This window comes from uncultured Eudoraea sp., assembly GCF_947490415.1.
GTDB lineage: Bacteria > Bacteroidota > Bacteroidia > Flavobacteriales > Flavobacteriaceae > Eudoraea.
The window spans coordinates 346029-550511 of record NZ_CANLGX010000004.1 but is presented as its reverse complement, the minus strand read 5'-3'; the positions used below and the strand labels follow the sequence as shown (position 1 = coordinate 550511).

192 protein-coding genes and 2 tRNA genes (1 of these 194 cut by a window edge) are annotated in these 204483 nt (G+C 37.3%); 95 read left to right on the top strand and 99 right to left on the bottom strand.

Going from position 1 to position 204483, the window contains the following annotated elements:
- The 8 genes from Q0874_RS13690 to Q0874_RS13655 all read left to right on the top strand — a co-directional run.
- The coding region (locus Q0874_RS13690; RefSeq protein WP_299163967.1) for a hypothetical protein at nt 1-1293 on the top strand (1293 nt) is incomplete at its 5' end.
- Nucleotides 1294-1321: 28 nt separating this feature from the next.
- Nucleotides 1322-3334, top strand: a complete 2013-nt coding sequence (locus tag Q0874_RS13685; RefSeq protein ID WP_299163965.1) for a gliding motility-associated C-terminal domain-containing protein — start codon at nt 1322-1324, stop codon at nt 3332-3334.
- Between the two features lie 4 nt (nt 3335-3338).
- Entirely contained in the window at nt 3339-4307 is a 969-nt protein-coding gene (locus Q0874_RS13680) for a type IX secretion system membrane protein PorP/SprF (protein ID WP_299163963.1), read from the top strand.
- Nucleotides 4308-4395: 88 nt separating this feature from the next.
- A complete protein-coding gene (idi, locus tag Q0874_RS13675) occupies nt 4396-4938 on the top strand; it encodes an isopentenyl-diphosphate Delta-isomerase (RefSeq protein ID WP_299163962.1) in 543 nt (180 codons plus the stop codon).
- Complete coding sequence (locus tag Q0874_RS13670; RefSeq protein ID WP_299163961.1) at nt 4935-5342, top strand: 6-carboxytetrahydropterin synthase; 408 nt, start codon at nt 4935-4937, stop codon at nt 5340-5342. The genes idi and Q0874_RS13670 overlap by 4 nt, the downstream gene beginning before the upstream one ends.
- Nucleotides 5343-5345: 3 nt before the next feature.
- Complete coding sequence (locus Q0874_RS13665; RefSeq protein ID WP_299163960.1) at nt 5346-5807, top strand: peroxiredoxin; 462 nt, start codon at nt 5346-5348, stop codon at nt 5805-5807.
- Complete coding sequence (locus Q0874_RS13660) at nt 5804-6772, top strand: type I phosphomannose isomerase catalytic subunit (protein ID WP_299163959.1); 969 nt, start codon at nt 5804-5806, stop codon at nt 6770-6772. The genes Q0874_RS13665 and Q0874_RS13660 overlap by 4 nt, the downstream gene beginning before the upstream one ends.
- 31 nt (nt 6773-6803) lie before the next feature.
- On the top strand, nt 6804-7073 hold the full coding sequence (locus tag Q0874_RS13655; RefSeq protein WP_299163958.1) for a hypothetical protein: 270 nt from the start codon (nt 6804-6806) through the stop codon (nt 7071-7073).
- Between the two features lie 16 nt (nt 7074-7089).
- Here Q0874_RS13655 and Q0874_RS13650 read toward each other — a convergent pair whose 3' ends face one another.
- The 4 genes from Q0874_RS13650 to Q0874_RS13635 all read right to left on the bottom strand — a co-directional run bounded on the left by Q0874_RS13650 (nt 7090) and on the right by Q0874_RS13635 (nt 13935).
- Nucleotides 7090-7797 (bottom strand): DUF4369 domain-containing protein, encoded by a 708-nt coding sequence (locus tag Q0874_RS13650; protein WP_299163956.1) that lies wholly within the window; start codon nt 7795-7797, stop codon nt 7090-7092.
- A 45-nt stretch (nt 7798-7842) separates the two neighbouring features.
- Nucleotides 7843-9105, bottom strand: a complete 1263-nt coding sequence (locus tag Q0874_RS13645; RefSeq protein WP_299163955.1) for a DUF819 family protein — start codon at nt 9103-9105, stop codon at nt 7843-7845.
- Nucleotides 9106-9178: 73 nt separating this feature from the next.
- Nucleotides 9179-11407 (bottom strand): DUF5916 domain-containing protein, encoded by a 2229-nt coding sequence (locus Q0874_RS13640; RefSeq protein ID WP_299163954.1) that lies wholly within the window; start codon nt 11405-11407, stop codon nt 9179-9181.
- A gap of 284 nt (nt 11408-11691) precedes the next feature.
- Complete coding sequence (locus Q0874_RS13635) at nt 11692-13935, bottom strand: transglycosylase domain-containing protein (RefSeq protein ID WP_299163953.1); 2244 nt, start codon at nt 13933-13935, stop codon at nt 11692-11694.
- A 103-nt stretch (nt 13936-14038) separates the two neighbouring features.
- Between Q0874_RS13635 and Q0874_RS13630 the strand changes: the two genes are divergently transcribed.
- The gene (locus tag Q0874_RS13630) at nt 14039-14812 is read left to right on the top strand and encodes a S1/P1 nuclease (protein WP_299163952.1); all 774 of its coding nucleotides are present in this window, start codon (nt 14039-14041) and stop codon (nt 14810-14812) included.
- 204 nt (nt 14813-15016) lie between these two features.
- On the opposite strand, the gene Q0874_RS13625 is transcribed toward Q0874_RS13630, so the two are convergent.
- Nucleotides 15017-15601, bottom strand: coding sequence for an alpha-ketoglutarate-dependent dioxygenase AlkB (locus Q0874_RS13625; protein ID WP_299163951.1), 585 nt, complete (start codon nt 15599-15601; stop codon nt 15017-15019).
- Nucleotides 15602-15614: 13 nt separating this feature from the next.
- Complete coding sequence (locus Q0874_RS13620; protein ID WP_299163950.1) at nt 15615-16487, bottom strand: AraC family transcriptional regulator; 873 nt, start codon at nt 16485-16487, stop codon at nt 15615-15617.
- Between the two features lie 217 nt (nt 16488-16704).
- Between Q0874_RS13620 and Q0874_RS13615 the strand changes: the two genes are divergently transcribed.
- Entirely contained in the window at nt 16705-17289 is a 585-nt protein-coding gene (locus Q0874_RS13615) for a hypothetical protein (protein ID WP_299163949.1), read from the top strand.
- A 99-nt stretch (nt 17290-17388) separates the two neighbouring features.
- On the opposite strand, the gene Q0874_RS13610 is transcribed toward Q0874_RS13615, so the two are convergent.
- A complete protein-coding gene (locus Q0874_RS13610; RefSeq protein WP_299163948.1) occupies nt 17389-17562 on the bottom strand; it encodes a hypothetical protein in 174 nt (57 codons plus the stop codon).
- A 194-nt stretch (nt 17563-17756) separates the two neighbouring features.
- Here Q0874_RS13610 and Q0874_RS13605 point away from each other — a divergent pair, with 194 nt between their 5' ends.
- Nucleotides 17757-18164 (top strand): hypothetical protein, encoded by a 408-nt coding sequence (locus tag Q0874_RS13605; RefSeq protein ID WP_299163947.1) that lies wholly within the window; start codon nt 17757-17759, stop codon nt 18162-18164.
- Between the two features lie 47 nt (nt 18165-18211).
- On the opposite strand, the gene Q0874_RS13600 is transcribed toward Q0874_RS13605, so the two are convergent.
- Both Q0874_RS13600 and Q0874_RS13595 read right to left on the bottom strand, forming a co-directional pair.
- Nucleotides 18212-18844 (bottom strand): MOSC domain-containing protein, encoded by a 633-nt coding sequence (locus tag Q0874_RS13600; RefSeq protein WP_299163946.1) that lies wholly within the window; start codon nt 18842-18844, stop codon nt 18212-18214.
- A gap of 189 nt (nt 18845-19033) precedes the next feature.
- Nucleotides 19034-19387: a DUF6249 domain-containing protein gene (locus tag Q0874_RS13595; protein ID WP_299163945.1), complete on the bottom strand. Its 354-nt coding sequence runs from the start codon at nt 19385-19387 to the stop codon at nt 19034-19036.
- A 136-nt stretch (nt 19388-19523) separates the two neighbouring features.
- On the opposite strand from Q0874_RS13595, the gene Q0874_RS13590 reads away from it, so the two are divergent.
- Both Q0874_RS13590 and Q0874_RS13585 read left to right on the top strand, forming a co-directional pair.
- A complete protein-coding gene (locus tag Q0874_RS13590) occupies nt 19524-20108 on the top strand; it encodes a sigma-70 family RNA polymerase sigma factor (protein WP_299163944.1) in 585 nt (194 codons plus the stop codon).
- Nucleotides 20095-20514: a hypothetical protein gene (locus Q0874_RS13585; protein ID WP_299163943.1), complete on the top strand. Its 420-nt coding sequence runs from the start codon at nt 20095-20097 to the stop codon at nt 20512-20514. Before Q0874_RS13590 ends, Q0874_RS13585 begins: the two co-directional genes overlap by 14 nt.
- A 35-nt stretch (nt 20515-20549) precedes the next feature.
- Here the strand turns inward: Q0874_RS13585 and Q0874_RS13580 are convergent, their stop codons facing one another.
- A complete protein-coding gene (locus tag Q0874_RS13580) occupies nt 20550-20909 on the bottom strand; it encodes a MauE/DoxX family redox-associated membrane protein (RefSeq protein WP_299163942.1) in 360 nt (119 codons plus the stop codon).
- Between the two features lie 130 nt (nt 20910-21039).
- Nucleotides 21040-22926, bottom strand: a complete 1887-nt coding sequence (gene htpG / locus Q0874_RS13575) for a molecular chaperone HtpG (protein WP_299163941.1) — start codon at nt 22924-22926, stop codon at nt 21040-21042.
- Between the two features lie 362 nt (nt 22927-23288).
- Here htpG and Q0874_RS13570 point away from each other — a divergent pair, with 362 nt between their 5' ends.
- From Q0874_RS13570 to Q0874_RS13555, 4 genes are all read left to right on the top strand, one after another.
- Nucleotides 23289-23948: a TetR family transcriptional regulator C-terminal domain-containing protein gene (locus Q0874_RS13570; RefSeq protein WP_299163940.1), complete on the top strand. Its 660-nt coding sequence runs from the start codon at nt 23289-23291 to the stop codon at nt 23946-23948.
- A gap of 21 nt (nt 23949-23969) precedes the next feature.
- The gene (locus tag Q0874_RS13565) at nt 23970-25280 is read left to right on the top strand and encodes an AarF/UbiB family protein (protein ID WP_299163939.1); all 1311 of its coding nucleotides are present in this window, start codon (nt 23970-23972) and stop codon (nt 25278-25280) included.
- Nucleotides 25281-25410: 130 nt separating this feature from the next.
- Nucleotides 25411-26418, top strand: a complete 1008-nt coding sequence (locus tag Q0874_RS13560) for a 3-oxoacyl-ACP synthase III family protein (protein WP_299163938.1) — start codon at nt 25411-25413, stop codon at nt 26416-26418.
- A 19-nt stretch (nt 26419-26437) separates the two neighbouring features.
- Entirely contained in the window at nt 26438-26989 is a 552-nt protein-coding gene (locus Q0874_RS13555; RefSeq protein WP_299163936.1) for a pyridoxamine 5'-phosphate oxidase family protein, read from the top strand.
- Between the two features lie 96 nt (nt 26990-27085).
- On the opposite strand, the gene Q0874_RS13550 is transcribed toward Q0874_RS13555, so the two are convergent.
- Nucleotides 27086-29536: a TonB-dependent receptor gene (locus Q0874_RS13550; protein ID WP_299163934.1), complete on the bottom strand. Its 2451-nt coding sequence runs from the start codon at nt 29534-29536 to the stop codon at nt 27086-27088.
- Nucleotides 29537-29915: 379 nt separating this feature from the next.
- Here Q0874_RS13550 and Q0874_RS13545 point away from each other — a divergent pair, with 379 nt between their 5' ends.
- Nucleotides 29916-30275 carry a CoA-binding protein gene (locus tag Q0874_RS13545; protein WP_299163932.1) on the top strand — a complete coding sequence of 120 codons (360 nt, stop codon included), beginning with the start codon at nt 29916-29918 and terminating at the stop codon, nt 30273-30275.
- Nucleotides 30276-30462: 187 nt separating this feature from the next.
- Here the strand turns inward: Q0874_RS13545 and Q0874_RS13540 are convergent, their stop codons facing one another.
- On the bottom strand, nt 30463-31926 hold the full coding sequence (locus Q0874_RS13540; protein WP_299163931.1) for a sodium:solute symporter: 1464 nt from the start codon (nt 31924-31926) through the stop codon (nt 30463-30465).
- Between the two features lie 58 nt (nt 31927-31984).
- Between Q0874_RS13540 and recR the strand changes: the two genes are divergently transcribed.
- The 14 genes from recR to rimO all read left to right on the top strand — a co-directional run bounded on the left by recR (nt 31985) and on the right by rimO (nt 44349).
- Nucleotides 31985-32605, top strand: coding sequence for a recombination mediator RecR (gene recR / locus Q0874_RS13535; RefSeq protein ID WP_299163929.1), 621 nt, complete (start codon nt 31985-31987; stop codon nt 32603-32605).
- Between the two features lie 89 nt (nt 32606-32694).
- On the top strand, nt 32695-34050 hold the full coding sequence (locus tag Q0874_RS13530; protein WP_299163927.1) for a dihydrolipoamide acetyltransferase family protein: 1356 nt from the start codon (nt 32695-32697) through the stop codon (nt 34048-34050).
- Between the two features lie 181 nt (nt 34051-34231).
- Entirely contained in the window at nt 34232-35008 is a 777-nt protein-coding gene (locus Q0874_RS13525) for a 3'-5' exonuclease (protein WP_299163925.1), read from the top strand.
- A gap of 19 nt (nt 35009-35027) precedes the next feature.
- Nucleotides 35028-35639: a fumarylacetoacetate hydrolase family protein gene (locus Q0874_RS13520; protein ID WP_299163923.1), complete on the top strand. Its 612-nt coding sequence runs from the start codon at nt 35028-35030 to the stop codon at nt 35637-35639.
- Nucleotides 35640-35978, top strand: a complete 339-nt coding sequence (locus Q0874_RS13515) for an Hpt domain-containing protein (RefSeq protein ID WP_299163921.1) — start codon at nt 35640-35642, stop codon at nt 35976-35978.
- Nucleotides 35978-37225, top strand: a complete 1248-nt coding sequence (locus Q0874_RS13510) for a competence/damage-inducible protein A (protein WP_299163919.1) — start codon at nt 35978-35980, stop codon at nt 37223-37225. Before Q0874_RS13515 ends, Q0874_RS13510 begins: the two co-directional genes overlap by 1 nt.
- 73 nt (nt 37226-37298) lie before the next feature.
- Nucleotides 37299-37535, top strand: a complete 237-nt coding sequence (gene rpmB / locus Q0874_RS13505; protein ID WP_299163917.1) for a 50S ribosomal protein L28 — start codon at nt 37299-37301, stop codon at nt 37533-37535.
- Between the two features lie 21 nt (nt 37536-37556).
- A complete protein-coding gene (rpmG, locus tag Q0874_RS13500; protein WP_019670387.1) occupies nt 37557-37739 on the top strand; it encodes a 50S ribosomal protein L33 in 183 nt (60 codons plus the stop codon).
- A 6-nt stretch (nt 37740-37745) separates the two neighbouring features.
- Entirely contained in the window at nt 37746-37898 is a 153-nt protein-coding gene (locus Q0874_RS13495) for a DUF4295 domain-containing protein (RefSeq protein WP_299163915.1), read from the top strand.
- An 89-nt stretch (nt 37899-37987) separates the two neighbouring features.
- On the top strand, nt 37988-38950 hold the full coding sequence (ftsY, locus tag Q0874_RS13490) for a signal recognition particle-docking protein FtsY (RefSeq protein ID WP_299163913.1): 963 nt from the start codon (nt 37988-37990) through the stop codon (nt 38948-38950).
- Nucleotides 38947-39810, top strand: a complete 864-nt coding sequence (locus tag Q0874_RS13485) for a DUF2911 domain-containing protein (protein WP_299163912.1) — start codon at nt 38947-38949, stop codon at nt 39808-39810. The genes ftsY and Q0874_RS13485 overlap by 4 nt, the downstream gene beginning before the upstream one ends.
- Nucleotides 39807-41468, top strand: a complete 1662-nt coding sequence (locus Q0874_RS13480; protein WP_299163911.1) for an amidase family protein — start codon at nt 39807-39809, stop codon at nt 41466-41468. The genes Q0874_RS13485 and Q0874_RS13480 overlap by 4 nt, the downstream gene beginning before the upstream one ends.
- A 105-nt stretch (nt 41469-41573) precedes the next feature.
- Nucleotides 41574-42617 (top strand): DUF481 domain-containing protein, encoded by a 1044-nt coding sequence (locus Q0874_RS13475; RefSeq protein WP_299163910.1) that lies wholly within the window; start codon nt 41574-41576, stop codon nt 42615-42617.
- A 427-nt stretch (nt 42618-43044) separates the two neighbouring features.
- Nucleotides 43045-44349 carry a 30S ribosomal protein S12 methylthiotransferase RimO gene (gene rimO, locus Q0874_RS13470; RefSeq protein WP_299163908.1) on the top strand — a complete coding sequence of 435 codons (1305 nt, stop codon included), beginning with the start codon at nt 43045-43047 and terminating at the stop codon, nt 44347-44349.
- A gap of 50 nt (nt 44350-44399) precedes the next feature.
- Here the strand turns inward: rimO and Q0874_RS13465 are convergent, their stop codons facing one another.
- Both Q0874_RS13465 and Q0874_RS13460 read right to left on the bottom strand, forming a co-directional pair.
- Entirely contained in the window at nt 44400-45191 is a 792-nt protein-coding gene (locus Q0874_RS13465; protein ID WP_299163907.1) for an anti-sigma factor, read from the bottom strand.
- The gene (locus tag Q0874_RS13460; RefSeq protein ID WP_299163905.1) at nt 45184-45750 is read right to left on the bottom strand and encodes a sigma-70 family RNA polymerase sigma factor; all 567 of its coding nucleotides are present in this window, start codon (nt 45748-45750) and stop codon (nt 45184-45186) included. Before Q0874_RS13460 ends, Q0874_RS13465 begins: the two co-directional genes overlap by 8 nt.
- 119 nt (nt 45751-45869) lie before the next feature.
- Between Q0874_RS13460 and Q0874_RS13455 the strand changes: the two genes are divergently transcribed.
- The gene (locus Q0874_RS13455; protein ID WP_299163904.1) at nt 45870-46388 is read left to right on the top strand and encodes a fasciclin domain-containing protein; all 519 of its coding nucleotides are present in this window, start codon (nt 45870-45872) and stop codon (nt 46386-46388) included.
- 34 nt (nt 46389-46422) lie between these two features.
- Here Q0874_RS13455 and Q0874_RS13450 read toward each other — a convergent pair whose 3' ends face one another.
- From Q0874_RS13450 to Q0874_RS13440, 3 genes are read right to left on the bottom strand one after another with little or no spacing between them, the layout of a single operon-like run.
- Entirely contained in the window at nt 46423-47562 is a 1140-nt protein-coding gene (locus Q0874_RS13450) for a serine hydrolase (protein WP_299163903.1), read from the bottom strand.
- Between the two features lie 16 nt (nt 47563-47578).
- The gene (locus Q0874_RS13445) at nt 47579-47827 is read right to left on the bottom strand and encodes a hypothetical protein (protein ID WP_299163902.1); all 249 of its coding nucleotides are present in this window, start codon (nt 47825-47827) and stop codon (nt 47579-47581) included.
- 11 nt (nt 47828-47838) lie between these two features.
- Nucleotides 47839-48291 (bottom strand): SRPBCC family protein, encoded by a 453-nt coding sequence (locus Q0874_RS13440; protein WP_299163901.1) that lies wholly within the window; start codon nt 48289-48291, stop codon nt 47839-47841.
- Nucleotides 48292-48407: 116 nt separating this feature from the next.
- Between Q0874_RS13440 and Q0874_RS13435 the strand changes: the two genes are divergently transcribed.
- The 6 genes from Q0874_RS13435 to Q0874_RS13410 all read left to right on the top strand — a co-directional run bounded on the left by Q0874_RS13435 (nt 48408) and on the right by Q0874_RS13410 (nt 55400).
- Nucleotides 48408-49301, top strand: coding sequence for a peptidyl-prolyl cis-trans isomerase (locus Q0874_RS13435; RefSeq protein ID WP_299163900.1), 894 nt, complete (start codon nt 48408-48410; stop codon nt 49299-49301).
- Nucleotides 49285-50736 carry a peptidylprolyl isomerase gene (locus Q0874_RS13430; protein ID WP_299163899.1) on the top strand — a complete coding sequence of 484 codons (1452 nt, stop codon included), beginning with the start codon at nt 49285-49287 and terminating at the stop codon, nt 50734-50736. The genes Q0874_RS13435 and Q0874_RS13430 overlap by 17 nt, the downstream gene beginning before the upstream one ends.
- A gap of 4 nt (nt 50737-50740) precedes the next feature.
- Entirely contained in the window at nt 50741-51694 is a 954-nt protein-coding gene (locus tag Q0874_RS13425; RefSeq protein ID WP_299163898.1) for a MoxR family ATPase, read from the top strand.
- A gap of 246 nt (nt 51695-51940) precedes the next feature.
- Nucleotides 51941-54208, top strand: coding sequence for an aconitate hydratase (locus Q0874_RS13420; protein WP_299163897.1), 2268 nt, complete (start codon nt 51941-51943; stop codon nt 54206-54208).
- A gap of 74 nt (nt 54209-54282) precedes the next feature.
- A complete protein-coding gene (locus Q0874_RS13415) occupies nt 54283-54840 on the top strand; it encodes a TlpA disulfide reductase family protein (RefSeq protein WP_299163896.1) in 558 nt (185 codons plus the stop codon).
- A gap of 2 nt (nt 54841-54842) precedes the next feature.
- Nucleotides 54843-55400, top strand: coding sequence for a TlpA disulfide reductase family protein (locus tag Q0874_RS13410; protein WP_299163895.1), 558 nt, complete (start codon nt 54843-54845; stop codon nt 55398-55400).
- A 56-nt stretch (nt 55401-55456) separates the two neighbouring features.
- On the opposite strand, the gene Q0874_RS13405 is transcribed toward Q0874_RS13410, so the two are convergent.
- The 4 genes from Q0874_RS13405 to Q0874_RS13390 are packed head-to-tail and all read right to left on the bottom strand — an operon-like array spanning nt 55457 to nt 59142.
- Nucleotides 55457-55906 carry a sterol desaturase family protein gene (locus Q0874_RS13405; RefSeq protein WP_299163893.1) on the bottom strand — a complete coding sequence of 150 codons (450 nt, stop codon included), beginning with the start codon at nt 55904-55906 and terminating at the stop codon, nt 55457-55459.
- A 1-nt stretch (nt 55907) separates the two neighbouring features.
- Nucleotides 55908-56747, bottom strand: a complete 840-nt coding sequence (locus Q0874_RS13400; protein WP_299163892.1) for a phytoene/squalene synthase family protein — start codon at nt 56745-56747, stop codon at nt 55908-55910.
- 10 nt (nt 56748-56757) lie between these two features.
- Complete coding sequence (locus Q0874_RS13395; RefSeq protein ID WP_299163891.1) at nt 56758-58224, bottom strand: NAD(P)/FAD-dependent oxidoreductase; 1467 nt, start codon at nt 58222-58224, stop codon at nt 56758-56760.
- A 21-nt stretch (nt 58225-58245) separates the two neighbouring features.
- Nucleotides 58246-59142 carry a MerR family transcriptional regulator gene (locus Q0874_RS13390; protein ID WP_299163890.1) on the bottom strand — a complete coding sequence of 299 codons (897 nt, stop codon included), beginning with the start codon at nt 59140-59142 and terminating at the stop codon, nt 58246-58248.
- 176 nt (nt 59143-59318) lie between these two features.
- On the opposite strand from Q0874_RS13390, the gene Q0874_RS13385 reads away from it, so the two are divergent.
- Together Q0874_RS13385 and Q0874_RS13380 are read left to right on the top strand one after the other, a co-directional pair.
- Nucleotides 59319-60674: a Gfo/Idh/MocA family oxidoreductase gene (locus tag Q0874_RS13385; protein WP_299163889.1), complete on the top strand. Its 1356-nt coding sequence runs from the start codon at nt 59319-59321 to the stop codon at nt 60672-60674.
- 11 nt (nt 60675-60685) lie between these two features.
- Nucleotides 60686-61402 carry a DUF1080 domain-containing protein gene (locus Q0874_RS13380; protein WP_299163888.1) on the top strand — a complete coding sequence of 239 codons (717 nt, stop codon included), beginning with the start codon at nt 60686-60688 and terminating at the stop codon, nt 61400-61402.
- Between the two features lie 56 nt (nt 61403-61458).
- On the opposite strand, the gene Q0874_RS13375 is transcribed toward Q0874_RS13380, so the two are convergent.
- Together Q0874_RS13375 and Q0874_RS13370 are read right to left on the bottom strand one after the other, a co-directional pair.
- Nucleotides 61459-61542, bottom strand: a tRNA-Leu gene (locus Q0874_RS13375).
- Nucleotides 61543-61674: 132 nt separating this feature from the next.
- Entirely contained in the window at nt 61675-62124 is a 450-nt protein-coding gene (locus Q0874_RS13370) for a hypothetical protein (RefSeq protein WP_299163887.1), read from the bottom strand.
- Between the two features lie 147 nt (nt 62125-62271).
- Between Q0874_RS13370 and Q0874_RS13365 the strand changes: the two genes are divergently transcribed.
- Nucleotides 62272-63105, top strand: coding sequence for a universal stress protein (locus Q0874_RS13365; protein ID WP_299163885.1), 834 nt, complete (start codon nt 62272-62274; stop codon nt 63103-63105).
- 17 nt (nt 63106-63122) lie between these two features.
- Here Q0874_RS13365 and Q0874_RS13360 read toward each other — a convergent pair whose 3' ends face one another.
- From Q0874_RS13360 to Q0874_RS13345, 4 genes are read right to left on the bottom strand one after another with little or no spacing between them, the layout of a single operon-like run.
- Nucleotides 63123-63803, bottom strand: coding sequence for an ABC transporter ATP-binding protein (locus Q0874_RS13360; RefSeq protein WP_299163884.1), 681 nt, complete (start codon nt 63801-63803; stop codon nt 63123-63125).
- A gap of 9 nt (nt 63804-63812) precedes the next feature.
- Nucleotides 63813-65075 (bottom strand): FtsX-like permease family protein, encoded by a 1263-nt coding sequence (locus tag Q0874_RS13355; protein ID WP_299163882.1) that lies wholly within the window; start codon nt 65073-65075, stop codon nt 63813-63815.
- Nucleotides 65075-66175: an efflux RND transporter periplasmic adaptor subunit gene (locus Q0874_RS13350; RefSeq protein ID WP_299163880.1), complete on the bottom strand. Its 1101-nt coding sequence runs from the start codon at nt 66173-66175 to the stop codon at nt 65075-65077. The genes Q0874_RS13355 and Q0874_RS13350 overlap by 1 nt, the downstream gene beginning before the upstream one ends.
- A 37-nt stretch (nt 66176-66212) precedes the next feature.
- Nucleotides 66213-66917, bottom strand: a complete 705-nt coding sequence (locus Q0874_RS13345; RefSeq protein ID WP_299163878.1) for a LytTR family DNA-binding domain-containing protein — start codon at nt 66915-66917, stop codon at nt 66213-66215.
- A gap of 416 nt (nt 66918-67333) precedes the next feature.
- Here Q0874_RS13345 and Q0874_RS13340 point away from each other — a divergent pair, with 416 nt between their 5' ends.
- The 6 genes from Q0874_RS13340 to Q0874_RS13315 all read left to right on the top strand — a co-directional run bounded on the left by Q0874_RS13340 (nt 67334) and on the right by Q0874_RS13315 (nt 73080).
- Entirely contained in the window at nt 67334-67771 is a 438-nt protein-coding gene (locus tag Q0874_RS13340; protein ID WP_299163876.1) for a doxx family protein, read from the top strand.
- Nucleotides 67772-67931: 160 nt separating this feature from the next.
- Nucleotides 67932-68231: a ribosome-associated translation inhibitor RaiA gene (gene raiA / locus Q0874_RS13335; RefSeq protein WP_299163875.1), complete on the top strand. Its 300-nt coding sequence runs from the start codon at nt 67932-67934 to the stop codon at nt 68229-68231.
- A 24-nt stretch (nt 68232-68255) separates the two neighbouring features.
- Nucleotides 68256-69092 carry a universal stress protein gene (locus tag Q0874_RS13330; RefSeq protein WP_299163873.1) on the top strand — a complete coding sequence of 279 codons (837 nt, stop codon included), beginning with the start codon at nt 68256-68258 and terminating at the stop codon, nt 69090-69092.
- Nucleotides 69093-69140: 48 nt separating this feature from the next.
- The gene (locus Q0874_RS13325) at nt 69141-71036 is read left to right on the top strand and encodes a PAS domain S-box protein (protein WP_299163871.1); all 1896 of its coding nucleotides are present in this window, start codon (nt 69141-69143) and stop codon (nt 71034-71036) included.
- Nucleotides 71037-71091: 55 nt separating this feature from the next.
- Entirely contained in the window at nt 71092-72147 is a 1056-nt protein-coding gene (locus Q0874_RS13320) for a response regulator (RefSeq protein ID WP_299163990.1), read from the top strand.
- Nucleotides 72148-72240: 93 nt separating this feature from the next.
- Nucleotides 72241-73080, top strand: coding sequence for a universal stress protein (locus tag Q0874_RS13315; protein WP_299163869.1), 840 nt, complete (start codon nt 72241-72243; stop codon nt 73078-73080).
- 95 nt (nt 73081-73175) lie between these two features.
- On the opposite strand, the gene trxA is transcribed toward Q0874_RS13315, so the two are convergent.
- Nucleotides 73176-73475, bottom strand: a complete 300-nt coding sequence (trxA, locus tag Q0874_RS13310; RefSeq protein WP_299163867.1) for a thioredoxin — start codon at nt 73473-73475, stop codon at nt 73176-73178.
- Between the two features lie 119 nt (nt 73476-73594).
- Between trxA and Q0874_RS13305 the strand changes: the two genes are divergently transcribed.
- The 15 genes from Q0874_RS13305 to Q0874_RS13235 all read left to right on the top strand — a co-directional run bounded on the left by Q0874_RS13305 (nt 73595) and on the right by Q0874_RS13235 (nt 88452).
- The gene (locus tag Q0874_RS13305; RefSeq protein WP_299163865.1) at nt 73595-74440 is read left to right on the top strand and encodes a universal stress protein; all 846 of its coding nucleotides are present in this window, start codon (nt 73595-73597) and stop codon (nt 74438-74440) included.
- 18 nt (nt 74441-74458) lie between these two features.
- Nucleotides 74459-75292: a universal stress protein gene (locus tag Q0874_RS13300; protein ID WP_299163863.1), complete on the top strand. Its 834-nt coding sequence runs from the start codon at nt 74459-74461 to the stop codon at nt 75290-75292.
- An 18-nt stretch (nt 75293-75310) separates the two neighbouring features.
- The gene (locus Q0874_RS13295) at nt 75311-76159 is read left to right on the top strand and encodes a universal stress protein (protein WP_299163861.1); all 849 of its coding nucleotides are present in this window, start codon (nt 75311-75313) and stop codon (nt 76157-76159) included.
- A 96-nt stretch (nt 76160-76255) separates the two neighbouring features.
- The gene (locus Q0874_RS13290; protein WP_299163859.1) at nt 76256-76672 is read left to right on the top strand and encodes a hypothetical protein; all 417 of its coding nucleotides are present in this window, start codon (nt 76256-76258) and stop codon (nt 76670-76672) included.
- Nucleotides 76673-76715: 43 nt separating this feature from the next.
- On the top strand, nt 76716-77558 hold the full coding sequence (locus tag Q0874_RS13285; protein WP_299163857.1) for an ATP cone domain-containing protein: 843 nt from the start codon (nt 76716-76718) through the stop codon (nt 77556-77558).
- Between the two features lie 18 nt (nt 77559-77576).
- The gene (locus tag Q0874_RS13280) at nt 77577-78941 is read left to right on the top strand and encodes an MBL fold metallo-hydrolase RNA specificity domain-containing protein (protein WP_299163855.1); all 1365 of its coding nucleotides are present in this window, start codon (nt 77577-77579) and stop codon (nt 78939-78941) included.
- Between the two features lie 70 nt (nt 78942-79011).
- A complete protein-coding gene (locus Q0874_RS13275) occupies nt 79012-79431 on the top strand; it encodes a hypothetical protein (protein WP_299163853.1) in 420 nt (139 codons plus the stop codon).
- A 173-nt stretch (nt 79432-79604) separates the two neighbouring features.
- Complete coding sequence (locus tag Q0874_RS13270; protein WP_299163851.1) at nt 79605-80048, top strand: hypothetical protein; 444 nt, start codon at nt 79605-79607, stop codon at nt 80046-80048.
- A gap of 8 nt (nt 80049-80056) precedes the next feature.
- The gene (locus Q0874_RS13265) at nt 80057-80716 is read left to right on the top strand and encodes a hypothetical protein (protein WP_299163849.1); all 660 of its coding nucleotides are present in this window, start codon (nt 80057-80059) and stop codon (nt 80714-80716) included.
- 133 nt (nt 80717-80849) lie between these two features.
- Nucleotides 80850-81140, top strand: coding sequence for a hypothetical protein (locus Q0874_RS13260; protein ID WP_299163847.1), 291 nt, complete (start codon nt 80850-80852; stop codon nt 81138-81140).
- A gap of 54 nt (nt 81141-81194) precedes the next feature.
- Entirely contained in the window at nt 81195-81614 is a 420-nt protein-coding gene (locus Q0874_RS13255) for a VOC family protein (protein ID WP_299163845.1), read from the top strand.
- A gap of 143 nt (nt 81615-81757) precedes the next feature.
- Nucleotides 81758-83929, top strand: coding sequence for an alpha-glucuronidase family glycosyl hydrolase (locus tag Q0874_RS13250; protein WP_299163844.1), 2172 nt, complete (start codon nt 81758-81760; stop codon nt 83927-83929).
- A gap of 128 nt (nt 83930-84057) precedes the next feature.
- A complete protein-coding gene (locus tag Q0874_RS13245; protein ID WP_299163842.1) occupies nt 84058-85167 on the top strand; it encodes a glycoside hydrolase family 43 protein in 1110 nt (369 codons plus the stop codon).
- A gap of 105 nt (nt 85168-85272) precedes the next feature.
- Nucleotides 85273-86832, top strand: a complete 1560-nt coding sequence (locus tag Q0874_RS13240) for an alpha-L-arabinofuranosidase C-terminal domain-containing protein (protein ID WP_299163840.1) — start codon at nt 85273-85275, stop codon at nt 86830-86832.
- A gap of 108 nt (nt 86833-86940) precedes the next feature.
- Nucleotides 86941-88452 (top strand): biopolymer transporter TolR, encoded by a 1512-nt coding sequence (locus Q0874_RS13235; RefSeq protein WP_299163838.1) that lies wholly within the window; start codon nt 86941-86943, stop codon nt 88450-88452.
- A 97-nt stretch (nt 88453-88549) separates the two neighbouring features.
- Here the strand turns inward: Q0874_RS13235 and Q0874_RS13230 are convergent, their stop codons facing one another.
- The 6 genes from Q0874_RS13230 to Q0874_RS13205 form a co-directional block, all read right to left on the bottom strand.
- On the bottom strand, nt 88550-89047 hold the full coding sequence (locus Q0874_RS13230) for a heme-binding domain-containing protein (protein ID WP_299163836.1): 498 nt from the start codon (nt 89045-89047) through the stop codon (nt 88550-88552).
- Between the two features lie 323 nt (nt 89048-89370).
- Entirely contained in the window at nt 89371-91356 is a 1986-nt protein-coding gene (locus Q0874_RS13225) for an alpha-L-arabinofuranosidase C-terminal domain-containing protein (RefSeq protein ID WP_299163834.1), read from the bottom strand.
- A 109-nt stretch (nt 91357-91465) separates the two neighbouring features.
- Nucleotides 91466-93778, bottom strand: coding sequence for a glycoside hydrolase family 3 N-terminal domain-containing protein (locus Q0874_RS13220; protein ID WP_299163832.1), 2313 nt, complete (start codon nt 93776-93778; stop codon nt 91466-91468).
- Between the two features lie 22 nt (nt 93779-93800).
- On the bottom strand, nt 93801-95417 hold the full coding sequence (locus tag Q0874_RS13215) for a carboxylesterase family protein (protein WP_299163830.1): 1617 nt from the start codon (nt 95415-95417) through the stop codon (nt 93801-93803).
- Nucleotides 95418-95450: 33 nt separating this feature from the next.
- Nucleotides 95451-96260, bottom strand: a complete 810-nt coding sequence (locus Q0874_RS13210; protein ID WP_299163988.1) for a sugar phosphate isomerase/epimerase — start codon at nt 96258-96260, stop codon at nt 95451-95453.
- Between the two features lie 118 nt (nt 96261-96378).
- Nucleotides 96379-97095, bottom strand: a complete 717-nt coding sequence (locus Q0874_RS13205; protein ID WP_299163829.1) for an NUDIX domain-containing protein — start codon at nt 97093-97095, stop codon at nt 96379-96381.
- A gap of 96 nt (nt 97096-97191) precedes the next feature.
- Here Q0874_RS13205 and Q0874_RS13200 point away from each other — a divergent pair, with 96 nt between their 5' ends.
- Nucleotides 97192-98823 carry a carboxylesterase family protein gene (locus Q0874_RS13200; RefSeq protein ID WP_299163827.1) on the top strand — a complete coding sequence of 544 codons (1632 nt, stop codon included), beginning with the start codon at nt 97192-97194 and terminating at the stop codon, nt 98821-98823.
- A gap of 130 nt (nt 98824-98953) precedes the next feature.
- On the opposite strand, the gene Q0874_RS13195 is transcribed toward Q0874_RS13200, so the two are convergent.
- From Q0874_RS13195 to Q0874_RS13185, 3 genes are read right to left on the bottom strand one after another with little or no spacing between them, the layout of a single operon-like run.
- Complete coding sequence (locus Q0874_RS13195; RefSeq protein WP_299163826.1) at nt 98954-99838, bottom strand: dienelactone hydrolase family protein; 885 nt, start codon at nt 99836-99838, stop codon at nt 98954-98956.
- Between the two features lie 14 nt (nt 99839-99852).
- Nucleotides 99853-100557, bottom strand: a complete 705-nt coding sequence (locus Q0874_RS13190; protein WP_299163825.1) for a LytTR family DNA-binding domain-containing protein — start codon at nt 100555-100557, stop codon at nt 99853-99855.
- The gene (locus tag Q0874_RS13185; protein WP_299163823.1) at nt 100554-101576 is read right to left on the bottom strand and encodes a sensor histidine kinase; all 1023 of its coding nucleotides are present in this window, start codon (nt 101574-101576) and stop codon (nt 100554-100556) included. The genes Q0874_RS13190 and Q0874_RS13185 overlap by 4 nt, the downstream gene beginning before the upstream one ends.
- 257 nt (nt 101577-101833) lie before the next feature.
- On the opposite strand from Q0874_RS13185, the gene Q0874_RS13180 reads away from it, so the two are divergent.
- The 4 genes from Q0874_RS13180 to Q0874_RS13165 all read left to right on the top strand — a co-directional run bounded on the left by Q0874_RS13180 (nt 101834) and on the right by Q0874_RS13165 (nt 105189).
- Complete coding sequence (locus Q0874_RS13180) at nt 101834-102343, top strand: PepSY domain-containing protein (RefSeq protein ID WP_299163822.1); 510 nt, start codon at nt 101834-101836, stop codon at nt 102341-102343.
- Nucleotides 102344-102542: 199 nt separating this feature from the next.
- Nucleotides 102543-103208, top strand: coding sequence for an O-methyltransferase (locus Q0874_RS13175; protein WP_299163820.1), 666 nt, complete (start codon nt 102543-102545; stop codon nt 103206-103208).
- 31 nt (nt 103209-103239) lie between these two features.
- Nucleotides 103240-103815, top strand: a complete 576-nt coding sequence (locus Q0874_RS13170) for a YceI family protein (protein ID WP_299163818.1) — start codon at nt 103240-103242, stop codon at nt 103813-103815.
- 54 nt (nt 103816-103869) lie between these two features.
- A complete protein-coding gene (locus tag Q0874_RS13165) occupies nt 103870-105189 on the top strand; it encodes a PHB depolymerase family esterase (RefSeq protein WP_299163816.1) in 1320 nt (439 codons plus the stop codon).
- A 93-nt stretch (nt 105190-105282) separates the two neighbouring features.
- Here the strand turns inward: Q0874_RS13165 and Q0874_RS13160 are convergent, their stop codons facing one another.
- On the bottom strand, nt 105283-109254 hold the full coding sequence (locus tag Q0874_RS13160) for an AsmA-like C-terminal region-containing protein (RefSeq protein WP_299163814.1): 3972 nt from the start codon (nt 109252-109254) through the stop codon (nt 105283-105285).
- A 353-nt stretch (nt 109255-109607) separates the two neighbouring features.
- Between Q0874_RS13160 and Q0874_RS13155 the strand changes: the two genes are divergently transcribed.
- A complete protein-coding gene (locus Q0874_RS13155) occupies nt 109608-112769 on the top strand; it encodes a glycosyl hydrolase (protein WP_299163812.1) in 3162 nt (1053 codons plus the stop codon).
- 416 nt (nt 112770-113185) lie between these two features.
- Here the strand turns inward: Q0874_RS13155 and Q0874_RS13150 are convergent, their stop codons facing one another.
- Nucleotides 113186-113785 (bottom strand): hypothetical protein, encoded by a 600-nt coding sequence (locus Q0874_RS13150; protein ID WP_299163810.1) that lies wholly within the window; start codon nt 113783-113785, stop codon nt 113186-113188.
- Between the two features lie 562 nt (nt 113786-114347).
- Here Q0874_RS13150 and Q0874_RS13145 point away from each other — a divergent pair.
- Both Q0874_RS13145 and Q0874_RS13140 read left to right on the top strand, forming a co-directional pair.
- Nucleotides 114348-114686 carry an OsmC family protein gene (locus tag Q0874_RS13145; RefSeq protein ID WP_299163809.1) on the top strand — a complete coding sequence of 113 codons (339 nt, stop codon included), beginning with the start codon at nt 114348-114350 and terminating at the stop codon, nt 114684-114686.
- A gap of 48 nt (nt 114687-114734) precedes the next feature.
- The gene (locus Q0874_RS13140) at nt 114735-115556 is read left to right on the top strand and encodes an SDR family NAD(P)-dependent oxidoreductase (RefSeq protein ID WP_299163808.1); all 822 of its coding nucleotides are present in this window, start codon (nt 114735-114737) and stop codon (nt 115554-115556) included.
- A gap of 192 nt (nt 115557-115748) precedes the next feature.
- Here the strand turns inward: Q0874_RS13140 and Q0874_RS13135 are convergent, their stop codons facing one another.
- Both Q0874_RS13135 and Q0874_RS13130 read right to left on the bottom strand, forming a co-directional pair.
- The gene (locus Q0874_RS13135; RefSeq protein ID WP_299163807.1) at nt 115749-116024 is read right to left on the bottom strand and encodes an SHOCT domain-containing protein; all 276 of its coding nucleotides are present in this window, start codon (nt 116022-116024) and stop codon (nt 115749-115751) included.
- Nucleotides 116025-116947: 923 nt separating this feature from the next.
- Nucleotides 116948-117020 (bottom strand) — tRNA-Lys (locus tag Q0874_RS13130).
- Between the two features lie 153 nt (nt 117021-117173).
- Between Q0874_RS13130 and Q0874_RS13125 the strand changes: the two genes are divergently transcribed.
- Nucleotides 117174-117689: a shikimate kinase gene (locus Q0874_RS13125; RefSeq protein ID WP_299163806.1), complete on the top strand. Its 516-nt coding sequence runs from the start codon at nt 117174-117176 to the stop codon at nt 117687-117689.
- On the opposite strand, the gene Q0874_RS13120 is transcribed toward Q0874_RS13125, so the two are convergent.
- Genes Q0874_RS13120 through Q0874_RS13110 form a run of 3 tightly spaced genes read right to left on the bottom strand, consistent with a single transcriptional unit; the run spans nt 117678 to nt 119130 of the window.
- The gene (locus tag Q0874_RS13120; RefSeq protein WP_299163805.1) at nt 117678-118178 is read right to left on the bottom strand and encodes a phosphoribosyltransferase family protein; all 501 of its coding nucleotides are present in this window, start codon (nt 118176-118178) and stop codon (nt 117678-117680) included. The genes Q0874_RS13125 and Q0874_RS13120 overlap by 12 nt on opposite strands.
- A 12-nt stretch (nt 118179-118190) precedes the next feature.
- On the bottom strand, nt 118191-118772 hold the full coding sequence (locus Q0874_RS13115; RefSeq protein WP_299163804.1) for a methyltransferase domain-containing protein: 582 nt from the start codon (nt 118770-118772) through the stop codon (nt 118191-118193).
- The gene (locus Q0874_RS13110; protein ID WP_299163803.1) at nt 118759-119130 is read right to left on the bottom strand and encodes a S4 domain-containing protein; all 372 of its coding nucleotides are present in this window, start codon (nt 119128-119130) and stop codon (nt 118759-118761) included. Before Q0874_RS13110 ends, Q0874_RS13115 begins: the two co-directional genes overlap by 14 nt.
- 78 nt (nt 119131-119208) lie before the next feature.
- Between Q0874_RS13110 and Q0874_RS13105 the strand changes: the two genes are divergently transcribed.
- Complete coding sequence (locus tag Q0874_RS13105; RefSeq protein ID WP_299163802.1) at nt 119209-120159, top strand: hypothetical protein; 951 nt, start codon at nt 119209-119211, stop codon at nt 120157-120159.
- A 69-nt stretch (nt 120160-120228) separates the two neighbouring features.
- Here Q0874_RS13105 and Q0874_RS13100 read toward each other — a convergent pair whose 3' ends face one another.
- Genes Q0874_RS13100 through Q0874_RS13090 form a run of 3 tightly spaced genes read right to left on the bottom strand, consistent with a single transcriptional unit; the run spans nt 120229 to nt 122694 of the window.
- Entirely contained in the window at nt 120229-120816 is a 588-nt protein-coding gene (locus Q0874_RS13100; RefSeq protein ID WP_299163801.1) for an outer membrane beta-barrel protein, read from the bottom strand.
- 51 nt (nt 120817-120867) lie between these two features.
- Nucleotides 120868-121824, bottom strand: a complete 957-nt coding sequence (locus Q0874_RS13095; RefSeq protein WP_299163800.1) for a transketolase C-terminal domain-containing protein — start codon at nt 121822-121824, stop codon at nt 120868-120870.
- A 24-nt stretch (nt 121825-121848) separates the two neighbouring features.
- Nucleotides 121849-122694 (bottom strand): transketolase, encoded by an 846-nt coding sequence (locus Q0874_RS13090; RefSeq protein WP_299163799.1) that lies wholly within the window; start codon nt 122692-122694, stop codon nt 121849-121851.
- 160 nt (nt 122695-122854) lie between these two features.
- On the opposite strand from Q0874_RS13090, the gene tgt reads away from it, so the two are divergent.
- The 6 genes from tgt to Q0874_RS13060 all read left to right on the top strand — a co-directional run bounded on the left by tgt (nt 122855) and on the right by Q0874_RS13060 (nt 130035).
- Complete coding sequence (gene tgt / locus Q0874_RS13085; protein ID WP_299163798.1) at nt 122855-123985, top strand: tRNA guanosine(34) transglycosylase Tgt; 1131 nt, start codon at nt 122855-122857, stop codon at nt 123983-123985.
- 2 nt (nt 123986-123987) lie between these two features.
- Nucleotides 123988-125067, top strand: coding sequence for an LptF/LptG family permease (locus Q0874_RS13080; RefSeq protein WP_299163797.1), 1080 nt, complete (start codon nt 123988-123990; stop codon nt 125065-125067).
- Nucleotides 125054-125965 carry a DMT family transporter gene (locus tag Q0874_RS13075; RefSeq protein WP_299163796.1) on the top strand — a complete coding sequence of 304 codons (912 nt, stop codon included), beginning with the start codon at nt 125054-125056 and terminating at the stop codon, nt 125963-125965. The genes Q0874_RS13080 and Q0874_RS13075 overlap by 14 nt, the downstream gene beginning before the upstream one ends.
- Nucleotides 125966-126062: 97 nt before the next feature.
- Entirely contained in the window at nt 126063-127016 is a 954-nt protein-coding gene (locus Q0874_RS13070) for an acetyl-CoA carboxylase carboxyltransferase subunit alpha (protein WP_299163795.1), read from the top strand.
- A gap of 168 nt (nt 127017-127184) precedes the next feature.
- Nucleotides 127185-128738: a replicative DNA helicase gene (gene dnaB / locus Q0874_RS13065; protein WP_299163794.1), complete on the top strand. Its 1554-nt coding sequence runs from the start codon at nt 127185-127187 to the stop codon at nt 128736-128738.
- Nucleotides 128725-130035 (top strand): asparagine synthetase B, encoded by a 1311-nt coding sequence (locus tag Q0874_RS13060; RefSeq protein ID WP_299163986.1) that lies wholly within the window; start codon nt 128725-128727, stop codon nt 130033-130035. The genes dnaB and Q0874_RS13060 overlap by 14 nt, the downstream gene beginning before the upstream one ends.
- Here the strand turns inward: Q0874_RS13060 and Q0874_RS13055 are convergent.
- Nucleotides 130032-130835, bottom strand: coding sequence for an HAD family hydrolase (locus tag Q0874_RS13055; protein ID WP_299163793.1), 804 nt, complete (start codon nt 130833-130835; stop codon nt 130032-130034). The two genes, Q0874_RS13060 and Q0874_RS13055, sit on opposite strands and share 4 nt — an antisense overlap.
- 84 nt (nt 130836-130919) lie before the next feature.
- Between Q0874_RS13055 and Q0874_RS13050 the strand changes: the two genes are divergently transcribed.
- On the top strand, nt 130920-131342 hold the full coding sequence (locus Q0874_RS13050) for a secondary thiamine-phosphate synthase enzyme YjbQ (protein ID WP_299163791.1): 423 nt from the start codon (nt 130920-130922) through the stop codon (nt 131340-131342).
- 69 nt (nt 131343-131411) lie between these two features.
- Here Q0874_RS13050 and rplT read toward each other — a convergent pair whose 3' ends face one another.
- The 5 genes from rplT to Q0874_RS13025 all read right to left on the bottom strand — a co-directional run bounded on the left by rplT (nt 131412) and on the right by Q0874_RS13025 (nt 134960).
- Nucleotides 131412-131756, bottom strand: coding sequence for a 50S ribosomal protein L20 (gene rplT / locus Q0874_RS13045; protein WP_019670295.1), 345 nt, complete (start codon nt 131754-131756; stop codon nt 131412-131414).
- A 101-nt stretch (nt 131757-131857) separates the two neighbouring features.
- Nucleotides 131858-132055: a 50S ribosomal protein L35 gene (gene rpmI / locus Q0874_RS13040; RefSeq protein ID WP_299163788.1), complete on the bottom strand. Its 198-nt coding sequence runs from the start codon at nt 132053-132055 to the stop codon at nt 131858-131860.
- A 40-nt stretch (nt 132056-132095) separates the two neighbouring features.
- Nucleotides 132096-132644 carry a translation initiation factor IF-3 gene (gene infC, locus Q0874_RS13035; RefSeq protein ID WP_299163984.1) on the bottom strand — a complete coding sequence of 183 codons (549 nt, stop codon included), beginning with the start codon at nt 132642-132644 and terminating at the stop codon, nt 132096-132098.
- 36 nt (nt 132645-132680) lie between these two features.
- Nucleotides 132681-134621 carry a threonine--tRNA ligase gene (gene thrS, locus Q0874_RS13030; RefSeq protein WP_299163787.1) on the bottom strand — a complete coding sequence of 647 codons (1941 nt, stop codon included), beginning with the start codon at nt 134619-134621 and terminating at the stop codon, nt 132681-132683.
- A gap of 111 nt (nt 134622-134732) precedes the next feature.
- Nucleotides 134733-134960: a DUF6095 family protein gene (locus Q0874_RS13025; protein WP_299163786.1), complete on the bottom strand. Its 228-nt coding sequence runs from the start codon at nt 134958-134960 to the stop codon at nt 134733-134735.
- Nucleotides 134961-135118: 158 nt separating this feature from the next.
- Here Q0874_RS13025 and Q0874_RS13020 point away from each other — a divergent pair, with 158 nt between their 5' ends.
- A complete protein-coding gene (locus tag Q0874_RS13020) occupies nt 135119-136255 on the top strand; it encodes a glycerate kinase (protein ID WP_299163784.1) in 1137 nt (378 codons plus the stop codon).
- A gap of 56 nt (nt 136256-136311) precedes the next feature.
- Here Q0874_RS13020 and Q0874_RS13015 read toward each other — a convergent pair whose 3' ends face one another.
- The 19 genes from Q0874_RS13015 to Q0874_RS12925 form a co-directional block, all read right to left on the bottom strand.
- The gene (locus Q0874_RS13015) at nt 136312-137202 is read right to left on the bottom strand and encodes a DUF4249 family protein (RefSeq protein ID WP_299163781.1); all 891 of its coding nucleotides are present in this window, start codon (nt 137200-137202) and stop codon (nt 136312-136314) included.
- An 8-nt stretch (nt 137203-137210) separates the two neighbouring features.
- Nucleotides 137211-139613 (bottom strand): TonB-dependent receptor, encoded by a 2403-nt coding sequence (locus Q0874_RS13010; protein WP_299163779.1) that lies wholly within the window; start codon nt 139611-139613, stop codon nt 137211-137213.
- A 122-nt stretch (nt 139614-139735) separates the two neighbouring features.
- Complete coding sequence (locus Q0874_RS13005) at nt 139736-141955, bottom strand: NADP-dependent isocitrate dehydrogenase (RefSeq protein ID WP_299163778.1); 2220 nt, start codon at nt 141953-141955, stop codon at nt 139736-139738.
- 745 nt (nt 141956-142700) lie between these two features.
- The gene (locus tag Q0874_RS13000) at nt 142701-144035 is read right to left on the bottom strand and encodes a carboxypeptidase-like regulatory domain-containing protein (RefSeq protein ID WP_299163776.1); all 1335 of its coding nucleotides are present in this window, start codon (nt 144033-144035) and stop codon (nt 142701-142703) included.
- Between the two features lie 307 nt (nt 144036-144342).
- Nucleotides 144343-145152, bottom strand: coding sequence for an inositol oxygenase family protein (locus Q0874_RS12995; protein ID WP_299163775.1), 810 nt, complete (start codon nt 145150-145152; stop codon nt 144343-144345).
- A 1-nt stretch (nt 145153) separates the two neighbouring features.
- Complete coding sequence (locus tag Q0874_RS12990) at nt 145154-146752, bottom strand: solute:sodium symporter family transporter (protein WP_299163774.1); 1599 nt, start codon at nt 146750-146752, stop codon at nt 145154-145156.
- Nucleotides 146753-146852: 100 nt separating this feature from the next.
- Nucleotides 146853-147458 carry a DinB family protein gene (locus tag Q0874_RS12985; RefSeq protein ID WP_299163773.1) on the bottom strand — a complete coding sequence of 202 codons (606 nt, stop codon included), beginning with the start codon at nt 147456-147458 and terminating at the stop codon, nt 146853-146855.
- A 234-nt stretch (nt 147459-147692) separates the two neighbouring features.
- Complete coding sequence (locus tag Q0874_RS12980) at nt 147693-148268, bottom strand: hypothetical protein (RefSeq protein ID WP_299163772.1); 576 nt, start codon at nt 148266-148268, stop codon at nt 147693-147695.
- Between the two features lie 32 nt (nt 148269-148300).
- Entirely contained in the window at nt 148301-149158 is an 858-nt protein-coding gene (locus Q0874_RS12975) for an alpha/beta hydrolase-fold protein (RefSeq protein WP_299163771.1), read from the bottom strand.
- A gap of 35 nt (nt 149159-149193) precedes the next feature.
- Nucleotides 149194-150741 (bottom strand): SLC13 family permease, encoded by a 1548-nt coding sequence (locus Q0874_RS12970; RefSeq protein WP_299163770.1) that lies wholly within the window; start codon nt 150739-150741, stop codon nt 149194-149196.
- Nucleotides 150742-150805: 64 nt separating this feature from the next.
- Complete coding sequence (locus Q0874_RS12965; RefSeq protein WP_299163769.1) at nt 150806-152341, bottom strand: FAD-dependent oxidoreductase; 1536 nt, start codon at nt 152339-152341, stop codon at nt 150806-150808.
- Between the two features lie 5 nt (nt 152342-152346).
- On the bottom strand, nt 152347-152724 hold the full coding sequence (locus tag Q0874_RS12960; RefSeq protein ID WP_299163767.1) for a hypothetical protein: 378 nt from the start codon (nt 152722-152724) through the stop codon (nt 152347-152349).
- Nucleotides 152725-152884: 160 nt separating this feature from the next.
- Complete coding sequence (locus Q0874_RS12955) at nt 152885-155053, bottom strand: molybdopterin cofactor-binding domain-containing protein (RefSeq protein ID WP_299163766.1); 2169 nt, start codon at nt 155051-155053, stop codon at nt 152885-152887.
- A 45-nt stretch (nt 155054-155098) separates the two neighbouring features.
- Nucleotides 155099-155560, bottom strand: coding sequence for a (2Fe-2S)-binding protein (locus Q0874_RS12950; protein ID WP_299163765.1), 462 nt, complete (start codon nt 155558-155560; stop codon nt 155099-155101).
- A gap of 66 nt (nt 155561-155626) precedes the next feature.
- On the bottom strand, nt 155627-156364 hold the full coding sequence (locus tag Q0874_RS12945) for a glutamine amidotransferase (RefSeq protein ID WP_299163763.1): 738 nt from the start codon (nt 156362-156364) through the stop codon (nt 155627-155629).
- An 84-nt stretch (nt 156365-156448) separates the two neighbouring features.
- Nucleotides 156449-157336: an SMP-30/gluconolactonase/LRE family protein gene (locus Q0874_RS12940; RefSeq protein ID WP_299163761.1), complete on the bottom strand. Its 888-nt coding sequence runs from the start codon at nt 157334-157336 to the stop codon at nt 156449-156451.
- A gap of 28 nt (nt 157337-157364) precedes the next feature.
- A complete protein-coding gene (locus Q0874_RS12935; protein ID WP_299163760.1) occupies nt 157365-159014 on the bottom strand; it encodes an amidohydrolase family protein in 1650 nt (549 codons plus the stop codon).
- Nucleotides 159015-159063: 49 nt separating this feature from the next.
- Nucleotides 159064-160422: an Nramp family divalent metal transporter gene (locus Q0874_RS12930; RefSeq protein ID WP_299163758.1), complete on the bottom strand. Its 1359-nt coding sequence runs from the start codon at nt 160420-160422 to the stop codon at nt 159064-159066.
- Nucleotides 160423-160452: 30 nt separating this feature from the next.
- Nucleotides 160453-161289 carry a sugar phosphate isomerase/epimerase gene (locus Q0874_RS12925; RefSeq protein WP_299163756.1) on the bottom strand — a complete coding sequence of 279 codons (837 nt, stop codon included), beginning with the start codon at nt 161287-161289 and terminating at the stop codon, nt 160453-160455.
- A 104-nt stretch (nt 161290-161393) separates the two neighbouring features.
- On the opposite strand from Q0874_RS12925, the gene mazG reads away from it, so the two are divergent.
- From mazG to Q0874_RS12900, 5 genes are all read left to right on the top strand, one after another.
- Nucleotides 161394-162167 (top strand): nucleoside triphosphate pyrophosphohydrolase, encoded by a 774-nt coding sequence (mazG, locus tag Q0874_RS12920; RefSeq protein ID WP_299163755.1) that lies wholly within the window; start codon nt 161394-161396, stop codon nt 162165-162167.
- Between the two features lie 146 nt (nt 162168-162313).
- Nucleotides 162314-163681: an MATE family efflux transporter gene (locus Q0874_RS12915; RefSeq protein ID WP_299163753.1), complete on the top strand. Its 1368-nt coding sequence runs from the start codon at nt 162314-162316 to the stop codon at nt 163679-163681.
- Nucleotides 163682-163758: 77 nt separating this feature from the next.
- Entirely contained in the window at nt 163759-163986 is a 228-nt protein-coding gene (locus tag Q0874_RS12910) for a hypothetical protein (protein WP_299163751.1), read from the top strand.
- A gap of 1 nt (nt 163987) precedes the next feature.
- Nucleotides 163988-164557: a phosphatase PAP2 family protein gene (locus Q0874_RS12905; RefSeq protein WP_299163749.1), complete on the top strand. Its 570-nt coding sequence runs from the start codon at nt 163988-163990 to the stop codon at nt 164555-164557.
- Nucleotides 164554-166212: a glycosyltransferase family 39 protein gene (locus tag Q0874_RS12900; RefSeq protein ID WP_299163748.1), complete on the top strand. Its 1659-nt coding sequence runs from the start codon at nt 164554-164556 to the stop codon at nt 166210-166212. The genes Q0874_RS12905 and Q0874_RS12900 overlap by 4 nt, the downstream gene beginning before the upstream one ends.
- 13 nt (nt 166213-166225) lie before the next feature.
- On the opposite strand, the gene Q0874_RS12895 is transcribed toward Q0874_RS12900, so the two are convergent.
- The 5 genes from Q0874_RS12895 to Q0874_RS12875 are packed head-to-tail and all read right to left on the bottom strand — an operon-like array spanning nt 166226 to nt 170614.
- Complete coding sequence (locus Q0874_RS12895; RefSeq protein ID WP_299163747.1) at nt 166226-167092, bottom strand: lysylphosphatidylglycerol synthase transmembrane domain-containing protein; 867 nt, start codon at nt 167090-167092, stop codon at nt 166226-166228.
- The gene (locus Q0874_RS12890; RefSeq protein ID WP_299163745.1) at nt 167082-168035 is read right to left on the bottom strand and encodes a glycosyltransferase family 2 protein; all 954 of its coding nucleotides are present in this window, start codon (nt 168033-168035) and stop codon (nt 167082-167084) included. Before Q0874_RS12890 ends, Q0874_RS12895 begins: the two co-directional genes overlap by 11 nt.
- A 35-nt stretch (nt 168036-168070) precedes the next feature.
- Nucleotides 168071-169159, bottom strand: coding sequence for a methylmalonyl Co-A mutase-associated GTPase MeaB (gene meaB, locus Q0874_RS12885; protein ID WP_299163744.1), 1089 nt, complete (start codon nt 169157-169159; stop codon nt 168071-168073).
- Nucleotides 169120-169680: a DUF2911 domain-containing protein gene (locus Q0874_RS12880; protein WP_299163743.1), complete on the bottom strand. Its 561-nt coding sequence runs from the start codon at nt 169678-169680 to the stop codon at nt 169120-169122. The genes meaB and Q0874_RS12880 overlap by 40 nt, the downstream gene beginning before the upstream one ends.
- A 25-nt stretch (nt 169681-169705) precedes the next feature.
- A complete protein-coding gene (locus tag Q0874_RS12875) occupies nt 169706-170614 on the bottom strand; it encodes an aldose epimerase family protein (protein WP_299163741.1) in 909 nt (302 codons plus the stop codon).
- 109 nt (nt 170615-170723) lie between these two features.
- Between Q0874_RS12875 and Q0874_RS12870 the strand changes: the two genes are divergently transcribed.
- Genes Q0874_RS12870 through Q0874_RS12860 form a run of 3 tightly spaced genes read left to right on the top strand, consistent with a single transcriptional unit; the run spans nt 170724 to nt 173287 of the window.
- Nucleotides 170724-171266 carry an RNA polymerase sigma factor gene (locus tag Q0874_RS12870; protein WP_299163740.1) on the top strand — a complete coding sequence of 181 codons (543 nt, stop codon included), beginning with the start codon at nt 170724-170726 and terminating at the stop codon, nt 171264-171266.
- Entirely contained in the window at nt 171250-171834 is a 585-nt protein-coding gene (locus tag Q0874_RS12865; RefSeq protein ID WP_299163739.1) for a hypothetical protein, read from the top strand. The genes Q0874_RS12870 and Q0874_RS12865 overlap by 17 nt, the downstream gene beginning before the upstream one ends.
- Nucleotides 171806-173287 carry a hypothetical protein gene (locus tag Q0874_RS12860; RefSeq protein WP_299163738.1) on the top strand — a complete coding sequence of 494 codons (1482 nt, stop codon included), beginning with the start codon at nt 171806-171808 and terminating at the stop codon, nt 173285-173287. Before Q0874_RS12865 ends, Q0874_RS12860 begins: the two co-directional genes overlap by 29 nt.
- Nucleotides 173288-173758: 471 nt before the next feature.
- Here Q0874_RS12860 and Q0874_RS12855 read toward each other — a convergent pair whose 3' ends face one another.
- The 4 genes from Q0874_RS12855 to msrA form a co-directional block, all read right to left on the bottom strand.
- A complete protein-coding gene (locus Q0874_RS12855; RefSeq protein WP_299163736.1) occupies nt 173759-174949 on the bottom strand; it encodes a Gfo/Idh/MocA family oxidoreductase in 1191 nt (396 codons plus the stop codon).
- 12 nt (nt 174950-174961) lie between these two features.
- Entirely contained in the window at nt 174962-176290 is a 1329-nt protein-coding gene (locus Q0874_RS12850) for a Gfo/Idh/MocA family oxidoreductase (protein ID WP_299163735.1), read from the bottom strand.
- 3 nt (nt 176291-176293) lie between these two features.
- On the bottom strand, nt 176294-177682 hold the full coding sequence (locus tag Q0874_RS12845) for a DUF1080 domain-containing protein (protein ID WP_299163734.1): 1389 nt from the start codon (nt 177680-177682) through the stop codon (nt 176294-176296).
- A 113-nt stretch (nt 177683-177795) separates the two neighbouring features.
- Nucleotides 177796-178473, bottom strand: coding sequence for a peptide-methionine (S)-S-oxide reductase MsrA (gene msrA / locus Q0874_RS12840; RefSeq protein ID WP_299163733.1), 678 nt, complete (start codon nt 178471-178473; stop codon nt 177796-177798).
- A 118-nt stretch (nt 178474-178591) separates the two neighbouring features.
- Between msrA and Q0874_RS12835 the strand changes: the two genes are divergently transcribed.
- Both Q0874_RS12835 and Q0874_RS12830 read left to right on the top strand, forming a co-directional pair.
- A complete protein-coding gene (locus Q0874_RS12835; protein ID WP_299163732.1) occupies nt 178592-179290 on the top strand; it encodes a peptidoglycan DD-metalloendopeptidase family protein in 699 nt (232 codons plus the stop codon).
- A 168-nt stretch (nt 179291-179458) separates the two neighbouring features.
- Nucleotides 179459-179677, top strand: a complete 219-nt coding sequence (locus Q0874_RS12830) for a hypothetical protein (RefSeq protein ID WP_299163731.1) — start codon at nt 179459-179461, stop codon at nt 179675-179677.
- Nucleotides 179678-179706: 29 nt separating this feature from the next.
- Here Q0874_RS12830 and Q0874_RS12825 read toward each other — a convergent pair whose 3' ends face one another.
- Nucleotides 179707-180081: a tryptophan-rich sensory protein gene (locus Q0874_RS12825; protein ID WP_299163730.1), complete on the bottom strand. Its 375-nt coding sequence runs from the start codon at nt 180079-180081 to the stop codon at nt 179707-179709.
- A 27-nt stretch (nt 180082-180108) separates the two neighbouring features.
- The gene (locus Q0874_RS12820) at nt 180109-180801 is read right to left on the bottom strand and encodes an arylesterase (RefSeq protein WP_299163728.1); all 693 of its coding nucleotides are present in this window, start codon (nt 180799-180801) and stop codon (nt 180109-180111) included.
- A gap of 74 nt (nt 180802-180875) precedes the next feature.
- Between Q0874_RS12820 and Q0874_RS12815 the strand changes: the two genes are divergently transcribed.
- The 3 genes from Q0874_RS12815 (at nt 180876) to Q0874_RS12805 (ending at nt 185051) form a co-directional block, all read left to right on the top strand.
- A complete protein-coding gene (locus tag Q0874_RS12815) occupies nt 180876-181565 on the top strand; it encodes an ABC transporter ATP-binding protein (protein ID WP_299163727.1) in 690 nt (229 codons plus the stop codon).
- A 50-nt stretch (nt 181566-181615) separates the two neighbouring features.
- Nucleotides 181616-184117 (top strand): FtsX-like permease family protein, encoded by a 2502-nt coding sequence (locus Q0874_RS12810; protein WP_299163982.1) that lies wholly within the window; start codon nt 181616-181618, stop codon nt 184115-184117.
- Nucleotides 184118-184793: 676 nt separating this feature from the next.
- Nucleotides 184794-185051 (top strand): hypothetical protein, encoded by a 258-nt coding sequence (locus Q0874_RS12805; protein WP_299163726.1) that lies wholly within the window; start codon nt 184794-184796, stop codon nt 185049-185051.
- 181 nt (nt 185052-185232) lie between these two features.
- On the opposite strand, the gene Q0874_RS12800 is transcribed toward Q0874_RS12805, so the two are convergent.
- From Q0874_RS12800 to Q0874_RS12755, 10 genes are all read right to left on the bottom strand, one after another.
- Nucleotides 185233-186801, bottom strand: a complete 1569-nt coding sequence (locus tag Q0874_RS12800; protein ID WP_299163725.1) for an amidohydrolase family protein — start codon at nt 186799-186801, stop codon at nt 185233-185235.
- Nucleotide 186802: 1 nt separating this feature from the next.
- The gene (locus Q0874_RS12795; protein WP_299163724.1) at nt 186803-189328 is read right to left on the bottom strand and encodes a M14 metallopeptidase family protein; all 2526 of its coding nucleotides are present in this window, start codon (nt 189326-189328) and stop codon (nt 186803-186805) included.
- A gap of 123 nt (nt 189329-189451) precedes the next feature.
- Nucleotides 189452-190672, bottom strand: a complete 1221-nt coding sequence (locus Q0874_RS12790) for a sensor histidine kinase (protein WP_299163723.1) — start codon at nt 190670-190672, stop codon at nt 189452-189454.
- Between the two features lie 163 nt (nt 190673-190835).
- On the bottom strand, nt 190836-192230 hold the full coding sequence (locus Q0874_RS12785) for a Gfo/Idh/MocA family oxidoreductase (protein ID WP_299163722.1): 1395 nt from the start codon (nt 192228-192230) through the stop codon (nt 190836-190838).
- Nucleotides 192231-192341: 111 nt separating this feature from the next.
- Nucleotides 192342-195704 carry a preprotein translocase subunit SecA gene (gene secA / locus Q0874_RS12780; protein ID WP_299163721.1) on the bottom strand — a complete coding sequence of 1121 codons (3363 nt, stop codon included), beginning with the start codon at nt 195702-195704 and terminating at the stop codon, nt 192342-192344.
- A gap of 213 nt (nt 195705-195917) precedes the next feature.
- Nucleotides 195918-196142 (bottom strand): DUF2795 domain-containing protein, encoded by a 225-nt coding sequence (locus Q0874_RS12775; RefSeq protein WP_013551418.1) that lies wholly within the window; start codon nt 196140-196142, stop codon nt 195918-195920.
- Nucleotides 196143-196278: 136 nt separating this feature from the next.
- Nucleotides 196279-196854, bottom strand: a complete 576-nt coding sequence (locus Q0874_RS12770; RefSeq protein ID WP_299163720.1) for a cob(I)yrinic acid a,c-diamide adenosyltransferase — start codon at nt 196852-196854, stop codon at nt 196279-196281.
- Between the two features lie 269 nt (nt 196855-197123).
- A complete protein-coding gene (locus Q0874_RS12765) occupies nt 197124-197624 on the bottom strand; it encodes a hypothetical protein (RefSeq protein WP_299163719.1) in 501 nt (166 codons plus the stop codon).
- Nucleotides 197625-197679: 55 nt separating this feature from the next.
- A complete protein-coding gene (locus Q0874_RS12760) occupies nt 197680-199560 on the bottom strand; it encodes an ABC-F family ATP-binding cassette domain-containing protein (protein WP_299163718.1) in 1881 nt (626 codons plus the stop codon).
- Nucleotides 199557-200705 carry a DUF4105 domain-containing protein gene (locus Q0874_RS12755; RefSeq protein ID WP_299163717.1) on the bottom strand — a complete coding sequence of 383 codons (1149 nt, stop codon included), beginning with the start codon at nt 200703-200705 and terminating at the stop codon, nt 199557-199559. Before Q0874_RS12755 ends, Q0874_RS12760 begins: the two co-directional genes overlap by 4 nt.
- Before the next feature lie 151 nt (nt 200706-200856).
- On the opposite strand from Q0874_RS12755, the gene Q0874_RS12750 reads away from it, so the two are divergent.
- Nucleotides 200857-201615, top strand: a complete 759-nt coding sequence (locus tag Q0874_RS12750) for a CDP-alcohol phosphatidyltransferase family protein (protein ID WP_299163716.1) — start codon at nt 200857-200859, stop codon at nt 201613-201615.
- 55 nt (nt 201616-201670) lie between these two features.
- Here Q0874_RS12750 and Q0874_RS12745 read toward each other — a convergent pair whose 3' ends face one another.
- The 5 genes from Q0874_RS12745 to Q0874_RS12725 all read right to left on the bottom strand — a co-directional run.
- The gene (locus tag Q0874_RS12745) at nt 201671-202090 is read right to left on the bottom strand and encodes a hypothetical protein (protein WP_299163715.1); all 420 of its coding nucleotides are present in this window, start codon (nt 202088-202090) and stop codon (nt 201671-201673) included.
- Nucleotides 202091-202289: 199 nt separating this feature from the next.
- Nucleotides 202290-203030 (bottom strand): LPS export ABC transporter ATP-binding protein, encoded by a 741-nt coding sequence (gene lptB / locus Q0874_RS12740; RefSeq protein ID WP_299163714.1) that lies wholly within the window; start codon nt 203028-203030, stop codon nt 202290-202292.
- 63 nt (nt 203031-203093) lie between these two features.
- The gene (locus tag Q0874_RS12735; protein ID WP_299163713.1) at nt 203094-203444 is read right to left on the bottom strand and encodes a carboxymuconolactone decarboxylase family protein; all 351 of its coding nucleotides are present in this window, start codon (nt 203442-203444) and stop codon (nt 203094-203096) included.
- On the bottom strand, nt 203428-204267 hold the full coding sequence (tatC, locus tag Q0874_RS12730; protein WP_299163712.1) for a twin-arginine translocase subunit TatC: 840 nt from the start codon (nt 204265-204267) through the stop codon (nt 203428-203430). The genes Q0874_RS12735 and tatC overlap by 17 nt, the downstream gene beginning before the upstream one ends.
- On the bottom strand, nt 204267-204483 hold the final stretch of the coding sequence (locus tag Q0874_RS12725; RefSeq protein WP_299163711.1) for an SIS domain-containing protein. Its footprint extends 749 nt past the window's final position; 217 of the gene's 966 nt are visible here — the last part of the coding sequence; its start codon lies off the right edge, out of view; it ends in the stop codon at nt 204267-204269. The genes tatC and Q0874_RS12725 overlap by 1 nt, the downstream gene beginning before the upstream one ends.

Genomic DNA, 204483 nt, shown 5'->3' with positions numbered 1-204483 from the left:
AATGAGGACGGCACAGTACAGACCGTAGCCAAGGCAGACCTTACGGACAATCTTGACGGCACCTATACCTTTACCAACAATGATGGATCGGATGTAACTATTGACACCAATGGTATGGTGATCAGCAATGTCATTGCCGGTAACCTTATTGCTACGGTGACCGATGCCTCTGGTGCGGCTACCGATATTGATGAGAGCATTACCACCCTTAATGACAATACCGATGGCAGTTTTACCTATACCTCAGAGGATGGTACGGTGACCACTTTCACGGAAACCCTGACCAATGCGACAGACAACAACGATGGTTTTGTGACCTACACCAATGAGGACGGCACAGTACAGACCGTAGCCAAGGCAGACCTTACGGACAATCTTGACGGCACCTATACCTTTACCAATAATGATGGCAGCGATGTTACCATTGACACCAATGGTATGGTGATCAGCAATGTCATTGCCGGTAACCTGATAGCTACGGTGACCGATGCCTCTGGTGCGGCTACCGATATTGATGAGAGCATTACCACCCTTAATGACAATACCGATGGCAGTTTTACCTATACCTCGGAAGACAATACAACTACAACCTTTACAGGGACCGACGACCAAAACGCTTCGGAAGTTCCCTATACGCCATATCTTACAATAACCTCCATGGATGTTCAAGCTGCAATAAATGAGTTGAAAGATGAAGTTGATGCAAATTTAGACGGGTTTATAGTAGGCAATAGCACTTTTATAGATCTACAAAACGTAGGGTCAGCGACAACCCCAGACATTACAGCAGTCTTGTCCGCAACCGGAACTACTGATGCCACTACTTTTTTGAGAGGAGATAACACTTGGGCTGTGCCACCCACGGGTACAGATGACCAAACTGCTACAGAAGTCAATCTGGATACTGCAGTGGATACCAATGGAGATGCCACGAACGAAACCACCGTGGAGGAGGTCATACAGGCGATCGCGCCCATCACCTCGAAAGCTGCCCGCGTCTTTTATCCGCCGTCCATAGCGGTTGATGCTTCCGCCAATGGAACATTCAATGTGGATTTATACGCACAGTATATTGCTCAATTTGGAACTCCAACAGTCGCAAGTACTGGTGCTCCTGCATCGGTTCCAACGTACGCCGCAGCCGACTTATATTATTATGTAACCTATGCAGATCCTACAGTTTTTAACACGGGTACCATGAGCATCAATGCCAGTGGCGTATTATCCTACGAAATTATAGGGCAACCCGCTGATTACAACTCCTTAATTAACGTTGTTTTCGTTGTAAAATAATGGGGACTTTAAAAATAACAACGTGGGTTTGAAACATATATTAAAACATAAGTCAGTTTTCCTTAGTCTTGTTTTTACAATACTGGGGATTGCTTTTTCTTATTCGCAATTCCTTCTTCAGGCACCTACAGGTGGAGGCGAGAGCAATTATAGATGGTATGAGGCTTCAGACACCTCAACAGTTTTGAGTACGGATTTCTTTTATGAGACCAGCACTCCAGGGGTTTACTTTGCAACTTATGACGGAACACTTTGCGGTTCTAATGCCACAGGATACTTTATATTAACAGATTGTACATCTCCAGATAACCAGGTTACACTGGATATTGCTGCAAATGTAAATGGCAGTGCTACTGTAAGCTGGAATCCTGCCGTTGCCGGAAATCAATTGCAACCGGTGGTTACATCTACAACTTCGGTAGTTCGTTATGTGGCCACAATTAATAAAGCAGGTAATTCAACAGATCTCCCAGGTTTCACAGTGGTTTGTCTGCAACAGGCAGCCATCCTGGTAGACGATTTTATTACGCTTGATGAAGATACTTCCACCGTGGTCCCAATTTATGACAATGACAGCGATCTCCCTGCAATAGGAACTTTGACAACTACGAATCCTGCTAATGGTTCAGTTAGTATTAATAACAATGGGACTCCGAATGATCCAACAGATGACATTGTTACCTATACACCAAATCCGGATTACAACGGCCCCGATTCATTTGATTATACCGTCTGTAATACCACGGGAGATTGTAGTACCGCAACAGTTACTGTAGATGTGTTGCCTGTAGTAGATGCATTACCTGATTCTATAGCCACTATAGAAGATATTGCCGTTGATATAGACATTTTAGCAAATGACAACGATATTCCTACAGTAGGGACCCTCACAAATACGAGTCCCGCTGATGGCACAGCTGTAATCAATAATAATGGTACTCCGGGAGACCCTTCGGATGATAATATCACATATACTCCTAGTCCCGGTTTTATTGGGACAGATTCCTTTACCTATACCCTTTGCGATAATTTATCCAATTGCAGCACTGCAACAGTTACCATTCTGGTAAATCCAATTGGGGTGGATCTGGACACAGACAATGATGGCATAGTGGACAGTTTTGAAGATTTAAATTTAGACGGGGACAATGACCCATCAACAAATCCAACGGATACGGATAGTGACGGCATAGCAGATTATCTCGATATAGATAGTGATGATGATGGCATTCCGGACAACGTAGAAGCGCAATCAACCGCAGACTATACAGCACCTAGTGGTATAGATGCCAATAATAACGGTCTCGATGATGTATATGAAAATGGCGGCGGATTGGGAATTCTTCCCGTAGATACAGATGGTGATGGTCTGCCAGATTATGTTGATACCGATAGTGATGATGACAATGTTCCGGATAATATTGAGGGGCATGATATGGATAATAATGGCATTGCAGATGTAGTCTTTATAGGATCTGATAAGGATAATGATGGCCTCGACGATGGTTATGAGGGTTATACAGCTATTGATGACGATGTAAACGATGAGATTGATGATCCTTTTGATATGTTGCCAAACACAGATGGTGATTCCGAATCTGATTACAGGGATACGGATGATGATGATGATCTTATACCTACCGCTGCTGAGGATACCAATGGGGACGGAGATTTTACCAATGATGATATGGATGCAGACGGTATTCCGGATTATTTAGAACCAAATGCCAGCGAAGAGGATATTGAAGTATTTAATGTGGTAACCCCTAATGGAGATGGTATTCATGATGTTTTGAGCATTAGAGGGCTTGAAGATTTCCCAAATAATACCATTCGAATTTATAATAGATGGGGTGTACAGGTTTATGCTACAAATGCCTATAATACACAAGGCAATGTCTTTGATGGTACATCTCAAGGTAGAGCAACAGTAGATGTGGATAACAAACTTCCTGTAGGCACATATTTCTATATCCTTGATTATGAAAATGAAGATGGGATGCAGAAATCACTATCCGGATATATTTACATTAATAGATAAACCAATGCTGAAATTAACACATAAAAGTCATTTGCAAAGAAGCCTGATAGCCATATCTAGTCTTCTGGTTGTTCTATTAACCGGAATTCTTAATGCTCAGCAGGATGCGCAGTATACCCAGTATATGTACAATACGGTGAGTGTTAATCCGGCATATGCCGGTTCAAGAGGCCATATGAGTATAGCAGGTCTATATAGGTCTCAATGGGTAGGTTTGGATGGAGCGCCAAAAACGCAAACTTTCAATATGCATACACCATTGGGATATAGAGGCGTTGGTCTTGGGGTATCTATTGTAAACGACCAAATAGGGCCTACATCAGAAACGTTTTTTGATCTCGACTTTTCGTACACTATACAACTGGCTAAGGAATCTCGCTTAAGTTTTGGATTAAAAGCAAGTGCAAGTTTGTTAGATATCAGATTTTCTGAGTTAAACCAGGATGTAACAAACCCTGGTGGACCGGACCCAACATTACAAGAGGATATTACCAATAGGTTCTCACCCAATATAGGAGGTGGAGTCTACTATCATACAGATAGGTTTTATGCCGGGCTATCTGTTCCCAGAATTTTAGAAACTTCTCATTTTGATGAATCCTCACTTTCAACAGCCAAGGAACAAATGAATTTCTATCTTATTACAGGTTATGTTTTTGACATGAGTGCATTTTGGAAGTTTAAACCTGCCATTCTGCTTAAAGCTGCACAAGGCGCACCCTTGGGATTGGATTTGTCGGCTAATTTTATGTACAATGATAAATTAATCATGGGCCTCGCTTACAGATGGGATGCCGCGTTTAGTGCATTGGTGGGTTTTCAGTTATCCCCTTCTTTACTAATAGGTATGGCTTATGATAGGGAAATTACAGAATTGGGACAGGCCACTTTTAATAATGGTTCCTTTGAAATAATTCTGAGATATGAATTTATTAAAGTCAAAGGAAACTTAAAGTCTCCGCGATTCTTCTAGAATCATCTCATATTTAGTTACTTCACTTAATCAATTTTTTTCGATACTCTTACCCCAGAATATTGCATAAAGGTGCTACTTTTGTAAGATGGGAAATAAAAAAGAGGAAAATGTTATTCTCGTAAATCAGTTAGATGAAGAAATTGGTTTAATGCCAAAAATGGAGGCCCATGAAAAGGCTGTACTGCATAGAGCTTTTTCGGTTTTTATTATGAACAAAAATGGCGAGACTATGCTGCAACAAAGGGCTCAGCATAAATATCATTCTCCCTCATTGTGGACCAATACCTGTTGTAGTCATCAACGTCAAGGCGAGACCAGCTTAGAAGCAGGTAAAAGGAGGCTACAGGAGGAAATGGGTTTTAAAGCAGATTTAAAAGAACTTTTCTGGTTTATTTATAAAGCTCCTTTTGACAATGGTTTAACGGAACACGAGCTTGACCATGTTATGATTGGATATTATGAAGACCCACCAGTTATAAATAAGGACGAAGTGGCAGATTGGAAATGGATGAGTCCCACAAAGATTAAAAAAGATATTTCGGACAACCCTGATGAATATACGGTTTGGTTCAAAATAATATTTGAAAAGTTTTACGATCATCTTGTTAAAAACCATCAGGTAATATGAAAGTAAAAGTCAGCCGTAAGGCCCATTTTAATGCTGCACACCGCTTGTACCGTAAAGATTGGGATGATAATAAGAATAATGCAGTTTTTGGCAAATGTAATAACCCCAATTTTCATGGACATAACTATGAATTAGTAGTTAGTGTGACCGGGGAAATTGATCCTGAGACCGGTTTTGTCATAGATATGAAAATTCTGAAAGATTTGATCAAGTCTGAGATAGAAGAAGCTTTGGACCATAAGAATCTAAATGTTGAAGTCCCGGAGTTTAGGACATTAAATCCAACTGCAGAGAATATAGTTATTTTTATCTACAATAAATTAAGGCCTCATATAGATTCAAACAAGGAGCTGGAAGTTATTCTTTTTGAAACACCTCGTAATTTTGTCACCTACAATGGCTAAGTCATGGGTCTGAAAGTTGGGCAACTCATACCGCAATTTGCGCTACCTGATCAGGATGGCAAGTTATTTAATAGCAATGATATAGTAGGCAAGAAACCCTTTGTAATTTTCTTTTACCCAAAAGATAACACTCCTGGTTGTACATTAGAAGTATGTTCTTTCAGAGACAGTTATGAGGAGTTCACCGAACTTGGAGCGCTTGTCATTGGCATAAGTTCCGATTCTGAGAATACACATCGTAGATTTGCTTCGAAATATCACTTACCATTTAAACTTTTGGCCGATAAACAGAAGAAAGTACGTACTTTGTTTAAAGTTGAGAGTAAGTTGTTCAATTTACTTCCGGGCAGGGAAACTTATGTGGTAAGCAAGGAAGGTGTGATACTGATGGTCTTTAATAGTGTTAATGCTTCTCAACACATGAAAAAGGCGTTAGATGCACTTAAGCAATTGAAATCGAAATGAATTTATATCCATTAAAATTTTATCCCATACTTAAAGAACGTCTTTGGGGAGGTACAAAATTAGGTACATTATTAGGTAAAGAATTGAAAAGTGATCTTATTGGAGAAAGCTGGGAATTATCCGGAGTAACGGGAGATGTTTCGATTGTTGCCAATGGGTCTTTTAAAGGAACTGCACTGACGGATTTAATTAATCGGTTTCCTGAAGAGATACTTGGAAAAAGTGTTTTGGAACGTTTTGGAAAAGAGTTCCCAATCCTGATTAAATTCATTGATGCTCAAAAAGATCTTTCCATTCAGTTGCATCCTAATGATGAACTTGCAAGAAAACGTCATAATTCTTTTGGTAAAACCGAAATGTGGTATATAATGGATGCCGATAAAGATGCCGAGCTAATCATTGGGTTTAAAGAAGATATTTCTAAGGAAACTTATGTTGAAAGTCTGAAGAATGACACTTTAACGGACTTATTAAATTATGAAAATGTAAAAGAAGGTGACGCTTATTTTATAGGTGCCGGTAAAATACACGCAATAGGGGCAGGGGTATTAATAGCAGAAATACAACAAACTTCTGACCAAACTTATAGGGTGTATGATTATAATCGAAAAGATGCTCAGGGAAATCTAAGGGAATTACATACAGAATTGTCGATTGACGCAATTAGTTACGTCAAGCAAGACGACTTTAAAGTTGGCTATGGGCAGGAAGAAAACGTTTCTAACCCAATGGTTAATTGCCCTTATTTTAAAACTAACTTCATCAGTTTAAATAAAAATATCAAGTTAGATGTTTCTGATCGGGATTCCTTTACCATATACATGTGTCTTGATGGGGATGTCAAAATAGCTAACGATTTTGGATCGATCTCAATTAAAAAAGGGGAGACCGTTTTAGTACCGGCTATTACCAGCCATATTCTTTTGAATTCTGAACGAGCCAAACTTCTGGAAATTACTATTTGAAAAAGTGTACTTTTACACAAAATTTTGAGCGATGGCAAATATTAGAGAATTAAAAAAAGATATAAATTACGTATTAGGAGATATTATTGAAGCGGTTTATATTGTTGAGGCTTCCAATGACAAACCAGGTTCTAAAGAAGGTTCAGAGATTATTGATGGTGCGATAGCTACTTTTGACGATTTAATTTCAAAAGTAAATATAAAAGGTGTGGACAATAAAAAGGAACACTTAAAGAACGTACGCAAGGAACTGGAAGAAAAAGCCAGAGCGCTGGTAGATAAACTTAATAAATTACCGTAAGTCTTTACCTCTTGTATTATTTATTTTTTTCCTCTTCCAGATATTCTTGAAGGGCCCTGCCGTATTTACCATTGGCTACTTCCGGACTTAGTGAATTATTAATAGAATCAAGGTAAATTTTGTTTGCGTCCGGAACTTCTTTTAAGGCTATATATGGGGCAATATGAGATTCTTTGTTATTAAGAGCAAAATTCAGAGCAAAGAGATAACCCCTGCGTAAGTTCCTGTCACTTGCTTTTTGAATGGAATCCTGAGTTAAGGAATCTTTAGGGGTCTCAGGGTCATAGACGGCCCTCATAATTTCCAGATTTGTTGTGTTAAAACGGGACATGACTTTCCTGTATTCTTCAAGTTTCTTATGGCTTTCAGAACCTTCAATTTTAGCCTTGGTATCGAATGTATTCCAATTGGTATTAATAGTAATTGTACCGGGTTCACCAAAAAAAGTAATTCTGTCATTTACATCATTATTGTCTTTTTTATTAAGGTATAAATAAAAAATCTCAGGACTGTCCAGTTCAGTTTTAAACGTGAAGTTACCATCACCTTCAACCTTCAGAGAATCTATGACTACAAGAGAAGTATCCGGTATATGCTGAAGATAAAGCGTGCCTTTTTTTAATCCTTTTACCTTACCGGTAACGGTCATTGTATTTTCGGTATCCTTAGTCCCGCAAGAGGTTAATATGGCTAAGCTTATTAAAGTAATTATTACGTTCCTCATAGTATTTTATTTCTGCCGCAAATATCATTAAAGTTTATTGGAAATTTAAACTTTTGAAGCAATTTCCATTAGCAGACCACATATATAAGCACCGGCAGTACCTACAACATAACCCAAGACAGCCAGCAAAATACCTACAGAGGTGAGCGAAGGGTGAAACTCTGCTGCCACGATAGGGGCAGATGCTGCTCCACCTACATTAGCCTGACTACCTACAGCCAGGAAAAAGTAAGGAGCCCTAATAATTTTAGCGACAAGAATTAATAACCCTGCATGTATTGAAATCCAGATTAGACCAACTACAATCAAACCTGGTTTGTCTAAAAAGCTTCCTAAATCCATTTTCATCCCAATGGTTGCCACAAGGATATAGATAAATAACCCCCCGATTTTACTTGCACCGGCTCCTTCATAGTTTTTAGCCTTTGTGAAGGACAGAATTATACCAATGGTTGTGGCAAAAACAACCATCCACAAAAATTCTGAACCCAGGGAAGAAAGGGCTTTTTGCTTATTCCGGATAACTTCAAAATTATCTTGTAAGAATTCTGAAAAATGGAAACCGCTAAAATGAGCAATACCAACTGCAGTAAATGCCAAACTCAACATAATTATATAGTCGTGAAGCGTTGTAACCCGCGTAATTTTTGCGGTATATTCCGAAACTTTTGTTTTAAGGGTTTCAATAGAAGATGTATCCGCCTTTAACCACTTGTCAATCCTGTCAGACTTTCCAATCCCCAGAAGGATTATGGCCATCCAAATATTGGCTACAACAATATCTATCAATACCATGTCCCCGAATTTTTTGGGGTTATAAGCAAAAACTTCAAGCATGGCTGCCTGGTTTGCCCCACCGCCAATCCAGCTTCCCGCAATAGTCGATAATCCTCTCCATACCGCATCAAAATCATTTCCGCCTACCGTTTCAGGAGAAAAGATGGAAACTATTAAAATGGCAATCGGGCCACCAACAATAATACCGGCAGTTCCGGTTAAGAACATAATAAGTGCTTTGGAACCGAGATTTAGTATCGCTTGAAGATCAATACTTAATGTCATAAGTACCAATGCCGCTGGTAGTAAATACCTGCTGGCAATATAATACAGTTTTGAATTTTCTTCTGTTATAAGTCCCGAACTGGTTAATATTGCTGGCAGTAAGTAGCACATTAAAAGAGTTGGAACAATTGTATAGAATTTTTTCCAAAATCCGGTTTTAATGGAAGAAGTGTAGAATACAAATCCAAGACAGAGACATAACAAACCAAAAATTACGGTGTCCTCAGTTATTGGTAAATGGTTCATGGAAGCTTATTTAATGGTGAAAAGCTTTCAAATATAATGAAATTAGATGGGGCTAATCACACTAAAAATGAACCTATATATTCAGCCAATAAGTTATTTTTAGATTAATAGATCTTGTCTTTGGTGCAAAACCATCCACAAAATAATTATCATTATAAACAAGAAAAAGATCAGAAAGTGGAGCAAAACGCCATTGTAATCTGGAATTAATGCCAAAATTGTCTCGCTGATTGCTATATTGAATTAAGGTTGACCAAAATATAGATTTGCTAAATGTGACTTCAATTTTTGGACTTATCAGCCAGATGTCTGCACTGGGGTAAGGATCTGGCAGTGAAATTTTATCATACCTCATTATCATAGAGAGAAATACTTTTGGTTGAAAGCGTAAGGTCATTCCTCCTTGAATAGAAAAGCGGTCACCATTAAAAAAACGACCAATAGATGGTTCAGCGGAATAAGAGAAAATTTTTCTGCGGTCGGAGTTATATTCTGCTTTAACGCTGTTGTAGTGGTATCCCTGATTCCCTGGTAATGGTATACCACCATCTGTATCTGTTGGATCAAATTCATCAATCAAAAAAGTATATTTATTCGAGAATTCGATGTTGAACCTGGACTGATCCTTTAATCTGGCTTCCCACTGACCTCTGAATTCATTGTCGGTATTCTTAAAATCCATACTTGGGCTCCATATAAATATAGGAAAGAACTGGAAAGAATGATTTTGGATAAAACTATTACTTGGCCAAAATACACGTTCAAATTGAACAAAGCTTTTTAAAATATCCGTGCGCCGTACAAAACCCAAATCTGATCTGAAATCTTCGCCTATATATACTAATTTCCCTGAAGACTTGTAATTTCTTGAGTTGTATTCCAGGCGGGCGCCAGTGGCTAAATCTTTACCGTCACTCTCCGGTTGAAATGACTTCTGAAAAAAGAGTTTCCCATTCCATACATTATCCTGTGAAATCAGATTGTAATCGAGCCCTAGGACCCGGTTGTATTTATCTTCCGGCAAAACAAAATCGTAGTCTTTAATAGATTGCCTGTTAATAAAGAATAGACCAATGTTTGACCTTGCAAAAACCTTCTGCTGCAGGGCCAGCATCATATTGTTATTAGAGGGTATTTCATTCTCTTCATCTGCAGAAGTTTGGATATTAAGAAAACCCAACCGCAGGTCTTTCGTTAGCTTCCCACTTAATCGTACACCACCGATGATGGTATTTTCAATGGTGTTATCTGCAGTATCCTTTGCAATACCTATCCTTCTTGAAAAAAAAGGATTTGCATCCCGGGAATCACCAAAATTTCCAAACAGGTCACTATTATCAATAAAGAATTGCCTTTTTTCCGGTAGTGAAACTTCAAATCGAGTAAGATTTGTAACCTGGTCATCTACTTCTACCTGAGAAAAATCTGGATCTATGGTAATATCCAGATTCATGCTATTCCCAATTGATATTTTGGCATCTCCTCCAACCTTAAACTTATTAGTGGTATTACCTTCTTCAAAATCTTTGAGAATGCTTCCATTTATGTAGGGTATTAGTGCCATTGGGGTTCTCGATTTGCCGAGTGGTTTCTCAAAAACCATGTCGCCCATAAAGCCTAAACCAAATACTCTTTGGTTTTGAGGAATATTTATCCATGTACTGGTTTCGTTAGATTGACTGTCAAATCGATAACTGTTAAACTTCCATTTTGTCTCCCCTTCTTTAAACTTAAATGAAGTGAGCGGAATAACCATTTCTGAAGTATACCAGCTGTTATAAATCTTTGAATCTCCTTTCCACTTTACATCCCATGTTGTAGTAAAACTCCTGGGGTCCTGGCCTCCTCCGGAAACAAGGCCCTCTCTACGCACCCCATAAGGGTTAATACCAAATAAAAAGGCGTTTGTACCATCACTAAAGGTGTCAAAAAGTAAGCTAATGTTATCACTGTTTCCGGCTCGGTAATCTCTTTTCAACGATTGAATAGCATAATCCTTACCCAAAGCATAAACCGTAATTCCTATATAAAGGTTTTTATCATCATAAAGCATTTTAATATCCGTCTGTTGCCTGGCCTGAATGGAATCTAAAGGAAAATATTCCCAAAAATTATTGGCGCTATTCGCTGTTTCCCATATGGGTTCGTCCAAAACCCCATCGGGGACAATAGTCTTATCGATTTTTTTAACAATAAAAGACCTGGTTTCATTCTGACCGTAGTAAATAGAGGATTTAATATTACTTTGTCCGTAAAAGGTAATTGAAGTAAAAAATAAGGTTAAAAAAATAAACGTTTTCACTCTTAAATATAGATTAGACATCATAAAAAGTCTAGACAATTTTAAAAATCGTTTTTAATAGAAAATAGGATAACAAAGATCTTCGTTTTTATTTTGTGGACAATGCCATTTCTGTAAACGACCTGAGTTGCATTGTGAACGACATATTCCCTGGAATTTCGTTTAGTTGTTTATAGATTAGTAATGATATTTTAATGTGGTATAGAAGCATAAAATTACAGTTATATTCTGTCAAAATAGTATCAAATTTTGATTTTCTATGATTTATATCTGTGACGCTAATTTTACTGCTTGAAATTTTTGGTTTTCTTCTTTTTGGGATTTTTAAAAAGTCTTTTAAAGAAACCATCTCGTTTTAAAGGTTCGCAATCAAGCATTGAAATAACCGCAGCATCCGGTTTAATAAACTTTGCCCTGGTTATGTAATTATAGGATGTATCACTATTTAATTTTTGCATCCAAAGAGCAAAAATGGGTAATGCCGCACTGGCCCCCTGACCAAGCGAAGTGTTTTTGAAACCAATTTCGTGATTGTCTAAACCCACCCATGTAACATGAATTATTTTAGGAGTAAGGGCAACAAACCAGGCATCTTTATTATTCTGGGTTGTTCCGGTCTTGCCTGCAATATCATTTTTTAAACCGTAAGTATTGCGTATTCGGGCTCCTGTTCCTTCGTTTATGGTAGCTTTCATAAATTCCAGCATAATCTGCCGGTTTTCTTCACTAAATGCTTGAACGGAAGAAACTGTTGGCACAAAAGTATCAAGTATGGAATCTTTGTAATTATGTATGCTACTTATCAAAATGGGTTTAACAGCTTTCCCGTTATTTACATAACTGGCATATGCCCCTGCCATTTCTTCTACACCTATTTCACCTGCACCAAGTGCTAATGATGGTAAACTTGGTAAATCTGCCGTAATTCCCATTTTTTTAGCCTGTTCCAGCACATTCGGTATTCCTGTTTTTTCCAACACTTTTACGGCCACAGTATTTACTGAATTACTCAATGCCTGTTTCATGGAATAATTCATAAAGGGCTCATCTTTGTTCCCCGAATTGGATGGGGACCAGCCCTCCATGTTTTTATATACAACTTCTTCTGCAGAAAAATAAGTGCATGGCGCAATTCCATTTTCCAATGCTGCAGTATATACTATGGGTTTAAATGTAGACCCTACCTGTCTTCTGCTCTGAGAAATATGATCATACTTAAAAACTTTATAATCAATTCCACCTATCCAGGTCTTTACAGCCCCAGTACCAGGATCTATTGAAATAGAACCGGTGTTTAGAAATTTCATGTAATGCTTAACGCTGTCTATAGAACTTTTTTCGAGTTCTTTTTCTCCTTCCCATGAAGTAAGAGTCATTAATTTCTTCTGTCTTAAGGTATCAAGGGCTTGTTCCTCATTCAACCCCTTTTCTATAAGATTTTTATAAGCTATTGATTTCTTCACCGTTTTAAGAATTAATTCTTTATTAGTGAGCCAAGGGGCAGAATTACCATAACTCTTCTCAAAACTTTTTTGAAGTGCTTTCATATGAGTTTTCATAGCCTCTTCTGCCAAGACCTGCATTTTATAATCGAGAGTAGTATATATTTTAAGCCCTGAGGTATAAATATTATAAGAATTTCCCTGTTCATTTTGCGTTTTACACCAGTTGAGGATTTGCTTTCGAACTTCTTCTCTAAAATATGGAGCCAATCCCTGATTATGGTCAAAATTCTTATAATTTATTATCAACGGCAGAGATACCAGGCTATCTTTTTCTTCTGTTTTAATAAAGCCCTGGTCTGCCATGGCACTCAATACCAGGTTTCTTCTTAGGAGACTATTTTTAGGAAAAACTCTTGGATTATAAGTGTAGGTGGCTTTAAGCATTCCTATGAGAACAGCCGCTTCCTCAATATTTAGTGAATGGGCGCTTTTACCAAAGAATTTTAAGGCAGCACTTTCTATACCAAAAGTATTGTCACCAAATGAAACTGTGTTTAAATATTGCTGTAAAACCTCTTCCTTACTATAAATTGCTTCAAGTCTGGAAGCAACAATCATTTCTTTAATTTTATCAATGGTCAAATAGAACGTTCCCGTTCTTGTTCTGGGATAAAGATTTTTAGCTAACTGCTGGCTAATTGTGCTGCCACCGCCTGAGGCTTTATTTTGCAATAAAACCGTTTTCAAGGCAACACGGAATAAACTTCTGTAATCTATTCCCGAATGATCATAAAAACGTTCATCTTCAATGGCTATAAGCGCATTTATTAAATGCTTTGGAATATTTTTATACGATATGGGTTGTCTGTCATTGAGGTAATACTTTCCAATCAGAACACTATCTGCGGTGTATACTTCTGAAGCTCTTGGGTGTTGAAATTCTGCTAATGATTTCTTGTCTGGAAGTTCTCCCCAGGCGCCAAAATAAATACTCAGCACAAAAATTGTGGCCATCGTTATAAGCATGACCATTACGATCAGAGCATACCTCAAAAGGGGAGGGTTTATCTTTTTAAAAATCACTTTTATGGATTTATTGGTGCAAGATGATATAAATTAATTAAAATAGTACATGCCTTAACAATAGATTAATGCCCTATTCTTTAATTTTGAAAAAAATTCAGCGATGAGGAGTATTGTTTTGTTATGTCTTTTGAGTGCCCATTTAGTAATGGGAAATTCTAATTTCTGGTCCAAAACCGGGCACAGGGTAGTTGGAGAGGTAGCAATGGGGCATTTGAACAGAAAAACTAACCGCGAGGTTTCAAAATTACTAAACGGACAAAGCCTGGCAGCAGTTTCCAATTATGCTGATATAATTAAGTCGGACAGGGCCTTTAAAAATTTCTCAACCTGGCATTATGTAAATATACCGTTGGACAAGAATTATTCAGAGGTGGAACCAAGCCCAAATGGTGATTTGGTTACCGGAATTCAAAAATGTATTGAAATACTAAAAAATCAAAATAGTACTGAAGCAGATAGAATCTTCTATTTAAAAATGCTTATTCATTTAATTGGTGATTTGCATCAACCCATGCATGTTGGGCGGGCAGAGGATAAAGGAGGTAATGATATTCAACTGCAGTGGTTTGGAAAAGGCAGTAACCTGCATAGGGTTTGGGATTCTAATATGATTAATGATTATGGTATGAGTTATACCGAACTATCAAAAAAATTACCGGTCCTTGATAAAGAACAAATAAGAGAAATAAAAAAAGGTACAGTTTTGGAATGGGTGAAGGAATCACAGGAATTGGTAAATGAAATATATTCCTCCGTTGGGAAAGGAGAAAAGTTAGGCTATTCTTACAGTTATAAATATTGGAACACCGTAGAAAAACAATTACAAAAAGGTGGACTTCGTTTAGCTCAGGTATTAAATGACATTTTTAGTTAAGCCATATAGAATTGGATAATTAGAATGGTAATTTGCCTAATAAATAGGAAATTAAGCGATGTTTTATGTCTTTTATTTCACTTTGCAAGTTATACTATTAAGGTTGTGTATGAGGAAATTAGCATAGTATACCAAAGTGTTAAAGATAGTACTCAACTCTGCAGTAAATGGTATAAAAAAATCGACTTATATAAGTCGATTTTTTTATTGGATAACTCTAAAGGTCAGGTTAATTCTTTCCCCAACTGGCCTGGTTGTTTTGGCTATCTGATGGTGCCAGTTATGTTGTGTTTGGCCACTCATTAGAAGCAGACTTCCATGCTCCAGAAGGATTTTATGTTTTAATTCCTTTAATTTCCTATGCCTTAGGTGGAAATAACGCTCCTGGCCCAGAGATACTGACGCTATTACCGGATTCTTACCTAATTCCTCTTCATCATCTGAATGCCAGCCATTACTGTCTTTTCCATCTCGATAGAGATTTAAAAGACAGCTTGAAAATTCAACGGGAGTCAACTTTGATATTTTTTTCCTAATATCTAATAAGGTTTCATTAAATGGCAGAGGATTCATAACAATACCTGAATAGGAATAAGATCGATTATTATTTCCATATAGTGCCGTTAACCGGGGCTGAGGGTATAATTTACCATAAACTCTTATTTCATCCTGACGCCATGGCACTGAAGATTTTAGCAATTTGAAATAGGTGCTGGCATTCTCATAGTCCAGGAAATTGGAGAAATATGTGATATCGCTATCAGGTAGTTGTAATTTAAATTTTTTCAAAAGTTTTAATCTATTATTGGACTACTTTTTTTAACCTGTTTCGGTATTCAGAAGGATTTTGACCGGTAAATGCCTTAAAAGATTTATTAAAGTGCGAAAAATTATTAAAGCCGCTTTCAAAACAAATGTCTGTAATGCTCATAGGCTGTTCAGCAAGTAATTTTGATGCGTGCACCAGGCGATATTCATTAACAAATTGAATAAAGGTTTTGTTTGTTATTTTTTTGAAATATCTGCAGAAGGAAGGAACCGTCATTCCGGCCCTATCTGCAATTTCAGAAAGGGTTACTTCTTCTTTAAAATTATTTCTTACATGATTAAAAACGATATTTATTCGGTCGTTATCCTCAATATCTGTTTTAAACGAGAATCCTTCCGCATTCAAAACCTTAAAATCCTGAGAATTTGCCAGTTCATTTAATATGGACAAAATGGATAACAACTGTTCAAAATCTGATTCATTTTCCAGATTTTCCAGTTTTTCACCAACTATATTTTTGGTTTCACCACCAAAAGCAACGCCACCCCTTGCAATTTCGAACAAAGTCTGGGTTTGTCTCATTTCTGGAATATTAAAAAAAGAATTACCCAAAAAGTCCGCTTTCATTTGTATAACAATTTCACTTTTATTCCCTGTAAATTTATCAGTAAATCCACAATGAGGTAAATTACTTCCAATTAAGATTAAATCGCCATCGGTATAACATGAAATGTGACTTCCAATCTGGCGTTTGCCTGCTCCTCCGTTAACATAAACTAATTCTATTTCAGGATGGTAGTGCCACAAATTGTCTTTGTTATTCTTTGAGGAATCAAATTTTTGATACGTATATGAATGCCCAAAATTAGGGGCAATAGCTTCAAAAGTCGGTTTGTACTTTTTCATTTTTTTTTGATGATTGATAAGATAAAATTACTCAACCCCGTTTTAGTCTTTTGTTACAAAATTACCCAATATATGTGGAATATTAACCTTCATTTTATAAATATGATAACATGCGGTTAAAATAGGATATAAATTAGAAAACCTGGTTGTATTTCCTGAAATGCTATGGTGGTAAGTTTGTCCTGTAAATTATTCATTAACTCTAAAACGAAATGTTATGAAAACAAATTTGAAATTTACCGCAATGATTGCCTTTATGTTTATTACAGCAGTAGGCCTGGCAAAAGAACCTAAAGTAAGCTTGTTGACAGAAGGTCAATCCAAAAGCTTAATTGTAGCATTAGATTCAAAGAACAACAAGACTATTCTCAAGATAATTGATGAAAATCAGAATATTATATTTTCGGAGAAAATTTCAGTAAATTCTTATACCAAGAAGTTTGACCTGGACAAACTTGAGAACGGTTCTTATTTATTTGAATTGGACGATTCCCTAAGGACCTTAACTTATACAATAAGGGTTGAGAACGAGGAAGTAAAAATTCTGAGAAGAATTGAAAATAACAAACCTATATTCAGGAAAATCGGTGCTAAACTCTATCTTAATTTACTTAATCTGGATAGTAAAGATGTGGAAATCAAAGTTTTTGATAGTGATAACCGCACTTTGTTTAGTGAAGTAGTTGAGAACGAAAATATAGTATCTAAGGCCTTTAATTTTGAAACAGCTCGTAAAGATCACTATACTATAGTAGTAAAGGATGGTGAAAATACTTACTATGAAGACATTGTAGTTAATTAGTATGTTGTTTAGTTTAGTTTAAAAAGGGGCCTTGTTGGCCCCTTTTTTTTACGAATATTTTTTTAGACGTTCACATTTATATTCTTGAAACGCATGATTTTATATTAACAGTCTTAAGATTTTTTCATCTTTTTTCTTTGCATAAAGCAATTGAAATAATTGATGTGCAGTTAATAAATTATCTGAAGGTTTAACAAGGCTTAGGTAGACCTGACCTTTTTCCAGTACGTTAACATAGGCCCCCGGGAAATCATATTCAATGCACTCTTTCAAAATCCGAGGAGTAACCATTGCGGGCACTAGTTGTAAAATTACCTAAAATATGTAGAATATTAACCTATAATCTATAATAGGATTAATATGCGGTTAAAATAGGATATAAATATGAAAACCTGGTTGTATTCTCAGACATGCTTTGGTGGTAAATTTGTCCTGTAAATTATTCATTAACTCTAAAACGAAATGTTATGAAAACAAATTTGAAATTTACCGCAATGATTGCCTTTATGTTTGCTTCAGTAGTAGGCTTGGCAAAAGAACCTAAACTAGGCTTGATGACAGAAGGTCCGTCTAAAAGCTTAATTGTAGAATTGGATTCAAAAAACAACAAGACCCTTCTAAAGAGAATTGAGAATACCAAGCCGGTATTTAGAAAAAAGGGAGCAATGCTCTTTCTTAACTTACTTAACCTGGATGGTAAAGACGTGCAAATTAAAGTTTATGATAGTGATAACCGCACTTTGTTTAGTGAAGTAATTGAGAACGAAAGCATTGTAACAAAAGCTTTTAATTTTGAAACCGCCATTGAAGATCACTACACTGTAGTGGTAAAGGATAGTAAAAATACATACTATGAAAGCATTGTAGTTAATTAGTATGTTGTTTAGTTAAGTATTAAATAGGGGCCTTTTCGGCCCCTTTATTATAGATGTTTTTTTAGACGTTCTCTTTTATATTCAGGTAGTGCATGATTTTCTATGGCAAGCCTTAAGATTTTTTCATCTTTTTTCTTTGCATAAAGCAATTGAAAAAATTGATGTACAGTTAATAAATTATCTGAAGGTTTAACAAGGCTTAGGTTATCTCCTGAGGAGACCTGACCTTCTTCTAGTACTTTCACATAAGCCCCCGGGAAACCGTATTCAATGAACTCTTTCAAAATCTGCTGATTACCAAACCTTACTCCTAATTTAAAACAAGGTTCCCTGGGCTGTGATATCTGCACCAATGCACTGCCAATTTTATATATATCACCTATTCTGATCTGTGTTTCATCCATTTCGCTAACGCTAAGGTTCTCTCCAAACATTCCCCAATTCCATTCAAGATCCGGATAGCGTTTTTTCCAATACGGATAATGTTTTACAGAAAAGAGATAACAGGCCTTGTGAATACCTCCGTGTACCCTGCGGTCTGCAATAGAATCATTCGCCACTGTTTCTTTATCTAAAACCAAAGGTGAGCTTGTTGGGTATTTAAAGATCCCTGTACTTAGCACTTTTCCATTCCAGGCAATTTTGGTTAAATTCCCAATATTTGTAGATAACACTTGCATCTTCTAAAGATATTATGCCTTAGAATCAAATACAAATCAAAGAGTTTAATTTCCTGATCCATTTGCCATTTTTTGGATTATTAAAATTCTATTATTTAAGAAGTTCAACCAAAATTCAAAGTAAGCAAATAAAAAAGCCATCACTTATCTTTATGATGGCTTAATATCCAAGGTAATGGATAAACTTATTTATTCCTCTTTGTCCAACTTTTTTGTAAGTGTAAAACCGGCAAAAAGTCCAAGACCGGCCATCAGGAAGATTGTTCCCGGATATGCCACTTCCTCATCCAAGCCCATTGCATTTACAAATACAGAGGCTATAAATATGGCCAAGCCCACACCTATCAATAATAATGAAAAATTAAGGATTAGTACTTTCCAGAAAGGGGCCGCATGTCCGCGTTTTCCCTTAACAAAAATACTTGCATCGGCACCTTTTTCAATTAACGCAAGGCGTTCTTTATTTCGTGTCGAAAAATATAAATAAAAAACTCCAAAAATTGCCCCGAATACGAGTGCAACTATAATAATTTCTCCTCCCATTTTATTTAGTTTTTAATGGATTAAACAATTTGTTCATAGGGTATGACGAACAAATTTCCAGGATGGTTACAGGATTAGATATTTTTTTTAGTATTTTATGTAACCAGGAGGTTATTTTATAAGTCTGATATAACAAATGAGCCAAAAACCGGACGACTACCTTATTGATAAGGTTATAAAAGGGGAAAACAATGCCTATGCTGAATTGGTAGACCGATATAAGCAAATGGTATACACCCTGGCATATAAAATTGTAAAAAACCGGGAGGATGCTGAGGAAGTAGCGCAGGATACTTTTGTAAAAGCTTATAATGCATTGAACGATTTTAAGGGTGATTCCAAGTTTTCTACCTGGTTGTATAAGATTGCTTATTACAGAAGTTTGGACTATTTGAAAAAGAATAAGAGACGGGTTGAGACAACCAAAATAGATATTTCTGAAGAATATAATATTGCATCACTAGATGATGCCTTAGATGCGCTGGAAGCAAAAGATCGAACAGAAATAATAAAAAATGCAATTCAGAAACTACCTGGTGAAGATTCAGTTTTGATTACCCTGTATTATTTTGAAACGCTATCAATGAATGAAATATCAAAAGTTATGGGAATATCTTCTAATACTATTAAAGTGCGGTTGTTTAGAGGAAGAAAGCGTTTAGCAAAAATTTTGGAAAATAATTTAGAAAAAGAAATTATACATAGTTATGGAAGAAAATAAAGATAAACAGCTTGATGATTTTGTAAAAAAAGTTGTAAAAAATATAGGGCTTGAGACACCTTCTGATCATTTTACCCAAAGCATTATGTCAAAAATAGTTGCTCAAAAAGAGAATAGCACCATAACTATTTATAAACCTTTGATTTCAAAAACAGGCTGGTTAGTTTTAGCCGCGATTACTCTTTTTCTATTTGCTTTCATAATTTTTGGAAATTTAGACCTCAACGTTGGTTGGTTGTCGAGTATCGATCGGGTGGCTTCATACAAAATTGGTTTTTTTGATACTCTTAAACAGTTACGTTTGCCAAATACCCTGGTTTACGGGCTTATGGGACTTACATTTTTTATTTATGTGCAGATTATTTTTTTGAAAAAGCATTTAGAAAATAGGTATGCTACAAACTGAGCCTTCATTAAAATATTTTAAGCCTAAAATAGCTTTTAACTGTACAAATAGGAATACGCCCAATACATAAGTCCAAATTGTAGCGGTATTCTTAGAAGTAGGATCCATTTTGGGATTCCTGTAGACGCTTTTTTTTCCGACAACATATAAAAGTGAACAGTAAGGAAAATAGCTAACATAGCTATTATCCCATATATGGCGGGATCTTTGAGTTTAGGAGACAACAGGCTTATTCCCAATACTATTTCCGAAATACCACTTAAAGCTACCAAAAGTCTGTGATTTGGGAGATACCTGGGCATTATGCGGAGGTAGACTTTGGGTTTTATAAAATGCATAATACCTGCAAGGATATACATTAAGGACATTAGCAGAAAATGCCAGGTATAATTCATTTGCTATGAAATAACATAAAATTAAAAATAAAAAACTTCACGGGCCACCGGAAATTATCCTATTGATAATCTATGTGCGCCCGTGAAGCATTCAATGAACATGAATTTCTTGCTAATCTTTAAAAATCACCTATTTAATCATCTCGTAACTTCGGCTAATAAACTTAGTTAGTTCTTCTCCCTTTAATAGGCCTTTTGATAATCGGGCAAGATCCAAAGACTGATTTATTAATCGATCTCTTTTTTTAGCTGTCTTTGTCCCAAGAATTTCACTAACTAGTGGATGATTTATATTTACTATTAAATTATACATTTCAGGCATGTTTCCCATGCCAAACATTCCACCGCCTCCGGTTTGCTGCATTTCCTTCATACGTCTCATGAATTCCGGCTCTGTAATAATAAAGGGAGAAGCCTCACTGTCCATGGCTTCCAATTGCACAGTATAACCTTTATCTGTAGTTACCTCTTCTATATTAGTTTTAAGGCGTTCCTTCTCTTCATCAGACAATTTACTTATTTGTGTATCTTCCTTTTTGATTAGATTATCTAAATGATCGGCATCTACCCTGGCAAAAGACAATTTCTCATTTGAAGTCTCTAATTTTTGCATCAAATGTGATACAATAGGCGAGTCAAGAAGTAGTACTTCAAAACCTTTAGCTTTGGCTGCTTCAATATAACTATGTTGTGACTCCTTATCTGATGCATAGAGTACGACCAATTTGTCATCTTTATCTGTTTGTAGGGCTTTAATTTTTTCCTTCAACTCTTCAAAAGTGAAATAAGCGCCATCAACCGTGGGATACAAAGCAAATTTATCTGCTTTTTCAAAGAATTTTTCTTCGGACAACATTCCGTATTCGATGACTATTTTAATATCATTCCATTTTTTCTCAAAATCCTCACGATTATTTTTGAATAAAGCTGTAAGCTTATCTGCAACCTTTCTCGTTATATATGAGGAAATCTTCTTAACTGCACCATCTGCCTGGAGGTATGATCTGGAAACATTCAGGGGAATATCCGGGGAATCAATTACACCTCTCAGCATTGTAAGGAATTCAGGAACTATTCCTTCAACATTATCAGTTACAAAAACCTGATTCTGATATAGCTGAATTCTGTCCTTCTGAATACTTAAATCATTAGTTAGCTTTGGGAAATAAAGTATGCCTGTCAGGTTAAAAGGGTAATCCACATTTAAATGAATATGGAATAAGGGCTCTTCAAATTGCATTGGATACAATTCCCTGTAAAAATTCTTGTAATCCTCATCTTTTAAATCTGCAGGCTTTTTAGTCCAGGCAGGGTTGGGATTATTTATTATGTTGTCAACTTCTTTAGTTGGAGCCGGATCATCTTCTTTCGCATCTTCAGGTTTGGGAAGAGTCTCTGTCTTTGTTCCAAATTTAATTGGAATAGGCATAAATTTATTGTACTTGTGCAATAATTCAGTTATCCTGTTCTCCTCTAAAAATTCAGTAGAATCATCAGCAATACTCAAAACTATTTCTGTACCGTGCTCTTTTTTATTCGATTTTTTCAAATTGAATTTAGGAGAACCATCACAGCTCCAATGTACCGCTGGTGCATCGGTATAACTCTTGGTGATAATCTCAACCTTATCCGCAACCATAAAGGAAGAATAAAAGCCCAAACCAAAATGTCCGATAATGCCTGAGTCTTTGTCCGCATCCTTGTATTTGTCAAGGAATTCTTCTGCACCGGAAAACGCTATGTCATTAATATACTTTTTAACTTCTTCTTCACTCATACCAATCCCTTGGTCAATGATATGAAGTTTTTTACCCTCCTTATCTATCTTAACCTCAATCATCGGATTTCCGTACTCTATCTTTGCCTCGCCAATTGAGCTAAGGTGTTTTAATTTGAGAGTCGCATCCGTGGCATTTGAAATTAATTCGCGTAAAAATATCTCGTGATCGCTATAGAGGAATTTTTTAATTAATGGGAAAATGTTTTCAACTGAAACATTAATCTTACCTGTAGCCATATTTATTAGTTTTTTTAAATTATAACTTACACATGTCAAAAAAAGTACCATACTGTATGTAGGTGACAAACTGACACTTTAACTTCTTCTGGAATCTGCAAAGCTAAACTTTAACAAATTTTATGTTTAATTTATATGGATAATAATTAAACATTATGTATTTTTGACTTGTGATTGCGAAACATCAATTGCTATGAAAAAGATTTTTGATTTTGTAATCAGATTGTTTATTAATTGGTTAGGTTGTTTGAAAGTGTGCTTTTTCCGAAAAGCACACTTTTTTTATTCAGGGATTATCTGAAAATAGTCATTAAAAACGTTCATATAATATTTAAAAAAATTAAACATAAATAGTAAAGGTTATGACTGCTAAAACCACTGCAAAAAAGCCCTCTAAAGAAAATATTATTTCTTTTTACATGAATTTTGTGCTGGAACATGAAACTGTTCCTAAATCTGTTTTCAAATTTTGTAAGGAAAACAAAATAAAAGAAGAAGAATTTTATAAATATTTTGGATCTGTAACGGGCATTCAAAAAGCTATATGGGATTTATTCTTTGAGAATACCGTGAATTTATTATCCAAAAATAAGGAGTATCAGGAATTTTCAAGCAAAGATAAGATGCTCTCTTTCTTTTTTACGTTTTTTGAAATGCTTAAACTTAATCGGAGCTATGTACTTTTTGCTTTGAATGAGGACAAAAACCCACTAAAAAATCTGGAACAGCTTAAAGGACTTCGAACCGGAATCAGAAATTTTGCAAAAGAATTGATCGAGGAAGACAATAGTGCTAAAATTTCTAAAATCACAAAACACCGCCCTGGTGTGTTTTCAGAAGGTGCTTGGGTACAGTTTTTATTTCTTCTCAAGTTTTGGATGGATGATACCTCAGCGGATTTTGAAAAAACAGATATAGCAATTGAAAAATCTGTAAAAACAGTTTTTGATGTATTTGACAATACACCTTTGGACAGCATATTAGATTTTGGAAAATTTCTCTATAAAGAAAATTTTTCATAATCCTCTTAACCGTAATATAATATGAAAACACTTGATAAAATCCCCACCGGGAAAATTGAAAGAGCAGGGAAACTCGTTAAGACAGGAGTTAAAGTAGGGGGTAATTTTATGAAGTATTATGGTAAAAAACTGGTAAACCCTGAACATGATAAAGAAGAGTTGAATGAAGAGAATGCGTCTGATATCTACAATGGCCTTAAATCACTGAAAGGTAGCGCGCTTAAAGTAGCACAAATGCTTAGTATGGAGAAAAATTTACTCCCATCGGCTTATGTGGAAAAGTTCTCTTTAGCTCAATTTTCGGTACCCCCTCTTTCCGCGCCTCTGGTGCGTAAAACTTTTAAAAGGTATTTAAATAAATTCCCCGAGGAGGTTTTTGATTCCTTTGAGCGGAACTCCATTAATGCCGCAAGTATAGGTCAGGTGCACAAAGCAACAAAAGATGGAAAGGAATTGGCTGTTAAAATACAATACCCCGGAGTTGCTGAAAGTATAAGTAGTGATTTGGCAATTGTTAAACCTATAGCAATAAGAATGTTTAATCTTCAGGGAAAGGACTCAGATAAATACTTTAAAGAAGTTGAGCTTAAACTTCTTGAAGAAACTGATTATAGCCTTGAATTTATTCACAGCGAAGAAATAACCAAAGCCTGCCATATTATTCCAAATTTAGAATTTCCCAAATACTATAAAGATCTTTCCAGTGAGCGCATACTTACAATGGATTGGATGCATGGGCAACATTTAAGTGAATTCTCAAAACAAGGTTTTAATTCAAAATTGGGAAACAAATTGGGGCAAGCACTTTGGGATTTCTATATGTTCCAGTTACATGGACTTCGAAAAGTTCATGCAGATCCTCATCCTGGAAATTTCCTGGTTAGTAAACAGGAAACATTGGTTGCCATAGATTTTGGATGCATAAAGCACGTGCCGGATGAATTTTATGTCCCGTACTTTGAACTTGCTAAAAAGGAGAATATAGAAAACGATGCCTTTTTCATGGATAAATTATATGAGTTGGAAATTCTTACACCCTCAGATTCTGAAAAAGAAATTATTTTTTTTAAAGCCTTATTTAAAGAAATGCTCGGCCTATTTACAACGCCATTCCATGACGAGTACTTTGATTTTGGGGATGAGGTTTTTTGGTCCAAAATTGCTGCGCTGGGAGAGCGTTATTCTAAAGACGAACACATACGAAAAATGAACGGAAACAGGGGCTCTAAGCATTTTTTATATATTAACAGAACCTTTTTCGGCTTGTTCAATCTCTTACACGATCTTAAGGCGAATGTGGAGGTAAATTCATTTCGAAAGTATTTAAACTAGTTCCGGCAGCTATCTAAAAACATCAATTATTTTTTAGTTACCTTAGATTGAGAAAATGATTTTTCTTGTAACCACTATTTCCCAATTTACAGGTAATTATTTTCAGACTAACTAACAAGCAAACTAGGTAATGTACAATTCAAAAATTATTGGACTGGGTTATTTTGTGCCCGATAATGTAGTAACCAATGACGATCTGTCAAAACTCATGGATACGAATGACGAATGGATCCAGGAGCGAACGGGTATAAAGGAACGGCGACATGTTATAAAAGGGGAGGATACTACCTCCACTATGGGCGTTAAGGCCGCAAAAATAGCTATTGAAAGAGCGGGGATAGATAAGGATGAGATAGATTTTATAGTATTTGCAACCTTGAGCCCGGATTACTACTTTCCCGGACCTGGAGTACAGGTGCAACGAGATCTGGATATAAAAACTGTTGGGGCCATAGATATAAGAAATCAATGTTCCGGCTTTGTTTATGGGATTTCCCTGGCAGATCAGTATATCAAAAGTGGCATGTATAAGAACGTACTGGTAATAGGTTCTGAATTACATTCTGGCGGACTTGATATGACTACCCGCGGCAGGGGAGTGTCGGTAATTTTCGGAGACGGTGCCGGTGCTGTTGTTTTGACAAGAGAGGAGGATAATTCTAAAGGAATTTTGTCTACTCATTTGCATTCAGAAGGTGCGCACGCGGAAGAACTTTCCTTAATTGCTCCGGGGATGGGAAAACGATGGGTCCTGGATATATTAAAAGACAATGATCCTAATGACGTATCTTACTTTCCATATATGAACGGGCAGTTTGTATTTAAGAATGCCGTGGTTCGTTTTAGTGAGGTAATCATGGAAGGGTTAAAGACAAATAATCTGGAAGTAACGGATATTGACATGCTGATTCCCCACCAGGCAAATTTGCGAATTTCTCAGTTTATACAGAGTAAGTTCAGGTTAAGAGATGACCAGATTTATAATAATATTATGAAATACGGAAATACCACAGCTGCTTCTATACCTATAGCACTCACCGAAGCGTGGGAACAGGGTAAAATAAAAGAAGGAGATCTTGTAGTATTGGCTGCATTTGGAAGTGGATTTACCTGGGGTAGTGCCATAATCCGATGGTAAATATTTAAATCTAATTTGGATGGGGAAACGTTATGAAAATCTGGATTCTGCTCACGTAGATTTTATATCTAAACAAAAAATATTTTTTGTAGCCACTGCCATGAAAGATGGTTCAATTAATCTATCTCCAAAAGGTATGGATTCTTTCAGAATTATTGATAACACCAAAATCCTTTGGTTAAACCTTACCGGTAGCGGGAATGAAACTGCAACCCATTTGCAATACGATAAAAGAATGACTATCATGTTTTGTGCATTTGAAGGGAAGCCAATGATTTTACGCCTATATGGTGAAGCACGGGCATTTCATGAGCGCGATTCCTTCTGGAGAGAGCATATTGGACAATTTCCTAAAATAGCCGGTAGCAGGCAATTAATTGAAATGAGAATAAAACTTGTACAGACCTCCTGTGGGATGGGTGTGCCGCTTATGGACTATAAAGCGGAACGAAACATGCTCAATATCTGGGCAGAAAAAAAAGGTAATGATGGGCTTATTGAATACATGGGCCTAAAGAATGTTAGTAGTCTGGATGGTTTGTCGACCGGGATATTTGATGAATCATCTTAAATTTAAAACCCCCGGCTAAGTAACCGGGGGTTATGTAACTGATAAATACTACAAGAGATAACCAACCAATACTCTGCATATTTTATCAATTAATATTTATAGAATACCACCGCTGCTTTGCTTAGTATTACTATCCCTTCTTTTTCGCTTTGCAGCTTTGTTTTTTCCACTTCCAAATCTATACGAAATTCCGGCAAAAACAGTCTGACTCTCCCAATTGAACTCCCCAACCTGGGCAAATGGCTGATCACCAGTAACTGCGAAACGCATGGTGTTGAAAACGTCGTTAAAATTAACACTGAAAGTACCTTTACCCTGAGCAAAATTATAACGAGCACCCAGATTCACAAAATACATGGGTTTTACATCAAATTGAATGGTTCTGTTTTGTCCTCTGTAGAATCCAAATAGTTGAAAAGTAAGGTTTTTTGTTGCTTTAAAACTATTGTTCATTCTAAAATTCCAGGCTGTATTTTCCACTTCTATTTCCTGCGTAATAATGTCATCTTGGGTAGCTGTATTATTATCGGCCTGTAAACTCTCAGTAATACCTCTCTGGGTTTGTGAATACAGATCAAAACTAGCATTAATACTCCACCATTTAGTAAGTTTGTAGTTACCCGAGACCTCAATTCCATATGCCGAAGTATCGTCGAAATTGTCAAAGGTTAATATTAGTTTGTTCAGGTCCAATCTGTCTACATAAACAGCCCTGTTAATTTCATCCTTAATACTTCTATAGAATAGTCCTGTGGTGATACTTCCATTCTTTAAGCGTCTGGTATAATTTATCTCGTATGAATTTGTGAACTGCGGAACAAGTGTCGGGTTGCCAAAGGAAGATAATAAAGGAGTAGACCACTCACGAATAGGATTTACCTGTGTTAGCCCCGGGCGGTCCACCCGTCTGCTAAAACTAAATTGAAACTGATTTTTTTCTGTTGGACTATACCTGACAAAACCGGAAGGATATAGTTCTGTATACTTATCTGTAAAGGCCCTTACCTGGTTTGTGTCGGCCTTAACCTCAACATCTTCAACACGAAGCCCAACCTGATATCCCCATTTGTCATAATTCTGTCCAAAGTTGGCATAGGCAGAATAGATATCCATACCATAAACAAAATCCGTATCCGGAGTTGGAACCAAATTTCCGTCGGGTGTAAATGAAAGTCCGGTGGAGGAATAATCCACATTGGTTTCAAAAATTCTTGCTTCCAGCCCAACCTCGAGTTTGGATATGGAATCTAATGGATTTACATAATCCAGATTAACTATGGTCTGATCTCTTTTAGTATCTACAAAATCCTGATAATCGGGGAATAGAGTGTTGCCGGTTGATTTAAAATCTGCATTCTCCTTATTCGCAAATTTGTTATAATCCGCTTCCAGCTCAATATTATGCCCTTCTTTTTTAAATTCCAGTTTATAGTCAAAATTGTACTGCTGGCTGTGATTATCACTCTTATTAAAGAAGATTTGATTCATATTGAGTAGCGGGTCATCAAAATAAGTAACTTGAGTCTGTCCTTTGGTTTTGCCGTCAAAATAGTTCTGGTTGGTGAAAAACGATATGGTGTTTTTATCATTGAGATAAAAATCGATGCCTATTTTAAATAGATCTGATTTACGATTATCTAACCAATCGAACAATTGTTCCGAATTTTCATCTATCCTGTATATAAAGCCATTATTTACATATTTACCAATATTGTTTCCGTAATTTCCATAAACATTAACCTTGCCATTCCTGTAGTTAAGGTCGATTGAACTATTAAACTTTGCTTCCTGACCAACCGTTAGACCTGTGTTTAGATTACCGTTAAAACCATTATTAGAATTTTTGTGAAGTATGATATTTATGATGCCGCTCATCCCATCAGGGTTATATTTGGCCGACGGATTGGTTATTAGTTCAATAGACTTTATGGAAGTCGAAGGTATCTGTCTCAATAATTGTGCAACCGGCACATTGGATAATTTTCCATCTATCATAACTCTTACATTTGAGTTTCCTCTCATGGAAAGTTGTCCTGTTTGCTGATCTATATTAACCGAGGGAATATTATTCATTATTTCGGAAGCAGTGGCCCCGGCGGTTGTAAGGTCCTTACCCACGTTAACAACCTTCCGATCCAGGCGCTGTTCAATAGTGGTTAGCTCCGCAACAACTTCAACTCCAGAAAGTTCTTCGGCTTCCTCTTCAAGAGAAATAACCCCTAGTTCCGCGTTCCGTTTATTTTTTGATAAAGTAATCTCTTGTATATGTGTTTTGTAGCCTATAAATTGGACTTCCACAATGAATGATCCATCAGGTATTTTTTTTATTTGAAAAGAGCCATCTTCATTGGTGATTCCTCCGGTAATTGTAGTGTTGTCTGAAGCTCGTTTGATCACTATTGCCGCATACGGCACTGGCTGCTCCTGAACATTGTCAATTACTCTGCCACTAATACTTCCCAAGACTATATCCGTATTTGGAATAGCTCCTTTTGCGGGGACTACGATGCTTAAGAACAGAGTAAAAAGAATAATTACTTTATTCATGAACTTTTGGATATTGATTGATTGATGATACATACTTGACGATAACAATCACTTAATGTTACTTTAGATAAAAATTTTAACATATTCTATCAACTCAAAGTTAGCCCTGTTTTTAAAATCTATTTGGATTTAATTTGATTAAATTGAAGTAGTATCTTTGTATATCAATGGGTGGAAGATGCTTTCTATTGGCCTAAAAAATAAAACCCCGACAAATTTGCCGGGGTTTCTTTCGTTGATGGGCCACATTAAACACTAACCATTAACTATAAAAATATAGCACCAACAACGAAGTATATTTTGGTGTACTATCAAAAGACGAATTATAATTTGAATAGTTACAGTAATTAACACACTTTAACTCAATAAGCAATTTTTTATGAAAACGACACTTGTTTTTGGAGCTTCTTTAAATCCTAATCGCTACAGTAATTTATCCATAACTAAATTGCGGGCAAAACAAATTGAAACCAAGGCTTTTGGTCTGAAGGTTGGTGATGTATCAGGTGTGCAAATTAGTTCAAGCCTTGAAGATTTTCAAAATATTCATACGATTACCTTATATCTTAATGAAAAACGACAAAAGGAGTATTACGAACAAATTATTCAACTTAAACCTAAACGGGTGATTTTTAATCCGGGGACCGAGAACCCAGAGTTCTATACACTCCTGCGAAATAATGAAATAAGAGTAGAAGTAGCTTGCACTTTGGTGCTATTAGCTACGGATCAATATTAAGCATTATGCCAAAGACAATTATTGTTTTCTATTTGCTTTTAGTATGTATAGGTAGTGCTCAGCAACAAGCGAATTAGAAATTGGAATTGTCAATTAATGAATATGTAGAATTACTGGAAAAGAAGTCAGATTGAGGCTCAATTCTTGAAGATCCTGACTTTCTAAAAGCAGCTATGAATGAAATATATTAGTTAGGTTTTTTTCTTATAAGATATAATCCAATAAAAGTAAATAACCCGTTCACAGGCAAAAGTTCATAGCCTACAGCATATCCTCCGAGATAAGCAGGGGGTACATTTGCAATGCCAATTACCATAAGTACAGCCGTAATTGCAACAATCCAGACATAATTATCTTTTACTTTGTAAGAAGTAAAGATACCAAAAGCAAATAACCCCAAAAGCGGACCATATGTGTAGGTCGCAACAGTCAAAAGGCCATCAATAACATTCCTGTCTAAAATATATTTGAATATTATGACCACTACAATCAGGAGCACACTCATCCAGATATGTGTTTTTTTGCGTATTATTTTTTGATCGTTTACCGGCTTCTGTTCAATTCCAAGAAAATCCACACAGAAAGAAGTCGTCAATGAAGTAAGGGCGCTATCCGCACTGCTATAAGCTGCTGCAATAAGACCAAGTATAAAAGTAATTGCCACGGTAACACCCAGGCCGCTGTTTAATGCAATTTCAGGGAAAAGAAGATCAGACTTTGGTTCCCCGTCCATTAGTGGTGTTGCTATATCAAATTTACTGGCATAAATAAAAAGCAATGCCCCCAAAAGCAGAAAAACAAAATTTACCACAATCAGGATAATACTGAAGGAAACCATATTCTTCTGGGCGTCTTTTAAGTTTTTACAGGTTAAGTTCTTCTGCATCATATCCTGATCGAGTCCGGTCATGCAAATAGTGATGAACATACCGCCAATAAAAGATTTTATGAAGTGGTTTTTAGCGTAAAAATCATCTGTAAATAGCACTTTGCTGTACTCCTTTAATTCTTCAGAAGCAATAAACTCCGAAAAGCTCCAGCCTAATTTTGAATTAATGAAGTAAATAGATAAGCCTACAGATAATAGCATAAACAAGGTCTGTAGCGTGTCTGTCCAAACTATTGTTTTAATTCCCCCTCGAAAAGTATATATCCATATTAGGAGAATAGATAGGACTACCGTGAGTTCAAATGGGACATTCCAGGCATCAAATACAAACTGCTGCAGAACTATGGCTACTAAAAAAAGCCGGAAAGAGGCCCCTAATACCCGGGAAACAAAGAATGATAAAGCCCCTATTTTATAGCTGATAATTCCAAATCGCTCTTTAAGGTATTCGTAAATAGAGGTAACATTTAAGCGGTAATAGATGGGCATCAGAATAAAGGCAACGACAAAATAACCCACCAAATATCCGAAAACAACCTGCATATAACTAAACTGGGAACTTTCTACCCAGCCGGGGACAGATATAAAAGTGACACCGGATAATGAAGCGCCAATCATACCAAAAGCTACCAAATACCACGGCGATTGTTTTCCTGCTTTAAAAAAATCAGCATTGGAATCGTTTTTTCCGGTGAAGTAAGAGATAAGCAATAGCAAGAAGAAATAACCGCCAATAAGAAGCAGAATATGCGATGCTGTCATAAAAATAAATTACAAGCGCAAAGTACAAAAACTTAAAACATTATGTAATTTTGCCTTTATGGAATTTTCATCAAAACTCTTGGAAAATGCGGTTTACCATATGTCTCAGTTGCCGGGAATTGGTAAACGTACTGCTTTGCGGTTAGTACTTCACCTTTTACACCAGCCCATGGAACAAACCTCAGATTTGTCTCGTTCGCTTCTGTCGCTTAGAGAGGATATTAAATTTTGCTCAAATTGCCATAATATATCGGATGTTGCACTATGTCAAATTTGTGCAAACCCGAAAAGGGAGCAAGATGTGGTTTGTGTAGTTGAGGATATTCGAGATGTAATGGCTATTGAAAATACGGGTCAATACATAGGGTTATACCATGTGCTTGGAGGCAAAATATCTCCGATGGAGGGTATTGGCCCACAGGATTTAACCATTTCCTCCTTGATCTCAAAAGTAGGTCAAAATCAGATAAAGGAACTTATTTTTGCACTGAGCTCTACCATGGAAGGTGATACTACTAACTTTTATATATATAAGCAATTAAAGCCTTATGATATAAAAATCTCCACAATTGCGAGAGGTATATCTGTAGGTGATGAATTGGAATATGCAGATGAAGTCACATTGGGAAGAAGCATTCTTAATAGAATTCCATTTGAAGGTTCCTTGAAGGCTACGTGAAGATAATTCATACAATAAATTTAATAATAGGGGCGTTTTTTTAGTATTTTTGCAAAATATTTATTCAAAAAAGCACATTAAATAATAATATGGCAAAATTTGAGTTGAAATTGCCGCAAATGGGTGAAAGTGTTGCAGAGGCTACCTTAACTGCTTGGTTAAAGGAAGTAGGCGATACAATAGAAATGGATGAGGCGGTTTTTGAAATTGCGACAGACAAGGTAGACTCTGAAGTACCCAGTGAAGTTGAGGGCGTGTTACTGGAAAAACTTTTTAATATAGACGATATAATTAAAGTTGGACAAACGGTAGCCGTAATTGAGCTAGAAGGAGGGTCAGAGTCCGGAGGAGCGATGCATACAGACCAAAAAGGAGAAACGACAGAAGTTCTCCCGGAGGAAGTATCTGTGTTAGAAGAAAAAGTGGCTAATGTTCAGGAACTTGTTGGCAGCACTGCTCAAAGTTTCGCTGATACTACTCGTTTCTATTCTCCCCTTGTTAAAAATATTGCCAGAGAGGAAGGTATAACCACATCAGAACTGGATGGCATAGTGGGTACGGGTAAAGAAGGCAGGGTTACGAAAAATGATATTTTGGCCTATATAAAAAGTGGGAAGCCCGAAATTACTGAAGTAGCTAAACCGGTTGTGGAGCCCGTCAGGGCGCCTGAACCCGTAAAGCAGAAAACGACTGTTAGTGCAGAGCCACATCAGGTTACAAGGGTACAGTCTAATGGCGAAGATGAGATTATTCCAATGACACGGATGGGTAAGCTTATAGCCCATCATATGATAGAGAGTATCTCTACTTCAGCACACGTACAAAGTTTTATTGAAGTAGACGTCACCAAGGTGGTTGCGTGGAGGAATAAGGTTAAGGATGCTTTTCAGAAAAGTGAAGGAGAAAAGTTGACATTTACGCCTATTTTTATGGAGGCCGTTGCAAAGGCCTTAAAGAAATTCCCAATGGTCAACATCTCAGTTGAAGGGGAAACAGTGATAAGGAAGAAGAATATCAATATTGGAATGGCTGCAGCATTGCCCGATGGAAATCTGATTGTACCTGTAATAAAAAATGCAGATCAGCTAAATTTGGTTGGAATGGCCAAAGTAGTTAATGATCTTGCTAACAGGGCAAGAAACAATGCACTAAAACCGGATGAGGTAAAAGACGGCACCTATACAGTTACAAACGTGGGATCTTTTGGAAGTGTTTTTGGAACTCCTATTATTAACCAGCCGCAGGTTGGGATTCTTGCTTTAGGAGCTATTCGTAAAATGCCTTCGGTAATTGAAACAGCGGAAGGTGATTTCATTGGTATCCGTAGCAAAATGTTCCTCTCGCACAGCTACGATCATCGAGTAGTAAACGGTGCTTTGGGTGGGATGTTTGTTAAGGCAGTTGCCGACTACCTGGAGGCTTGGGACGTGGATAGAGAGATTTAGTCCGATTTTAGAGGATGCTGAATATCAAATAGTTAGACTTTCATTTCAATACTACGATCTTAAATACTTTTAGATGATATGAAAATTGGACTGCCTTTGTTTAAAATCTCTTAAAAGATATGTTTTTAAGTTCTGTTTAACTTTATATTAAAAATTATCTTTGCCTAAATATCCCACAAAAATGGAATTAAAACTCAGCAAACCCATCTGTTTTTTTGATTTGGAAACTACGGGGACCAATGTCGCTAAGGATCGAATTGTCGAAATTTCTATTCTGAAAGTTTATCCTAATGGCAATAAAGAGAGCAGGACCTGGCTGGTTAATCCTGAAATGACCATTCCTGATGAGGTAGTTGAAATTCATGGTATTTCTAATGAAAAAGTAGCCAATGAGCCTACCTTTAAGGAACTGGCCAAAGAAATTTTCAACATAATAAAAGACTGCGACCTTGCCGGGTTTAATTCAGATCGCTTTGATATTCCGCTACTGGCGGAAGAAATGCTTCGATCCGAAATTGATTTCGATCTAAAAAACATGTTATCTGTAGATGTTCAAACTATTTTTCATAAGATGGAAAAACGTACCCTGGAGGCAGCATATAAATTTTATTGTGATAAGGACCTTAATAATGCTCATAGTGCTGAAGCTGACACCATGGCTACTTACGAAGTCCTACTTTCTCAGTTAGATCGCTATCCGGAATTAGAAAATAATGTAAAGAAACTGGCAGAATTCTCTACCCATAGAAAATTTGCGGATTTTGCTGGCTTTATCAGTTTTGGTGAAGACGATGAGGAAATATTTTCCTTTGGAAAGCACAAGGGCAAAAAAGTGCTGGAGGTTCTGGAACAGGAACCAGGTTATTTTGGATGGATATTGAATGCTGATTTTCCACTTTATACAAAAAAGGTACTTACTCAAATAAAACTAAGTCAGCTGAATAATAAATTGAGCTAAAACAATTAGGAAATTATAGATGAAAATCATTTGTATTGGTCGTAATTATGTGGATCATATAGAGGAACTGGCCAATGAAAGGCCCAAGGATCCGGTAGTGTTTATCAAGCCCGATTCTGCAGTTCTTCCAAAGGAACAAGATTTTTATATCCCGGAGTTCTCCAATGAAATCCATTACGAAATAGAAATTTTGGTAAAAATTAAAAAAGTTGGTAAACATATTAATGAGAAATTTGCTCATACCTATTATGATGAGATTGGACTTGGTATAGATTTTACAGCCAGGGATCTGCAATCCAGGTTAAAAGAAAAAGGCCTTCCCTGGGAGATTTCTAAAGGTTTTGATGGTTCGGCCGTAATTGGAAAATGGGTAGATAAGAAGAAATTTCAAGACTTGAATGATCTGAATTTTTCCCTTTCCAAAAATGGAACTATTGTCCAAAAGGGGAATACAGCTTTAATGCTTTGGAATATAGATTCACTAATTTCATATGTATCTAAATTCTTTATGTTAAAAAAGGGAGATATAATTTTTACCGGAACTCCCGCCGGTGTTGGTAAAATAAGTGCAAATGATTACCTTTCGGCTACGCTTGAAGGTGAAGAGTTACTTACCGTAAATATTAAATAAATGATATACAGTTTGGATAAAATAAATGAGATGGCTGAAGGGGATGAGGATTTCATCAACTCTGTTATTTCTGTCTTCCTTGAGGAAGTACCACAGGATCTGGAAGATCTTGAGAATGCAATTATAAATGGTGATTACGAAAACGTCTATAAACTGGCCCATAAAATTAAGCCGAATGTTGATTTATTGGGCATGGAACAAAGCAGAGTAATTGCCCTGGATATTGAAACAAAAGGTAAAAGTCCCGATAATAAGGAAGAAATTGAGAAAAAGTTTCCTTTACTAAAAAAAGATATTCATCAGGTAATTTCGGAACTTAAAAAAGACTTTAATTTCTGATGTTTGCAGAAATTATAACCATTGGCGATGAAATTCTAATTGGACAAATAGTAGATACCAACTCTGCCTTTATAGCCGGTGAATTAAATAAGATTGGGGTTTCGGTATTCCAGATAACTTCTGTTCAGGACGATAGATCTCATATACTTAAGGCACTTTCGGAGGCCGAAAAGAGAGCGGAAATTATAATCATTACAGGCGGATTAGGGCCAACCAAGGACGATATTACAAAACGCACCCTATGTGAGTATTTACATGATAAACTGGTTGAAAACAAGCAGGTATTAAATCATATAGAGGAGCTGTTTAAGAAATATATCGCAACTTCTATATCTGATATCAACAGGCAGCAAGCATTAGTACCCTCCAAAGCTCAGGTTTTACACAACGCATACGGTACTGCACCGGGAATGTGGATGTCTAATGAGAAAACCACTTTTATTTCACTGCCGGGAGTGCCTTTTGAGATGAAAAACCTTATAGACAATGAGGTTATCCCAAAGATTGTAGCTACTTTTCATCGACCGCACATTTACCACAAGACCATTATGACTTATGGCCTGGGTGAAAGTGCTATAGCGGCCAGAATAGAAGATTGGGAGGAAAATTTACCTTCTTTTGTTAAGCTGGCTTACCTCCCTAATTTAGGCAAAGTTCGGTTGCGATTAACAGCGAAAGGAGCAGATAAGGATGTTATAGAAAATGCTGTCAAAGAAGAATCGGCAAAATTGTATTCCATAATCGGGGATATCATATATGGGGAAGAAGAGGATGGATCTATAGAATCAGGAGTTGCTAAATTGCTTACTTCAAAGAAAATGACCCTGGCCACAGCTGAAAGTTTTACCGGAGGCAAAATAGCAGAGCAAATTACCGCTATTCCCGGCGCCTCGGCTTATTTTTTAGGGAGTGTGGTAAGTTATGCCACCCAGGTTAAAATAGATGTTCTTAAGGTTCCTGAGGAGTTGATAAAAAAGAATTCTGTAGTAAGTGCAGAAGTTGCAAGAGCAATGGCTGTTAATGTCAGAGAATTATTGAAGGCAGACTTTGCAATGGCAACAACTGGTAATGCGGGCCCTACAAAAGGTGATTCTGATGCTGAAATAGGGACTGTTTATATTGCAATTGCTACTCCGAATAATGTTTTAGTGGAAAAATTTACAATGGGAAATCACCGTACCAGAATCGTTCAAAAAGCAGTACATAAGGCTTTCCAGATGCTACAAAAAGAAATTTTAAAATTCTAGAAGAGAATTTTGTCCATCACACAAAAATGAATTAAATTTGCACCCTGTTTAAAATCAAGTAAAAAGTAGCGTAATGTCAAAAGTTTGTGAACTTACCGGAAAGAGAGCTATGTTTGGGAACAACGTATCCTTCTCTATCAATAAAACAAGGAGAAGATTTAATGTAAATCTTTCCAAGAAACGTTTTTATATTCCGGAGGAAGATAGATGGATCACTTTGAAGGTTTCTACAAGGGCTCTTAAATCGATAAACAAAAAGGGCATTTCAGCTGTTTTAAAGGAAGCTAGAGCAAAAGGATTGATTAAATAATCCTTCAATATATAGATTACGATGGCAAAAAAAGGAAACAGAGTTCAGGTAATATTGGAGTGCACAGAGCATAAAAACTCTGGTATGCCGGGAACATCCAGATACATTACAACCAAGAACAAGAAGAATAGCCCTGATAGGTTAGAGATTAAAAAATTTAATCCTATTCTCAAGAAAATGACTGTTCATAAAGAGATAAAATAAGAAAGCATGGCAAAGAAGACGGTAGCAAGTTTACAATCCAGTTCTAAAAGACTTACCAAAGCTATAAAAATGGTAAAATCACCTAAAACAGGGGCCTATACTTTTGTAGAATCTGTTATGCCACCAGAAATGGTGAACGAATGGTTGAATAAGAAGTAACAAACTGACTAAAATTGAGTTCCGGGCCGCTTTCTATTGAGAGCGGCTTTTTTTATTTCATATATTTGCCCAACGACTTTTACGGTGACATGAGCTTATTTAAAAAAATATTTACATCCCAGAAAAAGGAAACACTAGACAAAGGATTAGAGAAAACTAAAACCAGTTTTTTATCCAAACTTAGCAAGGCAGTAGCGGGTAAATCTAAAGTAGATGATGATGTTTTAGATAACCTGGAGGAAGTTTTAGTAACTTCTGATGTTGGAGTGGCTACTACGCTCAAAATTATTGAACGAATAGAGGCCAGGGTTTCCAAAGATAAATACATGGGTACTGACGAACTGAACGGAATCCTCCGGGAAGAAATTGCAGGCCTATTATCGGAAACTCATTTGGGTGAAGAGGAAGAATTTAGTGTACCTAAAAACAAAAAACCATATGTTATTATGGTTGTTGGGGTTAATGGGGTAGGCAAAACAACCACAATTGGAAAACTTGCTTATCAGTTAAAAAAACAAGGATTACAAGTTGTAATAGGAGCAGCTGATACTTTTAGAGCAGCTGCAATAGATCAGCTACAGGTTTGGGCAGATCGTGTGGATGTCCCTATGGTGAAACAAAAAATGGGTAGCGACCCTGCTTCAGTGGCTTTTGATACTTTGAGTTCAGCCGTTACCCAGGGTGCAGATGTTGTTTTAATTGATACCGCGGGCAGATTGCATAATAAAGTGAACCTAATGAATGAACTTGGCAAGGTAAAACGTGTTATGCAAAAAGTTATTGAAGATGCACCTCATGAAGTACTTTTGGTACTCGATGGATCCACAGGCCAAAATGCATTTGAACAGGCTAAAGAATTTACAAAGGCTACAGAAGTAACTTCTTTGGCCGTAACAAAATTAGACGGAACAGCCAAAGGAGGAGTAGTCATTGGTATATCAGATCAGTTTCAGATTCCTGTTAAATATATTGGAGTGGGGGAAGGAATAGAGGATCTTCAAGTATTCAATAAATTTGAATTTGTGGATTCCTTCTTTAATATAGCCCATTGAAAGTTTTAAACCTCATACTTTTTACTTGCTTTTCAACAGTACTTGCCGCGCAAATTGAGGCTCCTAAAGCCAGTCCGTTTTCAAAGGTTGAGCAGGATGTTGGTCTTACAAAAATTACAATTGCCTATTCAAGACCCGGGGCAAAGGGCAGAAAAGTACTAGGAGGTCTTGTTCCTTATGGGCGAATTTGGCGTGTTGGCGCAAATGAGTCTACCAAATTCACAGCAGATGACGATTTGACTATTATGGGTAATAATTTACCTGAGGGCACTTATGCGCTTTATGCCTTTCCTTATGAAGGTCACTGGGACGTAGTTTTTCACAAAAATACGGAGCATTGGGGTGATGGTAGAAAAGCTTATGATCCGGAAGAAGATGCTTTCAGGATTCGGATAAAACCACAAGAAATTCCTAATTATCAGGAAAATTTCCTGATTACTTTTGATGAAATTGACCACAATTCCATTAATATGCTTTGGATTTGGGAACATACCCTTATAAAAATCCCAATTTCAGTGGATACAGATACAAAAATGAGGCAGGAAATTGCATTCAAAATAGCGGAAAATCCTACTGCTCAAACGTATTATGAAGCGGCACGCTATCTGCAGGAACAGAGAGAATCATACCCGGAGGCGCTGTCTTATCTAAATAAGGCTATTGAATTAGGAGGGGATACTTATTATTTTTACAGGGTTAAATCTTTGGTTGAAGCTGCTTTGAAAGATTATGGCAGTGCCATTATTTCAGCACAAAAATCATTGGAATTAGCCCAAAAAGAAGAAAAAGATGAATTTGTACGCATGAATGAACAAAATATCTCTGTTTGGAGTCTTAAACAAATAAATACAAAACAATGAAAAAGCTAATTTTCCTACTTGGTCTTTTATTAATTATTTCCTGCAAGGAATCTAAGAAAGTAGATTATTCCTCTCTTGTACTATGGAAAACCTACAATGACTCTTCTGAAGTAGCAGCGAGCCAGGAGCATGAAAAATCACGAATGCGCTTCAAACTGATTCAATCCAGGGTGTCAGACAAAAATGAGATTTTCCGGCCGCTCTATCACGAAGTGGCAGAAATGTCTGAGACCGATTATGAACAACTTAAACCCCTGATTCTTGAACAGGATATACCCACAATTCAAGGGCACATAAAGGATGGAAAATTGACCTATGAAAAATTAGTTCGGTTTTTTCTCTATAGAATTTATCGATTTGAACTTGATAACAAAACAACATTGCATACCATACTAGCTTTAAATGAGAATGTGGTAGAGGAAGCGAGGGAGCTTGACAATTTAATTTCAGAAGACCGTCATCCAATTTTTGGCATGCCGATTTTCCTTAAAGACAATATTGGTACAGCCGGGATGAATACAACTGCCGGATCAATTGCCCTGAAAGATAATGAAACCGAAGACGCCTTTATTGTCAGGCAATTAAAGAAAAACAAAGCATTGATAATGGGCAAAGTTAATCTTAGTGAATGGGCCTATTATATGTGTAATGGCTGTCCTCTGGGATACAGTGCTATTGGCGGACAGACATTGAATCCGTATGGCAGAGGAATTTTTGAAACAGGAGGTTCCAGTGCCGGGAGCGGAACTTCTGTCGCCGCCAACTATGCGGTTGCAGCGGTTGGCACTGAGACTTCGGGTTCTATTCTTTCCCCTTCCAGTTTAAACTCTGTAGTTGGTTTAAAACCTACTATTGGACTTTTGAGCAGATCAGGGATTGTGCCCATTTCAAGTACACTGGATACCCCGGGCCCAATGACTAAGAATGTAATAGACAATGCCATTTTACTCTCGGCAATGACGGGGAAGGATATGGCTGATGATAAGTCTGTCAGTACCGACGAGAAATATTTTGAAGCGGTTTTGAATCCAGTGAGTCTGAAAGGAAAACGGTTAGGTGTTTTCAAAGATCTTTTGGAAACTGATTCCATTTATGGGAATACGATTAACAAACTTAAAAAACTGGGTGCAGAAATAATAGAGTTTAATGCACCGGAGGTATCTATGGATGGGTTTTTAACCCTCCTTAATATAGATATGAAAAATGATCTTCCTGAATACCTTAGTACCAATATCCAAAATAAGGAAGTAATTCCTATGCGCACTATGGAGGAGATTGTGGAATTTAATTTACAAGATTCTTTACTGCGTATTCCTTACGGACAATCCATTTTTGATGGCATTCTTAAAGATTCTACCACCTTAGAAGAACTGGAAGTTATTAAAAGTAGATTGGAGAAAAATGGAAGACTATTTTTCGATACCGCCATGGATCAGGAAAATTTGGATGCTATTTTATCCATTAACAATTACCATGCTGGCTATGCTGCTGTGGCAAAATATCCGGCATTAACTATTCCCATGGGCTATAAGGAAACCGGGGAACCCATAAGCCTTACATTTATTGCAAAGCCTTTTCATGAAAACGATTTGCTTGGATTAGGACGTGCTTTCGAGATTGCCACAAAAATTAGAAAACCACCTTTGGCATATAATTAGCTTGAATAATTACCTACCTTTTCATTTTGAAACTTAAAGGGGCATCAAAATCAACTATTAAATAACAGTCTAAATCTTGATAAACGAAATCATAAAATTAAAAATTTGAATAAAGCTACAATACATATTATTCTATTTTTATTTTTTATAGTGACTCCACAAATAAAAGGGCTTGCTCAAAAAACAGACACAATAGTTCATGTAAATGGTAATGTGCTAAAAGGAGATTTTAAAAAGATGGAATACGGCATCATTACATGGAAAATGGACGGTATGGGCACAATTAATGTTGAACAGCCTTTTATAGATACTTTTATTTCAAAAAAACAATTTGAAATAGTAATGAAAAACGGACTCATTTATTATTCTTCTTTAGAAGCTTCTGATAGTAATCGAGAAGTGATTATTTTAGTAGATGGCCAAAAAGAATCAATATATATTGATGATATTGTTGAAGCTCATCCAATAAAAAATAAATTTTGGATGAAAATTAGTGGAAATTTGAGTCTTGGAGGTAATTATTCTAAAGGTAGCAATCTAACTACAATAGCCTTTTCGGGAAATTTGGATTACAGGAATAAGAAAACGTTTTACCAAACCAACTGGAATCTTAACACCTCTTATCAGGGAGATAGTTTAACTGCCCTTAACACTAATATTAATCTTCAATGGCAACGAATGTTTAAAAACCAATGGTCTTCTTTGATACTAGTGGGTATGAGCCAAAATTTACAATTGGGAACAAAACGAAGATTTGATTTAAGCCTGGGGGGGGTTAAGGATATTATCTATAACACATGGAATAGGTTTTACGTAACTGCAGCTTTAAGCGGTATAACAGAAACTCCTTATGAGCCTTCTAACGCTTCACAACAGGATTTGGCAGGAGCAATAAGTGTGGCTTATGAAATCTATAAATACACGAGCCCAAAAATATCGTTACAGACCAATCTCAATTTCATCCCTTATTTTACAGGTGAAGAAAGATATCGAGCGGCTTATAACCTTAATCCCAGTATTAGTATATTGAATAATAATTTTAAGGTTGGTTTCAATTTCTATTTCAATTATGATAGTAATCCTGCTGAAGGTTCGCTATCTAATGATGACTACGGTATAAACCTGCAACTAACTTATTCATTACATTAATAGAACGGTTAAAAAAATTAAGCTAATTCTAAAAGAAAGTATTTTTAGTTTTTAAGGTTCCTAATCTTTTCCACCCGGAAATCTACTATTTCATGGTGGAAGGTGGAATTTCATCCCAATTCGTCAAGACTTACAGTTTCTCAATAATCAGAGTTGGTTCCTGGAAAATATAAGGAGGAATCTGGGTTTTCATCCGGACCATTTTCTTTAATTACTGAATCTGTTAAATTATCCGAATTATTTTCACAGGACAAACAGCCCAATAATACTAAATTAAAAATAGTCCTTGAACTTGTGGTTTCTTTTGGTTTAATTACTAAATAGACCAATAGTACCATTAATGAATTAACTTATAATGAGAAGAATTCGTGTTAAAAAGCGGCTCTTCTTCTATTGTATTGTATTTTTGCACGGCTAAAGAAAACCCATGCGAACAAAGTCGGTAAAAAAAAATAGAATAAATGTTGTAACCCTTGGATGCTCCAAAAATGTTTACGACTCTGAAGTTCTTATGGGGCAACTCAGAGCGAATGACAAAGAGGTAGTGCATGAAGAGGAAGGGAATATAGTTGTGATAAATACCTGTGGGTTTATAGCAAATGCCAAAGAGGAAAGCGTGAATACCATTTTGGAATATGTAGATAAAAAACAGTCAGGAGAGGTAGATAAGGTGTTTGTTACAGGATGCCTTAGTGAGCGTTACAAACCGGATCTGGAAAAGGAAATTCCAAATGTTGATGAATATTTTGGGACCAGTGACCTGCCTAATTTATTAAAGGCCCTTGGTGCTGATTACAAACACGAATTAATAGGGGAACGTCTAACAACCACCCCTAAAAATTATGCCTATCTAAAGATTGCAGAAGGCTGTGACAGGCCTTGTTCTTTTTGTGCAATACCACTAATGCGAGGTAAACACAAGAGTAAGCCCATTGAGGAATTGGTTATCGAATCTCAAAAACTGGCATCTAATGGGGTCAAAGAACTAATACTAATTGCCCAGGACTTAACTTACTACGGACTTGATCTGTATAAAAAAAGAAATCTGGCCGAATTATTAAAAGAACTTGCTAAGGTGGAAGGAATAGAATGGATTCGCCTTCATTACGCCTTTCCAACAGGGTTTCCTATGGATGTGCTTGAGGTTATGAAGAATGAACCAAAAATCTGCAAGTATCTTGACATCCCGTTGCAACATATTTCGGATCCTATCCTTAAGAGCATGCGCAGAGGAACTACCAAAGCCAAAACTACCGCGCTTTTAAAAGATTTTAGGCATATGGTTCCCGATATGGCCATCAGAACTACACTAATTGTTGGTTATCCTGGTGAAACGGAGGAAGATTTTCTGACTTTAAAGAACTGGGTAGAAGAAATGCGATTTGAGCGACTTGGTTGTTTTACTTATAGCCATGAAGAGAATACGCATGCTTATAAACTGGAAGACGACGTGCCAGAAGAGGTGAAACAAAATAGGGCGAATGAGATTATGGAGCTTCAATCCGGTATTTCATGGCAGTTAAACCAGGAAAAAATAGGTAAAACCTTTCGTTGTATTATTGATCGTAAGGAAGGCAATTATTTTATTGGAAGAACCGAATATGATTCTCCGGATGTGGATAATGAAGTTTTGGTGGACGCAAAGAACTTCTACGTTAAAATAGGAGAATTCGTAGAACTTGAAATTACAGATGCGGCAGACTTTGACCTTTATGGGAGACCATTGAAATAAGGTATTTTGGCCTAAATGGTATAATTAAACCGTTACAGATCCTTTTAGTTTTAAAGCAGGACATTAGAGATCAGATTTTCAACTGTAGGATGGTCATTACCACCGGCTGGTTCAATAGTGATATTAAAAGATTCGGCCCTGTCTATGTATTTTAAAGGGATCAAATCTCTGTCCGGCGGTAACAGCCCCATATTTATCATTACACCATCAACATCGGCCCACATTTGATATGTTTTATCTTCCTCTAAAGGCGGGAGGCCCTGAGAATTTACCATAACAATTTTTGTAGCATGATTCACGTACGCCACCGCCCTTGATTCGGGAAATATCGTATTGCCTTTAAGTAACAAAGGAATTACATTACGATTGTTTATGGTCTGATAACGCTCATTGGTAATTTCAAATGATTGTTCCAGGTTTGACAAACGATCCTGCAAGGCTATAGTCTGTTCCTGTAGTGCTTTTAAGTTATCTTCAGCGGTCTGCCATCGATTGTAAAACCAAAAGGAACTTAATGCAAAAATTGCAGCAAAACTGGCAGCTACAGCAAGTCGGCCATAATTGAACGTATCATTTTTTTTAGGACTAGAAATGTCCTTTACTTTGGTATTTTCACCACTAGTCTCTATTGCCTTGCGTAAAGCTTTTTTTACACTATCGGGAGGTAAAATTGCATTCTCGAATGCAATTTTTTCGAATTCTTCTTCAAGTCCCTCAAATATTGATCTTAAATCTGCATCTTCTTTTAGTACCTTTTGAATTAGGATTTCCTGTTCATCTGAAAGTTCTCCCAAAAGATACTGCTCTAAAAGCCCGTCTTCTAAAATCTTTTTCTTATCCATTTCCAAAAACTTGGGTTAATAATACAAGCAATGAAAGCTCTGAGCGTCGTTCCCGCATTTTCATAAGGGCTTGTCTTATATATGATTTGAAAGAGCCTAACGGCACGTTCATTTCCTTATGGGCCTCCTGATGTGTTAGTCCTTTAAAATAAACTAAATCAATTGCCTGCTGATGTTGAGGTTCCAATTCTGCTAAAATCCCATTCAAATTAGAATAATCGGTAACCTCTAAATCTGTGTTTTTATTTTCATATACACTTAAATCTTCTGTTTGGATGAGCGGAGTAGATTTTCTAAGTGCATTTAAAGTGGTATTTTTAGCGATACGATACGCCCACGTATAGAATTTTCCTTTCTCGGGATCATAAGAACCTATTTTTTGCCAAATTTTAATAAAACTTTCCTGCAAAAGGTCCTTGGCCAAATCTTCTTCTCTGCACATCCTTAATATTACGCCATAAAGTGCACCGGAATACTTGTCATATAAGAGATATAAGGCATTCTTATCTCCATTAAGAAGTTGGTTGATGAATTCAGTGTCTTTTGGGTCTGCTGCCATATAGTTATGTTAAAGATATGATAAAAAATCACTTTGCTCATCCATGGTTCTAAATGATGTGTATTTAACAATGCAAAGTGCACATTAATAATTACTAATATTAAATCTTTAAACAAATCATGAAAAAAATTTTCTTAATTCTTTCAACGGTAGCTTTAGTGTTTTCTACTCAAACTGCCACCTCTCAAGATAAGGCCATGAATATTGTTGATATTGCTGCATCTGTAGACGATTTTTCAACATTGGTAACTGCTTTAAAAGCTGCAGATTTGGTTGGCGCTCTTCAGGGTGATGGACCTTTTACAGTTTTTGCGCCAGTTAACGCTGGTTTCGCTAAGATAGATTCAAATACTATGAATTCTTTATTAGCACCTGAGAATAAGGAAAAGTTAGCGGCTATTCTAACTTATCATGTAGTGGCTGGAAAAATTGCTGCTGCTGATGTTGCCAGTGCTTTAAAATCTGGAAATGGTAAAGCTGAACTTACAACGCTTAATGGTGAAACTCTTACTGCAGTTTCAAAAGATGGCGGGATTTATCTAATGGATAAAAACGGAAATTACAGCAAGATTGCTAAGACAGATGTAATGGCTTCTAATGGCGTAATTCATATCATCGAAGACGTAGTAATGCCTTAATACAATCTTAAATATTAAATTTAAAAGCACCGTTTTACGGTGCTTTTTTTCGTTTTAATTCATAATCGTAAAATTCCCTTCCTAAGGCAGCTAAAAACGGAATACCTATCTCATCATATTCATAATTATCGTCGTTGAATATTCCATCAGAATTGACTAAAATGGTGGCGGTCAGCATAAATTCTACATTATTTTTTTCATCCGCTATATAAGCACAATCGGTTAGGGTACCATAGGCAAAGCCTACTTTATTATATATTTTTATGTGTTCGGGAATATTTTCTTTTGAATCTCCATAGATAAAAAACTTGCAATAACCGTCATAATATTCTTGTGGGTCATAACCTGCGTCTTTGGGTAATGTATGCATCGCGGTTAACAGAAATTCTCTTTGATCCTCACCAAGATTAAACCTTTCATTTGTCTTGAATAATTCAGGAAATATGATTCTTTTCAGTACTCCGTGTTGAGTACTAACCGGATAATAATTTTTATAGCTGAAATCAAAAGGTTCGCTATGTATTGAATCATTTTCATAAAACCCATCCCCCTTTTTTATTCGTTTTAAATTAAGAGGCATGGGCTCTGAATTTATAATAGGTGTGGATGTGCCTGTAGTACTATCATTAATATATAATATCAAAGGCTTTGTAGTAACGTCATCGGAATGTATTCCTAGTCTGTGCGAAATTCTCACAGGATGGATACCCTTGTTTTCAAGCCTGGAATTAATGTCATCCTGTCCCTGGAATTCAAGTAATCTGTTGTTTGCATGATTGTCACTAACAGATAAAATTTTGGTAATGTCCTCTGCAAAGGTGTTTTCAACTGAATCCCCTTCAATATAATATCTAGTATGCCTGTTTATTGAATCTATAAGGTTTAATTTTTCGAGCGCAAGTACAGCAATAGGCAGCTTAACAGTGCTGGCAGGATAGAAGTAATTCATATCATCCAACTGAAATTCATAATCAGTTAGAACAATGCTATCGTCGCTTCGATCTATTTGGGTATAAAGTATTTGGACTTCATATTGATCAACACTGTCAATAACTTTTCTGATTGATGTGTTTGGAGAGGCCAAAACCAATGCCATAGGGTTATTTTCTTTACTCTTGGTCTTGCATGCCAGCAATAATAATAGTAGGAGAATAGTTAGTTTTAAAATTTTCAATACAAAGAATATTTAGTTAGTTCTGCTGTTCCGAATAAACTTCACCCCTGTGAGGTATGAGGGCGTCTCGTACACTTGGCATATTAACTTCTTCGACCACCATATATGCAATGCTGTGCATAGAACTTAAATCTGCATTCCCGGTAATGTTTGGACTCAAATTTTCAGCCTCTATATAATCTTTCAAATGCTTTTCGTGATGCATGGCAACCTCTTTGGCTGTAGGCCCTCTGAAATCCCAAATTAATTTAATTTTTCTACTCACAGTTGTTCTAGTTATTTAGCTACCGAGATACCTTTCTCTGCAAATGCCTTAAAATCACTTAAAGATTTAGCAGACTGTTTTTTAAATGCCCCTGGCATTATAAATCCCATTAATTTCATCATGAATCCTGAAAATTGAAATTCTGATTCCGAAATCCACTTGGTAGTGTGGTCATCAATAACTTCAAAATAGTTCTTTTGAAAATTATGAACACCTTTCGCGTCATAAGTAGCGTGGAATTCATAAGGAAAATTATTCTTTATGATCGTTTCAATTAATGTCATCTCTCGTTTGCCAATTTTATAATTCAATTCCATTTTTGCACCTTCTTTTGTGGGCTCATCAGACAATTGTTTAAAACCTATTAGTCCTTCCTGCCAATGTTTCATATTATCCGGATCATCCAATTTTTTATGTACTTCTTCACGGGAAAGGCTGATTGTTATTTCAGTAGTATATTTCATAATACTAAGGTACTTGGCACTACTAATGTACTAAATAAAAATGTGGAGGTACTAAAAATCTGTTAATCCATATTGCTATTATTTGCCCAGCAGGATTGAATTCTTATTTTTGTCAAATGCACTTTTTAAACCTACAGACAAAAGGTATCAGAATATATGCGATAATAATAGCATTGGCAGCCTTTTTATTTTCCTGTAATTCTTTTTTGAAGAATGATAGTAATGAAAAACCCTTAGCCAGAGTAGGGGATACTTATTTATATTGGGATGAGGTAGAGGTTGTTCTTGGCGAAAATATCACAAAACAGGATAGTGCATCTATGGTTACCAATTACATAAATAATTGGGCAACAAAACAAATACTTTTAGAAAAAGCCAAGATTAATTTACCCGATGAAAAGATCACCGAATTTGAACAATTGGTGTCTAATTACCGCACAGACCTATATACAAGGGCTTATAAAGAAGCTTTGATAAATCAGGCAGAAGATACACTAATCTCTCAGGAAGAATTAAACAGGTTTTACGACGAAGAGAAGGAGAATTTCAAGCTCAAGGAAAAAATCATTAAACTCAGGTTTATTCAATTACCCCTGCAGTTTCTTAATACAAAAGAAGTAACAGAGAGCTTAAGAAGATTTAATGAGGAAGACATTAGATATTTGGATTCCATAGGAGTGCAATTTAAAAAGCTTAATTTTAATGACTCACTTTGGGTTTCTGCATCAAGGGTGATTGAAGAAATACCTCCCTTGAATATTGATAATGAAGACAGATACTTAAAAAAATCACAATTTTTTGAATTAGAGGATGCAATGGGGGTATATTTGACAAAGATAAACGATGTGCTTGACGTTAATGAAATTGCGCCACTCTCGTACGTCGAACCTACCATAAGACAAGTACTTCTTAATAGAAGAAAATTAGACTACATAAGAAAACTGGAAACAGAAATTATAGATGAAGCAACCAAGGAAAAAATATTTGAAGTGTATGACAAACAGGAATAGCGTATTATTCGTTTTATGCTTTTTTATCGTTTTTGTCAGTGTAGAAGCACAGGAAAATGATTCTATCCCTGATACTCAAATAGAACCGCCAGAAACTGTTGTGGTAGCTGATATAGATGTAAAAAAAGATACCGTAAACACTTTTAAGAGGATAAAGCTAGATGGTATTTCGGCCGTAGTTGGGGATTACCTGATCCTGGACTCCGATATTGAAAAAACGCTGATAGATTTGCGCAGCCAGGGAGCTGCTATGGACGATATTACGCACTGTGGTTTATTGGGGAAATTAATGGAAGACCGTTTATATGCCCATCAAGCCGTGCAGGATAGTATTTTGGTGTCTGATGATGAGGTAAATGCCACCAGTGACCGTCAAATGCAGCAATTGGTGCAGCAGGTGGGATCTATGGAAAAAGTCCTAAATTTTTATAATAAGGAGAGTGTTGAAGATTTCCGGGAAGAATTGTACAATATTAATAAGTTGAGAATGTTGTCGGAGAAAATGCAGCAAAAAATCATCAGTGAAATTGAAGTTACCCCAGAGGAAGTAAGACAATTTTTTAATAAAATTCCCGAGGATGAAAAACCTGTTTTTGGTGCAGAACTTGAAATTTCACAGATAGTTAAGATACCTGAAATTCCTGAAGAGGAAAAACAAAAAACAATTAATAAGTTAAATGAAATAAAGGCAGATTGTGAAGATAATGATGCCAGTTTTAGCGTTAAGGCAATCTTATATTCACAGGATCCCGGCTCCAAGTCCAAAGGCGGTTTTTACAGCATGACAAGGGAAACCCCTTTTGTTAAAGAATTTAAGGATGTGGCTTTTAGTTTGCGCCAGGGTGAAATTTCTGAACCATTTGAAACTGATTTTGGGTACCATATTATATATATTGAAAAGATAAGAGGACAGGAGCTAGATTTGCGTCATATTCTGTTGCAACCAGAGATACCTCAATCTTCTATCGATAAAGCCAGAATTGAGTTGGATACGATACGAAAGCATTTGATAGAAGGTAAATATACTTTCGCCGAAGCGGCATTGAATTTTTCAGATGAAAAAGAAACTAAGTTTGACGGAGGGTTATTAAGAAATCCAATTAATTTTGATTCGCGTTTTGAACTCACGAAGATGGATCCATCTTTATATAATCAGGTAAGGAACTTAAAGGACAACGAAATATCGCAACCTACCCTGGAGCAGGATCCAAATGGAGGTCCCCCCAGGTATAAAATTTTGATGGTTAGTAATAGATATGATGAGCATGAGGCAACTTTTGCTCAAGACTATATTAAAATTCAGGAACTTGCACTAAGAGATAAGCAGTTTAGTACTATTAGGAAATGGCTTAATGATCATATTGCAGATACTTATGTAAGTGTTGGCGGAGATAATAGAGATTGTGAATTTGCCAATAATTGGGTAAAGGAATAACCGGATGTCTGACGTTACAGCAATCAACAATTTAGTAGCCAAGCACAGGGCTTTAAAAAAAGAAATAGCTAAGATAATTGTAGGGCAGGACCAGGTAATTGACCAAATTCTTTTATCTATCTACACAGGGGGTCATTCCTTGCTGATTGGTGTGCCGGGCTTAGCCAAAACCTTAATGGTAAATACAATTGCCCGTACTTTGGGACTCGACTTTAAGAGAATACAATTTACACCTGATCTGATGCCTAGCGATATATTAGGTAGTGAGATATTAGACCAGAATAGGAATTTCAAATTTATTAAAGGGCCTATTTTTGCCAATATAATTCTTGCAGATGAGATTAATAGAACACCACCTAAAACACAAGCAGCTCTTTTAGAGGCCATGCAGGAAAGAGCAGTAACAATAACGGGAGTACAACATAAACTTTCCCGGCCGTATTTTGTTCTAGCTACACAAAACCCTATTGAACAGGAAGGTACTTATCCCCTTCCGGAAGCGCAACTTGATCGATTTATGTTTGCAATAGAGTTAAAATATCCATCTATTGCAGAAGAAACACAAGTAGTTAAAACAACTACCAATGATGAATTCCCTGAAGTGAATCCCTTATTTAATGCAGAAGAGATTCTGGAAGTTCAGCATTTGGTTAGAAGAATACCTGTTCCGGACAATGTTGTGGATTATGCGGTAAAATTGGTAAGCAGTACCCGACCGGGATTAGAGACTTCTTCGGATTATGTAAAACAATACCTGGATTGGGGTGCCGGACCACGGGCTTCTCAGAACCTAATTTTAGGGGCCAAGGCCCACGCTGCAATTAATGGCAAGTTCTCCCCTGATATAGAAGACGTGCAGGCTGTGGCAATGGGAATTCTGAGACATAGGATAATTAAGAATTATAAGGCAGAGGCCGAAGGTATCTCGGAGGAAGATATTGTAAATAAACTTCTTTAACATCTTTCGAGGACATTTAATAAAGAAGAAACATGGTCATTTTTCGTATCGGTCTGAAGGTTTTAAAAAGTAAAGATTCTCATATGCATAGGAAATCTGATTTCCTGTTTTTCTTAAAGTAGGATGGATTTGAAAATTAATTATCATATATCCACAATTAATATGTAATCCCATTCTAAAAATTTCCTTTACCACGTGTATTTTACTAATTTTACGGAATTCAATTAACAGAAAAAACTCAAAATAATGGCATTTGATATTGACATGATTAAAGGGGTTTACGCCAATATTGCTGAGCGTATTGACAAGGCTCGTGATATAGTTGGAAGACCATTAACACTTTCCGAGAAAATATTATATGCCCATCTTTGGGAGGGTCAACCTACAAAAGCTTTTAGAAGAGGTAAGGATTACGTAGATTTTGCACCGGATAGAGTGGCATGTCAGGATGCAACTGCTCAGATGGCACTTCTGCAATTTATGCAGGCGGGTAAACCTAAAGTTGCAGTTCCAACTACGGTACATTGCGATCATTTAATCCAGGCTAAGAGCGGGGCGGCTATTGATTTAAGAACTGCCAATACTGCAAGTGCTGAGGTATTCAATTTTTTAGAATCCGTTTCTAATAAATACGGAATAGGTTTTTGGAAGCCAGGAGCTGGAATTATTCATCAGGTAGTTTTAGAAAACTATGCTTTTCCTGGAGGTATGATGATAGGAACAGACTCACATACTGTAAATGCGGGAGGCTTGGGAATGCTGGCTATTGGTGTTGGAGGAGCAGATGCCGTAGATGTTATGGCAGGCATGGCATGGGAACTGAAGTTTCCAAAATTAATTGGTGTCAAGCTCACGGGTAAAATTTCAGGTTGGACTTCTGCTAAAGATGTGATATTAAAGGTTGCTGGTATTCTAACTGTAAAAGGGGGAACCGGAGCAATTGTAGAATATTTTGGTGAAGGGGCTAAGAACCTTTCTTGTACCGGAAAGGGCACGATATGTAATATGGGTGCAGAAATAGGTGCTACTACCTCCACCTTTGGTTATGATGCCTCTATGGAACGATATCTTCGTGCAACAGACAGAAGTGATATTGCCGATGCGGCGAATGAAGTAAAGGAGTATCTGACAGCAGATTCAGAGGTCTATGCGGAACCGGAGAAGTACTTCGATGAACTTATAGAAATTAATTTAAATGATCTAAGACCTCATCTTAACGGTCCTTTTACACCAGATTTGGCCACTCCTGTAGGTGAACTTGGTCCTAAAGCCAGGAAAAATGACTGGCCTATTCAGGTTGACTGGGGCCTTATTGGGTCATGTACCAATTCTTCCTATGAAGATTTAACCAGGGCTGCATCTATTGCAAAACAGGCGGTGGACAATAATATAAAACCTAAGTCCGATTTTGGAATCAATCCGGGATCAGAACAAATCAGATTTACTGCTGAACGAGACGGCCTATTGCAGATATTTGAAAATCTGGGGGCAACCATTTTCACCAACGCATGTGGTCCTTGCATTGGACAATGGGACAGAAGTGATCTCAAAGGGGAGGAGAAAAACACTATTGTGCATTCTTTTAACCGAAATTTCTCTAAAAGAGCAGATGGTAACCCCAACACGCATGCCTTTGTAGGTTCTCCCGAAATGGTAGCAGCCATTGCGCTTTCTGGAAGATTGGATTTTGATCCTATGAACGATACACTTTTAAATGAAGATGGAAAGGAAATTAAATTAAAAGAACCAGAGGGAATTGAATTACCTCCAAAAGGTTTTGAGGTTGATGATGCGGGGTACCTCGCTCCTGATGAAGATGGCAGTGGGGTTGAAGTAATTGTAGCAAAAGATTCTGAAAGGCTGCAGGTTTTGGAACCATTTGTCCCAATTTCTTCGGATAGTCTTCAAAACATGAAGCTTCTGATTAAAGCATTTGGTAAATGTACTACAGACCATATTTCAATGGCTGGCCCATGGCTTAGATACAGAGGTCACCTTGATAATATTGCTAATAACACTTTGATCGGCGCTGTAAATGCCTTTAACAAAAAGACCAATTTTGTAAAAAACCAATTGAATGGAGAATATGGTGGTGTGCCGGATACGCAGAGAGCGTATAAGGCCAAAGGTATAAAGACCATTGTAGTTGGTGACCACAATTATGGTGAAGGATCTTCCCGTGAACATGCGGCTATGCAACCCAGACATTTGGGTGTAGCGGCGGTCCTTGTAAAGTCTTTTGCCCGTATTCACGAAACCAATCTGAAAAAACAGGGGATGTTAGCATTGACTTTTACTAATGAAAGTGACTATGACCTTATTCAGGAAGATGACACTTTTAACTTCATTGATATTAAAGAATTTGCACCAGATAAACCATTGACTATTGAAGTTGTACATGCAGATGGTACCAAGGATTTAATCCAGGCGAAACACACCTACAATCTGCAGCAGATTGAATGGTTTCACCAAGGCTCCGCTCTTAATGTTATAAAGAAGGATAATGCGGCATAATTCGCAACTGTAATTAAGTAAAGTAACTCCCGATATTTCTCGGGAGTTATTTAGTTTTGTCAATCAACAATAATATGAAAGTAAGTAGGAAAACCATACTCAATATACTATTCATGGCTTTCGTGCTTTCATTTTTTGTGACTCCACTTGGGTATTATGGTAAAATTTTATTGAACCAAATATTTTCCTTTCGTCCGGAGGTAATTGAAGTTGCAGAACAACAACAAATATCGGATTACAACTGGAAGTTAAAAAATGCGAATTGGGAGTTCTTCAATTTTGAAAAATCCAAAGGAAATGTAGTTTTTATAAATTTCTGGGCTTCATGGCGATTGCCCTGTGCGGCAGAACTTAAAAGTATACAGAATCTTTATGATAAATATAAGAATAAGGTCGATTTCTATATTATAACTGATGAAGAGAGACTTCCCGTAGAAGAGTTTATGAAAGAAAATAAATTTACTTTTCCGGTAACCTATCTTATTATTGGTGAGAGATCTCCCTTGGCTATTCTTGAGCCGCCTTCTTCATACATAATTGATAAAGAGGGCAATATTCGCGTAAAACAAAAAGGAATTGCCGATTGGGATAATAATACAATCTATAATCTGCTCAATGAACTAACAAAATAGAAGTGAAATTAAAAAGGACACAGCTAATCAATATTGCGATAATTCTATTATTGGCGCTTTATTTTTTTACACCGATAGGTTTTCACGCCAAAGTATATCTTAACAGGTTAATATCTCATAATCCTGTTCCTGTTGAAGAGAGAGCTCAGCAGTTTTTAGAGGATTATGATTTTAAACTGGTAAATTCAAAAGGTACTGTGGTGAATCTCAAAGATTACAAGGGTGATGTTATATTTATAAATTTTTGGGCTACCTGGTGTCCACCGTGTGTTGCAGAAATGCCCGGTTTACAACTGTTGTATAACGACTATGGGGAAAAGGTCACATTTTTATTTATTGCCCGGGATAAAAAAGAAAAGGTGTCGAACTTCATAACAAAGAAAAATTATAATTTACCGGTTTATTTCGAATCTGGATTTACACCAAAAACCCTTTATTCCCCGGCTTTGCCAACAACGTTTATCATTGATAAAAAAGGGAATATTGTTATAGCAGAGACAGGATCTGCTGATTGGAACTCAGAAAGCGTTCATATTTTATTGGATGGTCTCTTAAAATAATAAAAACTTGGAAGCGTAGGAATTGACTGTTATACCGGATAATTATTTAAGACTATTTATTTCTTAAAATACTTAAAAGGAACAAACAACATACCAAAACACTCTCCATCTTCTTTACCAATATGCTTATGGTGCATTTTATGTGCTCGCCGTACACCTTTGGCATACCAGTTATTTGCATTTCTAAACATTTTAAACCGTTGGTGAATAAAAATGTCATGAACTAAAAAATAAGTTGCACCATACGCCATAATTCCAAAGCCTAAGGGCCAACCGTACCAGAAAGACGTATAGGATGCTAAATAAAAGAAGGTCATGCTAACAACTGCATAAAAAATAAAGAATGCATCATTGCGTTCAAACCAGGAACCATGATCTTTTTTATGATGATCACTGTGCAAAACCCATAAAAACCCATGCATTATGTACTTGTGAGTAAACCAGGCCATAAACTCCATAAAACCGAAGGTGCCAAGGAAAACTAAAATCCAAATTACAATTTTCATGCTAATATAAGTTCAGTTTATAATTTACATAAGACTTTGCAAGAAGTCCGAATTTTTGATAGTTAGGAACCCGTATTCTGGCATTTTTAATTTCCAAAGACGGTGTTTTTTGTAACTTGTTCAGCAATTTATAATAATATTTATAGGCAGTATAAACACCAAATTTTGCTTCATTAGGAAGCTCAACTATTCCGTCATATCCCATTTTAAAATCTGCTTTGATCTCTTCAACAATCCTTAGTTTAGACGTTTCATCTAATTCCAGGAGGTTGGTATTTGGAAAATAAGAACGATTTAAATGCTCATAATCTGCCTTAAGGTCTCTGAGAAAGTTAACCTTTTGAAACGCAGACCCTAAAGCCATGGCAGAAGCCTTTAGTGCTTCATAACGCTCATCGTCTCCTTTAACAAAAACGCGAAGACACATTAGGCCTACAACGTCCGCAGATCCATAAATATATTCTTTAAATTCTGCTTCCGTACTATAAACGCTTTTCTTGAGATCCATTCTCATACTTTTCATAAATGACATTACCAAATGATGTGGAATTTTGTATTTATGGTAAGTATGTTGAAAGGCATTTAATATAGGATTCAGGCTTATTTGGTCATTTAAGCTTGCCTCAAGATCCCCTTCAAATTTGTTAAACAATGATTCTTTGTCATAGTCATGAAAAGCATCGACTATTTCGTCTGCACATCGAACAAAACCATATATGTTGTAAATGTCACTCCTTATGGAGGAGGATAACATCTTTGTAGCGAGCGAAAAGGATGTACTGTACGACTGGGTTACAATTTTGCTGCATTCAAAAGAAATATGATCGAAAATTGCTTTCATCTACTAACTATTAATTATTTTTCTCCATCAATTCGGAAACTAATTTTCCCGAAATCAAAGAAGGAGGAACTCCTGGCCCGGGGACTGTTAATTGCCCGGTAAAAAATAGATTATTAACCTTTTTGCTCTTCAAACCGGGTCTCATAAATGCCGTTTGTGATAATGTATTTGCCATACCATAGGCATTTCCTTTATAAGAGTTATACTGTTCCTTAAAGTCATTCACACAAAAAGACTTTTTAAATATAATATTATTTTCAACAAGCTGCCCTGTACGCTCCTGGAATCTTTTCAATATAATATCAAAATATTGATCCCTAAGTTCTTGAGTATCCTCTAAGCCTGGGGCTATGGGAATCAGGAAGAACCCGGTTTCTTTATTATCTGGCGCCATGGTTTTATCTGTTACAGAAGGGAAGTTTGCATAAAATAATGGTCTTGTTGGCCATTTAGGATTGTCATAAATCTCAGAGGCATGTTCACTAAAATCTGTGTCAAAAAAGAGATTATGATGTTCAATATTTTTTAATTTTTTATCAAATCCAATAAAAAATAGTAAAGAGGAAGGTGCAAAGGTTTTTCTTTGCCAATATTTTTCAGAATATTGCCGATAAGGGCTATCCAACAGGGTTTCTGTATGATGATAATCGGCACCACTTAATACCATATCTGCATCAATTATTTCAGAATTCACTAATATCCCAGTTGCCTTACCCTCACGTACAACGATCTTTTCTACTGGGCTATCCGTGTGAATTGCAACCCCTAATTCCAGCGCTAAAGTTTTCATTCCAATAATTATCTGGTACATTCCTCCTCTGGGATGCCAGGTTCCGAGTCCAAAATCTGCAAAATTCATAAAACTATAAAACGCCGGGGTGTTACTGGGCTTTGCTCCAAGAAATAACACAGGAAATTCCAGTGTGGAAATAAGTTTCGGGTTTTTAAAATTTTTTCGGACTTCCTGACTTATTGTTTTAAAGAATTGGTCTACTCTTATTATGGTATCCTTCGTTATTAGCTCTAAGGGTGAAAGCCCGGGACGATAGACTATTTCATTAATGGCAATATTGTAATTTTTTTGAGCCTTGGCAATAAATGTTTTAAGATGCTTGGAACTGCCTTTTTCAATTCGTTCAAATTCCTCGCAAATTTTATTCATGCAGTCCCCGATCGTTATAACATCGTCCTCAAAGAAAATTTTATAAGCAGGACTTAATTTATCCAATTGGTAATAGTCTGAGGTTTGTTTGCCAAAATCTGCAAAGAATCGGTCAAAAATATCCGGCATCCAATACCAACTAGGACCTATGTCAAAGGTAAACCCTTCAGTAATGAGTTGTCTGGCTCTTCCACCCACTGTATCGTTCTTTTCAAAAAGACTAACATTAAAGCCTTTTTTAGCCAGATAGCAAGAGGCCGAAAGGGATGAAAACCCCGATCCAATGATTACAACTTTTTGTTTGTTGCTATTCATGGTTTGACTGCTATTTGTGTTTTATAATGCTTTAGACAATTGTTCAATAGAGTCAAAGGTACGAATGTGTGGCGGAAGTTTTTCTTTATTTATGTGTTGAATTTGCCTGCCTAAAATCCATAAATTGGAATTATGCTGGTTTAAATATTTTGTAAAGTCAGCAATGTATTTCTCTAATTTGTCCTTGTTTGGTACCACAGTAAAGTAAGACAAATAATGGATATTATTATAATAATTTTCCAGGTCTACCAAATTTTCTAAAGGCATAGTCTGACCCAGATAAATAGTTTTGTAACCATGAAGAATAATTTCATAATTAATAAATAGCAGCCCAATTTCATGAATTTCATTTTCAGGCAGAAATAGAACGAATACCTTTTCATCGTTAGTCGGTTCCATCAACTGTAATTTCTCGGTACTCGTGTAAATCTTCTGTTTAATCAAATTAGTAATAAAATGCTCATGTGCCGGGCTAATGGTATCTGTCTGCCATAATAATCCAAGTTCATTTAATAAAGGAATGAAGTATTCCCAAAAAATATCTCGAAATGATTTTTCCGCAAGTAGGCTACTATAGGTATTTTGGAATAATGACAGGTCAAAGTTAATCATGGATAGTTTAAAGGCATTTATCGCATGATTTTTAGTGCTGCTTTTGGCCGTAATCTCCCTGACTATCAGTGGAATATCTGATTCTTGGAGTTTTGCAATCTTAGATATTTTATAACCGTTATTATAGAGAAGGGTAATATTGAGCAATTTCTGAAGACTTGCCAGGCTATAGGTCCTGATGTTGGTACTGGTTCGCTCGGGCGACAATAGCCCGTATCTTTTTTCCCAGATTCGAATAGTATGTGCTTTTATACCGGACAGGTTTTCCAAATCCCGAATACTAAAAGATTTTTTTACATTGTTCATGTTTTGTGAATAATCTTTAAACAAATCTACAATTTTATAAGCGGAAGTATTCAATAGTTTCGTTAATTTTTTCTGAAGTAATCCGCAAAGGGATCATTTTTTTTAGTTTATGCTGTGAAAATTTTAAAAATTCTATAATAAATGGATATATTTAGCTTCGCTAATCATAGAATACTATGTCAAAAAGAACCACCCAAACCAGAAAGCAGTTTTTAAAGAGAATCGGAGCCGGAACTCTGGCTTTGGCCAGCACACCATCAATCATCGGTGCCGGAACAATCCCGAATATTTCTTATTTGAGCAGAAAAAAATATAGCGCAAACAGTAATATACAAATTGCTCTTATAGGGGCCGGGGGTATGGGATCTGAGGATACAATTACAGCCTTAAAACACGATGGTGTAAAACTAGTTGCAGTTTGTGATCTTTATGATGGGCATCTTGAAAGAGCCAGGGAAAGATGGGGTAAAGATTTGTTTACAACCAAACAGTACAAGGAAATATTAGCCAGGAAAGATGTGGATGCGGTTATTATTGGAACACCGGATCATTGGCATAAACAGATTTCAATAGACGCCATGCGCGCAGGTAAACATGTTTATTGTGAAAAGCCTATGGTCCATTCTTTAGACGAGGGGCATGATGTTATAAAAGCTCAGAATGAGACGGGAATGGTATTCCAGGTGGGTAGTCAGGGAATGTCTTCACTCGGAAATGAAAAGGCTAAAGAGTTATTGGCTCAGGGAGCAATTGGCGATATTAATTATGCGGAAGGTTTTTGGGCAAGGAGGAGCCCAACAGGCGCCTGGCAATATAATATTCCCAAGGATGCTTCTCCTAAAACCGTAGATTGGGATACCTTTTTGATGAATACCAATAAACGACCTTTTGATGCTACGCGTTTTTTCAGATGGAGAAACTATAAAGATTATGGCACAGGGATGTCAGGTGATCTTTTTGTTCATCTTTTTTCCAGCCTTCATTTTATTACCAAATCAAAAGGTCCTAATCAAATTTATTCATCCGGGGGATTGCGCTATTGGAAAGACGGCAGGGAAGTTCCGGACGTACTTCTGGGGGTATTCGATTATCCCGATTCTGAAGAACACCCTCCTTTTAATCTTTCATTGCGTTGTAATTTTGTTGATGGTACCTCTGGAACAACTTATCTAAGAATTGTTGGTAGCGAGGGATCTATGGATGTCCAATGGAGAAAGGTGATTTTAAGGAGGAATAATGAGCAATTTGACAACGATCCATTTTTACAGGCCAAGGCGTCACAAACTGGAAGTGCCAGTTCAAGGAAAAAGATGCTTCCTCAGGAAGAGATTGTTTTTGAAGCAGAGGAAGGATATAATGGAGCCCACTATGATCATTTTTCTAATTGGTTCAATGCTATCAGAGGAGGTAAAGCTGTATCTGAAGACGCTGTATTTGGTTATCGCGCGGCGGCACCCGCTTTAGCCTGTAACGATAGTTATTTTTTAGATAAAGCGATAAAATGGGATCCTGTTGGGATGAAACTACTTTAAATTTGAAGATTATGAAACTGCGAATAATAATTATTGGTTTGGTGCTCTTAATTGGAGCCTGCAAGGACACAGAGAAGAAGAAAGCAGAAACACCTGCCGCAAAAGAAGATCAAATAGTAACCAGTGAATGGATTGAACTCATGGAAACGTCTGACTGGAGGGGCTACAACCAGGATTCCCTTCCATCAAATTGGTCAATTAAAGATGGGGTGATAGAATGTTTTGGAGAAGGGGGAGATGTTGGAGGTGATATCATTAGTACTGAAACATATGATAATTTTGAATTTGCTTTTGAATGGAAAATATCCAAAGGGGGCAATAGCGGTGCTTTTTATCATGTTGTGGAAGATACCATATATCATTCACCTTATGAAACCGGACCGGAATACCAGATATTGGATGATGTAGGTTTTGAAGAACCCATTGAAGACTGGCAAAAGACCGGCGCCAATTATGCTATGCATGTAGCTAATGAAAACAAAACCCTGAAACCAGTAGGGGAATGGAATACAAGTAAGATTGTTTTTAATAAGGGCAAGGCTGAACATTGGCTTAATGGTCAGAAAATTGTTGAATTTGATAAAAACTCGCAAGATTGGTTAGAAAAACGCAATAGCGGTAAATGGAATGAATATCCTGATTACGGCAAAACCAATGATGGCTATTTAGCTCTTCAGGACCACGGTGCAGGCGTATGGTTCAGAAATGTAAGGGTAAGGCGTTTATAAATTTTTATACCTTAAATCTAAAAACTGCTCCTTTTTTAACAGAAGCAGTTTTTTTGTGCCCACGACTGGAGTCGAACCAGCACGTCCTTTCGAACACTACCCCCTCAAGGTAGCGTGTATACCAATTTCACCACGTGGGCATTATACTAAAATTGCGGTGCAAATATAGCGAAGTATTTCTATTTGGAAGATTAATCGCGGTTACTTAGTGCATCAGAAATCAACAATTATCAAAACTGTTTATGAAGATATCTAAAGATTATTGTACTGGATTAGGATTTAAGAATATTTGGTAACTTCTCGCTGTCTATGATGTATTCTGTAATTTTAAATACTTCTTTTCGATTGGATCTGAACGATTTGACGAATTTTGAAATTTTATCTTCCAGGGCTTCATGATCTTTCACAAATTGTGGGTTTGAACTCTGAACCGGATTTTCTACCATAAGTCCCAAATTGCTCTGGTGTGAGATTACCTCCTTCATTAAGTCAATACCTTCATTCCGAATCTCAAAAAGATTTTTCTTTATTTCTTGTACCAAGTTAAGGTTGTCGTCTTTTGTAATCCAAATAATATATTTCTCTATCAAATGATGTAAAAACCTGAGGTCATCTTTATAGAAGTTCAGATCTGACTTCCAATGATCGGTAAGGATATAAAGTTCTTGCCAGTTTACCGCTTCAAAAGTATTTTCCTGAGTTGATTTATTGTTGTTATCCATGATAAATTGACTTTTAGTTTGGATCTTAAAAGTAGTTCAGTTAAAGGCTATTTTTTATGATATAAGTCATGTGAAGCTTTTGTGACCAATGTCATATTATTCAAAGCCAGATTGAGGTAAATTGACATAATCTTTAAATGATTTGTGATGGACACTATTCTCTATGCTACGGATTGTACCAAAAATTCGATCTCAACATTAAATTATGCAAAGAATCTCAGCGATACTTTAAATGCCAAACTGATTGTATTTCACATATATGATGTTCCACCCGTAAGAACATCTAGTATTAGGTCGTCTGAACAATTACATAATTTATCAATGATCGAGCAAAAAGAAATGCTGGAAGACTATTGCATAAAAAACCTTGACCAAAATCTTAGCAAAAATCAACTAATTTGTGAAGTTGCCCAAAATGCTTCAATAAGCAAAGGAATTATTGATCGAATAAATAAAGATAAGATTGATTTGCTAGTCATAGGAATGAAAAGTGAACACTCTGCCAGAGGTTTCTTAAGCGGGAATATTGCTAATAAATTAATAGATAAGAAACTGTGTCCATTACTAATAATTCCTCCCCATTATAGTTACAAAAAGTTAAATAAAATTGTTTATGCCAGTGATTTTGAATCTTCTGATATTATTGCAATAAAAAAATTGTCTGCGATAGCAGAATATTACGAAGCCGAAATAGAAGTGGTTCATATCCCTACAATGGAAGAATATGCAGCCATGCAACAAATGGAATGGTTTAAAGAACTATTGGAAGTTCAGGTGCAGTACAAAAAAATAAGTTTTCACATGGTACTGGCTAATAGTATTGAACAGGGATTAAGAATGCATATTAAAGATGAGAATGCAGATATATTAGGTATGTTGGAAAGAGAAAATAAGGGTCTCTTTGCTGCTATTTTTAATAAAGATATTGTGAAAAAAATGGAGACCTTAGTCACTATTCCGATACTTTGCTTTAATCCCTAAAGTTGGGATACTGCAATTCAAATAGGGTTAAGAATTTTACCATCTTCCATTTCTATGATCCGATCTGTGCGTTTTGCAAAATCTAAATCATGTGTAACAACCAATAAAGAAAGCCCCTCCTCTTCCTTTAACCTCTTAAATATCTGGAAGACATTTTCGGCATTATAACTGTCGAGATTACCTGTGGGCTCATCGCCCATTAAAATATCCGGATTATTGATAAGTGCTCTGGCAATAGCCACACGTTGTTTTTCACCTCCGGAAACCCTTGAGGCTCTTTTATTTGCCAAATTTCCGATGTTCAACATATTTAATTTTTCCATGGCATCATGTTCAATTTCTTCATAGGTTTTAGAGGCCAATTTTTTAGCAGGCAGCATCACATTCTCAAGCACACTGAATTCTGATAGCAAATAATGAAACTGAAATACAAACCCGATATGCTTGTTCCTTATTTGCGACAATTCCTTATGGTGTTTCCCTGTGATGAGTTCCTCATTTAAAAATAATTCGCCTTCATAGTCAGTATCCATAGTAGAAAGGATATAAAGCAGGGTGGATTTACCGGAACCGGACTTGCCCATAATGGATACAAACTCTCCTTCTTTCACATTAAAGCTTATATCTTTTAAGACATGAAAATCTACGGGCTTTCTAAAATGTTTATTAATATTTTTAGTTTCCAGGACAGTTCCCATAATTGTGAATTAAGTTCCGCGAATTATGCGCACGGGATCTATTTTTTTAGCTTTATTGGAGGGTAAGTAACCGGCAATAAATGTGGAAACAAGTGCAAAGATAATTCCAATGACGTAATAGCCGGGGTTATAATTTACCGGAAAAGTACTTATAGTTGGAAGCGCCTCGGTTTCGAATGGTATGTTATCAATAATTCTTGATAAAAAAAAGCCTATTATTAAGCCAACAATTCCCCCGGAAACACCAATTATCATAGCTTGACTCATAAATATAAGTTGCACATCCCTACCCGAAAATCCAGTTGCCTTAAGAATGGCTATGTCTTTCATTTTTTCATAAATAAGCATATTCAGAATATTGTAGATTCCAAAGCCCGCAACAATTAGTAGAGTTATTGAAACTGCGTATGTAATGATATTTCGAATATTAGTACCCGTTTCGAACTGGGCATTTGCTTCATTAATATCCGTGGCTTTAATTTTAAACTGTCTTTCTAACTGCCTGGCCATAGGTACGGATTCCGAGATGTCATGGAGTTTTATATTGATATCGGTAACATAATTTTCGGCTTCTCCTTGTATTTTTTGTACGGTTTTAAGATTTGCAAAACTTTGAACATTGTCTATTTCCGCAATACCGCTTTGATAGATCCCAACAATCTTCAAGGGAAAAACAGTGCCTTTTACAGTGCTGATCTGCACTCTGTTTCCGACACTTAATGACATCTTCTTGGCTAGGCCCGAACCGAGTAAAATTCCATTGTCCGTATTCCTGAGTGCCTCTGGGCTCCCTTCGACAATATATTCCTGGATATTTGATAAGCGCACTTCCTCCATAATATCAACGCCCACAAGATTCCCGCCAAGCTCAATGGAGCCTGATAAATAAAATATCTGGGAACGGAGTTGAGGTGTTGCCCCCTTTACATTTTCATGTTCTTTTAAATAATGTAATATCGGAAGGGCATTATGTATTTTCAGCTGACTTTGTTTAGGCCTGATGGAGTGTATAACATTTAAGCCTCCGTCAAATTTTTCATATAAAGAAATTGGTTGTTCCGCTGAAGGTTCAATTTCATTATACACATGAATATGTGGGGTCTGGTTAAGAACAAGATCATCTAACATTCCATTCAAACCAGTCATAAAGCTTACCAACGTTATATAGGCCCCAATGCCAAAAGTAACTCCAAGCGAAGCCGTTACGGTAGACTTCATCTTGGTTAACAAATGCGTTTTGGCAATACCTAGTATGACTTTCCAATTTGTCATTATTCCGGCTTTAATACGTAGGTTTCAGCATCCAGACCAGATCGAACTTCAATACGTTCCATATCTTGTATCCCTGTAACTATTTCTATAATTCCCATTTCAGTTTTCACTTGGTTTTCACCTATAAGATAATCCTTAGGGATGGTCAGGGCATTTTCCTTTTGAGAAACTATAATATTGCCTTCTCCTGACAATCCGGGATATAAGACTTCCGGAGTATCTACGAATACAGCTTCAATTTTGAAAGTCTGGGATCGTTCATCTTTCCTGGGATAAATCTTGTTAATGATTGCAGAATATACTTTTGACCCGTAGGCATCAAGAGTAATTAAAGCTGTTTGACCAATTTTCAGCTTAACAATATCAACCTCATCAACTAACATTTCAATTACAAAATCATCGGCACTTCCAATAGCTGCTATAGGTTCCATTGTACTAATAATTTCCCCCTGATTTTTGTAAAGAGCATAAAGCTTTCCATTAATTTTACTTTGAACTGTAAAATCTTCAGTTGCAATCATAGAGGTTTTGTAATTGTTCTCGGCCTGCCTTAATTTAGTTTTTAACTCTGACTTAGTTCGTTCAAAATTACCTTTTAGCAAAGCCAAACTATTAGCTGATAATTCATATGCCAGTTTTCGATTTTCGTATTCCACCTTTGATCCTATATTCTGTTCCCAAAGATTTTTTTGTCTTGTAAAATTTATAGAATCATTTTTATACTTAAGTTCAGCTGCATTTATTTCATCAATTAACGCCCTTATAATGGCATTGCTGCCGCTGTAATTCTCTCTTGCTAATTCGAGATTTAACTTGGCATTTTCGGTATTTAGCTTAGGGGTATTGTTGATAATTTGAGCTATTGGTGTGCCTTTGGTAACTGAATCGCCCTCGTCAACAAAAATTTTATCCAAAATACCGCCTACCGCCGCGTATACCTGATAAAGGCTATCAGGTTGAATGGTAACGGAAGAATAAACAGATTCTGTAATGGTTACTTTGGAAGGTAATATTTTTTCCGGACCATCATTACAGCCGAAAAAGGCAAAGATCAATGCTACACTAAATAAAATTCTAAAAGAAAAAGAAACGCATCTCATCAAACTTATTTTGATTTGTCGGGTATGATTTATCTTGTTAACTATCAAAATTTTCCAAAATAAATTCAAGTTTGGGTTTTTGCTTTTTACTCATGGGTATTTGATGATCATCTATCTCCACACTTGTACAGCCATATTTTTCTATCTTGTTTAAATTTACAATATATGATCTATGAATCCTAAGAAATCTGTCATTCGGTAACTTGTCGGAGATTGATTTCATTGTACTCAGAGCAATTACTTTTTCTTTGTCTGTGATTATTTTTACGTAATCGCCAAAGGCCTCCACCCATTTAATTTCTTTTAGACTAACCTTTTTATTTTTCAAATGACTCCGCACCATCAAAAATTCCTTGTCTTCTTCAATTTCATTTCGCTTGTTATTGGTTACCACTTTTCGTATTGCATTGTCAAAACGATCACTATTTAAAGGTTTTAACAGAAAATCTCTGACGCCATAATCAAATGCTTTTAGGGCATTATTTGAATTACCGGATATTATTATCACCTGTATTTTCTGATCCAAAGCCTCGAGAAGATCGAAACCATTAATAAAAGGCATTTCAATATCAAGAAGAATTAAATCTATGTTATGGTTTTTAATGATTCTATTGGCGTCTATGGCATTACTGCATGCAGCTACCAAATTCAGATCATTATGATTTTTCACCATCCCGGCTATGATTTTGCAGTGCACTTTTGAATTTTCTACAACTAATGTCTTCAAGGGTAAATTTCTCATAACAATACCAATTAACAAAGATGATTGTAACAGTGCTCGAAATAGTTCTAAGATCTCTGATGCTTATCTGTTAAAAAAACAAAACTACGTGCATTGTTAATTAACACAAATGACTTTGATCATTGTAGCAACTGTTACCCGCCTGGTCAGAAAAACACACCCCTGATGGTAAGAATTGAAAATCCTGATGGTAAGACTTGAAAATAATGATCAAAATAGCCTCTCCTGTTTGTTAAGTTTACACTTTTCGAATACCCTAGCACAAGCAATCATCCGGTCTATTTAATGAATTACCTGGCAGAAAACCCTGCATATGGTAAAATGAGTATAGTAAATGAAAAATAAATAGTGAAAAATGACATATGTCACTTTTTATCTCAATTGCAGTATATAGTTTAGCTTCTTTTAGAAAAATTATGAAGGAATTAGTAGTACGTTTGATAGGTAGGAATACAAAAATCAATTTAATTTCGGCAACTATTGGTATTGTATATCTGTGGTTTGGTATGCTGAAATTCTTCGCAGGTATAAGTCCGGCTGAAGAACTTGCAAAGGCCACAATAAGTCGGTTGACATTAGGATTTTTGGCTCCTGAAATATCAATTATCTTACTTGCAATTTGGGAAACGGTGATAGGATTGTTACTAATAGGCCACCTTTTTGAAAAATTTGCTCTAAAACTGGCATTGGTCCATATTATCCTGACGTTCTTGCCATTTCTTTTTTTCCCTGATCTTGTATTCTCGCAGGCTCCATTCAGTCTTACTCTTTTGGGTCAGTATATTATTAAAAATGTAATTATACTTGGAGCACTTATTGTCTTGCTTAAAGAGAGCAATAAACTTAGGTCATAATCTACTACCGCTTTGTTTTTGGTCAGGTTAATTAGTATCTCTAATTTAGAGGATAGCATTTGGTAATTATTATAGCTAGACAACTATCAACAATGATAAATGTCATAGTTTACCATGGTGCATGGTACGATCTTTATTACAAACTCTAAATAGTATAATTATGACAATAAATATTCAATATGTTCAAATGCCAACGAGTGATTCTATGAGTGCTATTGTAACTTCAAAATTAGAAAAACTGGCAAATAAATATGATTGGATCATCAAAGCGGATGTCTTTTTTAAATTAGAAAATGACCCCTCTGGTTCAGGTAAAATATGCGAAATACGATTAAGTGCACCCGGCCCGAGATTATTTGCTAAATCTAATCAGGATAATTTTGAAAAGGCCGCGGCCACTACAATAAAAGAATTGGAAAACCAGCTCAAAAAGAGAAAAGAAATCTTTAAAAAGTATTGAATAGGATATTTTAAATAAATGACTATGAAAAAAATATTAGTCCCGGTAGATTTTTCGGAACATGCAGGATATGCGCTTGAAGTTGCGGCAAAACTGGCAAAGGATTTTAGTGCAGAGATTATTGTACTTCATATGATGGGTCTGTCTGAAGCCTACTTAACCAAAAGTGAATCTGATGAAGCCGCAGAGGCTCATTTTTATATGAAATTGGCCAGGAAGCGGTACGAAACTTTTTTAGATAAGCCATTTTTAAAAGGTGTTAAGATTACCGAAATGGTTCAAAACTATAAGATCTTCAGTGAGATTAATCAGGTAGCCAAGGAAAACAACATTGACTTGATAATTATGGGCTCACATGGGGCAAGCGGGGTTAGTGAGATTTTTGTTGGTTCAAATACGGAAAAGGTAGTGCGCTCTTCTGATATTCCGGTATTGGTCATAAAAGAACCTTCTCCTTTATTCGCTCCTAAGTTAGTTGTTTTTGCTTGTGATCTTCGGGTAGAGAGTATAAAAGCATACCATACTGCAAGGGCTCTTTTTGCCAAATGGGACCTTAAGCTTCATCTGGTATATGTAAATTTACCTAATGAAGAATTCTTGAGTTCCGGGGAGATAAAAAAGAAAGCAGACTTTTTCCTTAAAGTAGCTCATAATGGTCCGGTTCCTTCAGATACTGAAATGATCTATGTCTCCGATTATTCAATTGAAAGAGGCATATTTAACCATGCGAATGATATACAAGCAGATTTAATCGCTATTCCTACCCATGGAAGAAGCGGAATAGCGCATTTTTTTAAAGGCAGCATTGGTGAAGATGTGGTGAATCACGCAAATTTACCGGTGATTACTTTTAAGGTCTAGTTAAAGCTTACATTTTACTTTCGGAATATTAATTCCATAGCTTAATAGATGCATGTTTTTGATAAAAATATTAATATATTCCATCTACTTTCCGAAGCTGTATCGGAGGGAATATTAGTGGTAAATCAGGAGCAGCTAATTGTCTCTATAAACAAAAAAGCAGCACGTCTCTTTGATTTTTCCCATGATGAACTTTTAGGGAAGCCACTTTCTGAAATAATTCCTGATAAGTATAAAAATGTCCATAAAGAGCATCTAAAAAAATACTACAAGCGCACAAAGAAAGATTCAATGGCTGGTGGGCGTTGTGTGCAGGGACGTAAAAAATCTGGCGAGGAATTTCCTTTGACCGTAAAGTTTAATCCCTTTACAATTTATGAAAGAACCTATGTTCTGGCACTGGTCTATGATTTGTCGGAAAGAAAGGAGGTTGAAGAAAACTTAAATATAAAAAGTGAGGCTTTAGAGGCTACCCAAAACGGTATTGTTATTTCAGATGCATTAAAAGAGGATCATCCTATAATATATGTGAACAAGGCATTTAGGAAACTTACGGGGTATTCAGAATCTGAAGTCCTGAATAGAAATTGCAGGTTCCTCCAGAAAGATGATAATGACCAAAGAGGCGTTAAAATAATGCACAAGGCCATAGAAGCGGGTAAAAGGTGCCAGGTGCAGGTGAGGAATTATAAAAAAGACGGCACCTTATTCTGGAATGAAGTCTCTATTAATCCAATCCTAAATCAGGAAGGTAAGATCACACATTTTGTAGGAATTCAAAATGATGTAACCAACCGTGTAAAAGCCGAAGAAGAGATAAGACATTTCTTAAATATTTTTGATGAATCACTTAATGAAATTTATGTTTTTGATGTCGTAACACTAAGGTTTACACACGTAAATTATGGTGCGCAGAAGAATACCGGATATACCATTAGAGAAATTAAAAGATTAACAATAACGGATCTTATTGTGGGTATTACTGAAGATCGGTTCAGGGAAATTCTAGATCCCTTACAGTTGAGTAGTAAAAAGAAAATTACATTTGAAACACAGTTTAGGCGCAAGGATGGAACAACATATCCTGCTGAAATTCATTTGCAATCCTCCATTCTTGGTAATAAGATATTGATAGTAGCCATTGTCCTGGATATTTCTGAACGAAAAAATTATACTCAAAAACTCGAAAAAACAGTTGCATTAAGAACCAAGGAACTCAAGGCAGCTTTGGTCAAAGAACAAGAACTGAACAAACTAAAGACCAAATTCCTTTCGATGGTTTCTCACGAGTTTAAAACTCCTTTAAGCACTATTCTTACTTCGGCTACCCTGGTTGGTAAATATAAAACTACCGAAGATCAGGATATGAGGGATAAACATTTAAATTCAATAAAAACCGGTGTACATCATCTTACCGGAATATTGAATGATTTTTTATCTATTGAGCGAATGGAGAAAGGGAAAGAAGTTTATAGACTTAATGATTTTTCGCTTAGTAAAGTTGTTAATGAAGTGATTTACAATGCGAATATGTTATTAAAAACAGGTCAAAAAATTAATTACCCTATTAATATAGAGGATCTTACAATACACCAGGATGAGAAAATTATTTCATTGGTGTTAACCAATTTGTTGCATAACGCCATTAAGTATTCTCCTGAAGAATCTGAAATAGATTTGCAGATTGATATTAATCGAGATGATATTTGCTTCCATGTCATTGACAAGGGTATAGGTATTCCAAAAGAGGACCAAAAGCATATATTTAACCTTTACTATAGGGCAGACAACGTACTGTTGACTCAAGGTACCGGCATAGGACTAAATATTGTAAAATCGCATGTTGAGAACCTGGGAGGGAAAATTAGCTTTAAAAGTTTGGAAAACAAGGGGAGTACATTCTCGGTAGTGCTGCCTATTTATTACAATCGCAAAGAAGACTAGCTAATTTTGTTTTAAACCAAAGGGTTCTTTATAAACCGTAATAAAAACTATTATGATCAAAAAGGTTTTATTAATTGAGGATGATACTGCTTTAAGGGAGAATACAGCCGAATTATTGGAATTAGCAAATTACAAAGTGCTTACCGCTCCTGACGGCGAAAAGGGAGTATTGGTTGCCAAAACTAGTCACCCAGACATTATCATTTGCGATATAATGATGCCAAAGTTAGATGGATATGGCGTTTTAGATGCTTTGTCTAAGTACAATAAGACCAAGGCAATTCCCTTTATATTTCTTTCTGCTAAAACAGAACGAAAGGATGTTAGACATGGTATGGATATGGGTGCGGATGACTACCTGACTAAACCATTTGAAGAAGCAGAACTTATTGGTGCTATTGAAAGCAGAATAGCCAAGATCAACATTCTAAAAGAAGCGCAACAAGAAAAGTTATACGATGATTTGTCAAGTGAAGCCCGGGTTAAGAGTATTCATCAGCTGAAGAATTTTATTGATGACAATGGTGAGGAGTTCAGGTTTCATTTGGGGGATTCAATTTACAGGGAAGGCGACAACTCAAATTTAGTATATTTGGTGATAAAGGGGAACGTCAAAACTCATAAACTGGATGAACAGGGGAAGGAGTTGATCACAGGAATTTACAAAGCAGATGATTTTTTTGGATTCACCAGTTTCACCAAGAATATACCGTACCAGGAATACGCAACTGCCATGGAGGATTCTGTCCTAATTGGTTTACACAAAGATCAATTAAAAGTGATTTTGGAGCAAAATGGGGAATTGGTAATGGAGTTATTACAACTTTTATCCGAAAACCTTGTACAGATCAAAGAGCAGTTGTTAGAAATGGCATACGGTTCCGTGCGAAAAAAAACTGCGTCTACCTTACTTAAATTTGCCGAAAAGTTGCAGGAAGATGAAGCCGGAAATATTCATGTTTTAAGGAGTGACCTTGCAAGCGTTGCCGGAATGGCTACAGAAACCCTGATAAGAACCTTATCTACCTTCAAGAAAGAGGGTATAATTGAGATTAAGGATAGAGATATTAAAATTTTAGATATGGATCGGTTACAAAGGATACCTTATTAAATTTTTAATTCCAAAAGGTGGCGAACATGATTCTAATCATTTTAGGGTTCTTTTGGTGATTGTAATTTTGTTTATATAACAAATCAGACTAAGATGCAACGTATTTTAATCCCGACAGATTTTTCCAAAAATTCACGTAATGCAATTAATTACGGGCTTGAATTATTTAAAAAAACCAAGTGTATTTTTCACATTATGCACATCAACCCGATACCACCATATTCAGGTGCCGGGACTTCAGTTAAGGGAACCTCTGTACTTCTTAAGGAAACAGTCTTAACTGAGAGCAAAAAAGACCTTAAAAAACTTTTAAAGTATATTGGAGAGCATCACAAAAATGATTTACATTCCTTTGTTCCGATAGCAAAGTATGACTTTTTTGTGGATGGTATTAAAAGGGAAGTTGAAGACAAAAAGATTGACCTTATTATCATGGGTACTAAAGGTTCATCAGGACTTAAAAAGGCTGCAATGGGCAGCAATACAGGCGATGTGATTACTAAAGTAAAATGTCCCTTACTGGCAGTACCTGAAAATAGCCTCTATAAAAGACCAAAGGAAATAGCCTTCCCGACAGATTTTCACATTGCCTATGATATTAAAGTCCTGGACACTCTAATTGAGATGGCAACAATGAATAACTCTGTATTAAGAGTTGTTCATATTTCTAAAAAAGGTGAAATGTTGAGTGAAGAACAATTGCGTAATAAAGATTTTTTACATGATTACCTGAGAGGAATTGACCATAGTTTCCATTCCTTAACCGGTTCCAAATTGGAAACTTCCGTTCAGTGTTTTGTTGAAAGCAGAGATATAGATCTTGTGGCCATGGTGGCTAAAAATCTTAACTTTTTTCAGCGAATTCTCTTTAGGCCTGCCGTAGAAGAAATTAGTTACCATACGGATATCCCATTTTTGGTATTGCACGAATGATGGATGATGGAAATGATGATGTGGTTAGGTACTCGCCTTGTATAATATGTTCAATAAAAACCTTAATTGAAAACGATACTCAAGTTGTAATATAATTACCTGTAGGATTCGACGATATTAATAATTTCATCTTTTGGCACAACGCCAGATTGTCTCCATACTTGCTTTTTATCCTTGAATAGCAGCATTGTTGGAACACCCCTTACCTGATATTTAGCAGCAATGGATTGATTTTTATCCACATCTATCTTTATTATTTTGATTTTATCTCCCAATTCTTCTTTTACCTGTTTAAGGATGGGCCCCAGCATTTTACAGGGTCCGCACCAATCTGCATAAAAATCTACAAGAACAGGAATATTGCCGGCTGTTAATTTTCCAAAATTTTGTTTCATTTTCTTATAATTACATATTGCTAAATTAGAAAAGTTATAGAATTCAGTAACTGATTAATGTCATGGTTTCTTGTCTTGCTTAGTGTTATTTTTAGAGCGGTTATTAAGATAATTTGGATATGAGGAAAGTTGTAGTGCCCACAGATTTTTCTAAGAATGCATTTAATGCGCTCAAATATGCCTGTCAAATATTCAAATACACAAGATGCGACTTTTATATTCTACACGCATATGCAGATGAGGTATACCAGCAAGACCGGGTGGTTATACGAAGTAAGTTAGATGAGCTAAAGGAGGTAACCTATAAGAAATCCGAAAAAGAACTAGCAAAAATTTTAAAAGACATATTTGAGTATTCGCCTAACCCAAGGCATAAGTTTAAGGCAATTTCGGCCTTTGGAACACTTACCGATGAGATCAATGATCTTATAAATATGGAGAATGCGGATATTGTGATAATGGGGACAAGGGGTGAAACTAATGACAGAACAATAACCTTTGGCAGTAAGACAATTCAGGTTTTGAAATACGTACAATGTCCTGTACTGGCAATTCCCGAAAATTACAAATACCATCCACCAAAAGAAATATTGTTCCCCTCAGATTATTTAGTGCCTCATAAGAGGAGAGAATTAAAACTATTGTGTGAACTCACAGGTTCCTTTAGGTCATCCATTCATATGCTTTATATTGATGCTAATAAGAAGCTATCGCTTCGGCAGGAAGATAACATGCGATTTTTAAAAGAATGTTTGTACAAGGCCAACTTGTTTTTTGAAACAACAGAAGGGAAGGATAAAACCATTGCCATCACAAAATATATTGTACATAAAGAAATAGACCTGCTGGTAATGGTCAATTCCAGATATTCACATCTTGAGCTAATGTTGCATCAATCCACTATTGAAAAAATAGGTTTACACATAAAAATACCATTTTTGGTTTTACAAAATCTGTCCCGTTAACATTTAAAATATGTACCGATGAAAAAAATAATTCTTCCTACCGATTTTTCCTATAATGCATATAATGCTATCTCTTATGCTCTGAACCTCTTAAAGGATGAAAAGGCAACTTTTTATCTTATGAATACGTATACGCCAGCTATTTACCAAACAGAATATTTGTTACACAGCCCCGGTCAAATCGGTCTGGGAGATATTTACCAATCAGAGTCCATAAATCAACTTGAAGAACTTCAAAAAAAACTTGAAAAGGAGTTTAAGAATCCAAAACACACTATAATAACACACTCTGCTTTCAATATCCTTGTTGATGAGGTGGCTGCAATGGTTGCCAGTGAAGAAGCTGATTTGGTTATTATGGGTACCCAGGGAGCAACAGGTGCAAAAGAAATTTTCCTCGGTACACATACAGTGCATGTTATTAAAAAAGCTACCTGCCCTGTGATTGCAATTCCTGCGGATTTTGAATATGAAACACCTAAAGAAATACTTTTTCCAACGGACTATGAAGTTGAGTACAGTGAAAAACAATTAGAAGGTCTTCTTTATTTAGCCAAAATACACAATTCCAGTATTGAAGTTATTCATATTTCAAGCGGCTATGATCTTACCGAATTTCAATTGAAAAATAAGGCCAAACTGGAAAAGATATTAGAAAAAATCCCTCATAAATTCCATGACCTCCCTAATCAGGAAATCATAACAGGAATAAATAATTTCCAACTAAAGAACAAAATGAACATGTTGGCAATGATCCAGAACAAACACACCTTTTTGGAAAGTCTTTTTATAGAGCCGGTTATCAAGAAAATAGGGTTTCATGTTAGCATCCCTTTTATGGTTATTCCTTAATGTAACTCTGAAATTTAGATGAAAAATATTCTTGTTGCCACAGATTTTTCCAACAATGCCTATAACGCACTTTTTTACGCCACGCAATTGTTTAAAAATTACAATTGTTCATTCCATATTCTCAATGCTTATACCGAGCAAACCCCGCTAAAAAGCAATTGCCAGGCTGCGGGCCGTAATTTAAGTTTATTACAACAACTGGGAGAAGAGTCTATGGAGGGTTTATATTCCTTTTTACATAGAATTAATCTTGATACAGGGAATAGTAATCATCATTTTGGTATTCATTCAAAAAATGAAAATTTAATTGATGCTCTGCAGCAGGCAATTAAAGAGACGAATGCAGATCTTATTGTGATGGGTAATAAAGGGAAGACGGGAACCAAATCCATTTTTTTAGCTAGTAATGTAATCAAATCCATTAACGCTATTAAGGATTGTCCAATACTCACCATACCTGGGGAAAAAGAATTTGTTTTACCTAAAGAGATTGCTTTTGCAACAGACTACAAGAAGAATTACAATGCTAAATTGTTACAACCTCTTCTGACATTTGCTTCGACTTGTGATTCGTCTGTACGTATCGTTCATATAAATGAAGAAGAAAGACTAAGCCCGGTGCAGAAATCCAATTTATATATTCTTAGAGAGTATTTAGGCGATATAAGGCATTCTATTCACTGGATGCCAGATTTTGCCAATAAAACCAGAGCAATAACAGATTTTATTGACGAATTGGGTATCGATATGCTGACAATGATTCATTACCAACACGGTTTTTTAGAGAAATTAACCCGTGAACCGGTTCTTGAGAAAGTCAGTTTTAATATCAATATACCTTTTCTTATTCTCCCGTATACCGACTGATCACTATCTTAGGACAAATGATGGTTTGGATTTAGTTTTATAGAAACATAATAATTCCGATACTCGAACACAATATTAATTCACAATAATATATCCATGAAGAAAATAGGAATATGGTTAGATAAAGAAAAGGCTCATTTAGTGACTATAAGGGATGAAGATGTTAGATTCAACACTATTTATTCAGAAATTGAATTCTTCCATCCAAAAGGCGGAGCTCGATCCAGGACAAAATGGGGTCCTCAGGATGTAGTGCAGGATAGTAAATACCTGGAAAGAGAGAAACATCAATTGAAATTATATTTTAAGGAATTGGCGAAGGCAATTGAAGATGCAGAAGCGATAGCAATTTATGGTCCCGCAGATACCAATTCCAAATTTTACAAGGAATTAGATGAAAACTACAAATCTCTGGCATTGAAAGTTAAGACAGTAGAGAAAGCAGATAGTATGACTGAAAATCAGGTAAAAGCGATGGTCAGAGAATTTTTTAATAAAAAAAGCAGAGCTTAGGATTTTACAAATTTATTAGGGACCATCTCAATTGCAGGACATAATGACAAATGAAGGTTTTTTCATAGTTAAGGCTTCGGGTGACAGAGTACTATTCTCAGAAGAGAAGTTACGTTCTTCTCTAAAACGAAGTGGTGTAGACGATGATTTGATTAATCAAATTTTAACTCTAGTTAAGGAAGAACTGTATGATGGAATCACAACCAGAGAAGTATATAACAGAGCCTATAGTCTGTTAAGACGCGAAAAGCCAGTATTCGCTTCGAAATATAAACTTAAAAAAGCCATATATGAGTTAGGCCCCACAGGTTTCCCGTTTGAAAAATTTTTAAGTGCTATATTAATTTATGCGGGATATAAAACTCGAGTTGGCAAGACCGTTGCAGGGAAATGTGTTGGCCATGAAATAGACGTAATTGCAGAAAAAAACGGAGCGCTTATAATTATTGAATGCAAATTTCACGGGGAACAAGGTCGCAATTGCAATGTTAAGATTCCCTTATATATTTATTCCAGATATCAGGATATAAAAAATGCAGGATTTAATGATATTTCAAATATTAAAGAGCCCGACGAATGCTGGGTTGCCACCAATACGCGCTTTACCAAAGACGCTATTTTATATGGTAATTGTATGGGACTTTATCTCCTAAGTTGGGATTATCCAAAAGGGGATAGTTTAAAAGACCGTATAGACAGGCTTGGTCTATATCCAATTACGGTTTCATCACTTTTGACCAAAAGAGAGAAACAATTTTTGTTAAGTCGTGATGTGGTCTTATGTCGTGAATTGCTAAAAGATAGCTTTTATCTCGACCATTTGGGGGTCTCAGATACAAGGAAAGCCAAAATTCTTCACGAAGTAGGTATGCTTTGTAAGATTTGATCCAATTAATTCGATATAATGGTTAAAGTACATTTTTTAGGGGCTGCGGGTACGGTAACAGGATCTAAATTTTATCTTGAAACAGATGAGAAAAACATTCTCATAGATTGTGGGATGTTCCAGGGGAGGAAGGACCTTAGAAAATCAAATTGGGAACCATTGCCTGTTTCGGTCGACTTAATAGATGTTATTTTATTAACACATGGTCATTTAGATCATACGGGTTATTTACCCAGATTGGTAAAGGCGGGATTTAAAGGTAAAATTATCGGAACCGCCCCTACACTGGCAATAACCAGAATAATATTGCTGGATAGTGCTAAGATAAATGAAGAAGAAGCAGAAATAGCAAATAAAGAGAAGTATAGTAAGCACAGCCCGGCTTTACCATTGTATAGCATACAAGATGCAGAAAATGCAATAGTGCTATTTAGACCTGAAGAAATAAACCAATGGACACCACTTTCTGAAAATATCCGGTATAGATTCAGATTTAACGGACATATAATTGGCTCTACTTTTATCGAAATAGAAATTTCAGGTAAGCTTTTTGTTTTTTCCGGAGATGTTGGAAGGCCAAATGATATTTTGTTAGATCCACCGGTTAAACCTGAGTGGGCAGATTTTCTTTTTGTTGAAAGTACCTATGGAAATAAATTACACCCGAAAGATAGTGTCGAGGATAGACTGGTCGCCCTCGTTAATAAAACACTTTATGAAGGAGGAAACCTCCTCATTCCTTCTTTTGCCGTAGAACGTTTACAGTCACTGATGTATTTATTCTGGAAGCTTTACAGGAAGAATAAAATACCAAATATTCCTGTCTTTATTGATAGCCCTATGGGCAGCAATGTACTTTCCATATTCGAACGTTTCCCAAATTGGCATAAGCTATCTCCAAAAGAATATAAGGCAATGTGTGCCCATGTAAATATTGTTGATTCCTACAGACAAACATGGGAGACCATAGACGATCCCAGACCAAAAATCGTTATTGCCGGAAGCGGAATGGTCACGGGTGGAAGAATTCTCACTTATTTACAACAATTGGTAGATAATCCTAAGACTAATATTTTATTGGTTGGTTACATGGCCGAAGGAACAAGGGGAAGAGCGCTTTTGGAAGGGGCTCATGAACTTAAGATCTTTGGAAAATACTTTTCGGTGAAAGCCAGTATTCATCATGAAGAAAGTTTATCAGCCCATGCAGATCAAAAAGAGTTGCTGGATTGGATGGGTTCTATTAAAAATATTCCGGAACGTGTTTTTCTGATTCATGGAGAGCAGGAAGCCTTACAAGAATTTAAAATTAAAATTACAGATGTATATAAATGGAATGTTCATATTCCTGAAATATTTGAAACGGTGGAACTTATTTTTTGATAACCACATGATTTTTATCATTGCTCATACTTTTGCACAGAAGTAGCTTTAAAATATCAGATTCATAAGTATGGAAAATAAAACGGAAGATCAAAAACTGGATACAATTCAAAAATTACATTTAGATGCACAGAAATGGAAATCTTCCTTTTCCTTAATGAACGATGAATTAGTATTTATTGAACAACTTCTTCACTCCTATGTATTTGAGCCCAATACGTCCAATTTGTTTGAGCGTTTGCAAGACTTTCTCGAGCGTCTGAAGCTTATTAAAATTGATAAGACTAATGTACAAAATCTTATGGTTCAACATGAGAATAATCTGGGGGGGTCCATTGAATGCAGAAACAGCAAATGTGATGAAGATATTCATGTGGAACATGAGAAGCTAAAAGCCAATGTAGCAAATTGTTTTCAGCAGTTTCAAATCCTAAAATCGGAGATATTCAATTATGCCGGCGGAATTTTAAAGAGTCGAAGACCGGACTAAAATTAATACCAACTAGCCTTTTACCTACCTGATATTTATCATTTCGTTTGGTTTAACAAAAAACTAAATTGGAAGCTCATAATAAATATTCCTATACAATATTTTAAAGGAATTGAATTATAGATTTCAATACAATTAGAGTTTAACTATGTGCTATTTTAAAATTTAACAAAATGAAAATCAAAGAAAACACGCATCGTTATATTGAATGGATAGATCCAGAAGAGATGCATAGGACAACCTTACTTTGGCTATCGGAATTAAGATTTATGAAGGATGAGCAATTGTTTTTAAACAATCTGGTAAAGCATTATACCGTACAATTGGTTGATTCAAAAATTTTTGGAAAAAGTAAAGCCATTGTAACTACTCTTTCTGATCTTGAGAAGGAAGCCGTTTCACTTATGAAAAAGGTTCAGGCTCATGAAAATAAACTGGAAATCATGATTGATGATGTTGATCAAATAGAATTGGAAAAGGCTTACCGCGACACCCATAGAGAATTGACCAGCAGCATGGATCATTATAAAGAAGAATACAGGGAAATCAAAACAAAACTTTTTGACTTAGTATCAAGTGTACTGAAGAAGGAGAAACAAAAGCGATTATTAAATTAATTATAGCAATGAAAAAAGCACTTATTTTAGTCGCATTACTATTCATGGGGTGTTCGTCCACCGAATTGGTGGATAATTGGAAAAATCCGGACATTGTAATTTTCGATGCCAGCAAAGTACTTATTGTGGGGATGACCTCTAATTCTAAAGCGCAGGAAGGATTCGAAACTAAAATGAAGAAGGAATTTACCAATAGGGGCGTGGAAGCCATGCGCAGTGTGGATTTATTTGATGTTGAATTTACTGATTCTCAAAGGTCTGAAGAAGAACTTGATGAAGTGGAACAATCCCTCCTGGATAAAGATTTTGATGCTATTTTATTTACCAAAATTCTTGGTTCAGAAGATATAGAGACCTTTAGAAAAGAAATGGTTGATATAAATAGTTATTATGATAATTTCAAAGACGATTATTTATCACATCAGGATATTTATTATGATGAGAATTATTATGATCAGTATAAGGTTTACCATGCAGAGACTGCCCTTTACTGTATCTGTGTGGGGAAGGAACGTGAACTCATTTGGCGCGGTATTATAGATATTACAGACCCTTCAAATATAAAAAATGTGATAGATGATTATATACAACTTGTGGTTTTGGCCATGGAGGAACAGGATTTGATTTTTCATAAAGAAGCGGACGAAGAAGATTCAACTAACCTTTAGCCGCCATTGCATTTTACTATAGATTGGTAATTTCATTTTATATACTCCTTAAAGCCAGGGATGGCTATAGTTAATATTTTACTCTTACATATCAATTAAATTTGTAATTTAAACGATAAAAGAGACCCTAAACATGCGACGTGTAATCGTAGATTTTAAAAAGCTAAATAAGGACATCCTGGATCTTCTCGTTACCAAATACCCTGATGGATATGATGATGACCATATTATCACCTTTAAAAACGCATTAAACGAAATAGTGGAATGCGTTGAAGTAAGGACGGATGATACTATATATCTGGTAAAAGTCAGTAAACGTCTGGTCGCAGCTATGGAAGATCATGACCTGGAAGAAGATGAAATAATAGAAGAAGATGTTGAGAATGAATTGTCAATAGAAGACATCGAGGATGAGGAAGAATAAAGGAACAACTCTTATTTAGTCGATTAAAAGTTACTCACCAAACAAAACCAAACAATGAATTCAAAATTCCATCTTGCCCTCCCTTGCATCAATATTAAAGAAACCAGGAAATTTTACCTGGAAATCCTTAAGGCAGAAACAGGAAGATCGGGAGAGAATTGGCTGGATATAAATCTTTATGGAAATCAATTGACTTTTACCCAGGCAGGAAATTTTAATTTTGACTTTAAGAGTTACCGATTTAGTGATCATGTACTTCCCTCATTCCACTTTGGAGTAATAGTTAATGCAGAGGTATGGAAGAATTTGTATGGCAGATTGTCAGAAATGGATCTTGAAATAACAAAAGAAGCTACTTTTTTGAAAGATAAGACAGGGGAACATTTGTCTTTTTTTGTAAGGGACCCAAATGGTTATATGGTAGAGTTTAAAAGTTTTTCAACGGATGATGAGATTTTTTCAACTGATTATTAGTAACTAGAAACTTGCAAAGTGGTTTACAGTTACCTATCAGTACATTTTTCGAAATAACCCATGTAGTAATAATTTAACCTTAAGCCATCTTAGTTCCTGGCCGTACAATAGTTACTTAAATCTAAAAATAGATATCCTTAAAGATGAATATCTCCTTTTCCCACTTAAAACTGTTTTATGTATTTGCTTTACTTTCAATAGCTATTAGCAGTTCACAGACTCCAGCCGGATACGATTTGTGGTTGGAATACTCTGAAATAAGAGAACCAACAATATTATCGGAGTATCAAAAGGTGACAAATTCTATATTTTTCTCAGGAGGCAATAGCATTCTTCTAAATGCGGAAAAAGAACTTGTCAAGGGTCTTGATGCAATGCTGGGACAAGCATCCGATATACAGGATTCCCCCAATTTATCGAATACCATGTGGGTGGTTAAGAAAGATGGTCTTAACCAGGAGTTACAGAGTGCACTAAAAGGCTATTTTGAACAAATTGGCAAAGAAGGGTTTATTATTAAATCTGTGTCAGTAGATGGAAAGAATATTTTATTGATTTCAGCGAACGCAGATACAGGGATACTTTACGGAGTATTTAAATTTTTGCAATTGATGAAAATGCAAAAATCACTCGATGAGATTAATCTCATAGAAGCACCAAAAATTGATTTACGAATGCTTAATCATTGGGACAACCTTGACCGCACCATAGAACGCGGATATGCCGGGTTTTCGCTTTGGAACTGGCAGAAACTACCAAAATATATAGACCAGCGCTATAAAGACTATGCGCGGGCTAATGCCTCAATAGGTATTAATGCCACTGTATTAACTAATGTAAATGCAAATGCCCTTGTATTAACTTCTGCTTATTTAGAAAAGGTGGCTGCTTTAGCTGATGTTTTTAGGCCGTATGGGATAAAAGTATATTTAACGGCCAGGTTTTCTGCTCCCATTGAAATAGGAGGATTAAATACTGCAGACCCTTTGGATAAGGACGTAATTAAATGGTGGAATAATAAAGTGACAGAGGTTTATAAATATATCCCGGACTTTGGAGGATTTTTGGTTAAGGCAAATTCCGAAGGACAACCCGGCCCACAGAATTATGGAAGAACCCATGTAGATGGGGCAAATATGCTGGCAACTGCATTAAAACCATTTGATGGATTGGTAATTTGGAGAGCCTTTGTGTATTCTGAAACGGATGCAACAGACAGGGCAAAACAGGCCTTTACAGAATTTGTACCCTATGATGGTAATTTCCTGGATAATGTTTTGGTTCAGGTAAAGAACGGGCCAATTGATTTTCAACCGAGAGAGCCTTTTCATCCGATGTTTGGAGCTATGCCCAATACACCACTGGTTATGGAGTTCCAAATTACCCAGGAATATCTTGGTTTTAGTTCCCATTTGGTATTTCTTCCTAAACTGTACGAAGAAGTGTTAGACGCTGAGACCTATCGAAAAGGCAAAAATAGCACAGTGGCTAAAGTTATCGATGGATCGTTATTCAATAAAAAAATATCCGGAATGGCCGGAGTGGCAAATATTGGGACAGATATGAATTGGACCGGGCATCCATTTGCGCAGGCGAACTGGTATGGATATGGACGTTTGGCGTGGGATCCTTATCTGAGTTCTGAAACCATTGCCGAAGAATGGTTGCGCTTAACCTATTCCAATAATTCAGAATTTGTCAAGCCCGTTAAAAGAATAATGATCGCTTCCAGGGAAGCCGTTGTTAACTATATGACCCCAATGGGTTTACACCATTTGATGGATACAGGTCATCATTACGGTCCGGGTCCATGGGTGGGTGATTTAAGCAGGCCTGAGTGGAATCCTACGTATTATCACAATGCCGATAAAAACGGTATTGGATTTGATCGTACCCCTACAGGAAGCAATGCTACATCTCAGTATGCTCCTGAGATTGCTAAAATTTTTAATGACCCGGAAACATGTCCGGAAGAATACCTCTTGTGGTTTCATCATCTACCATGGGACTATGAGTTGAAAAATGGAAGAATTCTTTGGGATGCCCTTGCTTTGAAATATCAGAAAGGTGTTGACCAGGTAGAAGAAATGATTAGCACCTGGAAGCAAGTAAAAACATATATCTCTGATGATCAATACAATGAAGTAAGGATGCTTCTTGAAATTCAGCTTCAGGAGGCAAAATGGTGGAGGAATGCAAGCCTTCTGTATTTTCAGACATTTTCAGGAAGAGAATTGCCAGATGGGGTGGGAAGACCAGAGGAAAACCTGGAGTATTATAAATCCTTAAAATTCCCTTATGCCCCAGGAAATTAGAATTCAAGGGCATTTATGAGCGTTTTTTTTGATTAACTTTCATCAGTCTGTTAAGAACATAACTTAAGGCCCTTGATAAATAATATCAACAACTTTTAAGTACTAAATAATGTAACTAAAACCAATTTATGGATCCTTCGAAATTTAGAATCTTAAGTGTGAATTTGCTGGCTGCAATCCTGCTTTTTGGATGCAAGGACAAAACAACAAACAAAATAACAGAATCTTCCATAGATGAGCTTCCCGAAGATACTGTCTCAATCATCCGGGTAAACCCTTTGCCGCTAATTTCAGATATCTATACTGCTGATCCATCGGCACATGTATTTGAAGGGAAATTGTACATCTATCCTTCCCACGATTTTGAATCGGGTGTTCCGGAAGATGATTTAGGGAGTCATTTTGATATGAACGACTATCATGTATTCTCGATGGATAGTATAGGAGGTAATGTTATAGATCACGGCGTTGCTTTGCACATTAGAGACGTTCCCTGGGCAGGAAGACAGATGTGGGCCCCTGATGCGGCAGAAAAAAATGGTGTCTATTATTTCTATTTCCCTGTAAAGGATAAATCGGATATATTTAAAATTGGCGTAGCCACAAGTGAAAATCCTTTTGGGCCATTTAATGCAAAAGAGAAGCCTATCGAAGGAAGTTTTAGTATGGATCCTGCTGTTTTTGAAGATACCGATGGTGTCTATTATATATATTTTGGTGGTATTTGGGGTGGGCAGTTACAGCGATGGTCCAGCGGAACTTATATGAGTGAAGATGTTTACCCGGCTGAAGACCAGATGGCGTTAACTCCTAAAATCGCAAAGCTGACCGATGACATGCTGGGTTTTGCAGAAACTCCGGCAGATGTGCTAATACTTGATAAAAATGGTAACCCATTACTGGCAGGTGATAATGAACGACGTTTCTTTGAAGCAGCATGGGTTCATAAGTACAATGGAAAGTATTATTTATCCTATTCAACAGGAGACACTCATAATATAGCATATGGTATTGGTGATAATCCTTACGGCCCTTTTACCTATCAGGGAGTCATTTTGAAGCCCGTATTAGGCTGGACCAACCATCATTCCATAGTTGAGTATAATGGCAAATGGTTATTGTTTTATCATGACAGCTTCCTTTCGGGAGGGAAAACACATTTGAGAAATGTTAAGGTAACAGAATTGCTATACAATAAAGATGGGACCATTAAAACTATAAATGCCATGGTGGATTAAAGATTTGATCCATTATCTTTCTCCTTGGAGATCCAACATAGTATAAATACAATACTTACAGACACAATTAAAAGTCAGTGAATTATTAAAAAAAATTATCAAACAATGTCAAACTGTAAAACTCTAACCATTCCCTTCTTAATTTTATTCCTGTCATTGCAAGCCATTATTGGTCAGGAAAATAAAATCACAATACACATAAATAAAGCAAAAGACACGATAAGCAAACACATTTATGGTCATTTTGCGGAGCATTTGGGAAGGGGTATCTATGATGGTTTTTATGTGGGAAAAACCTCAGAAATTCCTAATATTAATGGGATAAGAAAGGATGTTGTAGAGGCGCTAAGAGAATTGGAAATACCTGTGTTAAGATGGCCCGGAGGGTGTTTTGCCGAACAGTATCAATGGAGAGATGGGATTGGACCTGTTAAGGACAGACCCCTTGTTGTGAATACTTTTTGGGGTGGTGTTACGGAAGATAATTCCTTTGGAACCCATGAGTTTTTGGAACTATGTGAGTTGTTGCAAACAGAACCCTATATTGCCGTCAACATAGCCAGCGGCACTGTAAAAGATGCTTATCAGTGGGTAGAGTATGTAACTTCTGATAAGGATAGTGAAATTACAAGACTGCGGAGTAAAAATGGCAGGGAACGTCCCTGGGATGTTAAATTTTGGGGTATTGGTAATGAGAACTGGGGTTGTGGTGGAAGTATGAACGCCGAATACTATACCAATGTCTTTAAAAGATTCAGTACCTACTGCAACGCAGAATTTAAAATTGCCAGCGGGGGAATCTTTGATGATTTGGAATGGACTAAAACCTTTATGGCCGGCATTAAGGGTACTCCCGGATATTTAAATATTGCACATGGATTGTCCTATCACTATTATACCATAGTCAATAATTGGGAGGTTAAAGGCTCTGCAACCGATTTTGTGGAAAACGAGTGGTTTAAAAGCATGCAAAATACTTTGAAGATGGAGGGAAATCTGGAAGATCATATTGCAATAATGGATGAACACGACCCCGATAATACTATAGCTTTGATTGCAGATGAGTGGGGCACCTGGTATGACGTGGAACCGGGCACGAACCCCGGGTTTCTCTATCAGCAGAATACCCTTAGGGATGCTCTGGTGGCTGCTTTGGGCCTGAATATCTTTAATAATCACGCCCGACGCATTAAGATGGCAAACATTGCTCAAACCGTAAATGTATTGCAAGCCATGATACTTACCAGAGGGAATCAAATGGTGAAGACCCCTACTTTCCATGTATTTAAAATGTATAAGGTACATCAGGATGCACTTCATTTACCTTCTGAAGTAACTGCACAAAATTATAAAAATGATAATAGTGAAATTCCGGCTTTGTCCGTTTCTGCCTCCAGAGATAAGAATAAAAATATAAATATTACTATAGCCAATGTAGATCCCAAAAGGAATTTGCCGACATCTATTGAAATTCCTGGAATGGAAAATTGGGGAACTATCACCGCTAGTATTATTACTTCTGATAAAATGAATGCACTAAATGAATTTGGTAAAGAAGAATCGATTCAAATTCAGAAGTTTTCGGATTACCGAATGAATACATCGGAGATTAAGTTAAATATACCTTCGAAATCTGTAGTATTACTTAGTATTAGCGACAATTAAATATATTTATTTAAAATAACACCTATCAGTAATTTGCATAAAATTTGAAGGACTTATGGCAAAATGGTCTTAATTTTTTTTAGTCTGTTCATCAAAAACCTATATCAAATGAAAACTTCAAAATTATATTACGTCCTACTAAGCTTTATGATCTTTGCGATCAATGATGTACAAGCCCAGAACCAAATAGGAATTTTTGATAACAACAGCGATATCGGCGATTGTAAATTAAAGGGATTTTCGGAATATTCTGCAGAAAATCAAACCTATAAAATTGGTGGCTCAGGAACCAATATGTGGTTTGGGAAGGATGATTTTCAATATTTATGGACAACTATTCAAGGCGATTTTATTCTGAGAGCAGAAGTAAAATTCTTAGGAAAAGGGGTAGATCCTCATAGAAAAGCTGGATGGATAGTTAAGAATAATTTGGATGCAAATTCAAAACATGTAAATGCCACTACTCATGGTGATGGCCTTACCACCCTTCAATACCGCGAAGAGGTTAAAGGGGAAACCAAAGAAGTGATTTCTTCAGACACATTTCCGGATGTTATTCAATTGGAAAGGATTGGCAATAATTATATTATGTCTACCGCCAAATTTGGGGAAGAATTTACAAGTGTGGAATTAAAGGATATGGAACTGGACAACTCTGTTTACATCGGAATTTATAGTTGCTCCCATAACCCTGAGGTAATGGAAACCGTGAAATACAGAAACGTCAGAATTATTAGACCGGTTGATCCTGATTACACGCCTTATCGCGACTATCTTGGCAGCAATCTGGAAATTATGGATGTAAGCAGTGGACATCGAGAGATTATCTATAGGTCTGCACATTCCATACAGGCACCTAACTGGACGACAGATGGAAAGAAATTAATATACAATTCGAAAGGGCATTTATATAATTACGAAATTTCTTCCAGTACCATCTCACCCTTGAATACGGGATTTGCCATAAATAACAACAATGATCATGTCCTCACTTTTGATGGTAAGCTATTAGGGATTAGCAATCATAATCCGGATGACGACAGAACTTCGGCTTTGTATTATTTGCCTTCGGAAGGGGATTCTCTACCCAAAATGGTCACAAAACCGGGAGTAGGGGCATCATATTTACATGGTTGGTCACCTGATAATAAGAAAATGGTGTTTACCGGCAACCGAAATGGAGCGTATGATATTTACTCCATCGATATTGATTCCGGTAAGGAAAATCAGCTTACCAATCAAACTACTCTAGATGATGGGCCGGAGTATAGTCCGGATGGTGAATTCATCTTTTTTAACTCAACCCGCACCGGAAAGATGAAACTATGGAGAATGAAAGCTGACGGTGAAGATCAAAAGCAATTGACCTTTGATGAATACAATGATTGGTTTCCGCATATCAGTCCGGATAAAAAATGGATTGCCTTCATTTCTTTTCCCAAGGATATAGACCCCGCTGACCATCCGTTTTACAAGCATTGTTTATTGCGTATAATGCCATACGAAGGGGGAACACCAAAGGTTATTGCATACATCTATGGCGGACAGGGTTCTATTAATGTGCCAAGCTGGTCTCCGGATAGTAAAAAAATAGCATTCGTAACCAATACCAAACTATAACTTTGGTTCAGGTAGTAAGTTCAGTTCTTTTTCAAATATTACTTGGAATGTTAACACACAACATGCCTGGGTTATCCCTTGCAACCTAAAACACTCTTTAATTTTTTCTCTTAGGCATAACCAGGCTATCTGCCGGATAGTTGTCTTTGAGATAGTTCATTTGATCTTTTGCCCAAACTATAATCTTCTGCCTTTGATCTTCTGAAAGATCAGCTTCTTTATGTAAGCCAAAATTGGTATAAGAAGGTAATGGCATTTCTTTCTCTTCTACCATTTCAATAGTTTCTTCAAATTTATGATTTTGAACAGCTATGGGCATTTTGGTAAAAGTTGAGAAATTTAGATGTCTCTTTCCATCTACCACATGGTCATTTAGCCACCATGCCACCGGCTGTACATTTGCATACCACGGATACTCCGTTTTATTTGAATGGCAGTCATTGCAGGAAACCTGCAACAGATGGCTGATATCATCCGGGACCTGATATTTTGTGGAAACGTCATAAGTCAGGTCGTTGGATTCGTTCTTTTCAGGGCGAAAAAACTGTATAATTATCAATACAATACCTAATCCGATTAAAACTTTCTTTAACATGTTTTATAATTTAAGTGAATGTTTAAATATATTTATTTTTGGACATTAATATTATCCAAAGGTTTAACTAAATAGCTATTATTTATACTTTTTACACGGTCATCGGAAATTACCCCATTCCAATCCATGCCAAAGGCTAAGTTATACTAATTCTTTTGGAACCCTTATAAGGATTCATAGCTCTGGTCATCACCTCAATTTTTTCTTCAACAGCTTCATTTTAGTGGGAATTTAAAAAGGCAACAATTGCTTTGATCCTATTTTACCCTCCATAATGAGCATCAAATTTGTTAAATACTTCATTATCCCCTATTAAAATCCTTCTACTTCAGACCTATTTTAACAACCATAAAGGTATATGGGTCAATTTCCAGACTAAGGTGGTTATTAATTGCAGAAAGTTCACTTTCCTGTGGTACTATTTTTTTAGGGTTTTCAAAGGAATTCTCATCAGTAAGCTGATCTGAACTTAAGATCAAGGCTGTGGCCGTCCCCTCTAATTTTTGATTCTTGATGTCAATCTCAAGTTGTTTTTTTTTATCCGAAGTGTTCACCAATTTTACAAATATTTCGCCTGATTGCGTATCCTTAACCGAAGAGGCAAAAAGGTTATTTTCTCCGGCAACCACTTTTCCGTCAAAAGTAGAAATGGCCAATAGTTCATTTCCACGATGATTTGAGAACAATTTCTGAACATAGTAGTTTGCAGTTCCGTAGGTTTCCAAATTATTAAACCAGATAAGATTTGGAGTCCATTGCCATCCCTCCTGATGGGCTAAAAGCGGGGCATAGGAGGTCATGACAACTAAATCGGCATTTCGCTCCAATCCTGTCATGAAGGCAGCTTCAGAGAGTGCACATTCCCAGTTATTTTTGTTTTCCGGGCTGGTTGTTCGGACGCTTTGGGCAGCGTATTCACCGGCAAATATCTTGGCCCCTCCGCGAACATAATTATCGTAACGGGTAGCGTTATCCCTGAACCATTCCGGGGTATTGTAATAGTGTTCATCAATAATTTCGGTATCTAACTTTTTCAGTTCAGACGTGCCATACTCAAAAAAATCGCCTTCAGGAAATGGACCACTACTTGAAATAATAACAATATCAGGATGCTGCTCCTTTATGGCTTTTTCAAAGATTGCATAGCGCTCAATATATTCGGGCCCCCACTGCTCATTTCCAATACCAATGTATTTCATATTAAAAGGTTCAGGGTGTCCCATGCTATTGCGTACCTTACCCCAAGGGGAATCGGCAGGGCCATTTGCGAATTCTATAAGATCCAATGCATCCTGTACATAGGGATCCAAATCAGCGAGTGGAACTAATTCACCTGTATTGAACTGGCAGGCCATTCCACAGCCCAAAATGGGTAATGGCTCAGCACCTAGATCTTCCGCAAGTTGAAAATACTCAAAAAAACCGAGGCCAAAACTCTGAAAATAATCCGGGGTGGGCCGGTGTGTAAATTCTGTATTCCAGCGATTTATCAACAAGGTTCTGTCCCATAATGGCCCCACTGTTTTTTTCCATTGATAGCGTTGGGCCAATGTCCTGCCTTCCACTATACAACCGCCAGGAAAACGCAAAAAACCTGGTTGCAGGTCGGCAAGGAGTTGCACAATGTCTTCCCGCAATCCATTTTCTCTTCCCTTCCAGGTATTCACAGGGAAAAGTGAAATATTATCCAAATCTATTACCCCGGTGCCTTCAAAGGTGATTTTTAATTCAACCTTTGGATTCGTCTCCGTAGCCATTAGGGTAGCAGTATATGTTTCCCAGTCCCTGGCCGCAGGTATGATGCTGCATTCCCCTAAAACCTGCCCTGTCTCGTCTACAAAATGGATTCGGACCTTTTGAATTGCCAGTTTTGAATTTTTGGCCATTAAGGAAAGCCTGTATTTAGCGTTTTTTTTGATGCCCATACCCCGGAAGCCCTCGTTTATTAAAACATATCCACTATCGTTTTCTATGCTTACCCGGCAGAAATTATTACTGGAAGCATCAGTGCCTGACTTGATTATGTTGGCAATACCAGACTTTTTATTAAAGCCATAGGAATTGCTGTTGGGCTGCTGCCAGCCCATCTTAGGGTTGTCGAATTCAAAGCCCCGGTTTTTGATCATTTCAGCGTACACCCCGCCATCTGCCGCAAAATTGATATCCTCGAAGAAGATTCCATACATAGTGGGTTGAATTTCCGCAATTGAATGGTTGACATCTACTTCCAACCTGGTTTTTTGTCCTGTTGCTGAAATTGAGCATATCAGGAGAATTGCCAATAAAGGATAACTGTTGATTCTGGTCATGACTTTTTCATTTAGGTTTTCGCTTTGTAAATTGAACCGGCTTAACTTATTTGAGATTAACCAGTTCCAATTATCTGAATTACAAATAAAATTCTAATTATGCTTTATTCTATTTATACCTATCAACCCTCGCGTCTTTAATAATCCCTTGCCAGTTCATTCCAAAAGCAAAGTCATACACATTGCCATTAGAATCTTCATACGGAGTCATATCTCTTGGGACATCTTCAAATTGTTCCTCCACCGTTTTCATATTTAAAGGCATTTGAAAAGGTAATAGTGCTGATGGTTCTGCTTCACCTGTAATTATTTCCATCAACGCCTGATCCTGAACTCCCATATGAACCAGAATGGATGCGGAGCTTTTTTCAATTTCCGAAAATACCATGGGATTGGAAATATTTACAACTACAATAACCGGTTTGTTTCCCATTTTTGATTTGGTTTCGTTTACCATTTTCATGTCGGTAGTGTTAATCGCAGTAACCGATTTACCTTTATACGAACGGTTGGTAAAATCTTCTAATGGGCTTCCACCTGCTAAACTGGTCTCGCGCGCATCAGTAGCGGTATAGGATCCATACTGCAGACTTATAGGTACATAGCCATTGCCACCTTTAGCCAGATCTTCTCTATTATAACCTACCCCGCCATTGGGACTAGTAATTCCGACAAGCGCAAAATCTGCTTCTAATGGATTCTCTACAACTTCAAAATACTTGTTAACGACCTCGATATTAAAAGGGTGTTCCAATTTCTCCGGGGTCTCTCTTCCAAACCAATTCCTGCTCGCAGCAATATACCTTTGAGGAACATACACTTTTTGCTTCGCTTTTAATGGAAGCGTATTTTGATGGTTTTTTAGCATAATAATTGAACGCAATTGGGCATCAAATCCAGCTTTCATAAATTCTGCATTCCCCACAATTTTTTCAGTTTCTTCGATATCCAGATACGGATTCTCAAAAAGTCCGACCCTAAAAATATTCATCAGCAAACGAACTGCGGAGGTTTCAAATCGCTGACGCATATATTCTTCCCCATGTTCAGCGACCCCAATTTTATAAGCTTCCAAAATGGGTCCCATATCGTTGTTTCCACCAAATTGGTCCACGCCGGCTTCAATCACCTTATAATGGCGTTCGGCTACAGTCATAGTCTCAACACCCCAACTTTTGCCTTCAAATAAATCTACTGCGCTTACATCACGGGTGATACCCCAGTCTGTACATACCACACCATCAAAACCATATTCGCCCCTTAAAAGATCGGTAATCAGGTACTTGTTGAAGCCATTACCTACTTTATCACCATTCTTGGTATCCTGCCCATCAGAGATGGTGTAGTAAGGCATAACAGCGGAAGCCATTTTAGTAGGGCCTTGTAACTTAAAGGCACCTTCAGTAAATGGTTGTAAATGATCTTTTAAATTATTACCCGGATAAACAGCATAGGCCCCATAGCCAAAATGACCATCCCTGCCCCCTTCTTCGGGACCTCCGCCAGGCCAGTGTTTTACCATGGCATTCACGCTTTGATATCCCCAACCAACTCCATTGTCTGAAGACTGAAATCCGTCTACATATGCCCTTGCCATATCCGTTGCCAAATCCGGGTCTTCGCCCATAGTGCCATCGAACCGGTTCCAACGTGGTTCCGTTCCCAAATCTATTTGAGGTGACAAAGAAGTAGCAATGCCAAGTGCCCTGTATTCTTTTGAACCAATTTCTCCAAATTGATACATAAGAGCGGGATCAAAAGAAGCTGCGATACCTAAAGTGCCGGGCCACATTGATATTTCACCGCCCGCACCTGCATTAAACTCTGCATAGGAATCACTACCATGTCGGGGATCCGAACTTGAATTGATGGGGATTCCTAAACCGATTTTTTCCACCAACACTTGTGCATTGTTGTTCCATTTGGCAGCAATAGCAGGAGACTCTACTCTTGTGATGAGCACATGTCGGAGATTGTCTTCTTCCAGAAATTTTAGTTGTGCATCAGACAGGTCACTGGCTTTCGCCCCACTTTCGGCAAATGGTTTACCTCCATAGGTTGCGGGACCAAAAAATCTATTGCCTCCTGCCGGAATAGATTGATGTCCACTGTAGAGCATCAAACCGGCAATTTGTTCTAAAGACATTTTCCCTGCCAGGTCTTGGGCCCGCTTTTCTGCGGGTAATCGCCAATCCTCGTAAACATCCAATTTTCCATCCTTGCTCAAATCTTTAAAGGCATAGCGATCAATATTTAATAACTTGACGCCAGAATTAGGGCTATACCCCAGTGTTTTTCCGCCTTCATTTTTTACCAGCGTATAATCTCCTTTGTCTTCCTCGGTAAATTTCGGGCTACAAGATATAGACAGTAATACTGCGGCATAACAAAATACAATAACTGATTTTTTTTGTATATCCATGTTTTTTATAATTAAGTACTTTTTATTTGTTGCTTACTAATTCGAATAAATCCTTGTCCAATTGAGGTTTTACTATACAAGTGTTATTCAGGTGCATAGTAGCTGTATTGGTTGGAGTATATGCCGGCCACTCAGGAATACCTTCGTGGTTCGGGTTTCCGGTTCTGGCAAAATTGATCCAGGAATTGCTGACTTTCTCCGCTAAAGCATGTGCCGCTTTACCACCACCTGTCATATTTTTACCCCTCTCGATATTGTCAAAGACGAAGGGCAATTCCATACAATGCAGGGATTTATATTTACCATCCCAAACCGGGGACTGCCATGTAAAAAGGTACATATAAACCGGTGCACCATCTTGAAGTTTGGATTTTTCGTTAGCCTGATCAACAGCACCGGGACGGAACATTACATCCACGTCAATTAAGTCCTTTGGATCCGTATCATTAGGATAGGCATTTTTGACAGCCTTTAAATAGGCATTCGCCTTATCTTTATACTGTTCCTTTATATGCTCCATTATTTGCTGTTCAGAAGCTTTGACAAACCGCATATTTGCAAAAGGAGCAAATTCGTTTTTCGTTGTTCCCACTAATAAGGGTACTTCTTTGGAAAGATCAAAAGCTTCATTAGAATACAACTGATAAGGCAGGTCTTCCCCATCCCGGCTAGGACCCCAATTAAGTCCAAACCCGATTACCGGTTTCCCTTCGGCCTTCATTTTTTCTTCAATCGTCTTTAGCGCTTTGGTACCTGCCGCACTTAAAATTTCAAAAGGGATGTTCTGCAGGCTATCTACCTGATTATCATTTAATCCAAGATTGGAAATTACTTCTGCTGCAATGGTCTGTGTTTCGTTTTTTTCCAACATGGCAGTACGGAAAGACCCACTTTGATTAATGGCCTTATGGAAAAGGCCCTTGGCTTTAGGCATAGCCATTAGCGTATTCACTTTGGCACCCCCGCCAGATTGTCCAAAAATGGTTACATTACCCGCATCGCCTCCAAAATTTTCAACATTGTTCTTTACCCATTCGAGTGCGGCCACGATATCTATAATGCTGTTATTGGCAGAATGCTTGTATTTATCCCCGTAAGCAGATAGATCTAAAAAGCCTAGAATATTCAGACGGTGGTTAATAGAAACAACCACCACGTCTCCTTTTTTACTTAGGTTTTCTCCATCAGTAGAAGGTAATTCCTGACTGGAACCAGCAGTGAAACCGCCGCCGTGGATCCAAAACAGAACCGGCCTTTTTTTACCATCGTCAATACCTGGGGTCCAAATATTAATTCGAAGGCAGTCTTCGTTAGGATATCCCCAGTCATGGTCAAAAACAAACTCAGGTTCATCCATAACCTGTGTTGTAGGCGTCATAAGGGGCGCCACAGGCCCGTACATCGTTGAACTTCTAACACCTTCCCAGGAATCAGCCTTTGTTGGAGCCATAAATCGCTCTGCTTTGGCATAGGGGATTCCTTTATAGATATAGGTGCCATCGTGTATATACCCTCGTACTTTCCCTGATTCTGTATTAGTCACGGCGATGTTCTCACCGGTAATGACTTCCTGGGCAGAAAGAGAAATGGTCATTAAAAATAGGACCAGGCCCATTAGATGTAGATTAATTTTTTTCATTTTTCTAATATTAGTATTCCTATAACTATTGTTCTATTTAAAACCAATTTTTCTCAATCCTTCATGGCTTAACTTCATGGCTTCAAGTGGTTTCAGGCCATCAAAGGTCATGTCCTGTTCCACCATGTAGTACTTCATGCCAGACAGTTTTTTATTCTCAAGGATACGGGCAAAATTGATATTTCCATTACCTACCGGTGCAAACCTGCCTTGCTCATCCATGTCCTTTACATGCCAGATTTTAAAGCGTCCGGGAAATTTCTCAAAATAAGCCACAGGATCTGCTCCTGCTTTGGTAACCCAATACAGGTCCATTTGAAAATTTACATATTTGGGGTCGCAATGTTCCAGCAAATAATCTATAGGCACAATGCCATCGGAATCTTTTTGAAATTCAAAATCATGGTTATGGTATAGCAATTCAAGTCCGGCGGCATGGCATTTTTTACCAAGGGTATTGACTATTTCGGCAAGATTGGCTGCACCACCCGTCATACTCATAATTCTGGTTTCACGATCAAAATTAAATAACCCCATAGGAGGCACAGGAATTACAAAATACTTAAATCCCGCCGCTTTAACATCTGCAATCATGGCATCTGCATTCTCCATAGTTACCGTACTCTGATGGCTACTAACAGGTTTTAAGCCTAACTGATTCAATAGTTTTTTGAAATCGCCGGGTGTCATATTGTAGAATTTACCATCGTTGTAACCGGCGGCTTCCAAATAGCTGTATCCGGCATCTGCCACTGCTTGCAAAGTAGTTTTGGCATCCGACTCCATGGCATCCCGCACAGTGTATAGTGCTAAACCTCCAAATTTTTCTTGTGCATTAACCATAAATGTCCCGGCCAAAAGAAAAATGGAGAATAGGAGTTTTAAGGTTGTTTTTGTCTTTAATTTTTTCATTGTTTTTTATTAATATTCGTTATGATGCTAAATAATTATATTCACCCTGTTAATTGAAACTATATAAATAGGGTGCTTTATGTGCTTTACCCTGAAATAGTTTTTCATGACGTTGCAGAATATCCATTGCCAGCATTTTGCGTTGAAAACTGGTTCGACGCAGTTTTTCTCCTAAAATAGCTTCGTATACCTGCTGCAATTGCTTCATGGTAAATTTAGGAGGCAACAGATTCATGCTTATTAATTTTCTATCCAGATTAACTCTGAGTACTTGCAGTGCTTTTTCCACGATTTCCTGATGATCCATCATTAAGGGAGGCAGTTCATCAATGGCATACCAATTAATACTGTCGGAAAGTGCATCGGGTTTTGGATTTACTTCATCATAATTGATCAAAGCGTAATAAGCCACTGAAATAAAACGGTCGAACATCCAGTAGTTCTCTTTCACATCAAAATTATTTTCGGTTAAAATTTTTCTCATCGTCTTAGGCGCCGAGCGTGAAATAGTACCAAACGTATGAAACTGTTCCAAATAAATATTATCCAATCCGGTTCGTTCCTTTAAACCTCTTTGCACGGCATCATCCAAATTTTCAGTTCGCTTTACGAAGCCACCCGGGAGGGCGAAAAAATTCGTATTGTGGTACTCCAGAACCAGTATTTTTAATTGCTCCCCATTAAATCCAAAGATGACCGAATCATAAGCCAGATGAGGTATATAATCCTTGCCGTCAAGCAGTTTCTTTTTTTTGATCTTTGTCAAGAATTAAAATTTATCCAAATAAATGATAAAATTCCAAGAAAAAAAAGTATTATTGTAACAAAATGAGACAATAATAAAACTTTAACATTTTATCCAATGAAAACAGCCTTGATTTTTTCTACGTTTTTGATACTTATAATTTCCGTTGGTGTAGCTCAGAATGATAATGCCTTTCCCGTTGAGGTGAAGGTTGAAAACGGTATTATTGAAGGTAATTTTGATACACACACAGGTATTCAAACTTACTTTGGAGTTCCTTTTGCCAAACCACCGATAGGTGATTTGCGTTGGAAGGCACCACAACCTTTGGACAATTGGGAGGGCGTAAAGAAAACCAAGGAGTTTGGCCCGCGACCCATGCAAACCCTGGTATTTGGTGATATGAAATCGCGCTCAAAGGGTCTTAGTGAAGATTGCCTTTATTTAAACATTTGGACACCTGCTACCAGAAACACCAAAGACCTGCCCGTATTGGTTTATTTCTTTGGTGGTGGAAATGTTGCAGGTGATGCCTCAGAATATCGTTATGATGGGGAGAGTATGGCCAAAAAGGGGATTGTTGTAGTTACCACAAATTACCGGTTGAATATTTTTGGGTTCTTTGCACACCCGGAGCTGAGTGCTGAAGCACCCTACGGAGCTTCAGGAAATTATGGATTGCTGGATCAAAACGCCGCCTTGAAATGGGTGCACAAGAACATTGCTGCCTTCGGGGGTAGTCCCAATAAAATTACTATTGCAGGAGAATCCGCGGGATCTATAGGGGTAAGCCAACAGATGGCCTCGCCGCTTTCCAAAAATTTGATTGCCGGTGCTATTGGGGAAAGTGGAGCAGGAATTAAGCCAACAATGGCTCCGGTATCTTTGAAGGAAGCCGAAAATACCGGATTAGAATTTGCCAAAAACGCGGGATACCCCAGCCTGGCCGAATTAAGAAAACTAAGTACAAGAGAGGTCTATGAAATATACAATGAATCCAAAAGATTCGGTTTTCCTGCCGTAATCGATGGCTATTTCTTACCAAAATCCCTACCCGAAATATTTGAAAGCAAACAACAAGCTATGGTGCCTTTATTATTGGGATGGAATTCTGCTGAAATTCCGGGGATGGCTTTTATGCAGGGGCAACCCTACACTGAGGAAAATTATTTAGCAAAGGTTAAAGAAGCCTATCCGGAAACGCATGATGAGGTTTTAAAACTATATCCTCATGGTTCAGTGCAGGAAATAGAAAGATCTGCGACAGACCTGGCCTCGGATCGATTTATAGCGTACAGTACCTGGAAATGGTTTGATCTGCACAGAAAAAACAGCGATCAAAAAGTTTACCGCTATCAGTATAGCAAATTGCGTCCCCCTTTAAAGGACAAGACCCTTGCTTCGGGTTTAGCAGGGGGTACAGTAAAAAAAGATTCCGATGCCCCAGCAAAGCCGGAAGCCATTGGAGCTCCGCATGCCTGTGAAATTGAATATTGCATGGGGAACTTACATTTGGTAGACGACTATGTCTGGACAGAAGATGATTTTAAAGTTTCTGAAACGATGCAAAATTATTTTGCCAATTTCATCAAGACCGGTAATCCAAATGGGGAAAATCTGGCCGAGTGGCCCTCTGCAGAAGCTAATGACACCACCCCGCCGATAATGATTATTAATACAGAAAGTGTTGCCAAAAACGCCAGCAATGATGCTCGTTATGAATTTTTGGATAAGACTTATGGAAATTGAGAAGATAGATTAGAAGATCTGAAATCAAACGATAAAAGACAAAAAACCTGCCATCCGGCAGGTTTTTTGTTTGAACTAATGATTATAAAGAGTACTCATGTAGCGCTACTTATATATAAATAGTCTGTCTTTACTTTAGGTTTTTATTAAAAAAATCAATGGTACGTTTCCAGGCCAATTCGGCCGCTTCTTTGTCATAGCGCGGCGTAGTTGTATTGTGAAAACCATGATTTACATCAGGATAGATATAGGCCACATATTCCTTGTTATTTGCTTTTAAGGCCTCTTCATAAGCAGGCCAGCCTTCATTAACTCTTGTATCCAATCCGGCGTATTGCAACATTAAAGGCGCGTTTATTTTATCGATATCTTCTTTAGGTTGTCCACCGTAAAAAGGTACGGCTGCTGAGAGTCCGGGAACTTTCACGGCCATCATATTTGAAATCCATCCACCAAAGCAAAAACCAACTACGCCAATTTTACCATTGCATCCCTCGTGAGCTTTTAAGAATTCATAGGCGGCAATAAAATCCTCAAGCATTTCATATCGGTCACGTTCTCGCTGCATTTCCCGGCCTTTATCGTCATTACCCGGATATCCGCCAAGAGGTGAAAGTGCATCTGGTGCCAGAGTTATGAATCCTTCCAAGGCTGCCATTCTGGCCGTGTCTTCAATATAGGGGTTCAGCCCCCTGTTTTCATGTACAACAACAATGCCAGGCAATTTTCCTTTAGCATCCTTGGGCTTGGAGAGAAGCCCCTTAATGGTTCCGCCACCTTTGGAAGAGTCATAATTAATATATTCCGATTCCAACCTGGGATCATTGGGTGGTACCAGCATGGTATCCTTGTAATTGGGCATCATAAAGCTCATAAGAGATGAAATAGTGATACCACCTACGGCATAGAGAGATAGTCTTTCAATAAATTCGCGTCTTTGTAATTTGTTATGTGCATAATCATCATAAAGATCAAAGACTTCCTGTTTAATATCTTCTTTTTTAAGTTTTTTCATAATAGTATTTTTATTTACTGCAATAGACTTTTCATGAAATTTTCTTTAAAAGCACGTCCAATAGGAGCTTTAATACTTCCAATCAAATAGACCTGGTTTCCGATTATTTTTTCAATTTTTGAGGTATTTATAATAAAGGACTTATGCGTTCTAAAGAAGTTTTTTTGATTTAAATTTTGTTCCCAAAAACGAAGGGGTTCTGAAGATAAGTATTTTTTTTCAGAGGTTATGATTTCTGTATAATCCGCATCAGATTTAATATAAATAATATCCTTGACGGCGATTTTTATATGTTCATATCCTGATTTGATAAAAATTTCTTTGCGATTTTCCGGATTATGAGAATGTGTTTCTTCCGAATGTTTTAAACCGTTAGTTGAAGGTATTTTGGAGACTGCTTTTACAAAACGCTGGAAAGAAAAAGGTTTTAATAAATAATCAACTACATTTAATTCATAACTCTCCAGGGCATAATCTGAAAAGGCAGTTGTTAATATGACATAAGGTGGATTTGGCATTGTTCTCAAAAAATCTATCCCTGAAATCTTTGGCAAATGAATGTCCAGAAACATAAGATCCACAGAATTAGTTTTTAAAAATTCCATGGCCTGAATGGCATCTGAAAAAACTCCTTTGAGCTGTAAGGAGCCTATATCCTCTATAAATTTTTTAAGGATACGTTGAGCCGGAGGCTGATCTTCAATAATTATACAATTCATTTGAAACTTATTTTCTGCAACTCCATCTTCAAATCAACTTCAAATTGATCTGAGGATTCTTTAATTTTTAATTCATGCGCCTTGGGGTATAGCAATTGCAATCGTTTTTTTACATTTTCCAACCCAATACCTTTGGTTAGATTTTCGGAAGTGGATATAGGCTGAAAATTGTTCTTACAATTGAAGAATAAGGTGTTTCCTTCCATTTTAATCTCAATATCTATGCTAATATTACTGGACTGACCTGATTGACTATGTTTAAAGGCATTTTCGATGAAGACCAAGAGGATTAACGGGGCTATTTGATAACCAGTCGCAATATTTATTGCTTTAAAATTGACTTTTCCCCTTTCCTCAATCTGTAGTTGATTTAGTTGTGTGAAATTTTCCAGTTGTTCAATTTCTTTAGATAAGGGCACAAATCTTTCTTTGCATTCATAGAGCATATACCGTAGGACAGAACTTAATTCCAAAATTATGGCAGGAGTTTTAGGGGAAAGTTCTATAGCGTACGAATACAGATTGTTTAGGTTATTGAATAAAAAGTGTGGATTTATCTGAGACTTTAAAAATTGAAGTTCACTTTCCTGAATAGATGTTTTTAATTTTTCCAATTCACGTTGTTTGCCTATTGCATCCCATGCAAATTTGAATCCTGATAAGATTGCAATTATAGGAAGAACGTCAAAAATGGCATAGTATATACCAGGAACTATCGCTGCTCTTCGTGTACCCGGATAAAACACAACTTCCAATAATTCTTCTATCACAATTACGAGTAAAAGAACCAAAATGACCAAACCAAAAAAATGCCAATATTCCTTTTTATATAAGAATTTAGGCATCAAAAAGTAAGTGATAAAAACTGATGCACAAGCATAGACTAAAAAGAAAATCACCTGTGCCAGGGTAATACCCGGATCATTCCTGTCAAAGGAATAGAAGAGAAGTACCAATAGATACAATACAAATTGAAAGAAGAGTTCTTGCCAACCTATATTTGAAGTTATCTTATTCATAATCATGCTAATACTACAAATCTAAACTAATAGATGCATTTCCAAAAATGGTCGGATGTGAACGGCAGAAATATACCTGTTAACGACAATTGTTCTACTTTAAGATTAAAGCGTACAGTTCACTGGAAATCTTATGTCGTTCACAGTAGAATTTTTCTTCAGCATTATTTGTAAACAGATCTTTATTTCAGGAAAATTAAATCTTAAAAGATGATTTATATATACGGATATATTAATTTTTGAAAATTATTTTAATTATGGGAAGAAAAACAGAACAAAACATGCGTACTTATCACAGGTATTTGGGGTTCTTTTTAGCAGGTATTATGGCGGTTTACGCTATTAGTGGTATAGTATTGACATTTAGAAATACCGACTTCCTAAAAAAGGAAGTACAGATAGAGAAAAAGCTGGGGATAGGCTTGGAAGCCGAGGCCCTGGGTTCGGCCCTGGGTAAGAGGGGTTTTAAAATAGAGAAGCAAGAAGGGGACATTGTTTACTTTAAAGGAGGTACTTATAATAAAATTACCGGACAATCTAGTTATACCGAAATGAAGATGCCTGTTATTTTGGACAATATGAACAATTTGCATAAAATGCATTCCGGGCACCCATTGTATTGGTTAAATATCATTTTCGGAATCGCACTATTGTTCTTCTCTGTTTCCGCATTTTGGATGTTCAGACCCAAAACACCAATATTCAAAAAGGGACTCTACTTTGCATTTGGAGGTATGTTACTTACGGTGATTTTACTTTTTGTGTAAGTCGTAATTAATATTTGGAACGAGAACTGTTAGTTGGTGGAAACATGTTAATTAAAGGAACATAAAAGGTCTTGTAAAAATTCGAGCTGATACAAAACGATAAAGACATGTCGTTTAGCGGGTAAGTCCTGTCGTTGAGAAAATCAACTTTCCGGTTTAGACAGTAAACCTTATATTGTAGTAACAATTGTATTCGATTATGAGAAGAATTATAACACCTATCTTTTGGCCGGTTTTCTTTTTCTTTATTACATTGATTTTTCCATCGAATTGTACCCTGGCTCAAGATTCTAAGACTAATACGGAGTTGGACATGAAAGTGGAAGCATTTCTGAAAAGTAAAAGAAATCATTGGCGCGATTTAAATGTTCCGGCTTCAGACGGAGAGCTTCTTTACGATATTATCTTGAAAAATGGTTATACCAAAGGCTTGGAAATTGGTACTTCTACCGGTCATTCCTCCATCTGGATTGCCTGGGCTTTTAGCAAAACAGGGGGAAAGTTAATTACCGTTGAAATAGATGAGGACAGGCATAAAGAAGCCCTGGCTAATTTTAAAGAAGCAGGGTTGTCTGAATATATTGATGCCAGACGCGCTAATGCCCATGAACTGGTTAAAGAATTACCCGGTCCTTTTGATTTCGTTTTTAGTGATGCTGACAAGGGATGGTACACCAACTATTTTAAGGACATTAATCCGAAATTGGTATCAGGAGGATGTTTTACCGCACATAATATCAGTTCTCAGGGCAAAAGAGGAATTTCTGGTACTACAGAGTTTCTGGAGTATGTATCAGCTCTGGGTAACTACACGACCACGGTAGACAATTCTGGTGGTGGACTATCTATTAGTTATAAAAAATGAAATAACTGAAAACAAACTAGAAATAAATAAAATGAGAAAAATTGTATTAATTCTGATATTGGTTTTTCCAGCACTTACTGTTTTAGGACAGGATGTTTGGACTTTAGATCCCGGGCATTCCAGGATAAGATTTACTGTAACACATCATATGATTTCAGAAGTTGATGGCTTTTTTAGGGAGTTTGAGGCCACAATGAAAACTACAAAAGATGATTTTTCTGATGCGGTTTTTGAGTTTTCCGCTAAAACGGCCAGCATTAATACAGAAAATGAGAACAGGGATAAACATCTTAAAAGTGCTGATATCTTTGATGTAGAAAAATATCCTGTTATGAGTTTTAAAAGTACTTCTTTCAGTCAGATAGCGGGGGAGCATTACAAAGTAACAGGTGATATGATTATTAAAGGAAATACACTTCCAATTACACTGGATGTATGGCTTGTTGGCCCTGTGGAGAACGAGCGCGCTAAACGACATGAACTTGGTTTTAAAGCAATTGGTAGTTTAATGAGACAGGCTTTTGGAGTAGGTGAAAATCTTTCCACTATGTCCGTTAGTGATGAAGTGGGTTTGAGAATAACTGGTGAATTCAACAAGGGTTATTAATTTATAAGAGCTATAACTATCTAATCAGCATAAAAACACAAAAAAAAAGTCCTAATGAAAAACACTCTTTTTACTCTATTGATATTAGCGTTAACGCATATTCCTTTGAGCTTGCTGGCAAAAGAAGTTGCCACCGAAAAGTTGCCAATTACAACAACCCAGGGTGGGGAATATACTATGATTATTGAGGGATATGATTGGGGTCCTGCAGTAAGCAGAATAGTACTTTCAATGGACGAACAGGTTTCCGAAGTGAGTGCCGGGGATTATGCTGTTAGTGCCATACGTCATACAGAATATACCCAGATTCCTCCTGAAATGGCATCCGGCGAAAGAACAGTAAATTTTGCCTATGTCTCAGATGGTAAAGGGAACAGACTTCAAAGTGGCAATCACATTACCCTTGTTTTAGCAGTTGGCCCAGATCTGGCTATAGGATCACCCATTCAATATATCCGTAACGATAAATACCGGGGGAATTATTGGATCGATTACAAACTTTCCATTACCCATAAACCCTCAAATAAGGTTTGGGATAAAGAGATTGGCCGCATTAGGCAGCTCATAGATTCCTTTGACCTTTCTGGAACTTTTAAAGACAGTAATGGTATCACCATGTCTTATGCTTCTTTTTCGCCCAAGACAACTAATGAAAAATCTCCCTTAATTATTTGGTTACATGGTGGAGGGGAAGGCGGTACAGATCCAAGCATTCCTATTATAGCTAACCGTGCTGCAAATTATGCATCCGATGAGATTCAATCCTTTTTTGGAGGAGCTTATGTACTGGCACCGCAATGCCCCGGGGCATGGATGCACAACAGCAAAGGAGTGACAACGCATGGACGGGAAGACGACATTTATAACAAAGGTTTAATGGAGTTGATTAAGAATTATGTTTCGGCCAATCCTAAAATTGATACGGACAGGATTTATGTGGGAGGTTGTTCTAATGGTGGCTACATGGCCCTTAAACTGATTATTCTTTATCCCGATTACTTTGCAGCAGGATATATCAGCGCGTTGGCCTATCAATCGCAATACATTACCGATGAGCAAATACAATTGATAAAGGATGTACCGATCTGGTTTGTACATTCCAGGGACGATGGTACTACTATTCCAGAAAAGACGGTTGTTCCGGTTTACAATCGTTTAATTGGGGCGGGTGCCAAAAACGTTCATTTTTCTTTCTATGAGCATGTTACCGATATTACGGGATTTTTTGGTGGCGATAATTATTATTACAATGGGCATTGGTCGTGGATCTATTCACATGCAAACCACGCCAATTTTGATTTTGACGGATCACCTGTAACTCTTAATAACAGGCCTGTCACTATCATGGAATGGTTGGCGGCTCAAAGTAATTAGGAATAAAGAGGGCTGAGAGTAAAAAATTGAGTTCCGGAGGTTAATCTCTTAAATTTGTTTTGGAATCTTTAACGAGGAAATTCAATTACAGGGTTAATTTATTTTAGTAGAGTCCGACTTTTGTAATTTTTCTTCTGCCCTGGAGTCCCGTTTATATTTTCTTCTGAGCAATCTATCCTCCTTTACCATTATTCTGTATTCACTGAGTAATTCCCTTTCTTTGAAATATTTTCTTTCAGAGAAATGAAGTTTGTATTTGATTTTATTTTTTTTTCCACTTTTGGCTTCAATATAAACCTTTTTACCTGATTCAATGTATCCGGTTTTATTTGGAATATCCACAAGATCTCTACTTTTAAAATTAGAAAGCGGTATCCCCGTCCAAAGATTTGTAGGCACTTCCTGATAGCCTAAATGCCCGTCCACAAAAAAATCAAGTGCAGTGGATTGTATTTGCATAAGGGGGATTTCAACCGTATTATTTGCAACATAAAGGATATTTTCAATGGACCCGAACCGAATATCTTCAAAACGTTTTTTCTTGAAAATCAAATTCCCAACTTTAATAATAGGATCAAAACCTTTAATTTGCATTTCCTGGAGATCAAACCCTATAGTTCCTTTTAACGAATTGGATATTATGCCTGTACTATCTAATAAATCTCCTTCTATTCTCGTATCAACACTAACTTTTCCATCTATTTTATCCGCTTCCTTTATTGAAGGGATATCAAAATAATCAAAGGAAATCAACAACTTTTCCAGATCGAGATTATCGGTGGTAAATCCAATTGAAAATCCAGTTTCATGTGGATCGGTTATGTCTAAATGTGCATCAAGTGTTACTTTGCCTTTATAAAAATCAAAAGCGGTATTTTCCAGATAAAGCAGATCTTCATTTTCAAAATAAAAACCGGTATTGAAATTGTTTATGATGAGTTTGTTAAATATGAATTCATCTAAATTAATGGAAATTTCTGGCTGGTATTTATTGTAAAAGTCTTTTACCACCGTTTTTAAAGCCAGGTGGCGATTTGAATTTTCCACTTTCTCCTCGGCATCTACATTATTGAAAAGATCCAAAAAGTCACTAAAACGTATCTTTTTTGAAGAAATATTGAGTTTTGAGCTCATTCTTTCGTAATTGGCACTAATTTCTGGTATAATTGAGGTAATATTCTTTAATTCTCCATAGAGTTTTATTTTATCTCCCGACGGCAATTCAATATTCAAAGATTTAAGGACAGCATCATCATTGAGAATATCTATTTCAAGAATACTAAATGGAATACGAACCTTACTTGTATTATGTATCAAAGCACTATTCTCAATCTTAAACATGGCTGAAGCGGAGGATACTAATTCATTGATATTTTCAATATCACCTGAGGCTTTAGCTGTAATTTCTATATCTCCATCTTGAAGTAAAAAAGTGTCATAGTTTAGTATTTCATTTAGTTGGGAAGGATCACCAAAGGCCCTGAAGTCCATATCTATATCTGTTCCAACAGATTCGGATATATCTAGCCTAGCTTTAAATTCTACTTTAATTTTTTTATTAAAATCAAAACCACTTTCCTCCAGAATCAAATTATTTTGGCCATCAAAATCTAAACCGGTAAAAAAATTTTCCACGACTATCAGATCTTTATATTCAAATTTGTCAATGGTTATTCCTAATTTGGGATTAAACTTAGTATAAAGCCCCCTCACGGTTTCCTTGACGCTGTTATTAATGGATGTAACAGAATCTTTCTTTTCTTTTTTTATTCCTTTTTGAAAAACCGATAAAAAATCTTCCCATTGCAGTCTATCCGAATGAAGATTTATATAGGAATTAACCTGATCTGTATTGGTTGAAGAAAGAAACGCACTAAAATTCTCCAGTCTTCCGGAAAAATTTAATTTATCTTTTTCACCTATGCCTATTTCCAGGGAATTCAGGACAACCAAATTGTTGTCAATCTGTACATCAAATAAATTAATAGGGACGGTAAGATTATTTGGTTGGTAAAATATGCTGCTGTTGGTTAACCTGATTGTGCCATTTAATGCATTTAAAAAATCATCCATTTGGAGTACGTCCCCATAGACTTTCCCATTCAATGAAAAGCTACCCCCGTTAAAAAAGAAGGTATCATTATTAAAAATATCATTCAAAATTTCGGGCGTGCCTGATGCATCAATATCGGCATCAATTAAAATTTGCTTAGGTTGTTCAAGGTCCAGATCGGCTTTGAGTTTAACAGTACCATCACTTATGTCAAAAGTCGTATTGTAAAGATGAAGATGATTCACATCACTAAAGGTCAAATCTGTAAAGAAATTAGTCAATTGAAAGGATTCATAACCAAATTCCTTAATATCCACGGCAACTGAAGGATTAAATTTTAAATAAATTTTTCTTGCCATGTCCCGTATTACATATGCAGGTTGTTTTACTTTGTCTTTAGGTCCTTTATTGGAATTCGCAAAAATATTCATAAAATCTTCCCATCTCAATTTTGTTGATTTCAAGCCTAAAGTAGTCGTTGCTTGGATTTCAGCTTCTTTTGTTAGTAGTGAAGAAAAACGGTTAACATGACCGTAAATATTCAATTTATCAGAAGAACTCAAAGGAAGCTCCAAAATCTCCAACACAGCCCGGTCTTCTTTGAGTCGAATATCTAACTGGTTTACGGGAATAAATATCTCATCTTCAATGTCAAAAATTCCGGTATTTCTAACCTCTAATTTGATATCTGACTTATTTAGAAGGTCAACTGCAGAAGTTGCATCTCCTTCTAATTCGGCCATTAAATTAAAGCGGCCTCCCTTAAGCGTAAAAATAGGTTTATTGGTTAGTGAAACTAAATTTTCAGGTATACCGTCTACTTTTAAAGAACCTTTAATGAGGGCTTTATCTTTTGGAGTGCTTATTAACATACCGTTATTTAACTCAAATTTGGTCTCTTTGTATATCCCTGTAACAGAACTGAATTTGAGTTTTGAATCTTTTTTGTCTTCAGTTTTGGCCCGCTCATCGTCATAAATCCTGTTCGTAAAACTTCCAGTAAATGATAAGGATTCCAGATCAAAGCGGTCTATTATGGTTGCCGTATTATCAACGCTATTGAATTCTATATGAACCAAAGGATTGGAGAATGGCGCAAAACTACCATCCAGCGTAGTAGTGGTAGAAAAAGGCTGGTCAATTTTATATTTGCCAAGTTTTTCTTGAATATTGTCAGATACAAGACTTACAGTTGGGGCATATTCTGTTTCTTCGTTTACAATAATAAAATGAAAACTACCGCTGCCTGATGTATCAAAATCTGCCGTTAGCTTAAATATCTGATCATTAATGGATAAATCAAAAGAAGGAATATGAATCTTATCCGAAATTAAGTCTATTTCCGGATTCATGGATCCGATGATTTTGGTGTTTTTGAGATAGCTCCCTTTTTGAAGGTTAAACCCCAATTGTTTAATATTTGCGTCCAGGTCCAGAGAAGAGCTTATCCGATCACTAGCTATAAGGAGGTCTGATGTTATTTCGTTTAACTTAAACCTGTATGCTTTATGACGTGGTATATTTTGAATATCGATGGTGAAATCTTCAATGCTCATTTTCATTTTATAAGGTTTAAAGATATCAGTAACCTTATTTTCTTTTGGGGTGGAGTCCTTTTTTACAGTCAGAGTGACCAGATCTTCTTTAATTACGACGGACTTATAGTTCGCATTTTCTATTTGAAGAGATTTTACCTGGATGTTTTTTTTCAATAAACTATTTATGGATAGTTTTAAATAGACATCCTCTGCTTGAAAACGGGTAATTTTTGATTCAGTTGAATCCAGAAGCACCATATTTTTGACGTGGAATGCAGGATTGGTGAAATTACCCCAATTCTTTAAGGTTACATCGTCAAAACTGACAGTGCCATTATGGTTTTCAGAAACGGTATTTACAATAAAGTTGACAACTTCTTCTTTATGACTTTTTACAAAAAAGTAGATAGCCCCAAGTACAATTCCTAAAATCAGAAGTAAACTGACAATAAATTTTGTTATTTTTTTAGGCATGGGGTGGTTTCCTTTATTTGGAAGAAGACTATAAATACATCAGGTTTAAAATTAGGTATTTTTGAATTGAAGTCTTATTTATTTATACTATAAATTACCCAACCTATCTCAGATATCAACTATAGGATGGTATAAGTTATGAATTAAAAACCCTGATAGTTGTGTCAGCATTTTTAATTCACTTTGTGATCTGGCTTCTCCTTCTCCATCCCGAAGGCATGGTCACGGCAGACAGGTGGGGCTCCAACCAAATAATTATGATATAATTTCAATAATATAAAAGCGAGTACCTATTCCATAAATCTTAGCTATATTAGTAACATTTACATTGTATTAATACTATAAACATTTGTATGAAGACGAAGCTACTGCTCCTCTGCCACTTTTTTTTATTCTCTTTTTTAACTTTTGCTCAATCCGATTCCTCGATATTCGAAAATCTTAAATTCCGTTTTATAGGCCCTGAAGGTAATCGTGCTATTGCCATTGCCGGGGTGCCGGGCGATCCTATGATCAATTATATCGGTGCTGCTTCAGGTGGTTTGTGGAAAACCACGGATGGAGGAATCAATTGGGATCCAATTTTTGATGATCAGGAGGTTTCTTCCATCGGTTCCATAGCTATTGCCCCTTCTAATCCCGAAATTGTTTGGGCAGGTACTGGTGAAACTTTTGTTATTAGGCCGGCACACGCCATGGGCGATGGAATCTATAAATCAGAAGATGCAGGAAAAACCTGGAAAAATATGGGTCTTGAAAAAACAGGGAGAATTGGTCGTGTCATCATACATCCCAATAATCCTGATATTGTATATGCCGCTTCTTTGGGTCATACCTATGGACCCCAACAAGATCGGGGCGTATATAAAACAATGGACGGTGGAAAGACCTGGAAACGAATATTCTTTGTAGACGAAAATACAGGTGCGGCCGAACTGGCCCTCGACCCTAAAAACCCTGACCGACTTCTAGTGGCGATGTGGTCTGTAGATATTAATACCTGGGGACTACGAAGCGGTGGTGCCGGAGGAGGGGTATATCGTTCAACAAATGGTGGCGACTCCTGGGAGGCACTTTCAAAAAATGGACTACCTGGAGGTGAAGATAATCCAGTTGGTAAAACAGCAGTAGCGATTTCCCATTCGGAACCGAATATTATATATGCGTTATTTGAGATTGATAGTCCGGCCCTCTATCGCTCCGAAGATTTTGGGGATACCTGGTCCTTGCAAACCCGTAACCACGATATTGCGGAGCGTGCCCCTTATTATACGCGTATGGCTGTTTCGCCGGGAGACCCAAACGAACTGTATTTTGCAAGCGTAAAGTTCAGTACCTCCAAAGATGGTGGCAAGACCATCAAGGGGGGGTATGAGGCCGGGGGGGATAATCATGATATTTGGTTGGATCCTACCAACCCTGACCGTATGATGGTTGCACATGACGGTTGCGCCAGTATTACCCTTAATCATGGTAAAAGCTTTCAGCGTGTTGTGCTGCCAATTGCTCAGATGTACCACGTTTCGGTAGACGATCAGATTCCTTACAATGTCTATGGAAACCGTCAGGATGGTTATTCATATATGGGGCCAAGCAACAGCCGACAGGGCTATATTCCGTTGGGACTATGGAAAGGGGTAGGGGGTTGTGAGAGCGGTTTTGCCCAACCCGACCCTTTTGACAACGACATTGTATGGTCTGGTTGTTATGATGGAGGCCTACAAAGATATAATGCCAAAACCGGCCATGCTCGCGATGTCCGGGTATGGCCAGAAGCAGGCTACGGGTGGGAACCTGGTAAACTAAAATACCGTTGGCACTGGAACTTTCCATTGGCATTTTCGCCCCATACAAAACACAGAGTCTATGTCGGAAGTCAGTTTGTACATAAAAGTGATGATGGAGGCCAAAGCTGGCAGGTTATTAGTCCGGATTTAACCTTGAATGATAAAACCCATCAACAAAGTTCAGGGGGAATCGCCACGGATAATTTGATGACTTTTGATGGATCGGTTTTATTTAGCATCGTAGAATCAAAAATGGAACCAGGCCTTATCTGGACAGGCAGCAATGATGGCCAGGTACAGCTTACCAGAGATGGTGGCACAAGTTGGACCAACGTTACTCAGAACATTCCAAATCTCCCTAAATGGGGAACTATTGCAAATATAGAGCCTTCCCGTTATGCGAAGGGTACGGTTTACATAACGGTGGATTTACATCAAATGGGTGATTTCGATCCCTATGTCTATAAAACTGAAGATTACGGGAAGAGCTGGAAATTGATTAGTGGTTCCGTACCTGGATCGGTGCACAGCTTTGCACATGTAATCAAAGAAGACCCAAAACGCAAAGGTATGTTGTACCTGGGCGTTGATAATGGCCTTTATATCTCTAATAATGACGGTAAAAGTTGGATGCGTTTAAAAAATAACCTTCCACCGGCACCCGTATATTGGTTGGAGATTCAAGAGCGCTTTGATGACCTGGTGGTAGGCACTTATGGAAGGGGGTATTATATTTTAGATAATATATCACCCCTGCGCGAGTTCAATACCGATGCTCGTAATAAGGAGACCCATCTTTTTAGTCTGCGCCAGGCCTACCGTTTTCAAAACCTGCAGAGTATTAAGACAGATGGACCAAGTACAAACTCAGGAACCAACCCTGCCTATGGGGCGGACATTAATTATTATCTGAAGGATAGTACGGATCAAAAGGTGGAAATACAAATATTAACAGGCAATGATGAAATAATAAGAACGCTGGAAGGTAAAAAGAAGAAGGGAATCAATCGGGTCATGTGGGACCTTCGTTATGAGCCCACTTTTAAACCAAAATTGCAATCCACTCCTCCGGGAAGACCATGGGTGCAACTCAACGGTGAAGGTTGGCGTCCTTTGGTTACCTGGGATCTTGACTTAATGAGAGGACAATACGGACCTAAAGTCGTTCCGGACACTTATAAAGTAAAGCTGATCGTTGGAAAGGAAGAATTTGTTAGGGAAGTGGTGGTGTTGAAAGATCCAACATCTGAAGGAACCATAGAAGAAATCAAAGATCAAGTAGCTTTTTCACTCGAACTTCGCGATGCCATAAACTTAGCGGTTACCATGATCAACGATATTGAAGGAATTCGTTCAGAACTAGCCGAAATTATCCCCAAATTAAAGAAGAAGGGTGATATCCAAAAAGCAATACAACTACGAATAGTATCAGAATCAATAGCAGGCAGCTTGTACGATATACAACTAACAGGAGCCAGGGAAGATGCTTTTAGGGCACCGATGAAACTCTACGGAAGGCTGAGTGCTCTTGCTAGTGATATTACTGGAAATGGGGTCGACTTTAGGCCCACAGATCAGCAGCGAGAGGTCTATGCCATCTTCAATGAACGTTTAAAATCTATAGATAAGAAGTTCAAGGAATTTATGCAGGACGAAGTAAAAAATCTGAATGCCCAACTAAAGAAAAGCGAACTTCAAATTCAATTAGATAAGAAGATAAAATCATAACCGCTTGTCGTTTTATATTTCTCCGAAAATCTCAAGCGAGATTGGATTTCCTTCAAAATAAAAAATCCACCTGTTCGGTGGGTTTTTGCTTTCTCTGTGAACTGTCTGGGGTTGGAGCTTAATGCTCGCATCCCAATGGGATTAGGCCACTTGCTAATTTTCTCTTCTTGTGTTGACGATTTGTGAACTTGATATGATTTGAATTATATCAAAGCAACTTTCGTTAGACACAAAGATAAAAAACTAAAACCTAAATTTTATATATAGTGGAATAATCTTAATTGGTGATTGTAGATTTTCCGGTAATAGAACAAACATGATTTAATGGAATGAATTTAACTTTCGATATTAAAAAGTCTCATAAAGCGTTCCTTTTGTGGGCCTAATGGTCTTGATAAAATGAGTTTCAATTCATTTTATCTTTTGTTGTGTGCAGTGTCTTGTTCCTCAATTCTGTTTTTAAGGTTATTCAATTGTCTTTTTTGCATAATAAAGTGCAATGGTTTAGCTATCACATTTGAAACAATTGATATCCACCATGGTTCAAATCCAATATTGTTCCTTACAATTAATCTGGTCCTATCACGTGCTTCTTTTTTGAGGAAAAATGTCCATGTAGTTCTCCAAAACCGATTTGGCCGTTCATTGTCCTTAACCGGTTCAAATGATGGAAACTCGCTAAATGTGGTTAAAACCAAATACTCATTCTCTTTTATTCCATGTACTCTAAACCCTGTTCCCGGAGGGTCATTGGGTCTTGCCGGCAAAAAGTCTCCAATCTTCACTTCTTGAAATTTTTGTATGATTTCCTGAGCACTCGGTTTGCCACCATTATCAAGTTTATCATAGCTATACCACCCTCCCCTTCGACATCCCATCTGCTTTATCCAAGGAAAGATCTCTTGGGGATTTGATCTGATATTTATAGCAAAGGTGACCCGCCCTTTGAAATCAGGAATGACATCATCCCCCGGTAATGCCATGGATTTTTCTTCTTCTGAAGCAGTTATTTTCATAACTATAAGCAATTACATTGATACAACAATTGTATATAGTTACCATAGCAACGATATACTCTAAATATAAGAAATATGGCTACTGGTAATTATATTCCCATTATATCTATAATCTTAGTTATTTAAACTTTAGCAAGTAATTTAGGTATCATATATTACGGTTCCATAAAACGGCGGTTTATAAGAACAGATTAAGAAAAATTGGTAGTGTCCCATAAAATATTCGATTTTCGATACTCCGAGAAAATTTCTTAAAGCTGTACTCCTTCAGCAAATTCTACAATTACCATCAGGTTTATCCAGTATTAGCATAGCCTTGTCTAAATGGATCGATGGTAAGGTAAGACAACTCTCCAAAATCAATTTCGTTCCTGATCCATATCATAGGATATTTGAGAATGTCTGCATTCATTTGTTATTGAACTGCGAACGATAAGGAAAAAGTTCTAATGAAACTATATCCAAAATTAAAGTAATACAAATCATGAAAGACGTACAAATAGTTTATGATGCGAAACAACATTGCACAGCTTTAAAAAAATCAAAGGGAAAAACTGTTGGCATGGATTGTCCATACACAGGGAAAGGAGAAGAGTTTTCACCTACCAATCTCGTGGAATCAGCCTTAGGGGGTTGTATGCTAATGGCTATGGGAACATATGCTATTCAGCACAACATTGACCTGACTGGGACAAAGATGGATGTACATATTACGGCCACCCACAAACCAATCATGCGTTTCGATGAAGTGGAGGTTATCGTCACAATGCCGGAAGGTATATCAGAAAAGACTGGCAAACGTTTGGAAAGGGCCGCCGAAGGCTGCCCAATCAAGAACAGTCTTGCAGAAGGAATTCCAGTAAGAGTAAAATATTTATATAATTCTTACGCAAAGGCATAGTTTCAATGTTTTGGAAATAATGCCATTTTTCAAAATAAAGAGGTTGATATGAATCTTTCAGGAAAAACCTGTCTAGTTACCGGCGCAAATTCAGGATTAGGATTTGAAATAACAAAGCTATTAGCGACCCATGGTGCCGAAACAGTAATGCTGTGCATAAACGAAGAAGTGGGCGAAAGGGCTATTCTTGAAATAAAAAGAGCAGTTCCCGGCACTGCAATTGAATTAATGATTTGTGATCTGTCCTCAATGGACTCAATCCAAAGCTTCATAAATGCCTTTCTAAAAAGAAAAACCAAGCTTGATATACTATTTAATAATGCTGCGATCATGAAAAAGAAGCGCACCGTAACTGAGGATGGGTTTGAAATGATGTTTCAAGTTAATTACCTTGCCCCGTTTATTCTAATGACATCGTTCCGGGATATCCTAAAGAAAGGTTCATCACCACAAATATTAAACAACGGACGGCCTTCAGACAGATTACGCCTGGATATGGATGACCTGCAATTCATAAAAAAATATAGCATGTACCACTCTTTCTTTAAAACAAAGCTTTGTCTTCTTTTTACCAGTCTCGAGTATTCACGGAGATATGGCAATGATGGTATATCGACATTCATGGCCGACCCTGGGCCTTTTAAATCAAATCTAGTAAAAGAAGTACCACTTGCTGGATGGTTCAAAAACCTATTCTCATCTACTGTGGATAAAGCTGCTGAAAATATTCTTTATGTTCTCACATCTGAAATTGAAAAAAACGGAAAGGTATTCAAGGAAAAAAAAGAATATCCTCTGATAGAATATTGGAAAGATAAAAATGTAGGTGAACAATTGTGGTCAATTACTGAATCGCTGATAAAAGGATAAAATAATTTAATCAATTGGAACTGGTCTAACTATCAAATGTCACAGTCCCATAAAATGCCCGTTTACAAAACTGGTTGGAAGGAATAGAAACGTCCCATAAAACGTTTGTTTTTTGGGATTGTTCAATAAAACATACCCTTGGTATTATAACTTTTACAATGGTGAAATTTTATCTTTAAATTAAAAGATTACTCATTCTAGCATGTCTTTGCGTTTTTGGTCAAATTCTTCTTTGTCGATTTCCCCTTTGGCATATCTTTTCTTCAGTATCTCAAGAGCTGTTTCAAAAGTTCTCTGCTTATAATGATCGTTATAATAATGAGGCCATGACCACATATAACGTTTTTTACCAAATAGGAGCCAGATTATGAATATACTAAACATGATTACCGGGAAAATAAACCATCCATCCCAATGCCATTCGCCCCAATGCATACCGTCCTGATGTAAATTAATTAAATTCATCATTTTCACTTTATTGATTAAACTTTTTAAAATTGTACAATTTCCGTGGGGACTGCAATGACTATCATCAGCTTTGTGGTTTTGAAATTAGCATTATGGATTAACCAGTATATGATATAGCTTTTTGTGATGTTACTTTATTTCTATTAAACACTCGTTTTACGGGACTTCAATAAATAATGAGGTTAACCAACAAATTCCTTAACCAATCTTATCTTAAGTGTTTGCTGATTTTGCTCATATTAAATACTAATTCGTTAAAGATTTATACCTTTTTTATGGAGTGAAACGCCTTCTTTAATAATAGGTAGTTTTCATATTCAAACGGCTATGAAGAGTGATTGATTGAATAGTTTTTAGCCACAAATAGAAAAGCAGCTATTGCCAATAGCTCTTAAAAGGTCGCCAATAAAGCTTCCTGTGAAACTCCATCTACAAAAAGACTGACCACCCTTCTAAATAACATGGCAAAAGCCACTATTGCAGCAGGATACAGCCACTTTGTTCCCTGGATGAAATAGAGCTATAAAATCAAACCGATTGCCAATACAACTCCTCCCATATCGCTCTTTAAAGCGTTGACCTCCATTGTTGTTTCAGTAGTCACCTGAAATTGGGTCAATGCCATTCGGACGGGGGCTTACCTAGACTGCACTCGGTATAAACCTGCTTGCCGGCAGGCAGGCTTCTCGCCCCGATTTTATTTCATAAAAAAATCCTGACGTTGCTGTCAGGATTTCCATCTCACTAATTGACCTGGCTGGGGTTGACTCGTTACACTCGTCTGACCCAGCGCCCCCAAGGTCAAAAAGCAAAACCACGCAAGCTAACGCTTGCCGTTTTATATTTCTCCGGAAATCTCAAGCGAGCTTGGATTTCCTTCAAAATAAAAAACCCACCTGTTCGGTGGGTTTTACTTTCTCTCGTGACCTGGCTGGGGCTCGAACCCAGGACCCTCTCCTTAAAAGGGAGATGCTCTACCAACTGAGCTACCAGGTCATTATGTGATTAATATTCCAATACCATCGATAAAACGGCATTAGCGGCTGCAAATATACTATCATTAATTAATTTTTCAAGTCCATTTAAAGATTAATTTAGGTTTTCTTTGAATTCCTTGATAATTAGTACATTTTTACTAAAATATTTAAAATGAAAGTAGTCCTTATAGGATATATGGGTAGTGGGAAAACCACTGCAGGGAAGTTGCTTGCAAATGAGCTAAATTTTGAATTCGTAGATCTGGATGACTATATTGAAACAAGGTTAAACGAGAAGATAGCTGACTTATTTGCAACTAAGGGGGAACTGTACTTTAGAAAAAAGGAGAGCGAATTGCTAAATGCGTTACTTGATGACAATCGTGATTTGGTTATAGCATTAGGAGGTGGAACACCTTGTTACGGTGTCAATATGGATACAATTCTTCAAAAAACAGACCTGGTTTTTTACCTTAAATTATCCATTGCTTCATTGATACAAAGACTCCATAGGGAGAAAGATCACAGACCACTAATTGCACATTTAAAGGATGAAGATTTACCGGAGTTTATAGGGAAACATATTTTCGAAAGAGGGGTTTTTTATTCTCGTGCCCATTTCACTATAATTGGAGACCATAAGGATGCTGAAGCCGTAAAAGATGAAATACTAACTTTACTCCCCTAAATAAACGGCATCATTTTTTGCCTTAAATTCTACTATGACATGTTCCTGTAAAGATGTGGAAAGAGAAATCCCTTTAAAATCTGCTTTTACAGGATATTTTTTATGGTTTCTGTTTACCAAAACGGCCGTCTTTAATTGTTTTAATGGCGTTTTAAGAAAATGGTGCACCCCATAAATAAGGGTGGTCCCAGAATTTAAAACGTCATCAACAAGAACAACTGATTTATTTTTGTATTCACTTTCCGGAATAGACATTGTAACCCCACTTTTAATAGGATTCTTTTTGTCCATCATCACTTTACACAATACAATTTCAGCTGTAGTTATGTCTTTCAGGACTGCTTGTAATTTTTTGGCAAAATTTAAGCCTCCCCCCACAATTCCTGCGATGATAATTTTTTTCTCAGATACATTGGTCTCATAGATCTGATAGGCAATCCTTCTGATCTTATGTTGAATCTGAACATGGGAAAGTATTTTATTTTGCATAATGGCGTCAAATTATTTTTCAAAGATAAAAAACAGTTCCTTATCTTTTCTGGGTGGGATAGAGTTGATCGCCCGCTCCAGCACATTTATGGTAAAAGTTGGGCTAAACAATTCTTCGTATTCTTTAGGACTACCTCCAAATGGGGGGCCGTTAAGGCTTAGTGGAAAGTCAAATAAAAGTCCTGCAAGCCTGCCACCGGGTTTTAAAAGCTGTAACATTTTCTGTACATAATTTTTGCGTAGTTCCGGATTTAGGGCACAAAAAAAAGTTTGTTCCAGGATCAAGTCGAAATCCTGTATCTCCAGATCGAAAAAATCTCCAGATATTAATTGGCTGGCGGGAATTTCCGGAATTTCTGCCTTTATTTTATCCAAAGGTTGCCGGGCAAGATCAATAACATGAATATTTTTAAAACCTGAATTATAGAGATAAACTACTTCATACCCATTACCGACTCCGGGAACTAATATCTTCAGGTTTTTATTTTCAATTTGATCAATATACTCTTTTAAGGGAGTGGAAACATAACCTATATCCCAACCCAAATTATTGCTAGCATAGCGCTCTTCCCAATAGTCTTTATTCAGATTCATCCAGATAATCGTCTATATCACGTCTTTCTTTTTTGGTAGGTCGTCCTTCGCCTTTTTGTCTGTATTGATTTTTATTTAATTGCATTAACTCTTGGTTTTGAAATACTTCCTTTGGGGTGGTATCTTTTCTATAAATATCCACCAGTTTGGCACTTACCCGGCTGGAAGGCACATCCAGGACACTAAGTTCATAATTAATTTGATTTTTACGAACTATAATTTCATCCAGTTTATAGACTTCTCTTGAAGGTTTAACCGTTTTACCATTTATACGCACATGCCCTTTTTTACAAGCTTCAGTAGCCATATTTCGGGTCTTATAATAGCGGGTACTCCATAAATACTTATCTATACGCATTTACAAACAAAAATCTTTGTTAAGGACTTCAACAAAAATAGGGGAAAATTGTATCTTGCGGGCTTCAAAAGAAGATCTATGAAAGAAAAAGGAGTTATACTCTTTATTGCTGTCTTTGCTATTATAGCCTCCTGTAAAAAAGATGATAGTACGAATGTAGAGGTTATACCGCCAAGACCCCTTGCTGAGGTTGAAGCAGAAAATGATGCGACAATTATAGAATACTTAAAAACGCATTACTATAACTATGAAGAATTTGAGAGCCCACCTGCGGATTTCGATTATAAGATAGTTTTGGATACTATTACTAGTCTAACTGATGATAAAATTCCTCTGATAGATCAGGTATCAACCATGACAATCCCTGTTTCGTCTGAAACTTTTAATTTGGATGAGGATGTAACTGTGAATCATACGCTTTATTATCTTGCTGCGCGAGAAGGAATTGGGGAAAGTCCTACAGTGGGAGATTCAACTTTTGTTGCCTATGAAGGACAGTTACTTTCCGGCAATATTTTTGACAGTAACTCTACCTATACGTGGCAATATCTGCCCTTTTTTCTTAGGGGATATGCTGCCGGAGTTTCAAATTTCAGGGTAGGTGGTGAAATTATTTCCAATCCTGATGGCACTATAGAAATTACTGGAAGTGGTATTGGATTAATGTTTATTCCTTCCGGATTAGCGTATTATAATAACCCTCCATTAGGTAGCGGTATCTTTAATTACGACATACTTGTTTTTCAGGTAAATACTGGTTTATTTATAGAAGCTACGGATTACGATAATGATGGAATTCCTTCTATAATGGAAGATTTAAATAATAATGGAAATCTTTCTGATGATAATACGGATGCAAGTACGGAACTGTCCTCTGGATTCGGGTTTGTTCCAAATCATTTAGATCGTGATGATGATCAGGATAGAATACTTACCAGAGATGAAATTGTGATAGACAGTGAAGGAAATATTTCATTTCCTGATTCTGATGGAGACGGAATTCCCGATTATCTTGATGCTGATAGTTAATAGAAAGAATAATGTCAAATAAAAAAGCCTGCATTTTTGCAGGCTTTTTTTATTATGTTGATTAATGGGTCAGAATAAAAATGATAAACTAAAAATAACCTGATTAGCCCTGGTATCTACCCTGCTTTCAGGTAAAGAGGTAATGTTTGTATTTATAAAAGTGGCTATATTTTCACCGAAACCCGTTTCATAACGTATTTCCAATCCTATTCTGCCCAGATTAAGTCCTGCTCCAATATTCAGACCAACAGTAAAATCGTTTTCTATACTATCTATAGTGATATCGCTGAACTTTGAATTAAAAATGTATTGAAAAGACGGTCCGGCAAAAATATTCAGTGGACCAATTATTCTCCAACCGCCTAATATGGGAATATCCAATTTGTCAATTACAAGGTCCCCATCGTTATAACCGGATTTTGTGTGTGTATAGACCACTTCTGGTCGCAGATAATATTTATCTCCCAATTTTCCATAAAACCCAATGTGATAACCTACATTTGCATCCGGATTTTGAATCGCTTCGTTGACATCCTCCAGGTAATCCCCGTTGGAACTGTAATTTAGTCCGGCCTTAATGCCGATACCGGATTTTTTTTGAGCAAAAGTTGATAAACAGCCTATACAGAATAGGATAATTACAAGTGTGTTTTTCATAATGTTCTCGTTTTATTGGCTTTGTGGTATCTAAAACGGAACCACAAGTTTTTACGCCTTTCTTTTTAATACCCCCAAAACGGCCTTTTCTATGGCTTTATTATCCAAACCATATTTTTCCATTAATTGATCGGGTGTTCCACTTTCACCAAAGATGTCCTGAGTGGCAATAAACTCCTGAGGTACAGGATAACTGCTAGTTAAAGTTCTGGCTACACTTTCTCCAAGTCCACCCAGATAATTATGTTCTTCAGCAGTTACTATGGCCCCCGTCTTTTTTACTGATTTAATTATGGTTTCCTCATCTAATGGCTTAATGGTATGTATATTAATTACCTCAGCTGAAATGCCTTTACTTTCCAGGTTTTCAGCTGCAATTAATGATTGCCAGACTAAATGCCCTGTGGCCACTATAGTAACATCCGTGCCTTCATTTAAAAGGATTGCTTTTCCTATCTCAAAATTCTGATCTACCGGAGTAAAATTAGCTACGGCGGGCCTTCCAAATCTCAAATATACCGGTCCCTCATGTTCTGCAATGGCAATCGTGGCGGCTTTTGTCTGATTGAAATCACAGGTATTAATGACCGTCATACCGGGTAACATTTTCATTAACCCAATATCTTCCAGAATCTGGTGTGTTGCTCCATCTTCGCCAAGTGTTATACCAGCATGAGAAGCACATATTTTTACGTTCTTACCGGAATAAGCTATGGACTGTCTGATCTGATCATAAACCCTGCCGGTAGAAAAGTTGGCAAAAGTACCGGTAAAAGGAATATATCCCCCAATGGTAAGTCCTGCTGCAATGCCCATCATATTTGCTTCAGCGATTCCAACCTGAAAAAAGCGTTCCGGATTTTCATCTATGAATTCCTGAATTTTGAGAGAACCTACCAAATCAGCACAAAGAGCTACTACTTTTGGATTTGTACGACCGAGCACGGTCATACCGGCTCCGTAACCACTTCTTGTGTCCTTCTTTCCTTGATCTATATACTTTTTCATTAATTCGATTTTTCGTATTGAGGATTAATAGTCCCCGAGTGTTTCCGGATTCTGGTTTAATGCAATTTCTAATTGTGCATCATTGGGTGCTTTACCATGCCATGCATGTGTATACATCATAAAATCTACTCCATGACCCATTACAGTATCCATGATTACACAAACCGGTTTGCCTTTACCCGTTCTTTGCTTCGCTGCTTTGAGCCCTTTGATAATGTCCTCCAGATTATTCCCATTTTTAATTTCCAGGGTATCCCATCCAAATGCTTCAAACTTTTTCTTTAAGTCGCCCATAGGTAATACATCAGAGGTGGCACCATCAATTTGCTGACCATTATGATCAATGGTGGCTATTAAGTTATCAACCTTATTTCCTGCAGCATACATTATCGCTTCCCAATTCTGTCCCTCTTGTAATTCGCCATCGCCATGCAGACTGTATATCAGATGTTGATCTTTATTTAATTTTTTCGCCAATGCTGCACCAATCGCAACAGACATACCCTGCCCTAAGGAACCGGAAGCTATTCGCACCCCGGGCAGCCCTTCATGTGTTGCAGGATGACCTTGCAGGCGGGAATTCAATAATCTAAATGTTTGTAATTCTTCAACTGGGAAGTAGCCACGTCTGGCAAGTACACTATAAAAAAGCGGAGAAATATGGCCGTTAGATAAAAAGAAAATATCTTCATCACGTCCATTCATATCAAAACCTTCTTTTAAGTCCATAATTTCATAATACAAGGCTACCATAAATTCTGTACACCCCAGAGAGCCTCCCGGGTGACCAGAATTCACTTTGTGCACCATGCGTACAATGTCTCGACGAACTTGTGAAACAAGATCCTGTAATTCCTTTAATTCTGACATTTTATCTCTGTTTTATCAGCGTCAAATGTAATGGCAAACTTTTGCCTGCACAAGAGTAGTTATAATAATTTATTAACGTTAGAACCCTTTGAAGAACTTTATTTTTTTGTTAAGTATTTTATGCACGTCAGTTGAGTATATTTGCCATTGAAATCTTGCTTTGAAGTTTAAATTAGAACATACAGATCCTGGGACAGCGGCCCGTGCCGGCGAAATAGTAACGGACCATGGTGTAATTAAGACTCCAATATTTATGCCTGTTGGAACTGCAGCATCTGTAAAAGGGGTACATCAGAGAGAACTTCGTGATGAAATTGATCCAGATATTATTTTAAGTAATACCTACCATTTATTCTTAAGGCCAAAAATTTCCATTTTAGAGCAGGCAGGCGGACTTCATAAGTTTATGGGTTGGGATAGAAATATTCTCACAGACAGCGGGGGTTACCAGGTATACTCCCTCTCTGCCAACAGAAAAATAAAGGAAGAAGGCGTAAAGTTCAAATCTCATATTGATGGCTCTTTACATATGTTTACTCCTGAAAATGTTATGGAAATCCAAAGGGCAATCGGTGCAGATATTATTATGGCCTTTGATGAATGTACGCCATATCCATGCGATTACAATTATGCAAAGCAATCTATGAACATGACCCATAGATGGTTAGACAGATGTATAAGGCATTTAGATAATTTACCCTTTAAATATGGTTTTTCTCAATCGTTTTTTCCAATAGTTCAAGGATCTACTTATAAGGACCTGCGCATTCAGTCTGCAGAGTACATTGCAAATGCCGGGGCAGAAGGAAATGCCATAGGCGGCCTTTCTGTTGGAGAACCGGCAGAGGAAATGTATGCCATGACCGAGGTAGTTTGTAATATTTTACCTAAGGATAAGCCACGTTACCTTATGGGTGTGGGTACACCAATTAATATTTTAGAAAACATTGCGTTAGGAATAGATATGTTTGATTGTGTTATGCCAACCAGAAATGCAAGGAACGGTATGCTGTTTACTGCACATGGGACTATTAATATCAAAAATAAAAAATGGGAGAATGATTTTTCCCTGATTGATGAGGAGGGTACTACCTTTGTTGATAAAGAATATACGAAAGCATATTTACGTCATTTATTTGCGGCAAATGAATATTTAGGGAAACAAATTGCCACGATTCACAACCTTGGTTTTTATATACGATTAGTTCGGGAGGCCAGAAATCATATTTTGGAAGGAACTTTTTCAAACTGGAAAGATCAGATGGTTCGGCAAATGGATAAGAGGCTATAAGCATGACAATTTTAGACAAATACATATTAAAACGATATCTGGTCACTTTTGGAACGATGCTATTGCTGTTTGTGCCCATTGGTATTATGCTTAATCTGGCGGAGCAGATAGGTAAGATGATTGATAATGAAGCTCCTCTGAATGAAATACTTATCTACTATCTTAATTTTACGATATACATCGGTAGTTTGTTGTTTCCTATCTTTTTGTTTTTATCTATTATTTTCTTTACTTCAAAGTTGGCCAATAATACCGAAATAGTGGCTATTCTAAGTTCCGGAGTTTCATATAGCCGCTTTTTGCGACCTTACTGGATAGGGGCAAGTATAATTGCTGTAATGATGTTTTTTATGGGAATGTTCATTGTGCCTAATGCGAGTAAAGGGTACAATGAGTTTAAGTTTGAATATTTAAAAAGAGGTAATAAAGACCGGATTACCAGCAATATTTTTAACCAACTGAATGAGAGTGATTTTATTTATGTCAGTAGTTTTGATCCGGCAAGAAAGATAGGTTATAATTTTACTTTTGAACACTTCAATGATCAAAATCAACTGGATTATAAGATATCTGCCAGTAATATCCGTTGGGTACCAAAAGACAGCTTATATAGATTAACATCATACATGAAACGGAAGATAAGGGCGAATAAGGAGATTATTGAGACAAAGAGGAGACTGGATACTTTATTTATATTCAATATTGAAGATTTAACACCGGTGTCCTATGTAGCTGAGACCAAGAATTTATTTGAACTTAATGAATTTATTGAGGTTCAGAAAAATAAAGGGGCATCCAATATAAACACTTATATTTTGGTAAAATACAGACGGTGGGCACTTCCAATTACCGCATTTATTCTTACCGTCATTGGAGTGGCCGTTTCTTCGGTGAAACGCCGTGGTGGGATGGGGGTAAACCTTGCCTTTGGAATTGGGGTTGCTTTCATTTATATATTTTTTGACAAAGTTTTTGGTACTCTAGCCGAGCAATCTGGTTTTTCACCTTTGCTGGCCGTAATAATACCTAATGTGGTATTTGGTATTTTAGGATTTTATTTGCTTAAAAATGCCAAGCGATAAGTTTAAAAACTACCTGCATCTTCACCTGATTGTATTTATTTGGGGTTTTACGGCAGTACTTGGAAAATTAATTTCAATAGATGCCATGCCTTTGGTTTGGTATCGAATGCTCATCGCCGCCTCTTTAGTTGCTGTTTTTATTTTATTTAAGCGCTATTCCCTTAGGGTCAGTAATAAAACTTTGTTGGTAATGTTGACGGCTGGTGTCATAATTGCGTTGCACTGGGTCACATTTTTTAAAGCAATTAAAGTGTCTAACGTATCCATTGCATTGGTAACAATGTCTACTGGCGCATTGTTTACTGCATTTCTGGAACCAATATGGTATGGAAGGAAAATGATTTGGTATGAAGTTGTATTTGGTTTGATGGTTGTATTTGGTTTATACCTTATTTTTAATGTAAGCACTTCTTATAGTCTGGGTATGGGCCTGGCTCTTATTTCTGCACTCCTGGGATCGATATTTACCTTAATTAACGGACAATTAATTAAAACAAATAAGCCGTCGACAATATCTTTTTACGAATTGATAAGCGGTGCACTTTTTATTTCAATTTATCTGGCCATAAACGGATCCTTTAATAGAGCATTTTTTACACTCGCAATCAGTGACTGGTTTTTCATTTTTATCCTGGCATCTGTATGCACAGCATATGCTTTTATTGCCGCTGTAAAAGTTATGAGATTTATCAGCCCATATACCGTTATGCTGACTATAAATTTAGAACCAATTTATGGTATAATACTAGCGTTATTAATCTTTGGACAAAGCGAAAAGATGAGCCCTCTTTTTTATATTGGAGCGCTAATTATAGTTACCACTATAATTGCCAATGGGATCTTAAAGAACAGGAGAAAATCAAATATTGGAAATGGAATAAGTGACGGGGTTTCCTGAAGTGTTTATTAATTTAATGTATAAGACGGTATAATATTTTATATTTGTTCATACAATCAAACTAATGCCATATTAAAAGTGGCAAAAACCTTTTTTAATGGAATATTTAGAATTTGAACTTCCTATTAAGGAATTGGTAGAGCAATTGGAGAAATGCCAGATTATTGGCGAGGAGAGTGAAGTTGATGTAACGGATACCTGTCGGCAGATTGAAAAAAAATTAGACGAAACACGAAAAGATATCTATAAAAATCTTTCTGCCTGGCAGAGGGTGCAACTTTCAAGACATCCAAACAGACCTTATACTTTGGATTATATTAAAGCCATTTGCGGGGATACTTTTTTAGAATTGCATGGTGACAGAAATGTGAAAGATGACAAAGCCATGATTGGTGGTCTTGGTAAAATAGGGGACCAAAGTTATATGTTTATTGGCCAACAAAAAGGATACAATACAAAGACCAGGCAGTACAGGAATTTTGGGATGGCCAATCCTGAAGGTTATAGGAAAGCACTCAGACTTATGAAGTCTGCTGAAAAATTTAAAATTCCCGTTGTTTGTTTAATAGACACTCCCGGAGCCTATCCCGGTATTGAAGCAGAACAGCGAGGCCAAGGGGAGGCTATAGCCAGAAATATACTGGAAATGACCCGCCTTAAAGTACCTATTATTGTGGTGATCATAGGAGAAGGTGCTTCAGGTGGTGCCTTGGGAATAGGGGTAGGTGACAGGGTATTGATGCTTGAAAATACCTGGTATTCTGTAATATCACCCGAATCCTGTTCTTCTATTTTATGGAGAAGTTGGGAGTACAAGGAAATTGCTGCTGAAGCATTAAAACTGACAGCAACAGACATGAAAAAATTAAAACTAATAGATGAGATTGTTCGGGAACCAGCTGGGGGCGCTCATAGTAATAGAGAAAAAACTTTTGAAATTGTGAAAAATAAAATTGCTAAGAATTATGATGATCTCAAAAAGTTATCACCAAAAGAACTAGTTACAGCCCGTATGAATAAATATGCAAATATGGGTGTATTTAACGGCTAATCAGCGTTTTTATCAGGATGAAGAAAATCCGGAGAATTGATTCTTCGGATTTTTTTCGTTATCAACACAATTTCGTAACTTATCAACATACCAAATGTTAATTAACGGTTGATATCCGAAAAGCTTTATTTAAAGTTAACTTAAGGTTAATTGCATACTTTTGCACCCATGGAAAAACCCAGTCCAATTATTGGTCATAAAATAGGTAAGCCGGCAATCATCAACCTTGAGAAGGGTAAAATACCCCCTCAAGCTGTTGATTTAGAGGAGGTTGTGCTTGGCGCAATGATGATTGATAAGAAAGGAGTGGATGAAGTTATTGACATTTTACACCCCGATGCATTTTATAAAGATGCACATCGTTATATATACGAGGCTATCTTTAAACTGTTTGAAAGTTCAGAACCGGTGGATTTATTAACCGTTTCTAGCCAACTACGGAAAGATGAGCGACTTGAGGCTGTAGGCGGAGATTTTTATTTAATAAAATTAACTCAAAAAGTGGCTTCTTCGGCACATATTGAGTTCCATGCAAGGATTATTCTTCAAAAATATATTCAGCGTAGTTTAATTAAGATTTCCAGTGAAATTATTGAGGATGCTTATACAGATTCTACGGATGTTTTTGATCTTTTAGATAGCGCAGAAGCAAAATTATATGAAGTTACCCAGGGAAATTTAAAACGTTCTGCTGAAACAGCTCAAAACCTGGTGATTCAGGCTAAAAAGAAAATTGAAGAAATATCTAATAAGGATGGATTAAGTGGTATTCCTTCTGGTTTTGATAAGGTAGACAGGCTTACTTCTGGTTGGCAACCAAGTGATTTGATTATTATAGCCGCACGGCCTGGTATGGGTAAAACGGCCCTGACCTTATCCATGGCTAGAAATATGGCTGTCAATTCCAATATTCCGGTGGCCTTTTTCTCTTTGGAGATGTCTTCGGTTCAATTAATCACCAGGCTGATATCTTCAGAAACCGGTTTACCTTCTGAGAAACTTAGAACAGGAAGATTGGAAAAACATGAATGGGAACAATTGAATGTAAAAGTAAAGGCACTTGAAAAGGCACCCCTATTCATTGACGATACACCTTCGCTGTCAATTTTTGATCTCAGGGCAAAAGCAAGAAGACTGGCATCACAACATAAAATTAAACTGATTGTCCTTGATTATTTGCAACTAATGACTGCGGGTGGCAGCCAAAAAGGGGGAAATAGGGAACAGGAAATTTCAACCATTTCAAGAAATTTAAAGGCACTGGCAAAGGAATTAAATGTTCCGGTAATTGCTTTGTCTCAGCTATCAAGGGCCGTGGAAACACGTGGAGGTAGTAAAAGACCTATATTGTCAGATCTCCGGGAATCAGGTGCTATTGAGCAGGATGCGGATATCGTTTCCTTTATTTATCGTCCCGAATATTATAAAATTGATGAATGGGATGATGAAGAGCGAACACCTACTCAGGGACAGGCAGAGTTTATTGTAGCTAAACACAGGAATGGTGGTTTAGATAATATTAGGTTAAAGTTCATTGCTCAACTGGGTAAATTTGATAACTTGGATGACTTTGATTCGCCATTTGAGTTTCAGTCAAAGATGAATATAGATGGGGATAATCCATTCATTACAAAAAACCTTCCTAATGCTGAAGAAGCCTTTGGAAGAACTATGAATGAGGATTCCGATTTAGACCCGGATGACAATGATGTACCTTTTTAAAACCTGCATACGCCAATTTAGAAAGCCTGCCACTACCAACTTTCTGATACCAATTCTATTTCTTTTCTTAACGTCCTTTCATTCCAGTGCTTCTACAATTCTCATTCCCATGGATGCAGAAAGTCAGGAAAACCATTTAAAAGCCTATGGCATTACTTATTGGGTATTAACCAAACAACAAAAGGTACAATGGTTACTTAACTACAGGGGAGGCTCATTTTTATTACCCGATGGCGAAAGTATCAGAAAAGAGTGCCAGATTCGGGGTGTTAGCTATGAAATTTTGTCAGACGGACAGGCGCAAGCAATTTTGGATGAGATAAGTAGTCCGTCTAAAAATCAGGAAGCTGTGATTCTTGAGAAAGCACCTAAAATAGCGGTTTATTCACCAAAGAATAATCAGCCGTGGGATGATGCTGTAACCATGGCATTGACTTATGCAGAAATCCCTTATATCACTATTTACGATGAAGAAGTACTTGACAATAAACTTGTTTTATATGATTGGCTTCATTTACATCACGAAGATTTTACAGGACAATTTGGTAAATTTTATGGGGCTTACAGAGCTGCCCCATGGTATATTGAAGGGAAGCAAGAAGCCGAAGCCTTGGCGGCAAAGCTTGGATTCAATAAGGTTTCAGAAGAGAAAAGGGCGGTTGTGCTTAAAATAAGAAATTATGTAATAGGTGGAGGATTTATGTTCGCAATGTGCTCTGCAACAGATAGTTTTGATATCGCTCTCGCTGCAGATGGGGTTGATATTTGTGAACCAATGTTTGATGGGGATCCGTCAGACGCCAATTATCAAAGCAAACTGGATTTTAAAAAAACCTTTGCCTTTACCAATTTTACATTAGAGAGAAACCCACTGCGTTACGAATTTTCATCCATTGATATGACCAGTAAACGGAGCAATGTTGCACGGGAAACTGATTATTTTAGCTTGATGGATTTTTCGGCAAAATGGGATCCTGTTCCAACCATGCTTTGCCAGAATCATACGTCATTGGTTAAAGGTTTTATGGGTCAGACAACAGCTTTTGCCAGGGATGAAGTTAAAGCAACAGTACTTGTCTTAGGGGAAAATAAAATTAATGGTGAAGCGCGTTATATTCATGGCATTAAGGGCAAAGGATTTTTTACTTTCTATGGAGGACATGATCCGGAAGACTATCAGCATAGGGTAGGGGATCCTAAAACTGAATTGGAACTTCATCCAAATTCACCCGGCTACCGGCTTATTTTAAACAATGTTTTATTTCCTGCAGCACGCAAGAAAAAACAAAAGACCTAATTTTTATCCTTTAATAGTTTTTTCAGGATATGCTCTACCCCAAAATCATCGTTGCTCAAGGTCCTGTAATTTGCCGCTTTTAAAACATTAGGGTGTGAATTTGCCATAGCAAAACTATATTTTGCCAGGGCAAGCATTTCCAGGTCGTTATTGTAGTCCCCAAATACCAGAGTTTCATCAGGACCAATTCCATGTTGTTCCTGTATCTGCTTTAGTGCAAAACCTTTATGCGCATTTATATGAGATAAATCTACCCAGTTTTCACCGGATACTTTGACTTTTAGTATACCCTCCAGGTGTTTCACAGCAGGATATATGTATTTTTCTGAGCCTCCATAGTGATATACAGCAATCTTTATCACTTCGCTATCAAACTTCTGCAGATCGTCTAAAATCTCATATTTGGTATAGTACTCTTTAAGCGTATTGATGAATTTTGGGGAGTCACCAAGTATATATGCATTGTGTTTACCACATAATACTGGGAATGCCCCATCAATCTGACCCAAAATTTCAAGAATTACATTCTTTGAAACTGAATCCAAAGGAGTTGAAATCAGTTCCTGGTCATTATGTATAACCAATCCACCATTCTCTGCGATGATAATTATCTCACTTTGTATTTTACTAAGCTTATCAGCAATACTGTTGTATTGGCGACCGCTGGCCGCCACAAAAAGGATTCCCCGGTTTTTTAATTCCTCATACAATTCAAAAAAATGCTGGCTCACCTCATGCCTGGAATTCAACAGTGTTCCATCCATGTCTGTAACCACCATTTTAATTGCTGATAAATTCATATTTCTAATTGTAAAGGACAAAGGTATTTTTTATGTTTAAAATACTAGTAACTTTCTTGAAGTTTTACACTAACATAAATCGTGATGAATATTTATCAAAAAGAAATACGATTAAAACCATATAAAAGGGGTTTTCATTTAATTACAGAGACTATTGAAGATAGTTTTCCAGAGTTACAGGGAATTAAGATTGGAGTCCTAAATGTGTTCATAAAACATACATCAGCAAGTTTAACTATTAATGAAAATGCAGACCCAACTGTGCGTTCAGATTTTGAGGCGCATATGAATATCATGGTGCCGGAGGATGCGCCATATTATGTCCATACCTATGAAGGTTCAGATGATATGCCTGCTCATATAAAAGCTTCTCTAATGGGGTCGTCTATTCAAATTCCGATTAGTAGAGGCCGTTTAAATCTGGGCATTTGGCAAGGGATATATTTATGTGAACACAGAAATAATGCTTCAGGTCGTAGTTTGATCCTTAGCTGTATTGGCAGTTAACTTTTTGCATATTGAATAAAAAAAGCCCTGACTGTTTTAGTCAGGGCTTTAAAGCGAGAATTCTTTTTATTATTTTACTTTATCCACAACAGCTTTAAAGGCATCCGGGTGGTTCATTGCCAAATCTGCCAGAACTTTTCTATTAAGTTCTATGTTATTGGCTTTTACTTTTCCCATAAATTGCGAATAAGACATTCCATGTAATCTTGCACCTGCATTAATACGGGTGATCCATAGTGCACGGAAATTTCTTTTCTTATTTCTACGGTCTCTATAAGCGTATACCATTGCTTTTTCGACCGCATTTTTGGCTACTGTCCAGACATTTTTACGTCTTCCAAAATAACCTTTGGCTTGCTTCATTACCTTTTTTCTTCTGGCTCTGGAAGCGACTGAATTTACTGATCTTGGCATTTTTTTACATTTGTTTTTGTAGCAGGCGGCTCAAAGAATTATTCTCAAAACACTTTTAAAAGCCCAACTCCATGGTTAATACTGATTACCCAAAGAACAATTTATTTTAATCCCAATTGTCCTTTAATATTCGCAACATCAGAGTCATGTACTAATGTTGAATGTGTTAGCTTAAGCTTTCGCTTTTTAGATTTCTTTGTCAAAATATGACTCTTAAAAGCGTGCTTTCTTTTAATTTTACCAGAACCTGTAAGCTTAAACCGCTTTTTGGCACTGGATTTTGTTTTCATCTTAGGCATTTTCTTCCTATTTGTTTATTAATCTCGCTTCTTTTCTTTCTTATTTTTTCGTCTTAGGAGCAATGAACATTGTCATTCGCTTTCCTTCAAGTCTTGGCATTTGCTCAACCTTGCCAAATTCTTCCAACTCCTGTGCTAGTTTCAATAAGAGTATTTCTCCCTTATCCTTATAAACTATTGATCTTCCTTTAAAAAAAACATAGGCCTTTAATTTAGCTCCGTCTTTAAGAAACTTTTCCGCATGTTTCTTTTTGAACTCATAATCGTGATCATCCGTATTGGGCCCAAATCTAATTTCTTTTACGATTACTTTGGTGGCTTTCGCCTTCATTACCTTTTCTCGCTTTTTCTGCTCGTAAAGGAATTTCTTGTAATCTATAATCTTGCATACCGGCGGATCTGCTTTAGGTGAAATCTCCACCAAATCCAGACCTTGTTCTTCTGCCAGTGAAATTGCTTTAGCAATGGGAAATACCCCCACTTCTACATTATCACCAACCAAGCGTACACTTGGTGATGTAATTTTTTCATTGATATTATGAGGATTCTTGTTTTCCCTCCGAGGTTGGGGCCTAAATCTTCTTCGTATTGCTATGACTGATATATTTAATTAAACTTAATTTTTTTAAAATGACTTTAAGGTACTACTTATTTCCTTTTCGACCAAGTTTACAAATTCCTTTAGACTAAGCATTCCCAGGTCTTCACCCCCGTGCTTACGAACCGAAATTGTATTTTGTTCCTCTTCATTTTCACCAACGATAAGCATAAATGGTATTTTATTCATTTCTGCCTCTCGTATTTTCTTCCCTACGGTCTCATTCCTAACATCAATGAGCGCGCGAATTTCGTCATTTTCCAATGAATTTAAAACTTTTTCGGCATATTTTTCATGTTTCTCACTTACTGGCAAAATAATAGCCTGATCTGGTGTGAGCCATAATGGAAAATTTCCTCCGGTATGTTCAAGTAACAAGGCAACAAATCGTTCCATGCTGCCAAAAGGCGCCCTGTGTATCATAACAGGTCTGTGTAGCTCATTATCACTGCCTTTATACGTAAGTTCAAAGCGCTCCGGGAGATTGTAATCGACCTGAATTGTTCCCAATTGCCAGTTTCTGCCAAGAGCATCTTTGACCATGAAATCTAGTTTAGGACCGTAAAACGCTGCCTCACCTTTTTCAATTATAAAATTCAAACTTTTTTCTTCAGCGGCGTTAATGATTGCTTTTTCCGCTTTGTCCCAGTTTTCTATAGAACCAATATATTTTTCAGGCTTCTCCGGATCTCTCAGGGATACCTGTGCCGTAAAATTTTCAAACCCCAAAGAACCCAAAACATAGAGTGATAGGTCAATAACATCAATAAATTCCTGATGTAATTGATCTGGTGTACAAAAAATGTGTGCATCATCCTGGGTAAAACCCCTTACCCGTGTTAGTCCGTGAAGTTCACCACTTTGTTCATAACGATAAACTGTTCCAAATTCGGCAAAACGTTTTGGAAGTTCCCTATAGCTCAATGGTTTAGAATTAAATATTTCGCAGTGGTGGGGACAATTCATTGGTTTTAATAAAAATTCCTCGTCTGCCTTAGGGGTATGTATAGGCTGAAAACTGTCTTCTCCATATTTCTCATAATGTCCGGAAGTGACATATAATTCTTTTTGCCCAATATGTGGCGTAATCACCATTTCGTAACCAGCCTTTTTCTGAGCTTTCTTCAGGAAATTTTCAAGGCGTTCCCGCAGAGCAGCACCCTTTGGAAGCCACAGTGGTAATCCTTGTCCCACTTTTTTGGAAAAAGTAAATAATTCCAACTCTTTACCTAACTTCCTATGATCTCTTTTCTTGGCTTCTTCGAGTAATTCCAAATATTCTGTTAGTTCTTTTTGCTTTGGAAAAGAAATGCCGTAAACACGTGTAAGTTGCGTTTTATTCTCATCGCCACGCCAGTAGGCTCCTGCTACATTCATTATTTTAATGGCCTTTACGATGCCTGTATTTGGGATATGACCGCCCCTGCATAAATCGGTAAAGGTATCATGATCACAAAAGGTAATGCTACCATCCTCAAGATTTTCAATGAGTTCTACCTTGTATTCATTGCTCTGGTCTTTATAAAATTGTAACGCATCCTTCTTGGAAACTGAACGCATTTTAAAGTCGTGTTTTCCACGGGCAATTTCCAAAGCTTTTTGTTCAATAGCCGGAAAATCTTTTTCAGAAATTGATTGCTCCCCAAAATCCACATCATAATAAAACCCGTTTTCAATAGCAGGACCAATAGTAAGTTTGATTCCCGGGTATAACTCCTCCAGGGCCTGGGCTATGATATGTGAGGAGGAGTGCCAAAATGCTTTTTTCCCTTCTGTATTGCTCCAGGTATAAAGTACAAGTTTGCCATCCTCATTTAAGGCTGAAACCGTTTCCACCACAGTGTCATTGAATTTTGCGGAAATAACATTCCTGGCCAAACCTTCACTAATGCTTTTGGCAACATCTAAAGGAGTTATGCCTTTTTCATACTCTCTAACTGACCCGTCCGGGAGTGTTATTTTAATCATATGCTGGTATGAGGATTTAAGTTTGCAAAGATAGCATCTTAAGAATATGAAGGCAAAATATCCCTAAATGATTTTCATTAGATTTAAAAACCCTAATATTTTGTCGATTAACTATTTATTACTGGTAAAAATACCTTCCATGAGTATCTTAATACTATAGAAACCCAAAGCTATGGCGCCAATGGCCAGAATGAAACCAACGACGAGTACAGGAAGGTAAAATGAATGTTCGGTATTTTTGAATGCCTGATACAATACCACAGGTGCAGTAAACATAAGAACAAGTGTATAGGCAAGGTATTTTATTCCTTTAATAATTAAATCTTTGTTCGTTTTCATATTCGGCCTATACCAGATTGATCTGGTTAAAAATAAGAATATTGCGCTATATTTATACAAAAGGGGTTAAATAAATAGACATGTACATTTCAGGAAGAAATCAAAATTATGATTAAACTTTCTGTTGGGATTATTCAAATCTTCATTAAATAAAACATATGAATTTTCTACTGGTTCCCGATAAATTTAAGGGATCTCTTAACGCGAAACAGGTGATAGCCGCAATTGAAAGGGGCGTTTCTTCTATATTTCCAAAAGCGGGGATTTACAGCGTCACAGCTTCCGATGGGGGAGATGGTTTTCTTGATTCAGTAAAGCATTATAAGCAATTAGAAACCATTGAAGTTCATACGACAGACCCTTTAGGAAGAAAAATAACTACCGAATATTTATTAAACCGGCAAACAGGAGAGGCCTATATAGAACTTGCTAAGGCCTCCGGACTGGAATTATTGAGTAATGAGGAACGCGACCCTTTGCAAACCTCAACCATAGGGACAGGAATTCAAATGAAGGATGCAGTTTTAAAAGGGGCTAAAAAAATATATATTGGCCTGGGGGGTAGTGCAACCACCGATGCGGGTTTGGGAATAGCAAAGGCGCTTGGATTTTCATTTCAGGATGAATTTGGAAATTTACTGAAACCGATAGGAGGAAATTTATCTAAGATTAATGCTATAATCCCTTCCAAATTCCTAAAAGATTATAAAAATTTGGAGGTTTATGCTGTTAACGATGTAGACAATCCATTATTTGGACCAACTGGGGCAGCTTACGTTTATTCGGCTCAGAAAGGTGGGAATAAAGAGGATATAGAATTCCTGGATAATGGTTTGAAAGACTTGCATACCATTGTTAAAGGGGAAATGGGAAAGGACTATGCGGATATACCCGGATCCGGAGCGGCCGGTGGTGCGGCATATGGGTTAAAGACGTTTTTAGATGCGGAGTTTATAAGCGGTACCCATTTCATATTCAAACTGGCACGAATAGATAAACTTTTAGAATCCAATTCAATAGATTTCATTATTACAGGGGAAGGTAAAATTGACGAACAAACCTTAAGAGGGAAATTAATAAATGGAGTATGCCAATTGGGTAAAAATTACAATATTCCGGTCATAGTCGTTTGTGGAGTTTCAGAGGTAAATGCAAAACACTTAAATGAGATGGGTAATGTTGAAGTCATAGAAATACGAGATCCATCAATGTCACTTTCCTATAGTATGGAAAACGCCTCCAGTTTAATTGAACTAGCCATAGCAAATTTTTTTAAGAATTACATAAAAAGATAAGGGGTGATTGTACGTGGTAAAGCTCACTACCATATTAGGATTCAGGCATAATTCCCTTACTGGATAACCAGAGTATCCTTATATTCCTGAACTATGGCGAAATACCCCAGCGGAAATATGTTAGGCTGACCCACGCTATCTGATACGTCAATATTGTCTATATCAGTAATATCAAAAACATTCCCCCGAACGGTAGCCACGGGAGTGGAAAAAATACCAGCATCATTAGTGGTTTGCTCAATCAGGAGATCCATATAGTTAAAAAAAGTCTGATCCGCCCCCATTAGTCCAATCTCTATTTCTGTATTAGGTTCAAATATTTTGTCATAGAAGTACGAAAAACTAAATTGCTGTCCTTTGTAAAATTTATCTTCGGTAACCAGAAATTCGCTAAAACTGAAGTCGAAAAGATAAAAACTATCCCTTTCAGGATCATCCGTAAATGTTACAATTATTTCTGTTTCATCATCATTAAAAAGTGTACCATCTCCTTGAACTAGAGAATCTATTGGAACCGCCGGCACATATTTTGTGGTGGCAAGATAACGGCGGCCCTGGTGATTTATCAATAGGTTAAACACCCAATTCCTGTCTAATATATTGGTTGGTATTCTTTGATCACTATCAAAGTTGGGGTCTGGTGTGTAAATGCCTGATCCGGGCTCTAACTCAGCTAAATTTGAAAAGCGCGTATCAATTACCCTATCACCTTCATACTCTTCATATTGGATCACTACAGTCTCTGCCGACGTTGGCGTATTATCATTAAAAAAATCACTGCTTAAAGATAATTTAACCTCCACCGGAATAAATAGTTCATCTATATCGACCCGTATCAGGGCATCTACTACCAGTCTTGGTTCCTCATTGGGGACTTCCACGTCTATGACATCTTCGCAGGCAACGTTTAGTACTAAAACCACTAAGAGGTAGATATATTTTTTCATAGTAGAGATTAAAATTTAAAATTATAGGTTACTGAGGGTACAATACCAAAAATAGAAGTACGCACCGCTTCATTAACACCGGTATCCTGATTTTCCCTGAAATTAATAGATGCTGCATTCATCCGATTATATACATTATAAAGGCTGAACACCCATTCGGACTTCCAGTTTCTCCCTTCATTTTTCTTTGGCGTAAGCGTAGCAGCTATATCAAGTCTGTGGTAGTCCGGCAAGCGTTCCAGGTTTCGAAATCCGTAATAGGGAACAACAATTCCCTGAAACTCAAACTGACCTACGGGGTAATTGGTAGGCTGTCCGGTTTGATAAATAAAATTGCTATTAAAAGTCCATTTCTTATTGAGTGTGTAACTTCCGTACACCGAAATATCATGTGTTTTATCATATGGAGTGTTATACCATTCTCCCAGATTAATGCCTGTTTCCATATTAGATCTGCCATTGTCTTCAACAGGAGCTCTTCCCGGAGTCCTTTGTTCTGATCTGGATAATGTATATGCCAGCCATCCCTGAAACTTTCCCTGGTTTTTTCTAAACAACAATTCAAGACCATATGCCCGCGCAGTACCGTTTAAAATTACCTGCTCAATAGCATTATTCGCGATAAGGTTTGCTCCATCTATATAATCTATTCTATTTTCTATGTCTTTATAGAAGACTTCCGTCTCAAAGGAATAATCCCCGTTTTTTATATTTCTGAAATACCCAAGAGCATATTGATCTAGCAGTTGGGGCTTAACAAAAGGACCACTGGGTGTCCAGACGTCCAGAGGAGTAGGTGAGCTGGTATTAGATAATAGGTGAAGGTATTGAGCTAGTCTTGTATAACTGGCTTTAAATGAATTATCCGGATTTAGGGTATATGCCAGTGAAATCCGCGGTTCCAAATTGGCGAATGAAGCTAAAGTTTCCCCTCTGCCTGGATTTATGGTCCCAATAGGCTCAGCTTCCTTATAAATAAGTAGGAAAGGGTCAAAAATTACCGGGTTATTGTTTTCATAAACGTTTAATTCATCTTGTCCCAGTCTCATAAAATAACTGAATCTTAGGCCATAATTCAAACTTAAGTCCTGAGTTACATTATGTTCTACATCCACATAGGCCGCAAATTCATTGGCATATTTTTCAATAAGTTGTTCTTCTACAATTCCAGATTCCGGACTGTTTGGAACTATTTTTCCCGGATTAAATTTATAGTAGATATTATTTAACCCGTAGTTAATTCGCAATTTTTCACTGAGATAATGTTTAAGGTCATACTTGACATTAAAATTCTTAATCCCGGAATTCCACTTAAATCCAACAAAATCCAGCTCCAAACCATAGTAATAATCCGAGTAAATTAGAGAGAGGTTGGAAAATAATTTATTTGAGAAGAGATGATTCCAGCGAAAGTTAACTACGCTATTGCCATAAGTGTTTTCAAAACTGTCTGAAATGCTAAAAACATCCCGTCCAAAGTAACCTGAAAGGTAAATATTGTTCCTTTCATTTATTTTATAATTTAGTTTAGCATTAAGGTCATAGAAATACGCTTTGTTGGGAATATCAAATAGGGGAAGAGCTAAATGTGCATAAGAGGCTCTCCCGCCAATTAAAAAGGCGGCCTTATCTTTTACAATTGGCCCTTCAGCAAGCAGCCGGCTTGCAACTGCTCCTATGCCTCCGGTCATATGGAATTTGTTACTATTCCCTTCTTTTTGAAATATTTCAAGGACAGAAGATACACGTCCTCCATATCTGGACGGAATACCCCCTTTAAATAGTTTTACGTCCTTTATGGCATCCGGATTAAATACGGAGAAAAAGCCAAATAAATGTGAAGAGTTAAAAATAGTTGCTTCATCAAGCAGTATGAGGTTCTGATCTGCTGCTCCGCCACGCACATTAAAACCCGAAGACGCCTCACCCGCGCTGGTAACACCTGGTAGAAGAAGCAAAGATTTTATTACATCTGCCTCACCCAAAATCACGGGAATTTTTTTAATTGTTTGTACAGAAAGCGTATTCACACTCATTTGCGGTTTGCGAATATTAACTTTTTCCACATCTTCGGTTACCACAACTTCGTCTAATTGTTCAACCTCTTCAAACATTTCAAAATTTATTCTGAGGTCCTGGGTAAGTGATATGGTTTGCACGATGTCCTGATATCCTAAATAACTCAGTCTGATTTGATAATCTCCTTCAGGTAGGGTTAGGGAGTAAAAACCATAATCATTAGTGGTAACACCGGTATTTATTTCAGGGATCAGTAAAGTAACTCCAATTAATGTCTCATTGCTCGAGGCTTCTGTAATTGTTCCACTGAAGGTATACTTTTGCTGTGAAAAGAGGCAAAATGAGGAAATAAAAAAGAGGATAATTACGAATTGTCGTAAGGGTTGGTACATTAAGGCAATTTTCTCCAAAAATATGCATTAAGATTACAATCTATTCATTGTTAACAGTATTTTAAAATGAAGAGACCCCAACTGAATTCGTTGAGGTCTTTAATTTTATTACTGAATTAGTATCAAATTTGTTCTAACAAAAAATTTAAGGTTTTACTTGGTCTCATGGCGCTGCTCATAAGTACGGGATCCGGTTTATAATAACCGCCAATATCCTGCGGAGTACCTTGGGCATCAATCAATTCTTTGACAATTCTTTGGGAATTTTTTTCAAGTGAGTTGCCAAGTTTTGTAAAAGTATTTTTAAGTTCACTATCCTCTTCCTGATTGGCAAGAGCCCTGGCCCAATATAGGCCTAAATAAAAATGACTTCCTCTGGTATCCAATTCACCTACTTTTCTTGATGGCGATTTATCGTTATCCAAAAATTCTTCAGTGGCTTTATCCAGTGCTTTGGCCAAAACTAAGGCCTTGATATTGTTATTTTTATTTCCATAAAAGTCGAGCGATACACTAAGTGCTAAAAATTCACCTAATGAATCCCATCTCAGATGACCTTCTTCAAGGAATTGTTCCACATGTTTCGGTGCAGAACCCCCGGCTCCGGTTTCAAACAATCCGCCACCATTCATTAGGGGTACAATAGAGAGCATTTTTGCACTGGTTCCAACTTCGAGAATTGGAAACAGATCAGTTAAATAGTCTCTCAATACATTCCCCGATACCGAGATGGTATCTTTACCTGCAATAATCCTATTTAGTGTAAAATTTGTAGCATCTACCGGAGACAATATTCTGATATCCAAGCCAGAAGTATCATTTTCCGGAAGATATTTGTTTACTTTTTTAATCAGTTCAGCGTCATGAGCACGCTCCTTATCCAGCCAGAAAACAGCCGGAGTATTAGAAGTTCTTGCCCTGGATACAGCAAGTTTTACCCAATCCTGAATTGGGGCATCTTTAACCTGACACATCCTCCATATATCACCTGTTTCTACTTTATGTTTTAAAAGCTCTTCCCCCGTGTGATTATCAATAATACTTACAAAACCATCCTTTTTAATTTCGAAGGTTTTGTCGTGCGAGCCATATTCTTCTGCTTTCTGAGCCATAAGGCCAACATTAGGCACAGTTCCCATGGTTCGGGGATCAAAAGCTCCGTTCTTTTTGCAAAAATCAATAGTAGCTTTATAAACACCCGCGTAGCTGCTGTCAGGTATTATGGCTTTAGTGTCCTGGAGCTTTCCTTCCTTATTCCACATTTGACCCGAAGTACGGATCATAGCAGGCATAGATGCATCAATAATGATGTCGCTTGGTACATGGAGGTTAGTAATTCCTTTTTCGGAATTTACCATAGCAAGATCAGGGCCATCTTGCAGGGCTTGCATTATTTCTTCCTCAATTTCTGTTCTTTTATTCTCGGGAAGGGTTTTTAATTTTTCGAATAACATTTCGAGACCATCATTAGAACTGATGCCAATTTCCTCAAAAAGTGCTGCATACTTGTTAAATACTTCAGCAAAATAAACTTCCATTACATGACCGAAGATAATAGGGTCTGAGACTTTCATCATAGTTGCCTTCAGATGAACTGAGAATAGGACTCCTTTTTTCTTGGCATCTGCCAACTGTTCTTTTAAGAATTGGAGAAGTGCCGTTTTACTGAGGACGGTCGCATCAATTATCTCACCTTTCAACAAGGGTATTTTTTCTTTTAAAGTGTTTACTGAACCATCAGTACCCGATAAAACTATTTTAACATCAGTAGCTTTCTCAATTGTTAGTGATTTTTCATTGGATTTAAAATCACCATGTGCCATTGTGGCAACATGTGTTTTTGAATTGGAATCCCAGGCACCCATTGAATGCGGATTTTTCTTGGCATAATTCTTTATGGGCACTGGAGCTCTTCTATCAGAGTTACCTTCCCGCAATACAGGATTTACTGCACTTCCCTTAATACGGTCATATCTGGACTTAAGCTCAAAATCCTTTTCGTTTTTGGGTTCATCCGGGTAATCTGGCAATTTGTATCCTTTTTTTTGTAGCTCTGCAATTGCGTCTTTTAGTTGAGGAATTGACGCACTAATATTTGGCAGTTTAATGATATTTGCTTCTGGTGTTTTTGCCAAGTCACCCAATTCAGTCAGATCATCAGGGGTTCGTTGGTCCTCCTCCAAAAAATCTGGGAAAGTTGCTAAAATCCTACTGGCCAGGGAGATGTCCTTTACTTCAATGGCTACACCAGCTGTTTTAGTGAATGCCTTTACTATTGGTAAAAGTGATTGGGTTGCTAATGCCGGTGCCTCGTCGGTTTTAGTGTATATTATTCTTGGCATAAATTAAAGAGAATTTGTTTTAAGCGCAGCAAATATACAATTTTAACAGATCATAAAACCACCGTTTTTTAAACTTTAATTTAAGTCAAGGGAGCTTGCCAAAAGAATGAAACTAATAGGGAAAAGTAACAAAAAACAAAAGCCATATCATTGTACAAGTACATTGACATGGCTTTCTAGAATTAGCTAGCAAACTTTTTGTTCTGTACCGGAGTACAGCACGGCAACCATTGATTGCATTTGACTAACTAAATCAACGTTTGAAACTTTCTTTGTTCTTAATTTTTCAACCAAGTAACAACTGAAGGCTTCTTCTCATCGTTTTAATTCATCTATCTTAAATCTAAAACCTAAGTTCTAAATTTAACGTAAATAAACCCACACACCTCAGGAAAACTACAGCTCTCCTTCGTTATGCTCATCTTTGTTAAAATCTGGTAATAAATTACCCTACTTTAATTTTAAGACTAGACAATAATATAAAGAACGTCAACTTTATAATGGCCTCATTGATTTACCCTAGACAGGTAACTCTCTTAAACCATAAAATAAATATACATAATTTTTGAGCATAAATCAAATTTTGCAAGAATTTAATAATCAACAGTTTATAAACTTGTTTTATGAACAATTGTTCATAACTAGGAAGTTTGCAATTATTTGTCAAAAGGGTTATTCAGCAGCATATATTAATACAAATCGGCCTCATCTGAGGCCGATTAAAAAAATATCTCTTAGACTGATACTACGGTATGGATTCCCCACCGTCTGTATTGGATTTTTTTAACTGTCTCTGTATTTTCTTGATAGCGGATTCAATAGATTTTTCAGGTTCTATGATGTTGTATTCTCCCCAGAAATCAGGATCTGAAAAACCAATGGCAGCCTCGCTAAGAATAATAGAGGATTTTAATCTATCCTTAACTTTCGGAACTTCGCCAGAAATATTTTTTTCCCAGTCGGTTACGGCCATTTCACAGCTCATACTATAAACAGAATTAAATAGCTTTTTATCCCAGTTGATTTTAAACTCTAAAAGCACATTACTATATCCGTAATACCATTTTCCATTTTTTTCCCTGTAATCCACCCTGTAGGCTATATCTGTAGGGTATACTCTAGCATTGCGAGGTTTTTTCCGGACAAACATTTTACTCGCTAATTCCTTATCTGTAATATTTAAAGAATATATAGCACTGGTAAGTATTTTGTTTTCTGCGTCGATAAATAATTGTCCTTTATAAAGAGGATCATAAATATTAGGGCGTTGTTTAAAACCTACAACATAAATCAATTTGTCATTAATCCTTGTAGATCTTTCAAAACTAAAATCATAATCCTCCATGGTAACATCATTAAAGATATATTCCGGGTATTTCATAATATCTACATAAAGCGCATTAAACGGACCTCCTTGCAGTTTTAATGCCAGAGTGTCTAGTTTGTTATAGTCTGTACTCTTTCTGGCTTTATAGAGCTGCACGGCATCTTTTTTCTCAGAGGAATAAGGGGTTTTATATATGTTTACCACGGCTTCCGATAGAGATACATTTTTCTTTCGTTTTTTAATAGTTTCCCTGTAAAATGCGGTCATAAGTGTAGGATCTCCAAAGTAATTCTCTCCTTTTCTTCGCAGCGTTTCCTTAACTAGGGTACGGGCACTTTTTGGAATAACAACATTTACCTCTTCCAATTTAGTTATTGAGACCATCAGGGCAATCTTATTATTATTATCCTTTAATTGCTCTAAAGGAACTACGGAAGTTTTATAACCTAAAAAGGATACAATGATATTTCCTTGTTTAATACTTGTTGGAATTTTTAATAAAAATTTACCTTCTGTATTGGTTATGGTACTAATATTACTTCCTTCCAGCGTTAATGTAGCAAATACAAGCGGCTTGTTATTCTCACTGTCAACTACCTCTCCTTTGAATTGGTTGAATGATGTTACTTCCTGAGGATTATCCTGGAAGAAAGTTGATGCCTGGCTGGTTGCAGGTATTCCTATTAACAATATAATTCCTGCGAATGCTGATAATAGAACATTATTGGATTTGAGAAATATGATATGTTTCATGATCTAGATTTTTAAAAACTATAGTTGCAAAAATACAACGCATTTCATTCTAATTTAATGATTTTGATCATCTTAAATTGTTAATATATCATAAATTTTCTTAAAGAATACTGAAGGATAAATATCCTTTAGACAAATGATGCCTGTGCAGAAATGTGTCTATTTCATGCTCTTTGTGTAGAATTATCTATGGTGCATTTACTTCTAAAAATTCGCACTAAACTATAGTTCGGCCTATTCCGTTTTAAATATAAATAGCAAAGTAATTTACTTTGCTATTTTGAGATGTCTTTTTTTGGTTTTCGCACTACCAATAGATTAGGCCAGTTCCGAGATACTTTTCAGCTATGGGTAAATAATAATCCTTAATCTCTTCCAGATCATAGGTTTTATTACATTTTGTATAAAGATCATATTTATTGAAATCTCTTATCCAATTTAAATATTCTTCGTCTTTATCACAAAGCAGCGAAGTATAACTTCCTCCGCTATGCCAGGGGTAAAAGGAATGATACCTTATCATGGCCATACCAGCTTCCGGGATTAAGTTTCCCTTATGGTGCTGTAATACCTGAAATAGATATTCGTCATGTCCCCATGCAAGAGTAAGATTATCCAGACCACAGTGCTTTTCATATATTCCCAATTCAGAGCTATATCTTGAATCTCTCATATCCGGATTAAGTTGATTAAATTCAGGGTAAACACAAGACTCCGGCAACGCACAACCAACCACAAAAACATCACCAACCATTCCCCATTGTTCGTTCTGGCTTGTTCCATCTTCATCGCTTCCCCAAAGAAACATCACTTTCCCTAAATCGTGTATCAGGCCAACTAATTGCATCCAGTCTGGTCGCTTATCCTCTCTGATTGCTTCAGCACTTTGAATAAGATGCTGTACGTTAGGCAAATCCAAATCCGGATCGCTCACGTCAATCAGGTCATTTAAATGTATCATTGCATCCCAGAGACCCATAGGCTTATTAAACATCAAATACTTCCTGTGCATCCGCTGGACATATTCAAAGGTTTGTCTTTCCCGCATTTTGCGATAATGGTCTCGCACTGCGGCATTTACATCTGTATCATTATAATTTCTAAATACTTTTTCCATACTAAACATTTCCTAGTAAAAGGTACAAAATAATGGTGAATACTACCAAAAACAGGCTAAACTGTCTCGCATATTTCCACGGTTTAAGGTTTAATATTCCCGCATCTTTAATGACAAAAGTTTCCTTATTTGGAAAAAACCGTGATATTAAAAGCATTACACCAATATTTAGTACAAATTCAATTCCCCATATATGCACAAAATGCAGATCAACTTCGAGAATAAAGTAGCTTATGATATAAAATAACAAGCCAAATAATAAACCGGTTTTCGCTCCTGCAGCCGAAACACTTGGCAGTAAAAAACCTGCGATTATAACACTAGCAATTGGTATGAAGAATATTCCATTAAGTTGTTGCAACAGTTGATAAAGACCTTCTGGTGCATTGGCTACAAAAGGTGCTATTCCAATAGCAAAAAGGGCAAGTATGGCTGAGGTCCATTTTCCTATATTTACAAGTCTTCTTTCCCCGGCATTTTTTTGGATATATCGTTTAAAAATGCCCAGGCTAAAAACTGTTGCTGCACTGTTCAAAGCACTATTGAAGGTAGTGAGTATTGCCCCCATCATAACGGCAACAAAGAATCCGGTTAACCAGGCCGGTAAAACCATTTTCACCAGATTGGGGTAAACACTGTCGGGATTATCATAAAATTCTTCTCCAAAATAATAAAAACCGATAAGACCAGGAAGGACTATTACCAGGGGTACCAGAATTTTCAATAGTCCGGTAAACAGCAAGCCTTTTTGGGCTTCCTTAAGACTTACGGCCCCGAGTACTCTTTGGATAATTGACTGATGCATGGTCCAGAAATAAATCTGATTTAGCATTAATCCTGTAAAAAGTACTTCAAATGGCAATATTGCAGACCTTGATCCCGGTCCTATGCCCGCTTCTCTGCTAATAACATTAAATTTACCGGGGTTTTTTTCAAAGACCATACCTAAACCTTCCGCCAGATTTCCATCGCCTATACTCCAAAGCGCCAAAACCGGAACCAGCAAACCGGCTACAAGGAGACCAAAACCGTTTATTGTATCTGTGTAAGCTACCATCTTAAGACCGCCAAAAATAGCGTATAGAGCACCAATCCCTCCAACAATAACTATGGTAATCCAGATACCTTCTTTTTGACTTACACTTAAAAGTTCAGAGATTTCGAATATGGCTTCGATATTTAATGCCCCCGTATATAGTACTATGGGTAACAGAGTGGCTACAAAAGATATGATCAGCAAGAGGGCAACCAGGGTTCTAGTAAGGCCATCAAATCGTTTTTCCAAAAATTCCGGAATTGTTGTCAGACCCATTTTTAGGTACCGGGGTGCAAAATATAAAGCTGCAATTACGAGAGCTAATGCGGAAGTGACCTCCCAGGCTACTATAATGGCACCATTTTTATATGCAGAACCATTCATTCCCACAAGGTGCTCTGTAGAAATATTGGTTAATAGCAATGAGCCGGCAATAATTATACCTGTCAGTGACCTTCCTCCCAGAAAATAACCGTCTTTGGTATTTAATTTATCCCGGCGAAGTTTCCAGGTAGCATAAAGGGCGACAAAACCTGTAAAGAGTACAAAAGTGAAAAATGTCATCGCTCTAAAAATAAGCAATACCATTTAAAAGCAAATACCCTCAGCGAACAAAATAGCACGAGGGTATTACAATTATCTTTTCCAAACAAAGAAAATCAAATCATTTATCAGGAAAGTTTTTATCTGATTTGACTTCTTCCATTTGCTTTACATGCCTTTCAGTATGACCAGAAATGAACATGAGTATTTGATAGGCATCAATGGTACCGAAAGGCATTTGCCCGTAATGATTTCTCAGATCATCTTCTGTAGTCTCCATATAGACTATGTGTTCTTTTCTTTTTGATTGAAAAGCTTTCAGGCTTTCCTCATAGGATCCAAACTTACCGGATGGCTCAAAAGGTTCTGAGGTTTTTACTTTTGTATCCCGGCTTCTAATCATAGCCATTAGTTCCTTATCGGTCATCTTTACTTCTGCACGCTTAGAGGGATCAGCAGGTGTTTTTAAGGATTCCTGAAGCATTTGGTCCAAAGCATTTTCGGAAATTGCCAGATGCTCAACACATTCGGCAATAGACCATGATTCAGGACTACTTTTGAAATTTAACTGTTCCTCACTTAGTCCGTTAAGGGTTTCCATCACATATGCATGTGTTTTAGTCAATTCAAGAGCTCCTATAACTCTTTCCTGATCCGTAAGTTTAGTGCTTGTGGGACCAAAACCAAGTAAGAAAAGCGCAATTACTGGAAGAAGAATTTTTTTCATTTGTATGTTTTTAAGGTTGTTAATTAAATTATTAATCATGTGCCTGACAAATCCGAAATATTTTGAAAGATTTCTATAAAACCTGGAATATCCTATAATAGATATACGAAGAATTTAAGGATAAAAGTCCTTGTAATCAATAAATTAATGTCAAATAGTCTTTTTACTGATTAAATCCTTTCAGCGAATAAGGAAAAACCATTAAATAGTTTATTATCCTTTGGTTTTTTCCAATTACTCGGAACTTCTTACACCCCTAAAAACATTAACCTTTGGATCTATTGGGTTACCCGATGCCCTTCGCAAAGCCACTATCTGTCCGCTATGCCAAATAGCATCCTCAATAGGTCCGTTTATCTGATTCCAGAATGGGTTTATAATTGTGCCAGATTTGGATTTGAAGATCACCAAATGTTCGTTTAGGTCCCCGGCATTAATAAAAATTTCACTGGCTTTTTTAAAATTTAATAAAGTGCGCTTTCTTTTTTCCTGAAATGAAAGTGCTTCTTCCCTGGCTTGTGTTCTATCATTAATTTCCTTTATTGCGCAGTTGTACACGACGCGTGATAAATTATAAAGGTGATCTAAGGTTTCATCAATAGTTCTATTGCTTTCCGAGGGTTTATAGGCCAGGTCTTCGGTCCGTAATCCTTCAGTTGCCCAATAATATCTAAATCCCAAACCATCTATCATTCGGGCAACCACAGTACCTGCCGTATAGCTATCCGGATAGTCCGGAATCTGATAATAAGGTAGGTCCTGAGGGTACTTTTCCTGGGCATTCATAATTGTGATTAAAAATAAAGCCATAAGGGTAGTTTTTATTTTCATGTTCTTCCTGATTAATATTGATGAAATGCATCAGATACAAATTCTAATACTACTGGTAGTGACGCTCTCCAATAGGTCCAGCTATGCCTGCCATCTCGGACCCTGTATTCATGAGGGATATCTTTTTTCTTCATGGTAATATGTATTAGGCTGTTACCCTCGTATAAAAAATCATCATCTCCGCAATCAATAAACCACCTGACAGATTTAACGTCTTCAACCGGCATAGATTCAACCAAAGAAATAGCATTATGCCGTTTGAAATACGTTTTTATTTCTTCTTCTGAATAGGTTTCTCCTCTTTCTTTTAATCGTTCTTTTAATTTATCAATTGTAAGTGGGCCAACGGAAGCACTTAAAGGGCAGGCCGAAGAGAATAACTCCGGATGATGTAAGGCATACATAAAAGAACCACCTCCACCCATAGAGAGACCCGCCACTGCACGAAATCGCTTTTCCCTTTTAATTCGATATGTAGTTTCTACATAGGGCATAAATTCTTCGAAAAAGAAATCTTCATAGCGCCAGTCCCCTCGGTTAAAATAGCCTCGTTTTCCGGTATTTGCGTCGGGCATTACAATGATCATTGGAGTAGCCTTACCTTCTCGAATAGCTTTGTCTGTAATGTGTAAAACTTCTCCAAATTGCACCCAACCGGTTTGGTCATCACCTCCGCCGTGCAGTAAATAAAGTACCGGATAGCTTCGCTGGGAGGAATCATAATCCGGAGGTAAGTAAATTGCAAATTTTCGCTGACTCTTCAATATTTTACTGTTAAGAGTAAGTTCGTCCAGAACTTTTCCGTTTTGACCAAACGCAAATGAGCTAATTATGAGATGAAAAGCCAAAAAAAGGATAGTATTTTTCATTAGGATGTTTATTAAGGCAAGTTAAGAAATTCCTATTAGTCGATTTTTGCCCATTCGGGAAAAACGCCTTCTACAATATCAAAAATAAAGGTACCGAAATAATAAGTTATCACAGATACCAGGATAATCCCTATAATATTTAAGAAAAAACCGGTTTTAGCCATCTGAATGACGGATATACGTTTACTGCCAAAAACTATAGCGTTGGGAGGAGTTGCTACCGGCAACATAAATGCTAGGGATCCCGCCACTGTGGCCGGAAGCATGAAGAGCAGGGGGTTGGTTTCTATGCTAACCGCCAGGCCGGCAAGAATTGGCAATAAGGTTTCTACTGTAGCTGTATTTGAAGTAATTTCGGTCAAAAAAGTTACAAGGAAACATATGCAAAGAATTAGAATTAGGGGGTGCAGGCCACTTAACCATTCCAATTGATGTCCAAACCACAAGGATAAACCAGATTCTTTAAATCCGCTTGCAAGGGCAAAACCACCACCAAACAGTAAAATTATTTCCCAAGGAATCTCTTCTGCCGCTTTCCAATCCATGAGAAAAGTCCCTGGTTGCGTTTTAGATGGAATCATAAATAAGATCACAGCAACAAAAATGGCCACTGTCCCGTCATTAAAAAATTGTGGATAATTGAATAAGTTTGACCATCCGGGAATTTTAAATCCACCTAACATTATATCTGCCCGGAAAAACCATAGCAATGCAAGGGACGCAAAAGCAATCATCAATACTTTCTCTTCAAAGTTTTTCCTGCCTAGTTTTGCATAATCCAGAAGAATCTCATTTTTACTCAAACTTTTCCAATTCTTTTTTCTCTTGACAAAAATGAGGTATAGGTACCCAAATAGGACCACAAATAAAACTAGTGATATTGGAAAGGCATAAAAAAACCAGGTTGCAAAAGAAATCTCCGGGGCATTAGGAAAGTAAATATAAAAGATACGGGCGAACGAAAGGTTCGGGGGTGTACCCACAAGAGTTGCAATGCCTCCTATAGAAGCGCTGTAGGCAATACAAAGTAGAAGGCCTACAGCAAAGTGCTTTACCAATGCTTTACCATTTATCTCCTCCAACTTGGTAATTATTGATAAAAGTATAGGGACCATTAGCATTGCCGTTGCGGTATTTGATATCCACATGGAGAGGAAAGCAGTAGCAACCATAAACCCCAATAGTATTCTACCCGGACTACTACCAATAATTCGAAGAATTTTTAATGCAATTCGCTTGTGTAGCGCCCATTTTTGAATGGCAAGAGCAACCAAAAAACCTCCAATAAATAAAAATATGACATGATTAAAATAAGTGGCTGAAACTTCCCGGCCATTCATGATTCCCAGTGCAGGAAAAAGCACAATGGGCAGGAGGGAGGTGATGGCGAGGGGAATTAGCTCAGTTATCCACCAAAGGGCCATTAATAATGCTACTGCCAGTGTATTAGTGATAGCCGGATTATTAGGGTCCAGTTCTACAAAGAATATCAAATAAGCTGATATAAAAGGGGCCAGTACAGACAAGGCATAGCGAGCCGATTTACTCGGATTTTCGAGGATAAATTTTCTGCCCGTTGGCATGGGTTAACCTTTTTAAACTAATTTACAATATTGATAAACCAATTATTAATTCCTATAGTAATTTTTAGCTTGCTTTTAAATAATCTGACAATCTTAAAGACAGGGCAACCAGTGTTAGCGTTGGATTTGGAGCGCCGGCCGTACTAAAGCAACCGGAACCGGCAATAAAGAGGTTATCAATACCATGAACTTTACAATTTTCATCTACCACTCCTTTATTGCGATCTGCGCTCATTCGCGTAGTACCCATATGATGCCAACCTCCACCTAACTGATCTGGCATAGCGTTGTCGTTTTCATCCCATAGGAATTCCGCTAATTTTATTCTTCCAACGCTTGCCTTACCCATTTGTTCACCAAGGATGTGGTACATTTTTCTGATACTGGATTTATCCAGCTCGGTTAATTCCCAATGCAGTTGGGGTCTAGGCACACCCAGAGCATCCTTTTCATCGGAGAGCATTATTCTGGAATTACGGTTCGGGGCCTGCTCCATGCGCGTGAATAATTCAAAAGCCCTGTTTCCGTTATCATCCTTCCAGGCACGGTTTTTCTCTCTGGATTCCCTGAAATTTGCTACTAAATTATCGAAGGATTTCCTTGGATCTTCATTGCTCCAGACATCTATAAGTGGCGTCTGCTGTTTTGCTAAAACGAGCGGTGTTAGGGAAGCAGAACCGTTTAGAATCCCAGTTTCTTTTTGAATACCTTCGGTCAAAGCCAATTCTGCCCTTGGTTTACGCGTGCCGTAATCAAAAGTGTACAACTCGGTTGAAAATGGGTTTTTGAGCCATAATTGGGCTGACTTAATTTCCAGATGTTCCATAAAATAACGCCCGACAAGATCCCTGTCATTGCCTATGCCTTTTTTGGCCACTCCCCTTGATGCCAGTAACATCCTTGCATTTTGTATAGCACCACATGCCAAGACAAAATTTTTAGCCCTTACTTTATGGGTTTTTCCCTCATGATTTTTTACTATTAGTTCCTGTATGCCGTTAACTTCATTGTTTGCCACAATATTCGTAAGATTGGCATAGGTGTACAGATGTATATTAGCAGATTTTACAATAGTTTCTTTATATGTTTTACCAAATCGGGTAGGGGGGCTGAATTGCCACATTTTAGACCAGATAATGTTCTTATCCAGAGGAAAAGGGGTGAGTCCCGGGTACTTTTCTTGCCAGTATTGCAAGTCGTAATTATAAGCATCTAATTCAAATAAATCTTGCGCTTTAGTGTAAAAGGGCACAAGATCGTCCAGTGTAATAGGCCAGCCACTATCTGGCACCCAACTTCTTATTTTAAAATCTATGGGATCCAGGGGGGCGCACATACCCCCCCAATGACCTGTTGTTCCTCCAAACAAGTGAAGCCTGCATGAGCGCAAAGGATAATACCTTTGTCCCGTTGAGTTTCCGGAGTACAGATCCTGAATTTCACTGTCATATTCAAAACCTCCCCCTTCAAGAAGGATTACTTTTTTGCCACTTTTATTCCAGTCCAGTGCCATACTAATACCTGCTGCCCCGGCACCAACAATACAAAGATCTCCTTCAATTAAGGTGTTGTTATCAAGTTCTCTGGCGTCTACATGCATAAATTCTAATTTGCTTCGGAGATTGATAAAAGGGCACATTGTCTGGCTTCAGTTATAGAAAGTAACCAGCCATCAATAAGAATCGTATTGCCGGTGTTAAAGTCTTCCGTCACTTTAGTTTTCAAGCCTGTTTTTATTTCGGTACGGTGAACTTCTGCATCTTTGAGCAACAATTCTTCCAAAGATTTTTTATTATTCTCATCGGTTAACTTCCGATACGCCTTTCCAATAGTAATTAAAGTTTCTCGATCGCATATTTCTGTAAGGTCTGAAGGGTACATCAGATCTCCAATTGCTGCAGATTTAAATTTATAATACCAATAGGCAACTAAGCTTATAAATAAACCAAGAAGCGACAATAACAGGAACTTTCTTCTCTTCATTATGGCTACCTTATTAGGAATTATTTATAATTACCAATTTGAAATACTATTATTTATTGTATTTAAAAACTCCTTTAAAAATCTTATGGAACTTAATATTAAAGGTAATAAAAATGGTGGGTTAACTGTTATTTTAAATAGATATACAACCTAATAAGAATCAGGTATTTAAGGCCTTCAACACTCTTTCCGGAGTAAAAGGTAAATGCCTGAGGTGTTTACCGGTTAATTTAAGGAAGGCGTTGGCAATGGCACAGGCAACTAAAGGTGTGCCAGATTCACCCACTCCCCGGGGTGTTTCACGAGATTCAATCATTTCAGTTTCTACGCTTTCAGGAATTTCTGACATTCTCAATATTTCATAATCATTGAAATTGGACTGTTGTACTTGTCCGTTAACTACGGTCAGCTGTTCTTTAAGTACACTGCTAATACCCATTAGTATGCCACCTTCCATTTGTGCCCTAACATTATCCGGCTGTATTACTATTCCCGCATCACTTGCAGTCCAAAAATGGTGTACCTTTATTTTACCGGTTTTTCTATCCACGGAAATTTCACAAACACCTGTGCTTAATGTACCGCTTCGCTCTAAAAAAGCAATCCCTTTGGCACGTTTATCAGCAATAGCTGAATACCAATCAGACATAGCTATAGCCTTCTCTAATGTTGCAAGGCCCCTTGGTGATTTACTCAATAAAATCCTTCTAAAATCGGCAGGATCTTTCTTGAAATAAGCAGCTATTTCATCGACCATGCACTCTATCGCAAATTTGTTGGGGCCGTGGCCCACCGAACGCCAGTGCTTTAGCCTTATACCTTCAGAAACTTCCCGCCATTCCGCATATTTATGGGGAATATCATAATAATCAATTCGAATACCGCTGGCAACCAAATTACCACCATCTCCAACCACACAATGAGATAAACCGGTTATATTCCCGTTTGCATCTGCAGAGGCTTTTAATCGTTGCAGAGTTAAAGGCCTATAGGCACCATAACTAAGGTCATCTTCGCGTGTCCAAATTAATTTTACCGGTCTGGGAGCAACCTCTCTGGCTAAACCGGTTCCTTCCAAAACAAAATCTGTCATACTCCTTCTGCCAAAGCCACCTCCCAAATATTGCAGATTAATTTTCACATTTTCTGCCGGAATCCCTAGGTACTTGGGCACTCCCAGTTTAGAATCGAATCCTTGCTGACTTCCAACCCAAACCTCAGCTGAGTTTCCATCTGTCCCAACCTGCACTATGGCATTTAGAGGTTCCATTTGGGCGTGATAGACATAATCATTTTTAAAATCAACACTAAAGGTTTTTGTCGCTGATTTAATGGCGCTATTAATATCTCCTTCATTTGTAATCACTTTACCTGCTGATTTCCCTGAGGCTATTTTTTCATATTTTTTATAACACTCCTGAGAATTGAAACCGCTTGCAGAAGATTCACTCCAGGTAATATTAAGCCGTTTTTTGGCAGCAAGAGCCTGATCTAAAGTTTCTGAAATTATGCCAATGGCATAATCAAAGGGTACTATTTTCAGCACTCCTCTTAAGGCCAGGATTTCAGATTCATTATTCAGGGTTGGTCGTGCTCCATGGAGATTACCGCGCTCCAGTACCCCATAGAGCATTTCAGGTAATTGAATATCAATGGCAAACTGGGTGGTTCCCTTTACCTTATCGGGAATATCTACGCGTGGCCGGTCTATCCCTATAAACCGATAGTTTTTAGGATCTTTGAACTCTGATTCCGAGAATTCGGGTAGCTTTTCGGGCATACTCAGAAAGGGAATCAAATTACCATACCCCATCCTTTTGTTATCCCGCCCGTTAATTACTTCACCATTGGAAGTGCTAAGCTCCTCCATAGGTACTTTCCAATGCTCGGCGGCACTATGCATTAAAATATAACGGGCCTGAGCACCGGCCTGCCTCATTATGGAGTAGTAACCATAGGTTATCATACTACCGGCTGAAAGCATTACCTTATTATTTGGGCTCCATTTATCCGATCCGTATATATGGGATTCCTGTGGCGAGAACTCTACAGAGATCTTAGACCAATCTGCATCCATTTCTTCTGCAAAGATTGCAGGTAATGAGGTCATGGATCCCTGGCCCATTTCAGCTGCAGGATTATATATAGTAATCTGGCCGTCTTCAGCTAATTTCACCCAAGCTGTTAGCTGATGTTTTTTTAAAAGTTTTTGTACCTCCTTGTTGTTTTTACAGGAAATTATTTGAGGCAGGAGACCGGAAACACCAATAAATAAGGCAACCTCACCTGAGGTTTTAAGAAATTCTCTTCTACTTACTGCTTTACTCATTAGTTCCGTAAAAAATTTATAGCTTGAAAACGATTTAAGTATTTACTAATGTTTTTTTGCTGCTATTTCAATAGCTTTTACAATGCGCAAATATGTGCCACAACGACATAAATTTCCATTCATATAAGCTTTTATCTCTTCCTTTGTTGGATTGGGATTTTCCGCAAGCAGGGCCACAGCCTGCATTATCTGACCTGATTGGCAATAGCCGCATTGCGGGGCTTGAGCCTCTATCCAGGCTTTCTGAACCGGATGACTACCATCATCTGACAAGCCTTCTATTGTAATAATTTTTTGATTTTTGTTTAAACCACTAATTGGAAGTGCACATGATCTCATTGGCTGGCCGTCAACATGCACGGTGCAAGATCCACATAAGGCGATGCCACAGCCGTATTTTGTTCCCGTTAGTCCAAGATGTTCCCTTAATACCCACAGCAATGAAGTATCCTCATTAAGATCTACAACATACGTCTTATTGTTAATATTTAAAGATTGAGAAGCCATGCCAGCTTGTAATAGTGCAGGATTAAATTACTTAAAAAAATCTAAGAAATAGGTACTGAACTAATTTTATTTATAGGATTTGTATTTGTCTATAAAGCGATTCAGTATTTCTTTCGGTACCGGGGTATTTATTTGTCGAATTTTCCTGATCAGATCTTCAGCTTCTTCAGGCAGGAAATAACCGGCATGTTTATAAATTTTGACACGCAAAATAAATTCATCGGCATCGGCTTCCGGGTGAAATTGAGTGGCATATATATTTTTTTTTATTCGAAACATCTGGACCGGACAGGAAGCTGAAGATACCAGGAGAACAGCACCAGAAGGAATTGTATCGCATGCTTCTTTATGGCCTACCATTGAGGTAAAATTCTTTGGCAGGCCTTTTAAAAGTGGATCTTTGGTGCCTTCGTCTGTTATCCATACATCAACACTTCCTATGGGTTCAGAAAATTTGTTAGATATTGTTGCGCCGCAATATCTGCCCAAAAGTCCATTTCCTGAACAGGCACCAAGAAATGGGAAATCCTGAGGAATCAGCTTGTCAAAAAGAGCAGTAAAAAATAATTCAACCCGTCTTTGGACGACACTTTTTTTTGCTTCCGGGATGCTCACATCAAACGGGCTGCCCCCGGCAATTATGGCAGAGTAGTTATGAAGATTAATATCGGGTATGCTATTTTGTTCTACCCTTACCCGATGCACCTCATCCGCTGTTAAACCTCCGACCCTCAAAATAGCCTCAAACTCACTATCTGAAGTTTCGTTTTCTGGTCGCATTTGTAGAATAAGAAATTTTTTCACGAAATCTCTTTTTAAGAATCTGCAATATTCAGTTTACATTGATTTTCAAAGGCTAACTTTTATAATAATTACAGTAATAAATTATCAGCGCACCCCGTTCACATTCATTTCCAGGGTATAAACTGAATTCATTGCGGTAATAAAAAGTATATTTTGACTGTGCCCACCAAATGTAACATTGGCTGTCCATTTTTGGGGTACCGGAATTTGAAGTATTTCTTCCCCTTTTTTATTAAATACTGTTACGCCATTACCGGTCAAATAAACATTACCCTGGTTGTCTATTGTCATCCCGTCTGAACCCATTTCCGTGAAGAGTGTCTTATTACTTAGATCACCATTTTCCGAAATAGTAAAACTATATGTTTTTTTATCGCCTATATCTGCGATATAAATCATTTTACCATCCGGAGTTCCTATTATTCCATTGGGTTGTACCAAGTCATCGGCTACAATGCGTAACTCATTCATGTCCGGGGTCAAATAATAAACACGTTCTTTTTCAATTTCTTTTTCCTTACGTTCCCAATACGGTCTTTGGTAATAAGGATCTGTAAAATAAATACCTCCCTTTGCATCCACCCAAAGGTCATTGGGGCCATTGAGTTTTTGTCCTTGAAATTCGTCTACCAGCACTGTTGGCTTTTTAGCCTTATCTATTCTCCAAAGTTCAAATTTTTCATCGGCGCAGGCCAAAAGACTACCATCGTGATCAAAATAGAGGCCATTTGCTCTACCAGCATCTTCCATATAAACAGAGACCGAATTATCTGAGGCGGTCCATTTTATTATTCTATTATTTGGCTGGTCTGTGAAATATATATCACCATTTTTATCTACTGCCGGGCCTTCGGTAAATTTGTATTCTGCAGCAACCAGAGTGAGGTTGGACTCATCAGCCACTAGTTCTTGTTTTTGGGCTTTACATCCTATAGCTAAAAGTAAGATCAGGATCGCATTTAAATGTTTCATTCTCTTGTTTTTAATAGAATAATAAGAGTTAATTTCCAGTCCATCCAGGTCCGCGAACTACCCTGCCGGGGAAAGCACCAGTATGTTCTCCGTCTTTGAGCACCTGGGTTCCATTTACAAAGACATGTTTCATTCCCGTTGCATATTGATGTGGCCTGGCAAAAGTAGCGTTGTCTTTAATTGTATTGGCATCAAAAACTACAATATCTGCATAATATCCTTCTTTTAGAGCGCCGCGATGCTTTAGTTTTAAATTGTTAGCAGGAAGAGAAGTAAGTTTATAGATAGCTTCCTCCAATGGAATAACTTTTTCGTCACGCACAAAATGCCCTAATAAGCGTGCAAAGGATCCATAAGCTCTCGGATGTGTGCTTTGTTCTAAAAACACGCCTTCAGTAGTATAGGATCCTGCATCAGAACAGATGGACATATAGGGTAGGGCCAGTTTCTTTTTAATATTCTCTTCAGACATTGAGAAGTAAACCACCTGAATTCTGCTATCGTCTTCCTGTATTAAGTCAACTACGGCCTCGGCAGCGGTAATATTTCTTTCCTTGGCTATTTCGTCAAGGGTTTTACCTATAAGGTGCCTCATTTGTTTATTTCTGAACCCAACTAAAAGAATCTTTTCCGGTGGTACATGAAATTTTATTTCCTGAATCATCTGCCTCCTTTTTGCCGATTGCGATATCAGTTCCATTGTTTTGCTATGCCCACCTTCTTTTGCCCATGACGGCAATAAAATATTTAGACCTGTGGAACTGGCATTGTACATATACATATCAGTAGTTATTGGCAGGCCTTGTTTACGGGCGTTATCCACCAGCTGTATTGCACTGTCCAGTAAATGCCAGTTAGCGGTGCCTGAGGCTTTAAAGTGATATATTTCGGAGCGTACACCGGCCTCCTTAGAAATAGTTATTAGTTCCTGAACGGCATCTAAAAGGTTTTCTTCTTCATCCCTGATATGGGAAACATACATTCCACCATAGTCTGCAGCAATTTTGGCTAATTCAATAATTTCTTCCGTTTTTGCATGTCCGCTAGGCACATAAATTAATGATGTTGATAGACCTACTGCACCTTCTTCCATAGCCTGTTTTGTCAGCTCTTTCATTTTTTCTAATTCAGCTGTGTTTGGAGGCCTGGTTTCGTAATTCATAACATATTCCCTTAAGGTTCCATTCCCAACAAAAGAAGCAATATTTGTAGATACACCTTTTTTTTCGAGATACTCCAGGTATTCTCCAAGGGTACTCCAATTAATTTCGTAATTGATATTTTGTTGTGTTTCTTTCATTTCCAGTTTCATAGCTTCGTTTAACGGGCCCATGGAATGCCCTTCACCCATAACTTCAAGGGTTACCCCTTGTCTGATATCCCCTTGTGATCTTCCATCCTCAATCAGAGAAACATTGGCCCAACTTAACATGTTAATAAACCCGGGAGCAACTGTGAGTCCGCTTGCATCTATTTCCATTGAGCCGGCGGCATTTTTTAAATCGCCAACCGCAACTATGGTGTCCGCGTTAATTGCAATGTCTCCTTTAAATGACGGTTCACCTGATCCGTCCATAATTATACCATTTCTGATGACCAGATCATAAGATTTATGGTGTTCACAACTTATGAACAAGCCCAGGGCCAGTAAGGCTAATACAATTGGTTTCAATTTCATTCTATACATTTAGTTTGCTATTATACTGCTTCATTTTTTCCGGTGCGTTTCAGCTATATAATTTAATAATACCCAAAATGCCAACACCTAGAATACTCAATATACTTATCCATAGCGCAAAATCATAAAAAAATCCGTGTTTGAAAAGCGGTTGTGTTCTAAAGTATCGAAAGTGGATTACTGCAAAAACTACCAGAAAAAGCAGGAATGAACCAACAATACCGCCTGTTAACACCATAAGAACAGGTAATTTAATGAATACAAAAAGTAAGGCCCACAATAAAGGGATTACCCATGCAAGGACTGCAATTGTTTTTTTGCGTTGCTTAAAGTTAGAAAAACTGATCCATCCTATTTGCCCAAATATATCGGTAATTTGTCTGGTCCATGCCGCCAAAGCAGCGAAAAGGGTAGAGAATAAGGTGATAAACGCTCCTATAAGAAACGCAGATTTTGCATAAGGTCCTAAAGATTCAGTATACATGGCAGACAGCGTCTCTACCATTGCATATCCTTCAGGCACAAAACCCTGAGCATGAAGCACAGCCGCTCCAAGTAAATAGAAAGCGGCAGTCACAGATGTATATATACACATGGCAATAATCGCATCCAATTTCATAACTTTTAACCATCCCTCGGCCCTTGACTTCCATTCTTCAGAATTGTCATTCTTACCTGTAAACGCCGCGTAGCCTTTTTCAAGGCACCAATAGTTGTAATGTATTATTTCATCTCCACCAACACCTGTTATCCCAAAAGCCCCTATGGCAACCGCTACGGCTTCTTTCGGCAAATTAAATTGAAGCCCGCTCCAGATGCTTTCAATAGATATCTGATAGGGTGTAAACTTTAGAAAATAAAGGGAAGCAAATGTGAAAATTGTGAAGAACCCGATCATGCTTAGGGAAAATTTTTCAATAAAAGAATAATACCCCCTGTAAATCATCAATGCAACGATTATTGCAATTCCAAAACAAAAGACCGGAACACCAATTCCCGGAATGGCTATGTTTAATATTATAGCCACACCCCCTACAATACCTCCAACTTGCATTAGTTTTATGATCATTACAGCCAATACCGTCCAGACTGTCCATCTGGCTTTGCCGTAAACAGGCCCCGGAAGCTTATTAAATGCCTGCATAGCGGTTTCCCCAGTCAGGATTGTATGTTTTCCAAATTCTAATTGGACCGCTACTTTCACTAAACAGCTAACAATAATCACCCAAAATGTAATAAATCCGGCTTCTGCCCCAAGAGTTGTTGTAGCTATTAATTCTCCAGAACCTACTATGGAAGCAGAAAGTATAAAGCTGGGTCCAAGAAATTTGAGACGTTCCCTGAAAGTGGAAGGAGGATGTTTTATTTTATCTTGGGATAGTAAATAGGGATCTAATGATTCGGACATCGCTATTTTATTGGCCTGTTACATTAATTTCTATGAAAGGTTTTTTAAATAGGCCATATTATGCTTCATGCTTTCCAAAGGATTGCTGGCATATTCTTCCTGTTCTATGAAGATATGTTTTACACCTGAAGCTTTTTTATGAGCCATCATAGACGGGATATCCAGGCCGCCTTTGCCAAATTCTGTGCTTTCTTTTTTATTCATGTCCATATCCTTAAGGTGCCATAAGGGAAATCTCCCCGGATATTTCTTAAAATAGTCCAATGGGTCCTTGCCGGCCACAACCACCCATCCGAGATCTAATTCCATATGAACAAGATCTCCTTCGGTATTTGAGAGGAGAACATCATAAAGAACCTGGTTATTTTCAGTTTCAAATTCATATTCATGATTGTGATAACCGAATTTAAGCCCCAATTTTTTACATGCTTCACCGGCCTTATTGAATTCTTCAGCCACTTTCTTATAATTATCTACATTCTGTCCTTCACTGGGCATTGAAGAGCAGATAAGATACTCTTGTCCCGATTCTACTGCTTCTTCCATGGTTTGCTGCCACTTATCATCTAAATGTACGTGTCCGCTCTTTAGGTTCATATCCAGGTCATCACAAACAGATTTCATCTCCGCTGGGCCGAGACCGTAGTAGTGGCCTTTCTGACTTCTGGCTGTTTCAATCTCTTTGAAACCTAGAGAGGCAATTTGTTTTAATGTAGCAATAGCATCCTTAGCCATTTCATTGCGAAAAGAATACAATTGAACTCCAAAATTTTGCGATTTATTTGGCGCATAAGTAAAGGAAGGTAGAAGTAATGATCCGGCAGTAAAAGCAGTGGATCGAAGTAAAAAATCTCTTCTGGATTGCATGATGTTCTTGTTTTAATTAAGGTAGTTGTATTCTTCTAAATTAGTCTAAATTTTCCATACACCTTTATCAATGGTATTTGTATTTTTACCCAAATACCCGTTCTATGAATAAAAGAGAATTACAACTTAAGGCTTTTGATCGCTTACTTACTATAATGGATGAGCTCCGGGAGCAATGTCCATGGGATAAAAAACAGACACTTCAAACACTGCGGCATCTTACCATTGAAGAGACTTATGAATTGGGTGATGCAATCCTGGAAAATGATCTTAAGGAAGTGAAAAATGAGCTTGGAGATCTTTTGTTACACATTGTTTTTTATGCAAGAATAGGATCCGAAACCAATAGTTTTGATATTGCCGACGTTGCTAATTCTATTTGTGATAAACTAATTAACCGACACCCACATATCTACGGAGATGTGTCTGTTACCAGCGAAGAGGATGTTAAAAGGAATTGGGAAAATATTAAACTAAAGGAAGGTAAAAAAAGTGTTCTTGAAGGGGTTCCAAATAGTCTTCCGGCATTGGTTAAAGCCAATAGAATTCAGGAAAAAGTTGCTGGCGTTGGATTTGATTGGGAACGACCAGAGCAAGTTTTTGAAAAGGTTAAAGAAGAATTATCAGAATTGCAGGAAGAAGTGGATGCAGGGAACAGAGATAAATTGGAAGCTGAATTTGGAGATGTGCTTTTCTCCATAGTGAATTATGCCAGATTCCTGGATGTTAACCCGGAAAATGCCCTGGAAAGAACCAATAAGAAATTTATTAAACGTTTTCAATATCTGGAGAGCAAGGCTAAAGAACAGAAAAGAACACTAAAAGATATGTCACTGGCAGAGATGGATGTCTTTTGGGAGGAGGCTAAGAAAATATAGGCCTTACCGAGAGCAACATTTTATAAATTTCTACCTCTCATGATATTGAGTCACTTACTCTTGAAACGGGGCGATAGGAGGTTCTGCCATACTCTAATTAAACCAATCCTAAACCCTATCTTTGCTGCTTCAAAAAACAGCCAGTTTTGTTGCAACAGTATACCAGGGAATTCAGATATAATATAAGGCTCGCCGTGCCTGTTATATTGGGAATGCTTGGGCATACTTTTGTTTCCTTCGCAGATAATATAATGGTAGGGCAATTGGGTACTGCGGAATTGGCCGCCGTTTCTCTGGGAAATAGTTTTGTCTTTATAGCCATGTCTTTGGGAATAGGATTTTCAACGGCAATTACCCCATTGGTTGCTGAGGCTGATGGCGCTGGCAATAAGGCTGGGGGAAAAAGTGCTTTAAAGCACGGATTGATGCTTTGTACTATACTTGGATTAGTTCTTTTTGGCCTTATTCAATTGGGAAAACCTTTACTTTATTTAATGGACCAACCACCTGAGGTAGTGGAGTTGTCTATCCCTTATTTAGATCTGGTGGCTTTTTCATTGGTTCCGCTGGTTATGTTTCAGGCCTATAAACAATTTTCAGAAGGATTGTCTCAAACCAAATATCCAATGTATGCCACTATAGTAGCTAATGTGGTTAATATCGTCCTTAATTACCTGCTGATTTTTGGTGCGTTAGGTTTTCCAAAACTCGGAATTATAGGTGCTGCCATTGGTACATTAGCTGCACGAATAATTATGTTGATAATGCTTTGGTATTTATTGGATAAGAAGAAAAAATTTCACGATTACGTTACAGGGTTTAACTTCAAAAAGATTGAAAACAAGGTAATTCACAAGATTATCAATCTTGGATTTCCATCGGCTTTACAAATGTTTTTCGAAGTAGCCATATTCACAGCGGCCATCTGGCTGAGTGGCGTTTTAGGCAAAAATCCACAAGCCGCTAATCAGATAGCCTTAAATCTGAGCAGCATGACATTCATGTTTGGCATGGGATTAGGAGTTGCGGCAATGATTCGTGTTGGAAATCAGAAAGGGCTTAAAAATTTTACAGATTTAAGACGAATTGCTCAGTCTATTTTTCTCCTTACGTTTATTATTGAGATTGTCTTTGCCATACTTTTCCTTTTAGGACGCCATTGGTTTCCTACCATTTACCTGGATGTTAACGACCCAATAAACCAGGCAGATAATTTGGAAGTAATTCTTCTGGTCTCACAATTACTTCTAGTAGCGGCATTTTTCCAGATTTCAGATGGTTTTCAGGTGGTTATTCTTGGTGCTTTAAGGGGTTTACAGGATGTAAAGGTCCCAACTTTTATTACTCTTATTGCTTATTGGCTGATAGGCTTTCCTATATGCTATTACCTGGGTTTACATACAGAATTGAAGAGTACAGGCATATGGATAGGTTTGCTGGCGGGCTTGACGGCATCGGCAATTATGTTGTATATTCGATTTAACAAAATGACCAAAAAACTTATAAATTCTTAGGACCTTTACTTATTTCTATATTTATGCAAATCATTGATAAATTTTGTTACCAGATAAATTAAAAAACAAATTGATCTATGCAATTTCCAAAATTTTTACTTGGCGATAATACAGATTACCCTACCGCGATATTTGTTGTACACACCGAATATCCAAGGTTTATTTTAAACCTTGAAAATGACGAGGTAGAATGGCTTGAGGATTTCACTGCTGAAGATGAAAAAGAGTTGTCTGATGAAGCAGAAAAATTAATTGAAGCGGCTACGGCATTTTATGATAGGGAAATAGCGAGATACGAAGATTAAGATGTTAGAAGAATTAGTACATCTCGACAAGGAAGTATTCCTTTTTCTCAATAACCTGGGAACTTCTGAATGGGATGGTTTTTGGATGTTTCTTACCAATAAGTGGAGCGCCATTCCCTTATATTTTTTATTGCTAGTACTTTCATTTAAGCAATATGGAGCTAAAAAGATGATTTTTCTTGTTATCAGCGTGGTTTTATTGATTACCGCTACGGATCAATTATCCAATTTTTTTAAATATGGTGTTCAACGCTTACGGCCCTGCTATGACCCGGACGTTAACCAATTGATGCGTCTGGTAAAAGACTATTGCGGAGGAAAATTCGGTTATTTTTCTGCTCACGCCGCCAATACTTCTGCACTGGCTTTATTCTTTACTTTTCTTTTTAATACTACCTACAAATATGTTGGTGTCTTTTTAATTGTTTGGGCCGCTTTTGTTTCTTATAGTAGAATATATATCGGAGTTCATTTTCCATTAGATATTATTACAGGAATGGCTGTAGGAGCACTCTTTGGTTGGCTATTTGCTAAGTTATATATCTTTGCAATTCACAAATATCGTATATGATCTCAAATACGAAGTATTGGTTTTTTCTCTTGCTTACTATCCTGGTATATCTGGCGGGAATGTTCGTAACACTTTTTGAATATGATTCCGCTCAGTTTGCTGTTATGGCAATGCGAATGGTACAGGAAAATGACTTTATAAATTTGTTTAAAGGTCCGGAGGAGTATTTAGATAAACCTCATATGCACTATTGGCTGGCAGCCATTGCTTTTAAAATTTTCGGTCTTTATGATTGGGCCTATAGAATCCCCGGCATTTTAGCAACTTTGTTAGGTGCATATAGCTGCTATGGATTAGGTAAGGTGTTGTATAACAAGGAAGTAGGTAAAATGGCCTCACTTATTTTTATGACAGCACAAACGATCATGCTGTCTAATATTGACGTACGAACTGATGCTGTTCTTACCGGATTTACCGCTTTTGCCATTTGGCAACTGGCAGCTTATATAGAAAAAAACTCCCTGAGGCATTTACTTCTGGGTGCGTTTGGCGCCGGAATTGCTTTTTCAACGAAAGGGCAAATTGCACTATTAGTTATAGGTCTTCCAATACTTTGCCATTTAGGTTATAGCAATAAATGGAAATTGCTGTTCAGTTGGAAGGTATTAGTGGCATTGGCCGTTTTTGGATTAACTATTTCACCTATACTTTATGCCTATTACCTGCAATTTGATCTGCATCCGGAGAAAATAATCCGAGGCAAAGATCACAGAAGCGGTATACTCTTTATTCTGTGGGAGCAAAGTTTTGAACGATTAAGCGGAGAAGGGGTAGGAAAGAACAGCAGTGATTATTTTTTCTTTTTCCATACTTTTTTATGGGTATTTCTTCCCTGGACTCTTATTGGTCTTGCAGCGTATTGGACAAAGGTCAAGGTATTTTTTAATACTAGATTCAGGAGAGATTCGGACCTTGAGTTTCTTACAATAGGGGGTATTACATTAATTTTTTTAATAATAAGTTTTGCGCAATTTAAATTACCACATTACTTAAATATAATGATTCCTTTGTTCGCGGTACTTTCAGCTTCCTTTATGCAAGACTTAATAAATTCTTCAAAAGTAAAAAAGATTAAAGTATTTCTTGGACTTCAATATTTTATTCTAGGTCTGGTGGTAACTACAACGATTCTGATATGTTTTTTTGTTTTTAAAATTTCAAGCTGGTATGCCTATGTTTTATTAGTATTCGCTGTTGTTCTCATAGGATATTTCTGTTTGAAGCAGCAGGAAAAAGGACTTCGATTAATAACTATAGCGCTATACAGCTCTCTTCTTCTAAATGCCGTTTTGAATTTACATTTTTATCCATCTTTATTAAAGTATCAGGCAGGCTCTACTATGTCAGGTATAGTTGCTGAAAATGACATTCCGCCTGATCAGATATACAAAATTACCGCTGGGCCTTCATGGGCCCTGGATTTTTACAACCAACATCCAGTTAAAATTACTGAGATCGCAAATTTACCCGATATTGGTGCTATTTGGGTTTATGGCACAGATGACGATCTTAAAAAACTAAAAGAAACCGGTATACATTGGGACAGGCATTTTACTGCAGATCAATTCAGGATAACACGTTTACAACCAAAATTTTTAAATCCTGCCAGCAGGGAAAAAGTGCTAAACAAAATGCACTTGGTTCGCCTAAACTAAAAATGACTTTAGGCTATATTTCTTTTAATTCGGGTTTTCTGAAATGGTAGGCGATTCCGAATAGGGAAACTACGGCGGTTATTAGAAAAAACAGCATGCTAATACTTACTGAGGTATTCTCACCTAATCCCAACCAAAGTGCTCCGTAGTAGAAAACAACTTCCCTGCTACCTATTCCGCCTATTGTCAGTGGTAAAACAGAAACAATAGACGATATTAGGAAAATAAATAAATAGGCAATGTTATCGCCTTGAACATCTAAAGCCTGTAAAATAAATAAAACACTTACCAATTGAGCTAGTTGGACCAAAGCCGAATACCCCAAAGATTTCCAGAAAACAGGATAAACGAATGAAAAAAACCTTTTATTAAAAAGCCAAAAAATAAGAATACTAAGCCCAATAGCAATTCCAAAAAGGAGTTTATAGGGCTGTAAACGGCCTTCATCTAAAAAAAGTGCGAGCATACAGCTGATCACAAAGATTAGCAAAAGTCCATTAAGCCGATCTAAAACAAGAATAGATACAACGCTCTTAGTCTTTACCTCATATTTTCTCTTTAATACATACCCTTTATAGGCGTCTCCCCCAATTCCACCTGGTAAAAACAAGTTATAAAACATGCCAAGAAGGTATAGTTTTAAATTGCTTAATTGAGTAAGAAATATATTGATTTGATGAATATACAAGTTTAGGCGAAAGGCTGATAAAACCTTGGATAAGATAAAAAATAAGAGCGCTATAAACAGGTACCCTAAATTACTTCCCTTAAGAATATCCCAAACCTCTTTGAATTGAATTTTGGTAAAAACAAAATACAGCAGAACAAAGCTAAAAAGGATTTTAAGGAGGGTAATCCCTTTTTTACGATTATTGGCCACCTATGGATATACTTTTAATTCTGTAGGGCCTTTTATTTTGCGATTCGTAATACGTTCGAATGAGGAGTTCCATAACTATGCCTATGGTAAATAGCTGAATCCCGGCTAATATGAACATCATTCCAAAGATGAGCAGGGGCCTGGTTCCTATATCCTGTCCGAAACCTACTTTTATGATAAGCAAATAGATATTAATGAAAATTCCCAATATAATTAGCAATACTCCAAGAATACCAAATAAATGAATGGGTCGTTGGAAATATTTTCTTATAAAAAGAAGCAACATCATATCGGCAACTACTTTAAAAACACGTTCCAATCCATACTTGGATACCCCGGCATTTCTCGCATGGTGTTGCACAGGCACCTGTTTTATCTGAGCACCTTCTAAATGTGCCAGTAAGGTGATAAAGCGATGCATTTCACCATAAAGGTTCAAATCTTTGGCAATATCCCTGGTAAATACCTTTAGAGCGCATCCGTTGTCTTTGATGTCTAACTTAGTGACGCGTCTAACCATGAAATTAGCGATCTTGGATGGAATTTTCTTAACCAAGGAATCCTTTCTTTTTTGCCGGATTCCTGTAACAACATCATATTCCCCGCTCACTGCATATTCCAACATTTTAGGTATATCCTGAGGGTCATTTTGCAGGTCACCGTCCATGGTAATAATATATTCCCCTTTGGCATAATCAATGCCTGCAGCCAAAGCCAAACTTTGGCCATAGTTCTTTTTTAAAGCTATGAGATGAACGTTAGGATCTTTCATCTCTTTTACCTTTTTACGGCTAAGGTCTGTAGAAAAATCATCCACATATATAATCTGATAGAAATAACCCTGCAGACTCTCATTAATTTTAGATGTAAGAAGTTCTACATTTTCTTCTTCATTATAGATTGGAATAACAATAGATAAAAGAGAGAGAGTAACCGGCTTCATTGTGGTGGATAAATGTTGGGACAAATTTATACTTTTTATTTAAGTTCTTTCCTATACCGGGCCATTAGTACTTCGGCAGCCCTAAAAGGGGAGATTTTATCTTTTGAAACCTTCAATATCATAGTTTCCAGATGCTCTTTAACAGTAGACGTTTGGAAGAAGTGTTGCTTTAAAAGTTCATCTATAGCTTGCAAGAGCCAGTATTTATTCTGTTTTTGCCTGTTCTTTGCAAAATACCCATTGTCTTTTGTGGTATTCAAAAATTGCACAATCATCTCCCATATTTCAATTATCCCTTTATTCTCAACAGCTGAACAAGTGCTTACTTGAGGGGTCCATCCATTTTCTTTGGGAGGATAGAGCTGTAATGCTCTTTCAAATTGTACTTTCGCTAGTTGCGCTTTTTTTAGATTATCGCCTTCCGCTTTGTTTATGACAATCGCATCTGCCATTTCCATGATGCCTCTTTTTATTCCCTGAAGTTCATCTCCTGCACCGGCTAACTTCAATAGCAAGAAGAAATCAACCATACTGTGTACTGCAGTTTCACTTTGTCCAACCCCAACAGTTTCTATTAAAACCACATCAAAACCGGCGGCTTCGCATAAGATAACTGATTCTCGGGTCTTACGGGCCACTCCTCCTAGAGATTCACCCGAAGGTGAAGGTCGTATAAAAGCGTTAGGATCTTTAACCAGCTCCTGCATACGCGTTTTATCACCAAGGATACTTCCTTTACTAAGAGTACTAGTCGGATCTACAGCTAATACGGCAACTTTCTTGCCAAGGCTTGTTAGGGTTTTACCGAAGATTTCAATGAAGGTGCTCTTACCAACCCCAGGTACACCAGTTATACCAATTCTAATACTATTGGATTTCTTTAAAAGGCAATTCTCAACTAAAGTATAAGCTTTCTTTAAGTCTTCGTTTTTGGTGCTTTCAACTAAAGTTATAGCCCTTGCCAAAATGGCTTTGTCTCCATTTAGGACCCCACGGGTAAGATCCTCAACAGAGAGTTTCTTTTTGCGGTGTTTTTTTACCTGGCGTACTCCTTTTGTACCTTTATTTTTTTCCGTACTCAATGTTAGTTGGTAATTGGTACCCGGATTTTGGTTTTGTCCCATTCGAGACTGAGGTATAATTGCCCGGTTTCTTCAAAATTTATAGTCAAACTTTCAACTGTTTCCAACAAATTAATAACGGGTACCTCAACGTTAACAATGTCTTCTTCAGGGATACGTGTTGTTTCTTTACCACCGCTACTAAGAGTAACTCCCCAATCTGGGACATTCTTATTAAAAATTACCTGCCAGCTGTCTTTACCCGGGATTGTCCAAAGCGAATAGGTACCTGCAGGAAGTTCTTTATCGATGATATAAATTTTGGAGTTAGTGGTAAAGGTTGTAGGCTCATTAGCACCAGTACGCCATACGGCATCATAGGGCACAAGTTCACCAAAAATTACCCTTCCCTTTTTGAAAGGACTGCTGTATTTTAGTGTAAGGTCCATGCCATTTTCAGTGTAAACAACGATCTTTTGAGGACTGTTTTTCTTAGTTTGTTCTTTTAGATAGGGCATTCCCACGAAGTAAAAAAGTAGCGCTAATGCCGCTAATATGATCAATATCCATTTTAATACTTTCATATTATAGAAGTGTTGATTAGTTTGTCTAAGTTACTAAATCAAAAGTAAAAATTGCCTGGTTGTAATAGGTTTCTCCGGGATGAAGCACCGCTGGTGGAAATGATTGAATATTAGGTGCATCAGGATAGTTTTGGGTTTCAAAACAAATAGCTCCAAACTCCGGGGGAGTATAAACAACAACAGCAGGTTGATTGCTTTCAACTTTCATCTGAATGCCTGAAACCGGGGAATATAGTTCAGCCACTTTTTTAGCATCATCTGAAACCACATACGGAGTATCCAATCGTTTTCCTGCTATCTCTTTTCTAGTAAGGAAATCGTAATCTGTGTCTTTCACGGAAATCAGTTTTCCGGTTGGCAGCAAATTATCTTGAGTTTCTAATATTTCAGGACATTCCAGTTGCAGCTCATAGTGATCAATAGAATTAGTATTGTCCAGGCAAAAGTATGAATGGTTTGTCATATTTATAACGGTAGTTCTATCTGTAACCGCTTCGTGAACTATGTGCAATGAATTTCCAACCAATCTATACGTCACGCTGGCTATTAGGTTTCCCGGATAACCCTCTTCCATATGAGGGCTTTTGTAACTCAATTTCAGCCAGGGATGTTCACTGTTATCAATGGTTTCGAACTTCCAGTACTTTTTTCCGAAGCTTTCCTTTCCCCCATGCAGGTGTATACCATCTTCACTTTTCAAATGATAAGAGTTTCCATCAAGTTCAAAGCCGCTGTTGGATATCCTGCCGGCAAAGCGGCCAACACATGCGCCTAAGAATTTATCATCTTCCAGATAATTTTCTGGATTCTCAAATCCAACCACTACATTCAGCACATTTCCTTCCTTGTCTTTAACCAGAATATTTTGAATAATAGCTCCGTAATCGAGGACACTTAAGGATATAAAATCGTTTTTAATTGTAACTTGTTGCAAGGTGGGCTATTTAAAAATTTCTTAAAAATACTTGTTTTTTGCAACATGCAATATTTTCACTCGTCTTTAAATTAACAACAACTAATACCAAAAATTGGAAACCGGCCAAATGTTTCAAATAGATCTGGTAGAGCGTTGCAAAGCCAATGATCGAAAAGCACAAATAAAGCTTTACAGGCAATATTGTGATGGTATGTATTTTGTGGCAAAACGATTTATAAATGATCCTGATGATGCTGAAGACGTTTTACAGGAATCCTTTATTAAGGCGTTTCAAAAGATAGATCAATTCAAAGGTGAAGTTACATTTGGCGCATGGTTAAAGAAAATTGTTATCAACAAGAGTATAGACTTTCTAAAATCTAAAAAGGAGCGCTTTCAGGAACTTAATGAAAATAGCGTACATATTGTTGAAGATGAGGACTGGTCTGTAGATGATGGAATATCAATTGATGAGGTAAAAGAAGCGATAAATCAATTATCAGAGAAATACCGACTTGTTGTACAACTTTATCTAATGGAGGGATATGATCATAGTGAGATCTCTGAAATATTGAATTTGACAGAAACCACAAGCAGGACCCGATTGTTAAGAGGTAAAGGGCATTTAAAGGAATTACTTAAAGAAAAACGTTATGGCACAGGATCTTAGAGAATTGTTCAAAAAAGAGAACGATAAAAAGCATCTGATGAAAAAAGGACACGAGGAGCGGTTTTTACAACGATTAGATAAAGAGTTACCTCAGGCAAGGAGATCGACTTTCTATTTTATAAAAATCGCGGCATCAATATTAGTGCTTTTTAGCCTGGGAATTTATTCCTATATAAATTATAAAAGTGACTTGCCACAACAGCCTGTTGTTGTTGATAAAGGAACGGAGGATTCGAAACCTCAGGGGTATTCTCTAGGTGATCTTTCCCCGGATCTGAAGAAAGTAGAAAACTACTATGTAGCCAATATCAACCTTGAATTATCCCGTTTGGAAGTCTCAGGCGAAAATAAAGCCCTGGTAGATGATTATATGAAGCGTTTGTCTGAGTTGGATGAAGAGTACAAAAGGCTCAATATAGAATTAAACGAAATTGGTCCAAATGATCAGACTATTTCGGCTCTTATTAAAAACCTGCAATTAAGGTTGCAGTTATTGCAGAAATTGAAACAAAAATTAAATCAATTAAAATCATCAGAAAATGAACAAGTTACATCAAATAGTGTTTAAAAGTTTTGTGCTTAGCCTTTGCCTCTTTACAATTGGCAGCTTCGGACAAATGCAATCCAAAAAGTATAAGGAAACCTTTTCGGTAGGTGATAATGCCGTTGTTGATATTAATACAAGTCATGCCGATATTGAATTTGAAACCTGGAATAAAAATCAGGTAGTAGTTGAAGCCACAATTGAACTTGAGGGAGCTACTCCCGAAGAAGCTGAGGCCTATTTTAACAATGGTGGTATAAAAATCGTTGGCAATAGCCAGGAAATAACAATAGAAACAGGCGGGGGATATGCATGGGTTTTAAAAGGAGCACATGGTGATGCCAATAATATAATTGTTGAAATTCCTGAAATTCCTGAAATGCCGGATATGGAGCCCCTTTTTCTGGATTTACAAATCCCGGAAATTCCGGAGATTATCATGGAAATGCCCCCTATGCCCCCAATGCCTCCAATGAAATTCAAAGATTTTGATTATCAGGCCTATCAGAAAGATGGTGAAAAGTACTTAAAAGAGTGGTCAAAGGATTTTGAAAAGAATTTTGATGAAGAATATCAAAAGGAAATGGAAGCCTGGGGTAAAGAAATGGAGTCCAGGGTTGAGAAACGCGAAGAAGCTCGGGAAGAAATGATGAGAGAAAGAGAAGAAATGAGCAAAGAAAGGGAAGAAATGAGAGGCGAAGCTCAAGAATTAAGGCGTGAAGCTCAGGAAATAAAGCGAGAGGCTATGGAGGAGCAGAGAAGAATTGCACATGAACAACGCAAGGTTCACAGGAATGTTATTATTTCAAGACAAGGGAAAGATGGACCTAATACTTTTTACCGATCTTCTGAAGGTGAAGAAAGGAATTATAAGGTAAAAAAGACCATCAGAATTAAAATGCCGAAATCTACTAAACTCAAAATGAATGTACGACATGGAGAGGTTAAGCTGGCAGAGAATACAAGAAACATGAATGCAACCTTGTCTTATGCAAGGTTGCTTGCCTCCACTATAGATGGCGAAAAGACAAATATTGTGGCTTCCTATTCTCCGGTGTCCGTACAACGATGGAATTATGGGAACTTAAATATCAATTTCTCAGAAGATGTGGCTTTAAAGGACGTAAATATATTGACTTTAAACGCTACTTCTTCTGATATTACTATAGATCGTTTACTAAAAAGTGCCCAAATTAAAAATGACCTTGGTGCATTAAGGATCAATACAATTGCTAATGATTTTAAGGATTTGGATATATCTGTACAGAACGGGGAATTAGTTTGCCGTTTACCAGGCACCCCATTTAGTATTACTATAGATGGTACTTCTTCTGAATACTCCGGTCCGTCGGATTTAAAATTAGTATCGGAAAAAAATGGAAACAGTTTTGTTCACAGGGGGTATTATATGCAAAAGGATTCGGGGAAGTCAATAGTAATAGATTCCAGATACAGCGACATCCTGCTTCAACAATAACTACTCTTTTAACTTCATAGTCCCAAATTTATCTGCAACGACCCATCCTTGATTTTTATCCTCAACAGGAAAAAACAAATCCTGTAAATTTTTCCCTTCCATTACTTCCATCATTGTCGCAATAGGTTCGTATGAAACTATTTTTTATCAGAGCAAAGCTCTTTTGAGGCTTTTGTTCCGTGATCTAAATAATCATTTATAGATAAAGAAATTGATATTTGCATATGCTTGTTTTGATTTAGGTAATTAAATCGGTGGCCTAATTATTATTGCATAAATGCAAATCTCCCGGGACCTTTATCGACTACCTTGAATTCATGGATAGTTGATATTTCAGTTTTTGAGGGCCCTTTTTACATGATGGTCATTTTTTTTGGTTTGTGTCCTTTCACCATAGTATGTTGCGATGTGTTGAAGCAATCTGCCTACAAATACATATTTGATAAGCCAGAAGTATAGGGACTTACTTATTTATAAATTTAATTCATTATTCCATTGAACTATTTTGTTGTTATACATGGCATCTAAACCCATTTGAACACATGCGGCAGCTTTAGCGCCAGTAGTAACATTTGATGTGGGAACTGTATTATTTAATATATTGTTCTTAAAGTCGATTAATGCCTGGGTACTAGGGTCTGCATGATCTATATCAATTGGAATGCCTTTGCCTTCGTCCCATTTAATGGTAGCTCCCGAAACCCCGTCTACATCTTGAATTTCTTTTTTGTAATTCCCTTCCGGAAAGAACCATGCATTAACATAATCAAGGATCAATGTGCCTTTGTCTCCCATCACTTTTATTTGGTAATCATCTTTTGAATTGCTGGTTAAACATGTAAAAGTAGCTTTTACACCATTGGGGTAACTATAGATAAGGTGGACATTATCAAATGTTTCGCGGCCATCTTTCCAGTAGTCAATTCCACCAACACCTAATACTTGTTCAGGAATTGCGTTTAAAACCCAATTAGTAAAATCAATCTGATGTGAACATAGTTCGGCTACCAAACCGCCGGAGTATTCACGGTACATTCTCCAGTTGATTGCTCTTTCCTGTACAGGGTCAGTAACTGGCCTTCTCCAGTTTCCATTTCGGTTCCATTGACATTCAATAGCGGTGACTTTGCCAACTTTTCCATTCTGTATAAGGTCTACTACATGTCTATATAAACGTGAACTATGATATTGATGCCCGGTTTGGAAGATCTTATCAGAACTATTTACTTTGTCTCTTAACCGGATTATACCATCATATCCTTTGGCCATAGTTTTTTCACAAAAAACATGTTTACCGGCATCGATAGCTTCCGATGCTATTTGCGAATGAGTATTAAAAGGAGTTGCAACCAAGATAGCGTCTATATCTTTCTGTTCCAGAAGTTTACGGTAATCTGAATATCCTTTCGCTTTTCCTGACGTATTTGCAATGCCTTTCTGAAGTCTGAATGGCAAAATATCGCAACATGATATCACGTTTAAGTCCGGAATATTATTCATGATATTTATTAGCCCACCGCCGCGATCTCCCGTACCTATGACGCCAAAGTTTATGCTATCTGTTGTATTCTTAGAATAGGCCATACCAGATTCCATAAAACTTGTAGTGCCTATGGCAGCTGTTGCCAGACTGCTTTTGATCACAAATTCTCTCCGCTTCATACTTAAATTTACCTATAATTTTGGTTCCCATCCATTTTCATATTCCCTTTTCCAGGCGGCCATTGCTTGCTTATTTTTTAAAATCTTACCTGTCTTAGTATCTACTTTAAGCGTTTCTCCCGCATCCTGAGCCATATTACCCAGATGACAAAGCATAGTAGTTATACTTGCATCTGCAATGGGAGAGTTTTGTTTTTCATCTAACCGAATGGCATTAAAGAAATTTGCAATATGCATCCCGTCCAGATCACCTGCGCCCATAGTATCTATTGTAGCGCTACCTCCTGTTTCAAATTCAAATTTGATGGGTCGGCCATCCAGGTCATATAATTTATAACTTTCCCGACTTAATTCTATAGTACCCTTACTACCATAAATGGTTGCGCCTCTTCCCGGTTGTTCCGGTTTCATTACCCCCCGGCTATGTCCGTTCCAGGTAATGAACTTATTATCACTGAACGTATAGGTCACCTGTTGGTTATCAGGAAACTGCCAATCGTCATTATAGGCATATTTGCCTCCAAAAGAAGTGACCGTTTCAGGGAGATCAACTCCCAATGCCCATCGGCAGATATCTATTTCGTGTGTGCCATTGTTGTGAATTTCACCTGTTCCCCAATTGCGGAACCAATGCCAATTATATGGATGAATATTGTCTTTATATGCTTTCCTCGGCGCTGGTCCCTGCCAGAGATCCCAATTTAAGGTTGATGGTACGGCTGTATCTACTCCATTTCCAATAGATGAGCGGCTATTGGAATAATAGGCTTCTCCCTTATAAACATTTCCAATAATACCATTTCTAATATCCCTTACGGCGGTAATAGAAGTCCTTGCAGAACGTTGCTGGTTACCCATCTGTACTTTCTTACCGTATTTTTTCTGTGCCTCAACCAACAAGTCATTCTCGTAAGGGTTATGACTGCAAGGTTTTTCAACATAAACATGCTTTCCTGCCTGTAAGGCCATTATGGCCATTGGGGCATGCCAGTGTTCAGGTGTTGCTATGAAAACAGCGTCAACATCTTTATCTTCCAGCATTCTTCTGAAATCTTTTTCCACTTTGGGAACGTAACCAATTTTTTTCTGGCACCATATATTATGTGCCTCAATTATAGTATCATCCACATCACAATTGTAAATGATCTTTACATTTGGGCTTTTTGAAATACCCATGGTCAGCGCTTTAGCACGACTTCGCACTCCAATAACGGCAACCTGCAATTGGTCATTGGCACCTAAAACTCCTGCATTAAGGGTTCCCGGCAGGGCGAAAGTGCCTAAGGTTATGGCAGCGCTTCCAACAGTGGTTTTTTTAATAAAATCTCGTCTTGTAGTCATGGTTTATTCGCTTAGGATTGGTCTTATTTTAATATTCTTAAATGAAACACGATCACCGTGGTCCTGAAGCAGTATATGGCCCTTGTCAGCTTCTCCAAAATTCGGCCAGATTTTATATTTACTCTCTGAAACCAATTTTTTATAAGTGTCGCTTTTTCGTTCGTATTCCAGCACTTTCATGCCATTTAGCCAATGTTCCACATGGTTGTCTTTGGAAAGGATACGGGCATGGTTCCATTCACCAATAGGATTCACTGGTTTATCAGGATCTACCTTTATGAGATCATACAAAGATGCCATGGTTCTGCTACCTTCGTGATTGCCCAACTTAGCATCAGGATGATTGTCATCATCCAGAATTTGATATTCCAAACCAATTGATGATCCGGGACCTTTGTTAAGGTCGGTATCCACAAAATATTTTATACCACTGTTGGCACCTTTTGTAAGTTTAAAATCCAATTGAAATTCAAAATTACCATAAAGGTCATCGGTGACAATATCGCCCCCAGCTGAAGATTCTTCCCCACCTGATGATAAGACTATAAGCTCACCATTTTCTATAACCCAGCCTTCAGCAGGAAAGTCATCAAGGCGTGCTCCCCGCCATCCGTTGGTCGTGCTGCCATCCCATAGGAGTTTCCAACCATTTTTTTCTTCGTCAATGGTGAGTTGGTTTTTAGTAATGATTGGTGTAAGTGTACTTTTCCTTGCATATTTAGCAAGGCTGTCTGTAAGGATTCTAATGTTTTTCCATTGAATTTCTGTACCTTCCTTTTGGTCCTTTCCAATGCTGTGCACCTGGAGACCAATAAAGCCGCTACTGGTTTTATCGTCTATCAGATAGGCTGCGGGCACATCGTTTATCCAGGTTTTAAGAGTATCTCCAATGGCTTCAATTCTATAATGATTCCAGTCATTTTGCTTGAATGCCTGTTGAGCCTTTGGATTATTATCCATGGTATTAAGCCAGCCCCTTCTGGCCTCGTCGTAGATTCCCGCACTCCATGCCCTGTCTGAAGGATCTATCTCTATCTGGTAACCATGAACACGCCCATTCCTGTAATGAGGGAAGCTATTGCTTCTGATTTGAATCCCGGAATTCATGGTAGAATCTACCTTATAGTCTAATTCCAGGATAAAATCGCCATACATCCTGTCTGTCGTTAAAAAGGTATTAGGGGTATCATGTACCGTACTGCCCACAATAATTTCATCTCTTACCGTATAATGCGCTTCACCTCCTTTAATAGTCCAGCCATTAAGGGTTTCTCCATCAAACAAAGGAGTCCAGGGTGTATTGTCCTTCACGGAATCTGAACATCCCATTGAAGTGAGTACTATTATAATTAATACTGTTTTGTAAAAATGGGTACTTTTTATGTGTTCCATTTGGAGATAGATTTGTATTTATCCCTTAAATATAGGCTGTAGAATGCACAAATAAAAAAAGCGACTTAAAAAAGTCGCTTTTTGTTTGATTGCCTAAGTTTTATAACATTGCCCTAATGCACTTCCTTTTTAAGGTAATCCGGGAAGTTCTTTTTAAATCGATTCAACCTCGGAATAGATACTTGCCTGACATAGGAATTATTGGGGTTTTTTCTTTCGTAATCCTGATGGTAATCTTCAGCATTATAAAATTTGGTAAAGGCAGTGACTTCTGTCACAATAGGGTCTTCATAATTGCCACTTTCTTCCAGTGCAACCATATAGGTCTCTATGATCTTTTTTTCTTCCGGATTCTTGTAGAAAGCAATAGATCGATATTGCGCTCCCCTGTCCGGGCCTTGCCGATTAAGGCTGGTTGGATCATGGGATCCAAAGAATACCTGGACCAGCTCTATATAGGATATTTCCGTTGGATCATAATATACTTCTACTGCTTCGGCATGGGAAGTCTTGCCATAGCTTACCTGTTCATAGGTCGGATTTTCTTCAGTTCCACCAGCGTAGCCTGAGATTACTTCCTTAACACCTTTTACACTCTCGAATATGGCTTCCACACACCAAAAACACCCGCTTGCAAAATAGGCAGTTTCATATTTTTGCAGATCTTGTTTGGAATATTTTTCCGCTAAAACTACTTCTTTGGCTGGCTCTATTTTATTCTTAATTTTGGATTCGCAACTTGTAGTGAACAAGGTTATGGCTAGTAAAATACCTGCTTTCAGAAATTTCATTTTTCGAATTTATTTCAAAAATCAATAAATCTTTCTGGAAATGAGGTTAAAGACCTGTTAATTAATGCCTTTGGGTATTTCAAAAGCTCCAGTTTCACAAACTTTAATACGAATTTCTATGACTTTGCTTGAAGAAGTACTTCTAAACCATTCTGAAGGGACAATAGCTATTTTGGACAGTGAGATTCCAAATGGTAACTATATTCCGCTAGATTTATCTGTATTCAATAGAGACCTGAACCCCCTGGATATTAGCAATCCGTCTGTTTGCCAGGCGTATATAGACAAAGTCCTGAAAAATGACTCCTTTTCCATAGCATTTGGCGGGTATTTGGAAAGGCGGAACCTATACAGCAAAAGCCCTGGCTTTGCTGTTAAGGGAGAAGAAGAACGCAATATTCATTTGGGAATAGATTTTTGGGCTAAAGCTGGCACTAGAGTAATAGCCCCTTTAGGAGGCGTTGTACACAGTTTCAAAAACAATGCCGTTTCCGGGGATTATGGCCCAACTATTATTTTGAGGCATGATTTGGATGGAATTCAATTTTATACGCTTTACGGGCATTTATCCATAGAATCACTTCAAGGGTTATATAAAAACAAGGAATTCAGGGCCGGAGAAGCATTGGCGACTCTGGGCGATACCCCAGTTAATGTGAATTATGCCCCCCACCTTCATTTTCAGATTATACAGGATTTAGGCTCTTTTGCAGGAGATTACCCCGGGGTTTGTGCTCAAAAGGACCTACAGGGGTATCAAAAAAATTGCCCGGACCCCAATTTATTGCTAAAAATCACACCACCTTATATCGGTTAAATACACAAAATATCGCTGAGGTGTTTAAGGGTGCTGATCCGTTTATCGACACTTTTTTGCACTTAATCCATGTTTTTGCCAGATACCGAAAAATAAGGGTTTTTCGACGAATTACAACCGGGATGAGATACACATTGGGCGTTTTATATATATAAAACGCCCCAAGTGATGAAAACGATTGTAACTTTAATTTTTGTTCTTTTTATCGGAGTAGCTGCTCAAGCTCAGGATTCTAAAGTTGATACCAAAGTAGAAACAATAGAAATGAGTATAGTTACTTCAACTACTAAAGAAAACACTGTTGCTCGTTTGTACAAAAACAAGAATAGCCGAGTAAAGAAAGCTTTGTCTTTTACTACAAAAAGAAACAAAGCTAAATTGGCTTAATTCTTAGCTTTCATTTTAATGCCTTTCATTTAAGCCATCAGATATTTTTCCAAAAGCATACATCCTACATAGAAGGAAGCGATAATGATCCAGACGATTTGTGGAGTCATCCATTTATATTCCTTAATTGGCAGTTGTTTGAGTTTTCGCATATAGACTACTGTTGCCCATAAGGTAATCAGATTGCCCAAAAAGGCAACTTCTAACTGGTTAAAGAGAAAGGTGTAGAGTGGATATAACCATACCAGGACCAGCAGGAAGATACCAAAGTGGAAGATTGGATGTTTCCTCCCTTCTGCTTCATATACTTTATAAAGAAACCAGAACATAATAATTGTAAGCAGAATCCAAACCGTGGCAGCAGCAGAATCTATCCAGGAAAGTGCATTGATGATATTATCCATAGTATCTAGGATTAAACGTTTTTATGGTTATTTGGTCAGTACCGGTTCCAATACTTCCCATACGTTATTAGCCACAATTTTTTGTCCTTCAACGGTAGGGTGAATGCCGTCTTCCTGGTTTAATTCAGGAATACCTGCAACATTATCCAGTAAAAAAGGTATAAGATAAGTTTCGTTCTGTTCAGCCAACTCAGGGAATATCCTTCTAAATTCCTTAGTATACTCCTGGCCCATGTTTGGCGGTATTTGCATCCCGGCAAGGATGATAACTGTATCCGGGTTTTTCTCCTTAACAGAATCCACAATGGCCTGCAAGTTTAACCGGGTCTCATTTAAAGGAATACCTCTCAAACCATCATTGGCGCCCAATTCCAGAATAAACACGTCGGCTTTTTGATTTAGCACCCAGTCAAGCCTGTTTCTTCCACTAGCTGTTGTTTCGCCGCTTAGTCCCGCGTTTACAACCGTGTAATTTAAATTAAGGGAATCAACAATTTGTTGAATTACTGCCGGAAAAGCCTCCTCTGTGTCAAGACCGTAGCCTGCTGTGAGGCTATCACCAAAGAACATAATAACTTTGTTATTTCCGGTTTGAACGACACTATTTTCCGTTTGCCCGGAGTTAACGGGAGAATTTTCTGAGGATTTTCCGGACTTTTCTCCACAAGCCAGCAATAGTAAAAACACTAAAAAATAACGAAATTTTAAGAAGGTCTGCATGTTTTAATGGTCTTAATGTCGAAATCATTTCCTTATTTTGCTGCGTCGTTGCAAACAAAATCTAATTTCTACCAATGTCAAAGATATTAAACGTTAACCAACTGGGGAAGACCTATTCCAGTGGTTCTAAAAAACTAACTGTTCTGGATGCTATTTCCTTTGAAATAGAGGAAGGGGATACCTTTGCCATTGTTGGTCCCTCGGGTAGTGGTAAGACTACTTTATTGGGGCTATGCGCAGGTTTAGATGATCCCGACTCTGGTTACATTGAACTTTGTGGCACTCGAATTAACGATTTAAGTGAAGATCAACGTGCCCTATTGCGCAATAGAGAAGTGGGATTCATTTTTCAGGATTTTCAGTTACTTCCCACGCTAACAGCTCTGGAGAACGTAAGTGTACCTTTAGAATTACAAGGGGCAAAGGAAGCCAGGAAGCAGGCGATGGAACTTTTACATAAAGTAGGATTGGCAGATAGGTCTCATCATTATCCCTCTCAGTTATCAGGTGGTGAGCAACAGAGAGTTGCTCTGGCAAGAGCTTTTAGTAATAGGCCTTCTATCCTTTTTGCCGATGAGCCTACCGGTAACCTTGATGAAGAAACAGGAGAAAAAGTAGTTAAACTGCTTTTTGAACTTAATAAAGAAGCAGGTACTACTTTGGTTATTGTAACACACGACCTGGACCTTGCAAAACGTACGCAGCATATTCTAAGGCTCAAAGGAGGAAAGATAGTTGCTAATGAAAGTACAGTAATCTCGTGAAAAACCAACAGAAAGCTTCATCTTTGGCAGGCACAGGCTGGCTTTTTAAAATGGCATGGCGCGATGGAAAGGCTAGTGGAGGCCGACTTACTTTGTTTATGGCCTCTATCATCCTTGGTATTACGGCACTTGTTTCAATCCAATCATTCAGTGATAATCTTAAAGAAAATATTCGCCTGCAGTCCAAATCACTTATGGGAGCGGATTTTATAATTGATTCAAGACAACTACCGAATGAAAGAGTGCAGGAAATTATAGATTCATTAGGAGGAGCAAAGGGTATGGAAGTGAATTTTGCATCCATGGCAGCATTTCCAAAGAATGAAAGCAGTAAACTGGTTCGTGTAAGGGGGCTTGAAGGTGATTTTCCACTTTACGGGGAAATAGAGACAGAACCCGCAGATGCGGCAACTTCGTATATTTCTAATGAAGGTGCCCTGTTAGATGCCACAGTGATGCTGCAGTTTGAATTAGAAGTCGGAGATATAATCAAAATAGGCAATGCTAGTTTACCAATTACAGGTACACTTATATCTGCACCCGGTAATAGCGCATTTGCCAGTTCTGTGGCACCCCCGGTTATTATTCCATTTGGCATTATTGAACGAACGGGGCTACTGCAGGTGGGTAGTCGTCTGGACTATAACTATTATTTTAAGGCCCCACCGGAGATGGACCTCGATGCTCTTGACAAAGAACTCGACCCCATTTTGGATGCTGAGAATGCAGATCTGGATACGCATACATCAGGGAGCAGACAACTGGGTAGTTCCTATGGAAATGTTGGAAAATTCCTTAACCTGGTTGCATTTATTGCTCTTTTATTGGGCTGTGTAGGTATCGCAAGTTCTGTACAAATCTATATAAAGGAAAAATTGAGGTCGGTGGCTGTACTTAAATGTATGGGTGCCAGTCGAAAGCAGACATTCCTTATTTATTTGATTCAAATAGCAGGTATGGGCCTTCTGGGGGGTGTTATTGGAACGATTGGAGGTATATTGCTGCAACAAACATTTCCAAGTCTGCTGCAGGACTTTTTACCTTTTGAAGTGCAATTGTCATTGGCGCCTCAGCCCATTATAATGGGTTTATTACTGGGAGTCTTTATGTCAGTGCTGTTTGCACTATTGCCACTTATGAGTACCTGGTACGTCTCTCCTTTACAGGTACTGCGTATTCAAGAAACACAAGAGGAGCGTCCCCGAAAAGCCAGGGCCCTCGTATTTATAGGAATATTAATCTTTATTTTCCTGTTTTCCCTTTGGCTTTTAGAAAACTTGCGTTATGCCATTGGTTTTGTGATCAGTATTGCGGTAACCTTCTCCATATTGGCTGGTGTTGCCACTCTGTTTATGAGGGGAATAAAAAAGTTCTTTCCTGCCAAATGGAGTTTTACCTCAAGACAAAGCCTGTTAAACCTTTTTCGGCCAAATAATCAAACTATGGTATTACTAGTAGCTATAGGGGTAGGGGCTTTTCTAATTAGTACGCTCTATTTTACCAAAGATATGCTGTTGGCAATGGCACAGCTTGATAACAACAGTGATAGTCCTAACATAATTCTGTTGGACGTACAAAGCGAGCAAAAAGAAGACGTAGCAAATAGCATAACCCCTAAAGGCCTTCCGTTATTAGATAATATTCCAATAGTTACGATGCGTATGCATACTATAAAAGGACGGGCTGCTAATGATCTTCGACAAGACACAACCCTGACAATGAATAAATGGGTTTTGAACCACGAATTTCGGGTTACCTACCGTGATTCCATGATTTCTTCGGAGACCCTTACTGAAGGTGAATGGGTACCGGAAACCCCTAAAGAAGGTCTTATCCCTATTTCCATTGCTGATAATATTGCCAGAGATGCTGAAGTGGTGGTTGGAGATACGATTGTTTTCAATGTCCAGGGTGTTTTGATGGAAACCGTTGTGGGAAATATTCGCGCCGTGGACTGGGCACGAATGCAACCTAATTTTAACCTGGTCTTTCCTAAAGGAGTTTTGGAAAATGCCCCGCAGTTTCACGTTATAACAACTAATGCACCCAATGCGGAGGCTTCAGCCAACCTCCAACGAGAATTAGTTCAAAAATTTCCTAATATCTCGGTGCTTGATTTGCGGCAAATTGTAACACTCATAGAGAATGTTCTGGATAAGATTGCTTGGGTAATTAATTTTATGGCCTTTTTTAGTATCCTTACTGGTATTATTGTATTAATAGGAGCTGTACGTACCAGTAAATATCAGCGTATAAAGGAAAGCGTTCTTTTACGGACCCTGGGTGCAAAAAGCAAACAAATTCTAAAAATCACAGCCCTTGAATATTTTTATTTGGGTGTTTTGGGTAGTGGTATAGGCATATTACTTTCACTGATAAGCAGCCAGTTACTGGCTACATTTGTTTTTAAAGCGCCGTTTGTACCTTCTTTAGTACCCTTTTTAGTACTGTTGCCCGGAGTTACATTACTCGTTCTCTTAATTGGTCTTAGTAACAGCAGGAGTGTATTAAACAGTCCGCCTTTAGTAGTGCTACGCAAGGAAGGTCGGTAGATTTACGAGTACTTTACCCCAATGCTGTGAATGTGGAAAATCTCTTTTGATCATATTTCCACTTACATTTTAATACAGTCTAGATTTCTCAATCGTTCCTTTGCAACTCATGTCGAAATGACCCGGTTGGGTTATAAAAAACGGATGTAAGCCAGATCTGTCATTTCGAACCGAACAAAGTGAGCGTGAGAAATCTCAATTTACCTTTTTTCAATCACACTTACATGCAGTATAGATTTCTCAATCGTTCCTTTGCAACTCATGTCGAAATTACCCGGTTGGGTTATAAAAAGCGGATGTAAGCCAGATCTGTCATTTAAAATCGAACTTAGTGAGTGTGAGAAATCTCGTTTTTTCAAATATTAACTTCAATTGGATATATTGAAGTCCGTTACCAAATAAATCTTCAAGAAGTAACAATTTCTTACATTATTATATTTCCTTTTCCGCGTTTTTTTTCATATTTCTCTCAATAATACCCATATAATCCCTTTACAATACCGGCTAAAAAACCTAAAATTCCGATAAAGGGTTTTTTGCTTCAATTCTTTTCATCCGAAATTTTTATCGCTTTATCGCAAAATTTTCCAGCTACCGAAAAATAAGGTGCTTTCAGCGATTTATACCCTAAGGGTACCACTTTCTGTAGTTATTTTATTAGACCCAATCTAATAGCATGAAAGCATTTTTAACCTTAGTACTTATACTTTTATTCGGAGCTGTTGCTCTGGCCCAAAAAACTACAGACTATGGTAAAGTTGAAACATTTCAAATGGATATTGTTCTGGATGCTAGCCTTCCTGTTTCTTACAATAGTGGGCAAATTGAGGCAACAAAAGAAGACGCTGTTGCGCGCTTATACAAATTCAAGAATACACGAGTAAAGAAAGCTCTGGCTTTTACTACTAAAAAAAATAAACCCAAATTAGCCTAATCCCCAAACCCCAAACCTAATGGTACTATTTATTCTATTATTACCTGTTGCACTTCTAATGAGTTATTTGATTGTTTTTCCTAAAACAAAAGGAGTTTTAAGACCTATTAAAGTCCCAACAGGCCGAAGATAAGTCCTCCCTTTGTACTTAAAATAAAGCAAGAGTCGATTAAACTGATTATTATTCCTGAATTCCAGGTTGTTTAATTTGATAATTCAAACGCTTTTTTTCTGCATCCACCATTTGCTTTACTTCCCGGAGTAGTGCTTTGGCATCGTAGATTATACCATCCTTTATGGTGTATTTTACCCCACCAACACGCACAACTTCATTATCTTCAGTAAGTTTTATGGCGCCAGTGCCATATAGTACTTTCAGGTTTTCTAATGGATTTTCAGATACAATAACAAAGTCGGCAAGTTTACCAACAGTTACTGTACCTATTTGATCATCCATTCCTAAGGCTTCTGCTCCGTTTAAGGTTGCTGAGCGAATAATCTCTAAAGGATGAAACCCGGCTTCCCGCAGCAATTCCATTTCACGTATATAGGCAAAACCATAGAGCTGAAAGATGAAGCCCGAATCTGAGCCTGTGGTTACCCGGCCACCTCTGTTCTTATACTCATTTATAAAGGTCATCCAGAGTTTGTAATTCTCCTTCCAGGCTACCTCCTGTTCGGTACCCCAGTAATGCCAATAAGAACCATGACTTATTTTGCTGGGCTGGTAGAAATCCCATAATGAAGGCAAGGTATAGTCTTCGTGCCATTCAGCCCTTCGTGCCCTTTGAAGGTCTCTGCTGGCTTCATAAATATTAAAGGTTGGATCCAGGGTAAAATCTAATGAGATAAGTTCGTCCATAACTTTATTCCAATGTTCAGAATATGGTTTTGCTGCCTGTTGCCATAGTTTACCGGCCTCCTCAAAGCGGTCCTGTTCATTATTGTAATTGTAATCCAGTGGATAATCCTGCACCGTACGGTCTTCAAAAAGTGCTTCCGGTAGTCCATACCAGTGCTCCATACTAGTCAGACCAGCCCTGGCGGAATGGAGTACATTCCATCTGGCAACATTAAGCTGAGCATGATGACAAGCTGAGCGCAAGCCTAATTTTTTGTTTTCATCTAAAGCTGCTGTCATAATTTCCGGAGGTGCCCCAAATAACTTAATGCCATCAGCTCCTTTTTTGGCGTTATTCCGAACCCATTCCCGTGCCATTTCCGGAGTGCTTATAGTGGCATCACTACCTTGTCCAAATCCTGTATAGGCTAAAATACGGGGTGCTACAATTTCATTTTTAGCACTTTTTCTTTTTAAATCCAAAGTAAAATCCACCCCCCGACCGCTCGGTTCACGCACCGTAGTAATTCCATGAGCCATCCAGAGTTTAAAAACATAGTCCGGTTCTGCGCCCTGGGCTTTTCCTCCAATATGGCCATGCATATCTACAAAGCCCGGAAGTAAATACATGCCTTCGCAGTTTAATTCTTTGCCTCCTCCTTTAAGCTGTGGTCGGTCTGAATCTTTTATTGCTACTCCCGGATAGCCTACAACCTTTATACTTTTAATACGATTGTTAACCACTTCTATATCTACGGGCCCCATTGGCGGTGCCCCATTACCATTAATAAGGGTAACTCCCCTGATGATAAGTTGAGAAAATGGCCCATCGCCCTCGTTACTCTGTGCAAGTATTGAAAGATTGCAACATAAGATGAGAATTAAGAAGGAATTTATTTTTTTGTTCATACTAGTCGTTTTGTTTAGGTACCTCAATCTTATCTCCCAAAAATAAGGCGTTAAGGAATAATCTGTTGGTGCCATACCATGAGCCCCGGAAATTTGGATTATCCGCGAACATTACTACTCTTCCGCTGCCTAAGGGACTTACAATAAGTGAAGCCGAAGTTTTTAAGAATTCTTCGCTGTTCTTTCTACTTATGTAACCGTCTATCAGCGCATTCCTGGAGTATTTAGCTACGGTAGAATACTCATTTTTACTCGGTGAAAGCCATACAGTATTGTTTTTATATACCGGAATGTCTGTATCTCTGTAGCCAAATGCCAGCGGATGGGTAACATCCAGATCGGCTTTAAGTATAATTCCTCCAAGGCCTTCTCTACCCAGGTTTTCATCGGCATCAACGTATGGCTCTCGCAATACTGCCTTGGTAGAATCTACCTCGGATTTAGTAAGTTTCTCTTTAACAAGTTTTTTATCAATAGCCCATTTAGAGGCTGTTCCAATTGTAATAAGTGTATTCCCCTTCTTAACCCAGTCTGAAAGTTTGGTCTGTTGCTTCTCTGTAAGACTATACTTGCCCGAAACCATAACCAATGTATTGTATTCGTCTAGCTTTGCCTCATCGTAGTTCCTGATAGGGATTTTTGTAATTGGCATGTGTACCCTGGTATCTAATAAATGCCAAACCTCTCCGGCTTCATAAGAGCGGGTTCCATCTCCTATAAGCATTGCGGCTTTGGGTTTTGTTAATGGGCGAATATGCCTGCTTCCCAGATCAATTCCCTGGCTGTTGTAACCCGTGGCTATCCCATAGATAGGGACCTGGTATTTTTCCTGTGCCTCAAGCACCCATTTATATACTTCATCAGCATCTTTCTTTTGAAGGCTTATGGGTAGAATTAAGGCTCCATAATTAAAAGACTTGCTGGTATTATCGATCGTTGTGGTAAATGGTTTAAAGGCAGAAGAGAGTACCAACTTCTTAGTTTGAAGAAAATTTAAAACTGCAGGTGCGTTGTAATCATCCCAATCTATAATATATGCATAAGAGGATTTTTGAACTGGTTGGACGTTTACAAGATCATCTGTAGAAGTTATTTTATCTCCCCGACTTAGCTTCTTTACTCCCCTGTAGTTTATATTATAGAAATTTGCCACAGACCAGGCAGACGCATCATAAAAAACGCTGTCACGGTATTTTTTATAAGTTTCAAACATCGTTTGCACCATCCTGTACTGGGGCTGGGATGTGGGCACTACATAGGAATCATTACCGTATTTGTATACATCTATTTTATGGATTAATAGCTTGTCAATAAATGCCTTTATCCGGTTTTTGTCATAGCGATCTCCAAAGCTGTATCCTTGAACCCCTTTTATTGCCGAATTCATCATCGCCGTTTTAAAGAATTCTTTTTGATATGAACGCAGATAATCTTTGTTCTCAACTGCAGCCTTCACAGTAGTGATACTCGATGTGTACTGATTGCGAATGGTGAAGGGAAATGTGATTTCACCAAAGGCCGTTTTCTGCTTATGCCCCCTGGAACTGGCCTGTTCAAATAACAGCCCAAGGCCACCCTGAATATCAGGATAGGAAGAACCGTAACCCGGATAGGTACCGTCAAAAGCCTCTTTGGTAAAATAAAATGAGCCAATGCTGTCTAAGGCCTTGGCAAAATAGTTTCCAAACAAATTATTAAGATCCTCATAGTTCTTTTTAGGCATAATAGGGTTAAGAGAACCGTTTGCTTTCATTGGTTCAAAGAAATAAGTGCTTTGAGAACCCATTTCATGAAAGTCGGTAACTACATTGGGGTACCATTCATGATACCACTTAAGCTTACCACGACTTTCAGGGTTTATTGCCAGAAGCCAGTCCCTGTTGAGGTCGAACCAATAGTGATTGGTACGCCCACCAGGCCAGTATTCATTGTGCTCTGCATCCTGGGGGTCTGCCACAAGTGGATTGCCCTGATAGCTGTTTACCCATTGTGTATGCCTGTCCCGACCATCAGGGTTGATGGTAGGATCTATAAAGATTACTGCGTTTGTTATGTAATTAAGTATCACGGGATTCTCAGAAGCTACAAATGTATAAGCGCTTAAAAGCGCTGCTTCGGAACTGGATGGCTCATTCCCATGTACGTTATAACCCAAATTAATAAAAATTGGAAGAGATGCGTCCGGGGAAGAGGATTTGCTGGGATCTGTAAAGGCAAGGTGCCTTTCCTTTATAGATTCCAAATTAGACAAATTATCGGGGGTAGTAATCGTTAAGATTACGAGTTTACGACCTTCATGTGTTTTGCCGTATTCATGGATAGATGCTCTGTCTGAAAGCTCTGCGAGCTTTTGTAAATAAGCTACAATAAGATCATGCCTGGTATGACGTTCTCCAATTCCATAACCTAAAAACTCTTCAGGAGAAGGAATATTACTATTAAAAGGCTGGTATTTTTTAAGAAAGTAATCCTGACTGAATGTGAGGCAACTACAAAGTAAAAAACATACTAGTAAAATATTCTTCATAAGGGCAATTTTTGAATTAGTCGGCTAAATATAGGTATAAATTGCCTTAAGAAGAAAAGTCTTTTTACATGGGGAATTTATGTGTCAGGAATATAAAATAGCCGCCTTTAATAAGGGTTTCCCTTAAGCCACCGATTGATGAAAGTCGCTCTGACCTATTTCTTTAAAATTAACAATATAGTTGGTGCCTTTTTTGGAAAAGTCTCTGATTATCGATCCTTTTAGCTGACGGGCAAGGTTATGAATTAGCTTTAAGCCCAGAGAACGGGTATTTTTAAAATTCACTTCCTCTGAAAAACCAACACCATTATCTCCAATATTTAGAATGTAGTCCTTATCAGCCATTTTCTTTAGCTCAATATGTATTTCTCCCTGGTCATCCCCTTTTATTCCATATTTAAGGGCATTTGTTAGTGCTTCGTTGATGAGGAGGCCAAGAGGTATAGCCGTATCTATACCCAATTCTATTTGAGGAATATTAATGTTTACCTTAACGTTACTATCGGCACCCTTTACAGATTTCACAAGATATTCACTTAATTCTTCAACATAGGATTTATAATTTATTTTAGACAGATCGTCGCGCATGTAAAGCATTTCATGTACCATAGCCATAGAGATGACTCTGTTCTGACTACTTTTAATAAGATTTTTTACTTTTTCATCCTTTATCCCCCTGGACTGAAGGCTTAGCAGGCTGGAAACCGTTTGCAGATTATTTTTAACCCTGTGGTGCACTTCTTTGAGCAGGGTGTCCTTTTCATGTATCCGTTCTTCAACTTCCATCTTGGTTTTATAGAGGTTGTGGTGTGCTTTTAAGAGGTTTTTACCCAGCACTCCACCCAGGAGGTAAACGGAGAACAATATGCTTAAAAAGCTAAAAAGGTTTTGACTCTCAACGGGAACAACATTTTGGGTTAAAGAAAAATCGGAAATTCCCTGAACAAAAATTAAAGCAATAATCAGAACAGTGAGGTACAAATAGATTTTCCCATAATTGCGCGTTGTCGCATATCCCGCAAACACAACAATTGCCAGCACAAAAATAAACGGACTGTTTATGCCACCTGTTAACATAGTGATGGCCGTAGCTGAAGCTAAGCCAAGTATAGAAAGGATGTTATAGGTAAGCGTTAGGTTTTTGTGAGATGCATAGGCCAGGTTATTAATTACACTCAACGCACCAAAGGCCAGAAATATATGGGGAACAATTTCATAAATATCCAGGAAAAAAAGACAAACCAGACCAAATATTATAGAGGAAATAGAAGCAAAATAGCTTACCCTAAGGGTCAGACGTATTTTATCCTGTATTCTGTGCTGATGTTTGGTTTCTTTTTCCATAGTCTTAAGTTATATTCATTGATGCAGCTATGCTTCATACGGAAAATCGCAACCGTAGCTGGGAGGCGAATTCCCTCAATGCTGTAAAGCTATATATGTTTTATCATATATTCAACAGCTAATCTGACAAAAAGTAACTTTGTTATCTACAATACTAAATATGTTAATCTCGTACCTCCTTAGGCTGTAAATTGGTCAGATCTCCAATGTTAACAGCTGTACCGGTTTCAATACTTTTTCTTGCCGCAATCCCAATAAGTACAGACATTGCGCCATCTCTGCTTCCTGCGGTCCTGCCAAAAGGATCAATAGAATCAGCACTTCTAAACAATTTATCTTGTAAGCGTTTGTCACCTCCACCATGACCGCTTTTTTCCATTTCTACCATAACAGTTTCAAAATCCTTCCACAATTTGTGCACTATTATGGGTTCATTATTCTCAGTTTCCTCATTGCTCTGCTCCATTTCCTTGTCGTGCATTTCGGCCTGGTCTATGTTCATCTCTTTATAATAAGGGATGTCCATCCATGCTTCGAGCCTTCCTCCTGTACCGTTAAAGGCGACCCGCCAACCTTCCAATGGAGAATAAGTGGTTAGCGAATAATTTAATTGCACGTTATTTTGATATTTTACCTGCGCAGACATCTTATCATAAATGTTTATTTCATTTCTAAAAAGGCAATTGTCTCGGATATACCCATCGTATTTCTCATGTTTTGTATACAAATTAGTCAAAAATTGATTTTTAGAAATGTCCCAATAGAAGTCACAATTAGATTGATGATTGCAATTTCTACAGTTCTCCCCTCTGAAAGGGCCATTTTTCCCATAAAATTCCAAATCACCGAATGCAAATACTTCGGATGGCTCAGAATTGATCCACCAGTTAAGAAGGTCGAAATGATGCGTGGCCTTGTGAACCCATAAGGACCCGCTGCTTTCCATTTGTCCGTGCCATCGTCTAAAATAACTGGCACCGTGGTAAGTGTTCAGATACCAATGAAAGTCAACTGAAGTTAGTTTGCCAATGGTGTTATCTGCCAATAACTGTTTTATTTTGGTGTTATATGGGCTCCATCGGTAGTTAAAACCTACTATCAGATTTTTGCCTGATTTTTTTTCTGCATCCAGGATGGCCTGACATTTATTTTCATCTGTAGTTAATGGTTTTTCAGTAAGTACATCGCATCCCATTTCCATTGCTTTGATAATAAATTCATGGTGAGTTGCATCTTTTGTGGTCACGATAACAAGATCTGGTTTAGAATCTTGGATCATTTTCTCAAAATTTGTAAAAGTTGGGCAATTTGCTCCGGTATATTCTTTTCCAAAGGAGAGTCTCCCCGGATTTATATCGCACAAGCCCACAAATTCCAGTATATCCGAATATTCATCGACAAGACGTTTTCCCCAAAAAGTGATTCCACGAATACCTGTTCCAACAAGGGCAATTTTTAATTTTACATTTATTCCAAAATCAAACTGTGTAATTGGCATTGCGGAAGAGGCAGCTAACATGCTAATGGAGGTCAGGAATTTACGTCTGGAAGATTTCATATCAAAATAATAATAATAATAATTAGGTGTCAATACCTAAAGATATAGCATTTTGAACAAAAAAAAAGCGTCCATATACGGACGCCATTTTTAATAATATCGGTTAATTTGTCAATCTTGGATCAATACCCATTCTCCGCGGTCTATAAGAGGCTCTGCCTGTTTGAATTTGACAGTCTTGCTTTCGCCGGACATTACATTTTTAATTGTGACTTTTTCATTCCTGCCAATTTTAGGTTTTTCCCTCACAATGGTTTCCGTTATTGGAGCCCTGCCACCTTGGTTCTGACCTACTGCTCTGTTCCGGGCTGCCAGTTCATCATTATTAGGAATTTCCTCCTTAGTAGTCTGTAGCTTCTCTTTAGGTCTTCGTACATTCCTGGCTTCCTGAATCTCATTAGTGTCAGCAGAGGGTAATTCCCCTTTGAACAAGAAGGAAACTACTTCTTTGTTCACCTTGTCTATCATGCTTTTAAAAAGTTCAAAAGCTTCAAATTTATAAATTAACAAAGGATCTTTCTGCTCGTGAACAGCCAATTGGACAGACTGCTTCAACTCGTCCATTTTCCTAAGGTGAGTTTTCCATGCGTCATCAATTATGGCAAGAGTTATATTCTTTTCAAAGTCTGTTACCAATTCTTTACCATTCGACTCATAGGCATTTTTAAGATTGGTGACCACATTAAGCGATTTAATACCATCAGTAAAAGGAACTACAATACGTTCAAATTTATTACTGCTATCCTCGTATACCTTTTTGATAACAGGGAAAGCCGTAGCGGCACTTCGCTCCATTTTGCTCTGGTAATAATCATAAGCCGCAGCATAGGTTGTATTTGCGATCTCCTGAAAACTCTGTTTGGCGAATTCCTCTTCTGTAACTGGAGAGGTAATGGAAAAATACTTGATGAGTTCAAATTCGAAATTCTTAAAATCGCTGGCGGCCTTGTTGGTTTCGGCAATTACTTCACATGTATCATAAACCATGTTTGCAATATCTACCTTAAGTCGCTCACCCTGCAGTGCATGCCTTCTTCTTTTATAAACTACTTCGCGTTGTGCATTCATTACGTCATCATACTCCAAGAGTCGTTTACGAATACCAAAATTATTCTCTTCAACTTTTTTCTGTGCACGTTCAATGGATTTGGTCATCATAGAATGCTGGATTACTTCTCCTTCTTCAAGACCCATTCTATCCATCATTTTTGCAACCCTGTCTGAACCAAATAGCCGCATTAGATTATCTTCCAAAGAGACGTAAAATTGTGAACTTCCAGGATCTCCCTGACGGCCTGCACGACCTCTCAACTGCCTGTCTACCCTTCTTGAGTCGTGTCTTTCCGTACCTACAATCGCCAAGCCCCCTGCTTTTTTAACTTCTTCAGATAATTTTATATCCGTTCCACGTCCTGCCATGTTTGTTGCAATGGTTACTACACCCGCATAGCCTGCTTCTGCCACAATATCGGCTTCTTTTTTATGCAGTTTCGCATTTAAAACATTGTGTGGAATTTTTCGTATACCCAGCATTCGGGATAATAATTCGGATATTTCCACAGAGGTGGTACCAATTAGTACCGGTCTTTTTTGTTCCGAAAGTTTGGTAACTTCGTCAATAATGGCGTTGTATTTTTCTCTTTTGGTCTTATAGATAAGATCGTTTCTGTCATCTCTGACTATAGGCCTGTTTGTAGGGATCTCCATAACATCCAATTTATAGATCTCCCAGAATTCCCCTGCTTCCGTTACTGCGGTACCTGTCATACCTGAAAGCTTTTTATACATTCTGAAATAATTCTGCAAAGTAACCGTAGCAAAAGTCTGAGTCATTGCCTCGATTTTTACATTCTCTTTCGCTTCAATGGCCTGATGTAATCCGTCTGAATATCTTCGCCCATCCATTATACGGCCTGTCTGCTCGTCTACAATCATCACCTTATTATCGATAACCACATACTCCACGTCTTTTTCGAAGAGTGTATATGCCTTTAATAGCTGGCTCATGGTATGGATACGTTCGCTTTTTATTGCAAAATCTTTGAATAATGCCTCTTTTTCTGATGCTTCCTGTTCGATTTCCAGGTTTTGATTTTCAATTTTTGCAATTTCACTTCCAATATCAGGCATCACAAAAAAGTCTTTTTGATGATCTCCCGAAATATATTCAATACCCTTGTCAGTTAGTTCAATCTGATTGTTCTTTTCATCGATAACAAATAATAATTCCGAATCTACCTGAGGCATTTCCCGATTGTTATCCTGCATATAAAAATTCTCTGTTTTTTGAAGCAGTTGTTTTATGCCTTCTTCACTCAGAAATTTAATAAGTGCTTTATTCTTAGGCAAGCCTCTGTGGACCCTCAGCAATAGAAAACCCCCTTCTTTGGTATTTCCAGCGGAGATTTCTTTTTTGGCCTCTGCCAGAACTCCCGTAAGGTACTGACGTTGTTTCTGAACAATGTCTGACACTTTAGGCTTCAATTCATTGAATTCATGACGATCTCCTTCCGGCACAGGCCCGGAGATGATTAAAGGCGTACGGGCATCATCAACAAGTACAGAATCAACTTCATCCACAATGGCATAGTGGTGCGGTCGTTGTACCAGGTCGCCGGGTGTATGGGCCATGTTATCCCTAAGATAATCGAATCCAAATTCGTTGTTGGTTCCATAGGTAATATCTGCGTTGTAAGCTGCCCTTCTTCCTTCAGAATTAGGCTGATGCTTGTCTATACAGTCCACGGAAAGCCCATGAAATTCAAATATTGGTGCCATCCACGCACTATCCCTTTTAGCCAGATAATCATTTACCGTAACCAAATGGGCTCCTTTTCCTGCGAGGGCGTTCAGGTACATTGGCAAGGTAGCAACAAGTGTTTTACCCTCACCAGTCTGCATTTCTGCAATTTTACCCTGATGCAAAGCAATCCCGCCGATTAACTGTACGTCATAGTGTACCATATCCCATGTCACTTCCTTTCCTGCGGCATCCCAGGAGTTTTGCCATACGGCATTATCACCCTCCAGGTTTACATAATCTTTGGATCCAGATAACAATCTGTCAAATTCTGTAGCTTCAACAGTGATGGTTTCATTATTCACAAATCGTTTTGCGGTTTCTTTAACTACGGCAAAGGCTTCAGGAAGAATCTCGTTTAAGGTGATCTCAGTAATCTTATAGACCTCGTCTTCAAGTTTATCAATTTCTGCATATATTTCCTCATTTCTGTCAATATCGAGAGAGGCTTTTACTTCTTCTTTCAATATGTCAATCTGCTTCTGAAGTTCTTCGGATGCCTTTGTTATTGTTAGTTTGAAGTCCTGTGTTTTTTGCCTAAGTGCATTATGGTCCAAGGTTTCTATCGCTGCTTCAAAGGATTTGATCTCCTTTAAAAGGGGTTGTAGTTCCTTAACATCTTTCTTAGCCTTGTCACCTACAAATGCCTTGATAACTGAATTTAAAATACTCATATATTATTTATGTTTTGATAGCAAGCTCTTAAGAACTTAAAGCACAATTGAATAAGTCTTAAAATTGAGCAAGATGCTACAGAATTGCAATATCCTTTTTGAAGCAAAAGGCATTCCAGATTTTATATTTCTCCTAAAACTTCGTAAAGCCTGTCAAAATTACATAAAAAAAAAGCCTCAAATGAGACTTTTAATAGGTTTTAGGAAACTTCTTTAATATTCATCCTCATTCCAGAGGTAATCTTCTTCTGTGGGGTAATCCGGCCATATTTCTTCTATTGATTCGTAAATCTCACCGCCTTCTTCCTCCATAGATTGTAAATTCTCTACTACTTCTAAAGGGGCGCCTGTTCTAATGGCATAATCTATTAATTCATCTTTGGTGGCTGGCCACGGTGCATCGCTTAGATAAGATGCTAGTTCTAATGTCCAATACATGGCTTAATTCTAATTTTATAATTTTTGCAAAAGTAATTTTTAAACGCATATTGCCAAGAAAAATTTGAGTTAAATCACACTTTTTATGAACAATTTATGGTTTTGATAATTTGATAACGAAGAAAAAGTGTAATTATTAGCCTTTTTTCTTAGGAATCCACTTTATTTCATCCGCCTTCAGGTCGTATGACAACTTCCGTGCCAATACAAATAAATAGTCTGAAAGACGGTTGAGGTAAGTTAAAACCAAGCTGTCAACAGGTTCATTTTCATTTAGAATTGTTACCATTCGCTCCGCTCTTCTGCAAATAGTACGAGCAATATGACAGTATGACACTGTTGGGTGTCCGCCGGGGAGGATAAAATGAGTCATTTCTGGCATGGTTTCATTCATAATGTCCATTTCATTTTCTAATTGCGTTACATCTGCCATGCTTATCAAAGGGATGTTCAAACGCTCTTTCCCACTTTTTAATTGTGCTTTTTCAGGGTCCGTGGCTAAAATTGCACCTATGGTAAATAATTGGTCCTGGATGGTAATAAGAATCTCTCTGTAATGTGTGTCCATTTCCTGATCCCTAAGGAGTCCAAGCCATGAATTTAGTTCATCTACAGTACCATAACCGTTAATACGGATGTGATGTTTAGGAACCCTTGTACCTCCAAAAAGTGAAGTTGAGCCCTTGTCTCCGGTTTTGGTATATATTTTCATAGGCTATTTTAGAACTTTTGAGTTGCAAGTTAGGAAATTGGGTTTATATTAATTTTTCACTCTGGGGTAATTTAGGAATACCTATAATATTAACAATTACTTCCTTTTATCCTTTCGCTCATAACCATCCATAAATTTCCTTGATTTTCTCCTCTTTGAGCTCTTTTTGCTAACAATAGAAATGACAATATAAACAAGGGCAACTCCGGCTAAAATGTAATAAATACTGTTGTTCATAGTATAAAAAAATCTATCTTAAAGTTAAGATTTTAAATTCTAATCTTAAAATGTTCATGGGCTTGTGTTTTATGGAAAAAAAGAAGTCCGCCAAAATACATATCCACGCTAACTGTTACAAAATCGGTTAGCAGTAATTTGTCCCAAAATTCTTTCGAAGTCTTATTTTTCCTGATATCGCCAATATAAATTATTCCATTCGGTTGTTGTTTGGCGTAGTTTTCCATAGCCAAAATTTGAGATTCTGCAATTAGTGTCCCATAGTATTTTATGTCAAATGGCTCTTCAAAAGAAAGTGATGGAAATTCTTTTTTTACTTTATTTTTTAAAAGTTCATTTCCTTCTTCCAGTGCTATATTGTTTGGCTTAAAGTAATTAATGCATTTGAAAAATATATTCAGTGATTTTGACCTGCAGTATTTATGTTTTATATAAAGACCCTCTGTAACAAAACGGTAAATAAAAGGAGAATGAATTCCATGCTGGTTAGTTGCCTTAAAACAAAATTTCAGATAGCTAAAGGTGTCAGACATTAAAGTAAATTCTAATTATCAGTAAATTTGAATATTGCAATTACCACCTTGTTTATTAGTCTTCCATTAACATCGAAAGCTCAAACCATCGCTCTGTTTTATCCTCCAGATTTTCTACAATATCTTTTAATCTTATTGATAAAACATCTATTTCCTCCCCAGATAGCCCAGTATTGGCAAATTGATTTTGAAGCTCTACCTTTTGTTTTTCTAAGTTCTGAATGGATTTTTCCAGCTTGTTATACTCTTTTTGCTCCTCAAAAGACAGTTTTTTGTTTTTGTCATCAGACCGCCAGGAATTTTTGTTTGATTTATTTTGGGCGTTATTCCCTTTGTCAGCCCTTTGTTCTAAAACATTACTGTCTTCGTATGCCCTGTGATCTGAATAATTCCCGGGGAAATCTTCAACAATTCCATTCCCCTTAAAAATAAATAAATGATCTACTATTTTATCCATGAAATAGCGGTCATGTGATACTACAAGCAGGCATCCGGGAAAGTCCAGTAAAAAGCTCTCAAGGATATTTATGGTTATAATATCCAGATCATTTGTTGGTTCATCCAGGATCAGGAAATTGGGATTCTGGATAAGGACGGTACATAGATACAACCTCTTTCTTTCTCCACCACTCAGCTTCTCTACAAAATCATATTGTTTCTTTCTATCAAATAAAAATCGTTCCAACAGCTGTTGCGCAGAGAGCTGTCTTCCTTTTTTTAAAGGAATATAGTCCCCAAATTCTCGTATGACGTCAATCACTTTTTGACCTTCTTTTATTGTAATCCCATTTTGGGTGTAGTATCCGAATTTAATAGTCTCTCCTACTACAATTTTTCCACTATCTGGCTGTTCAAAGCCTGTTATAATATTCAGGAAAGTAGTTTTGCCGGTACCGTTTTTTCCAATAATTCCGATTCGTTCTCCCCTTAAAAAATTATAATCAAATTTATCAAGTAAGAGAATTCCCGGGAAGGATTTAGAGACTTTGTGAAGCTCAAGAATTTTGCTGCCCATACGCTCCATATTTATCTCTAATTGAATTTCATGGCTCTCTCTGCGTTGTTGTGCCTTTTCTTTGATACTATGGAAATCATCAATACGCGATTTGGACTTTGTTGTTCTTGCCTTAGGCTGTCTTCGCATCCAGTCCAGTTCTTTCTTATAAAGCAACTTGGATTTATGCTGCTCTACTGCTTCAAGTTCCAATCTGGCTTCTTTTTTCTCAAGGTAGTAAGCATAATTTCCTTTGTATGAATAAAGCTGACCATTATCTAGTTCCAGGATCTCAGTGCAAACCCTTTCCAGAAAATACCTGTCATGAGTAACCATAAAAAGAGTAATCTTTTTACGGCTGAAATAATCTTCGAGCCATTCTATCATTTCCAGGTCTAAATGATTTGTAGGTTCATCCATGATTAATAGATCTGGCTCATTCAACAGGGCATTGGCCATTGCCAGTCTCTTTTTTTGCCCACCGGATAGACTGCTTACTTTGGCTTTAAGATTGTCCAGTTTTAATTTGGAAAGAATTTGTTGGTATTGGGTTTCAAAATCCCAGGCTTTATTCCTTTCCATAGACTCGAAAGCTTTTTGGTAAGCTTCTTCATTTTCGGGATGTTCCAAAGCTGCTTCATAGGCAGCAATAATCTTTAGAATCTCATTGTCAGACTCCAAAATGGTTTGCTCTACGGTTAGATGAGGATTAAGATCTGGTTCTTGTTCCAGGAAAGATATGCGAATTCCTTTACGGTAGTTTACGGCGCCGCCATTTGGGACATCTTTCCTTGCCAGAATATTCAAAATGGAAGTTTTACCTTCCCCGTTTCGGGCAACCAATGCAATTTTCTGATTTTTATTTATGCCAAACGAGAGGTCTTCAAACAGGACTAATTCTCCATATGATTTAGCTATATTTTCTACGGAAACCAAATTCATTTCAGAGGTGGATTGGAATTTGTGAAATAACGGTAAAGTAAGGCGTATCTATGACCCAGTACGGCAAATACTACGGCAATTAGTGGTGAAAATTGTTGAATTTGAAAAATCCAAAGGATCAATGTAATAATCAATAAAACCAGCAGTATCATAATATATTTACCCATCCATTTTGGGATCTGGTCTTTTCTAAGGAGAAAATAGCAGGCTGCAATATTTAATGGAAATGCCCAAAGGATATTAAAATTATTTGCTGTAGCAGAATGATCGGTCATGAACCAAAGGAAGAAAATGAGTAATCCGGCAGATCCGGTAATCAGAAATAAAAAAAAGTCGAGCCACCTGCTCCGGGTACCATTCCTTAAATCTATAAATGATATTGTAAGGGTAAAGAGTAATAAAAGGAGTAGCCAAAAAAGCGGTGATGTGCCAAAATTATTATTAAATCTTTTGTTATTATATTCAAGAACGGTTCGTTCTCTAAGGACTAAGGCGTTCTCTGCCAGAGTTGTATTACTCATTTGAAGCATCACATATTTGGGCAAGAACATATACTCTTCAGGGGCAGCTTCCCTATCTATCACGGAACCCAGAGCGAGGTCTATGCCAAAACTGGACCAGGAATTAGTAAGCAAATTTTGTTGGATAAGATCTCTGAAAGTGAAATGGTTTTTAAGATGGGCTCCATTAAATTCAATGCTGTTTCCGAGAACTTTTTTTAATACCTCTGGTAATTTTGTGGCACAATTATCAAATAAGAAGTCATATTTATAATCCCTGTTTTCTGGCTTTCGATTGTTTTCTAAAAAACGGAATAAGGCATTTTGTTCTTCCCGGTTAAGTTTTAATAGTTGTTCTTTTACCCAACGTTTTTCCAATTCATATGTATAGAGGAAATCTGAAAAAGTTGTAACGCTTAAGGAATAAAGCAATTTTCCCCTGGCAAATTTATAATAGAAGTTAGGCGTATTAAAATCAAAAGTTCCGTAGTTATATACCCAGTTTATTCCTTTGGCAGAGTCCTGAACCCTAAAAGCACTGTGCCCGAAACTAGAATACAAATCCTGACCGGAGTCACACGTAATTATACTAATTTGGGCTTTATCTGATAATTGAGCCTGCAGTGAAAAACCCAAAAAAGCCATCCATAACAAGTTAAGGAAGCAAAGTTTTTTAAATTGAATTCGTAGTGCTCTGATCACTTGAGGAATAACTGTTAACGGCAAATATCCGAATAAAATATGTTAAGAAAGAGTTAGAATAAAAATTATATTATTTTTACTGAAACTGCCAACCATGAAGAAACATATTCCACAGTATATTACCATGCTTAACATTTTATGTGGATGTATTGCTACAGTATTTGCTGTTTTGAATATGTTGGAACTGACCGCAATTTTTGTTTTTCTGGGAATTATTTTCGATTTCTTTGACGGACTTGCCGCAAGATTGCTGGATGCACAGAGCGAATTAGGAATCCAGCTCGATTCATTAGCCGATCTTATAACCAGTGGCCTTGTTCCCGGCATTGTTATGTTTCAGCTGCTGGCTATGTCTCAAACCGGTGGGTGGAATCTCGATTTCTCAGGTGGTTCAGAAACGTTAACATGGACCGGATTTAAAATTTCATTCCTACCTTTTTTTGGCTTTTTAATTACTTTGGCTTCGGCTTACAGATTGGCAAAATTCAATATTGATGAGAATCAGGCCACCTCTTTTATAGGTCTTCCCACACCTGCAAATGCACTCTTTATACTATCCCTTCCTTTGATACTCCTGAATCAGGGCAATGATTTTTTAAATGAGATAATTCTCAATCCATGGTTTCTTATCATAATTACCATTCTGAGTTCCTATCTTTTAAATTCGAGGATAGAATTATTTGCTTTGAAATTTAAGAACTGGAGTTTTAAAGATAATGCCCTGCGCTATATATTTGTAATTGTGAGTTTAGTCTTATTGCTTACGATGAAATTTTTAGCAGTTCCTGCCATCGTATTTTTTTATATCGTTAGTTCCATGGTTTATAAACTTGGTGCGAAAGAGACAAAATAGGATACAATTCATTCGCTTTCTACTCAGAATGAGGACACCTATCGATGTATTATGTTTATTGCTTAGTCATGTTAAATTTGCCGCTATTACCACCGGCCGCCGTCCAGGTTCCCGAAATCTGAGTGTTTGATGTACTGCTACCACGAAGGTCTATACCTGTTCCATCGCATTCTTCTTCACCGGCAGCCGTAAAATTTCCATTTGTGACCCACCAGGTTCCTTGAAAGGGACAAATAATTTGTGAATCAGTCTCAGCTATAATATCCCCATTGCTTTGTAGCGTAAATATGGCTGTCTCAGTCCCCATCGTTCCTTCAACAGTTCCATCCCATGTGCCTACAAGTTTAATATCAACAGTCCTTGTAGAAGAAACTTCTGTTACTGGTATAGAATTATCATCCGATGAACAACTAATGGTAAAAAATAGCACTAAAATGATTAAGGCCAAAAGAGAATTAAGGATTAAATTTTTCATATCACATAGAAATTATTTGAAGGCTAACTAAACCATGGAAACTAATATTTTTTTAGCTCTATGGGTTAGTAATTATCCTGAAAATATACGAGGGTAATTTACTAATAATACTAACACAATCAGTCAGTTATGTATATTCTGAATCGAATTTTTTAAGAATTAAAGAATCTCAGTATAATTTTAGCACAGGCTTAGTATTTTAGAAGTCCAATTTCTTTTTACGAAGTTCAAAATTCTGTCCCAAATAGACTTTACGGACCATTTCGTCTTCTGCAAGAACTTCGGGGATACCCGATTTTAAAATGCCGCCCTCAAACATCAGGTAAGATCGTTCTGTTATTGCAAGGGTTTCCTGAACATTATGATCAGTGATCAGGATTCCAATATTCTTATTTTTAAGTTGAGCCACAATTCGTTGAATATCCTCCACCGCAACAGGGTCAACACCAGCAAACGGTTCATCCAGAAGTATGAATTTAGGATCAGTAGCCAGGGCTCTTGCTATTTCCGTACGTCTGCGTTCACCTCCGGATAACAAATCTCCTCTATTCTTTCTGATATGACCAAGTCCAAACTCTTCAATAAGCGACTCCATTTTCATTTGTTGCTCCTTTTTGCTCAGTTTTGTAAGTTGCAAAACACTTAAGATATTATCCTCAATACTTAATTTTCTAAATACCGATGCCTCCTGGGCCAGATAACCAATACCGTTTTGGGCCCTTTTATACATTGGATATTTTGTGATTTCCGTATCATCTAAAAAAATCTGTCCTCCATTGGGTTTAATAAGTCCTACAATCATATAGAAGCAGGTAGTCTTTCCGGCTCCATTCGGACCAAGTAGCCCAACTATTTCGCCTTGGTTGACCTCCAGGGAAATGCCCTTAACCACCTGGCGCCCTCTGTAGGATTTCATTATGCTATCTGCTCTTAATTTCATTCAGAAGAATTATCTTTCAAATCTAAGCCATTCTAGTTTCTACTGTTCAGAATTATAGTTTTTTTAACCTTCCTGCAACTCCAGTTGTTCCCAATACTCATAAGCTCTCCGTAAATGCGGAATAACAATTGTACCACCAACTAAGGTTGCAATACTCAAGGTTTCCATGACTTCTTCTTTGGAGGCACCATGCTTATAGCAGCTTTCTAAGTGGTATTTAACACAGTCATCACATCTTAATACAGCAGACGCTACAAGACCTAAAAATTCTTTGGTTTTAACGTCCAAAACACCTTCGCTATACGCGTTCGTGTCCAGGTTGAAGATTCTCTTTATTATTTTGTTATTATCGGCTAATAATTTCCCGTTCATTTTAGAACGGTAGGCATTAAACTCTTCAACTGGATTTGACATTTTTATTTTGTTTTTTTGCTTCTCTCCGTATTACAACTTTTGAAATGTAGATGCTGATCTGGTAAAGTATAAGAACAGGAACAGCCACAATAATCTGACTTGCCACGTCCGGAGGTGTAATTACCGCTGATATTATGAGCACAATAACCAGGGCTATTTTTCGATACTTCCTAAGTATCTCCGGGGTTACTAAGCCTACCTTGGTTAGAAAGAAGATAATAATTGGCAGTTCAAATATTAAACCACAGGCGATAACAGCTGCCCTAACAGTAGAGATATATGAACTCAAATCAATCTCCCTCACAATTTCATCACTTACAGAATAGCCACCTAAAAAATTTATTGAAAGCGGGGCAACTACGTAATACCCAAAAAGGACACCCATAAAAAAGAGGAAAGAAGCAATAAATATAAAACCCCTTGAGTTGTTACGCTCCTTATCGTATAATCCCGGGCTGATGAATTTCCACATTTCATAGAGAATATAGGGGAAACCAATTATGAACCCAGCCCAGATTGAAGTCCATATGTGGGCAGAAAACTGCTCTGCCATTTGTCTGCTCTGAACGGTAAAAATAGGTTCATTGGAACAAAACGCTTCACTGAAACCGAGCAACTTTGAAAGTTTGCAGAAAACACCATAGGTAGGAAAATCTGGTTTTTTCGGTCCGAAAATTACAGTATCGAAAATAAAGTCCTTCATTACAAAAGCAACCAGACCAATCAAAACGATCGCAATTGTTGACCGAATAAGATGCCACCGCAGTTCTTCCAGATGGTCCAAAAAGGACATTTCATTAGGATCGCTAGATGCTTTTGCCATTAAAGTATTCCTTCATTAATTAAGTTATGTAAATGAACAACGCCTACATAGTCTTCTCCATCTACAGCTAATAATTGAGATAGGCCTTTAGAGCGCATTTCTTTCAAAGCTTTAATGGCAAGGACGTCTGCGCCAATCGTCTTAGGATTAGTTGTCATTATATCTTTCGCCTTCAGGCCATTTATATTTTCGTATTTGTTAAGCATCCGCCTGATA

Excerpts from the sequence above, each read along its gene's own strand:
- Q0874_RS12805 (WP_299163726.1), top strand. The coding sequence starts at position 184,794 with ATGAAAGCATTTTTAACCTTAGTACTTATACTTTTATTCGGAGCTGTT.
- Q0874_RS13015 (WP_299163781.1), bottom strand. The coding sequence starts at position 137,202 with ATGAAAAAATATATCTACCTCTTAGTGGTTTTAGTACTAAACGTTGCC.
- Q0874_RS13350 (WP_299163880.1), bottom strand. The coding sequence starts at position 66,175 with ATGAGATGCGTTTCTTTTTCTTTTAGAATTTTATTTAGTGTAGCATTG.
- Q0874_RS13495 (WP_299163915.1), top strand. The coding sequence starts at position 37,746 with ATGGCAAAGAAGACGGTAGCAAGTTTACAATCCAGTTCTAAAAGACTT.
- Q0874_RS12880 (WP_299163743.1), bottom strand. The coding sequence starts at position 169,680 with ATGAAAGTATTAAAATGGATATTGATCATATTAGCGGCATTAGCGCTA.
- Q0874_RS12835 (WP_299163732.1), top strand. The coding sequence starts at position 178,592 with ATGACTTTGCTTGAAGAAGTACTTCTAAACCATTCTGAAGGGACAATA.
- Q0874_RS13365 (WP_299163885.1), top strand. The coding sequence starts at position 62,272 with ATGGACACTATTCTCTATGCTACGGATTGTACCAAAAATTCGATCTCA.
- Q0874_RS13370 (WP_299163887.1), bottom strand. The coding sequence starts at position 62,124 with ATGGATAACAACAATAAATCAACTCAGGAAAATACTTTTGAAGCGGTA.
- Q0874_RS12925 (WP_299163756.1), bottom strand. The coding sequence starts at position 161,289 with ATGCAATCCAGAAGAGATTTTTTACTTCGATCCACTGCTTTTACTGCC.
- idi (WP_299163962.1), top strand. The coding sequence starts at position 4,396 with ATGGGAAATAAAAAAGAGGAAAATGTTATTCTCGTAAATCAGTTAGAT.
- Q0874_RS12795 (WP_299163724.1), bottom strand. The coding sequence starts at position 189,328 with ATGAAGAATATTTTACTAGTATGTTTTTTACTTTGTAGTTGCCTCACA.
- Q0874_RS13105 (WP_299163802.1), top strand. The coding sequence starts at position 119,209 with ATGAAAGAAAAAGGAGTTATACTCTTTATTGCTGTCTTTGCTATTATA.
- Q0874_RS13275 (WP_299163853.1), top strand. The coding sequence starts at position 79,012 with ATGGAAAATAAAACGGAAGATCAAAAACTGGATACAATTCAAAAATTA.
- Q0874_RS13590 (WP_299163944.1), top strand. The coding sequence starts at position 19,524 with ATGAGCCAAAAACCGGACGACTACCTTATTGATAAGGTTATAAAAGGG.
- Q0874_RS13385 (WP_299163889.1), top strand. The coding sequence starts at position 59,319 with ATGTCAAAAAGAACCACCCAAACCAGAAAGCAGTTTTTAAAGAGAATC.
- Q0874_RS13160 (WP_299163814.1), bottom strand. The coding sequence starts at position 109,254 with ATGCCTAAAAAAATAACAAAATTTATTGTCAGTTTACTTCTGATTTTA.
- Q0874_RS13460 (WP_299163905.1), bottom strand. The coding sequence starts at position 45,750 with ATGGCAGCAGACCCAAAAGACACTGAATTCATCAACCAACTTCTTAAT.
- Q0874_RS13345 (WP_299163878.1), bottom strand. The coding sequence starts at position 66,917 with ATGAGAAATTTACCCTTGAAGACATTAGTTGTAGAAAATTCAAAAGTG.
- Q0874_RS13210 (WP_299163988.1), bottom strand. The coding sequence starts at position 96,260 with ATGGTTAATGCACAAGAAAAATTTGGAGGTTTAGCACTATACACTGTG.
- rplT (WP_019670295.1), bottom strand. The coding sequence starts at position 131,756 with ATGCCAAGATCAGTAAATTCAGTCGCTTCCAGAGCCAGAAGAAAAAAG.
- Q0874_RS12865 (WP_299163739.1), top strand. The coding sequence starts at position 171,250 with ATGGCACAGGATCTTAGAGAATTGTTCAAAAAAGAGAACGATAAAAAG.
- Q0874_RS13225 (WP_299163834.1), bottom strand. The coding sequence starts at position 91,356 with ATGACCAGAATCAACAGTTATCCTTTATTGGCAATTCTCCTGATATGC.
- Q0874_RS12870 (WP_299163740.1), top strand. The coding sequence starts at position 170,724 with ATGTTTCAAATAGATCTGGTAGAGCGTTGCAAAGCCAATGATCGAAAA.
- Q0874_RS13315 (WP_299163869.1), top strand. The coding sequence starts at position 72,241 with ATGCAACGTATTTTAATCCCGACAGATTTTTCCAAAAATTCACGTAAT.
- Q0874_RS13380 (WP_299163888.1), top strand. The coding sequence starts at position 60,686 with ATGAAACTGCGAATAATAATTATTGGTTTGGTGCTCTTAATTGGAGCC.
- Q0874_RS13595 (WP_299163945.1), bottom strand. The coding sequence starts at position 19,387 with ATGGGAGGAGAAATTATTATAGTTGCACTCGTATTCGGGGCAATTTTT.
- Q0874_RS13550 (WP_299163934.1), bottom strand. The coding sequence starts at position 29,536 with ATGAATAAAGTAATTATTCTTTTTACTCTGTTCTTAAGCATCGTAGTC.
- Q0874_RS12765 (WP_299163719.1), bottom strand. The coding sequence starts at position 197,624 with ATGTCTGACACCTTTAGCTATCTGAAATTTTGTTTTAAGGCAACTAAC.
- Q0874_RS12845 (WP_299163734.1), bottom strand. The coding sequence starts at position 177,682 with ATGGAACACATAAAAAGTACCCATTTTTACAAAACAGTATTAATTATA.
- rimO (WP_299163908.1), top strand. The coding sequence starts at position 43,045 with ATGCGAACAAAGTCGGTAAAAAAAAATAGAATAAATGTTGTAACCCTT.
- Q0874_RS13155 (WP_299163812.1), top strand. The coding sequence starts at position 109,608 with ATGAAGACGAAGCTACTGCTCCTCTGCCACTTTTTTTTATTCTCTTTT.
- Q0874_RS12985 (WP_299163773.1), bottom strand. The coding sequence starts at position 147,458 with ATGAAAAAAATTCTTCTTCCAGTAATTGCGCTTTTCTTACTTGGTTTT.
- Q0874_RS13235 (WP_299163838.1), top strand. The coding sequence starts at position 86,941 with ATGAAAACTTCAAAATTATATTACGTCCTACTAAGCTTTATGATCTTT.
- tatC (WP_299163712.1), bottom strand. The coding sequence starts at position 204,267 with ATGGCAAAAGCATCTAGCGATCCTAATGAAATGTCCTTTTTGGACCAT.
- Q0874_RS12855 (WP_299163736.1), bottom strand. The coding sequence starts at position 174,949 with ATGAAGCGGAGAGAATTTGTGATCAAAAGCAGTCTGGCAACAGCTGCC.
- Q0874_RS13070 (WP_299163795.1), top strand. The coding sequence starts at position 126,063 with ATGGAATATTTAGAATTTGAACTTCCTATTAAGGAATTGGTAGAGCAA.
- Q0874_RS13430 (WP_299163899.1), top strand. The coding sequence starts at position 49,285 with ATGACAAACAGGAATAGCGTATTATTCGTTTTATGCTTTTTTATCGTT.
- Q0874_RS13510 (WP_299163919.1), top strand. The coding sequence starts at position 35,978 with ATGTTTGCAGAAATTATAACCATTGGCGATGAAATTCTAATTGGACAA.
- Q0874_RS13020 (WP_299163784.1), top strand. The coding sequence starts at position 135,119 with ATGAATTTTCTACTGGTTCCCGATAAATTTAAGGGATCTCTTAACGCG.
- Q0874_RS13300 (WP_299163863.1), top strand. The coding sequence starts at position 74,459 with ATGAAAAAAATAATTCTTCCTACCGATTTTTCCTATAATGCATATAAT.
- meaB (WP_299163744.1), bottom strand. The coding sequence starts at position 169,159 with ATGGGACAAAACCAAAATCCGGGTACCAATTACCAACTAACATTGAGT.
- Q0874_RS13175 (WP_299163820.1), top strand. The coding sequence starts at position 102,543 with ATGAGAAGAATTATAACACCTATCTTTTGGCCGGTTTTCTTTTTCTTT.
- Q0874_RS13680 (WP_299163963.1), top strand. The coding sequence starts at position 3,339 with ATGCTGAAATTAACACATAAAAGTCATTTGCAAAGAAGCCTGATAGCC.
- Q0874_RS12890 (WP_299163745.1), bottom strand. The coding sequence starts at position 168,035 with ATGAAGCCGGTTACTCTCTCTCTTTTATCTATTGTTATTCCAATCTAT.
- Q0874_RS13355 (WP_299163882.1), bottom strand. The coding sequence starts at position 65,075 with ATGACAAATTGGAAAGTCATACTAGGTATTGCCAAAACGCATTTGTTA.
- Q0874_RS12860 (WP_299163738.1), top strand. The coding sequence starts at position 171,806 with ATGAACAAGTTACATCAAATAGTGTTTAAAAGTTTTGTGCTTAGCCTT.
- Q0874_RS13120 (WP_299163805.1), bottom strand. The coding sequence starts at position 118,178 with ATGCAAAATAAAATACTTTCCCATGTTCAGATTCAACATAAGATCAGA.
- Q0874_RS13180 (WP_299163822.1), top strand. The coding sequence starts at position 101,834 with ATGGGAAGAAAAACAGAACAAAACATGCGTACTTATCACAGGTATTTG.
- Q0874_RS13280 (WP_299163855.1), top strand. The coding sequence starts at position 77,577 with ATGGTTAAAGTACATTTTTTAGGGGCTGCGGGTACGGTAACAGGATCT.
- lptB (WP_299163714.1), bottom strand. The coding sequence starts at position 203,030 with ATGAAATTAAGAGCAGATAGCATAATGAAATCCTACAGAGGGCGCCAG.
- raiA (WP_299163875.1), top strand. The coding sequence starts at position 67,932 with ATGACAATAAATATTCAATATGTTCAAATGCCAACGAGTGATTCTATG.
- Q0874_RS13060 (WP_299163986.1), top strand. The coding sequence starts at position 128,725 with ATGTACCTTTTTAAAACCTGCATACGCCAATTTAGAAAGCCTGCCACT.
- Q0874_RS13425 (WP_299163898.1), top strand. The coding sequence starts at position 50,741 with ATGTCTGACGTTACAGCAATCAACAATTTAGTAGCCAAGCACAGGGCT.
- Q0874_RS13255 (WP_299163845.1), top strand. The coding sequence starts at position 81,195 with ATGAATTCAAAATTCCATCTTGCCCTCCCTTGCATCAATATTAAAGAA.
- Q0874_RS13010 (WP_299163779.1), bottom strand. The coding sequence starts at position 139,613 with ATGTACCAACCCTTACGACAATTCGTAATTATCCTCTTTTTTATTTCC.
- Q0874_RS13270 (WP_299163851.1), top strand. The coding sequence starts at position 79,605 with ATGAAAATCAAAGAAAACACGCATCGTTATATTGAATGGATAGATCCA.
- Q0874_RS13110 (WP_299163803.1), bottom strand. The coding sequence starts at position 119,130 with ATGCGTATAGATAAGTATTTATGGAGTACCCGCTATTATAAGACCCGA.
- Q0874_RS13050 (WP_299163791.1), top strand. The coding sequence starts at position 130,920 with ATGAATATTTATCAAAAAGAAATACGATTAAAACCATATAAAAGGGGT.
- Q0874_RS13605 (WP_299163947.1), top strand. The coding sequence starts at position 17,757 with ATGAAAACAAATTTGAAATTTACCGCAATGATTGCCTTTATGTTTGCT.
- Q0874_RS13305 (WP_299163865.1), top strand. The coding sequence starts at position 73,595 with ATGAGGAAAGTTGTAGTGCCCACAGATTTTTCTAAGAATGCATTTAAT.
- Q0874_RS12830 (WP_299163731.1), top strand. The coding sequence starts at position 179,459 with ATGAAAACGATTGTAACTTTAATTTTTGTTCTTTTTATCGGAGTAGCT.
- recR (WP_299163929.1), top strand. The coding sequence starts at position 31,985 with ATGGAATTTTCATCAAAACTCTTGGAAAATGCGGTTTACCATATGTCT.
- Q0874_RS12810 (WP_299163982.1), top strand. The coding sequence starts at position 181,616 with ATGGCATGGCGCGATGGAAAGGCTAGTGGAGGCCGACTTACTTTGTTT.
- Q0874_RS13200 (WP_299163827.1), top strand. The coding sequence starts at position 97,192 with ATGAAAACAGCCTTGATTTTTTCTACGTTTTTGATACTTATAATTTCC.
- Q0874_RS13330 (WP_299163873.1), top strand. The coding sequence starts at position 68,256 with ATGAAAAAAATATTAGTCCCGGTAGATTTTTCGGAACATGCAGGATAT.
- Q0874_RS13660 (WP_299163959.1), top strand. The coding sequence starts at position 5,804 with ATGAATTTATATCCATTAAAATTTTATCCCATACTTAAAGAACGTCTT.
- Q0874_RS13220 (WP_299163832.1), bottom strand. The coding sequence starts at position 93,778 with ATGGATATACAAAAAAAATCAGTTATTGTATTTTGTTATGCCGCAGTA.
- Q0874_RS12755 (WP_299163717.1), bottom strand. The coding sequence starts at position 200,705 with ATGGCTTTTTTGGGTTTTTCACTGCAGGCTCAATTATCAGATAAAGCC.
- Q0874_RS12975 (WP_299163771.1), bottom strand. The coding sequence starts at position 149,158 with ATGAAAAATACTATCCTTTTTTTGGCTTTTCATCTCATAATTAGCTCA.
- Q0874_RS13395 (WP_299163891.1), bottom strand. The coding sequence starts at position 58,224 with ATGAATAGCAACAAACAAAAAGTTGTAATCATTGGATCGGGGTTTTCA.
- Q0874_RS13025 (WP_299163786.1), bottom strand. The coding sequence starts at position 134,960 with ATGAAAACGAACAAAGATTTAATTATTAAAGGAATAAAATACCTTGCC.
- Q0874_RS13515 (WP_299163921.1), top strand. The coding sequence starts at position 35,640 with ATGATATACAGTTTGGATAAAATAAATGAGATGGCTGAAGGGGATGAG.
- Q0874_RS13170 (WP_299163818.1), top strand. The coding sequence starts at position 103,240 with ATGAGAAAAATTGTATTAATTCTGATATTGGTTTTTCCAGCACTTACT.
- Q0874_RS13165 (WP_299163816.1), top strand. The coding sequence starts at position 103,870 with ATGAAAAACACTCTTTTTACTCTATTGATATTAGCGTTAACGCATATT.
- Q0874_RS13190 (WP_299163825.1), bottom strand. The coding sequence starts at position 100,557 with ATGAATTGTATAATTATTGAAGATCAGCCTCCGGCTCAACGTATCCTT.
- Q0874_RS13420 (WP_299163897.1), top strand. The coding sequence starts at position 51,941 with ATGGCATTTGATATTGACATGATTAAAGGGGTTTACGCCAATATTGCT.
- Q0874_RS13525 (WP_299163925.1), top strand. The coding sequence starts at position 34,232 with ATGGAATTAAAACTCAGCAAACCCATCTGTTTTTTTGATTTGGAAACT.
- Q0874_RS12800 (WP_299163725.1), bottom strand. The coding sequence starts at position 186,801 with ATGAACAAAAAAATAAATTCCTTCTTAATTCTCATCTTATGTTGCAAT.
- Q0874_RS12900 (WP_299163748.1), top strand. The coding sequence starts at position 164,554 with ATGATCTCAAATACGAAGTATTGGTTTTTTCTCTTGCTTACTATCCTG.
- Q0874_RS13540 (WP_299163931.1), bottom strand. The coding sequence starts at position 31,926 with ATGACAGCATCGCATATTCTGCTTCTTATTGGCGGTTATTTCTTCTTG.
- Q0874_RS12930 (WP_299163758.1), bottom strand. The coding sequence starts at position 160,422 with ATGTCCGAATCATTAGATCCCTATTTACTATCCCAAGATAAAATAAAA.
- Q0874_RS13570 (WP_299163940.1), top strand. The coding sequence starts at position 23,289 with ATGACTGCTAAAACCACTGCAAAAAAGCCCTCTAAAGAAAATATTATT.
- Q0874_RS13055 (WP_299163793.1), bottom strand. The coding sequence starts at position 130,835 with ATGAATTTATCAGCAATTAAAATGGTGGTTACAGACATGGATGGAACA.
- Q0874_RS13260 (WP_299163847.1), top strand. The coding sequence starts at position 80,850 with ATGCGACGTGTAATCGTAGATTTTAAAAAGCTAAATAAGGACATCCTG.
- Q0874_RS13090 (WP_299163799.1), bottom strand. The coding sequence starts at position 122,694 with ATGTCAGAATTAAAGGAATTACAGGATCTTGTTTCACAAGTTCGTCGA.
- Q0874_RS13240 (WP_299163840.1), top strand. The coding sequence starts at position 85,273 with ATGTCAAACTGTAAAACTCTAACCATTCCCTTCTTAATTTTATTCCTG.
- Q0874_RS13655 (WP_299163958.1), top strand. The coding sequence starts at position 6,804 with ATGGCAAATATTAGAGAATTAAAAAAAGATATAAATTACGTATTAGGA.
- Q0874_RS13435 (WP_299163900.1), top strand. The coding sequence starts at position 48,408 with ATGCACTTTTTAAACCTACAGACAAAAGGTATCAGAATATATGCGATA.
- Q0874_RS12735 (WP_299163713.1), bottom strand. The coding sequence starts at position 203,444 with ATGTCAAATCCAGTTGAAGAGTTTAATGCCTACCGTTCTAAAATGAAC.
- Q0874_RS12760 (WP_299163718.1), bottom strand. The coding sequence starts at position 199,560 with ATGAATTTGGTTTCCGTAGAAAATATAGCTAAATCATATGGAGAATTA.
- Q0874_RS12965 (WP_299163769.1), bottom strand. The coding sequence starts at position 152,341 with ATGCATGTAGACGCCAGAGAACTTGATAACAACACCTTAATTGAAGGA.
- Q0874_RS13075 (WP_299163796.1), top strand. The coding sequence starts at position 125,054 with ATGCCAAGCGATAAGTTTAAAAACTACCTGCATCTTCACCTGATTGTA.
- Q0874_RS13580 (WP_299163942.1), bottom strand. The coding sequence starts at position 20,909 with ATGAATTATACCTGGCATTTTCTGCTAATGTCCTTAATGTATATCCTT.
- Q0874_RS13265 (WP_299163849.1), top strand. The coding sequence starts at position 80,057 with ATGAAAAAAGCACTTATTTTAGTCGCATTACTATTCATGGGGTGTTCG.
- trxA (WP_299163867.1), bottom strand. The coding sequence starts at position 73,475 with ATGAAACAAAATTTTGGAAAATTAACAGCCGGCAATATTCCTGTTCTT.
- Q0874_RS12950 (WP_299163765.1), bottom strand. The coding sequence starts at position 155,560 with ATGGCTTCTCAATCTTTAAATATTAACAATAAGACGTATGTTGTAGAT.
- Q0874_RS13585 (WP_299163943.1), top strand. The coding sequence starts at position 20,095 with ATGGAAGAAAATAAAGATAAACAGCTTGATGATTTTGTAAAAAAAGTT.
- Q0874_RS13455 (WP_299163904.1), top strand. The coding sequence starts at position 45,870 with ATGAAAAAAATTTTCTTAATTCTTTCAACGGTAGCTTTAGTGTTTTCT.
- Q0874_RS13405 (WP_299163893.1), bottom strand. The coding sequence starts at position 55,906 with ATGAAAATTGTAATTTGGATTTTAGTTTTCCTTGGCACCTTCGGTTTT.
- Q0874_RS13080 (WP_299163797.1), top strand. The coding sequence starts at position 123,988 with ATGACAATTTTAGACAAATACATATTAAAACGATATCTGGTCACTTTT.
- Q0874_RS13125 (WP_299163806.1), top strand. The coding sequence starts at position 117,174 with ATGAAAGTAGTCCTTATAGGATATATGGGTAGTGGGAAAACCACTGCA.
- rpmG (WP_019670387.1), top strand. The coding sequence starts at position 37,557 with ATGGCAAAAAAAGGAAACAGAGTTCAGGTAATATTGGAGTGCACAGAG.
- Q0874_RS12745 (WP_299163715.1), bottom strand. The coding sequence starts at position 202,090 with ATGAAAAATTTAATCCTTAATTCTCTTTTGGCCTTAATCATTTTAGTG.
- Q0874_RS13230 (WP_299163836.1), bottom strand. The coding sequence starts at position 89,047 with ATGTTAAAGAAAGTTTTAATCGGATTAGGTATTGTATTGATAATTATA.
- Q0874_RS13465 (WP_299163907.1), bottom strand. The coding sequence starts at position 45,191 with ATGGATAAGAAAAAGATTTTAGAAGACGGGCTTTTAGAGCAGTATCTT.
- Q0874_RS13565 (WP_299163939.1), top strand. The coding sequence starts at position 23,970 with ATGAAAACACTTGATAAAATCCCCACCGGGAAAATTGAAAGAGCAGGG.
- Q0874_RS12820 (WP_299163728.1), bottom strand. The coding sequence starts at position 180,801 with ATGCAGACCTTCTTAAAATTTCGTTATTTTTTAGTGTTTTTACTATTG.
- Q0874_RS13290 (WP_299163859.1), top strand. The coding sequence starts at position 76,256 with ATGAAGAAAATAGGAATATGGTTAGATAAAGAAAAGGCTCATTTAGTG.
- Q0874_RS13360 (WP_299163884.1), bottom strand. The coding sequence starts at position 63,803 with ATGGGAACTGTCCTGGAAACTAAAAATATTAATAAACATTTTAGAAAG.
- Q0874_RS13195 (WP_299163826.1), bottom strand. The coding sequence starts at position 99,838 with ATGAAAAAACTTAAAAAAGAAGATATTAAACAGGAAGTCTTTGATCTT.
- Q0874_RS13665 (WP_299163960.1), top strand. The coding sequence starts at position 5,346 with ATGGGTCTGAAAGTTGGGCAACTCATACCGCAATTTGCGCTACCTGAT.
- Q0874_RS13520 (WP_299163923.1), top strand. The coding sequence starts at position 35,028 with ATGAAAATCATTTGTATTGGTCGTAATTATGTGGATCATATAGAGGAA.
- Q0874_RS13215 (WP_299163830.1), bottom strand. The coding sequence starts at position 95,417 with ATGAAAAAAATTAATCTACATCTAATGGGCCTGGTCCTATTTTTAATG.
- Q0874_RS13185 (WP_299163823.1), bottom strand. The coding sequence starts at position 101,576 with ATGAATAAGATAACTTCAAATATAGGTTGGCAAGAACTCTTCTTTCAA.
- Q0874_RS13140 (WP_299163808.1), top strand. The coding sequence starts at position 114,735 with ATGAATCTTTCAGGAAAAACCTGTCTAGTTACCGGCGCAAATTCAGGA.
- Q0874_RS13145 (WP_299163809.1), top strand. The coding sequence starts at position 114,348 with ATGGATTGTCCATACACAGGGAAAGGAGAAGAGTTTTCACCTACCAAT.
- Q0874_RS13630 (WP_299163952.1), top strand. The coding sequence starts at position 14,039 with ATGAGGAGTATTGTTTTGTTATGTCTTTTGAGTGCCCATTTAGTAATG.
- rpmB (WP_299163917.1), top strand. The coding sequence starts at position 37,299 with ATGTCAAAAGTTTGTGAACTTACCGGAAAGAGAGCTATGTTTGGGAAC.
- Q0874_RS13285 (WP_299163857.1), top strand. The coding sequence starts at position 76,716 with ATGACAAATGAAGGTTTTTTCATAGTTAAGGCTTCGGGTGACAGAGTA.
- Q0874_RS12850 (WP_299163735.1), bottom strand. The coding sequence starts at position 176,290 with ATGACTACAAGACGAGATTTTATTAAAAAAACCACTGTTGGAAGCGCT.
- Q0874_RS12980 (WP_299163772.1), bottom strand. The coding sequence starts at position 148,268 with ATGGCTTTATTTTTAATCACAATTATGAATGCCCAGGAAAAGTACCCT.
- mazG (WP_299163755.1), top strand. The coding sequence starts at position 161,394 with ATGAATAAAAGAGAATTACAACTTAAGGCTTTTGATCGCTTACTTACT.
- Q0874_RS13440 (WP_299163901.1), bottom strand. The coding sequence starts at position 48,291 with ATGAAATATACTACTGAAATAACAATCAGCCTTTCCCGTGAAGAAGTA.
- Q0874_RS13415 (WP_299163896.1), top strand. The coding sequence starts at position 54,283 with ATGAAAGTAAGTAGGAAAACCATACTCAATATACTATTCATGGCTTTC.
- Q0874_RS13340 (WP_299163876.1), top strand. The coding sequence starts at position 67,334 with ATGAAGGAATTAGTAGTACGTTTGATAGGTAGGAATACAAAAATCAAT.
- Q0874_RS12815 (WP_299163727.1), top strand. The coding sequence starts at position 180,876 with ATGTCAAAGATATTAAACGTTAACCAACTGGGGAAGACCTATTCCAGT.
- Q0874_RS13615 (WP_299163949.1), top strand. The coding sequence starts at position 16,705 with ATGAAAACAAATTTGAAATTTACCGCAATGATTGCCTTTATGTTTATT.
- Q0874_RS13135 (WP_299163807.1), bottom strand. The coding sequence starts at position 116,024 with ATGATGAATTTAATTAATTTACATCAGGACGGTATGCATTGGGGCGAA.
- dnaB (WP_299163794.1), top strand. The coding sequence starts at position 127,185 with ATGGAAAAACCCAGTCCAATTATTGGTCATAAAATAGGTAAGCCGGCA.
- Q0874_RS12935 (WP_299163760.1), bottom strand. The coding sequence starts at position 159,014 with ATGAAATTGAAACCAATTGTATTAGCCTTACTGGCCCTGGGCTTGTTC.
- Q0874_RS13000 (WP_299163776.1), bottom strand. The coding sequence starts at position 144,035 with ATGAAACATATCATATTTCTCAAATCCAATAATGTTCTATTATCAGCA.
- Q0874_RS12770 (WP_299163720.1), bottom strand. The coding sequence starts at position 196,854 with ATGAAAATATATACCAAAACCGGAGACAAGGGCTCAACTTCACTTTTT.
- Q0874_RS12995 (WP_299163775.1), bottom strand. The coding sequence starts at position 145,152 with ATGGAAAAAGTATTTAGAAATTATAATGATACAGATGTAAATGCCGCA.
- Q0874_RS12750 (WP_299163716.1), top strand. The coding sequence starts at position 200,857 with ATGAAGAAACATATTCCACAGTATATTACCATGCTTAACATTTTATGT.
- Q0874_RS13400 (WP_299163892.1), bottom strand. The coding sequence starts at position 56,747 with ATGAAAGCAATTTTCGATCATATTTCTTTTGAATGCAGCAAAATTGTA.
- htpG (WP_299163941.1), bottom strand. The coding sequence starts at position 22,926 with ATGGCTACAGGTAAGATTAATGTTTCAGTTGAAAACATTTTCCCATTA.
- Q0874_RS12905 (WP_299163749.1), top strand. The coding sequence starts at position 163,988 with ATGTTAGAAGAATTAGTACATCTCGACAAGGAAGTATTCCTTTTTCTC.
- Q0874_RS13245 (WP_299163842.1), top strand. The coding sequence starts at position 84,058 with ATGGATCCTTCGAAATTTAGAATCTTAAGTGTGAATTTGCTGGCTGCA.
- Q0874_RS13530 (WP_299163927.1), top strand. The coding sequence starts at position 32,695 with ATGGCAAAATTTGAGTTGAAATTGCCGCAAATGGGTGAAAGTGTTGCA.
- Q0874_RS12940 (WP_299163761.1), bottom strand. The coding sequence starts at position 157,336 with ATGAAACATTTAAATGCGATCCTGATCTTACTTTTAGCTATAGGATGT.
- Q0874_RS12990 (WP_299163774.1), bottom strand. The coding sequence starts at position 146,752 with ATGACATTTTTCACTTTTGTACTCTTTACAGGTTTTGTCGCCCTTTAT.
- Q0874_RS12960 (WP_299163767.1), bottom strand. The coding sequence starts at position 152,724 with ATGAAGAGAAGAAAGTTCCTGTTATTGTCGCTTCTTGGTTTATTTATA.
- msrA (WP_299163733.1), bottom strand. The coding sequence starts at position 178,473 with ATGAAATTTCTGAAAGCAGGTATTTTACTAGCCATAACCTTGTTCACT.
- Q0874_RS13095 (WP_299163800.1), bottom strand. The coding sequence starts at position 121,824 with ATGAAAAAGTATATAGATCAAGGAAAGAAGGACACAAGAAGTGGTTAC.
- Q0874_RS12825 (WP_299163730.1), bottom strand. The coding sequence starts at position 180,081 with ATGGATAATATCATCAATGCACTTTCCTGGATAGATTCTGCTGCTGCC.
- Q0874_RS13100 (WP_299163801.1), bottom strand. The coding sequence starts at position 120,816 with ATGAAAAACACACTTGTAATTATCCTATTCTGTATAGGCTGTTTATCA.
- Q0874_RS12955 (WP_299163766.1), bottom strand. The coding sequence starts at position 155,053 with ATGAGTAAAGCAGTAAGTAGAAGAGAATTTCTTAAAACCTCAGGTGAG.
- thrS (WP_299163787.1), bottom strand. The coding sequence starts at position 134,621 with ATGATTAAAATAACACTCCCGGACGGGTCAGTTAGAGAGTATGAAAAA.
- Q0874_RS13560 (WP_299163938.1), top strand. The coding sequence starts at position 25,411 with ATGTACAATTCAAAAATTATTGGACTGGGTTATTTTGTGCCCGATAAT.
- Q0874_RS13600 (WP_299163946.1), bottom strand. The coding sequence starts at position 18,844 with ATGCAAGTGTTATCTACAAATATTGGGAATTTAACCAAAATTGCCTGG.
- Q0874_RS13670 (WP_299163961.1), top strand. The coding sequence starts at position 4,935 with ATGAAAGTAAAAGTCAGCCGTAAGGCCCATTTTAATGCTGCACACCGC.
- Q0874_RS13645 (WP_299163955.1), bottom strand. The coding sequence starts at position 9,105 with ATGAACCATTTACCAATAACTGAGGACACCGTAATTTTTGGTTTGTTA.
- Q0874_RS13555 (WP_299163936.1), top strand. The coding sequence starts at position 26,438 with ATGGGGAAACGTTATGAAAATCTGGATTCTGCTCACGTAGATTTTATA.
- Q0874_RS13325 (WP_299163871.1), top strand. The coding sequence starts at position 69,141 with ATGCATGTTTTTGATAAAAATATTAATATATTCCATCTACTTTCCGAA.
- Q0874_RS12785 (WP_299163722.1), bottom strand. The coding sequence starts at position 192,230 with ATGAAATCTTCCAGACGTAAATTCCTGACCTCCATTAGCATGTTAGCT.
- Q0874_RS13545 (WP_299163932.1), top strand. The coding sequence starts at position 29,916 with ATGAAAACGACACTTGTTTTTGGAGCTTCTTTAAATCCTAATCGCTAC.
- Q0874_RS12970 (WP_299163770.1), bottom strand. The coding sequence starts at position 150,741 with ATGCCAACGGGCAGAAAATTTATCCTCGAAAATCCGAGTAAATCGGCT.
- Q0874_RS13480 (WP_299163911.1), top strand. The coding sequence starts at position 39,807 with ATGAAAAAGCTAATTTTCCTACTTGGTCTTTTATTAATTATTTCCTGC.
- Q0874_RS12775 (WP_013551418.1), bottom strand. The coding sequence starts at position 196,142 with ATGTATTGGACATTAGAACTAGCATCTTATCTAAGCGATGCACCGTGG.
- Q0874_RS13115 (WP_299163804.1), bottom strand. The coding sequence starts at position 118,772 with ATGAATCTGAATAAAGACTATTGGGAAGAGCGCTATGCTAGCAATAAT.
- Q0874_RS12910 (WP_299163751.1), top strand. The coding sequence starts at position 163,759 with ATGCAATTTCCAAAATTTTTACTTGGCGATAATACAGATTACCCTACC.
- ftsY (WP_299163913.1), top strand. The coding sequence starts at position 37,988 with ATGAGCTTATTTAAAAAAATATTTACATCCCAGAAAAAGGAAACACTA.
- Q0874_RS13150 (WP_299163810.1), bottom strand. The coding sequence starts at position 113,785 with ATGAAAATAACTGCTTCAGAAGAAGAAAAATCCATGGCATTACCGGGG.
- Q0874_RS13650 (WP_299163956.1), bottom strand. The coding sequence starts at position 7,797 with ATGAGGAACGTAATAATTACTTTAATAAGCTTAGCCATATTAACCTCT.
- Q0874_RS13295 (WP_299163861.1), top strand. The coding sequence starts at position 75,311 with ATGAAAAATATTCTTGTTGCCACAGATTTTTCCAACAATGCCTATAAC.
- Q0874_RS12790 (WP_299163723.1), bottom strand. The coding sequence starts at position 190,672 with ATGGAAAAAGAAACCAAACATCAGCACAGAATACAGGATAAAATACGT.
- Q0874_RS13250 (WP_299163844.1), top strand. The coding sequence starts at position 81,758 with ATGAATATCTCCTTTTCCCACTTAAAACTGTTTTATGTATTTGCTTTA.
- Q0874_RS13620 (WP_299163950.1), bottom strand. The coding sequence starts at position 16,487 with ATGAAAAAGTACAAACCGACTTTTGAAGCTATTGCCCCTAATTTTGGG.
- Q0874_RS13005 (WP_299163778.1), bottom strand. The coding sequence starts at position 141,955 with ATGCCAAGAATAATATACACTAAAACCGACGAGGCACCGGCATTAGCA.
- secA (WP_299163721.1), bottom strand. The coding sequence starts at position 195,704 with ATGAGTATTTTAAATTCAGTTATCAAGGCATTTGTAGGTGACAAGGCT.
- rpmI (WP_299163788.1), bottom strand. The coding sequence starts at position 132,055 with ATGCCTAAGATGAAAACAAAATCCAGTGCCAAAAAGCGGTTTAAGCTT.
- Q0874_RS13390 (WP_299163890.1), bottom strand. The coding sequence starts at position 59,142 with ATGAACAATGTAAAAAAATCTTTTAGTATTCGGGATTTGGAAAACCTG.